Source organism: Hydrogenophaga sp. H7 (assembly GCF_002025745.1).
Lineage (GTDB): Bacteria > Pseudomonadota > Gammaproteobacteria > Burkholderiales > Burkholderiaceae_C > Hydrogenophaga > Hydrogenophaga pseudoflava.
In genome coordinates, this window is record NZ_MCIC01000015.1 from 279,700 (window position 1) to 479,119 (window position 199,420).

Sequence of the window (199,420 nt, forward strand, 5' to 3'; positions counted from 1 at the left end):
CGAAGCCGAGCGCCTGAGCCGCCTGGTCAACCAGGTGCTGGACATGGCCAAGATCGAGGCAGGGCATGCGGAGTGGACCGTGGCCGAGGTGGATCTGCGCGAGGTGGCCGAACAGGCGGCCGACAGCATGGCCGAGATGTACCGGGAGCGTGGCGTGCTGCTGCAGCGGGTGCTGGCCGAGCATGTGCCCCTGGTGGAGGCCGATGCCGACCGCCTGACCCAGGTGGTGCTGAACCTTCTGTCGAACGCGCTGAAGTACGCGCCGCGCGAGAACGGACAGGTGGTGTTGCGCCTGGACTGCGATGGCGGCAGCGTGCGCATCGAGGTGCAGGACAACGGCCCCGGTATTCCGCCGGATCAGCAGGCCATGGTGTTCGAGAAGTTCCGGCAGGTGGCCGGCGACGCACACTACCGGCCTGGCGGCACCGGGCTGGGGCTGCCGATCAGCCGCCAGATCGTCGAGCATTTCGGCGGGTGCATGTGGCTGCGGTCAGAGGCGGGGCAGGGCGCCTGCTTCGGGTTCTCGCTGCCGGTGGTGGCCGGAGGTGAACAGACAGGCCCACAGAGGAGACAAGACACATGAGCACGAAGATCCTGATTGCCGACGATGAACCGAACATTCTGATTTCGCTGGAGTTCCTGATGAAGCGCGAGGGCTACGAGGTGGTGCTGGCGCGCGACGGCCAGGAAGCGATGGACGCCATCGTCCGTGAACGTCCCGCACTGGTGCTGCTGGACGTGATGATGCCGATCAAGACCGGTTTCGACGTCTGTTGCGAGGTGCGCGCCCACGAAGCCGTGCGAGACACGCTGATCGTCATGCTCACGGCCAAGGGCCGCGACACCGACGTGGCCAAGGGCCTCGCGCTGGGCGCCAATGCCTACATGACCAAGCCGTTTTCGACCAAGGAGCTGGTGCAGAAGGTGCGGGAGCTGCTGGGAGGCGGTGCATGAGTCTTCAGAAGAAGACCGACCCGCGCCTGTGGTGGTTGCTGGGCGCGGCCGCGGTGGCCTCTTTGCTGTGGCTGGGGGCGACCTTCGGCCTCATCGGCTCTGCCATGGATGCGCAGGAGCGCCAGGCGGTGCTGCAGACCGTGGGCGACCGGCTGGTGCTGATCGTGCTGACCTGGGCGGCGGGCATGGGGGTGATCGCCTGGGGACTCAAGCGCTGGTTCGACCTCTGGGTGACGCCCTCGGTGCAGCTGGCCGAGGAGGCCCAGGTGCTGCTCAAGACCGACGTGGTGCGCGCACTCACGCCCAAGGGCAATGCCGAAACCAAGGTGCTGGTGGGCCTGTTCAACCAGCTGGTGGCGCAGCGGGAAGACCTGCGCCGCGAGATGGACCACAAGGTGCACGAGGCGGCGCGCGGCATCGAGCAGGAGAAAAGCCGGTTGGCGGCGCTTATGTCGGAACTGACCCAGAGCGTGGTGGTCTGCAACCTGGACGGGCGCATCCTGCTCTACAACAACCGGGCGCGCATGCAGTTCCGCGCGCTGTCGCAGGCGCCGGGCGTGGCCGGGGGCGCCGAGCTGATCGGGCTGGGGCGTTCGGTCTACAGCGTGTTCGACCGCAAGCTGGTGGCGCACGCGCTGGAGAACATCCAGCAGCGCATGGCGCGCGGCGCCGCGCAACCCTCGGCCCAGTTCGTCACCACCACGCCGGCCGGGCAGCTGCTGCGGGTGCAGATGGCGCCGGTGCGTGCGCCGTCTGGCGGTGGCGCCGAGGACTCGAGCCCGGCATTGACAGGTTTCGTGCTCATGCTGGACAACATCACGCGCGAGTTCGAGGTCGAGGCGGCCAAGGACCAGGTGCTGCACACGCTGACCGAACGCAGTCGGGCGGCGCTGGCCAACATGCAGGCGGCGCTGGACATGCTGGACTACCCCGACCTGGATGCGGCCATGCGCGAGCGTTTCCTGGGTGTGATCCGGGACGAGACGACGGCCCTCAGCCGGCGCATTGGCGATCTGGAGGCCGGCTCGGCCGACAGCCTCAAGACCCGCTGGCCGCTGGAGGACATGCTGGGCGTCGACTTCGTGACGGCGGCTCTGAGGCGCATCGAGGTGGCAACCTCTGTGCCGGTGTCGGCCGCCGAGGTGGATGGCGGGCTGTGGTTGCGGATCGAGAGCTTCTCGCTGATCCAGGCTCTGGCGTACCTGGCGGGGCGCCTGTCCGACGAGTTCGACGTGCGCTTCGTGCAGCTGCGCCTGCAGCCGGCCGCCGGCTCGGCGGGCAAGGCCTGGCTGGACCTGATCTGGAGCGGCCAGGCCATGAGCACCGAAACCGTGATGAGCTGGGAGATGGATCCGATGAAGGTGGGGGACGAGACCCTGCGGCTGACGGTGCGCGACGTGGTCGAGCGGCACAACGGCGCCTTCTGGTTCGAGCGCGAGCGCATCCGCCACCAGGCCTTCTTCCGCTTCCTGCTGCCGCTGGCCAGCCCGCAGGAACAGGTGGATGCCGCCACCTTCGTACGCAGCGACAGCCGACCCGAGTACTACGACTTCGACCTGTTCAAGACCACCGAGCAGACGCGCTCAATGGACGACCGCCTGCTGACCGAGCTGACCTACACCGTGTTCGACACCGAGACCACGGGCCTGAACCCGTCGCAGGGGGACGAGATCATCCAGATCGGTGCCGCGCGCCTGGTGAACAACAAGCTGCTGCGGCAGGAGTGCTTCGAACAGCTGGTGGACCCGAAGCGGCCCATCCCGCCGGCCACCATTCCGATCCACGGCATCCAGCCCGAAATGGTGATCGGCCAGCCGACCATCGACCAGGTGCTGCCGGCCTTCCACGCCTTCGCGCAGGACACGGTGCTGGTGGCGCACAACGCGGCGTTCGACATGCGCTTCCTGCAGCTCAAGGAAGGACAGACCGGCGTGGTGTTCGACCAGCCGGTGCTGGACACGCTGCTGCTGTCGGCGGTTATCCACCCGAACCAGGACTCGCACCGCCTGGAAGCGATCGCGGAGCGTTTCAACGTCACCGTCATCGGCCGCCACACCGCGATGGGCGACGCCATGGTGACGGCCGAGGTGTTCCTCAAGCTGATTCCGCTGCTGGCCGAAAAGGGCATCCATACCCTGGGCCAGGCGCGCGAAGCCGCGCAGAAGACCTACTACGCCCGGATCAGGTACTGATGCCAGCGCGGTGCAGGGGCTTCACATCCTGTACCGCTGGGCCAGCACACCTTGCAGCGAGGCCACCACGGCGAACGCGTCTTTGAGCTGGGCGCGCTCGAAATTGGAGATCTCGTCGGGGTTGAGGAAGTTGTCGGGGTTCTGGCCCGCGGCAATCTGGCGCGACTGGTGCTGGATGCGCAGAAAGGCCAGGAACTCCAGAGCGTCGCGCAGGTCGCGGGCGCTCTGCTCGCTGATGGCGCCACCCGCTGCCGCGCCGAGCAGGCGGTCGTGCGTGTTGACGGCGCTGTCGCCACCCGCGAGCGCATAGACGCGGGCCAGATCGACGATGGGAACGATGCCGCTGTGTTTGAGGTCTATGGTTCCCTTGTGTTCACCACTGCGGATGGTGGTGAGGCCCTTGAACATGCCCAGCGGCGGCTGGTGCTGGAGCGCGTTGCCGACCATGTAGGCCAGAAAGATGCTGTTGCCCTGGGTGCGCTGCAGAACGTCCTGCCGCAGCTTGTCGAGCATCTCCATGTTGCCGTGGATGGCGCGCAGGTCGAAGAACACGCAGGTCAGCATCAGCGACTTTGGATCGGGCTGGCCGGTCCAGCGCGCGAAGTACTCCATCCACTTGCGCCGAGGCTGCCGCCACTCGTCCGTCATTGCCATCATCTCGCCCGGACAGTGGACGTAGCCGCAGGCGTCAAGCCCGTCGCAGACGAAGGTCGACAGGGCCTTGAAATAGGCCCCGTGCCGCGCCTCGTCGTAGGCATCGTCGATCACCATACAGTTGTCCTGGTCGGACTTGGCGGTCTGCTCGCTGCGGGCCTGCGAACCCGCCGCCACCCACACATAGTCGACCGGGGCCGGTCCGAGCTGCGCCTCGCCCAGCTGCAGCAGCCGGCAGGTGATCGCGTCGGTGATGGCGGTGACGATGTGGCCGGTGCTGTGGGCCGAGGCCTCGGCCGCGGCCAGGTTCTGCTGCAGGCGCCGGACCTTGCTGGCCACGGCCTGCAGGCCATCGAGCGTGGTCTGCTTGTAGATGTCGCCCGCCAGGTAGACCGCCGAGGTGCTGTGCTGCTCGGTCAGGTCGGTGGCGGTGATCATGCCCACGATGCGCTGGCCGTCGAGCACCGGCACGTGGTGGATGTTGTGGCGCGCCATCAGCAGCAGGGCGTCAAACGCCGGGCTGTGCACATCGATGCTCATGGGCGCGAGAGTGGCGATGTCGGCGATGGGGCGCGCGGTGTCGAGCCCGGCCGCGATCACGCGGTTGCGCAGGTCGCGGTCGGTGATGAGGCCGAACAGCAGGCCCTGCTCAGTGATCAGCACCGAGGACACGCGCTGGTCGCTCATCGCCTGGGCCGCTTCGCGGATGCTGGTCTGCGGTGACAGCGCGACCGGCTCGCGCTTGATCAGGGCTCGGACTGGCGTGGTCATGAGGTTGAGTGCGGGGTCGCTCGGCCCGCCACCACCGGCCCGGGCGCCGGGTACTGGCCTGGAGGCGCCGGGGAGGCTGCCAAGGAAATAGGTCAGACCAGGTGTTTCTCGGCACAGGGTCTGCACCGTGAGTGCGTCCAGCCGGGCGCAGGTGACGGCTGTTGTGGCCCTGGCACCGCAGATGCCCAGCGCATCGCCGAGGCCAAGGCCGAACAGGTCCCCGGCCTGCAGATCCAGCACCCCGTCGCCATCCGCATCGAGCAGTTGCGCTTGGCCTTCGATCAGCCAGTAGAGGTGCTCCCCGAACCGCTCGCCTCCGGTCAGCCGCTCGCCGGCCGACGCCTGAACCGGGATCAGGGCTTTTGAGAGGGAAGACCGCGTCGGTGGCGCCAGCATGCCCAAAACCCGGTGGTTCTCCAGCGCGCGGGCCAGCAAGCAGGAAGAGGAAGATGCGTGGTCCATGGCGCAACGATTGTGTGACGAGATGAATCGATCCTACATCCGGGCCGGGGTGAATCAGGGAAAACCCTCTCGGTGTTTGACCGGGGGGTGCTCTTGCAGGGCAGGTTTGTAAGGAGTTGGTAAGTTGCCAAATCAGAATGGGCTCACCGTTACACGATGCTTACATGTTGACGCTCATTCTCGCGATCAAACTGATTGCCGAAATTGCCCTCATGGCGTTGTTCGGGCAATGGGTGCTTGGGCTGCTTGCGGGGGAGCGCAAATCGACCAACCTGTTCTACCAGGTGCTCGAACAGATCGGGCGGCCCTTTGTGCTGCTAGCTCGCTTCATCACGCCACGTTTCGTGCTTGAACGCCACCACCCTCTGGTGGCGTTTCTGTTGTTGGGGCTGGTATGGGCGGGAGCGACCGTGGCCAAGATCTCCCATTGCGTGAAGATCGGGGTGCAATTGTGCTGATGAAGGGATCCTTCGAAGACGGGTATGTGCGATGGCAGGTCCGTCTGCTGTTGCTGGCCGGACAGAAAACGCAGGCCCTGACCCGCATAGAGCGCCATCTGGCTTCGCGTCCGGACAACGCCTATGCCTTGGCGACCCGAGCCCATCTGCAGGCCGAACTGGGGGACAAGTCCGGCGCCATTGACTCGATCGAACGGCTGGTCAGCGTGCAGCCGCGTCAGGCTTCGGCCTGGTTCAACCTGGGATTTCTGCGGGAAGAGGTGGGACGGCTGGAGCAGGCCGAAGAGGCCTTTCGTCGGGCCACCGACATCGACCCCCAACTGGATCGCGCCTGGTACGGCCTGGCGCTGTGCCTCATCCGCCTGCGCCGTTTCGACGACGCCGTGGTGGCTCTGCGCAAGAACACCGAATTGCAACCCATGAGTCCCTACGGCTGGTACCAACTGGCCAGGGTTCATGTTGACCGGCAAGAGCCCGAAGAGGCGGCGAAGATCATTCGCCATCTCAAAAAGTTCGAGCCGAAAGTGGCGGCACAGCTCGAACGCGAGACGGGCCTGGGCGTTGCCCCGACCTGAGTGCCTGCCGGCGACATGCCGGCAGTCATTTTCCTGGCGCAGGTGCAGTGACGCGAGTTTGCTCACGCACGGGTCGGTTGCAGGCCACCGGAAGGAGACGGGTGGCGCCCGTGATCTGCCCGAAAGGGTGTTCTTGAAAAGAGGTCGATGCCATGGAATTGACTGAGAACCACCGCCGATACTGGCGGAAAAACCTGAACATCACCGCCATATTGCTAGCAATCTGGTTCGTGGTGACCTTCGTTGTGAGCTACTTCGCCCGTGACCTGAACTTCAACTTCTTCGGTTGGCCGTTCAGCTTCTGGATGGGCGCGCAGGGTGCGCTGGTGGTGTACTGCCTGATCATCGGGTACTACGCTTGGTACATGAACCGCCTTGACATCGAGCACGGTGTCGAAGAATCCGAGGAGTGAACCATGGCAGGCATGTTTGAAACTGCAGGCGCTGCCGGAGGCTCCAACAAGGCCTTCAAGCAGCAGCTCAACAAGGTTTACAAGTGGTACACGGGGGGCTTTTTCGTCTTTGTGATCACGTTGGCCATCCTTGAGCAGATGGGACTGTCCCGCGAATGGATCGGCTTCATCTTCCTTCTCGCGACCATCGGTCTGTACGCCGGCATCGGCATCATGAGCCGCACGACGGACGCTGCCGAGTACTACGTGGCGGGGCGCCGGGTGCCCGCGGTCTACAACGGCATGGCGACCGGTGCCGACTGGATGTCGGCGGCGTCGTTCATCGGCATGGCCGGCACGCTGTACCTCACGGGCTACAGCGGATTGGCGTTCATCATGGGCTGGACGGGCGGCTACTGCCTGGTGGCGCTGTTTCTGGCGCCGTATCTGCGCAAGTTCGGGCAGTTCACCATTCCAGACTTCCTGGGTGAACGCTACGGCGGCAACCTGCCGCGTTTCCTGGGCATCTTCGCCGCCATCCTCTGCTCCTTCACCTACGTGGTGGCACAGATCTACGGCGTGGGCATCATCACCTCGCGCCTCACGGGTGTGGCCTTCGAACTCGGGGTCTTCCTGGGTCTCGGCGGCATTCTGGTGTGCTCGTTCCTGGGTGGCATGCGTGCGGTGACCTGGACCCAGGTGGCCCAGTACATCATCCTGATCATTGCGTACATGATCCCTGTCGTCTGGCTGTCGGTGAAACAGACCAGCGTGCCCGTGCCGCAGGCGATCTATGGCTTCCAGCTGGAGAAGGTCACGGCCAAGGAAAAGCTGCTGATCAACGATGCCAAGGAACTCGAGGTGCGCGAGATCTACAAGAAGCGCGCCGCCGATCTGGATGCCAAGCTCAAGGATCCCGCCAACGCGCTGGCCGCGGACAAGGCCGCTGCCGAGGCCAAGCTGGCCGAGCTGCGTGCTGCCAATGCCCCCGCCGCCGACATTGGTGCGGCCGAGAAGGCCCTGGCTGGGGTGCCCAAGGACGAAGCGGCTGCCAAGAAGGCCTGGACCGCCGCGAAGACGGCCGCTGAAAACAAGGCCAAACCGCTCAACGGTATGCCTGCCCACGCCGCACAGTTCTCGGGCGATCCGAACGGCGACGAGAAAGCCCAGAAGGCGTACGACGAGTCCCGACGCAACTTCCTGGCTCTGATCTTCTGCCTGATGATCGGTACGGCCGCCTTGCCCCACATCCTCATGCGGTACTACACGGTCCCCAGCGTGAAGGAGGCCCGCCAGTCGGTGACCTGGTCGCTGTTCTTCATCTTCCTGCTGTACTTCACGGCGCCGGCGCTCGCGGTGCTGGTCAAATACGAGGTGTTCCATGTGTTGGTGGGAACGCCATTCGACCAGTTGCCGCAGTGGGTGGCCGCGTGGAACAAGGTGGATCCATCCTTGTTGTCTGTTGCTGACGTCAATAAGGACAACATCCTGCAGCTCAACGAGATGAACATCGGCGGCGACATCGTGGTGCTGGCAACCCCCGAAATCGGTGGCCTGCCATACGTGATCTCGGGCCTGGTGGCGGCGGGTGGTCTGGCCGCTGCGCTGTCGACGGCTGATGGCCTGCTGCTGACGATCGCCAACGCGCTGTCGCACGACCTGTACTACAAGATGATCGACCCGAACGCTTCGACGGCCCGTCGGGTGACCATCTCGAAGATGCTGCTGCTGATCGTCGCGCTGGCGGCAGCCTACGTCGCGGCGCAGAAACCGGCGGACATCCTGTTCCTGGTGTCTGCGGCCTTTTCGTTCGCTGCCGCGGCGTTCTTCCCGGCCCTGGTCCTCGGCATCTTCTGGAAGCGCGCCACGGGCATTGCGGCCTCGCTGGGTATGGTGGCGGGTCTCGGTATCACTTTCTACTACATGATGACCACCCAGCCTTGGCTTCGCGGGATCTTCGGTGTGACCTCGCCGGTTGAGCTCTGGTATGGCATCCAGCCGATCTCGGCTGGCGTCTTCGGGGTGCCGGTAGGTTTCCTGGTGATCATTGTGGTCAGCCTGATCACGCCGGCGCCGAGTCGAAAGATTCAGGAGCTGGTGGAGCACGTTCGCTATCCGAATCTGAAGCTCGGCTGATCGTTCTCACCCTCCCGCCGGCATGCCCGGCGCGAGGGGGCCAGGGCGGGTCGCACTTGCGGCCCGCCTTTTTTGTTAGAATCATGGGCTTCGCCTTGCCGCACCCCGTGTTGACGCCGGGGGCGGCTGTTTTTCATCCACAAGGAGAGTCCATGCGTCATTACGAAATCGTTTTGCTGATCCACCCGGATCAAAGCGAACAAGTTCCGGCCATGCTGGAGCGCTACAAGGGCATGATCACCACCGGTGGTGGCAAGATCCATCGCGTTGAAGACTGGGGTCGCCGCCAACTGGCCTACCAGATCAACAAGCTGTCCAAGGCCCACTACCTGTGCGTCAACATCGAGGCTGACCAGGCCGTGATGAGCGAGCTGGAACATGCGTTCAAGTTCAACGACGCCGTGCTGCGCCACCTGACCGTGCAGAAGAAGAAGGCCGAAACTGGTCCTTCCAGCATGATGAAGGCGGTCGAGCGCGAGGAAGCCCGCAAGCTGGCCGCGCCCGAGCAGCGCGAAGGCCGCGAACAGCGCGCCGAGGCCTGATTCCGGAGCGTGACGTCGCCAACGGACATCAACCGGTTTGAACTGTCGGCCACCGTGGTGCAGGTCCAGAGCCTGCGCTACACACCAGCTGGCATACCCGCCGTCAATCTCGTGCTGGAGCATGAGTCCACGGTCACCGAATTGGATGTCCCGCGAAGCGTGAAGCTGCAACTCAAGGCTGTCGCATTCGGTGCGTTGGCCGAGACGCTCTCAAGGCAAAGCCTTGAGATGGTAGGCAGGTTTCAGGGCTTCATGGCCAACTCGCGCAACGGCAAAGGCGTTGTGTTCCATATCCAAGATTTCAGCAAGACATAGGAAAGGCCCATCATGGCTGCACCGAAACGTTTCAACAAAGACAAGCGCCCCAAGCGCAACACCCAATCGCTGCTGTTCAAGCGCAAGCGCTTCTGCCGCTTCACCGTCGCCGGTGTGGAAGAAGTCGACTACAAGGACGTGGACGTCCTGCGCGACTTCATCTCTGAAAACGGCAAGATCATTCCCGCCCGCCTGACCGGCACCCGCGCGATCTACCAGCGCCAGGTGACCACCGCCATCAAGCGCGCCCGCTTCCTGGCCATGCTGCCGTACAGCGACCAGCATCGCGTCTGATAGGGAGATTCACATGCAAATCATTCTGCTCGACAAAGTTGTCAACCTCGGCGCCCTGGGCGATGTGGTCAAGGTCAAGGACGGCTATGCCCGCAACTTCCTGATCCCCGCCGGTCGTGCACGCCGCGCCACGCAAGCCGCCGTGGCCGAGTTCGAGGCCCGCCGCGCCGATCTGGAGAAGGCCGCCGCCGCCAAGCTCGCCGAAGCCCAGGCCCTGGGTGAGAAGATCGCCGGCGTGAACCTGAAGCTGAGCCAGAAGGCCGGCGTGGACGGCCGCCTGTTCGGTTCCGTCACCAACCACGACGTGTCCGAAGAACTGAACAAGCAGGGCTTTGCCGTGGCGAAGTCCCAGGTGCGCATGCCCAATGGTCCGCTCAAGACCGTGGGCGAGTACACCGTCAGCGTGAACCTCCACACCGACGTCACGGTCGACGTGGCCGTCACGGTGCTGGGCGAAACCGCCTGATCTTCCGGACGGCTGCCGCCGTCCCGCAAAGGCCGCTGCCTTCGGGTCAGCGGCCTTTTTTTCTTGCGCGGGGTTTTCCTGCGCCATCCCCAGACTTTGCACGCTTTGTCCACAGACTTGTCCCATGACAGCGTGGTGGGTCGGGCGTACCATTTCAAGATTCACAGGATCGCCATGGCAGACGTCTTTTCCACTCCGTTTTCTTCTTTTGACGCTGGACTGGACGAAGTGAGTTTCGCCCCAGACCAGCAACTGGCCCAGCTGCGGGTGCCCCCGCACTCCATCGAGGCGGAGTCCAGTGTTCTGGGTGGGCTTCTGCTGGACAACGGCGCCTGGGACCGCGTGGCCGACCTGATCAACGACTCGGACTTCTACCGCTACGAGCATCGCCTGACGTTTTCGGCCATTGCGGCACTGGTCAACGCCAGCAAGCCCGCCGACGTGGTGACGGTGTACGAGCACCTGCAGAACCTGGGTAAGGCCGACGAGGCGGGTGGTCTGGCTTACCTCAATTCGCTCGCGCAGTACGTGCCCAGCGCGGCCAACATCCGGCGCTACGCCGAGATCGTTCGCGAGCGCGCCATCCTGCGCAAACTGGTTGCAGCCAGCGACGAGATTGCCACCAACGCGTTCAACCCGCAGGGCCGGCCGGTCGCCAAGATCCTGGACGAGGCGGAGCAGAAGATCTTCAAGATCGGCGAGGAAGGCTCGCGGATGAAGGAGGGCTTCCAGGGCATGGACACCCTGGTGGTGGACCTGCTGGACCGTGTGCAGGAGATGGCCGACAACCCCAACGACATCACAGGCGTACCCACCGGCTTCATCGACCTGGACCGCATGACCTCGGGTTTGCAGGCCGGCGATCTGGTGGTGCTGGCGGCACGGCCATCCATGGGCAAGACCGCATTCGCCATCAATATCGCCGAGCACGTGGCGCTCAATGAAGGACTGCCGGTGGCGGTGTTCTCCATGGAAATGGGCGCATCCCAGCTGGCGGTTCGTATCGTTGGTTCCATAGGCCGCATCAACCAGGGGCATCTGCGCACAGGAAAGCTGACCGACGACGAGTGGCCGCGTCTGACCGAGGCGATCGAGAAGCTGCGCAATGTGTCGCTGCACATCGACGAAACCCCGGGCCTCACGCCCAGCGAGTTGCGCGCCAACGCAAGACGTCTGGCACGCCAATGCGGCAAGCTCGGGTTGATAGTGGTCGACTACCTTCAGCTGATGAGCGGCTCCAGCACCTCGGGCGGTGACAACCGGGCAACCGAACTCGGTGAAATCTCGCGGGGCCTGAAGATGCTGGCCAAGGAGCTGCAGTGTCCGGTGATTGCGTTGTCCCAGCTCAACCGCTCGGTGGAGCAGCGAACCGACAAACGTCCCATGATGTCCGACCTGCGCGAATCCGGGGCCATCGAACAGGATGCGGACATCATCATGTTCATCTACCGTGATGAGTACTACAACCGCGAAACCTGCAAGGAGCCGGGCGTGGCCGAGATCATCATTGGCAAGCAGCGCAATGGCCCGACGGGGACAGTGAAGCTCGCCTTCCTGAACATGCTCACCCGCTTCGAGACGCTGGCGGGAAGTGGCATGGGAGGGGACGACTACTGATAGCGAATGCCCACGCATTCATGAAAAAAGCCTGACTCTGTCGGGCTTTTTTCATGTGTGTGCCGGCCTCCTTACAAGACCTCGGAGGCGAAGTCGGCCAGTCGCGAGCGCTCGCCGCGCGCCAGGGTGATGTGCCCCCCGTGCGGCCAACCCTTGAAGCGGTCCACCGCGTAGGTCAGGCCCGACGAACCTTCGGTCAGGTAGGGCGTGTCGATCTGGGCCAGATTGCCCATGCAGATGATTTTGGTGCCCGGGCCGGCGCGGGTGATCAGGGTCTTCATCTGCTTGGGCGTCAGGTTCTGCGCCTCGTCGATGATGACGTACTTGTTCATGAAGGTGCGGCCGCGCATGAAGTTCATGCTCTTGACCTTGATGCGGCTGCGGATCAGTTCGTTGGTGGCGGCTCGTCCCCATTCGCCAGCGCCACCGGCATCGCCCTTGGCCAGAAATTCGAGGTTGTCGTCCAGTGCCCCCATCCAGGGGCCCATCTTCTCTTCCTCGGTCCCAGGCAGAAAACCGATGTCCTCACCCACGCTGACGGTGGCACGGGTCATGATGATCTCAGTGTAGCGGCGATCGTCCAGTACCTGGGTGAGGCCGCTGGCTAGGGCCATCAGCGTTTTGCCGGTCCCGGCGGTGCCGGCCAGGGTGACGAAGTCGATCTCCGGGTCCATCAGCAGGTTGAGTGCGAAGTTCTGCTCGCGGTTTCGGCTGGTGACGCCCCAGACCGCATTCTTGAGGTGCGTGTAGTCCTTGAGGGTCTTGAGAACGGCTGTCTTGTCGCGGATCTCGGTCACTCGCGCGTAGAGGGAGGGCTCGCCCGGCGCTTCAAAATAGACAAACTGGTTGATGTGGAACTGTGTGACCGCCGGCCCGCTCACTCGGTAGAAAGTATGGCTACCACTCTGCCAGCTTTCGATGGTCTTGCTCTGGCGGGTCCAAAAGTCCTGCGGCAGCGCCAGAGCGCCCGAGTACAGCAGCTCGCCATCGTCCAGCGTCTTGTCGTTCTGGTAGTCGTCCGCGGCGAGACCGAGGGCGCGGGCCTTGACCCGCATGTTGATGTCTTTGGACACCAGAATGACTTCGCGCTGCGGGTGCTTGTCGCGCAGCGCCTGCACCACACCCAGAATCTGGTTGTCTGCCTTGCCCTGGGGCAGGCTGGTCGGCAGTTGTGTGTCCAGAGGTTCCGTCTGGAAGAAGAGCAGGCCACGAGCGGAGGCATTGCCGGTGGCCGAGAGCTTCAGGCCTTTGGTCATGTCGCCGCCGGTCTGGGCTGCGAGTGCGTCGAGCGTGCGGCTGGTCTGGCGGCCATTGCGCGCGACTTCGGTCATGCCTTTCTTGTGACCATCGAGCTCTTCGAGCACGATCATCGGCAGGAAGATGTCGTGTTCCTCAAACCGGAACAGGCTCATCGGGTCATGCAACAGAACGTTGGTGTCTAGCACAAACAGCCGGGCCGGGCCGCTGGACGCCGTTGTTTTGGCCGCACGGCGGCGCACCGGTTCGGCCGAGACTTCTGCCGCCGTCGGCTGTCTGTCTGTACTCAGTGTCGACGGTGTAGCTGCGACCACCTTCTCAACAATGGAGGGCACAGATGCTGTGCGAGTGCTGGGCGCCGCGGCTTTCGGCTTCTTTTTTGCGTCTGCTGGGGCAGAGGGGGGCGAAGCCTTGGCCTGGCGAGACTCCTGATGTGGAGGCACGGCAGGCGCAGAGGCTGGGAATTCGTCGAAGCTGTCCTCGCCGGCTTTCAGGTTGTAGGCCTCAGGAGCAAGCAAGGCGGCACGTTTGGATGGAGCGGGGGGCAGTGGCATGTGGGCGAGGGTTCAGCGCGGACCGGAAAACGAAAAAGCCGCCAGGAAAACCGGGCGGCTTTGCGTGACGCAAGGCAATCGAAGAGGCGTATGTTCAATCGGTCTGACCTGGGTCATGAACCCATTATGCACGACTGAAATGACGTTCCCGAATCGCGTTCAGGCGGCCTTCTTAAGGGTCTTGACAGCCTTCAGCACTTCTTCCACATGGCCCGGAACCTTCAGGCCACGCCATTCCTGCTTGAGTACGCCATCGGCGCCGATCAGGAAGGTGCTGCGCTCAATGCCCTTGACCTTCTTGCCGTACATGATCTTGTTCTTGACCACGCCGAACATGTGGCACATCTTTTCTTCCGTGTCGGCAATCAGCTCGAACGGAAGTTCCAGTTTGGCCTTGAAGTCGTCGTGCGACTTCATGTTGTCTCGGGAAACACCAAACACCTGTGCACCCGCCTTGACGAAATCCTTGTACTTGTCGCGGAACTGCATGGCCTCGGTGGTACAACCAGGCGTGTTGTCCTTGGGGTAAAAATACAGAACCACCGTCTGGCCCACATGCGACTGGTTGCTGACCTTGATGCCGCCGGTGGCCATGGCTTCAAATTCGGGAATGGGTTTGTTGACAACGACTGCCATGCTGCGTGGACCCCTGACGTAGGTTGGTGGAGATGCGTTGGTCTTCCCGTCGCCCTCCCTGGGCGACAGCCGCTCTCTGGCAGCGGTGGGAAAACAATCGGCTATTTTACCCCGAACGCGGGTTCGGGCGTCAGGCTTCGATCAGCAGGGCCGCCACCACGCGCCGGCCTTCGCCTGCGAGGATGTTGAAGGTTCGGCAGGCGGCCGGGGTGTCCATGGTTTCCACGCCAATGCGTTGTTCAATGAGCGGCCGCAGCAGGGCGGGAGCCACAAAACGAAGTCTGGTGCCGGACCCGAGCAGCACCAATTCAGGAGGAGGGCCATCGCCCCCTATGAGTTCCGAAAAATGCTCGGCAGTGAGTTCATCAAGGCGTGCCACGCCCCAGGGGCGAACGGTTCCCGAAGCCAGCAGCACCACGCTGGAGCTGTACCGCTCGCCATTGACCGCGATCCATCCGTCGCCATGGGCGGTGACTGACAACTGGTCAGGCTTGTCTGCATGAAGTTTCATCGGGTCGGTGGCGTCTGTCGGGGACGAGGTGCGCAGGAGAACTGTGGTCAAATTATGGGTTTTCCCCGAAGAGGTCGCGATCTTAGCGTGCGCCTGCCCGTAACCGTCCACACCTTTCCTCATCTGTCCGGAGGGACTTTGAAACCGATTCAGAAATCCGCCAAGCTGGCCAATGTGCTCTACGACGTTCGGGGCCCGATCGTCGACGCGGCCAAGCAGATGGAGGACGAGGGCCAGAAAATCATCAAGCTGAACATCGGCAACCTGGCGCCGTTCGGTTTTGACGCCCCCGAGGAAATCCAGCAGGATATGATCCGAAATCTGCCGAACTCGGCGGGTTACTCGGACAGCAAGGGTATCTTCGCCGCGCGCAAGGCGGTGATGCACTACACCCAGCAGCAGGGTGTGCAGGGCGTGACGCTGGACGACATCTACCTTGGGAATGGTGCCAGCGAACTGATTGTGATGGCGGCCAATGCGCTGCTGGACAACGGCGATGAACTGCTGGTGCCGTCGCCCGACTACCCCCTGTGGACGGCAGCGACCAGCCTCTCCGGAGGCACACCGGTGCACTACCGCTGCGACGAAAGCAACGGCTGGCAGCCGGACCTGGCGGACATGCGTGCCAAGATCACGCCGCGCACGAAGGGAATCGTGGTCATCAACCCGAACAACCCCACCGGTGTGCTCTACAGCGACGAGCTGCTCAAGGGCATCGTGGCGCTGGCTCGTGAGTTCGGTCTGGTGCTGCTGGCCGACGAGGTGTACGACAAGGTGCTGTACGAAGGTGTGAAGCACACCGCGATGGCGAGTCTGTCCACTGATGTGCTGACCCTGACGTTCAATTCGCTGTCCAAGGCCTACAGGTCCTGCGGATATCGCGCCGGCTGGATGGTGTTGTCGGGTCCGAAGGAGATCGCCAAGGACTTCATCGAAGGACTGAACATGCTGGCTAACCTCAAGCTCGGCTCCAACGTGCCGGGGCAGTGGGCGATCCAGACGGCTCTCGGTGGATATCAGAGCATCAACGACCTGGTCAAGGAAGGCGGGCGCCTGCGTCGCCAGCGCGATCTGGCCTACGAACTGATCACCGCGATCCCGGGCGTGACATGCGTCAAGCCGCAGGCGGCGCTGTACATGTTTCCCCGGCTCGATCCCAAGGTCTATCCGATCGAGGACGACCGGCAGTTTTTCATGGAAGTGCTGCGGGCGACCCGCGTGATGCTGGTGCAGGGGTCGGGCTTCAACTACCCGGACAACCAGCATTTCCGCATCGTGTTCCTGCCGCACGAAGACGATTTGCGCGAGGCCATCGACCGCCTGGCCAAGTTCCTGGAACAGTGGCGCCATCGCCACGGCACAGACGACTGATCATCAATGGTGCCGGGCAATGTCATCAATGCCCGAGTGACCGGCTGTCACTATCGGACAGGGCGGACAGCGCCCGAGTTTTTGTTGGAAATGAGTCAAGCATGAAACCCATCCAAGTAGGCCTGCTGGGCATCGGCACCGTGGGCAGCGGCACGTTCAATGTGCTTCAGCGCAACCAGGAAGAGATTCAGCGCCGTGCCGGTCGCGGCATTGAGATCACCATGGTGGCGGACCTGGACGTGGCGCGTGCACAGTCCATCGTGGGTCCGGACGTCAAGGTGGTGAACGACGCCCGCGCCGTGATCGCCAACCCCGACATCGACATCGTCATCGAGCTGATCGGCGGCTACGGCATCGCCAAGGCCCTGGTGCTCGAAGCGATTGCCGCCGGCAAGCACGTGGTCACCGCCAACAAGGCGCTGCTGGCCGTGCACGGCACCGAGATCTTTGCGGCTGCGTCGGCCAAGGGCGTGATGGTGGCCTTCGAGGCGGCCGTGGCAGGTGGCATCCCCATCATCAAGGCGCTGCGCGAAGGCCTGACAGCCAACCGCATCCAGTGGATCGCTGGCATCATCAACGGCACGACGAACTTCATCCTGTCCGAGATGCGTGACAAGGGCCTGGACTTCGACGTGGTGCTGAAAGAAGCCCAGCGCCTGGGCTATGCCGAAGCCGACCCGACCTTCGACATCGAAGGGGTCGACGCCGCCCACAAGGCGACGCTGATGAGCGCCATCGCCTTCGGTATTCCGGTCCAGTTCGACAAGGCCTACGTGGAAGGCATCACCAAGCTGGGTGCGGCCGACATCCGTTATGCCGAGCAGCTGGGCTACCGCATCAAGCTGCTGGGTATCACCAAGCGCACCGACAAGGGCGTGGAACTGCGCGTGCACCCCAGTCTGGTGCCGGCGAAACGGCTGATTGCCAACGTGGAGGGTGCGATGAACGCGGTGGTGGTGAACGGCGATGCCGTGGGTACCACTCTGTACTACGGCAAGGGTGCCGGCAGCGAACCGACCGCCTCGGCCGTGATCGCCGACCTGGTGGACATCACCCGCCTGCACACCGCCGATCCGCTCAATCGCGTGCCGCACCTGGCCTTCCAGCCCGATGCCATGAGTGATGCCGTCGTGCTGCCCATGAGCGAGGTCGTGACCAGTTACTACCTGCGTCTGCGCGTGGCCGATCAGGCCGGCGTGCTGGCCCAGGTGACCGGCCTGCTGGCTGGTGCCGGTGTGAGCATCGACGCGGTGCTGCAGCGCGAGGCCGACGAAGTGGGCGGCGAGGGCGCGACCTCGACCGACCTGATCATCCTGACGCACGACACGCGCGAAGGCACCATGAACGACGTGATCGCGCAGATGCAAGGCCTGCCGTCCGTTCTGGCGCCCATCACCCGCATCCGCAAGGAAGAGCTGAACTGAGATGCTGTACCTGTCGACCCGCGGCCACCCGGACCGCAAGCGCTTCTGCGAAATCCTGCTCGAAGGTCTGGCGCCCGACGGTGGTCTCTACCTGCCCGAGGCCTATCCGCAGGTCGACGCAGCCACACTGACCCGCTGGCGCGCCGTGCTGGCCGAGCAAGGCTACGCCGCGCTGGCCTTCGAGGTGCTGTCGCTCTACATCGACGACATTCCCGCCGCCGACCTGAAGGCACTGTGCGCGAAGACCTACACGGCCGAGGTGTTCGGTACCAAGGAGATCGTGCCGCTGACAACGCTGGAAGACGGCCTGCAGCTCGAAGCCCTGTCCAATGGCCCCACGCTGGCCTTCAAGGACATGGCCATGCAGCTGCTGGGCAACCTGTTCGAGTACGAACTGGCGCGCCGCGGCGAGCAGCTCAACATCCTGGGCGCGACCTCGGGCGACACCGGCAGCGCGGCCGAGTACGCGATGCGCGGCAAACAGGGCGTGCGCGTGTTCATGCTCAGCCCGCACGGCCGCATGAGCGCTTTTCAGCAGGCGCAGATGTTCAGCCTGATGGACCCGAACATCCACAACATCGCGGTGGAAGGCGTGTTCGACGACTGCCAGGACATCGTCAAAGCCGTGTCCAACGACCTGGACTTCAAGCGCAAGTACAAGATCGGCACGGTCAACTCGATCAACTGGGCGCGGTTGCTGGCCCAGGTGGTCTACTACTTTGCCGGCTACTTCTACGCGACGAGGTCCAACGAACAAAAGGTGAGCTTTGCCGTGCCCTCTGGCAACTTCGGCAACGTCTGCGCCGGCCATGTCGCGCGCCAGATGGGCCTGCCGATCGGTCGCCTGATCGTCGCGACCAATGAGAACGACGTGCTTGACGAGTTCTTCCGCACCGGCACCTACCGCGTGCGCGGCAGCGCCGACACCTACGAAACGTCCAGCCCGTCCATGGACATTTCCAAGGCCAGCAACTTCGAGCGTTTCGTGTTTGACCTGCTGGGGCGTGACGCCGCGCGCACCAAGCAGCTGTTCGACGACGAGCTGCGCCTGCATGGCCGCTTCGACCTGGGCCGCGACCCGCTGTTCGCCCAGGCCGCCAGCCGCTACGGCTTTGCCAGCGGCAAGAGCACGCACGCCAACCGCCTGGTCACCATCAAGGGCACCTTCGAGCAATACGGTGTGATGATCGACACCCACACCGCCGACGGCGTGAAGGTGGCGCGCGAATTGCGCCAGACGGGCGAGAACGTGGTGGTGCTGGAGACGGCGCTGCCGATCAAGTTCGCCGAGACCATCCGCGAGGCCCTGGGCCGCGACCCCGAGCGGCCGGCGAAGTTCGACGGCATCGAAGCCCTGCCCAAGCGCGTGCAGGTGATGGGTGCGGACGCGGTCGCGGTCAAGCGCTACATCACCGACCACTGCCCGGTCTGACGGGCCGCCCGGAAGGTCCCATGAGGGTCGTCGGTTTCGCAGGAACGTCGGGTGCAGGCAAGACCACGCTGATCGAACGCCTGATCCCGGCCCTCAAGGCGCGGGGTCTGCGCGTGTCGGTCATGAAGCACGCGCACTGCGGGCTGGAAACCGACCAGCCCGGCAAGGACACCTGGCGCCACCGCGAGGCAGGCGCCTACGAGGTGCTGGCTGCATCGCCCGAGCGGCTGGTGCTGCAGCGCAGCTTCGAACGGCCCCAGGAGCGCTCGGTGCACGACCTGATCCCGGCGCTGCACCCCGGGGTGGACTGGGTGCTGGTCGAGGGCTGGCGCGACAGCAACCTGCTCAAGATCGAGGTCTGGCGCGAAGCCACCGCCCAACCGGTCCGGTACCCGGACGACCCCTTCGTGGCGGCCATCGCCCTGCCATTGGCCGATGCTTTGCCCGAGGACACCCTGCGTCCGCGGCTGGATCTGGACGACCCCGATGCGGTGGCGGCCTGGCTGGTCGACAATGGGGACCGTTTCGACTACGACCCCGAAGCCTACGTTTGATCGCCACTGCGTTGACCCTATCGGCCGGGGCGGTGCCTCCAAGACCATGAACGCTTCCCAACCTGCCCGCAAACCCCTGATGGCGCTGGACGCCGCGCTGGCCGACCTGCTTTCTCGCGCGACACCGCTCGCAGCCACCGAAACCCTGGCCACCGTGCTGGCCGACCGGCGTGTGCTGGCCGAGGACCTGGTGTCGGCGCTGCACGTGCCGCCGCAGGACAACTCGTCCATGGACGGGTACGCCGTGTGCGTGGCCGACATCACCGAAAAAGGTGTTGTGCTGCCGGTCAGCCAGAGAATCCCCGCCGGCCACGCGGCGCAGCCGCTGGAGCCCCGCACCTGTGCCCGGATCTTCACGGGCGCGCCGGTACCCCCTGGCGCGGACGCCATCGTGATGCAGGAAGACACGCGCGAGGTCGGCGGCGATTTCCATGCCGTGCACATCGACGCCACCCCCAGGCCCGGCCAGTGGATCCGCCGCGCCGGCGAAGACGTGACACGAGGTGCCGTGGTGCTGCCGCGCGGCACGCGCCTGTCGGCAGCAAGCCTGGGCCTGGCCGCTGGCATCGGTGCGGCGCAGCTGCGGGTGACCGCCAAGCCGCGGGTGGCGCTGTTTTCGACCGGTGATGAACTGGTCATGCCCGGCGAGGTGCCGCCCGAACAGATGAAACCGGGCGCCATCTACAACAGCAACCGCTTTTTCCTGCGCGTGCTGCTGGAGCGCCTGGGGTGCGAGGTCAGCGACCTGGGCATCGTGCCCGACAGGCGCGAGGCCACGCTGGCCGCCCTCAAGACCGCTGCCGATCACCACGACCTCATTCTCACCAGCGGCGGGGTGTCGGTGGGCGAAGAAGACCACATCAAGCCCGCCGTGCAACAACTGGGCAGCCTGGACCTGTGGCAGATCGCCATGAAGCCGGGCAAACCCTTTGCCTATGGCACGGTGCGGCGCGATGCGGGGGCCGGTGCAGACGCTCAAGGGCACTGCCACTTCATCGGCCTGCCCGGCAACCCGGTGTCGAGTTACGTCACCTTCCTGCTGCTGGTGCGGCCCTTCCTGCTCAAGTTGCAGGGGGCCGCAGAATCCGAATACCAGCCTCCCTTCAAGACCATGCAGCTGCGCGCCGATTTCGACCTGCCGCGCGCCGACAAGCGCCGCGAGTTCCTGCGCGTGCGCCGCAATGCCCACGGCGGCCTGGACCTGTTCCCCAACCAGAGCTCGGGCGTGCTGACCTCCACAGTGTGGGGCGACGGCCTGGTGGACAACCCGGCCGGCAGCACCATCGCGCGCGGCGACCTCGTGAACTACATCTCTCTTTCGGACCTGCTCGCATGAAGATCCAGCTGCGTTATTTCGCCTCCATCCGCGAGGCCATTGGCTCCGGCAGCGAATCTGTCGAGACCGCTGCGACCACGCTGTCCGCGCTGCGCGACGAACTGATCGCACGTGGTGGCGCCCACGCCGAGGCGCTGGCGCGCGGCCGCGCGGTGCGCGTGTCGGTCAACCAGACCATGGCCGACGAGTCGATCGCCTTGACCGACGGATCCGAGGTGGCCTTCTTCCCACCCGTCACCGGAGGGTGAGCATGAACACCCGCGTCAGCATCCAGACCGAGGACTTCGACCTTTCTGTGGAGGTTGCCCGCCTGCGCGCCGGTGAGAAGGGCGTAGGGGCGGTCTGTACCTTCGTGGGCACCGTCCGGGATCGCAACGACGGCCAGTCGGTGTCGACGATGGAGCTGGAGCATTACCCGGGCATGACGGAGAAGTCCATCGAGCAGATGATCGACGAGGCCTTCAAGCGCTTCGACATCCTGGGCGCCCGGGTCATCCACCGCGTCGGCCTGCTGCAGCCGCTGGACCAGATCGTGCTGGTGGCCGTGACATCGGCCCACCGTGGCGAGAGCTTCCAGGCCTGTGAGTTCCTGATGGACTACCTCAAGACCCAGGCGCCGTTCTGGAAGAAGGAACAGACGCCCGAAGGGGCGCGCTGGGTGGATGCGCGGGTCAGCGACGATGCGGCGCTGGCCAAGTGGGGCATCGCCTCGAACAACGCCTGACGCCGTGGTGTTGATGGCCACTTCGCCGACCGCCGCCGACATCGAATCCATCGAACGCGCCACGCTCACGGCGGTGGCGCCCGAGCAGATCGACGCCATCGACGGCTGGCTGCTGCCCATGGACCCCGGCACGGTCGGCCGCGCCCACAGTGCGGTGCCTCTGCACCATGGGCCCCACGACCCGGCGCTCATCGGCACCATCGCCCAGCGTTACCGGAAGGCCGGTCTGCGACCGGTGTTGCGCCTGCCCGATGTGCTTGCGTTTGAGCCCTGGTGGCCCGAGCTCAGGGCCCAGGGCTTCCGGCGCGAGCAACCCACCCTGACCCAGACCGGTGCGCTGGGCGGCCTGCTGGCGCTGGCGCCGAACGCCGACGGGGTGTCGCTGGACCCGCGACCTGATGCGGCCTGGATGGCCATGTTTCTGGGCAAGGGCATGGACCCGGTGGACGGCGCGAGCCGCTCGAAGGCGCTGTCCCGCGCCGAGGGCACGCTGTTCGCCAGCCTGCGACAGGGCGGCGAAACCCTGGCCTGCGGCGCCGCCTGTTATGCCCAGGGCTGGCTGAGCATGCACGGCCTGCGCACGGCCGCCCGCCAGAGGGGCCGGGGGCTGGCGGGGCGGATGATCCACGCGATGGCGCTGGAGGCACAGCGGCGGGGCATCACCCGGGCCTTTCTGCAGGTGGACGCTTCCAACGAGCCCGCCTTGGCGCTCTACCGCCGCGCCGGCATGGCCACCGCCTGGTCTTACGCCTACTGGAGAGCAGGGTAAGCCCCCCTCGCGCCCCCGCTGCACGGGGCGCAGCGGCTTTGATGCGGGTCAAGGCCGCTTGACCCCGACCGGCGCAAGGTCTTGAAATGAGGGCGGTCAGCGCCACATGCCCGTCAGTTCAAGCATTTCGGAGCGTCACAACATGCGTCTCGACAAACTCACCACCAAGTTCCAGGAAGCCCTGGGCGAAGCCCAGAGCCTGGCCCTGGGCAAGGACCACGCCTACATCGAACCGGCCCACCTGCTGATGGCCATGCTGCGCCAGGCCGATGGCCCGAAGTCGCTGCTGCAGCGCGCGGGCGTCAATGTGCCGGGTCTGACCAAGGCCACCGAGGAGGCGGTCAACCGCCTGCCCGAGGTGCAGGGCCAGGAACAGGTGCAACCTGGACCGGACCTGATCAAGTTGCTCCAGGCGACCGAAAAGGAAGCCATCAAGCGTGGTGACGCCTTCATCGCCAGCGAGCTGTTCCTTCTCGCCGTGGCCGACCAGAAGGGTGAGATCGGCCGCATCGCCAACGAGAACGGCCTCTCGCGCAAGAGCCTGGAAGCGGCCATCGAAGCAGTGCGTGGCGGCCAGAAGATGGATTCGCCCGAAGGCGAGAGCCAGCGCGAGGCGCTCAAGAAGTACACCCTGGACCTGACCGAGCGCGCCCGCGCGGGCAAGCTGGACCCGGTGATCGGCCGTGATGACGAAATCCGCCGCGCCATCCAGGTGCTGCAGCGCCGCAGCAAGAACAACCCGGTGCTGATCGGTGAACCCGGCGTGGGCAAGACGGCCATCGTCGAAGGCCTGGCGCAGCGCATCGTCAACGGCGAGGTGCCCGAGACCCTGCGCGAGAAGCGCGTGCTGGTGCTGGACATGGCGGGCCTGCTGGCCGGTGCCAAGTACCGCGGCGAGTTCGAGGAACGCCTGAAGTCGGTGCTCAAGGAAGTGGCGCAGGACGAGGGCCGCATCATCCTTTTCATCGACGAGATCCACACCATGGTGGGCGCCGGCAAGGCCGAGGGCGCCATCGACGCCGGCAACATGCTCAAGCCCGCGCTGGCGCGCGGCGAGCTGCACTGCATCGGCGCCACCACGCTGGACGAGTACCGCAAGTACATCGAGAAGGACGCCGCGCTGGAGCGCCGCTTCCAGAAGGTGCTGGTCGATGAGCCGACCGTGGAGCAGACGATTGCCATCCTGCGCGGCCTGCAGGAAAAGTACGAGGTGCACCACGGCGTGGACATCACCGACCCGGCCATCGTGGCCGCCGCCGAGCTGAGCCACCGCTACATCACCGATCGCTTCCTGCCGGACAAGGCCATCGACCTGATCGACGAGGCGGCGGCCAAGATCAAGATCGAGATCGACTCCAAGCCCGAGGTGATGGACAAGCTGGACCGCCGGCTGATCCAGCTCAAGATCGAGCGCGAGGCGATGAAGAAAGAGACCGACGAGGCTTCGCAGAAGCGCCTGGCGCTGATCGACGAGGAAATCGTCGAACTGCAGAAGGAAGCCGCCGACCTGGAAGAGATCTGGAAGGCCGAAAAGGCCCAGGCGCAGGGCAGCGCGCATGTGCGCGAGGAAATCGAGCGCGTCAAGCTGCAGATTGAGGAACTCAAGCGCAAGGGCGACTTCAACAAGGTCGCCGAGCTGCAGTACGGCAAGCTGCCCGAGCTGGAGAAGCAGCTCAAGGAAGCGCAGGCCAAGGAAGCCGGGCAGGGTGGCGACGGCGCATCCGCCCGCAAGCTGCTGCGCACCCAGGTGGGTGCCGAGGAGATCGCCGAGGTGGTCAGCCGCGCCACAGGCATCCCGGTGTCCAAGATGATGCAGGGCGAGCGCGACAAGCTGCTGCAGATGGAGACCAAGCTGCACGAGCGGGTGGTGGGCCAGGACGAAGCGATCAGCGCGGTGGCCAATGCCATCCGGCGCTCGCGCTCGGGCCTGTCCGACCCGAACCGGCCCACCGGCTCGTTCCTGTTCCTGGGCCCCACCGGCGTGGGCAAGACCGAGCTGTGCAAGGCGCTGGCGGGTTTCCTGTTCGACAGCGAGGAGCACCTGGTGCGCATCGACATGAGCGAGTTCATGGAGAAGCACTCGGTGGCCCGCCTGATCGGCGCGCCACCCGGCTACGTGGGCTACGAGGAGGGCGGCTACCTGACCGAAGCCGTGCGCCGCAAACCGTACAGCGTGCTGCTGCTCGACGAGGTGGAAAAGGCCCACCCGGACGTGTTCAACGTGCTGCTGCAGGTGCTGGACGACGGTCGCCTGACCGACGGCCAGGGCCGCACCGTGGACTTCAAGAACACGGTCATCGTGATGACCAGCAACATCGGCTCGCACCTCATCCAGGCCATGGTGGGCGACAGCTACGAGGACGTGAAGGACGCGGTCTGGGGCGAGCTCAAGAACCACTTCCGGCCCGAGTTCCTCAACCGCATCGACGAGACGGTGGTGTTCCACGGGCTCGACGCCAAGCACATCGAGGCCATCGCGGGCATCCAGCTCAAGGCTCTGCAGGCCCGCCTGCAGAAGATGGACCTGCGGCTGGACGTGTCAGCGGCGGCGCTGGGCGAACTGGCCAAGGTCGGCTTCGACCCGGTGTTCGGTGCGCGGCCGCTCAAGCGTGCGATCCAGCAGCGCATCGAAAATCCGCTTTCCAAGCTGCTTCTGGAAGGCAGGTACCCGCCCAAGTCGGTGATTCCGGTGGGGGTGGACCCTGTGCGCAACCCCGGGGTGTTCGAGTTCTCGGACGCAATCGCCTACGACTGAGCCCCAGGCGACAGGCGGTGCCCCGGCATGGGGCGCCGCCTCTACCGCCGCCCGGGGCGCGCTCCTATGATGACCCGATGACCCTGACGCCCCCCGACCTTCCGTTGCGTGCGCTGTTCGACGCGCAGTTCCAGGCCAGCCGCGCGCAGATCGACGTGCCGCTGGCGCTTCGCCTGGACCGCCTGCGCCGCATGCGGGCCCTGATCGACACGCACGGCGCGGCGCTGGCCGAGGCTGTGCAGGCCGATTTCGGCGTGCGCTCGATCCGGCTCACCGAAGTCGCGGACTTCTTCGTGCTGCGCTCGCTGCTGGGCGATCTGGATCGCCACACCGGCGCCTGGATGAAAACGCGCCGCGTGCGCACACCCATCTACCTGCAACCCGCCAGCGGACAGATTCAGCGCCAGCCGCTGGGCGTGGTCGGTGTCATCGGTCCCTGGAACTACCCGCTGCAGCTGACGCTCGGGCCGACCGCCACTGCGCTGGCCGCGGGCAACCGCGTGATGCTCAAGCCCAGCGAGCTCACACCACATACCTCTGCGCTGCTCGCGACCCTGCTGCACCAGGCGTTTTCCGCCGACGAGGTGTGCGTGGCGCTGGGCGGGCCGGACGTGGCGCACGAGTTCGCCAGCCTGCCGTTCGACCACCTGTTTTTCACCGGCTCCACCGCCGTGGGGCGCAAGGTGGCCGCCGCCGCCGCGGCCAACCTGACGCCGACCACGCTGGAGCTGGGAGGCAAGTCGCCCTGCATCGTGGACGCCTCGGCCGATCTGGACGCGGTGGCCATCAAGATCGCGCACGGCAAGCTGCTCAACGGCGGCCAGACCTGCATCGCGCCCGACTACGTGCTGCTGCCCCAGGGGCGCGAAGCCGAGTTCGAGCGCGCCTTTGCCGCCGCCGTGACGCGGCTGTTCCCCTGTGGGGCCGCGCACCCGGACTACGCCAGCATCATCAGCGAGCGGCACCACGCGCGGCTGCTGGCGATGGTCAAGGAGGCGCAGTCCCAGGGCGCCCGTGTGGTCGAGGTGGCCCAGCGCAGCGGTTCGGGCCATGAGCGCCAGATGGCACCGGTGCTGGTGTTTCAGCCACCCGCCGAGGCCCGCCTGATGCGCGAGGAAATCTTCGGCCCGGTGCTGCCGGTGCTCAGCTATACGGATCTGGGCCAGGCGATCGCCACGGTCAACGCCGGTCCCAGGCCTCTGGCGCTGTACTGGTTCGGCCAGGACGGTGCCGCGCGCGACCGGGTGCTGCGCGGCACGGTCAGCGGCGGCGTCACGGTGAACGACACGCTGCTGCACATTGCCCACGAAAACCTGCCGTTTGGCGGGGTGGGGGAGAGCGGCTGGGGTGCCTACCACGGCGAGACGGGCTTCCTGCGGTTCACGCAGCAGAAGCCGGTGCTGGTGCAGTCGCGCTGGGCGGCGGCCAGCCTGTTCTACCCACCCTACGGCGCCACGTTCGATCGCGTGATGGGACTGCTCAAGCGCTGGCTTTGAGTGGCGCCGCTCAGGCGCTGTCGTTGTCTCCGTAGAGCATCAGCGGCACCGGCTGCAGGTAGCCCTGCTGCAGCAGACCCGCGGCCAGATCGCTGACGTCGCCACCCAGTAGCGCCGACAGTTCGCGTTCGCTGCGGCGGCCGTTGGCCATGAGCAGCAGGCTGTGGGCGCGGCGGCCGACCAGGTCGGGGCGTGACAGCGCCTCCCAGGCCTTCGGTGTCTTGGCAATGCGTTGTGGTGCGTTCATCGTCTTCCCCTGCTGGCGCGTTTTGTGTGTGCGTCGAGCAAGATACGGGCCCGAGATGACAGGGGTGTGACGCCCGCCGCTGCACCGCCACCGGGCGTTATGCTCGGCCGCGAAACACACGGAGCACCGCGATGAAGCCTTCTTCCATCACCATCTTCCACAACCCCCATTGCAGCACCTCGCGCAACGTGCTGGCTGCGATCCGCGAGACCGGGGTCGAGCCAGAGGTGATCGACTACCTCAAGCAGCCCTACACCCGGGAGCAGCTGACCGCGCTGCTCAAGGCCATGGGCATGAGCGCTGGCGAACTGCTGCGCCGCAAGGGCGACCTCTATGCCGGGCTGGCCGAAGCCAACCCCGAACGCAGCGACGCCGAATGGCTGGACCTGATGGTGCAGCACCCCGTGCTGGTCGAGCGGCCCATCGTCGTGACGCCGCGCGGCACCGTGCTCTGCCGCCCGAAGGAACGGCTGCAAGAGGTGCTCTGATCAGGCGGGTCCCGCCGTCATCGGGCCAAAGCGCGACGGCGGCTGGCCCAGTGCGGCGCGGAACATGGCGCTGAAGGCGCTGTCGCTGGCGTAGCCAGCGGCGGCGGCCACCTGGCTCACCGGCGTGCCCCTGGCCAGCATCGGCAGCGCGTGCGCCAGCAGCACCTGCTGCCGCCAGCGCTGAAAGCCCATGCCCAGCTCGTCCCGGAACAGGCGCGCCAGAGTGCGCTCGCTGGCGCCGCTGTGGGCGGCCCAGCCGGCCAGCGTCGCGTGTTGCGCCGGCGCGTTGAGCACCGCCTCGCACACGGCGCGCAGGCGCCGGTCACCGCGCTGCGGGTCGGGCATCGGAACGCCCAGCGGCTGGGTCGGCGCGTGCGCCAGTTCGGCCAGCACCAGGGTGGACAACGCGCGCTGCCGCAGCTCGTCTCCGGCGTGGTGCGGCAGCTCCATGCCCAGCACCAGTTCGCGCAGCAGGGCTGAAACCACCAGCACCCGGGAGCGGCGCCACTCGGCGGTCACCACCGACGGATCGATGTAGAGCGTGTAGAGCTGCGACGACTCCAGCATGCTGACCGCGTGGCGGGCGCCCGGCGGGATCCAGACAGCGCGCGACGGCGGGACGATGGTGGTGGTCTCCAGCCCGCTGGTCTGGTTCGGCGCGGCGTCGGCCACCGTGACCTGCAACAGGCCGCTTGCGCAATACGCCAGCTGACCCCAGGGGTGGTGGTGCGGTTCGAACTGGGTGTCGTGGCCCATGGCCCGAGCCCGGCAGCGCACCGGCCGCTCCGGCGAGGGACGGAACGGATCGGTGTCGCCGACGGGCACGGCGCGGCGCTCGCGTTTGTTCATGGGGGCTCCCGGATTTGGCTGAAATTCGACGATAGTTGTCTTTCTATCGCATATCGGCCGCTGCGTCAGCCCGTACCATGCCCCGCATGAACACCGCCACTCTCGACGCCGTGCCCCCGCCGGCCAACCCCGTTCCCTTGAAGCAGGACGCCGCCGTCATCGGCCTGGTCGGTCTGGCGCACGGCACCTCCCACTTCTCGCACCTGCTGCTGGCGCCGCTGTTCCCGATCTTCATGCGCGACTTCGGCCTGAGCTACTCCGACGTCGGCTTGCTGATGAGCATCTTCTTCGTGATCTCGGGTTCCGGCCAGGCGATGTCCGGCTTCGTGGTCGACCGCATCGGCGCGCGCCCAGTGCTGTTTGCCGCCATCGGCTGCTTCCTGCTGGCCTCGCTGGCAGCGTCCATGGCCACCGGCTACGCCGGGCTGGTGCTGGTGGCGGTGCTGGCCGGCCTGGGCAACGCGCCGTTCCACCCGGCCGACTTCACCATCCTGAACCAGCGCGTGTCGGCGCCTCGACTGGGCTACGCCTTCAGTGCCCACGGCCTGACCGGCAACCTGGGCTGGGCGCTCGCGCCGGCCTTCCTGGTTGGCATCACGGCGCTGGCCGACTGGCGCACCGCCTACCGCTGCGCCGCGCTGCTCTATGTGGCGGTGCTGGCGCTGCTGTTCTGGCAGCGCGCCCGGCTGCGCACCGAGGTGCATGTGCGCCATGCTGATGCACCCAAGGGCTCGGACCTGGCGTTCATGAAGCTGCCGGTGGTCTGGTGGTGCTTCGCCTTCTTCCTGCTGTCCACCATGACGCTGGCGGTGGTGCAGAGCTATGCGCCGTCCATCCTCAAGCAGTTGCACGGGGTCAGCGTCGAGGCGGCCACGCTCACTGTCAGCGCCTACATGCTGTGCGGCGCGGTGGGCATGTTCGTCGGCGGCTTTGTGGCCGCCACCTCGAAACACAGCGATCGCGTCGTGGCCTGGGCGATGACCGCCGGCGCCTTGCTGCTGCTGGTCTGTGCCACCGGGTGGCTCAATGGCACCGGCACCATGGTGGTCCTGGCGGCCACCGGTTTTGCAATCGGCGTGGGCGGCCCCAGTCGGGACATGATGATCAAGAAGGCGACGCCCAAGGGCGCGACCGGGCGCGTCTATGGCACGGTGTACTCGGGGCTGGACGTCGGCTTTGCAGTCTCTCCGATGATCTTTGGCGTGTTCATGGACCGGGGCTGGTACGCGCTGACGCTGGCCGGCGCGGCGCTGGTGCTGCTGGTGTCCGTCTATGCCGCCATCGGCGTGGGCCGCCGGACCGGACGCTGAGTCTGTGCACAATTCCGGCATGACCACACCAAAACTTGCCGGACACCTGCTCGTCGACTGCCTCATCGCCCAGGGCGTGACCCACGCGTTCGGCGTGCCGGGCGAAAGTTATCTCGCCGTGCTCGACGGCTTTCACGACCGCGCCGACCGCATCCGCTTCGTGATCAACCGCCAGGAGGGTGGGGCGGCCTTCATGGCCGAGGCCCAGGGCAAGCTGACCGGCCGGCCGGGCGTGTGTTTCGTGACACGAGGGCCGGGCGCGACCAACGCCTCCATCGGCCTGCACACCGCGTTCCAGGACTCGACGCCGATGGTGCTGTTCGTGGGCGACGTGGCCAGCGACGCGCGCGACCGCGAGGCCTTCCAGGAGGTGGACTACAACGCCTTCTTCGGCCCGAGCACGAAAGGCATGGCCAAGCGCGTCGAGCGCATCGACGATCCGCGACGCATCCCCGAATACGTGGCGCGCGCCTTCGCCACCGCCATGAACGGCCGGCCCGGCCCGGTGGTGCTGGTGCTGCCCGAGGACATGCTGACGCAGACGGTGGACGCTAACCCGCTGCCGCGTGCGGAGCCGGTGCAGGCCTGGGCCGACCCGGGCGCGCTGCGCGAGCTGCGCACGCTGCTGCTGGCTGCCGAGCGGCCGCTGGTGATCGCCGGCGGTGGGGGCTGGACGCCCCAGTCGGCCGCCGCACTGCAGCGCTTCGCCGAGAACTGGCAGCTGCCGGTGGCCAACGCCTTCCGCTTCCAGGACTGTTTCGACAACCACCACCCGCAATACGCCGGCGATGTCGGCCTGGGCATCAACCCGGCGCTGGCCCAACGCATCCGCGAGAGCGACCTGGTCCTGGCCATCGGTCCGCGCCTGGGCGAGGCGACCACCGGCGGCTACACGCTGCTGGAAGCGCCTGTGCCAACGCAGAAGCTGGTGCACATCCACGCCAGCGGCGAGGAGCTGGGCCGGGTCTACCAGCCCACGCTCGCGATCCAGGCCACGATGAACGCGGCGGCGCGTTCGCTGGAGGTGCTGACCGCACCGCCCAGCCTGCCATGGTCGACGTGGACGGCCGCCTGCCACGCCGACTACGTGGCCAACGTGGAGGTGAGCAATGGCGGCATCGTGCTGCCCGGCAGCATCGACATGCCGGCCCTCATCCACACGCTGCAGAAGCACCTGCCGGCCGACGCGGTGCTGACCAATGGAGCAGGCAATTTCGCCAGCTGGCTGCACCGCTTCTACCGCTACCACGGCCTGGCCAAGGGGCACAAGACGCAGCTGGCACCGACCAACGGCGCCATGGGCTATGGTGTGCCCGCGGGCATCGGGGCTGCCATCCTCACCGGCCGCACCGCCTTCACCATCGCAGGCGACGGCGACTTCCTCATGAACGGGCAGGAGCTGGCCACGGCGGTGCAGCACGGTGCGAAGTCGGTCGTCCTGCTGCTCAACAACGGCACTTACGGCACCATCCGCATGCACCAGGAGCGCGAATACCCGGCGCGCGTGAGTGGCTCGGACCTGAGGAACCCCGACTTCTGCGCGCTCGCGCGGGCCTACGGCTACGCGGCCGAACGCATCACCCACACCGCGGAATTCGAGCCGGCCTTGCAGCGGGCACTGGCCGCCGACGGCGGCTCGCTGATCGAGGTCATGCTCGATCCGGAGGTCATCACCACCCGCGGAACCCTCTCGGCGATCCGGAACAAATCCCGCTGAGCGGGGTGTGTTTGTTGCCTTCTGGCAACAAAGTTTGTGAATAGGTCACAGGCCGGTGGGCAATGGCACACGCCTCAAGATCCTGCCCGGTTTCTAAGCTTTCCCCATCCGCAACACACGAGGAAAGCGCCATGGAAACCACCGCCCAACGCCACCTGATGGACCGCACCACCAGCGACCTGTACTTCCACGCCGAGCGCACGCAGCCGGTGCCGGACAGCCTGGGGCAAGACCTGCTGTTGCGGGTGCTGGACGAAGTCGACTACGGCCTGCTGGTGATCGACGCCCAGGGCCATATCCGCCACGCCAACCACCTGGCGCGACACGAAATGTCGACCGGTCGGGTGATCATCACCCACGCCCGCTCCCTGCTGGGGCGCAACACCGAGCTCACCACCCAGATCCAGAGCGCCCTGGAGCACGCGCTGCGCGGCCAGCGCCGCCTGTTGCAGCTCAAGCAAGGCGAACACGAACTGTCGCTGGCCTTCGTGCCGCTGAGCCACCCGCTGGAGTTCGACGCGCCCACCGTGCTGGTGCTGCTCTCTCGCAAGAACGCCTGCGACAACCTGGCGCTGCGCATGTTCGCCCGTTCGCAGAACCTGAGCCCCAGCGAAGAGGCGGTGCTGCTGGCCCTGTGCCGCGGTGCCTCGATTCCCGAGATCGCTTCCGACCACAAGGTGGCCGAATCCACCGTGCGCAGCCAGATCAAGGCGCTGCGCGAAAAAACCGGCTGTGGCAGCATCCGGGCCCTGATGCAGAAGGTGCACAGCCTGCCGCCCATGGTCCCCGCCTTGCGGGTGATCTCCGCGATGCCGCACAATGCCATGGAGTTTGCCCAACCATGAGCCCGGATGTCCGCCTTCCTTCCCGCCAGCACAGAGCCTTCCTCCCACATCCAGGCACTGGCGGCATTGGGCGTGCAGCGGCGCTACCGCAACGGCGCGCTGCTGATCCAGGAAGGTGAGTCCGGGGACACGATCTACATCGTCCTGCAGGGGCGTCTGCGGGCCTTCCTCGGTGATGGCAACGGCAAGGAACTGACCCTGGGCTTCTACGGCCCTCTGGAATATGTGGGCGAAATGTCGCTCGACGGTGGCCCGCGCTCGGCCAACGTGGAGGCGGTCGATGCAACCACCTGTTCCGTGATCTCCCGCGCCGTGTTGCTGAACTACATTGCCCAGCACCCCGAGTTCGCACTGGAACTCATGGCCCGGCTGATCCGCCGCGCTCGGCTGGCCACCGAGAGCGCCGGCAATGTGGCCCTCATCGACGTGTACGGGCGCTTGGTGCGACTGCTCAACCAGCTGGCGCAGGAGCCCGAAGCCTCTGGCGAGCGCCGGCTTTCAGAGCGCCTCACCCACCAGGAGCTGGCCCAACACCTCGCGTGTTCGCGCGAAATGGTGTCCCGCCTGCTCAAGGACCTGGAAACTGGCGGCTACATCGCCGTGCGCGAGCGCTGGATCTGGCTGCTCAAGGCGCTGCCAGCGCGCTGGTGACGGCCAGACTCAAAGCCGCTCTCTGGCGATCTGGGGCGCCGCACAGCTGGTGCCATACATGCGCACCGATGAGCCGCTGCGGCTGCCAGCACCCAGCACCCCCCACAGCGCTGTGCTCTCGTCGCTCACAGCCAGTTCGTCCGGCACCTTTTTGACACCATCGCGCTGGGGCAGGCGAGAGGCGTCCGGGTCCGGCAGCCTGGGGCTGTAGCGGGCAGCCGGGTCGAAGGCGCTGCTGGCGAAGCGGATGCCGCCAACAGAGACCGATCGCTGTCCCGTCCCGATGCTGTTGAACACCCCGCTGCGCCGGATCGGCGTCGGGTTGTCGGGGTGGTCGATGAAGCTGTCGATGTTGCCGCTGGTGTCGTAGAACCTGTCCAGCATGGCGGACTGGCGGGCGCCCGTGTAGGTTCCCTGCGCCACATCGTCCCGCTCCACGTAGGCGTCCAGCACCACCGGGTTGAGCCCGCCATTGTGAACCTTCACCTGCCAGACGCCGGCTGGGGCCAGCCGGTCCTCGGGGTGGAGCGAGGCCGTCGGGCACAGGGCGAGCAGGGCGCAGGTGCCGTGCCGGCCCAGCGCGGTCTTTCTCGGGAACACCAGCGCCAGCTGGGGGGCGGTGGTCGAGGGCCAGCAACCCGCGTTGCCGACAGTCATGGGCCCGAGCACCTGCCCGCCGGGCAGCGTGACCTCGATGCGGATGTCCTGCAGCGCTTCTTCAGGCAGGTCCGGGTCTCCCAGCCACAGTTCGAGAAAACTCTGGGTCCGGTCGTCGGGCTGGATGTGCCAGTGCAGCTCGGCGGCGTTCCCCCCGGGCAGCAGCGTCCGGTTCACATGGGTGCGGTCCTGGTAACCGTTGCCCGCCGGAATGAAGACCTGCAGCCGCTCTGGCGTGCACAGCGCAATCAGATGATCGATGGCCGCCTCGAGCACCGAGGTGCCGTCGTGGGGGCCCGCCAGCGTGCCCCAGCTGATGTTGACCACCAGCCGCGCATCGGCGGTCACCCGGTTCAGGATGAACAGCAGCGCGTCCAGCACACTGACGTTCATTGCACCACCCGAGGTGTCGATCACGTTGGACCAGTCCAGCTGCACCGCGATCAGGGGCGCGCGGCTGGCCTCGTCGTGGGTCGGTGTCATGTCCGGAGTGTGGGCCGCACTGCTCATGCGGGCGGTGGCCCGCCAGGGGCCGGCGACCAGGCTGGCCACCACGGTGCCATGGTTGACCGGATGCTTCAGGTCCCAGCACTGCAGGTAGTCGTACAGGTCGTCCTCGTCGACCGAACTGTTCCGCGTGAAGCGGTCCATGGCGGCGCGGATGTCGGCCGCCGTCAGCTCATGGCCGTAGCCCATGACGGGCGGCGTCGGACCGGCGCGTTTCGGGTCCAGGCGGCTGCGCAGGTGGCGGCCCATGCCCGGTCCGTGCGGGCCGTCGAACTCATCCTGGCGCCAGAAGTAGCGCACCCGCGGCTCTCCGTCGGCTTTCAGAAAGGCGGCGTTGGCCATCGCAAGGCCGCCGTCGATGATGCCGATCACCTTGCCGCCCACACGATCCGGGCAAGGGGGCACTGTGTCGCCGGGTAAAGCCGGGTTGGTCAGTGGTCCGGTGTGCTCCTCCACCGGCAGGCCGAGCTCATAGCGTCGGACGATGCCGGCCAGGTCCGAGCGCTTGCGCATTGCCTTGAAAAAGCCTTTGCGCGCGCGTGCCGTGCAGAAACGCAGCCCCGGCAGCAGCAGGTAAGCCTTGGGCACCTGCAGCCACTTCACGTCGGATGCCTGCAGCAGATCCTGAATGCCGAAACCGGGATGGAGTTCGATGATGATCGGCAACCACCTGGGCTGGGCGGCCGGGCCTTCGCCCAGTCGGTAGCCTTCAAAACGATCGGCTTCTGCCCATGCGAGGTAGGGGTCGGCGCCCTCGATGCTGCTGGGCAGAGACCAGTCCGTGCCGGTAACCTCGCCTTTGGGCAGCGGCTGCCAGGGTTGGGGAGCGCGCCCCCCGCTCATGACCACTCCTTCAGGGCCTCCTGCCACAGCCAGCCCAGGGTGTCGGCCTGGGGCAGCGGGATCGCCGGACCACCCACGCTGTAGGCGCCCGCGTCCATGGGGTCGCTGAGCTTGAAATCCTTGGGGGCACCATCCGCTTCAACGAACTTGTCGCTGTCGAAGCCCCGCAAGCGGACGCTGCCAGAGGTAGCACGGGCCACGAAGAACTCGCCGAGGCTGGTGCCCAGCAGACGGCCGACGGCGCTGTCCACAGGGTAGTGGACTCCGGCCACGGTGCGATTGACCGCGATGCGTGCGGCCAGGCGCTGCAGTTGCGTGCGGCTGTTCTGGCCGTCGTTCTTGCCGGGGCGGGTCTGGTCCATGAACGCCTCCAGCAGCGTGGCCACCGCGAACGCTTCGGTGGAGTGGCCGCTGGGCCAACTGCCGTGCCCCGGCGTGGGGATCATGGGCTGGATCTGTGGCGACAGCTCCACCGGCCGCAGGGTGGCAAAGATGTGCTTGAGGCGCATCTCGACATGCACGCACAGTCCGAGCGCGATCTCGATCAGCTGCAGCGTCTTCTTGTGCCGGTGGGCCGTCAGCCCCAGCACGGCGGACCAGTAGCCGACCGGGGCGGTGAGCTGGTCCAGCACCTCGGCGGCCCGGTCACCGCGCAGGTCTGCGTAGGCCGCGACCAGATCCAGCTGCTGCTTGAGCAGGTTCTTGGAGGGCCCCTGCAGCTGCACCAGCGTCCGGTTCTTGATCGTGGTCGCGCCGAGGTTGGCGAACTTCAGGTCGGCCTGCTTCGTGCTCGCCGAGGCGGCGATGGAAAGACCTTCGACCAGTTCTTCGAAGCAGGCGGTCATCCGCGGACCATCGGCCCAGAGACGCAGGTTCTGGTCCTGGTTGAAGCCGGGAGTGGTGGGGTGTAGCACCGCGCCGGCGAATGGGCCAGCGATGGCGGCGCGGCTGATGGTCAATGCATCGGCAGAGACCAAGCCTACCCCGGAGACTCCTGCGCTGACCCCGGCACTTACACCTGCACTCACTCCTGCACTCATGTCATCTCCTCGTTGGTTCGATTCAGTTTTTGGGTAGGCCCAGCGACTCGAGAACGCGCGCCGTGCGTTGTCGCAGCGGGCTGAGGCTTCCGGAAGACAGATACTGGGTCACCGTAAGGTCCGGTTGCTGTGATCGAAGCAGAGCAAACGTCTCTTTTGCTTCCTCAGTCTGCCCGGACTCGAACTGCGCGGTCAGCAGGATCCGCAGGTTGGGCAGGTGATACCGGTTCTTGTTGAGTGATGACCTGCTGTAATGAATGGCCTGGTTGAGGTCATTTGTGGACAGGTAGCTGCCTGCCAGCATCATCTCGAAGTAGTACTTCTGCGGATCAAGCGGCGAAAGTCGCAGTGCGTTCTCCGCCTGCATGATCGACTCCGCGGCGGTGCCCCACATGGTGGACCAGACGCTTCGGTAGAGCCAAGCCATCGGGTCGTTGGGGTTGGCGTTCGTAGCCTCCAGCAGAATATGGTTCGACCCATCAACGTCTTTGCCCAAGTGGCACATGGCGTGCCCCTTGACGGCCAGTGCCAAGGCGCTTTCAGGGACCATGTCCAGCGCGCGGTCGGCTATACCAATCGCGTGCTGGAACGATGCGTGAGGGTCCGCAGCCATGCCCTGCACCACCTGCATGATGTGCCACTTGGCCAGCCATGCCCAAGGTGCGACCGAGCGCTTGTGCCGGTCCACCAGGGCCTCCAGCAGCTGCTGGCTGCGCTCCAGATCCCGGCGGGTGGATCGGTGCATCAGGTTGATGGCACCCAGCATCAGAGCGCTGCTGTCCAGTCGGGGCAGGGCCTGTGTGAGGGTTCGTTGCACCTCCGAGTGCAGCAGCTGGTCGGCGCAGGTCGACGCCAGTGCGTTGATCAGCTCGCTCTCTTGCTGGACCACGTCCATCACGTCGCCCGTGAGTCGGTCGGCCCAGATCACCTCGTTGTGCCGGGTGTCGCTCAACTGAGCCGTCACCAGCACGCGGTCGCCCAGCGAGACGTAGCTGCCGGACAGCACGAAGTGGGCGTCCAGTTGCTGGCTCGCGGTCTGGTTGACGTCGTCCCGGCCTCTGAGCACGGCGGTTGACAGCCGCGAGATGACGCGCAGGTGCTGGCTGCGGGAAAGCTGGACGATGACGCCGTCCGCCAGCAGGTCTCCGATCACAAAGTGCTCGGGCGCATTGCTCCGCGACACAAAAGGCAGTACGGCGATGGTGGCCCTGAAGTCCTCCGGCCTGGCGGCAGGGGCGGGCGGTTTGAGGGTGACACCTGTTCCTGAGGGCGGGGAGAGCGTCCAGGTCCTGACGGGCTCCGGCCAGTGCTTGAGGTAGCACTCGCCCATGTCCTCCATGTCACCGTCGACACCGTCCACCAGGGTGTCGTGCACATTGGCCGTGATGACAGTTTCCCCGGGGCCTGCGAGCCCCGCCACGCGGGCGGCCAGGTTGACTCCATGGCCGAACACGTCGTGGTCGTCGATGTACAGGTGGGTGGCGTTCAGCCCTGCGCGGAGCCAGAACTTGTTGTGGTCATCGCGCCGGCGATTGGCGTCGTCGAAATAGCGGTGCAGGCGCAGGGTGGCCTTGACAGCCTGGGACGGTTCGTCGAACTCCACCAGGATGCCATCGCCCAGGCTTTTGACCAGGCGACCGCCATGTCTTGGCAGAACCTCTTCGCGGGCGTGCTGGAGAAACCCGTGCCACTGGTGGACCACGGACGCTTCGTTCGATGCCATCAGCCTCACGGATTCCACCAGGTCCATCACCAGCACCACCTTGTTCTGCATCAGCGGCAGAGGCGGCACCTCATGAGACGGAGCCGAATCGCCGTGAGAGCCCATGGTGCTGGGGTGCGGCTGGCTTGTCATACCTCGAAAAGGGGAAGTGCTGTTTCAGTTTCTCACATCTGAAAGGGCCGGGTACGGACCGGCCAGGGTCAAAAAAAAGAGCCGGCAGCGCCGGCTCTCCGTGCAAGGAGCACCTGGGCCCCTTTGCGTCCTGATCACTTCAGGTGTTCGTTGATCATCTTGGTCATTTCGAACATCGAGGCCTGGGCCTTCTTGAAGATCTCCTTCAGCTTGGCGTCAGCGTTGATCATGCGCTTGTTGACAGCGTCCTGCAGCTTGTTCTTCTTGATGTATTCCCAGACCTTCTTGGTCACTTCCGTGCGGGGCAGCGGGCTGTTGCCAACGATGGCGGCCAGTGCGGCGCTGGGGGTCATGGCCTTCATGAAGGCTGCGTTGGGGGTGCGCTTCTTGGCTGGTGCGGCCTTCTTTGCAGGAGCGGCGGCCTTCTTCGCGGGTGCAGCCTTCTTTGCAGGAGCGGCGGCCTTCTTTGCAGGAGCGGCGGCCTTCTTCGCGGGTGCAGCCTTCTTTGCAGGAGCGGCGGCCTTCTTGGCCGGAGCGGCCTTCTTCGCAGGAGCTTTCTTTGCAGTTGCCATGTTGAGGATTCCTTCTAGAAGTGGTTTGACGCCAGAGGAGAACGCGCTCTCTCACTGGTGACTCGCATGCTAATGGAGATGCATGGTCCTTCCAAGGTGGAGGTGCGGTATTTTTGTGCTGCGCAAGAGGGAAAATGGGGTTTTTTGGCCCCGAAAACAACACTGCGCCCGGTATTGCATGCCGCACCCCAACCAGCGACAAAGAGCGTGCTCCAATTTCGGCTCCGAAAAACCTGTTTTCGAGAGTGGCTCACCATGACTTCTTCCATCGATTTTTCGACCTGCGATCTGTGCGACGAACACAAGGGCGACGTCAGCGGCGCCTTCCGTGTGCTGCCGCCGGTGTTCCGTGACTTTGGTGCCCATCGCCGCTTCGCCGGACCGGTCGTGACCGTGCAGTGCCTGGATGACAACAGCCAGGTGAAGGCCCTCGTCGAAGGACCGGGAGATGGGCGTGTGCTGGTGGTCGACGGCGGGGCTTCGCTGCGGCGCGCCTTGCTGGGCGGCAACCTGGGTGCCGCCGCCGCGCGCAACGGGTGGACCGGCGTGGTGGTGGACGGGTGCGTCCGCGACGTGGCCGAACTGGCGGTGTGCGAGACCGGCATTCGCGCGCTGGCCTCGATGCCGCTGCCGACCGAGCGGCGCAACCAGGGGCTGCGCGACGTGGCGGTGAAGATTCAGGGCGTCACCGTGCGTCCGGGTGAATGGCTGTACGCCGACGAGGATGGCACCGTGATTGCCGACCGGCCATTGCACCGTGGCGTCTGACGGGCTTCAGGCCGTCAGACCCTTGTAGAGCATGTACGCCGAGAGCACGTAGAGAATCAGCGCGAAGGCCCGCTTGAGCGACTTCACCGGCAGCGCGTGTGCGGCCTTCACACCGAGCGGCGCCATCAGCACGCTGGTCATGGCGATCACCGTTAGTGCCGGCAGGTACACGTAGCCCAGCGAACCCGCCGGAAGGTCGGCCACACCCTGGCCCGAGATGACGTACCCGGCGGCGTTCGCCAGTGCGATGGGAAAACCGAGCGCTGCGCTGGTGGCAACGGCATTGTGGATGGCAACGTTGCACCAGGTCATGAACGGGACGCTGACGAAGCCGCCCCCGGCACCCACCAGTCCCGACAGAAAACCGATCACCCCCCCGGCACCCAGCTGGCCGGCCGTTCCCGGCAAGGTGCGCGAGGCCTGCGGCTTCTTGTCCAGCAGCATCTGGGTGGCGGAGAAGCCCACAAACAGCGCGAACAGCAAGGCCAGAGCCCCGCCCTTGAGGACCGCAAAGACCCCGAGGCTCGCGACCGCGGCACCGATAACGATGCCCGGTGCGAGACGCCGCACGATGTCCCACCGCACGGCGCCGCGCTTGTGGTGCGCGCGAACGCTGGAGATCGAGGTGAAGATGATGGTGGCCATGGAGGTGGCGATGGCCATCTTCACCGCCAGGCCGGGCGCGACGCCACGGTGGGCGAGGATGGCGCTGATGAACGGCACCATGATCATGCCGCCGCCGATGCCCAGCAGGCCGGCCAGAAACCCGGTGAACACCCCCAGAAGGGCCAGTTCGACGATCAGCAGGGGTTCAAGGCTCATGGGCGGAAATCCGGAGGGCAGAAAAGAGTGCGGCCCCAGGAAACATCCGTGGGGCCGCAGCGAAGGGTATTAGGTGTCTGCAAGTGCCACCGGACCGTCATCCTGAACCGGGGGTTCAGGTGGGCGAGGGCAACGGGGCTTCGGGTTCATCTGACGCGAGACGCTCACACCAGCCACGTTATGTACCAAGCCCGGGCTCATGGAGCATTGGTTCAAGGAAATATAAAGCCCGGCACGCACTGCAGACAGGGCAAATTGTAGGGGCTGGCGGCCCGATGGATGGGCTCGCCCGTCGGAAAAGTTGAGGGCCGGTTCCTGATTCAGATCAACTGGCCGTCACTGCCCAGCGCCTGGTCGAGGCGCCGCACCAGTTCCTCCGCGCGCGCCAGCGCAGCAGCGTCGGGCAACTCGCCCTGGGGAGTGGAGCCCGGCAAGGGTGTCGGCTCTGGAGGGAGAAAGGACGAGGAAGAAAACCCCTCGGCTTCCTTCTGGGACAGTTCGAACGCCAGGTTGAGGGATGCGAGCACGGCGATGCGGTCGCGGGCCTTGACCTTGCCGGCGTCCCGGATGCGGCACATGGCGGTGTCCACACGCTCCACGGCGTCCAGCAGAGATTGCTCGCCCCCCGCCGGACAGGCCAGCAGATAGCTCTGGCCCATGATCTGAACCTCGATCTGCTTGGAGGCCGGCTTGTTCATTCGGAGTCCTTGTGGGAGGGGGGCTCGATTCCAACCGGCAACCGGTCCAGCAGCGCGTCGATGCGGGAACGCGCAGCGTTCAGACGCGACTTGATGGAGTCACGTTCTGCCTTGAGCGAGGCCACCTGCTCCATCAGCAGGGCGTTGGTGCGCTGCAGTTCTTCATGGCGAAGGAGCAGGCGTTCCACGCGCTCGGCGATCAGGTCAATTTGCTTGGGATCGGCCATGGTGACAACTGGTAAGACACTCATTGTAGGGTTGCCGCAAGGAGCACGGGCTTACAATGGATTCCGTTGGTGCTCGCGGTGTGGTTCACATGCCGCAGTTCAACGGGAAGCAGGAGGGGAAGTCCACGCCGACCGACCTAACCTGCGCTGCCCCCGCAACGGTAAGCAGACGGGATCCGGGCTTTCGCCCGGTCCCTGCCTTCACCCCACAGCCACTGGACAACCGGTTTCGACCGGCGCTCCGGGAAGGCGGTGGAGGTCGTTCTGCCAGCCCGGATACCGGCCAACACGGTGGTGACGTGTCCTGAACCAGGACCGTTGCCGTGACGCCCATGCGCTGTCGGGGAAGACGGCGAGGGCAACCATCGTTTGTTTTCATTCATGTCTTTCCGTTCTGCTCCGGTGCGCCTGGCCGCGCTGCCCATGGCATGCGCCATCGCTTTTCCTGTTCTCGCACAGTCCTCCCTGCCTACCGTCGTGGTGTCTGCGACCCGGTCCGAGCTGCCCATCACAGATGTGGTGGCGGACGTGACCCTGGTCGACCGCGGCGCCATTGACCGCCTGGGTGCCGCGTCGGTCTCCGACGTGCTGGAGCGTCTGCCGGGCATGACCGTCAACCGCAACGGCGGTCCCGCGTCCACCACAGGTGTGTATGTGCGAGGCGCCGAGGGCCGCTTCACGGCGGTGTTTGTCGACGGCGTGCGCATCGACTCCCAATCCACGGGCGGGGCCACCTGGAATGCGATCCCGTTGTCCCAGGTAGACCGCATCGAGGTGCTGCGCGGGCCGGCGGCTGCGGTGTATGGCTCGGATGCGATGGCTGGTGTCGTGCAGATCTTCACGCGGCACGGGGAGAAGGGTTTCTTCCCTTCGCTGCGCATCGGCGTGGGGTCGAACAGCACCTACGAACTGAACGCCGCGCTGCGCGGTGGCGATGGTGTGGTCGACTACGCCTTCGGTCTGGGCACCGAACGCAGCGATGGCTTCAACGCCAAGCCCTCCGGCAACCCCGACCGCGACGGGTATCGCAACGAGTCGTTCTCAGGTCGCCTGGGATGGAAGCTCTCCGACGGACAGAAGCTGGAAGCCACGCTGCTGGACAGCCGCCAGAAGGCCGGCTACGACGGTTACATGCCGGGGCAGGACGACCAGGCCAGGCAGCGCCTGCAGACCGTGGGGCTGAACTGGAACAGCCGCTGGAGCGAGGCGTGGAGCACCCGTGTGGGGCTCAGCCGCGGAACCGACCGCTACGAGACTGCCCCCTCAACCTACCTGACGGACACCACGGTGGACAGCTGGCTGCTGCGCAACGAGCTGCGCGTGGGGCCGGGCCGGCTGACGGTGGATCTGGAGCGCCGTGAGGACCAGCTGGAAAATGCCAGCACCACGCCGGTCGACACCCAGCGGCATCAGAACGCCCTTGCGCTGGGTTACGGCCTGCATGCCGGTGACCACACGCTGCAGCTCAACGCCCGCCGCGACGACGACAGCGAGTTCGGCACCCACACCACCGGCTCTCTGGCCTACGGCTACGCGTTGTCCAAGACCTTGCAGCTCACCGGCTCGGTGGGAACGGCCTTCCGTGCCCCCACGCTGTTCCAGCGCTTCAGCATCTACGGCACGCCCGACCTCAAGGCCGAAACCGCGCGCAACATGGAAGCGGGGCTGCGCTGGCAGGAGGCTGCGAGCCGCGCCTCCGTGGTGGTCTACCGCAACCGCGTCAAAGACCTGATCGACTACCTGGCCGGTCCGGGCAGTTGTGTCAACGGCGTGGGCGATTTCGCCGGCTGCTACGGCAACACCGGCCGCGCCACCTACACCGGCGTGACGCTGGCCGGCGGCACGACGCTCGGCGAAGTGGCCCTGGGCGCTTCGCTGGACCTGATGCGTCCGAAGAACGCCGAAACAGGCAAGCTGCTGGCGCGCCGTGCCGAAACGCAGGCCACGCTGACCGCAGACACGCCCGTGGGCAGCTGGCGCCTGGGCGCAGAGGTGCAGCACCTGGGCAAGCGCTACGACGACGAAGCCAACACCAAGCCCTTGGCGGCCCACACGTTGCTGAACCTCACGGCCAGCACCGACATCGCCCGCGACTGGCGGCTGCTGGCGCGTGTGGACAACGCTACCGACAAGGACTACGAGTCGGTGCTGGGCTACGCCACGGCGGGCCGCAGCTTCTACCTGGGCCTGAGCTGGTCGCCCCGTTTAGTGCCGGTGCGATGACGACCGCCCGCTGTCCAGCCCTGCTGATCGCCGCGCCGGCCTCCGGTCAGGGCAAGACCACGGTCACGGCCGCGCTGGCGCGGCTGCACGCGCGGGCCGGGCGGCGGGTGCGGGTGTTCAAGTGTGGGCCGGACTTTCTGGACCCGCACTGGCACCAGCTGGCCAGTGGTCAGCCGGTGCACAACCTGGACCTCTGGCTCAACGGCGAGGCCGACCTGCGTGCCCGGCTGCACGAGGCCGCGGCGAACAGCGACCTGATCCTGATCGAAGGGGTGATGGGGCTGTTCGATGGCGATCCGAGTGCGGCCGATCTGGCGGTGAAGCTGGGCATTCCGGTGCTGGCGGTGATCGATGCCGGGTCCATGGCCGGCACCTTCGGGGCACTGGTGCACGGCCTGCGGCACTACCGCCCGGGCCTGCCCTGGGCCGGGGTGCTGGCCAACCGCGTGGCCAGCGAAGGGCACGAGAAGATGCTGCTGGCCTCGGTGCGCGGCGACGACCTGGGCGCGGCGCCGGGCAGCATCGACGCCGGCTGGCTGGGTGGGTTGCGGCGCGACGCGGGCTTTTCGCTGCCCGAGCGTCATCTCGGTTTGACCGTGGCGTCCGAACTGCCCGACGCGATGGCGCGGCTGGACGCGCTGGCCGACGCCATGGCAGCCACCCCGCTGGGCCAGCTCGATGTGGCCGGCTGGCAGCGCTGGGCCGTGCCCTTTGAGGCGCAAGCCGAACGCCCGGCGACGCCGCTGCTGAGCGGGCGCACCTTGGCAGTGGCGCGCGACGCGGCCTTCTGTTTCACCTACCCGGCCAACCTCGACACGCTGCGCGCGCTGGGGGCCGAGCTGGTGTTTTTCTCGCCGGTGGCCGACGAGGCGGTGCCGGATTGCGACGCGGTCTGGCTGCCCGGCGGCTACCCCGAACTGCACGCCGACGCGCTGGTGAAGGGCAAACGCTGCCGCGCCAGCCTCGCCGCGCATGTCGACGCCGGCAAGCCGGTCTGGGCCGAGTGCGGCGGCATGATGCCGCTGTTCGAGGGGCTGACGCTGGCCGATGGCTCGCGGGTGCCCATGTGGGGCCTGCTGCCTGGCGAGGTGGCGATGCAGCCGCGCCTGGCCGCCCTCGGCCCGCAGCGCTGGGACACGGCGCAGGGTGAGCTGCGGGGGCACACCTTCCACTATTCGTTGACCACCTCGCCGCTGGCGCCCATGGCCCACACCGTGCCGGGCGGCAAGTTCGGGCGACCCGAGGCCGTGTACGGCCAGGGCCCGGTGCGCGCGAGCTATTTCCATGCGTGGTTTGCCTCAAACCCCGAGGCGACCGCGCAACTCTTTCTGCCGGAGGCGTCGTGAGCTCCATGCTGCCCGGACCGCAACGCATCGTCTGCCTCACCGAGGAGACGACCGAGTGGCTGTACCTGCTGGGGCAGGAGGCGCGCATCGTCGGCATCAGCGGCTACACCGTGCGGCCCCGCCGCGCGCGCGAGGAAAAGCCCAAGGTCAGCGCCTTCCTGAACGCCAAGATCGACAAGATCCTTGAGCTGCGGCCTGATTGCGTGTTCGGTTTCTCCGACCTGCAGGCCGACATCGCCGCCGCGCTGATCCGCGCGGGCGTGCAGGTGACGGTGTTCAACCAGCGCAGCGTGGACGAAATTTTTTCCATGCTGTTCCAGGTCGCGGCCATGGTCGGTTGCGCCGACGAAGGTCTGGCGCGCATCGCGGCCATGCGCCAGCGCCTGGACGCCATCCGCGCCGAGGTGGCCGCGCTGGAGGCAACGGGCAAGCGCCGGCCGAAAGTGTTCTTCGAAGAGTGGGACGAGCCGCACATCAGCGGCATCCGCTGGGTGTCGGAGCTGCTGGGCATTGCTGGTGGCGACGACGTGTTCCCCGAACTGGCAGTGCAGTCGCTGGGCAAGCACCGCATCATCGCGGACGGTGCGGAGATCGTGGCGCGCGCGCCCGACATCGTCATCGGCTCGTGGTGCGGCAAGAAGTTCCGCGCCGAAAAGGTGGCCGCACGGCCAGGCTGGCAGGACGTGCCGGCCGTGAAAAACGGCCAGCTGTTCGAGATCAAGTCGGCCGACATCCTGCAGCCCGGCCCGGCGGCGCTGACCGACGGGTTGGAGCAGATGCACCGCATCGTCAAGGCCTGGATGGTGGCCCATGGCTGAGGTGGCGCGCAGCACATTCATCCTCGGTGGCCAGCGCAGCGGCAAGTCGCGCCGCGCCGAGACGCTCGCGCGGCAGTGGCTGAAGGCATCGCCCGGGCACCGTGCGGTGATGATCGCCACCGGTCAGGCCTGGGACGACGAAATGCGCGAGCGCATCGCCCGCCACCAGGCCGACCGAGCGCTGCGCGTGCCGGGCATGGCGACGGTGGAGGAGCCGCTGGCGCTGGCCGACACGTTGAAGCGGCACAGCGACGCGAACACGCTCATCGTGGTCGACTGCCTGACGCTGTGGCTGACCAACCTGACGATGCCGGCCGACCCGGCGCAGGCGCTCCCCGAAGCGGCCGTGATCGCGGCGGGCGAGGACCTGTGCGCGGCCATTGCCGCAGCGCCCGGGCCGCTGGTGCTGGTGGGCAACGAGATCGGGCTGGGAGTCATTCCGATGGGGCGCGAGGTGCGCGCGTTTGTGGACACGCTGGGCCGGCTGAACCAGCAGGTGGCCGCGGCCTGCGAGCGCGTGACGCTCATGGCGGCAGGGCTGCCGCTGACTTTGAAGGACAGGACATGAACCGGATGCGCAACGCATGGCTCGCGCTGCTGGGGACCTGGATGGCCCTGGTCTGCGGCTCCGCCCAGGCGGCCCTGCAGATCACCGACGACAACGGCGTGGTGGTGAACTTCGAGCGCTCGCCGCAGCGCATCGTGAGCCTGCTGCCTTCGCTGGCCGAGACCGTGTGCGAGCTGGGCCAGTGCCAGCGGCTGGTGGGTGTGGACCGCTACTCCACGTTCCCCGCCAGCCTGACGAAGCTGCCCCAGGTGGGCGGCGGGCTGGACCCGAACATCGAGCAGATCGTGGCGTTGCGGCCCGATGCGGTGCTGATGGCCACCTCGTCCCGCGCCGGGGAACGCCTGCGCGCGCTGGGCATCAAGGTGGTGGCGCTGGAGCCCAAGACCCACGCCGATGTGCAGCGGGTGATGCTCAAGATCGGCCAGCTGCTGGAGGTGCCGGACGCGCAGCGCATCTGGCGCGCCATCGACGCCGCGGTGATGGCCGCGGCCCAGTCGCTGCCGGCCGGTGCGCGCGGCACGCGGGTGTATTTCGAGGTCAACCCCGGGCCGTACGCGGCGGGCGAAGGCTCGTTCATCGGCGAGACACTCACCCGTTTGGGCGCCAGGAACATCGTGCCGGCCTCGCTGGGGCCGTTTCCCAAACTCAACCCCGAATACATCGTGCGAGCCGACCCGGACCTGATCATGATCGGCCAGCGCAGCGTGGACGGCATGGCCCAGCGCCCGGGCTGGATGGGCATGCGCGCGATGCGCGAGCAGCGCCTGTGTGTGTTCACCACCGACGAGTCCGACACCCTGGTGCGCCCCGGGCCGCGCATGGCCGAGGGCGCCCGCCTGATGGCGCGTTGCCTGGCCGACAAGGCGGCGAAGAAAGCGGGGGCGCGTTCGTGAACGCTCGCCGGGCGTCCTGGCTGGTGGCGGCCCTTCTGCTGGCGGCCGCGGCGCTGGCCGCGCTCGGCGTGTGTGTGGGCAGCGCCGGCTTCGAGAACCTGGTCGGCCCGCTGCTGGACCCGCAGGCCGACCCGGCCGCCACCGCCATGGCGCAGCAGATCGTGTGGGAGATCCGCCTGCCGCGCACCCTGGGGGCCTGGGCCGCAGGCGCATTGCTGGGCCTTGCCGGTGCGGTGGCGCAGGGCCTGTTCCGCAACCCGCTGGCTGACCCTTTCCTGCTCGGCAGCGCCTCGGGCGCGTCCCTCGGTGTGGCGCTGGCACTCGCGGCCATGGGCGGCGGCGCCGGCATGCTGGGCGGCAGCATGATGAACGGCGGCGTCGCGGTCAGCGTGTTCTCCAGCAGCGCGCTGGTGCGCCTGGGCCTGACCGGCGCGGCCTTCTGTGGCGCGGTGCTGGCGGTGCTGATCACCTTGGTGCTTTCGCGCGGTGTGCAGCACACGCTGCGGCTGCTGCTGGCTGGTGTGGTGGTGGGCGTGGTGCTGGGCGCCATGACGCACCTGGTGCTGCTGTTCTCGCCCGAATCGCTGCAGGCCATGCAGGCCTTCATGCTCGGATCGACCAGCTTCGTGGGCTGGACCGCCTGTGTGCTGATGGCTGGTGTGTGGGTGCTGTGCACGCTGTCGGCCTGGCTGCTGGCGCGCGTGCTCGATGGCCTGAGCCTGGGCGACGCCACCGCGCGCAGCCTGGGCCTGCCGCTGGGACCCATGCGCGCCGCGCTGGTGGCCGTGCTGGCGCTGGCCACCGGCACCGCGGTGGCGCAGACCGGGTTGATTGCGTTTGTGGGCCTGGCCGCGCCGCACCTGGTGCGCTCGCTGGTCAAGACCACCAGTGCCCGCCTGATGCTGCTGGCCAGCTGCATGGGCGGCGCGCTGCTGATGGCGGCCGACACGCTGGCGCGCTGGCTGATCGCGCCGCAGGAGCTGCCGGTGGGCGTGCTCACCGCGGTGCTGGGTGGCGGTTACCTGCTGTGGCTGATGCAGCGCAACACGCGCATCTCGCGCGGAGGTGGCCTGTGAGCCTCGCCATCCAGACCTGCGACCTGAGCGCCCGCCTGGGCGACGAGCCGATCCTGCACCGCATCTCGCTGAACCTGCCCCAAGGGCGCTGGACCAGCATCGTCGGCCCCAACGGCGCGGGCAAATCCACGCTGCTGCGGTGTCTGGCAGGCCTGCTGCCGCACAGCGGTGCGGTGGCCCTGCTGGGCAGGCCGCTGGCCGACTGGCCGCAGCGCCAGCGCGCCCGCCAGCTGTCGTGGCTGGGGCAGAACGAGGCCAGTGCCGACGACCTGACGGTGTGGGACGTGGCCATGCTCGGCCGCCTGCCGCACCAGGCCTGGCTCAGCCCGCCCAGCGCACAAGACCGCGCCGCGGTGGAGCGCGCGCTGCGCGCCACCCAGGCCTGGGACTGGCGCGCCCGAGCGCTGGGCCAGCTCTCTGGCGGCGAGCGCCAGCGCGTGCTGCTGGCCCGCGCCCTGGCCGTGGAAGCCCAGGTGCTGCTGATGGATGAACCCCTGGCCAACCTGGACCCGCCGCACCAGGCCGACTGGCTGGAACTGGTGCAGGCGCTGGTGCAGGGTGGCAAGACAGTGGTCAGCGTGCTGCACGAGGTGGGCATGGCCCTGCACGCCGACGAACTGGTGGTGATGGCGCAAGGCCGCGTCACGCACCAGGGACCGTGTGCCGACGCCGCCACGCACCGCGCGCTGGAGGCCGTTTTTGACCACCGCATCGAGGTGCACGCGCTGCAAGGGCAGTGGGTGGCGCTGCCGCGGATCAACCCCTTGAAGACTTCACACCATGCAGATTGAAACCCCGCCGAGCGAAAAACCCTACGAGAAAGCCGAGGGCGAACGCCGCGGCATCGTGATCGTCAACACCGGCGACGGCAAGGGCAAGAGCACCGCCGCCTTCGGCCTGGCGCTGCGCGCCCATGGCCGCGGCAGGGCCGTCAAGATCTACCAGTTCATGAAGGTGCCGAGCGCGCGCTTCGGCGAGCACCGCATGTTCGAACAGATTGGCATCCCGATTGAAGGGCTGGGGGATGGCTTCAGCTGGAAGAGCCAGGACCTGGAGCACTCGGCCCAGCTGGCGCGCGACGGCTGGGAGAAGGCGCGCGCCACCATCCTGGGAGGCGAGCACTTCCTGGTCGTGCTGGACGAGATCACCTACCCGCTGATCTATGGCTGGCTGCCGCTGGACGGTGTGCTGCAGACCCTGCGCGAACGGCCCAGCCATGTGCACGTCTGCCTGACGGGCCGCCGCTGCCCGCCCGAGATCATCGAGCTGGCCGACACCGTGACCGAAATGACCAAAATCAAGCACGCGTTCAACGCCGGCATCCCGGCGCAGCGCGGCATTGAGGATTGACCCCTGGAGACCCCCATGAATCACATCGCTGAAGCCCCCGTGACCCTGCACCGCCCCGCCAAGCCGGCCTCCGCGACCGCGGAGCGCTGGTCCGTCGCCGACGTGCAGGCCCTGCTGGACCTGCCGCTGCCCGAACTGATGCACCGCGCGCAGACCGTGCACCGCGAGCACCACGACCCGACCCACATGGAGCTGGCGACGCTGCTGTCGATCAAGACCGGTGGCTGCCCCGAGGACTGCGGCTACTGCCCGCAGTCGGTGCACTACGAAACCGGTGTGGCGGCCAGCAAGATGATGACCGCCGAGGACGTGCGCGAAGCCGTGTTGGGCGCCAAGGCGGCCGGTGCGTCGCGCTTCTGCATGGGCGCGGCCTGGCGCGCGCCGAATGACCGCGACCTGGAGAAGGTCGAGGAGCTGGTGCGCGTGGTCAAGGACGAAGGCCTGGAGGCCTGCTGCACCCTCGGCATGTTGACTGGCGACCAGGCACAGCGCCTGAAGGACGCGGGCCTGGACTACTACAACCACAACCTGGACACCGCGCCCGAGCTGTACGGCGACGTCATCAGCACGCGCGACTACCAGGACCGCCTGGACACCCTGGGCCATGTGCGCGAGGCCGGCATCCATGTCTGCAGCGGCGGCATCGTGGGCATGGGCGAATCGCGCGCCGGCCGCGCGGGCCTGATCGCGCAGCTGGCCAACCTGGCGCCGTACCCCGAGTCGGTGCCGATCAACCACCTGGTCAAGGTGCCGGGCACGCCGCTGGCGGACGAGCCCGATCTGGACCCGCTCGAATTCGTGCGCACTGTCGCCGTGGCCCGCATCACCATGCCCAAGGCCAAGGTGCGTCTGTCGGCCGGGCGCCGGCAGATGGCCGAATCGACCCAGGCGCTGTGCTTCCTGGCCGGTGCCAATTCCATCTTCTACGGCGACAAGCTGCTGGTGACCGGCAACGCCGACGTGGAGGCCGATCAAGACTTGCTTAAGCGCATGGGCATGCACACCACCCGCGCCCACGCCTGATCTTCTGATGGACTTCGCCGGCCTGTCCACCCCCGATGCCGCTGTGCTGGCTGGCGCGGTGCTGGTCGCGCTGGCGCTGGACCGGTTGTTCGGCGAACCACCGGTGCGGTTGCACCCGGTGGTGGCCATGGGGCACTTCCTGGGTGCGGTCGGGCGGCGGGTGTCGCGTGCGGCTGGCGCGGTGCCGCGGCCGGGGGCCGAGTTCTGGCTCGGCGCGCTCGGCTGGTGTGTCGGTGCGGCGCTGGTGGCGGCTCTGGCGTTCGCCGCCGGGTGGGCGATGGAAGAGCTGCATCCGCTGGCGCAGGTGGCCCTGCTGGGTGTGCTGCTCAAACCCATGTTGTCCTGGCGCATGCTGAGCGACGAGGTGCGGGCAGTGGAAGCGGCCCTGGCCGAATCGCTGGCCGCCGGGCGCCAGCGCGTGGGCTGGCTGGTGAGCCGCGATGTGGCGGCGCTCAGCGAAACCCAGGTGCGCGAGGCGGCGGTGTCCACCCTGGCCGAAAACCTCAACGACTCGGTGCTCGCCCCCATCTTCTGGTTCGCCGTGGCCGGCCTGCCCGGCGCGGCGCTCTACCGCTTCGCCAACACCGCCGACGCCATGTGGGGCTACCGGGGCGAACGCGGTGGCCGCGACTGGACCTGGGCTGGCAAGTGGGCTGCGCGGGTGGACGACGTGCTGTCCTGGCTGCCGGCGCGCCTCACCGCGCTGCTGATCGCGCTGCCGACCATGGGCCGCGGCTGGTCGGCCGTGGTGGTCAACGCTGGCAGCACGCCGTCGCCCAACGGCGGCTGGCCCATGGGCGCGCTGGCCGTGGGCCTGGGCATCCGGCTGGGCAAACCCGGCGTATATCAACTCAACGGCCAGGGCCGGGCGCCGCGGGCCACCGACACGGCGCTTGCGCTGCGGCGCTGCGGTCAGGTGGTGGCACTGCTGTCGCTGCTGGCGGTAGGGGTGTTGGCGCTGTCGCTCAGGGGCCGGCCATGACGGCGCGCATCCACGGTGGGCCGGACGCCCAGGGCGTCGCGCGCTGGGACTTCTCCAGCAACGCCAACGCCTGCGGGCCGTGCCCGATGGCGCTGCAGGCGGTGCAACAGGCGGATGCCATGCACTACCCCGACCCGGTCTACACCCGCCTGCGCGCTGCGCTGGCGGACCTGCACGGCGTGGCGCCCTGGCGCGTGCTGCTGGCCGCCAGCACCAGCGAGTGCATCCAGCGCCTGACGGCCTGGCGCTGGCGCGCGGGCGACCGCCGATTCTGGACGCCGCCGCATGCCTACGGCGACTACGCACACGCGGCGTCTGCCTGGGGGCTGGAACGGGTGAACGATCCCGGGCAGGCACCGCTGGCCTGGCTCTGCGACCCCGGCAGCCCGCTGGGGCAGGGCGAATCGGTCGAGGCGGTGCGGACTCTGCTGAACCACACGCCGCGCACCGTGGTGCTGGACCGTGCCTACGCACCGCTGCGGCTGAGAGGCCACAGTGCGCTGGATGCTGCGCAACTGGACCGCGTCTGGCAGCTCTGGTCGCCCAACAAGGCCCTGGGCATGACGGGCGTGCGCGCAGCCTATGCGGTGGCGCCGCTGGGCGCGCGGGCCGACGTCGTGGCACTGGAGGCGCTGTCTGCGTCGTGGCCCATCGGTGCGCACGGTGAGGCCATGCTGCTGGCCTGGACCACGTCCGGGGTGCAAGACTGGGTGGCCGCGAGCCGCCACACGCTGGCCGACTGGGCGGGTGCCCTGCGCGCCATGCTGGCGGCACACGGTTGGACCTGCACGCCCAGCGACACCGCCTACGGCAGTGCCAGGCCGCCGCAACCCATTGAGGCCGCCGCCTTGCGTGAGCGGGGCATCAAGCTGCGCGACGCCACCTCGTTCGGCCTGCCGGGCTGGTGGCGGCTGAGCGCGCAGCGCCCCGACGCGCTGGCCGCTTTGGAAGCGGCCTTGTGTGCGCTTGAAACGAACGTGGAGACCTCGGAATGACCGCGGTGTGTGTGATGGTGCTGGGCACGACCAGCGGCGCCGGCAAGAGCTGGCTGACGACGGCGCTGTGCCGCCACTACGCCCGCCAGGGCCTCAAGGTGGCGCCCTTCAAGGCGCAGAACATGAGCAACAACGCGCGGGTGGTGGCCGGGGTGGCGGGTGCACAAGGCGAGATAGGAAGCGCCCAGTACTTCCAGTCGCTCGCCGCGAAAGCCGACCCAGACGTCCGCATGAACCCGCTGCTGCTCAAGCCAGAGGCCGACACGCGCAGCCAGGTGGTGCTGATGGGCGAGGTGCACCGCGCACTCAGCGACATGCCCTGGCGCGGCCGCAGCGAGACCGTCTGGCCGCACATCGCGGCGGCGCTGGACGCGCTGCGCGAAGAAAACGACGTGGTAGTGATCGAAGGCGCGGGATCGCCGGCCGAGATCAACCTGCACGCCAGCGACATCGTGAACATGCGCGTCGCGCGCCACGCCGACGCGCGCTGCCTGCTGGTGACCGACATCGACCGCGGCGGCGCCTTCGCCCACCTCTACGGCACCTGGGCCCTGCTGCCCGAGGACGAGCGCGCACTCATCAAAGGCTTCGTGCTCAACAAGTTCCGGGGCGACGCCAGCCTGCTGGCGCCCGCGCCGCAGATGCTGCAAGACCTGACCGGCGTGCCGGTGGTGGCAACGCTGCCCATGTGGTGGCAGCACGGCCTGCCCGAGGAAGATGGCGTCTTCGATGACAAGACACGCGCGGCGGGTGCGGTGCAGACCACCATCGCTGTGATTGCCTGGCCGCGCATCAGCAACCTCGACGAGTTCCAGCCGCTCAAGAACGTGCCGGGCGTGCGCCTGGTCTGGGCGCGCACGCCGGCCGACTGCGCGGGCGCGGACTGGATCGTGCTGCCCGGTTCCAAATCGACCGCGGCCGACCTGGCCTGGCTGCGCGCGCAGGGGCTGGACCAGGCCGTGGCCCATCACGCGGCACAGGGCCGGGCGGTGCTGGGCATCTGCGGCGGGCTGCAGGTGCTGGGCGAGGCGCTGATCGACACCCATGGCATCGACGGCAACGCACCCGGCCTGGGCCTGCTGCCGCTGGTGACGGCCTTCGACGCCGAGAAAACCGTGCGCCGGACGACGGCGGCGTTCGGTGAACTTGGTGGCGCGTGGCAGGCGCTCTCGGGTGTCACCGCCGCCGGCTACGAAATCCACCACGGGCAGACCGCGCAGCACCCGGCCATGGCCGCCAAGGGCGACATCGCCCGCGAAGTGATGCCCGGCCTGGCCTGGCAGAACGCGGCGGGCAACGTGCTGGGCTGCTACCTGCACGGCCTGTTCGAAGACCCGGCGGTGCTGCGCGCGCTGTTCGGCGCCCGTGTGCCCACGCTGGACACCGTGTTCGATGGGCTGGCTGATTTTCTTGAACAACATGTCGAGCCCGGTGTGCTCGATGCCCTCATTCACAAGGACTGAACCATGCATTTCCCAATCCCCGTCCTCGACGACGTCACCCAGACCGAGCTGGCCGCGCGCCTGCAGCACCTGCTGGACAACAAGACCAAGCCGGTCGGCTCCCTGGGCCAGATCGAGCGCCTGGCGCAGCGCATCGGCCTCATCCTGGGCAGCGAGGCGCCCGAGCTGCGGGACCCGCAGCTGGTGGTGTTCGCGGGTGACCACGGCCTGGCCGCACGCGGCGTCTCGGCCTACCCGAGCGACGTGACCTGGCAGATGGTCGAGAACTTCCTGGCCGGCGGCGCGGCCGTGAGCGTGCTGGCCCGGCAGAACGGCATCGGTCTGACAGTGGTCGACTGCGGCGTGCGGCACGACTTTGCGCCGCGCCCCGGCCTGGTCATCAACAAGGTGGCGCCCGGCACCGCCGACGCACTGGAAGGCCCGGCGATGAGCACCGCCCAGTGCAATGTCGCCATCGCCAGCGGCGCCGCGCTGGTGAAGGACCTGCCGGGCAACGCGCTGCTGCTGGGCGAGATGGGCATCGGCAACACCTCGGCGGCTTCGCTGCTGATGAGCCGCCTGGCCGGGCTCGACATCGTGGACTGCACGGGCGCGGGCACCGGGCTCGACGCCCCCGCGGTGCAGCGCAAGATCGGCATCCTGCGCCAGGTGCTGGCGCGCCACCCGGACGCGAAGGCCCCGCTGGACGCGCTCGCGGCCTTCGGCGGTTTCGAGATCGCCACCATGGTCGGCTCGGTGCTGCAGGCCGCGGCCGAGCGGCGTGTGATCGTGGTCGACGGCTTCATTGCCAGTTCGGCCGTGCTGGTGGCCAGCGCGCTGCAACCCGCCGTGCTGCAGCGCTGCGTGTTCGCCCACCAGTCGGGCGAGCGCGGTCACGCGCTGATGCTGGCACACCTGAAAGCCGAGCCTCTGCTGGACCTTGGCCTGCGCCTGGGCGAAGGTTCCGGCGCCGCGCTGGCCTGGCCGCTGCTGATGAGCGCCTGCGCCATCCTGCGCGAGATGGCCAGCTTCGATTCGGCCGGCGTGTCGCGGCAGGACAGCGCCGAAACGGCGGTACGCTGAGGGCATGGCCTTCATCCGTCATTTCCTCATTGCCGTCCAGTTCTTCACCCGCATCCCGGTCACCGGGCGGCTGGCGGACTGGGTGGGTTTTTCGCCGGCCATGCTGCGCGCCAGCGCGGCGCATTTCCCCGGCGTGGGCTGGGTGGTGGGGCTGCCCACTGCGGTGGTGTTTGCCGCGGTCTGGTGGTGGCTGCCGGCGCAGCCTGCCGCGCCCTGGGTGGCGGCGCTGCTGAGCACCGTGTTCAGCGTGCTGCTGACCGGTGCGTTCCACGAGGACGGGCTGGCCGACCTCGCCGATGGCCTGGGCGGTTCGTCGAACCGCGAGCGCGCGCTGGAGATCATGAAGGACTCGCGCATCGGCAGCTTCGGCGCCATCGCGCTGGTGCTGGCGCTGTTCTCGAAGGTGGCGGTGCTGGCCCTGATCGCACAATCGGGCGGGGCGCTGGTGGCCGCGGTGGCGCTGTTCGCCGGCCACGTCACCTCGCGCCTGATGCCGCTGTTCGTCATCCACACGATGCAGCACGTGGGCGACACGCCCAGCTCCAAATCCAAGCCGCTGGCCGAGAGCATCGGGCGCGGCGCGCTGGCGGTGGGCGTGCTCTGGTGGGCGCTGGCCATGGGCCTGGTGGTGGCGCTGCTGCCCTCGGTGCGCTGGGCGCAGGCGGTGCTGGGCGCGCTGCTGGGGCTGCTGTGGATGGGCCGGCTGCTGCGCCGGCGGCTGCAGGGTTTCACGGGTGACGGGCTGGGCGCCACGCAGCAGGTGAGCGAGATCGCGTTCCTGTTCGCGCTGTCGCTGTCCCTCCCCGCCGCGGCGCCATGAAGCTCTGGCTGCTGCGCCATGCACGGGTGGTGCTGCCGCCGGGCCTGTGCTACGGCGCCAGCGACGTGCCGGCCGACCAGGCCCTGACCGCCGAGGCGGCGCAGGCCATCGCACCGCTGCTGCCGATCGGCCTGCCGGTGCGGGTGTCGGACCTGGGGCGGGCGCAGCAGCTGCACCAGGCCTTGCGGGCGCACCGCCCCGACCTGGGCGTGGCACAGACCGACCCTCGCATCCGCGAGATGGACTTCGGCACCTGGGAGCAGACCGCCTGGGACGCCGTGCCCCGCACCGCGTTCGACACCTGGATGGCCGACTTCGCCCTGCACCGCTTCGGCGGCGCCGAGAGCGTGCACGAGCTGATGGACCGGGTGGCCGACGCGCTGGACGACACCCGCGGGGCCGTGGGCGAGGGCGGCGAGGCGCTGTGGATCACCCACGCGGGCGTGATCCGGTCGGTGATCTGTGTGGCGCAGCACGGGCGCCGACCCGTCGTATCGGCCGCTCAATGGCCGCGTGAAGCACCACAGCCGGGCGAATGGATGGTGCTCGAGGTCTGAGGCGCAGGTCCGCCGGGAGAGGGCACACTCGGGCCTATGGATGGTTCCCGTTTCGCGTCGTTCAGCCCGGTTGACCGCATGAAGGCACTGGCGCTGGGTTTGCTGCTGCTGGCGGCCGGGGTGTACGTGGGCGCCACGCTGATGGAGCCGCGCCACGTCGCATGGGGCTATGTCGCGGCAGCGGCCGAGGCCGCGATGGTGGGGGCGCTGGCCGACTGGTTTGCGGTCGTCGCCCTGTTCCGCCATCCGCTGGGACTGCCCATACCGCACACGGCGATCATCGTGTCCAACAAGGACCGTCTGGGCGCGCAGCTGGCGCGGTTTCTCGGCACGCACTTCCTCACCGCCGAGCATGTGCAGCCCATGCTGGCGCGCTGGGACCTGGCGCGAGAGCTGGGACAGTGGCTGGAACAGGCCGAATCGGCCCAGCGGGTGGGGCGCTGGGTGCAGCAGGCCACCCCCGCCGTGCTCGGCGCCCTGGACCAGAGCGATGTCCGGCAATGGATCGCCGGCCTGGCGCAGCGTCTGTTGCGGCAGGTGGATGTGGCCACACTGGGCGGTCAGGCGCTGGCCGCGCTCACCCGCGACGGGCATCACCAGCAGTGGTTGGACGGTCTGCTGCAGCAGATGGCGCGATGGGCGGAGCAGGCGTCGGTGCAGGAGCAGCTCACCGATCGCATCGCGCGGGAACTCAAGGAGCTCAAGTACGTCGGACTCGACCAGATGGCTGCCCGCCTGGCCACGCGCAAGCTGGTGGCCGCGCTCACGCACACGCTCTCCGACGTGGCGGCCGACCCGGCGCACGAGTTGCGCCGCCGTTTCGACGACTGGATGGCCGACGCCATCGAGCGTCTGCAGACCGACGCCGACTGGCAGCAGCGGGTGGCGGTCTGGCGCGATGCCTGGCTGGACCAGCCGCAGTGGAATCAGCCGATCGAGGCCTGGTGGCACGAGGTGTTGAAGCGCCTGCGCGAGGAAGCGGCCCGGCCCGAGTCCGACCTGGGAGCCCGCTGCGCGCAGGTGGCGCAGGCGGCGGGCCGGCAACTGCTGGCCGATGATTCCTTGCGCGACTGGCTCAACACGCAGGCGCACCAGGTGCTGCTGCGCGTGCTGGAGGCCAGCCGCGAAGCCATCGTCGGCTTCGTGGCGCAGCGCGTGCAGGTCTGGGATGCGCAGGACATGAGCCGCGTGCTGGAAGAGCACATCGGGCGCGACCTGCAGTTCATCCGCATCAACGGCACCCTGGTGGGCGCGCTGGTGGGGCTGCTGCTGCACGCGCTCACGCAGGCACTGCTGTGAGCGCCGGTACCTGGGCAGGCGGGCCTCAGCCCGTCGTCTTGGGTCTGAAGTCGCAGCAGGCCGACACGGCGCACTGGTGGCACAGCGGCTTGCGCGCCTGGCACACGTAGCGGCCGTGCAGGATCAGCCAGTGGTGTGCGTCCACCAGGTACTTCGCGGGGATGCGTTGCAGCAGCTGCTGCTCCACCGCCAGCGGCGTTTTGCCAGGCGCCAGACCGGTGCGGTTGCCGACGCGGAAGATGTGCGTGTCCACCGCCATGGTCGGTTCGCCGAAGGCCACGTTGAGCACCACGTTGGCCGTCTTGCGGCCCACGCCGGGCAGGGCTTCGAGTGCCTCGCGCGTGCGCGGCACCTGGCCGCCGTGGCGTTCCACCAGGATGCGGCAGGTCTCCATCAGGTGTTTCGCTTTGCTGCGGTACAGGCCAATGGTCTTGATGTACGACTCCAGACCGTCGAGGCCCAAGTCCAGGATCTGCTGCGGCGTGTGGGCGACCGGGAACAGACGGCGCGTGGCCTTGTTGACCCCCACGTCGGTGGCCTGGGCCGAGAGCAGCACGGCGGCCAGCAGCTCGAACACGCTGGTGTATTCAAGTTCGGTGACGGGTTGCGGGTTCGCGGCCTGGAGGGTGGCGAAGAAGGTCTCGATCTGCGCGGGTGTCATGCCGCGCAGTGTAGTTCCGGGCAGGGCGCTACCATTTCGCCACCTTTCCATTCCTCTTCAGAGACATTCGCATGAGCTTTGCCATTCCGTTTGCCGACCGCCTGAACAACGTCGAAACCTCCGCCATCCGCGAACTCTTCAAGCTGCTGGGCAGGCCCGGCATCATCAGCTTTGCCGGGGGCTTTCCCGACAGCGCCATGTTCGATGTGGACGGCATCCGCGAAGCCGTCAATGCTGCGCTGACCGAAGAAGCCGGGGGCGCCCTGCAGTACGGCGCGACCGAGGGCTACAACCCGCTGCGCGAACAGCTCGCCGCCTTCATGACCAGCAAGGGCAGCCAGGGCGTGACGGCGAACGACCTGATCGTCACCACCGGCAGCCAGCAGGCGCTGGATCTGCTGGGCAAGACCCTCATTTCCCCCGGCGACAAGGTGATCGTCGAAGGCCCGACCTTCCTGGCCACCATCCAGTGCTTCCGCCTGTACGGCGCCCAACTCGTGACGGCACCGGTGGACGGGCAGGGCGTGGACACCGACCGACTCGAGAAACTCATCGTCGAACACAAGCCCAAGTTCATCTACCTGATTCCCACCTTCGGCAACCCCAGCGGCGCCATGCTCAGCCTGGAGCGCCGCAAGCGGGTGCTGGAATTGGCGGTGCAGCACAACGTGCTGGTGGTGGAAGACGACCCGTACGGCGACCTGTACTTCGGCGACGCGCCGCCGCCCAGCCTGCTGGCCCTGAGCGCCAGCGTGCCCGGCAGCCGCGAGCGCCTGGTGCACTGCGGCTCGCTGTCCAAGGTGCTGAGCCCCGGCCTGCGCGTGGGCTGGATGGTCGGCCCCGCCGAGCTGCTGGCCAAAGCCACCATGTGCAAGCAGTTCAGCGACGCCCACACCAGCACCTTCGCCCAAGCCACGGCGGCGCAGTACCTCAAGGCCGGCCGCATGCCCGCCACCCTGGCCAAGGTGCGCGCGGTCTACGCCGAGCGCGCTGCCACCATGGGCAACGCCCTGCGCCGCGAACTGGGCGACGCGATTGAGTTCGTGCAGCCACAGGGTGGTCTGTTCGTCTGGGCCCGCCTCACGGGCGCGGGCGGCAAGGTGGCCGATGGCGGTGAGCTGGCCAAACGAGCCATCGAAAAGGGCGTGGCCTTTGTGCCGGGTGCGCCGTTCTACGCGAACAACCCCGACAACGCGACCCTGCGCCTGTCGTTTGCGACGGTGGGGCTGGACAAGATCGAAGAAGGCGTGAGCCGGCTGGGTTCTGCCGTCTGAGCCTGATTGCCGGCGGATAGGCCGCGGGGTCTGCCGCCGGCGGGCTCAGGCCCCGGGCATCCGGGACCGGAGCAGGCTGTCGGGCAGGGTGCCCCGGAACATGGGGCGCAGCGATTCCAGCGCGCGGATCGCGTGCGGTTCGTTGTGGCGCTGGCAGAGATCGGCGTACAGCTCGGCCCGTGCGTACCACAGGCCTTCCGCATCGCGGGTGTGGTGCAGCCGCTGGTGCAGCCGGGGGTTGCTCAGGCGTCCGTCCTCACCATGCAGGCGCAGCATGGCAAGGCGGATGCGCGCCACGTCGGCGTCGTTGTGGCGGACCTTCTCGACGCCCAGCAGCGACCCCAGGCCTTCGCGCAAGGTGCTGGACAGGGTCGAGAGGGTGGACAGAGGCCCTTGGAATACGGAATGCTGGCGGCTCACCCGGCCAGATTACCCAATCTGAGGAGGGTTTTTGCGCCGCTGCCTGAAACGCTTTGTAGTCCTGTTACAGGTCGGCCCGCTCAGGCACCCGTACTCAGTCGCCGGTGAACTGGGTGGCGTTCTTGCCCTGGAACGGCTGGTAGAAGGCCTTGATGCGCACCATGTCGGCGTCGATGTCGCCCGTCGGCTCGAACACCGGGCCCAGGCCGCTGCGTTTGGTCGCGTAGTCCATGTAGGCCAGGATGATGGGCACCCGGGCGGTGGTGGCGATGTAGTAGAAGCCGGTCTTCCAGTAGCGCGTCTTGCTGCGCGTGCCCTCGGGCGGCACGATCAGCTGCAGCGGGCCGTCGGCGTCCTGGATCGCCTGGGCCGAGGCGGCGACCAGGTTGTTGGACTTCGAGCGGTCGACCGCGATGCCGCCGAGCCAGCGCATCAGACCACCGAACGGGAAACGGAAGATGCTGGCCTTGCCCATCCAGTAGGGGTTCAGGCGCAGCGCGAACGCGACCATCAGGGTGTAGGGCAGGTCCCAGTTGCTGGTGTGCGGGGCGGCGATGAAGACGCTCTTGGCGGCACTGGGCGGCAGGTGGCCTTCGACGGTCCAGCCGGTGAGCCGCAGGAAGCCGGTCGACATCGCTCGCAGCAGGGGAGCGACCACCGGGGTGGTGAAGATGGTGCGGTGCATGGCGTGCGCTATTGTCGGTGACGCGGGCGCGACCGCCCTTGATCTGCGCCAAGCTACCATCGCCCGCTCGAATCACCCGAGGAGACCGCGACATGACGCAGACGCTGACCGTGCAGGACATCAAGGTCCTGATCGACGGCCAAGGACCGACCGTGGTCATGCTGCACGGCTGGCCCGATTCACCCGCGCTGTGGGACGGGTCGGTGGCAGCGCTGCGGGACGGCTACCGCTGCGTGCGCTTCGCGCTGCCGGGCTACGACCTGGGCCGGCCGCCGCGCCCGGTGTCGGTGGATCAGATGTGCCAACTGGTGGCGGCCATCGTCGATGAGGTCAGCCCCGATCAGAAGGTGACCCTGATGCTGCACGACTGGGGCTGCTTCTTTGGCTATGAATATGCCGCGCGGCACACGGACCGGGTGTCCCGGGTGGTGGCCGCCGACATCGGCGACACCAACACCGGCGCTTACCTGAAGTCGTTGACCGCCAAAGAAAAGGCCATGATCGCGGGCTACCAGCTCTGGCTGGCCGTCGCCTGGAAGCTAGGGCCACTGCTGCCTGGTCTGGCCAACCGCATGACGCGCTGGATGGCTCGCACCATCGGCTGTCGCACCCCTGCGGCCGAAATCGCCTGGCAGATGAACTACCCCTACGCGATGCAGTGGTTTGGCACGCTGGGTGGCCTGCGCGGCGTGGCGCGGGTCGACAAGGTGTTCGGCCCGACGCTGCCCACGCTGTTCTTCTTCGGCAAGCGCAAGCCGTTCATGTTCCATTCCGCGCGCTGGCTGGCGCAACTCGCCACCACGCCGGGCAGCGCGGCCCATGGCCTGGACGCCGGGCACTGGCTCATGAAGCAGAAGCCCGAACAGTTCAACCGCACGGTGCGCGACTGGCTGGACCGTGCGCACGCCGCGACATGAACCCGTCCGAACTGGAGCGCTTGCTGACCGTAGAGATGCCCTATGGCAAGTACAAGGGCCGGGCGATTGCCGACCTGCCGGGGCAGTACCTCAACTGGTTCGCGCGCGAGGGTTTCCCGAAGGGCGAGCTGGGGCGCTTGATCGCCCTGATGCACGAAATCGACCACAACGGCCTGGGTGCGCTGCTCACGCCGCTGCGCCACCGCCGGCCGTCTAAGGCGCGCGGGTCCTGAGCGCCTCGTGCACCACGGCCGCGGCCCAGGCGTCGTTGGCCGCGTAGACCAGCTGGCCCTCGGTCAGGCGGGGGTTGGCCCAGTTGGACGTCGCGGCCTTCTTGGACTTGATGAAGCGCTGCCCGAACAGCACCGCCACCGCACCCTTGACGCCCATGTCCTTGCGGTAGCCGCTCGCGCGGAACAGGTGGTTGAGCTCGATCACCCCGACCGGCTCCACGCCCAGCTTGGCGCGGATGCGCTTGGTGTCGTCGCCCAGACCGAAGCCGGCCTTGCTGTGTCCGGCCTCGGCCATCACCTGCGCGGCCAGGTCGCGGCTGGCGGGGTCGTGCAGCTGGAACACCCAGGCCTGCTCCGTCGTGGCCAGCTGCAGGATGTGCGGCCCGTCGGACACCTCGCCCTGCACGAAGGTGGGCTTGCTCTCGGTGTCGAAACCCCAGTGGGGGTGGTCGCGCAGCGCCGCCACCGCCTCGCGCGCGGCCGCGGCGGTGTTCACCAGCGCGATGCGGTCCAGGCCCAGGCGGGGAAATTCGGGCAGGAGGGCGATGTCGTCCTTGCTCGGTGTGGTGCGGGTGGTGTTCATGGGCAGGAGGTCGGGGCGGCGCGGGATAATCGGGCATTGTGCCTGCCGCCCCGCCATGACCTACACCCTCAAGCTCCACGTGCCCGACGACACGCCGCCGGGCCAGCGCCAGGCCGCTGAACGCCTGTTCCGCGATGCGCTGGAGGCGGCGCTGGGCGATGCGGCGCTGGTGGCGCCGGTCTACCGCGCCTATCTGGGCATCGTCGCGCAGCACGGCGAGACGCCCGACCCCGAGGCGCTGACGGTCGAGGAGCGCACGGTGCTGGAGCACTGGCAGATGGCCGAAGCCGCGGCTCTGGAGGCTGTGTTCGGCCCGCACCGCCACCTGGACGAAGGCGGCTACGACATCGTGCTGCCCGCATAATCCGGGTCCGTTTCACGTCCTGCCGGGGCGAACGCACCCAACCCAAGGACATCCATGAGAAAAACCTACCCGCTGCGCCCCGAGGGCAAGCACCCCGACCGCGTGCTCGACGCCGTCAAGCACGACATCCGCAAATACCAGAAGCGCGAACGCCGCCGCGATCTGCCCGAGGGTGCGGACTTCTGGGACTTCGACTGCCGCTTCGGCGCCGACAAGGACAGCGCGCAGGTGGTGCATCCGGGCGAGCTGATGAACCTGCTGGACGCGCTGGCCAAGGACGGCGCCACGCAGTGTTATGTGGAGCTGCTGGCCAAGCCCGGCGTGCGCAAGCCGCGCCCGGCGGGTACGGCGCCCGAAGCTGCCGGTGAACAGACCAGCGACGAAGAGTAAGGGGTTTCGCCGCCGGGCCGCCCCAAGGCGAAACGCACCCCCTCAGGGGGCAGCGACCCGCGAAGCGGCGGAGCGTGGGGGCTACGGTTTCGCTGCCTGTGCGCGCAGCTTGTCTTTTTTGCTCGGCCGCTTGCCCTTGACTCCGCCGTTGCCTGGCGCGGGCGGTGGCGGCGTTTCGGTCGGCTCGAAGCCTTCCACCGTTTCCAGCGGCAGGCTCAGGCCCTGGCGCTTCTCGATCAGGTGCCAGTGCGCCAGTTGCGCAGCGGTCACGAAGCTGACCGCCAGGCCGGCCTGACCCGCTCGGGCGGTGCGCCCGATGCGGTGCAGATGGTCCACCGCCGAGCGCGGCAGGTCGAAGTTCACCACCACCGGCAGACCGTCGATGTGGATGCCGCGCGCGGCCAGGTCGGTCGTCACCAGCACGTCCCAGCGCCCGGCCTTGAACTCGCCCAGCGTGGTCTGGCGTGCGCCCTGGCTCAGTCCGCCATGGAAGGCGGTGGCGTAGACCTCGCCGTGGTGCAGCTTGTTGGCTAGGCGCTCGGCCGCGTACTGCGTGGCCACGAACACCAGCACCGGCTTCCAGCCCTCGGTTTTCATCAGCTGCCGCAGCAGCTGGGTGCGCCGTTTCTCGTCGACCGCAAAGGCGCGCTGCTGCACCAGCGGTGCGTCGGCGTCATCGTCCGGCGTTGGCACGTCCACCCGCACCGGGTCGTGCAGCAGCTGCAGCGCCATGGTTTCGACCGCCGGTGGCACGGTGGCGGAGAACAGCAGGTTCTGGCGCTGCGTCGGCAGCAGGCCCCGCACACGCGCCAGTTCGTCGGCGAAACCCAGGTCGAGCAGGCGGTCTGCCTCGTCCAGCACCAGCAGATCCACCGAATCCAGCCGCAGGCCGTTGTGGTCCACCAGGTCCAACAGCCGGCCAGGGGTGGCGACCACCACGTCGGCGCCACCGCGCAGCGCCATCAGCTGCGGGTTGATCGAGACGCCGCCGAAGGCGACGACCAGCTTCGGGCGCCGGGGCAGCGCCTGCGCCAGCGAGCGCAGCACCTCGCCGACCTGCGCGGCCAGCTCGCGCGTGGGCACCAGCACGAGTGCCCGCGTGCGGCGCGGCCCGGTGTCCGCCCGGTCCAGCCAGCGCTGCAGCAGGGGCAGGGCGTAGGCGGCGGTCTTGCCCGAGCCGGTGCGGGCGCTGGCCAGCAGGTCTCGGCCGGCAAGCACCGGCGGGATGGCCTCGGTCTGGATCGGGGTGGGGGCGGCAAAACCCAGGTTGGCAGCGGCCTGGGCGAGAGCGGGCTCAAGGCCCAGAGAGAAAAACGGCATGGGGCGATTGTCGGCGACGCGCTACGATCCCGGCCCATGAAATCACGAGCTTCTTCCGGTGGCCTGGTCTATTCGACCGAATCGGGCCGCATGTGCCCCGGCTGCCGCCAGCCGGTGGCGGCCTGCCGCTGCGGCGAACCCGCTGTACCCAAGGGCGATGGCGTGCTGCGCGTCTCGCGCGAGACCAAGGGCCGGGGCGGCAAGGCCGTGACCGTGGTCAAGGGGGCGCTGCTCGATGCGGCGGGTCTGGCGGCGCTGGGCAAGCAGCTGCGCACGCTCTGCGGCACCGGCGGCACGGTGAAAGATGGCGTGATCGAGGTGCAGGGTGACCACGTCGAACGCGTGATCGAGGCGCTCAAGGCCCAGGGCCACACGGTCAAACGCGCGGGCGGCTGAGCAGTCGCTGAGCGTTCAAGGCCAGCAGGCAGCAGGAAAAAATCCGGGTCAGCGGCTGCGCGCGAGGGTGGCGCTGGGGCTTTCGCCGTAGGCCTGCTGGTAGGCGGCGGCGAAGCGGCCGGGGTGCTCAAAACCCCATCGTGCGGCGGTCTGCAGCACGCGGGTGTCCGGGCCGGGGTGCAGCAGGTCGTGGCGCACGCGTTCCAGCCGCAGCCGGCGGATGTGGGCCATGGGCGTGGTGCCACGCTCGCGGGCGAACAGTTGCTGCACCAGGCGCACGCTGCTGTTGACCGCCCGCGCCAGGTCGGCCACGGTCAGCGGCTGGTCCAGGTGCGTTTCGATGTGATCCTCCAGTTGCCGCAGCCTGGGCACGGTCGCGCTGGCGGGCGCCCGGCTCACCGTGGCCGGCGCCCAGGCCACCCGCAGCAGCATGGCCAGCACATGGTCTTCCAGCATCGCCGTGTGCAGACCCGTCGACGGATGCTCGCCGCCCGGCTGCAGCAGCGCGGCAAGGTAGTGCATCAGCTGCCACCAGTGCGCGCCCGAACCCTGGCGCAGGTCCAGCCGCGGCGCCAGCCGCAAGGTGGCGGCCGGTTCGCTGCCGCTGATGGCCGCCGCCACGTGCAGCAGCCGCTGGCGGTCGATGCGCAGCATGAACTGGTCGCAATGGCACGACCACTCCATGCGCACCGCGTCCTGCGGCGAGATCACCGTCGCTTCGCCCACGGCGCTGAGGTGCCGCGCGTTCTGGTGCCACACCGCCGCCTCGCCGGCCAGCGGCATCTGCACCAGGAAGAAGTCGTCCAGCCGGTCCGGGTCGATGCGCACCGCGGCGCCGTGGGCCAGTCGGTTGAGCGACACCGAAGGGCCGAGCGCGCGGTGGTGCATGCGGGCACGCACCCTCTGGCGGCTGCCGATCACCGACAGGTCGTGCGGCTTGTAGATGCGCGCGATCTGGTCGCGGGTTTCGTACAGGTCGTCCGAGGCCAGCACCGACAGCGGCGCCCAAGCCGCTCCGGCGGGCGCACTGCGGTCCAGCCAGCAGGGCACGTGGACCGGGGACGGGGCGGGGCTGGGGGCCATGCGCCGCATGCTAGTGATTACCCGGGGTTTTGCACTTATCGGATACCCGGGTTCGTTTCGCGGATGGTCGTGGCGGCGGGCTGATTCCAGAATGGTCCGGTCCGCTGTTCAACCCTGTTTCATCCTTTCAGGAGATCCGCCATGAGCCTGCAAACCAAGTACCTGCTCGACGAAAACCAGATGCCCAAGTTTTGGTACAACATCCAGGCCGACCTGCCCAAGGCGCTGCCGGCCGTGCTGCACCCCGGCACGCTGCAGCCCATCGGCCCCGACGACCTGGCGCCGCTGTTCCCGATGGAACTGATCATGCAGGAGGTCAGCACCGAGCGCGAGATCGAGATTCCCGAACCGGTGCGCGACATCTACCGGCTCTGGCGTCCGGCCCCGCTGTACCGCGCCCACCGGCTGGAAAAGGTGCTCGGCACGCCGGCCAAGATCTTCTACAAGTACGAAGGCGTCAGCCCCGCCGGCAGCCACAAGCCCAACACCGCCATCCCGCAGGCCTTCTACAACAAGCAGGCCGGCGTCAAGCGCCTGACCACCGAAACCGGTGCCGGCCAGTGGGGCACTTCGCTGTCGTTCGCGGGCTCGCTGTTTGACCTCGAAGTGCTGGTGTTCCAGGTGCGCGTGTCCTACGACCAGAAGCCCTACCGCCGTGCGGTGATGGAAACCTATGGCGCGCGCTGCCTGCCGTCGCCGTCGAACCAGACCGAGTACGGCCGCAGCGTGCTGGCCCAGCGGCCCGACCATCCGGGCAGCCTGGGTATCGCCATTTCCGAAGCGGTGGAACTGGCGGTGCAGCGCGAGGACACCAAGTACGCGCTGGGCTCGGTGCTCAACCACGTGCTGATGCACCAGACCATCATTGGTCTGGAAGCCATGGAGCAGCTGCAGATGGCCGACGCCTGGCCGGATGTGGTGGTGGGTTGCACCGGCGGCGGCTCCAACTTCGCGGGCATCGCCTTCCCCTTCATCGGCCATGCGCTGCGCGGTGGTCGGAAATCGCGCATCGTCGCGGTGGAGCCCGCGGCCTGCCCGTCGCTCACGCGCGGCAAGTACGCCTACGACTTCGGCGACACCGGCCACATGACGCCGCTGACCAAGATGCACACCCTGGGCAGCACCTTCACGCCGCCGGGCTTCCACGCCGGCGGCCTGCGCTACCACGGCATGGCGCCGCTGGTCAGCCACTGCAAGGAACTGGGCCTGCTCGAAGCCACCGCCTACACCCAAGGCCAGTGCTTCGAGGCCGGCGTGACTTTTGCGCGCGCCGAAGGCATCGTGCCCGCACCCGAGGCCAACCACGCGGTCAAGGGCGCCATCGAGGAGGCCCTACGCTGCAAGCGCGAGGGCAAGAGCGAGACCATTCTGTTCAACCTCTGCGGCCACGGCCATTTCGACATGGCGGCCTACCAGAAGTACTTCGCGGGCGAGCTCAAGGACGAGCAGTACGACGAGAAGGAGCTGGCGATGGCGCTGTCCGGTCTGCCCAGCGTGCCGGAACCGGCCTGATGAACTGAAAGGGGGCGGAGGGCCTCAGCGCGCCAGCCAGAGGCGCACCCGCAGCCCCCAGCCGCTGGTCAGGCCCACGGTCGGCCAGCGCAGCTCGCCTGTTGGCGTGATCACGGCAAAGGCCGGCACGGCGCCGAAGCCCAGCGCGCCCGGGATGGCCGACTGCGGATCGACCACGGTGTGCCAGGCCAGGCCGCGCGAGGCCATATAGCGGGACACCTTCTCGGGCGGCCCGGACTGCATGGCGACGGTGATCACCGGGTGGTCCTGCGTCAGGCCGTTCACCGTGCCCTGGATGGTCTTGCAGATCGGGCACCAGTCGGCCCAGACGTAGAGGCCGATGTTCCGGCCGGGGTGAGCCGCTTGCAGCGCGGCGATCTCGGCGCGCAGGCTGCTGGGCCGCGCGCCGCCGCCCGCCAGCACCGCCAGCGGTGCGTCCAACGCCGCACCAGGCAGCGGGCCACCGGCCACATCGCGCGTCTGCCAGAGCTGCACCGCCAGCAGCACACCCGCGAACAGCGCGAGGGAGCGGATGTGGCGCTTCCAGTCGCGCCGCAGGCCCGCCGCCCACGCACGAAGGCGGCTGGACAAGCTCATGCGTGGAACAGTTCGAGCAGGCGATCCAGCCCGCCCATGTCGATGGCGACCTTGGCCTGCGCCCGCACCTTGGGTTTGGCGCGGTAGGCCACCGACAGCCCGGCCACGCTCATCATCTCCAAGTCGTTGGCGCCGTCGCCCATGGCGATCGCCTGCGCCGGCGAGCAGCCGATCAGGCTGCAGGTGCGCAGCAGGGTTTCCTTCTTCATCGCGCCGTCGCAGATGTCGCCCCAGCTCTGGTCCAGCATGCGGCCGGTGAGCTGGCCGTTCACGATCTCCAGCTGATTGCTGCGCGCGAAATCGAGCGCCAGGCGGTCGCGCAGGCGCTCGGCGAAGTAGGTGAAGCCGCCGCTGACCAGCAGCACCTTCAGCCCGGCGGCCTTGCAGGCCAGCACCAGCTCGGCCGCACCGGGGTTCAGGCGCAGGCGCGAGCGGTAGACGTGTGCCAGGTGTTCCTCGGTCACGCCTTTGAGCAGGGCGACGCGCTGGCGCAGGCTCTCCTTGTAGTCGGTGATCTCGCCGCGCATCGCGGCCTCGGTGATCGCCGCCACTTCGGCCTTGCGGCCCGCGGCGTCGGCGATCTCGTCCACGCATTCGATGTTGATCAGCGTGGAGTCCATGTCGAACGCGATCAGTTTGAAGTCGCGCAGGTTCAGGGGCGGCTGGACGCCCTGCACGGTCAGGCCGGGGGCGAATTCGATGGAGGAAGTCATCCCGGAATTATCGCGGGAGCCGGGATGACGCCCCGATCAGGACTTGGCCGCCGGCAGCACCTTGGAGATGGTGCCGATCTGCTTGCGCAGGTCCGGCCCCACCAGATCGGCCACCGACTGCTGGTCGCTGGTGACGGTCAGGCCCTGGGCCTGCAACTTGGCCTTGAGGTCCTCGGTGCTGGTGCCGGCGACCTGGGCCAGCACGGTGATCGGGGCCTTGGCGAGCGCACGGACCGGCGGCGCGAAGCCGGGTTCGCTGCCGCTGCTGCCGCCGGCCGGGATGAAGCTGAGTGCCAGGATCAGCGCGAAAGAGCCGATGACCACCCGGCCGGTGGTCTGCTTCAGATAGCGCTTGAACGCCGGCATGTTCAGCAGCACGTGCAGGCCGACACCGATCACCATGGCCCAGCTCAGCCACTCGTGCGCGGTCTTGTTCAGGCCCGAGTCGAGGTGAAAGAACATCAGCACGCCGGTGACGGCGGACAGCAAAAAGGCGCCCATGACGACGGGCGTGATCCAGGGGCGTTGGGCGGACAGGTTCATTGTTTTCTTCCTTCAAGTTGAAAGCTCCGATGCTGGAGCCTCTGTGTTGAAGTCTGGTCGCCGCTGTGTGAACGGCTGGTGAACGTCGGCCGGTGCTGCTCCTGTTTTTGATGCAGATCAAGCCGCGCCGGCAGTGGCTTCCGTCTTCAGCGGCTGGCCCAGCGAGCGCAGCACGTCGCGCACCATCTGCACCCGGTCCTTGACCTCGGGCAGGGCGCGCTCGATGCGCAGCTTCTCGTTGCCGGCCAGCTTGATGTGCCGGTTCTTCTGGATGAGCTCGATGATGCGCATCGGCTCGATCGGCGGGTTGGGGCGGAACGTGATGTTGATGACACCCGGCGCGGCATCGACCTTGACCACGCCGTAAGGAGCTGAAAGCACGCGCAGACGGTGCACATCGATCAGGGTCTGCGTCTGCGGTGGCAGCTTGCCGAAGCGGTCCACGATTTCTTCGAGCAGGCCGTCGACCTGGTCGGCCGTCTTGGCCGTGGCGAGCTTCTTGTAGAAGGAGAGGCGCAGGTGCACGTCGCCGCAGTAGTCGTTGGGCAGCAGGGCGGGGGCGTGCAGGTTGATGTCGGTGGTCACCGACAGGGGCGACAGCAGGTCCGGCTCGCGCCCTGCCTTGAGCGCCTTGACGGCCTCGCTCAGCATCTCGTTGTAGAGCTGGAAGCCGACCTCGAGCATGTTGCCGCTCTGGTTTTCGCCCAGCACCTCGCCGGCGCCGCGGATCTCCAGGTCGTGCATGGCCAGGTAGAAGCCGCTGCCGAGTTCCTCCATTTGCTGGATCGCGTCCAGCCGCTGCGCGGCCTGCTTGGTCAGGCCCTCGATGTCCGGGACCAGCAGGTAGGCGTAGGCCTGGTGGTGGCTGCGGCCGACGCGGCCGCGCAGCTGGTGCAGCTGGGCCAGGCCGAACTTGTCGGCGCGGCTCATCACGATGGTGTTGGCCGTGGGCACGTCGATGCCGGTCTCGATGATGGTCGAGCACAGCAGCAGGTTGTAGCGCTGCGCCACGAAGTCGCGCATCACGCGCTCCAGGTCGCGCTCGGGCATCTGGCCGTGCGCGATGGCGATGCGCGCTTCGGGCAGGATTTCTTCGAGCTTCTGCTTGCGGTTCTCGATGGTCTCGACCTCGTTGTGCAGGAAGTAGACCTGACCACCGCGCTTCAACTCGCGCAGCACAGCCTCGCGGATCACGCCCGTGCCTTCGTTGCGCACAAAGGTCTTGATGGCCAGGCGGCGCTGCGGCGCAGTGGCAATCACGCTCAGGTCGCGCAGACCCTCCAGCGCCATGCCCAGCGTGCGCGGGATCGGTGTGGCGGTGAGCGTCAGCACATCCACCTCGGCGCGCAGCTGCTTCATCGCCTCCTTGTGGCGCACGCCGAAGCGGTGTTCCTCGTCAATGATGAGCAGGCCCAGGTTCTTGAACTGGGTCTTCTCCGACAGCAGCTTGTGGGTGCCGACCACGATGTCCACGCTGCCGTCGCTGATGCCCTTCATCGCAGCGGTGATTTCCTTCTGTGAGCGGAAGCGGCTCATCTCCGCCACCTTCACCGGCCACTTGGCAAAGCGGTCCACCAGAGTCTGGTAGTGCTGCTCGGCCAGCAGGGTGGTGGGCGCCAGAAACGCCACCTGCTTGCCGCCGGTGACGGCCACAAACGCAGCGCGCAAGGCGACCTCGGTCTTGCCGAAGCCCACATCGCCGCAGACCAGGCGGTCCATGGGCTGCGGGCTGATCATGTCCTGGATCACGGCGTGGATCGCGGCCTTCTGGTCGGCCGTCTCTTCGAAGCCGAAGTCGTTGGCGAAGATCTCGTAGTCCTGCGCCGAGAAGCGGAACGCATGGCCCTGGCGGGCGGCGCGGCGGGCGTAGATGTTCAGCAGCTCGGCGGCGGCGTCGCGCACCTGCTCGGCCGCCTTGCGTTTGGCTTTTTCCCACTGGCCACTGCCCAGCTTGTGCAGCGGCGCCTCGTCGGCGCTCACGCCGGTGTAGCGGCCGATCAGGCTGAGCTGGCTCACCGGCACGTAGAGCACGGCCTTGTCGGCGTATTCGAGGTGCAGGAACTCCTGCAGCGCGGGCGTGCCGTCGGGGTTCTTGTCCCCCATGTCCATGTTGATGAGGCCGCGGTAGCGCCCGATGCCGTGAGCGCTGTGCACCACCGGGTCGCCCACGTTGAGCTCGCTCAGATCCTTGATCAGCGCATCGACGTCGCTGACCTGTTCCTGCTTCTTGCGTCGGCGCGTGGTCGGGCCGGCGGCGAACAGTTCGGTCTCGGTGACGAAGTCGATGCCGGCTTCCAGCCAGGAGAAGCCCACTGTCAGGCCCGCGGTGGCGATGCCGACCTTTTCGTCGCTGGTCTGGAACTCGGCCAGCGAATCGAAGGCCGGCGGGTTCAGGCCACTGGCGCGCAGGAAATCCAGCAGGCTCTCGCGCCGTCCGTCGCTCTCGGCCAGCAGCAGCACCCGGTGGGCGGTGTTGCGGATGTGGCCGTGCAGGCGCGACAGCGGGTCTTCGGCACCACGCACCGCGGCCAGCTCGCCCAGCTTCTGCGCGAACGCGTTGTCGGCGATGTCTTCCACCGCGGGCCGGATCGCCAGTTGGGCATGCGCATTGGCCTCGCCGTAGAACTGCTCTATCGACAGGAACAGGCTCTCGGGCGGCAGGGCGGGGCGGTCGGGGTCGCCCTTGACCAGGCGGTACCGGTCCTGCGTGTCCCGCCAGAAGCGCTGGAAGGCGGGCTCCAGGTCGCCGTGCAGCACCACCGTGGCTTGCACGCCGAGGTAGTCGAAGACCGTGGCGGTCTCTTCAAAGAACAGGGGCAGGTAGTACTCGATGCCGGCGGTAGCCACGCCGTTGCCCATGTCCTTGTAGATGCGGCTCTTGGTCGGATCGCCTTCAAGCAATTCGCGCCAGCGGCTGCGGAAGCGCGCGCGCGCCGCCTCGTCCATCGGGAACTCGCGGCCGGGCAGCAGACGAACCTCGGGCACGGGGTAGAGGCTGCGCTGGCTGTCGGGGTCGAAGGTGCGGATCGAGTCGATCTCGTCATCGAACAGGTCGACGCGGTAGGGCACCTGCGAGCCCATGGGGAAGAGGTCGATCAGGCCGCCGCGCACCGCGTATTCGCCGGGACTCACCACCTGCGTCACATGGCTGTAGCCGGCGAGCGTGAGCTGGCCCTTGAGCTTCGCTTCATCGAGCTTCTGCTTGACCTTGAACTGGAAGGTGTAGCCCGCCAGAAACGAGGGTGGCGCCAGCCGGTACAGCGCCGTGGTGGCGGGCACCAGCACCACGTCGGCACCGGTGTCCTTGTCACGCTGCTGGATGCGCCAGAGCGTGGCCAGGCGTTCGGAGATCAGGTCCTGGTGCGGCGAGAAGGCGTCGTAGGGCAGGGTCTCCCAGTCGGGGAAGAGGGCGCAGCGCAGTTCGGGCGAGAAGAACGCCATTTCGTCCATCAGGCGCTGCGCATCGGTCGCGTCGGCGGTCACGATGGCCACGGGCCTGCCAGCGGCTTTCTCGCGCGCCGCCAGTTGCGCGAGCAGCAGGGCATCGGCCGCGCCGACGGGACGGGGCAGGTGGAAACGTTGGCCGGGTTTGAGCTTGGGCAGGTCCATGGATTCAGGCGCAAATGACGAAAACCCCCCGGTCGTTGGGACAGGGGGGTGAAGTGGGGGATTCTAGAATGCCCGGACCGATCATGAGTGCTTTCCAAAACACCCCGACCTCTGTGCGCTGCCACGCGCTGCTGCCTTGTGCCGGCACCGGTTCGCGCGCGGGCACCGCTGGCCCCAAGCAGTACCAGACCGTCGCCGGCCTGCCCATGGTGCTGCACACCCTGGCAGCGTTCAGCGCGGCTCCCCGCATCGAGCAGACGGTGCTGGTTGTGGCGCCGGATGACCGCTTCCTGAGCGTCGATCAGCCCGATCTGCAGCTCGCGCGCTGTGGCGGCGCGACCCGTGCGCACAGCGTGTACAACGGCCTGGATGCCCTGCGCGCCAAAGGTGCCGCCGACGACGACTGGGTGCTGGTGCACGACGCGGCGCGCTGTCTGATCACACCTCAGCAGATTGAGGCGCTGATCAGCGCCTGCGAGGGCGACCCGGTGGGCGGGCTGCTCGCACTCAAGCTGCCCGACACGCTGAAGACCGAATGCGAGGGACGCGTGGCCGCGACAGTGGACCGCTCGGACAAATGGCTGGCGCAGACCCCGCAGATGTTCAGGCTCGGCATGCTCCGAAGCGCGCTCGCCGCCCAGGCCGACAGCGGCTTCGCCGGTGTGACCGACGAGGCCAGCGCCATGGAGATGGCCGGACACCGGCCGCTGCTGGTGCCGGGCAGTGCGCAGAATTTCAAGGTCACCTACCCCGAAGACTTTGCCCTCGCCGAAGCCATTCTTTCAAGCCGAACATGAGCGCAGCCACCATCCCCCCGTCCATTCCATTTCGCATCGGTGAAGGCTGGGACGTGCACGCCCTGGTGCCCGGACGGCCGCTGATCATCGGCGGCGTGACCATCCCCCACACGGCCGGCCTGCTGGGCCATTCGGACGCCGACGTGCTGCTGCACGCCATCACCGACGCCCTGCTGGGCGCGGCGGCGCTGGGCGACATCGGGCGTCACTTCCCAGACACAGACCCGCGTTTCAAGGGTTCCGATTCCATCGTGCTGCTGACCGAAGTCGCTCGGCGCGTGCGCGAGGCGGGTTTCGAGATCGGCAACATCGACAGCACGGTGGTGGCCCAGGCGCCCAAACTCGGCCCGCACATTCCGGCCATGTGCGCGCGCATAGCCCAGGCGCTGGGCCTGCCCGTGGAGTCGGTCAATGTGAAGGCCAAGACCGCCGAGAAGCTGGGCCCGGTCGGGCAGGGCCTGTCGATCGAGGCCCGGGCGGTTGCCTTGCTGGTGCGCCGGCCGGGCTGAGCCCGGTTTGCATCAGGCGGTTTTGCCGACCGGCAGCTTGATGTGGGCGGCCAGCCCGCCGGAGCTGCTGTTGGCCAGCGCGAAGCGACCGCCCATGCGGGCAATGGCGCGCTCGACGATGGCCAGGCCCAGGCCTGTGCCGGTGGCGGCGCTGCGAGAGGCGTCGCCACGGAAGAATGGCTGTGTGAGCTGGCTCAGCATCTCGGGATTGACACCTGGGCCGTGGTCGCGCAGCTTGACCAGCACCCATTGGTCCTTGGTCTTGGCGCCAATGTCGATCTCGGCCACACCGGTCGTCTGGTTGCGGCCATAGCGCACGGCGTTCTGCAGCAGGTTGGAGAACACGCGGTTGAGTTCAACCGCATCGCCCATGACCCAGGTGTCGTCAGGAATGCTGGTCTTCACCGCCACGTCGGGCTGGTTGCCCAGCGCAAACACGGCGGCCTCGATGACCTCGTTGAGACTCACGCGCTGAGGCTCCATGTGGTCCGGCCGTGCGTAGTCGAGGAACTTGTCGATGATGGCATTGACCTGTTCGATGTCGGCCGACATGTGCTCTCGCGCTTCCGCGTCGGCCACACTCATCTCGGTCTCCAGACGCAGCCGCGCCAGCGGCGTGCGCAGGTCGTGCGAGATGCCGGCCAGCATCAGGGCGCGGTCCTGTTCGATCTTGGACAGCCGCTGCGCCATCTGGTTGAACCCGATGTTCACCTGCCGGATTTCACTCGTGGCCACGGCCTCGTTGAGTCGGCTGGAGTTGAAGTCGCCGTCTCGCACACGGCTCGCGGCAAACGACAGCTTCTGCAGCGGCCGGTTGATCAGGCGTGCAATGAGCGCAGCACCCATCAGCGAAAGCACGGCGGCGGTGGCGAGCCAGATCAGCCAGGTCTTGCCGGTCACCAGTTCCACCCGAGACGGGTCGGCCTGCAGCCAGTACGGGTCACCGTCGATGGAAAAACCGATCCAGAGACCCGGCGTGCCGTTGACCTCGCGAGCGACCACGGTGTCAGGGCCCAGCCTGGCGCTGAGCTGGGCGCTGACCGTCCTGCTGAGTGAGTCCGCGTCGTAGAGCCGGAACTTGTCACCCGGCTCACGAGGGGCGATCCTCACCTTCTCCTCGTCGGCCATGGTCTTGACCAGCGACACACGGGCAATCGAGTCGGAGTGCACGAGTGCCGCACGGCTGAGGTTCACCAGGGAAGCCAGCTGTTGCGCACTTTGCAGCGTGCGCGGCTCGTATTCCAGCGCCCGGAATGTCTGGAGCCATGCCACGATGCAGCCCACCAGCAGCAGCGACAGCAAGAAAAAGGTGCGCCAGAACAGGCTCACCTCGCGCGCGGGTTTGCTCTCCAGCGGAGCGGACGCCGTCTCCAGCGCCGCCGGCTCGGTTTCGAAGGTGGGGACCCGCGATTCGTCGATCATCAGGCGTTGCCGTCCGGCACGAACACATAGCCCACGCCCCAAACCGTCTGCAGGTAGCGGGGCGACGCAGCGTCCTCTTCAATCAGCTTGCGCAGGCGGGACACCTGCACGTCCAGGCTGCGGTCAAATGGTTCGAACTCCCGGCCGCGGGCCAGTTGCGCGAGCTTCTCTCGGGACAGCGGCTGGCGCGGATGGCGCACCAGGGCCTTGAGCATGGCGAACTCGCCCGTGGTCAGCGGCAGGTCGGCGCCGTCCTTGCGCAGGGTGCGCAGGCTCAGGTCGAACTCGAACGGGCCAAAATTGACCACCTCCGCATCCTGCGAGGGGGCACCAGGCACCTCGGCCGGAGGGCGGCGGCGCAGCACCGCATGGACGCGGGCAAGCAGCTCACGCGGGTTGAACGGCTTGCCCAGGTAATCGTCGGCGCCCACCTCCAGGCCGACGATGCGGTCCACGTCCTCGCTTTTGGCGGTCAGCATGATGATCGGTGTGCGGTCGCCGTTGGCGCGCAGGCGCCGGCAGATCGACAGGCCGTCCTCACCCGGCATCATCAGGTCCAGCACGATCAGGTCCACGGCCTCGCGCTGCAATACTCGGTTCAGTGCCTTGCCGTCCTCGGCCAGCATGACCTCGAAACCTTCCTGCATCAGGTAACGGCGCAGCAGGTCGCGGATGCGGACGTCGTCATCGACCACCAGGATCTTGTTCGGGCGGGTGGTGTTTTGTGGCATGGAAGCAACTCCCGGTAAATGTAACAAAGGCGATTGTGGCAGCGCCAAGTGCTTGTCAGGGCTTGTTTTTTGGTTTTTTGACAGGCTGTTACATCTGTTGCCCGACCCCCGCACACCGTTACCAGAGGCCCGCTCAGAATGCCTTCATCGTTCAGTTCAGCCAGAACCATGATCAACCATAAATACTCTGTGTCCGCGATGCTGCTGGGGGCGCCATTGCTCTCTGCCGCGTTGGAGTTGCGGGAGCAGCCTGCCCAGCCCCTGGCCTCCGAGCCTGTGGCGGTGTCGCCCGCCGAGATCCAGGAAGGACGCCCGGTGACCACACGGTTGCGCGATTCCCTGCGACAGCCGCTCAGCGATGGCTATGCCGCCAGCAAACCATTTCGGCTGTCTCCTGAAGAGCGGCAGCGCATGCGCGAACAGCTTCGCGGTCTGCCAGAGCAGTCCGCTCAATCAAAATAACCGGCTATGAACAAATATCTGCGGGTGGCATCGTCGTGTCACCAGGCGGGCGTGCTCGCCTTGGTTTTTTCAGGGTTTCTGGGTGCTGGCGCTTCTTTTGCCCAACCTTTGCCTGCAGTCGCTCCGGTCAATGTGGTGGTGGTGTCTGCCAGCGCACAGCTTGAAGTGCCTCAGGACTGGGTCACGATGACCCTGAGCACCTCGCGCGATGGCAGTGATGCTGCTGCAGTGCAGAGCCAGTTGCGACAAGCGGTTGATGCCGCTCTGGCGGTTGCCAAACCACAGGCCTCCGCTCAGCAACTGGAGGTGAGAACTGGATCGTTTGGTGTGTATCCGCGCCATGGCAGCAACGGACGTATCGTGGGCTGGCAGGGATCGGCGGAGCTGGTGCTGGAGGGGCGGGACTTTGTCCGCATCAGCACCACCGCGGGGAAGATCACTTCCATGGGCGTCGGCAACGTGGCCTTCTCGCTGTCCCGCGAAGCGCAACAAAAGCTCGAGTCCGAGGTTCAGGCATCGGCCATTGAGCGTTTCAAGGCCAAGGCAGTCGAGGTGGCCAAGGCCTTCGGCTTCGAGGGTTACACCCTGCGGGAGGTGTCGGTCAGCCCCGCCGACCAGGGCGAGCGACCGATGTACCGGATGCGAGCCGCGTCGGTGGCCCAGGCGCCTGCCGACGCCTCCATTCCTGTCGAGGCGGGCAAGAGCCTGGTCACGGTCTCGGTGTCGGGCTCGGTCCAGCTGCGCTGAGGTTCATTGCGCCACCCAGCCACCGTCCATGTTCCAGGCCACGCCACGCACGTTGGCGCCGGCTGGTGAGCAGAAAAACACCGCCAGTTCGCCCAACTCCTCGGGGGTGGTGAACTGCATCGATGGCTCCTTCTCGCCCAGCAACTGCTTCTTGGCGTCCTCGTTGGTAAGGCCAAGTGCCGCAGCCTTGGCATCCACCTGTTTCTGCACCAGCGGTGTCAGCACCCAGCCAGGACAGATTGCGTTGCAGGTCACGCCGGTGGTCGCGTTTTCAAGGGCGGTCACTTTGGTCAGGCCGACCACCCCATGCTTGGCCGCAACGTAGGCCGACTTCTCCGCAGACGCGACCAGACCGTGGACCGAGGCCACATTGATGATGCGTCCCCAGTTCGCTGCGCGCATGGCGGGCAGCGCCAGGCGGGTGGCGTGGAACGCACTGGAGAGATTGATGGCGATCACCGCATCCCAGCGCTCGACCGGGAAGTCCTCCACGCGCGCCACATGCTGGATGCCGGCGTTGTTCACCAGGATGTCGACCTGGCCAAAGCGGCTGGCCGCGAACTTCATCATGTCTTCAATCTCGGCCGGCTTGCTCATGTCCGCGCCGTGGTAGGCCACCTGCACACCCAGGGCTGCGATCTCTGCCTGCGGGCCTTCAGAGTCACCGAAACCATTGAGAACAATGTTCGCACCCTGTCGAGCCAGCGCCTTGGCGATGCCCAGTCCAATGCCGCTGGTCGAGCCGGTGACGAGGGCGGTTTTGTTGGCAAGCATGAGGGATCTCCAGTTCCATTACGATCGGTTGAACAACATGCAAACCATTATCACGGAGTCCGAGGAATGAGCGGTTCCAGCCAGATGCCAGAGCTGCGGTTCGTCGATGTTCCCGGGCCTGTCGCCAACAGCGGCCAGCAGCGCCGGCTGGCGTACTGGGACTGGATGCCGCAACAAGGTGCCGATGCCCACCGCGTCGTGGTGTGTGTGCATGGGCTGTCCCGTCAGGGTCGTGACTTCGATGTGCTGGCGTCCGCCCTGACCGCGCAGGCGCGCGTCATCGCCGTGGACGTTGCCGGTCGCGGATTCAGCGACTGGCTTGCCGACCCGATGACCTATCAGGTGGGAACCTACGCAGCGGATGTGGGCAGCCTCATTGCCAGGCTGCGTTCCGAAAACCCCATGCTTCAGATCGACTGGATCGGCACCAGCATGGGGGGGCTGATCGGCATGGCCCTGGCGGCCCAGCCTGCCATGGGCTTCCGCAGGCTGGTGCTCAACGATGTCGGTCCGGTGCTCCAATGGGAAGCCTTGCGGCGCATCGGAACCTATCTGGGACTCAACCCCTCCTTTGCCAGCGAGCAGGAGGCTGCGGACTATCTGTGGTCGATCTCCACCGGATTTGGACCTCACTGCCAGCAGCAGTGGATGGCACTGTCCCGTCCCATGCTGCGCGAGCGGGAGGGGCGCTGGTGGCTGCACTACGACCCTGCGCTGGCCGTTCCGATCCGGGCGCTGACAGACATGGATGAATCTGTCGGTCGCCAAGTGGTGGCCGACGGGGAGGCTGCCCTGTGGGCGCTGTATGACGCCATTTCGGCCCCCACCCTGCTGCTGCGGGGCGCCGATTCCGACCTCCTGACGCGCGAGACGGCGAAGGCCATGTCTGAAAGAGGACCCCGCGCGCGTTGCGTCGAGTTTCAGGGTGTTGGACATGCGCCGACCCTGGTGGTGCCAGACCAGGTGGCGGCGGTGGTCGGCTTCCTGGAACAGGCATGAGCGAACCTTTTCCATGCAGTATTCGACTTCTGTCCCTCCACCGCCGACGTCGGCCATCGTGGCCGCCACCTCGGACAGCTTCTTGCCACGGCAGGCCCAGGCTTTGGCACGTGCACGTGCCTTTGCAGAGCCCTTGCTGGCCAGCGAACAACTGGACACTGGCGAGAACATCCTCTCGCACGCCGACGCGGTCGCCACGGTGCTGCGCGACATCGGTGGGTCGGAGGCGATGCAGGCTGCGGCCTATCTGGTGTACGCCTGTCAGTACCTCAACAGGCCACAGGAGGTGATTGCCAAAGCGTTCGGCGAGAACTTCGCGGCACTCGCTCTTGAGACGACCAAGCTGGTGCAACTGCAGCGGCAGGCGCGCATCAAGTCGGCCGAGGTGCAGAACCGGAAGACAGGAGAGCGTCTGGCCGCGCAAGAGGCGGCCCTGCCAGTGGCGTCACCGGGCAAGGTGCCCGTGTCCGAACTGGCGGCCAGCCAGACCGAGAACGTCCGCAAGATGCTGCTGGCGTTTTCCCGTGACCTGCGGGTGGTGATGCTGCGGCTGGCATCGCGCCTGCAGACGCTGCGCTATTTCGCGGCATGCAAGGGCGACCCTGGTCTGGCCTTGGCCAGCGAGTCGCTTCATGTTTTCGCTCCACTGGCCAACCGGCTGGGCATCTGGCAGATCAAGTGGGAGATGGAAGATCTGGCCTTCCGTTTTCTTGAGCCACAGACGTACAAAGATGTCGCCCGTCTGTTGGATGAAAAGCGGGCAGAGCGCGAGGTTCACATCGAGCAGGTGCGGTTGCAGCTTGAGACGGACCTGCAAGGGCAGGGCATCCAGGCGTCGGTCCAGGGACGGCCCAAGCACATCTACAGCATCGTCAAGAAGATGCGTGGCAAGTCGCTGGACTTTGACCAGGTGTTCGACATCCGGGCGCTGCGGGTCGTGGTGCCTTCAACCGATGACTGCTACGCGGTGTTGGCGCTTGTGCACTCGCAGTTCACGCCTGTTGCGGAAGAGTTCGACGACTACATCGCCAAGCCCAAGGCCAATGGTTACCAGTCCTTGCACACGGTGGTGCGCGACGCGCAGGGCAGGGCATTCGAGATCCAGATCCGGTCCCAGGCCATGCACGACCACGCGGAACACGGGGTGGCCGCTCACTGGGCCTACAAGGAGGCGGGCACCAAAGGCTATGCGGGCGTGTCGGCCAGTTCCGAGTACGACGCCAAGATTGCGGTGCTTCGACAACTGCTGGCCTGGGAGCGTGACCTCAGCGGGGCGTCACCGGGCCTGTTCGACGACCGCATCTATGTCCTGACGCCGGATGCCGCCATCGTGGAGCTGTCGCAGGGCGCCACGCCCGTTGACTTCGCCTATTCGGTGCACACGAACCTGGGGCATCGTTGCAGAGGGGCCCGGGTGGACGGCGTCATGGTTCCGCTGAACACGGCGCTGCAGAATGGCCAGACCGTCGAGATCATCGCCGCCAAGGAAGGCGGCCCTTCGCGCGACTGGCTCAACCCTGAGCTGGGCTACCTGGTTGGCCACCGTGCCAAGAGCAAGGTCCGGGCATGGTTCAATCAACTGGCGATGGAAGAGACCGTTGCCCGGGGGCGTGAGGCGGTGGAGCGTCTCCTGCAGCGAGAGGGGCGCACGGCGCTGAGGTTCGAGGATCTGGCCAGCTCGGCGGGTCTTCCCTCGGCACAGGCGCTGTTCGAACAGGTGGGTAAGGACGAACTGTCGCTTCGCACGCTGGAAGTGCTTCTGCGGCAGGGAGATCAGCCTGTTGTTGAGGACATTCCCCCGTGGTTGAAAAAGCCGCGTCCCGTGCGCTCGGCCCCCAGCGGGGGCGTGCTAGTGGTCGGTGTCGACTCGCTGATGACGCAGTTGGCCAAATGCTGCAAGCCGGCGCCGCCCGACGATATCCGGGGGTTCGTGACCCGTGGCAAGGGGGTGAGCATCCATCGCAGCGATTGCAGCGACTTTGCCCATCTGCAGCGCACCAGTCCTGATCGGGTGATCGACGTGCAATGGGGTGGCGCTGTCTCTGGCGGGCGGGAAGGGGCTTCTGCGGTGTACCCGGTGGACGTTGCCGTGGAGGCGATTGACCGGCAGGGGTTGCTGAGGGACATTTCCGATGTGTTTGCACGCGAGAAGATGAACGTCATCGGGGTGCAGACGCAATCGGTCAAGGGCATTGCGTGGATGACCTTCACCATCGAGGTCACCGATGCGAGGCAGGTGTCCCGTGCGATGTCGGTGGTCGGGGACGTGGCAGGTGTGCGCATGGTCCGGCGCAAATGATTTGCGGGTTTGGACAAAACGCAGAATTCGCTGCTATACTGCGAGGCTTCGGACAGTTTGCAGGCGCGTAGCTCAGCTGGTTAGAGCACCACCTTGACATGGTGGGGGTCGTTGGTTCGAGTCCAATCGCGCCTACCAAACATCTCCGAAACGACAAGGGCCCGACATTGCGTCAGGCCCTTTTTCTTTGTGCGGCAGCCATGGCGCCATGGCATCATCTGCGATGCGCACAGGGAAAACCCATTTGGCAGCCTTGGGGAGACTTCCTAGAATCCGGCGCAACAGCAGCCTCCACAACGCGGGGGGCTCTCCGTCTTCACGTGAAGGTCCTGTAGTGCAAAAAAGCAAGGCCGATGCCCAAGGCTCCTCCCCGGATGCCGTGCGGGTCATCAAGAAATATCCCAACCGGCGCCTTTACGACACCGATACGTCGTCGTACATCACACTGGCCGAGGTCAAATCTCTTGTGATGGACAACGAGCGTTTCGTGGTGCGGGACGCCAAGACCAACGAGGACCTGACCCGCAGCATCCTGCTGCAGATCATTCTGGAAGAGGAGACGGCAGGCGCGCCGATCTTCACCGAGCAGGTGCTGGCCAACATCATCCGTTTTTACGGTCACGCGATGCAGGACTTCATGGGGGCTTATCTGGAAAAGAACGTCCAGATATTCATGGATTTGCAGGCCAAGATGGCAGAACAGTCCAAGGGGCTGAATCCAGAGGTCTGGAAGCAGTTTATGAATGTCCAGTCTCCCATGATGCAGGGCATGATGGGAACGTATCTGGAGCAGTCTCGCAGCGCGTTCACGCAGATGCAGGAGCAGATGCAGAAGAACAGCGAGCAGATGCTGGCCGCTTTTGGCCTCAAGCGCTGACCCGGTCGGCCGGTCTGAGACAATCTGGGGATGAGTGAATCCCCTGTTTCCACCAGCGCCACGGCGCCCAAAGTAGGGTTTGTGAGTCTGGGTTGCCCCAAGGCCCTCACGGACTCCGAACTGATCCTCACGCAACTGAGCGCCGAGGGTTACCAGACATCCAAGACCTTTGCAGGTGCCGACATCGTCATCGTCAACACCTGTGGCTTCATTGATGACGCTGTCAAGGAGAGCCTGGACACCATCGGGGAGGCTTTGGCCGAGAACGGCAAGGTGATCGTCACCGGCTGCCTTGGCGCGCGCGAGGGCGATGGCGGTGGCAACCTGGTGCAGCAGATGCATCCGAGCGTGCTGGCGGTGACCGGCCCTCACGCCACCCATGAGGTGATGGAGGCAGTGCATAGGCACCTTCCCAAGCCGCACGATCCTTTTGTTGACTTGGTGCCGCCCCAGGGCATCAAGCTCACTCCGCGCCATTACGCCTACCTGAAGATCAGCGAGGGCTGCAACCACCGCTGCACCTTCTGCATCATTCCGTCGATGCGAGGTGATCTGGTCAGTCGCCCGGTGGGTGATGTGCTGACAGAAGCGCGCAAGTTGTTTGAGGCCGGAGTCAAGGAGCTGTTGGTGGTCAGCCAGGACACATCGGCCTATGGTGTCGATGTGCAATACCGGACTGGTTTCTGGGATGGCAAGCCAGTGAAAACCAAGATGCTCGATCTGGTTCGCACGCTTGGTGAGTTGGCAAGAGGATTTGGCGCATGGGTGCGTCTGCACTACGTGTACCCATATCCCCACGTGGATGACGTGATTCCGCTGATGGCCGAGGGTCTGATCCTGCCGTATCTGGATGTGCCACTGCAGCACAGCCATCCCGATGTGCTCAAGCGGATGAAGCGCCCCGCCAGTGGGGAAAGAAATCTGGAACGCATTGCCCGCTGGCGCGAGATCTGCCCTGAGATCGTGGTGCGCAGCACCTTCATCGCAGGATTTCCCGGAGAGACAGAGGCTGAGTTTCAGAATCTGCTCGATTTCTTGGCCGAAGCGCGCATTGATCGTGCGGGTTGCTTTGCGTACTCGCCGGTGGAGGGGGCCGCAGCCAACGCACTGACTGATCCTGTCGCGGATGCGGTGCGGGAAGAGCGCCGTGCGCGCTTCATGGAGGTCGCGGAGGCGGTGTCCGCTGACAAACTGCGCTCCCGCGTGGGCTCGACCATGCAGGTGCTGGTGGATTCGGCGCCCGGCCTGGGTAAGAAGGGGGGTGTTGGCCGCAGTTACGCGGATGCGCCGGAGATCGATGGCGTGGTGCGACTGCTGCCACCAGAGAAGATCAGCAAGACGCTCAAGGTGGGGGAGTTCACTCGCGCGCGCATCGTTGCAGCGGACGGTCACGACCTCGTGGCTCAGCCGATTTGATGCAGCAAACAGAAAGGGCTTGCAAACGAATTGTTTGCAAGCCCTTGTGTTTGGTGCCCAAGAGAGGACTCGAACCTCCACGCCTCTCAGCGCTAGTACCTGAAACTAGTGCGTCTACCAATTCCGCCACCTGGGCATCTCAGGAAGCGCGCATTATAGCCTGCGGCTCAGCGCGTTTTGGCTGCGCTGTTTGCGGTCCAGATAAAAAAGAAAAGGGCTTGCAAACTCTTCGTTTGCAAGCCCTTATGATTGGTGCCCAAGAGAGGACTCGAACCTCCACGCCTCTCGGCGCTAGTACCTGAAACTAGTGCGTCTACCAATTCCGCCACCTGGGCATCTCAGGAAGACGACTAGTATAGCAGTAAAAAAACAGAACTCATAATCTTGAACGAAAAAAACAATCTTCTGGCCGAATTCGAAGGTGTCGTCTCCGGTCATCGCGACGGACACGGCTTTGTGATCCGTGATGACGGACAGCCCGACATCTATCTTCCTTCCAACGAAATGAGGGCGGTGCTGCACAAGGACCGGGTGAAGGCCCGCATCGTGCGGCTGGATCGCAAGGGGCGTCCTGAGGGGCGCGTGACCGAAATCATCGAACGCCCTGCTGCGCCCATCATCGGTCGACTGCTGCAAGAGAGTGGCGTGTGGCTCGTCGCCCCTGAGGACAAGCGCTATGGGCAGGACGTCCTGATTCCCAAGGGCGCCACCGGGTCGGCCAAGACCGGGCAGGTGGTGGTGGTCGAACTGACCGAGCCTCCGGCCCTGTATGGTCAGCCTGTTGGCCGCGTCAAGGAGGTGCTGGGCGAAATCGATGACCCCGGGATGGAAATCGAGATCGCGGTGCGCAAGTATGGCGTGCCTCACGAGTTCTCGGATTCGGCGCTTGCAGAGGCAAGGGCGCTGCCCGACAAGGTCCGGCCGGCGGACCTGAGGCATCGGGTCGATCTGCGCGACGTGGCCCTGGTGACCATCGACGGCGAAGATGCGCGGGACTTTGATGACGCGGTGTACTGCGAGCCAGCCAAGGTGGGGCGGGGCAAGGGTTGGCGTCTGCTGGTGGCCATTGCCGATGTGAGTCACTATGTGAAGACCGGCGCGCCGATCGACGTGGACGCGTACGACCGGGCCACTTCGGTTTATTTCCCTCGTCGCGTGATCCCGATGCTGCCAGAGAAGCTTTCCAACGGACTGTGCTCTCTGAACCCGGATGTGGATCGCCTGTGCATGGTCTGTGACATGCTGGTCAATGCCAAGGGTGAGGTGCATGCCTACCAGTTCTATCCGGCAGTGATGCACAGCCATGCGCGCTTCACCTACACCGAGGTGGCTGCGATCCTGCAGAACACGCGGGGTCCTGAGGCTCAGAACCGCAAGGCACTGGTTCCGCACCTGCTGAATTTGCACGACGTGTACCGGGCGCTGGTCGCGGCCCGCAACAAGCGGGGGGCGGTCGACTTCGAGACGGTGGAAACGCAGATCGTGTGCGATGAATCCGGCCGCATCGAGAAGATCGTGCCGCGCACCCGCAACGACGCCCACAAGCTGATTGAAGAAGCCATGCTGGCGGCCAACGTGTGCTCTGCCGATTTCATTGGTCAGAGCAAACACGCAGGCCTGTTCCGTGTGCACGAAGGGCCGACGCCGGAGAAGCAGGAGACCTTGCGCAACTACCTCAAAGCCATGGGTGTTCCGCAGTCCATCAGCGACAACCCCCACCCGTCCGAGTTCCAGCAGATCGCCGAGGCGACCAAGGATCGGCCGGAGGCCCAGCAGATCCACAGCATGCTGCTGCGCTCCATGTCGCAGGCGATCTATACGCCGATGAATCAGGGGCATTTTGGTCTCGCGTTCGATGCCTACACCCACTTCACCAGTCCGATCCGGCGCTACCCCGATCTGCTGGTTCACAGGGTCATCAAGGCCATCCTGACCAAGCAGAAGTACCAGTTGCCCGCCTTGCCAACGCCTGGGGAAGCGCACGCCAAACTGAGCAAGCGCCTGGCCAGCCGGGCCCGCCCGCCCGTGGCTGGAGAGGCGGTGAAGAAGCCTTCGGCCGATCTGCTGGCTTGGCAGGCGGCCGGCTTGCACTGCAGTGCCAACGAGCGACGTGCCGATGAAGCCAGTCGTGATGTGGAGGCGTGGCTCAAGTGCAAGTACATGCGCGAGCACCTGGGCGAGGAGTTCAGTGGCGTCGTGACCTCAGTCACCAGCTTCGGACTGTTCGTGACGCTCGATGCGATGTATGTGGAAGGGCTGGTGCACATCACCGAGCTGGGCGGAGAGTACTTCCGGTTCGACGAGGCGCGGCAGGAGCTCCGCGGGGAGCGAACAGGCATCCGGTACGCGTTGGGATCCAGGGTGCAGGTTCAGGTGAGCCGGGTCGACTTGGACGGGCGTCGCATTGACTTCCGGCTTGTGTCGGGCAACGACGATGCCATGCTGCGGGCCATGCGCGACAAGACTGGCGGAGAGGGGGCGCCGGATCAAGGCGGGGGACGGCGTCTGCGTGAGCGTGAGGAGCGGGCGCAGGGCAAGGCAACTCCCCGGGAATCCACGGGGCCCGGCAAGGGCGCAACCGCCAAAGGAGGCGGGCGCAACAAGGAGGCCAGAGGTTCTGCGCGCGGTGGGGCGGGCAAGACGCGGAAGGGGCGTCGCTGATGGCCGCCGCGCTTTTTTTCGTTTTGGAGACGGTGTTTTTTCTGCTCATAGGAGCGGCGCTCCTGCGGGCCTGGATGAATCACCTTCGCATCAACATGTCGGCTCAGCCCGGCCGGTTCGCCATGGCGCTCACACACTGGCTGGTGGGACCAGTGCGCAAAATCCTGCCGCGCTCCATGTCCCAGAGCCCGATCGACTGGGGCAGCCTGCTGGCTGCGGTGCTGCTGGCCATTGGCTATGGCGGTTTGCGCCTGATGCTCGGTGCGGCACTGGCGCCGTCGCCCGTTGGTGTGGTCGCGCCCTTGGTGGCCATTCCGGGTTTGGCTTTTTATCTACTGATCCGGGTGTTACTTCAGGGGCTTATCTTCCTGTTGCTGGTGTTTGCGGTGCTCTCGTGGGTGCAGCCAGGTGCACCGGTGATGGGCACGCTGGACCGGCTTTGCTCGCCCCTGCTGCGCCCCATCCGAAGGGTGGTGCCACAGATCGGCGGTATGGATTTGTCCGTGCTTGTGCTCATCGTCCTGCTGCAGATCGGGCTGATTTTGCTGGGGTGACGCGCCGGCTCAGCGCGCTCCACGAATGCACTCCACCAGGCGGTTGGCCGTGAGGGTCTGTTCATGGTGCACCACCCATTGGTCTGCCAATCTGCCATGACCTGACACGGCCTCAAGGACCGCCTCATAGGAGGGCGCTGATCGACTAGTGGAGTTCGCCAGTGAGGCTCCGATCCATCCGGCCAGGACGTCTCCTGTGCCCGCAGTGGCCAGCGCCGGATTGCCGCTGGCGTTGATTCGGGGTGTTTTGCCGGGCGCGTGAATCACCGTTCCTGATCCCTTGAGTACGGCGACCACGTTCAGCTGCTCGCTGAGCAGGCGCGCTGCGTCGAGGCGGTCCTTCATGACCGAAGTTGTGCTGGCGGCGAGCAGGCGCGCTGCTTCAAGCGGGTGGGGTGTGACAACAGTGATCCAGTTCCGCGCGCTGCGCTCGACCACCAGACGGCGCAGCGCATCATCGCCGGCAATGGCGTTCAGCGCGTCTGCATCTAGAACCAGGGACGGGCAAGTCGACAGGATGCGGGAGAGGTACCAGGCAATCGCCTGGCCGCCGCCGCAGCCACACACCACGGTGGCGTGCTGTAGCAGCGCCTCATCGGCCAGCAGGGTGCCTGTTCGTCTGAACATGAGCTCGGGGCATTGTGGATCCCAGGAGGGCTGCTGCGCCTCGTGACCAAGAAGCCCGACATAGACCCGGCCGGCGCCTGAGTGAAGTGCGGCCCGTGCGGCGAGGATGCCCGCTCCAGTCATGCCGGCGCCGGAGGGCACGAGACCCTGACCGCCGATCACGACCACGTCTCCTTGGCTTCCCTTGTGGGCCGCATGCGCGCGGCTCGCGCGTGCATCGTTTGCGCCGTGAAGAATGGCGGTAGGTGCTGGGCCGTTGGTGGCCGTTGCTCCCAGGGTATCCAGCCACACGGACCCCGCCTGATCTCGACCCGCGGCGGTAAACAGGCCTGGCTTGAGTGTCAGCAGAGACAGTGTGTGCCGGGGGCCGTTCGATGTCGGTGCAGCAGGTCCCAGATACTCCCCGGTGTCGGCCAGGAGACCGCTGGGCACATCGACGCTCAGCACTGTGGCGCTGGATCGGTGCATGCGAATCAGATAGTCGGCCATTTCACCAACTGGGGGGCGACCTGTTCCGATGCCTAGCAGGGCATCAATGGCCACGTCAAAATCATGCGGCGGCGAGGACGCTAACGTCACTCCACTTTCCAGGGCCAGGGTCAGGGCGTGCGCGGCATCTGGAGGCAACCGGCCGGGGTCACCGGTGAGCGTGGTGACGATCTCCGGCCGGCCCTGGCGGCTTTGGGCGTGCAGAGACAAGTGGCGAGCGGCCACCAGCCCATCGCCCCCGTTGTTGCCCGGACCGCAGGCGATCCAGATGCGGCGGGCGTGGGGGGCAAGGGCCATGGTCAGGTCGGCCACACTTCGTCCTGCACGGGCCATCAGCTCATGTGCCGGTAGGGATGCCGTCATGGCGCGTTCCAGCGCGCGCGTGGCTGTGCTGTCATGCAGTGGTTCGCTGCAGAGCGTCTCGATGCGCCGCATTCGAGTCATCGTTGTTTGCTGATGAGGCGGAGCGTCCGCATGGAATGCCTCCTCGTTGCGTTGAGCGTGTGCTTGACCCATGGTGGGGCGGCAAGACCAGTCCGTCAAGCGACCGCGGGCAGACTTCTTTGCGCCTGGAAGGCGGTGATGTCGACCTCGGGTGGCCGGCCAGACAACTGATTCGCTAGCACTTTGGCGCAGCCGCAGGCCAAAAGCCAGCCGTGCATGCCATGCCCCGCATTGATCCAGACGTCTGGCACGCCGGAGGGGCCAAGCAAAGGCAGTGCGTCAGGCGTTGTTGTCACTGTGCCGCTCCACTCTTGTACAGCGCCCGAGACTCCCGTCCTAAGCGCTCCCGGAAACCAGTCGCTTAGAGACTCGTACAGCGGTTTGAATGCGGCCCCGGCCCGGGGCAGTCGCGAAGCTCGGAGGGCAGGGCCGACTGCACGAACCCATTGTCCAGTGCGGGCGATCGTGATGCCCTGCTGGAGGTCGTGAATGGTCGCCGATGGCGCATCCAGGGGTTCGCGGATGAGCCCCGAGACCGCATGGGCAACCCGGGTTTCCATCGAAAGGTCCAGTCCGTATGGTTTCAAGAGCCCGCGTGTTGCTTCGCCTGCGCACAAGACGACGCCATCGAACGGTTCAATGGAGGCATCCTGCTGGGTGCTCAGCACACGGATGCCGCGCTGGCCGGGTATGTGCTGAATGCCCAGAACCTCGGTTGCGAACCGAAAGCGGCAGCCGGCGTGCTGGGCATGGGCCTTGAGTTGCAGCACGAACTGACGGCAGTTCGCAGACCACGTCTCAGGAACGACAAGCGAGCCTGCGAGCGTGATGTCGGGGTTCAGCGCCGCCTCAAGGTTTCTGGCATGTTCTGCGTCGGTCAGAAGGGACTTGCAGCCATAGTCCGCAAGGATGCTTTGCAATCGGGCTGCAACCGGGTGCACTGACGGGTCCCTCCACACGGTCATCAGGCCTTGCTGCTCACCGAAGGACGGCATCAGATGTTCGGACAGCTGTGAGAGCCGTTCGAGCGAGTGGCAGGCCATGGCCAGAAGGGCTGGTCCCGGATTGGGGTTGAAGGGTGACCGGTGGCCCAGCAGCTTCGACCACCAAGATTGTTGTCGCTCGTTCACCCGCTCCCATTCCAGGGCAGCACAAGCGGCCGTCCATTCTGGTGCGAGCAAGCCCCCAGGGGAGAAACTGGCTTCTTCTGCCGCTGTCTGGCGTCGCTCGAATACGGTGACCGAGTGCCCATCCTGGGCCAGTTCATAGGCGGTGGTGACGCCGACCACGCCTGCACCAAGCACGGCAAGCTTCAATCGCAGCTCCCGCTGATGTGGCGGGCAAAAGGAGGGCAGAAGCGATCGGCACAGTGCATGGATGGTCGGGGGGCGAGGAGTACGGTAAGGCGGTACGGCCAAGAATCGCCGTGCGCCAGGAGCGGTGCTGCTATAATTGACAGGCTTTGCTGCTGGTGGTCCATTGCTGGAGTACTGGTGTCAGGCAAATCCCAAACCAGCCTACCCAGGTGTTGCTTCGTAATGCCAAGACCCTGCAAAGGTCGGAAACGAAGCAATCGGGGCTGGATTTTAGACCCAACCTCTGGAATACATCATGTCGATCTCCATGCGCGAAATGCTGGAAGCCGGTGTCCACTTTGGCCACCAAACCCGCTTCTGGAACCCCAAGATGGCCCCGTTCATTTTCGGCCATCGCAACAAGATTCACATCGTCAACCTCGAAAAGACGTTGCCGATGTTCGAAGAGGCTGCCAAGTTCGTGAAGCAGCTCTCCGCCAACCGCGGCACCATCCTCATGGTGGGCACCAAGCGCACCTCGCGTGACATCGTGGCCCAGGAGGCCCGTCGTGCTGGCGTTCCCTTTGTCGATCAGCGCTGGCTGGGTGGCATGCTGACCAACTTCAAGACGGTCAAGACCTCGATCAAGCGTCTGAAGGACATGCAGGCTCAAAAAGAAGCCGGCCTCGACAGCATGAGCAAGAAGGAGCAGCTCATGTTCGCTCGTGAAATGGAAAAGCTGGAGAAGGACATCGGCGGTATCCAGGACATGACCGCGCTGCCCGATGCCATCTTCATCATCGACGTGGGCTTCCACAAGATCGCCGTGTCCGAGGCTCAGAAGCTGGGCATTCCGCTGGTCGGCGTGGTGGACACCAACCACTCGCCCGTGGGTATTGACTATGTGATCCCCGGCAACGACGACTCGGCCCGTGCTGTGGCTCTGTACGCCCGTGGCATCGCTGATGCCATCCTCGAAGGTCGTGCCAACGCGGTGAACGATGTTGTCAAGGCCGTCGCTGCCGAAGGCGGCGACGAGTTCGTGGAAGTCAAGGAAGACGCGGCTGCCTGAGCCTCGCAGCCTGTGCGAAAGAGGGGCTCCAGTAGCCCCTTTTTCACAAGCAAAACCGATCAATGAACAGTGTGAGTCCGCGCTGCGGACCCGGACAACGGAGAACTGAAATGGCAATTACCGCAAGCATGGTCGCTGAACTGCGTGCCAAGACCGACGCACCCATGATGGAGTGCAAGAAGGCGCTGACTGAGGCCGATGGCGATATGGCCAAGGCTGAAGAGCTGTTGCGTGTCAAGCTGGGTACCAAGGCCGGCAAGGCCGCCAGTCGCGTGACCGCCGAAGGCGTGGTCGCTGCTGCCATCAGCGGCAATACGGGCGCCCTGATCGAAGTCAACTGTGAAACCGACTTCGTGACCAAGAACGACAGCTTCCTGGCGCTGGCCAGTGCTGCGGCCAAGCTGGTGGCCGATCACAACCCGGCTGACATCGAAGCCCTGGGTGCCTTGGCCTACGAGCAGGACGGCTTTGGCCCCACGCTGGAAGAAGTGCGCAAGGGCCTGATCGGCAAGATCGGCGAGAACATGTCTTTCCGTCGTTTCAAGCGCTGGGCCAATGGTGGTCAGCTGGCCTCCTATCTGCACGGTACTCGCATCGGTGTGGTGGTCGAGTTTGACGGTGACGCCACGGCGGCCAAGGACGTCGCCATGCACGTTGCTGCCATGAAGCCCGTGTCGTTGACCTCGGCCGATGTTCCTGCAGAACTGATTGAGCGCGAGCGCTCTGTGGCAGCAGCCAAGGCGGCCGAGTCGGGCAAGCCGGCCGACATCGCTGCCAAGATGGTGGAAGGTTCGGTTCAGAAGTACCTCAAGGAGGTTTCGCTCTTCGACCAGGTCTTCGTGAAAGCAGCCGACGGCAAGCAGACCGTTGGTGCGTACCTCAAGACTGCGAACACTGCGGTCAAGAGCTTCACCCTGTATGTGGTGGGTGAAGGCATCGAGAAGAAGGTCGACGACTTCGCCGCCGAGGTTGCAGCCCAGGTTGCAGCGGCCAAAGGTGCCTGAACCCGTCGCCGTATCTAGCTGATCATGACAACGGGCCGCAAGGCCCGTTGTCATATTCGGTCGCTGAATTTTCCGGTGTCTGGCGACGCTGGGCCTCGAATCACACGCGGCTCCTCGCTACACTTGCCGGTTGCACATACAACAAGAGTCGTCACACAGGAATTCTCATGCCGTCCTACCAGCGCATTCTTCTGAAACTCTCCGGTGAAGCCCTGATGGGCGACGATGCCTTCGGCATCAACCGCGCGACCATTGTCCGCATGGTCGAGGAGATTGCCGAAGTGACCCGTCTGGGCGTCCAGGTGGCCATCGTGATCGGGGGCGGCAACATTTTCCGCGGGGTGGCTGGTGGCTCCGTTGGCATGGATCGCGCCACGGCCGATTACATGGGCATGCTTGCCACCGTGATGAACTCGCTGGCGCTGGCCGACACCATGGACAAGGCCGGGTTGGTGGCCCGCGTGATGTCGGCGATCGCCATTGAGCAGGTGGTGGAGCCGTACGTGCGTCCCAAAGCCCTGCAGTATCTCGAAGAGGGCAAGGTGGTGGTTTTTGCCGCGGGCACAGGCAACCCGTTTTTCACAACCGACACGGCCGCCGCGCTGCGTGGCGCAGAGATCGGAGCCGAGATCGTGCTCAAGGCCACCAAGGTTGATGGTGTGTACACCGCCGACCCCAACAAGGACCCCAAGGCCACCCGCTACACAGCGTTGACGTTTGACGAGGCCATGGCCAAAAACCTTCAGGTGATGGATGCGACGGCCTTTGCCCTTTGCCGAGACCAGAGGTTGCCCGTCAAGGTGTTTTCGATTTTCAAGCCCGGGGCGCTGCGCAATGTGGTGCTGGGCGGGGACGAGGGAACACTCGTCCACGTCTGACCGACGCTTGGTACAGAGAACCTGTCTTCCATAGGAGCATTCATGAGCATCGCCGAGATCCGTCAGAACGCCGAACACAAGATGAACCAGTCGCTGGAGGCGCTGAAAACCAGCCTTTCCAAGGTGCGCACTGGCCGCCCCAACCCGCAGATCCTGGATACCGTGCATGTCGAGTACTACGGCTCCATGTTGCCGTTGTCACAGGTGGCCAACCTGTCCCTGCTGGATGCCCGAACCATCGGGGTTGCTCCCTGGGAGAAGGGTATGGGCGCCAAGATCGAGAAGGCTATCCGAGAGTCGGATCTGGGCTTGAACCCGGCCAGTCAGGGAGACCTGATCCGTGTGCCGATGCCTCCGATGACAGAAGAGCGCCGCAAGGAACTGACCAAGGTCGTCAAAGGCGAAGGCGAGGCCGCGAAAGTGGCTATCCGCAACCTGCGTCGCGATGCCAACGAGCACGTCAAGAAATTGCTGAAGGACAAGCTGGTGTCGGAAGACGACGAGCGCCGTGCCCAAGACGACATCCAGAAGCTGACCGACCGGATGATTGGAGAGGTCGACCGGATTGTCGCCTCCAAGGAGCAGGACATCCTGGCGGTCTGATTCGTACGCGCCTTCGTTACCATTCCAACACCAGGTTCGCTTGCCGATGTCTTCCAATCCCCTGACCGGCGCGCCGAATGCCATTGGCGTGCCGCGGCATGTGGCCATCGTCATGGATGGCAACGGCCGCTGGGCGAAGAAGCGCCTTTTGCCCAGGGTGGCGGGGCACAAGCAAGGGGTGGATGCGCTTCGCCGGACTGTCAGGGCTTGCCTTGAGCGCCACGTCCAAGTGCTCACGGTGTTCGCGTTCTCGTCCGAGAACTGGAACCGCCCTCCAGAAGAGGTTTCAGGGCTGATGGATCTCCTGGTGTTGGCCCTTTCACGGGAAGTGCCCAAGCTCGACAAGAGTGGAGTGAGACTGCACTTCCCAGGCGACTCCTCCGGACTGTCTCCGCGCCTGCTGCAAGGCCTTCGCAAGGCCGAGCAGACGACCGCACACAATGATCGCATGGTACTCAATGTGTGTTTCAACTATGGCGGTCGTTGGGACATCGTGAACGCCGCGAAGCAGCTGTTGGCCCAGGGCAGAGACATCACGGAAGCTGGGTTGTGTCAAACAACGGCGCTGGCCCACGTGGGCGATCCCGACCTGCTGATCCGTACGGGCGGCGAGATGCGCATCAGCAACTTTCTGCTCTGGCAGTGCGCGTATTCCGAGCTGTTTTTCACACCCTGTCTGTGGCCGGATTTCGACGCCGCCGAATTGGATCGGGCTTTCCAAGACTACGCAGGGCGCGAGCGCCGTTTCGGATTGACCTCCGAACAGGTGAGTCCGTCCAGCCCGGTGGCAGCGGCCAGCGGCTCGCATGCTTAAGCAACGCATCATCACCGCGCTGGTGCTCCTGGCTGTGGTGCTGCCAGCCATGTTTCATGCCTCTGTTGTTCCGTTTGCTGCGTTGGCGGTGCTGATGGTTTCCGCTGCTGGCTGGGAGTGGGCTCGCATGAATGGCCAGTCAGGGGGGGCGGCGTTGCTGATCGGCGCAGGATTTGGCGGACTGCTGCTGCTCTTCTGGTTGTGGGGTGGGCTGGACCGCTCGTGGGCAGCCGTCTGGTGGGTCGCTGCTGGGGGATGGCTTTTGCTGTCGGTCTTGATGCTCAGGCGCGGAGTGGCTGGTTGGCAGCAGTGGCCGATGATTTGGCGATTGTCGGGTGGTCTATTGGTTCTCGCATGTGCCTGGCTGGCGCTCGTGCAGGCCCGGCAAACAGGCTTGGTGTTTCTGCTTTCGGTCTTGACCCTTGTGTGGGCTGCGGACATTGCCGCTTATGCCGGCGGAAGGACGTTTGGTCGCCGCAAGCTCGCGCCGACCCTGAGTCCGGGCAAGAGCTGGGAAGGAGTGTTCAGCGGGCTTCTCGGGGTGTTCCTGCTGGCGCTGTTCTGGCTGTGGTTCGATCAGCGCTATCCGTCGGATGGGCCCAGTCTTTTCAGTCGTCTGTGGCAGGCAGGGCCGGGCTGGGTGGTCCCGGCACTCCTTCTACTGACTGCTGCCAGTGTGGTGGGAGACCTTCTGGAGTCACTTGTCAAGCGCAGTGCGGGCATGAAGGATTCGAGCCAGTTGCTGCCCGGGCATGGTGGGGTGCTTGACCGGGTGGACGCCTTGTTGCCCGTGTTGCCTGTCGCCATGCTGTTTGCCCATCTGCTGGAGAGATGATCGTGCCCGTGCAGAACATCACCATCCTCGGATCGACCGGATCAATCGGTACCAACACCCTGGACGTCATCGCCCGCCACCCTGAACGGTTCCGGGTGTTTGCCCTCACGGCAGCGACTCAGGTCGGGTCCATGCTCGAGCAATGCAAGGTGCACCGTCCCGAATACGCTGTGATGGCCAGCCCGGAGCATGCCCGGCTGCTGGCGGACAGGGTGAAAGCAGAAGGTCTGAAGGTTCAGGTGTTGTCGGGCCCCCGTGCCCTCTGCGAGGTCAGTACCGACCCGCAGGTCCACGCCGTGATGGCGGCCATCGTCGGTGCGGCCGGCCTGGAGCCAAGTGTCGCTGCGGCGCGGGCTGGCAAGAAGCTTCTGCTGGCCAACAAAGAATCGTTGGTCGTGGGCGGTGAGTGGTTCATGCAGGCCGTGGCGGAGGGGGGCGGCCGGTTGCTGCCTATCGATAGTGAGCACTCGGCGGTTTTTCAGTCCTTGCCTGAAGACCCTTCGACATGGCCCAGGCGCGTGGAGAAGATCCTGCTGACCGCATCGGGCGGCCCCTTCAGACAGCGTGATCCGTCCACCATGCATTCGGTGACGCCAGAAGAAGCCTGTGCCCATCCGAACTGGGTGATGGGGCGCAAGATTTCGGTCGACTCCGCCACCATGATGAACAAGGCGCTGGAGGTCATCGAGGCCAGGTACCTGTTTGATGTAAGCCCGTCTCAGATCGAGGTGGTGATCCATCCCCAGAGCGTGGTGCATTCGATGGTCCAGTTCCATGACCGTTCGGTGGTGGCCCAACTGGGGACACCCGACATGCGGGTTCCGATTGCCTACGGCCTGTCATGGCCCGAGCGCATGCAGTCTGGTGCAAATGCGCTGGATTTTTCGGCGTTGACTGCCCTGACATTCGAAAAGCCCGACGACCTTCGTTTTCCCGGCCTGCGCCTGGCCTGGGAGGCCCTGGAAGGACCTCCGGGAACCACCGCTGTGCTCAATGCCGCGAACGAGGTGGCGGTGGCGGCCTTTCTGGATCGGCGGCTGCGCTTCGATCACATTCATGTGGTCAATCGTGCAACTTTGGAGGCCCTGTCGCCCTCCAAGACCGAGGGTCTGGAAGCGCTGCTGGCGCTGGACGAGCAAGCGCGAGCGATGGCCTCGGCCTGCGTGGATCGCTGCCGCGGCTGAGCCTGCCCTGCTTGGCCCTCGGGGCCTGGGCTGTGGTGTGCTGCCGATTTGATACTTCGAGGGACCTATGACCACATTGATTGCCTTTGTCGTGGCCCTGGGCCTGCTGATCGCCGTACATGAGTACGGCCACTACCGGGTGGCCGTGGCCTGCGGGGTCAAGGTGCTCCGCTTTTCCGTCGGATTCGGAAAGCCGCTGCTGCGTTGGCAACGGGCTGGCAGTCCGACCGAGTTTGTGTTGTGTGCCCTGCCGCTGGGCGGGTATGTGCGGATGCTGGACGAGCGCGAAGCACCGGTGGATCCAGCGGAACGCCATCTGGCGTTCAACACACAGCCGCTGCGTTCGCGGGCGGCCATCGTCGCGGCCGGGCCGGCAGCGAATCTGCTGCTCGCCGTGGTGTTGTATGCAGCGGTGAACTGGATCGGTGTGGAGGAGCCCAAGCCAGTGCTTGCTTCACCCGTGGCTGGTTCAGTGGCGGAAAAGGCGGGACTCGTTGGCGGGGAGTGGGTGCAAAGCGCTTACGTGAACGGTGACGAAGCGTCGCCCGTGAGGTCGTTCGAGGACCTCCGTTGGCGCCTGACGCAGGCGGCGTTGTCTGATCAGGACATGCAACTGCTGGTGTCCCGTGAGGAGGGTGGCGCTGCGCGCGAGCTGACGCTGCCGCTCAGCCAGATCGACGTCAAGGAGGCCGACGCCACGCTGTTCAGGCGCATTGGCATCTTGTCCCCATGGACCGATCCGGTGATGGGGGACGTCATGCCTGGCGGTGCTGCGGAGGCTGCCGGGTTGAGGGCGGGGGACCGTGTGTTGCGCGTCGACGGCAAGGCGGTGTCCGATGGCGGTGCGCTGCGACAGAGCATCCGTGACAGCGTCAATGCTGAGGGTCAGGCGGTACGCCAGGTGTGGGACGTGTCCCGTGACGGCGGCACGCTAAGCCTGACCGTGGAACCCAAGCCAGAGAAATCGGGTGAGGCCTGGATCGGTCGTATCGGCGCGTACGTCGGCTCCGCGCCGGCGATGACGACGGTGCGCCACGGCGCGCTGGAAGGGCTGTGGCTGGGCGTCCAGCGCACCTGGGAGGTGTCCTGGTTGACGCTGAAAATGATGGGCAAGATGCTGATCGGAGAGGCCTCCCTCAAGAACATCAGCGGCCCGCTCACCATCGCGGACTACGCAGGCAAATCGGCCAGCATGGGGCTCACGTCCTACATCGTGTTTCTGGCCCTGATCAGCGTCAGCCTTGGGGTCCTGAACCTGCTGCCGTTGCCGGTCCTCGATGGGGGGCACCTGATGTATTATCTTTGGGAGGGTGTGACCGGCCGCGGGGTGTCCGACGTCTGGCTGGAACGGCTGCAGCGAGGGGGAGTGGCTGTGTTGCTGGCCCTCATGTGCGTTGCCCTCTTCAACGATATCACCCGTCTCGTGGGCTGAACGATCTCTCTCTCATGAAACCATTTGTCTCCAGCCTGCGTGGGCTCAAACTGTCCGCCATTGCCACTTCCTTGTTGATGGCCTTGCCCGCTTGGGCCGTGGACCCATTCACACTCAAGGACATCCAGGTCGAAGGCCTGCAGCGCGTCGAGCCGGGCACTGTGTTTGCCTCCTTGCCTTTCCGTATTGGCGACCAGTACACCGACGACAAAGGGTCTTCCGCCATTCGGGCTCTGTTTGGCCTGGGGCTTTTCTCCGATGTGCGGCTGCAAATCAACGGGGACGTTCTCGTTGTGATCGTGGAAGAGCGTCCGTCGGTGGCCGATGTGAGCTTCACTGGCATCAAGGAGTTTGATGCCGAGGTGCTCAAGAAGGCGCTTAGAGAGGTTGGGCTCGCTGAAGGCAGGCCGTTTGACAAGGCGCTGGCCGACCGCGCCGAGCAGGAGCTCAAGCGTCAGTACATCAACCGCAGCATGTACGCCGCTCAAGTGGTGACCACCGTGACCCCGGGTGAGCGCAACCGGGTCAACCTCAACTTCAATGTGGTGGAAGGTGAGGTGGCGAAGATCAAGGACATCCGCATCGTCGGCAACCAGGCGTTCTCCGAGTCGACCTTGCGCGACCTGTTCGATCTGGACACGGGTGGCTGGATGAGCTGGTACACCAAGGCTGATCGCTACTCACGGGCCAAGCTCAACGCCGATCTGGAAACCCTGCGCTCATACTATCTCGCGCGTGGATACCTTGAGTTCAAGGTCGAGTCCACCCAGGTGGCCATCTCACCTGACAAGCAGGACATGTCGGTCACCATCAACATCAGCGAAGGCAATCGCTTCGTGGTGTCTTCTGTCGCGCTTGAGGGCGAGTACCTCGGCAAAGAGCAGGAGTTCAAGTCGCTTGTGAGCATTCGCGCGGGTGAAGCCTACAACGCTGAAGATGTGGCGCGCACCGTCAAGGCATTCACGGACTACTTCGGGGCATTTGGGTACGCGTTCGCGCAAGTGGAGGCGGCCCCCCTGATTGATCGTGTCAACAACCGTGTGGCGTTCGCGCTGAGGGCCCAGCCGTCGCGTCGGGTGTACGTTCGCCGGATCAATGTGGAAGGCAACAATCGGACCCGTGACGAAATCATCCGCCGCGAGTTCCGCCAATTTGAGTCGGCCTGGTATGACAGCGATCGCATCCGGCTCTCGCGCGACCGCATTGACCGGCTGGGGTTCTTCACGGAGGTCGGGATCGACACCGAGCCAGTGCCGGGCACCAATGACCAGGTGGATCTCACGGTGACGGTGGCCGAAAAGCCCACGGGCAACCTGTCGATTGGTGCTGGTTATTCGCAGGCCGACAAGCTGTCGCTGATTGCCAGCATCAAGCAGGAAAACGTCTTCGGCTCCGGCAACTATCTGGGGCTGGATCTCAACACCAGTTCTTACAACCGCCAGTTTGTCCTGAGTACCACCAACCCCTACTTTACCCAGGATGGTGTTTCCCGGACCTTTGACCTGTACTACAAAACCACCCGCCCCTATGACGCGCAGGGCGGGGACTACGAAATCGCCACGCCTGGGGTCGGTGTGCGGTTTGGCGTGCCTTTCACCGAGACCGACACCGTTTTCTTCGGGGTCGGGGCGGAGCGGGTCAAGGTGAAGGAGGGAGACCAGCTTCCCGAGGCCTATCGAGACCAGGGGGGAACCTATCTGCCTGCGACCATTGGCTGGGCGCGTGACAACAGAGACAGCGCTCTCGTCCCGACGGAGGGTCGACTGCAGCGGCTCAACTCCGAATTTGGCCTCGGGGGAGACCGGCGGTATGCCAAGCTCACCTATCAGTTCCAGCAGTATCTGCCCATCACCCGCCAATACACCTTTGCATTCAACACCGAACTCGGTGTCGGCAAGGGGCTGGGAGGCAAGACGTTCCCGGTGTTGCGCAATTTTTACGGCGGTGGCCTCGGGTCGGTTCGCGGCTTCGAGCAGGGAACCCTTGGCCCAACCTCGGCAGTCATCGGATCGACGACCGGCGAAACCGTCAACATCGGCGGGGCCCGCAATATCGTCTTCAATGCAGAGTTCATCGCACCCTTCCCGGGGGCAGGCAACGACCGCACATTGCGCTGGTTTGCGTTTGTTGACGCAGGCAACGTCTATGGTGAATCGGAAAGTATCGACTTCAGCAAGATGCGCTCTTCGGTGGGCGTTGGCTTGAGCTGGATCTCACCGGTCGGCCCTTTGCGCTTTGCGCTCGCCAACCCGGTGCGCAAGTTCTCCGGCGATAGAATCCAGAAATTCCAGTTTCAGATCGGAACATCCTTTTGATGAAGACCTTGCAGCGTCGCTTTGCCCGTCACCTGGCCGTTTTTCTCGCAGCCACCTGCGTGACCTTGACAGCGGCAGCCCAGGACTTTCGTGTGGGTTTCGTCAACACCGAGCGCATTCTGCGTGAGGCCAACATGGCGAAGGCGTCACAGACCAAGCTGGAGCAGGAATTCTCCCGACGCGAGAAGGATCTGCAGGGGCTGGCCGCACAGCTCAAGGCTGCGTCCGAGAAGCTTGAACGCGACGCCCCCACACTGCCCGAAGCACAGCGAGTGACCCGCCAGCGGCAACTGGTGGACCAGGACCGGGACTTCCAGCGCAAGCAGCGGGAGTTTCAGGAAGACGTCACCATGCGCAAGAACGAAGAAGTTCAGCAGTTGCTTGAAAAAGCCAATCGAGTGATCAAGCAGGTGGCTGAAACTGAAAAGTACGACCTGATCCTTCAGGAGGCGGTCTATATCAACCCCAAGCACGACATCACCGACAAGGTGCTCAGTGGCTTGAACAACACCAAGTAAGGCCCGTCATGTCCCGGTCGCTCGGCGACATCGTCGGCGCCCTGGGTGGAGAGCTCGTCGGGAACGCCAGTCTGCAGATTCACCGTCTGGCGCCGCTCGCAACGGCCCGGGCGGACGAGCTTTCATTCGTTGCCCAGGCGCGCTACGCGGCCCAGATCCAGACAACAGCGGCGGGTGCTTTGATCATTCCCTCCGGCCTGAGAGATGCGGCCATGTCGCGCGGTGCCTGTATTGTCTGCGACGATCCGTATCTGTACTTTGCCCGCCTGACCCAATGGTGGAAGGCTCAGCACGAGCCTGCAGAGGCGCCTCGGGTTGACCCTTTCGCGAGCATCCACCCATCCGCAGTCATCGGAGATCGCGTTTCGATCGGTCCGTTTGCCGTCGTCGGCCCTGGGGCAAGGATTGGTGACGGGGCGCGAATCGGACCCCATTCCATCGTGGGCAGAGATGCCGCGGTAGGAGAGGAAACACTGCTCCACGCCAGGGTCAACATCGGCGACCGTTGTGTGGTTGGTCAACGCTGCATTCTTCATCCCGGCGTGGTCATTGGTGCCGACGGCTTCGGGTTCGCACCTCATCAGGGAGAGTGGGTCAAGATAGAACAGTTGGGTGCCGTCCGTATCGGGAACGATGTCGAAATCGGCGCCAACACCTGCATCGACCGCGGCGCGCTGGACGATACGGTCATCGGCAATGGTGTCAAGCTCGACAACCTGATACAGATCGGTCACAACGTGCGCATCGGCGATCACACGGCGATGGCGGGTTGTGTCGGCGTGGCGGGCACGGCCACGATTGGTGCGCATTGTTCGGTCGGCGGTGGCGCCATTGTGCTGGGCCATCTGACGCTTGCAGACCGGGTGAACATTTCCGCAGCGACGGTGGTGACCCGTTCGATCCATCAGCCTGGGCTGTACACCGGCATGTTCCCCATCGACGACAATGCGGCCTGGGAAAAGAACGCCGCATCGCTCAAGCAACTGGGTCGCTTGCGCGAACGCGTGCGTGCCCTCGAACAACGAGTTGAAAACAATCTTCCGAAAAGCTGAGCATCAACACAATGGACATCCACCAGATCCGAAAACAACTGCCTCACCGTTACCCGTTCCTGCTGGTGGACCGTGTGCTGGAGATCGAAAAGGGCAAGCGCATCAAGGCGCTGAAGAATGTCACCATCAATGAGCCGTTCTTCGGTGGTCACTTTCCGAACCGTCCGGTGATGCCTGGCGTGCTCATGCTGGAGGCCATGGCCCAGGCGGCAGCGCTGCTGGCCTTCGACACCGCCGGGGTCACAATGGACGACAACACCGTCTATTACTTTGCCGGCATTGACGGCGCCCGCTTCAAGCGACCGGTTGAACCAGGGGATCAGTTGGTCATGGACATTGAGTTGGACCGTGTGCGCGCGGGTATCTACAAGTTCAAGGGCGTGACCCGGGTGGGCGACGACGTGGTCTGCGAGGCCGAGTTGATGTGCACCATGCGCACGGTGTCCTGAGTGGTGGGGGGCTGCTGACGTGACGCAGATTCATCCCACTGCGCTGGTGGACCCTTCTGCGGAGCTCGACGATTCGGTTTCGGTCGGCCCGTACACCATCGTCGGGCCCCATGTGAAGATCGGTGCAGGTACGTCGATTGGCGCGCACTGCGTGATCGAAGGCCGCACCACCATCGGTGCGCACAACCGCATCTTCCAGTTCAACTCGATTGGTGCGGTGCCGCAGGACAAGAAGTACGCGGGTGAACCCACCGAGCTGATCATCGGCAACCACAACACGATCCGCGAGTTCTGCACCTTCAACCTCGGGGTGCCAGGGGCAGGTGGCCGTACCACGGTGGGAGACCACAACTGGATCATGGCCTACACCCACATTGCGCACGACTGCCACGTGGCCAACCACACCACGCTGGCGAACAACACCACCCTGGCAGGGCACGTGTTGCTGGCCGACTGGGTGACCGTGGGCGGACTGACTGGCATTCACCAGTTTGTCTCGGTGGGCGCACACGCGATGATCGGCTTTGCCAGTGCGGTCACGCAGGATGTGCCCCCGTACATGCTGGTGGACGGCAACCCGCTGGCGGTGCGTGGGCTGAACACTGTCGGGCTCAGGCGACGCGACTTTTCCGCCGCGCGGATCGCGGCGATCAAGCAGATGCACAGACTGCTCTACCGGCAGGGCCTCACACTCGATGCTGCACGCGCCGGCATTGATGCGTTGGCAACCGAGACGCCCGAGGCGGCAGAGGACGTGGCCTTGATGAGCCGCTTCCTGTCTGCGGCAACGCGCGGCATTGCGCGCTGATTTCTCATCACCGGTCATGAATGCGTCCCGCCGTGTCGCGCTGGTCGCCGGCGAAACGTCGGGCGATCTGCTCGCAGGTCTGCTTCTGAAGGGGCTCAAGGGCCGCTGGCCCGATCTGTCGGCTGTCGGCATCGGTGGCGCGGCCATGGCAAAGCAGGGCTTCGAGGCTTGGTGGTCCAGCGACAAGCTGGCCGTGCGAGGCTATGTCGAGGTGTTGCGCCACTACCGGGAGATTGCGGGCATTCGCACACAGCTCCGGGAGCGCCTGCTGCAGGAGCGGCCCGACGCCTTCATCGGCGTGGATGCGCCTGATTTCAACCTCGATCTCGAGAGCAGCCTCCGCTCGGCGGGCGTGAAGACGGTGCATTTCATCTGCCCGTCGATCTGGGCCTGGCGTCCGGAGCGGGTGGAAAAGATCCGTCGCAGTGCCGACCACGTGTTGTGCATCTTCCCGTTCGAGCCCGAACTGCTCGCTCGCCACGGAATTGCTGCCACCTATGTGGGTCACCCGATTGCCAGCGTGATTCCGCTTGTCCCGGATCGTCTGGCCGCACGGCGTGCGTTGGGCATCGAAGGCGAGGGGCCGGTCGTGGCCATTCTTCCTGGCAGCCGGCGCTCGGAGGTGCAGTACCTGGCCCGCCGATTCTTCGATGCGGCGGTGCTGATGCGGTCGCGCCGTCCAGGGCTGCGCTTCGTGGTGCCTGCGGTCCCCGCATTGCGTGAAGTCATCGAGGCCCACGCCCAGGACGCAGGTCTTCAGGATGTGCTGATCGTCCAGGGGCGTTCACACGAGGTGCTGACTGCGTGCGACGTGACGCTGATCGCGTCGGGCACGGCAACGCTGGAGGCGGCGCTGTTCAAGCGCCCCATGGTGATCGCCTACAACATGCACTGGCTGTCCTGGATCATCATGCGTCGCAAGCAGTTGCAGCCGTGGGTCGGACTGCCCAACATCCTGAGCAGCGATTTTGTGGTCCCCGAACTGTTGCAGGACGCTGCGACGCCGGCGGCGCTGGCCGAAGCCACGCTCGCCTGGCTGGATTCTCCCCAGCGTGCGGCGGCTCTGGAGGAGCGCTTCACCCAGCTGCACCATCTGCTGCAGCGTGACACGGCACGCCTGGCCACCGATGCGATCGAAAAAGTTCTTGCGGGCTGAGCAGGTCAGCCTCGCCTGGGACGTTCCCGGGCTGGTTGCGGGTGTGGACGAGGCCGGCCGCGGGCCCCTGGCCGGGCCGGTGGTGGCGGCGGCCGTGATCCTGGACGACCACAAGCCGATCAAGGGACTGGCCGACTCCAAGAAGCTGTCCGCGTTGCGCCGCGAAAAACTGTTCGACGAAATCCGGGCCAAAGCCCTGTGCTGCAGCGTGGCGCTCGCGACCGTGGAGGAGATCGACCGGCTCAACATCCTGCAGGCCACCATGCTGGCCATGCAGCGCGCGGTCAAGGGCTTGCGCCTGAAACCGGCGAAGGTGCTGGTGGATGGCAACCGCTTGCCGGTGCTGGACGTGGTGGCCGAGGCCATCGTGTCCGGTGACGCGCTGGTGCAGGCCATCTCAGCCGCCTCCATCCTGGCCAAGGTCACGCGCGACCGCATGCTCGACGAACTTCACGCGCAGCATCCGCTCTACGGGTTTGATCGCCACAAGGGCTACGGTACAGCTCAGCACCTGGCAGCGCTGCGTGAACTCGGTCCGTTGCCCGAGCACAGACGCTCGTTCTCACCCGTGGCCCAGGCGATGCAGGAGCACGGCGCATGAACGAACCCATTCTGATCACCTCGCGGGACAACCCCTTGCTCAAGCGCCTGCGTCTGCTCTCCCAGGACGGCACGGCCTATCGCAAACAGGGACAGGTCTGGCTGGAGGGCGATCACCTGTGCCGGGCGATGCTGGCTCGGGGGCAGCGTCCGACTACCGCGGTGTTCACGGATCGCGGCTGGTCCGATGCTTCCGACGTCTTGCGGGAGGCCTGTGAGCACCGGGTCTTGGTTTCTGAGTCATTGATGGCGGGTGTGAGCGGACTGGAGTCCCCGGCCGGCATGGGCTTCCTCTGGGATCTTCCGATTCGCCCGGCGCCAGACCCGGCGGCTTCGACGGTGGTGCTGGACCGCCTGCAGGACGCCGGCAACGTCGGCTCCATACTGCGCAGCGCAGCCGCCATGGGGTTTGGCCAGGTGCTGGCGCTCAAGGGCACCGCCGGCCTTTGGTCGCCCAAGGTGTTGCGTGCAGGTATGGGGGCGCATTTCGCACTCCGTCTGGTCGAGGGGCTGGCGCCGGACGACCTCGGGATGCTCGCAGTGCCCATGCTGGTCACCAGTTCCCACCGGGGCGAGTTCCTGCACCGTTCCGAACTGCCCTGGCCTTGCGCCTGGGTCATGGGGCATGAGGGGCAGGGTGTGTGTCCCGAGCTGGAGGCCATGGCGAGCCGTTCTGTCCGCATCACCCAGCCGGGGGGCGAGGAGTCGCTGAACGTCGCCGCCGCGGCGGCGATCTGTCTGCACGCCAGCGCGGCGGCCAGGACCCTGCCGCTATAATTCCGGGGTTTACCCGCAATCGACGCATCTCGCTGCGTCCGCCCCGGCTTCCTGCCCAGGTTCCCCGCCCCTAGCCTGCTGTCGCGATCCCCTGCGACGATGCGGGAGCGGGCGCGAATCTCCCCGGTTGTGCCCTATGGCGGGCGCGGGTGCGTCCGAAAAACCTCTGGAGAAAACCGTGCTTCCCGTCCATCCGAAAGCCCTTCTTGCGCTCGCCGACGGCACGGTCTTTACGGGGGTTTCCATCGGTGCCACCGGTCAGACGACCGGCGAGGTGGTGTTCAACACCTCGATCACCGGCTACCAGGAAATCCTCACCGATCCGAGCTACTGCCAGCAAATCGTCACCCTCACATACCCTCACATCGGCAACACCGGCGTGAACCGTGAGGACGTGGAAGCCGACCGCATCCACGCCGCTGGCCTGATCATCAAAGACCTGCCCCTTCTGGCGTCCAACTTCCGTTCCGAAGAGACGCTTTCCCAGTACCTGCAGCGCGAGGGCACCGTGGCCATCGCCGATCTCGACACCCGTGCCCTGACGCGTCTGCTGCGCACCAAGGGTGCGCAGAATGGTTGCATCCTCGCCCTGCCGGCCGGTGAGGCGATCACCGACGCGCACCGCGCCCAGGCGGTCGCCGCCGCCAAGGCAGCGCCGAACATGGCGGGCCAGGATCTGGCCAAGGTGGTGTCGGCGACCGCGTCCTACCCCTGGACGCAGTCCGAGTGGAAGCTGGGCAGCGGCTACGGCGAACAGACCGCACCGAAGTTCCATGTGGTCGCCTACGACTTCGGCGTCAAGAAGAACATCCTGCGCATGCTGGCCGAGCGTGGCTGCAAGGTCACCGTGGTGCCGGCGCAGACGCCGGCTGCCGAGGCGCTCAAGCACCAGCCCGACGGCATCTTCCTGTCCAATGGCCCCGGCGATCCGGAGCCCTGCGACTACGCGATCGCCGCCGCGCGCGAGCTGATCGAGACCGGCACGCCGACCTTCGGCATCTGCCTGGGCCACCAGATCATGGCTCTGGCTTCGGGCGCCAAGACTTTCAAGATGAAGTTCGGCCACCACGGCGCGAACCACCCGGTCAAGGATCTGGACAGCGGCCGCGTCTCCATCACCAGCCAGAACCACGGCTTCGCGGTGGATGAGAAGACCCTGCCGGCCAATCTGCGCGCCACCCATGTGAGCCTGTTCGACGGCACGCTGCAGGGCCTGGCCCGCACCGACAAGCCGGCTTTCTGCTTCCAGGGTCACCCGGAAGCGTCGCCCGGCCCGCACGACATCGGCTACCTGTTCGACCGCTTCATTGGCCTCATGCAGGCCAAGGCCTGAGACCGCACCCCAAGGAACCACCCATGAAGCTCTTCAGTTTCCCGGTTTTTGCGATCGAGAAGGCCATCGCCAAGCGCATGCTGGGTCTGGAGTCGCCCCACAAGGAGTGGTTCGGCCAGCGCTGGGCGCAGAAGCCCTACCGCAAGGCTTTCATCGAGAACAAGGCGATGCCGCTGGTCACCCTGATCGCCAAGGGCAAGACCTGGGACGACGAGACCTTCAACACCGAAATGGCTGCGTGGGATGCCTTGTTCTATCCCGCAGAAGCCGAGGTGCTGCGCCCGATCATCGAAGGCGACGGCCTGCTGCAGCTGATGCAGAAGAACGTGCCTGCCGAACGCGTGCAGGCGCTGCTGAACAAACTGGAAACCCAGCGCCAGGCCTGAGCCCGACCTGCCGCCTAGATACACAAGCGAACCCATGCCGAAAAGAACAGACATCCAGACCGTCCTCATCATCGGAGCCGGCCCGATCATCATCGGCCAGGCCTGCGAGTTCGACTACTCGGGCGTGCAGGCTTGCAAGGCCCTGCGCGAAGAGGGCTACCGGGTGGTGCTGATCAACAGCAACCCGGCCACCATCATGACCGACCCGGCCACGGCCGACGTCACCTACATCGAGCCCATCACCTGGCAGACGGTCGAGAAGATCATCGCCAAGGAACGGCCCCAGACCCCGGGCGGTTTTGCCATCCTGCCGACCATGGGCGGCCAGACCGCGCTGAACTGCGCGCTGGACCTGTGGCGCAACGGCGTTCTGGCGCGCTACGGCGTGGAACTGATCGGCGCCACGCCTGAGGCCATCGACAAGGCCGAGGACCGCCTGAAGTTCAAGGACGCCATGACCAAGATCGGTCTGGGCTCCGCGCGCTCGGGCATCGCACACAGCATGGAAGAGGCCTGGGCGGTCCAGAAGATGACCGGTTTCCCGACCGTGATCCGCCCCAGCTTCACGCTGGGTGGCACCGGCGGCGGCATCGCCTACAACCCTGAAGAGTTCGAGACCATCTGCAAGCGCGGCCTGGAGGCCTCGCCGACCAACGAGCTGCTGATCGAAGAGTCGCTGCTCGGCTGGAAAGAGTACGAGATGGAAGTGGTGCGCGACAAGGCGGACAACTGCATCATCGTCTGCTCGATCGAAAACCTGGACCCGATGGGTGTGCACACCGGTGATTCCATCACCGTGGCCCCGGCCCAGACGCTGACCGACAAGGAATACCAGATCCTGCGCAACGCCTCGCTGGCCGTGCTGCGCGAGATTGGTGTGGACACCGGCGGCTCCAACGTGCAGTTCTCCATCAACCCGGCCGATGGCCGCATGGTGGTGATCGAAATGAATCCGCGCGTCTCGCGTTCGTCGGCCCTGGCCTCCAAGGCCACCGGTTTCCCGATCGCCAAGGTCGCAGCCAAGCTGGCCGTGGGCTACACGCTGGACGAACTGCGCAACGAGATCACCGGCGGTGCCACGCCGGCGTCGTTCGAGCCCTCGATCGACTACGTGGTCACCAAGATTCCGCGTTTCGCCTTCGAGAAGTTCCCCACCGCCGACAGCCGCCTGACCACCCAGATGAAGTCGGTGGGCGAGGTGATGGCCATGGGCCGCACCTTCCAGGAGAGCTTCCAGAAGGCCCTGCGCGGTCTGGAAGTCGGCGTCGATGGCATGAACGAGAAGACCCAGGACCGCGAGACGCTGGAGCGCGAGCTGGGCGAGCCCGGTCCTGAGCGCATCTGGTACGTGGGCGACGCCTTCGCGGCCGGCTGGTCGCTCGACGAGGTGCACCAGTTCACCAAGATCGACAAGTGGTTCCTGATCCAGATCGAGGAAATCATCAAGCTCGAAATGGCCATGGACAAGCTGGTCGCCGAGAAGGGCGAGGGCGCGCTGGCCAGCCTGGACGCCGACACGCTGCGCGGCCTGAAGAAGAAGGGCTTTTCCGACCGCCGTCTGGCCAAGCTGCTGGCCACCACCGACACCGCCGTGCGCGAACGCCGCAAGCAGCTCAATGTGCGCCCGGTCTACAAGCGCGTCGACACCTGCGCCGCCGAGTTCGCCACCGACACCGCCTACCTGTACTCCACCTACGAAGGCCACGGCGACGGTGAGTGCGAGGCCGAACCGACCAACAAGAAGAAGATCATGGTGCTGGGCGGTGGCCCCAACCGCATCGGCCAGGGCATCGAGTTCGACTACTGCTGCGTGCACGCCGCGCTGGCCATGCGCGAAGACGGCTACGAGACCATCATGGTCAACTGCAACCCGGAGACCGTGTCGACCGACTACGACACCAGCGACCGCCTGTACTTCGAGCCGCTGACGCTGGAAGACGTGCTGGAAATCGTCGACAAAGAAAAACCGGTCGGCGTGATCGTGCAGTACGGCGGACAGACCCCGCTGAAGCTCGCGCTGGGCCTGGAGGCCAACGGCGTGCCCATCATTGGCACCACGCCCGACATGATCGACGCGGCCGAAGACCGTGAGCGCTTCCAGAAGCTGCTGCACGACCTGGGCCTGCGTCAGCCGCCCAACGCCACTGCCCGCACTGAGGCGGAGGCGCTGGAGAAAGCCGCGGCCCTGGGCTATCCGCTGGTGGTGCGCCCGAGCTACGTGCTGGGCGGCCGTGCGATGGAGATCGTGCACGAGCAGCGCGACCTGGAGCGCTACATGCGCGAGGCGGTGAAGGTGAGCAACGACTCGCCGGTGCTGCTGGACCGCTTCCTGAACGATGCCATCGAGTGCGACGTGGACGCCGTGCGCGACGCGTCCGGCCGCGTGTTCATTGGCGGCGTGATGGAACACATCGAACAGGCAGGGGTGCACTCGGGCGATTCCGCCTGCTCGCTGCCGCCGTACTACCTCTCCAAGGCCACCATCGACGAGCTCAAGCGCCAGACCGCCGCCATGGCCCAGGGCCTGAACGTGGTGGGTCTGATGAACGTGCAGTTCGCGATCCAGGAGAAGGAAGAGAACGGCGTCAAGACCGACGTGATCTTCGTGCTCGAAGTGAATCCGCGCGCCTCGCGCACGGTGCCCTTCGTGTCCAAGGCCACCGGCATCCAGCTGGCCAAGGTCGCGGCGCGCTGCATGGCGGGCCAGACGCTGGACCAGCAGGGCATTGGCGCCGAGGTCACGCCGCCGTACTTCAGCGTGAAGGAGGCCGTGTTCCCGTTCGTGAAGTTCCCGGGCGTGGACACCATCCTTGGTCCCGAGATGAAGTCCACCGGCGAGGTGATGGGCGTGGGCAAGACCTTCGGCGAGGCCTTCGTCAAGAGCCAGCTGGGCGCTGGAACCAAGCTGCCGCGTTCGGGCAAGGTGTTCCTGACCGTGAAGAACGGCGACAAGCCGCGCGCCGTGGAAGTGGCGCGCCAGCTGGCGGCGCTGGGCTTCGAGCTGGTGGCCACGCGGGGCACGGCGGCGGCCATCGCCGAGGCCGGCGTGCCGGTGCAGACGGTGAACAAAGTGACCGAAGGTCGTCCGCACATCGTGGACATGCTCAAGAACAACGAGATCGCCCTGGTGATCAACACGGTCGAGGAGCGCCGCAACGCGATCGCCGATTCGCGCGCCATCCGAACCTCGGCGCTGCTGGCCCGCGTGACCACCTTCACCACCATCTCCGGCGCTGAAGCCGCGGTGGAAGGCATGCGGCACATGGACAGCCTGGGCGTGATTTCGGTCCAGGAGATGCACGCGCAGCTGATGGCCTGATCCCCGCGTTGCTCCTCTTGTCCCCCGCGGGCATGGTCGCTAGATTGTGGCCATGCCCGCTGTGCTTTCGGCCCCCGACACCCGCCTGCGCGAGTGGACCACTGCGCAGGCCCCGCCGCGGACCACTTCGACGGCCAGCTCGTGCACCTGCCGCTGCAGCGACTCGCGGTCAACCGGGTGCCGGCTTCTGCTCAGGACGTGTACCGCACCCCTGCAGCCATCGCAAAAAGCAAGAACCAGCCGGTCTACCTCATCACGCAGATCGGGCAGCCTTGGCTGGTGAAGCAGGGCGGGCGCCTGCTGCAGCTGCGCCCTGGCGATGCGGTGCTGGTGGACGCCGTCCAGGCCTACGAACTGCACTTCCCGCACTCGGTCACCCGCTGTCGGTGCTCATGCCGCGCGCCTGGGTCGGGCAGTGGCTGCAGACGGTGGACGTGCCGCAGGTGCGTGTGGCGCACCCTGAACGAGGCTGGGGCGCCATGCTGTCGGCGCTGAGCCTGCAACTGGGGCGTCAGCCCCGCACTGGCGCTTGAAATGGCGCCCGACTGGCTGGAGGCCCAGTTCGGTGCCTTGCTCGCGGCCTCGATGGAGCCGATGGCGCATCGCAACGCAGCCTGTGCCCGTGGCCTGCGCGAGCGCGCCGTGGCCCTGATGCGGGAGCGTCGCGGAGAGCCCGGCTGGCGCGCCGACGAGCTTGCGGCGCAGCGCATTCGCCGTCTGGTCTACTGGAACGCCTTCGTGCCGCTGGACGGCGAGAGCCTCAACGATCTGGTGCCACCGCACTACGTGGCTCTGTTCCACGGCATCGCCGCCGCGAATAAGGGTGCGGTGATGTTGCAGTACCCGATCTGGCGCGAGGCCTTCATCAACGACGCGGACGCCGCGCTGGCCGAGAAGACTTGCGGATGGCTCAACCCCCATCCGTACAAGACCTTCACCGACCCGGCGAGGCTGTCGACACCGCTGGCGGCCATGACTCTGGGCAAGAGCTACATCAACTGCCAGCAGGACACCGCGCTGCGCCACAGCTTGCCCTGGCACCCCCGGCTGTCCGAGCGACTGGGACTGTTCCGTCTGGTCGAGTGCAGCGGCAGCCACGAGCTGTGTTTCACCGATCCCACGCGGCTGGCCGACGCCATCGAGCAGGCCGGTCGCGACTGAGCGCAACCGCGGCTTCCCGGGCTTATGGGCCCGGGTTTCGATGCATAATCCCGCCATTGGCCGCCGACCGGAAACGATCGGCGGTTTGCTTTTTGCCGATCCCGGAGTTCGAAAATGACCTATCCCATCACCAAGCGCGGCGCTGAAATGCTCAAGGCCGAGCTGCACAAACTCAAGACGGTGGAACGCCCGGGCGTGATCCAGGCGATTTCTGAAGCCCGTGCGCAGGGTGATCTGAGCGAAAACGCCGACTACGACGCGGCCAAGGAACGCCAGGGCTTCATCGAAGGCCGGATCGCCGAGATCGAAGGCAAGCTCTCGGCGGCGCAGGTCATCGACCCCTCGGCGCTGGATGCTGGTGGGCGCGTGGTGTTCGGCTCGACTGTCGACCTGTCCGACGAGGACAGTGGCAACGAGATGACCTACCAGATCGTGGGCGAAGACGAGGCCGACCTCAAGCAGGGCCTGGTCAACATCAGCAGCCCGATCGCGCGGGCGCTGATCGGCAAGGAAGAGGGCGACACCGCCGAGGTGCAGACCCCCGGCGGCACGCGCCGCTTCGAGATCGTGGCGGTGCGCTACGTCTGAACCGGTCCGCATGCCGCTGCAGCGCCTCTCCATCCTCATGGCCGCCCTCTGGTGGGGTGGCATTACGGGGCTGAGTTTCGTGGCGGTGCCGACCCTGTTCGCCAAGCTGGGCAGTCCGGCGGTGGCCGGTCCGGTGGCGGCACAGCTCTTTTCTTTCCAGTGCTGGATCGGGCTCGTGCTGGGCACGGCCCTGATGCTGGTGCTGCGGCGCCAGCGCGCATCGCTGTCCACCGATCCGTCGCCGCAGGCGCTGTCGGATCTCCGCGCTCTGCTGTTCACCATGGCCCTGGTGGCACTGGCCGTGCTGCTGGCGATGACACAAGAATTCGGTGTGGCCCGGAAGATCGTGACCGCGCGCGCGACCGGCGGTGACCTGCGCCTGTGGCACAGCCTGGGCTCGGTGCTGGTGCTGGGGCAGTGGCTGTGCGCGGGGTCGGTTTTGTGGCGCCAGGCCGCACCCAGGCGGTCGGCGTCCCCGACATGAATGCGCTGCGGCGCCTGGCCCAGCGGCTGACGGCGCTGCCTCCGCCGATGGTGGCTGGGCTGCTGTCCGTGGTCGCGGCGCTGCTGTCCATGCGGTTGCTTGGGCTGACCTGGCTGCTGGCGGTCAATGTGCCGTTTTCAGACCAATGGGCCCTGCTCACCCGGCTGTACAACGGCTTTCAGTGGAGCGACGCCGCCATTGCCTTCATCTGGCAGCACGGGCCCCACCGACAGGGGCTGAACTTCTCCCTGGTGCTGCCGGCCTACCATTACAGCGACTGGAACGTGCGCTGGGACAGCCTCTGGACCGCTGCCGTGCAACTTGCAGCCGGCCTGCTGGCACTGCGCTTGCGGTGGCGCCTGCTGCCGGCGCGATGGTCGCTCTGGGACGCCGTGCTGCTGCTGGCATTCTTGGGCGTCTGCACCTTCGAAACCCTCGTCGTGGCCCCCAACGCGTCGCACAGCATCTTCCCGCTGTTGCTGTTGATGCTGCTGCTCAATGTGTGGCTGGCGGCACCCGGCCTCCTGAACCACCTCGCGTTGATCGCTCTGGTGGTGTGCCTGGGCTTCACCGGGTTTGGCCTCACGGCCTTGCCCGCGCTGATGCTGGTGGCCGTGATCGACGTCTGGCGCGGCACCGGAATACAGCGACCACGTGCTGTGGTCGTGCTGGCAGCCGGGGGGCTCACACTGCTGGCGTTTCTGCACCGGTATCAGTTCGTGGTCTCGGCTGACGGTTTTCAGGTGCTGCGGCCGGACCCGACCGACTACCTGCGCTTCATGGCCGCCATGCTGAGCCATTTCCTGCTCATGCTGCAGCGCCCCTCGCCCTGGGTCCTCTACCCCGCAGGGGCCTTGCTGCTGGCGGCCTGGGTGGGCGGAAGCTTGTGGGGTGTTCGGCGTCTCAGCCGCTCGGCCGCTGAGCAGGATGGCGAGCGCGCTCTGTGGCAGGTGTGTGTGGTGCTCATCGGTTGCAGCCTCGTGTTCGCCCTGCTCACCGCCTATGGGCGCGCGCAGCTGGGTGTCGGAGCCGCGATGGCGTCCCGCTACACGGCCTTGCTGCTGCCGGGACTGCTGGCGGTGTACCTGCTGCTGTTCCGGCACCGCGACCGGCTGGGGCCGCTGCTGCTCGTGATGCTGCTCCTGTTCACTGTGCGTGTGCTGCCGGAAACCCGCGAGGCGTTCCTGCTCGGTCGCTACTACGCGGGCATGAAGCTGTGCTGGCTGGAACAGTACAGCGCTGGCGGTGGCGTTGTGGCGGCGGATGCGCGGTTGCAGGCGCTGGATGTGCGGGCGCAGTTCCAGCCCGGCTGGCTGGGGCGGCAGGCGCAATGGGACCTGATGGAGCAGCAGCGGCTGGGGCCGCTCGCCCCTGGAGCGCCGTTGGAACCGCTGCTGCGGATCTACCCGCAACCCTGCGAGCTGCTGCGCTGACTCCGGGCAGCGTTCAGGCGGCGCGCCGCTCGGCCGATTCCAGCGTGTTGACCATCAGCATGGTGATGGTCATGGGGCCGACACCGCCGGGCACCGGGGTGATCCAGCCCGCCACTTCCTTCACGCCCCCAAAGTCCACGTCACCGCAGAGCTTGCCTTCGTCGTTGCGGTTCATGCCCACGTCCAGCACCACGGCGCCGGGTTTGACCATGTCGGCGGTCAGCACATTGCGCTTGCCCACGGCGGCCACGATCACATCGGCCTGCAGCGTCATGGCCTTGAGGTCTTTGGTGGCGCTGTGGCAGATGGTGACGGTGGCGTTCTGCTGCAGCAGCATCATGGCCATTGGCTTGCCCACGATGTTGCTGCGGCCGATGACGACGGCGTGTTTGCCCTTGAGCTCGTAGCCGATGCTTTCCAGCATCTTTATGCAGCCGTAAGGCGTGCAAGGCCAGAAGCCGGGCAGGCCGGTCATGAGGGCGCCGGCGCTGGCAATGTGGAAGCCGTCCACATCCTTCTCGGGCGAGATCGCTTCGATCACGCGCTGGGCGTTCATGTGGCCGGGCAGCGGCAACTGCACCAGGATGCCGTGGATGCTGGCATCGTTGTTCATCGCATCCACGCGGGCCAGCAGCTCGGCCTCGGTCATGGTGGCGGGCCAGGTCTCCAGCACCGAGTGCATGCCGGTGTCCTCGCAGGCCTTGACCTTGTTGCGCACATAGACCTGGCTGGCGGGGTTGTCGCCGACCAGGATGACGGCCAGACCAGGCGTCACCCCTTTGGCCTTGAGTGCGGTCACGCGCGCCGCCACATCGGTGCGGAGCTGTTTGGAGAGGGCGTTGCCGTCGATGAGTTGGGCGGTCATGGTCGTTGGGAGGAAGGGGGAAATGGAAACGCCCGCCGGGAGAGGGCGGGCGTTGGCGCAGGGTGTGGAGGGTCAGACTTTGGCGGGTGTCTGGCCCAGGGCGATCTTGAGCAGATCGGCCACGGTGTTGGCACCCAGCTTTTCCATGATGTTGGCGCGATGCGCTTCCACGGTCTTGATGCTGATGCCCAGGTCGTCGGCGATCTGCTTGTTCAGGCGACCGGCGACGATGCGTTCGAGCACCTGGGCTTCGCGGCCGGTGAGCTTGGAGAGCAGGGCGTCGCGACTGGCGGCCTGCTGGTGGGTGGCAAAAGCTTCCTTCGCGGTTTCGAGCATGCGCTCGACGAGCAGCACCAGCTGGTCTTCCTTGAAGGGCTTCTGGATGAAGTCCAGCGCGCCCCGCTTCATGGATTCCACAGCCATCGGCACATCGCCATGGCCGGTGATGAAGACGATGGGCAGGGGAGACTGGCGTTCGATCAGCTTTTCCTGCAGCTCCATGCCGGTCATGCCACCCATGCGGATGTCGGCGATCAGGCAGGCGACCTCTCGCGCGTCGTAGCGGCTGAGGAAGGCTTCGGCAGATTCAAAACAGCGGACCCGGTAGTCCTTGCCTTCGAGCAGCCATTGAAGGGAGTCACGAACGGCCTCGTCGTCATCGACGACATAGACGGTGCCTTTTTTGGGAATCAAACTCATCTCGCTCTTTCGGTGTCCGTCAACGACGTCGCGGCGGATGGCCCCGGTTCCGGTTCCTGTGTCAGTCGGGACTGAACGGGAATCCAGAAACTGAAGCAGCAACCCACCACTTCATCTCCATTGTAGATGTTCTGCACCTGCATCCTGCCGTGGTGCGACTCGACGATGCTGCGGCACAGCTTGAGGCCGATGCCCATGCCTTCGCTCTTGGTGCTGTAGAAAGCCTCGTAGATGCGCTCGATCATTTCGGCCGGTACTCCGTTGCCCGAATCGCGCACGGAGAACTCCACCACCTCCTGGTCATCGAGCCGGCGCGGACCGACACGCAGTTCGATGTAGCGCTCGCCGGGTGGTCGGCCCGCCTGCGCAATCGCCTCGCCCGCGTTCTTGAGCAGGTTGATCAGCACCTGTTCGATCAGGATCGGATCGACCATCAGGCTCGGCAAACGCGCCGCGACATAGGGCGAAAGCCGGACCTGGTGGCGGCGCAGTTCGATGTCGGCCAGTTCGATCGCGTTGCTCACCATCTGCGCCACGTCCGAGGGCATGGGGTTGGGTTCGCTGCGTTTCACGAAGGCGCGGATGCGCTGGATGATCTGGCCGGCGCGCTGGGCCTGGCGCGCAGTTTTTTCCAGTGCGGCGAGCATGTCCTCTTCGCTGATGCGCTGCTCCTTGAGCCGCGAGATCATGCCGTTGCAGTAGTTGCTGATGGCCGTGAGCGGCTGGTTGAGTTCGTGCGCCACGCTCGACGCCATCTCGCCCATGGTGATCAGGCGGCTGGCGGTCTGCGCGCGTTCGGCCTGGCGCGCGGCCTGTTCTTCCGCGTTGCGGCGCGGCGTGATGTCGCTGGCGATCACCATCTGGGCCAGCCGGCCGTCGACCCAGGTCAGGTAGCGCGTGCGCACCTCCAGCCAGCGGTCGAGCTCCTCGACGAACACCTCGGCGTTCTCGGCGCCCGCGTCGGTCAGCGTGTCGGTCGGCATGCCGGCAAAGGCGTCCACCGCGTCCCCGTTGTCCGGGCTGGGGGTGGGCTGGTTGCCGGCCAGGTCGACCAGCTGGCGGTGGCCATGGCCGCGGGTGCCGAACCAGAGTCGGTACATCTTGTTGGCGAACAGCATTTCGTCGCTGCCCAGTGGCGCCACCGACACCGCGGAGTCCAGTGATTCCAGCACGGTCGTGAACCGTTCGTAGGATGCGGAGAGTTCTTCGCGGATGCGCTTGGGCTCGGTGATGTCGGTCATCGAGGTCATCCACCCGGTCTGGTGTCCTCTCGGGTCGATCAGGGGTGAGACGTACATGCGGGCGTCGAAGATGCTGCCGTCGCGGCGCTGCACACGCACCTCGAATCCGCCGGGGGTGGACCGGCCGTTGAGCTCGTCCTCCAGCCGCGCCGCCAGTTGCTCGTGGTCGTCCTCTGGCCAGTAGGGGAAGGGGGCGGTGCGGCCGACCAGCTCGCTTTCGGTCCAGCCCGTCATCGAGCAGAACGCGGGGTTGACATAGGTGATGCGACCCTGCATGTCCAGCGCCCTCATGCCGGTGAGCATGGAGTTTTCCATTGCACGGCGGAAGTTGGTCTCCGACATCAGGGCCTGCTGCGCCTGCACGCGGCGGCGCGTGTGGCGCCAGGTGCCCAGCAGCATCCACACCGTGAGCGCCGACAGCGCGCCGATGACCCAGAAGAAGCCGCTGCCCACGATGTCCTGCGAGGTGCGGTAGCCCTGGGCCTTGAGGATCAGGCCGTTGCCCACCGGCGAGACCGGCACCTCGTGCTCCAGTGGCTGCGGCGACCAGGGCAGCAGCCGCAGCACCGCGCTCGGTGACTGCAGGTTGCCCGCGAGCACACGGCCGCGATCATCGAGAAGGGCCACCGCGTAGCGCGCCATGATCTCCGGCGGCATGCCGAAGCGCATCAGTCCGTCGATGGAGTACTCACCCATGACCGTGCCCGAGAAGCGACCCTGCTCGGTGAGAGGTACCTGCAGCATCAGGGTGGATTGGCGGGCGTCCTCGCCGAGGGGCCTCGAATAGATCGGTTGGCGCAGGTCGCGCGCCAACTCGAAGGAGCCATCGCCTTCGGCTGCCGCCATCGTGCTGCCCTTGGGGCGCAAAAGTGACAGCGGAGCACTGGGCGAGGCGTGGCTGGCCTGGACTGTGCGGCGCGCGTCGACCCAGCTGATCGCCTGCAGTTCGGGGAACTGGCTGATGAGCGTTTCGGCCTGGAACTCGAATTCATCGGCGCTGATCTCCTTGTTGTCGACCTCCCGCGCCAGACGCATGAGCTGTTCCTGGCGTTCCAGCAGTCGCAGCCGGATGCGCTGCTGCGCGTACTCGACGTCTCGCGTCACGGCTTCCTGCTCGCGCTCAAGTTCCTCGTAGCGCAGGTAGGTGATTGCCACCGCGATGGCCGACAGAAACAGCAGGACGGACAGCAGTGGCGCCAGCGTGGCGAAGCGGTCCTGGCGCGAGGGTGGAAGGCGGCGCCACCAGCGGCGCCACCAGTCCAGCGGAGTGCCACCGGGCGGGTTCGCTGGTGGTTGTTCAGGGGCGGGAATCATCCGTTCGAGTGTACGGGTGTGCCCGCGGAATCCACAGGCCAGAGTCGGCGGAGCGCGCAGCAGCCGCTACAACATGTGTGGATCAATATTTCATATAAAGAAATCATAAAGCACATATTGAAATTGAAAATGATCTGTGGAAAAATCCGTGACACTGCGGAATCACCGCCGTAAGCTTTATTTCAAACCCACAGGAGACAGCCATGTCAGCGTCCGACGCTCAGAACAACCGTGGTGCCGGGGACATCGATGCCCAGGAAACCCGCGAATGGATGGAGGCGCTGGCCGCCGTCATTGAAAAAGAGGGCCCCGAGCGCGCCCACTTCCTGCTGGAGCAACTGCTCGAAGAGGCTCGTCAGAACAGCATCGACATGCCGTTTTCGGCCAATACCGGCTACGTGAACACCATCGAGCCGACCGAAGAGGCCCGCTGCCCCGGCAACATCGAGATCGAAGAACGCCTGCGCGCCTACATGCGCTGGAACGCCATGGCCATGGTGGTCAAGGCCAACCGCCACAACCCGGATGACGGCGGTGACCTGGGCGGTCACATCGGCTCCTTTGCCTCGCTGGCCCACATGTTCGGTGCCGGCTTCAACCATTTCTGGCACGCCGAGTCCGAGAACCATGGTGGCGACTGCCTGTACATCCAGGGCCACGTGTCGCCCGGTGTGTACGCCCGCGCCTACCTGGAAGGCCGACTGACCGAAGAGCAGCTGCTGCACTTCCGCCAGGAAGTCGACGGCAAAGGCCTGTCGAGCTACCCGCACCCCAAGCTCATGCCCGAGTTCTGGCAGTTCCCCACCGTCTCGATGGGCCTGGGCCCGTTGATGGCGATTTACCAGGCGCGCTTCCTGAAGTACCTGCACGCCCGTGGCATCGCCAACACCGAGAACCGCAAGGTCTGGGTGTTCTGCGGCGACGGTGAAATGGACGAGGTCGAGTCGCTGGGCGCCATCAGCCTGGCCGCGCGCGAAAACCTCGACAACCTGATCTTCGTGGTGAACTGCAACCTGCAGCGCCTGGACGGTCCGGTGCGTGGCAACGGCAAGATCATCCAGGAACTCGAAGGCGAGTTCCGCGGTTCCGGCTGGAACGTGATCAAACTGCTGTGGGGCTCCAACTGGGACCCGCTGCTGGCGCGCGACAAGGACGGCGCCTTGCGCAAGATCATGATGGAGACGCTGGACGGCGACTACCAGGCCTTCAAGGCCAACGACGGTGCCTACGTGCGCAAGCACTTCTTCGGCCGCGATCCGAAGGCGCTGGAACTCGTCTCGCACATGAGCGACGACGACATCTGGAACCTGCGCCGCGGTGGCCACGACCCGCAGAAGGTCTACGCCGCCTACCACCAGGCCGTCAACCACAAGGGCCAGCCGACCGTGCTGCTGATCAAGACGGTCAAGGGCTTCGGCATGGGCAAGGCCGGCGAAGGCAAGAACACCGTCCACCAGACCAAGAAGCTGACGGACGAGGACATCAAGTACTTCCGCGACCGCTTCAACATCCCGATCCCGGACAGCGAGCTGCCCAAGATTCCCTTTTACAAGCCGGCCGACGACACGCCGGAGATGCAGTACCTGCACGAGCGCCGCAAGGCCCTGGGCGGCTACCTGCCCAAGCGCCGCACCAAGGCCGACGAGAGCTTCACCGTGCCCTCGCTGGAGACCTTCAAGGCCGTGCTGGAGCCGACCGCTGAAGGCCGCGAAATCTCCACCACGCAAGCCTATGTGCGCTTCCTGACCCAGCTGCTGCGCGACCAGGCCCTGGGCCCGCGCGTGGTGCCCATCCTAGTCGACGAGGCCCGCACCTTCGGCATGGAAGGCCTGTTCCGCCAGGTCGGCATCTACAACCCCGCAGGCCAGCAGTACACCCCGGTCGACAAGGACCAGGTCATGTACTACAAGGAAGACAAGGCCGGGCAGATCCTGCAGGAAGGCATCAACGAAGCCGGCGGCATGTCCAGCTGGATCGCAGCGGCCACGAGCTACAGCACGTCCAACCGCATCATGGTGCCGTTCTATGTGTACTACTCGATGTTCGGATTCCAGCGCATCGGCGACCTGGCCTGGGCGGCTGGCGACATGCAGGCCCGTGGCTTCCTGCTGGGCGGCACGTCCGGCCGGACCACGCTGAACGGCGAGGGCCTGCAGCACGAAGACGGCCACAGCCACATCCTGGCCGGCACGATCCCGAATTGCGTGTCCTATGACCCGACCTTCGCGCACGAAGTCGGCGTGATCCTGCACCACGGCTTGAAGCGCATGGTGGAGAAGCAGGACAACGTCTTCTATTACCTGACGCTGTTGAACGAGAACTACGCCATGCCCGGCCTGACCGCCGGCACGGAAGAGCAGATCATCAAGGGCATGTACCTGTGCAAGCCGGGCGCCGAAGGCGACAAGCGCGTGCAGCTGCTGGGCTCCGGCACCATCCTGCGTGAGTCCATCGCTGCCCAGGCACTGCTGGCCACCGACTGGGGCGTGCAGGCCGACGTGTGGAGCTGCCCGAGCTTCAACGAACTGACCCGCGACGGCCAGGACTGCGAGCGCTTCAACCTGCTGCACCCGACCGAGAAGCAACGCGTGCCGTTTGTGGCGCAGCAGCTCGAAAAGCACGCCGGTCCGGTGGTCGCCTCGACCGACTACATGAAGAACTACGCCGAGCAGATCCGCCCCTTCATCCCCAAGGGCCGCGAGTACAAGGTGCTGGGCACCGACGGTTTCGGCCGCAGCGACTTCCGCAGCAAGCTGCGCGAGCACTTCGAGATCAACCGCCACTACATCGTGGTCGCCGCCCTGCGCGCGCTGGCCGATGAAGGCAAGCTGCCGATGGCCAAGGTGGCCGAGGCGATCAAGAAGTACGGCATCAAGACCGACAAGGTCAACCCGCTCTACGCTTAAACATCCGGAGACAAGAACATGGCACTGGTAGAAGTGAAGGTCCCGGACATCGGCGACTTCGACGAAGTGGCGGTCATCGAACTGCTGGTCAAGGTGGGCGACACGGTCAAGGCCGAGCAGTCGCTGATCACGGTCGAGAGCGACAAGGCCTCGATGGAGATCCCGTCCAGCACCGCTGGCGTGGTCAAAGAAATGCGCGTGGCGCTGGGCGACAAGGTGAAAGAAGGTTCGGTGGTGCTGGTGGTGGAAGCCGCTGGTGAGGCCGCTGCGCCGGCACCTGCTGTGGCACCTGCCGCCGCTGCACCGGCCCCGGCCCCTGCGGCAGCCCCGGTGGCTGCGCCGGCTGCAGCGCCTGCTGCTGCGGGACCGGTGGAAGTGCGCGTGCCCGACATCGGCGACTTCAAGGACGTCGCGGTCATTGAAGTGTTTGTCAAGCCTGGCGACAGCATCAAGGTCGAGCAGAGCCTGATCACGGTCGAGTCCGACAAGGCCTCGATGGAGATTCCGTCTTCGCACGCCGGCGTGCTCAAGGAACTCAAGGTCAAGGTCGGCGACAAGGTCAACATCGGTGACCTGCTGGCGATCCTGGAGGGTGCCGCGGGCGCCGCTGCGCCGGCACCGGCAGCCGCCGCCCCGGTGGCCGCTCCCGCCGCCGCAGCCGTGGCGGCTCCGGCTGCTGCCGTGGCCCCGGCGGCCGCTGCCGCACCTGCCCACAACCCCACCGGCACGCCCGCGCTGGGCCTGCCGCACGCTTCACCGTCGGTGCGCAAGTTCGCCCGCGAACTGGGCGTGCCGCTGGACGAGGTCAAGGGCTCGGGCCTGAAGGGCCGCATCACGGCCGAAGACGTCCAGTCTTTCACCAAGTCGGTGATGGCAGGCAGCCTGCAGACCAAGGCGCAGGCCGCCAAGGCCCCGGCATCGACCGGCGGTGGTGGCTCCGAGCTGGGCCTGATCCCTTGGCCCAAGGTGGACTTCGCCAAGTTCGGCCCCATCGAGCGCAAGGAGCTCGGCCGCATCAAGAAGATCAGCGGTGCCAACCTGCTGCGCAACGCCGTGATGATCCCCGCCGTCACCAACCACGACGACGCCGACATCACCGACCTCGAAGCCTTCCGCGTGTCCACCAACAAGGAGAACGAGAAGAGCGGCATCAAGGTCACGATGCTGGCCTTCCTGATCAAGGCGTGCGTCGCCGCGCTCAAGAAGTTCCCCGAGTTCAACAGCTCGCTGGACGGCGATTCGCTGGTCTACAAGCAGTACTGGCACATCGGTTTTGCGGCCGACACACCCAACGGTCTGGTCGTGCCCGTCATCAAGGACGCCGACAAGAAGGGCGTGCTGCAGATCAGCCAGGAAATGGGTGAACTCGCCAAGAAGGCGCGCGACGGCAAGCTCGGCCCGGCCGACATGTCCGGCGCCACTTTCACCATCTCGTCGCTGGGTGGCATCGGTGGCCGTTACTTCACGCCCATCATCAACGCGCCTGAAGTCGCCATCCTGGGCGTTTGCAAGAGCCAGATGGAGCCGGTGTGGGACGGCAAACAGTTCGTGCCGCGCCTGATGCTGCCGCTGTCGCTGACCTGGGACCACCGCGTGATCGACGGCGCCGCTGCGGCCCGCTTTAACGCGTACCTCGGCCAGATCCTGAGCGACTTCCGTCGCGTGCTGCTGTAAAGGAACCGGAACATGGCACTCATGGACATCAAGGTTCCCGACATCGGCGATTTCGAAGAGGTCGCGGTCATCGAGGTGCTGGTCAAGGTGGGTGACACCATCAAGGCCGAGCAGAGCCTCATCACGGTCGAGTCCGACAAGGCCTCGATGGAGATTCCCTCGTCGCACGCCGGTGTGGTGAAGGAGCTCAAGGTCAAGCTGGGTGACAAGGTCAGCGAAGGCTCGGTGGTGCTGGTGCTGGACGCGGAGGGCGCTGCGGCGGCTCCCGCACCGGCCGCGGCCCCTGCTGCAGCTGCGCCTGTGGCAGCACCCGCTGCCGCCCCAGTGGTGGCGCCCACGGCCGCCAGCTTCGGCGGCTCGGCCGACATCGACTGCGACGTGCTGGTGTTGGGCGCCGGCCCTGGCGGCTACTCCGCCGCCTTCCGCGCCGCCGACCTGGGCCTGAAGGTCGTGATCGTCGAACGCTATGCCCAGCTGGGCGGCGTCTGCCTGAACGTGGGCTGCATCCCGTCCAAGGCGCTGCTGCACGTGGCGGCGGTGATGGACGAGGTCTCGCACCTGGGCGATCTGGGCGTCGAGTTCGGCAAGCCGACGGTCAGCGTGGACAAGCTGCGTGCCCACAAGGAAAAGGTCATCGGCAAGCTGACCGGTGGTCTGGCCGCCATGGCCAAGATGCGCAAGGTCACCACCGTGCGCGGCTACGGCGCCTTCGTCGGCCCCAACCACGTGGAAGTGGAAGAGACCACGGGCACCGGGCAGGAGAAGACCGGCAGCAAGAAGGTCGTGGCCTTCAAGAAGTGCATCATCGCCGCCGGCTCGCAAGCGGTTCGCCTGCCGTTCTTCCCGCAGGACGATCGCATCGTGGATTCGACCGGCGCGCTGGCGCTCAAGGGCGTGCCCAAGAAGATGCTGATCGTCGGCGGCGGCATCATCGGCCTGGAGATGGGCACGGTCTACAGCACGCTGGGTGCCCGCCTGGACGTGGTCGAAATGATGGACGGCCTGATGCAGGGCGCCGACCGCGACCTGGTCAAGGTCTGGGAGAAGATGAACAAGGGCCGCTTCGACAACATCATGTTGAAGACCAAGACCGTGGGCGCCACGGCCACGCCCGAAGGCATCAAGGTGCAGTTCGAGGGCCTGGACGGCGCAAAGAGCGAAGGCACCTACGACCTGGTGTTGCAGGCCGTGGGTCGCACGCCCAACGGCAAGAAGATCGCCGCCGACAAGGCCGGCGTGGCCGTGACCGACCGCGGCTTCATCAACGTCGACATCCAGATGCGCACCAACGTGCCGCACATCTTCGCTATCGGCGACATCGTGGGCCAGCCCATGCTGGCGCACAAGGCGGTGCACGAGGCGCACGTGGCGGCCGAAGTCATCGCCGGTGAACTGCAGGGCAACCCGGAGCTGGCCGCGGCCGCCTTCAACGCCCGCGTGATCCCCAGCGTGGCCTACACCGACCCCGAGGTGGCCTGGGTGGGCCTGACCGAGGACCAGGCCAAGGCGCAGGGCATCAAGGTCAAGAAGGGCTTGTTCCCGTGGACGGCCTCGGGCCGCGCCATCGCCAACGGCCGCGACGAAGGCTTCACCAAGCTGCTGTTCGACGACTCGCCCGAGGCCCATGGCCACGGCAAGATCCTGGGCGGCGGCATCGTGGGCACCCATGCGGGCGACATGATCGGCGAGATCGCACTGGCCATCGAGATGGGCGCCGACGCGGTGGACATCGGCAAGACCATCCACCCGCACCCCACGCTGGGCGAGAGCATCGGCATGGCGGCCGAGGTGGCTCACGGGTCTTGTACCGATCTGCCGCCGCAGAAGAAGTAAGCCTTTTACACCGCCGTCAGAAGCCTGGCGGTTGGTCGAATAGCCACCTCGAATCGCCCTCCGGGACCCCGTGTTCCGGAGGGCGATTTGTTGTGGGCGACTCGTGCGGTCGGGGCCGGGGGGAATCTTCGCGATAATTTGTCCCGCGCGTTTGAACTTTTTCATTCGCCTGCGCGCAACAGGGTGCCTGCCCGAGCACCAGAACCAACCGTGATGTATCCAATGGTGCGATTGCATGCTGCCCAAGATGTGGCGCCGGGGAGTGCTGCTTGACCGACTCAGTGACACCCGCCGCGGAGGTCGGCCAGTCCTCAATGGCCCACATCTCCGCCCGCGCCAAGACCGGGACGATCTGGATCGTTGTCGCGTTCGGTGGCGGGCAGATCCTCCGCCTTGTATCGAACATCGCGCTTGCGGCGCTGCTGTTTGAAGAAGCCTTTGCCCTGATGGCCCTGGTGTCCGCCGTGATGCAAGGCCTCGCGATGTTCTCCGACATCGGGCTCAAGCCCAGTGTGGTGCAGAACCCGCGCGGCGACGAGCCGGTCTTCCTGCAGACGGCCTGGACGCTGCAGGTCATCCGTGGTCTGGTCCTGTTCACCTGTGCGGTGGTGCTGGCCTGGCCCATGGCACACATCTATGGTGCCAACGACCCGATGGCCCGCGAGCTGCTCTGGCTGATCCCGCTGGTGGCGTTCGGCGCCATCGCCGACGGCTTCCAGTCCTCGCGCATGCTCACAGCCGCCCGGAGGATGGACATCGCCGGCATGACCAAGATCGAGATCCTGGTGCAGGTGCTGAACGCGGTGCTGATGGTGGGACTGGCCTGGTACCTGCGTTCGGTGTACGCGCTGGCCATCGCCGGGGTGGTCAGCAGCGGCCTGCGGGTCTGGCTCTCGTACGCGATGTTGTCGGGCCTGACGGACCGGTTCCGGCTCGACCGGGACTCGGTGAAGGCGATCTTCGGCTTCGGCAAGTGGGTGTTCCTGAGCACGCTGATTTCTTTCCTGGCGCTGCAGATCGACCGCGTGCTGCTGGCGGCCATCTTTCCCCTGGCCGAGGTCGGCGTCTATTCCATCGCCACCAGCCTGTCGCTGATGGTGGCGGTGCTGGTGGGGACACTGCAGTCCTCCATCGTGTTTCCGTGGTATTCCCGGATGCTGGACCACGGAGTGCCCCTGAAGGAGGCCTTCCGGCGCACCCGCGTGCCGCTGATGCTGGTGGTGAGCTTTCTGGTGGTCTTGCTGGTGACTGGGGCCAGCAGCTTCTTCGATCTGGCCTACGACGACCGCTACACCAAGGGGGGCGACTTCCTGCCCCTGCTGGCCATGGGTGTCTGGTTCAGCAGTCTCAGCGGCATTTACGGGGCGGCGTTCATGGCCATGGGCAAACCGCAGTGGATCGCCATCGTCAGCGCGGTCAAGGTGCTCTCGTTCCTGCTGTTCCTCGGGGTCTACCTCCAGTTCGAGTACTCCATCGAAACGGCGGTGCTGGCGGTGCTGAGCGCCGAGGTGGTCACCGGGGCCACGAGCCAGTACCTGGGCTGGAAACTGGGCCTGCGCAACCTGCGGATGGAAGGCCTGCTGCTGTTGTTGATGCTCGGCGCTTCGGCCCTCGGATGGTGGTTCGTGCACCACCTGCCCTGGGTGGCGGGCCAGCATCCTTTCGTGCGCCTGCTGCTGCTGGGGCTGCTGGAGGTGGCGGTGTTCGCACCGCTGGGCCACCGGTTGGTGCTGCCCATGCTCCGGCGATCGGTGTCCTGAGCCGTCCGACGCAGCATGGGGACCGATTCACTCGCGCAGACCGCCAGCCGCTGGCTCACCCGTCTGCGGAACCATCTGGCCTGGCGCTGGGGCCGTGTGCGGCGGATGCCCGGACTGCTCGTCAACCTCTGGTTCGGCAACCTGTGGCACGACCACTGGCTCAGGCGCCAGGTGCTCATCACCGAAGGCGCACTGGCGGCCACCCGGCGCTGCGCGGTGTATGTCATGTACCCGCGCCTCGGGCTGCAGGACTCCCACCTGACGTCGCTGGCCTACCTGGCGCGCAAGGGCTGTGCGCCGCTGGTGGTCAGCAACTTGCCGCTGACGCCCCAGGAGCGCCAACGCCTGCAACCCCTGTGCTGGCGGCTGGTGGAGCGTCCCAACTATGGCTACGACTTTGGTGCCTTCCGCGAGGGCGTTCTCATGGCCCTCGACCAACTGCCAGGTCTCGGTCAGCTGTTGCTGGTCAACGATTCCGCCTGGTTCCCGGTGCCGGCCGCGGCCGACTGGCTGGCGCAGGCCGAGCGGCTGGACGTGGATCTGGCGGGGGCGGTGTCCAACGACGGCTGGCTGGACTTCCTGGCAGACCCTGGCCGCGGGCGGCCCTGGGTGCCGGATGAGGGCACGCCGCACCTGCACTACTGTTCGTTTGCGCTGCTGTTCGGCGCGCGCATCCTGAAGGACCCGGGCTTCCGCAAGTTCTGGCAGGGCCTGACGCTCACCGCCGACAAGCTGGAAACCATTCGCCGTGGCGAGGTCGGTCTGAGCCGCTGGGTCATTGATCGCGGCTATCGCCATGCCCAGACACTGGACATCACCCGGTTCGATCAGCACCTCGAACGCATGGACGCCGACCAGTTGCGCGAACTGGCTGCGAACCTGGTGATCCCCGAGGACACGGCGCTGCGCGAAGAACAGCGGGCCCTGACCGACCTGTCGGCAGCACCGGTCGATGCAGCGACGCTGCGCCGCTTCATTCTCTGGGCCACCATCGCCACAGGGCCGGCCTATGCGCTGCCGCACTGGTCATTGCCCGAACAGGGCTTCGGCTTTCTGAAGAAGTCGCCGATGTGGTTGAGCAGGCCCACGGCGCAGATCACGATGTCTCTGATCGAGCGCTATGGCGATGCGTCCATGCTTGAAGAGGCGCGTCGGCTGGCGCGCGGGGGCAGGGGAACCACGTGACGCTCAGTACCCATCAGAACAAGGCGGTCGAGATCTGCTTTCAATCCAACGCCGCCTACCCGGAGCCGTTCAAGGACGTGCTGCTGGACGTGGTGTTCGTCTCGCCCGGCCAGCGGGTCATCGAGGTCCCGGCGTTCTGGGGTGGCGGGGACACCTGGTGTGTCCGCTATGCCAGTGCCGAGACGGGCATCCACACCTTCACCACCCGCTGCAGCGACGCGGGCAATGCGGGTCTGCATGGCCAGGCGGGCACGGTCGAGGTCACGGCCTACCAGGGCGACAACCCGCTGTACCGGCATGGCGGTATCCGGGTGGCCGAGGACCGGCGGCACTTCTGCCACGCCGACGGCACGCCGTTTTTCTGGCTGGGCGACACCTGGTGGATGGGGCTGTGTGGCCGCCTCTCGTGGCCGGATGATTTCCAGGCGCTGGCCAGCAACCGCAAGGAGCGCGGGTTCAACCTGATCCAGCTGGTCGCCGGTCTCTACCCGGACATGCCGCTGTTCGACGAGCGGGGCCGCAGCGCCAGCGGCTTTGCCTGGGAGACCGACCTGGGCAGAATCAACCCGGCCTTATTCGACGAGGCGGACCAGCGGGTGTTTCACCTGGTCGAGCAGGGGCTGGTGCCGTGCATTCTGGGCGCCTGGGGCTACTACCTGCCCATGATCGGCCTGGAGAACATGCAGCGCCACTGGCGCCACCTGATCGCGCGCTGGGGGGCGCTGCCGGTCGTGTGGGTGGCCGCCGGCGAGCAGACCATGCCGTGGTATCTGGAAGGCCACCTGCAGAAGGACGCCTCGCGTGCCCGGCTGCGCACCGAATGGACCGAGGTGATCCGCGAGATGCGCCGCCTCGATGCCTTCGGCCGCATGATCTCCACGCACCCGGTCACCAGCGCCCGCGAGTCGGTCACGGACGCTGGGTTGCTCGACTTCGAGATGCAGCAAACCGGTCACGGGCAGCCCACGCTCCACCACGCGCGGCGCGCGCAGGAGGGCTGGAGCGCGGGGCCGGTCATGCCGGTGATCAGCGGGGAGTCCCGGTACGAAGCGCTGGACATCAACCCCACCGTCACGGCCCGCGACGCGCGCGAGGCGTTCTGGGCGCATGCGCTCAACAGCGGCCTGGCGGGGCACACCTACGGGGCCAACGGGATCTGGCAGGTCAACACGGAGCAGCGGCCGTTTGGCCCGTCGCCCTCCGGGTCCTGCTGGGGGAACCTGCCGTGGGCGCAGGCGATGCAACTCCCCGGCGCCCGGCAGATCGGCCTGGCCCGGTCGTTCCTGCTGGCCACCTTGCCGTGGCACGAGTTCGTGCCGCTGCCGCCGGCCGAGGGGCGCCGGTCCTTCCTGCCGCGCAGCAGGCGCCTGCAGCGGCTGCTTCTCAAGCTCGGGTGGCGGCCCACTTCGCCCGCACCCATCGCCGTGGGCATGGCCGAAGCCAGGTCCACCGTTCTCGCCTACACGATCGAGAGCAGGGGCTTTTCGCTCGATGTTCGTCGGCTGAAAGGGCCGCTGAAGGGCTGCTGGGTCGATCCGACCAGCTTCGAAACGCACCCCTTGCACCTCGAATTGCGCGGTGGGCAGCTGCATGTGACGCCGCCGGCCAGGAACGCTGCCGGCGACAGCGACTGGCTGCTGCTGGTGCAGCCTGTTGGCGGCGCGTCGGCCTGACGACAGCATAGGGTCTTCGGATCACATCGCGCGAACGGTCATTTTTCGCAGTTTTTGCGTCGCAGGGTTTGTATGCCGGGGCCGGGACGGGTAAGGTCGCCCAAGCTTGTTGCAGCGGCTTCATCGGCCCGGATTCCAGTGAACACATCCAACGAACGAATCAATCTGGCGCATGGTGCCCTGCGTGTGGCGCTGGTGTATGCCGCGTTTGCCGGTCTCTGGATCCTGCTGTCGGACCGCGCGATGGGCCTGCTGTGGCACGACCCCGAGGCGCTCGTGCAGGCCAGCATGCTCAAGGGCTGGTTCTTCGTCGTCGTCACCACCCTGCTGCTGTATGTGCTGGTCCGCCGGCTGGTCGGACGGCTGAACGCCTCCCATCGGCGCGAACAGGCCCAGGCGGAAGAAAAGACCCGGGCCCTGGAGCTGCTCACCGCCATCGCCCAGAGTTCCAGCGACGCCATCTTCGCCAAGGACGAGCAGGGACGCTACCTGCTGGTCAACGACGCCGCGGCCCGCTATGTGGGGCGTCCCGCCAGCGCCCTGCTCGGCCAGGACGACGGGGCTGCTTTCCCGGCCGAACAGGCGACGCTGATCCGGGGCATCGACCGGCGGGTGCTGGCGTCTGGCCGTGTGGAGACCAACGAGGAGCACCTGGACACGGCGCAGGGGCGAAGGGTATTTCTGGCCACCAAGGGGCCGCTGCGCGATGCCCAGGGACACATCCGAGGCACCTTCGGCATTTCGCGCGACATCACCGAACGCACGCAGGCCAAGCAGCGGCTGATCGAGTCCGAGGCCCGCTACCGCTCCCTGTTCGAGAACATGAACACTGGTTTTGTATTGTTCGAACTGGTGCAGGACGGGCAGGGCAGACCGGTGGATCTGGTGATCCTTGCCGCCAACCGCCATCTGGCCGATGTCACGGGTCTGGACCTGGTCAAGGTCATGGGGCAACGGCTGACGCAGGTGCTGCCGGGTATCGAGGACGACGAAGCGGACTGGATCGGTACCTACGGCCGGGTGGCATTGACAGGCGAGTCGCGGCAGTTCGAGCAAGGGTCCGAACGTCTGGGTACTTTCTTTTCGGTGTCCGCTTTCCGGGCGGGCGAGGGCCTTTGCGCGGTGACATTTCTCGACATCAGTGGTCGACGGGCCACGGAGATGGCCCTGCACGACAGCGAAGAACGGCTGCGCCTGGCCCTGGCGGCAGCCAGTCAGGGGCTGTACGACCTCAACCTGGAAACCGGTGAAACCACCGTGAGTCCCGAGTACGCGGTCATGCTCGGCCACGACCCGGCCGATTTCCGCGAGACCCTCGCATCGTGGCGCGAACGGCTCCACCCCGAAGACCAGGCCCGCATTCCGCGCCTGCTGGAGGACTACCTCGCGGGCCGCCAGGCGGCGTTTCGCGTCGAATTCCGACTGCGCACGAGGGACGGGCGCTGGAAATGGATCCTGTCCTTGGGACAGATCGAGCAGCGGTCCGCGGACGGCAGGCCGCTGCGCATGCTGGGCACCCACACCGACATCGACGCGCTCAAGTCGGCCGAGGCCACGTTGCGGGAGATGAACGCCACACTGGAGTTTCGTGTCTCCGAGCGCACCGCCGAGCTCAGCGCCGCGAACCGGGAACTGGAGACCTTCGCCTATGCGGTCTCCCACGATCTGCGCGCACCATTGCGGGCGCTCAGCGGCTACTCGCAGGCGCTGCAGGAAGATTTCGGCGACACACTGCCCGACCAGGCCAGGGTCTATCTGGACCGGATTCACCAGTCCGCTGCGCGCATGGGCCAGCTGATAGAAGGCATCCTGGCGCTCTCCAGAAGCAGCCGGGGGGATCTTCGCCTCGACCGGGTGGATGTGTCCGCACTTGCCCGTCAGCGACTGGCACAGCTGGCCGAGGAGTCCGGTCGGCAGGTGCGCACCTATGTCGAGGAAGGGCTGGAGGTCACCGGTGACGAGCGCATGCTGGCCTCGGTGATGACCAATCTGCTTGACAACGCCTGGAAGTACACCGGTGCGACACCGGACCCCGAGATCCGTGTGCATGCGGGGAGTGTCACTGGGCTGCATGGCATATGCGTCTCGGACAACGGTGCGGGCTTCGACATGGCCCACGCTGACCGGCTGTTCCAGCCATTTCAGCGGTTGCACCGGGAGGACCAGTTTCCCGGCATCGGCATCGGTCTGGCCACGGTGCAGCGCATCGTGCACCGTCATGGCGGTGAGCTCGCCGCCGTGGCGGCGCCAGGTGAGGGTGCCACGTTCTGTATCGCGCTGCCACCGGTGCCCGCTGCCCAGGCTTGATGTCCGCATGAGGATGCGGCAGGCCGCACCGCCAGCGACCAGACCACGATGGCTGAACGCTTAAACGCATCTTAAGTCTTGCGACCTAGCATCGTCAGGTTTTGTCGGATCGACCCGACCCCTTCCTGAGGAGCGCATGGACATGTCCACCGTGGATCTGAGCGATCGTTTTGTGTTTGACGATCCCAAGTACCTTCAACTGGCTGTGGATAACGCGGAGCGGTACGCCAAGGGCAATCCGTTCCCCCACATCCACCTGGACAACTTCCTGCCCCCGGATGTGGCCGAGGCAGTGCTGGCCGAGTTTCCGAAGCCCGCCGACATCGACTGGCACAACTACAACCGCCAGACCGAGATCAAGCTGGTCTGCGCCGACGAAACCCAGTTCGGCCCGGTGACCCGCCAACTGTTCTACCAGTTCCACTCGATCCCGTTCCTGCAGTTCCTCGAAAAGCTCACCGGCATCGACAACCTGATTCCCGACCCGCTGTTGCGCGGGGGTGGCCTGCACCAGATCCGTCGCGGAGGCCTGCTGAAGCTGCACGCCGACTTCAACAAGCACGACAGCACCTTCCTGGACCGCCGCATCAACGTGCTGCTGTACCTGAACAAGGACTGGAAGGAGGAGTACGGTGGGTACCTTGAGCTGTGGGACAAGGACACCAAGTTCTGCGGCGACAAGATCCTGCCGGTGTTCAACCGCCTGGCGATCTTCACCACCACCAGCGACTCCTTCCACGGCCATCCGGACCCCCTGAACTGTCCGGAGGACATGACCCGCAAGTCGCTGGCGCTGTACTACTACACCAACGGGCGTCCGAAAGGCGAGGCGGACGGCATCCACACCACCATTTTCAAGTCGCGGCCGGAGGAGAGCTTCTCTGGTGTGATGTGGCGCCTGGGCCAGGATTTCGCCCCCCCGGTGCTCTGGCGCACGGCGCGCCGAGTGCGCGAGCGCTACTTCAGGCGCACGATCCAGAAGCGCGGCTGAGCGCCAGGACTCTACAAAAAGGGCGCCCTTGCGGCGCCTTTTTGCTGACCTGTCCCCGCTGCGGGTGGCGCGTGATCAACCGCAACAGGTCAGGGACTGCCGACGTCCTGGCCGCTCAGTGGCACCCTGCGCGCGCCATTGAACCGTGTCCGCCAGTAAGCCACACGCATGTCTTCCACGCGCACGGCACCTCCGGCGCGAGGGGCGTGGATGAACTTGCCTTCGCCCAGGTAGATGCCCACATGGCTGAACGCACGTCTCATGGTGTTGAAGAAAACGAGGTCGCCGGGCTTGAGGTCGCTGCGGTCAATGACCTCCGTGGCAGCCGCCTGCTGGTCGGCCCGGCGGGGAAGGATCTTGCCGAAGGATTGTTCATAGACCGCCCGGACAAGGCCGCTGCAGTCAAAGCCGGTGTCCACGCTGTTGCCGCCGTAGCGGTAGGGCACGCCCAGGAACCCCATGGCGCGCACCACCAGATCGGATGCACGTTCTCCCATGTCGCTTCTGGCCTGCTGGAGCTGTGAGCCCAGCCGGGCCATCACTCCGCGTTCCTCCAGCATTCGCACCATCTCGTCGGGCTCCTGGTCGTTGGGGGCAGCCTGGCACAAGGCACATCCCAGAAGAAGAGCGGCGACACAGATAACACGCATCGGGGCAGCTTAAGCGAAGCACTGCTCCGAAGTCAAGCGAGGTTCTGTTGCCAATCCCTTTGATTCTGTTGAAGTTTTCGACGGTCAGGAACCGGGCGTTGTTGGCATTTGGATGGAATGACTCACTTGGTGTTCAACCAGAAAACCAAGGGGAGAACTGCTGGAATGGTTTTGTTCTAACAAATCACCAACAAACGGAAAATCTTGATTTAATTAAATGAACCGCGTTCATATAATCAAACAAGCACCAAGGAAATAGACAATCGAGCCATGTCAGTCAAATTCGATGCCATCACCCCGGTCCTGACGCCGGAACAGCTTCGCCAGCAACAGCAGCGCATGGCCGACCGCCAGGCGCGGCAGCAGCGTTTTGGTGACGAGCGGCGGCAACAGCTGCTGGATGTGGCCTGGGCGCTGTGGCAGGAGGCCGGGGGGCAGGGCTTCAACATGCGGCAGCTGGCACAGCGTGCGGGCTACACCGCCGGTGCGCTTTACGCCTACTTCCCGGGGCGGGAGGCGATCCTGTCCGCGTTGCAGCAACGCGTCGTGCAGGAACTGGCCGACCTGGTGTCTGGCATCAGGGCGCCGCGCGGTGACCGCACAGTCCGGCCGCGCAGGGACGGCAGTCCGGTGTCATCTGCGCAGGCGGCGCTGGCGCGAACCTTGTTCATCGAGCGCTCGGTGGCCTGGTGGGCGTGGCTGGCGGGTGACGCCCAGCGGTTGGAGCTGGTCCTGCACGGCGGACACGGTGTGCAGGAGGCCGCTGGCGAGGCGGGTGTATCGGCGTCGGTGCTGCAGGGGCGCCTGGCGGACGCGCTGCAGCCCTGCCTGGAAACCCTCCAGACCTGCGGACTGACGCCGGATGCCGCCCAGCAGTTGCACGACGAGGTGCTGGCCTACGGGCTGGGACTGCTGGTGTTGCAGGGGCCTCAAAGGGGTGAGGGGCGGGCGCTGATGGAATCGCGGTTTGTGCAGAGCCTCCAGCAATGGATGGACCAGGCCCTGGCGGCTACGCAGCAGGACGCCGACGGGGCGGGGCAGGGTGACCTCTTCTCCATGTGATCGCGCTGCACCTGTTTGTCACAATCGCCCCTCGGTTCGTGCAGTCCGCACGAACAGTTTCAGGATTTTTTCATGCTGCTCGAAGCTTCCGACTCCCAACTTGTTCTGGTCGACTACCAAGAGCGCCTGATGGCGGCGCTGTCGGAGCGTGAGCCTGTGCTGGCCAACGCGCGCCGGCTGGCCCAGGCGGCCCGTCGCCTGCGCGTGCCGGTGTGGGGAACCGAGCAGAACCCCGCCAAGCTGGGGCCCAACGACCCGGGCCTGCGCGACCTTTGCCAGCGCACGCTCGCCAAGATGCACTTCAGTGCCGTTCCCGATGGCCTGCTGGAATGTCTGCGCCCCGCGACCAAAGGTGGCAACGCCCGCAGCCTGCCCAAACATCTGCAGAAGCCGGCTGCAGCGGCCCATCCGCGGAACACCGTGGTCCTGGCCGGATGTGAGGCGCATGTCTGCCTGCTCCAGACGGCGCTGGATCTGGTGGAGGAGGAAATGGATGTGTGGGTGGTCACCGATGCCTGCGCCTCGCGCACCGAGCGCAACCGGGATGCGGCGTTCGACCGCCTGGCGGGCACGGGATGCGAGTTGGTGACCACCGAGATGGTGTTGTTCGAGTGGCTGCGTTCGGCCGACCACCCGGATTTCCGCGAGATTCACGCGCTGATCAAGTAAGTTCGGAAGGTGGCGGGCGAAGATGTCCTGCCATCGTCGTGTCAGACTCCAGAAAGTCTGGGATTCATAATTATGAATTCAGTTTGATCCACCACCCAGGAGACTTACATGGGCAACCCGCAGGGCTTCGAGGCCTTTCATCAGCGCTCGATCACCGACCGCGACGCTTTCTGGGCCGAGCAGGCGCAGCTGGTGGATTGGCACAGACCGTTTGACCGGGTTTGCAACTACGACAACCCGCCGTTCGCACGCTGGTTCGAGGGCGGTCTGACCAACCTCTGCCACAACGCGGTGGACCGCCACCTCAGGGACCGGCCGGACCAGAATGCGCTGATCTTCGTGTCGACCGAGACCGATACCGAGAAGACCTACAGCTTCCGTGAGCTGCACACCGAGGTGCAGCGCATGGCCGCCATCCTGAAGGCGCAGGGCGTCAAGAAGGGGGATCGGGTCCTGATCTACATGCCCATGATTCCCGAGGCCGCGTTTGCCATGTTGGCCTGCGTTCGCATCGGTGCCATTCACTCGGTGGTGTTTGGCGGTTTTGCCAGCCACTCTCTCGCCAGCCGCATCGAGGACGCTTCGCCGGTGGCCATCGTGAGTGCAGATGCCGGCTCGCGCGGCGGCAAGGTGGTCGAGTACAAGCCGCTCCTGGACGAGGCCATCCGGCTGTCGTCGCACAAGCCGGGCAAGGTCGTGATGGTCAACCGGGGTCTTGCCGCATTCACGGCAGTGGAGGGGCGCGATGTCGACTATGCGACCGAGCGCGCCAAGGTGATGGATGTCGTCGTGCCCTGCGAATGGGTCGACGCCACGCACCCGAGCTACACCCTCTACACCAGTGGCACCACCGGCAAGCCCAAGGGCGTGCAGCGCGACACCGGCGGCTACGCCGTGGCCTTGGCCGCATCCATGAAGCACATCTACATGGGCGAGCCCGGCGAGACCTATTTCTCCACCAGCGACATCGGCTGGGTGGTCGGCCACAGCTACATCATCTACGGCCCGCTGATCGGTGGCATGGCGACCATCATGTACGAAGGTCTGCCGATCCGTCCGGACGCCGGTATCTGGTGGAGCCTGGTCGAGAAGTACAAGGTGTCGGTGATGTTCAGCGCACCGACGGCGGTGCGCGTGCTCAAAAAGTACGACTCCTCGTTCATCAAGAGGTACGACCTGTCTTCGCTCAAAGCGCTGTTCCTGGCCGGCGAGCCGCTGGACGAACCGACCGCCAAGTGGATCTCTGACGAGCTGGGCAAGCCCATCGTCGACAACTATTGGCAAACTGAGACCGGGTGGCCGATCCTGGCGATCTGCAACGGGGTGGAAAAGGCGCCGAGCAAGTTCGGCTCGCCAGGCAAGGCGGTTTACGGATACAACGTCAAGTTGCTGGACGACCAGACCGGCGAAGAGCTGCACGGTAGCGACGTCAAAGGCGTGGTCGCAGTCGAAGGCCCGCTGCCGCCCGGCTGCATGCAGACCATCTGGGGCGACGACGCGCGCTTCGTCAAGACCTACTGGTCCAGCGTACCGGGGCGGCAGGTCTACAGCACCTTCGACTGGGGCATCCGCGACAAGGACGGCTACTACTTCATCCTCGGGCGCACCGACGACGTGATCAACGTCGCTGGCCACCGCCTGGGTACCCGCGAAATCGAAGAGAGCATTTCCAGCCACCCCAAGATCGCCGAAGTGGCGGTGGTGGGGGTTGCTGATCAGCTCAAGGGCCAGGTGGCCATGGCGTTCGCCGTGCTCAAGGACACCGCGCTTCTGGGCGACGAGGCGGCACTGCTCAAGCTTGAGGGTGAGGTCATGAAGCTGGTGGACGAGCAGCTCGGGGCGGTGGCGCGCCCGGCCCGTGTGCGCTTCGTGGGTGTGCTGCCCAAGACCCGCAGCGGCAAGCTGCTGCGCCGCGCGATTCAGGCGGTATGCGAGGGGCGCGATCCGGGGGATCTCACCACCATGGACGACCCGGCGGCCCTGCAGCAGATCAGGGACATGCAGTCCTGAGAGCTGCGCGGCTGATCGACGGCGCCAGGGGGCGCCGTTTTTTTTGAACCCCCTGGTGTATGAGGGCATTGGGTTTGGTGGGTCTTGTCAGTATCATGCATGCTTATATTGACAACCTCGCGGAAAGCCATGGAACAAATGATCGGGACGGATGCCCAAACCGAGAAAGTCCGGGTGTTCGAACTGGCCGCCGAATTGTTCGGTGTGCTGGCCACGCCGATGCGGTTGCGCATCCTCAGCGCGCTGTGCGACAAGGAAAAATCGGTCTCGCAGTTGTTGCAGGAAATCCAGACCACTCAGCCCAACCTGTCCCAGCACCTGAATCTGCTGTACCGCGCCGGCGTCCTGGCCAAGCGCAAGGAGGGCACGCAGGTGATCTACCGGGTTCAGAGCGAGAAGGCGGTGACCCTGTGCCGCACGGTGTGCACCCAGATCGCCATCGAGATGGACGAACCCAGCGCTGTGCCCGCGTCCGAGCGTTTGTCCCCGCGTGTGGGATCCTGAAGCCCGCGTTCACAACAGACGCGCTCTTCGTCGGCAAGCAACACAGCATGCCGTTTTCCTGAGCTGCTGCGAACATCCCCGGCATTCGATTTGCCGGCAGGTGCTCGTGGTGGCACAATCGCAGGCTGCAGTCAGGTCCTTCCAAAGTCACTGTCGCATCCGCCAACCGGTTCAGCCGTGTCGCGGAAGGTTGTTTTAACCAGCTAATGTTTCCCAGAGGGAAACGGAGGTCAGCGGATCAATGAGCGAGACGAACGTCTACGTTGCCTACAAGGGCAACTCGTATCTCTTCGGGGGCAATGCCCCTTACGTCGAAGAGATGTACGAAAAATACCTGGAGAACCCGGGCAGCGTGCCAGACAACTGGCGCGGCTACTTCGATGCCCTGCAGCACGTCCCTGCCGTTGACGGCACCGACGCTCGCGACGTTCCCCACCAGCCCGTCATCAACGCATTTGCCGAGCGCGCCAAGCAGGGCGGAACCAAGGTGGTCATGGCCGCCGGTGCCGACTCCGACCTGGGTCGCAAGCGCGTGGCTGTGCAGCAACTCATTGCCGCCTACCGCAACGTCGGCTGCCGCTGGGCCGACCTTGATCCGCTCAAGCGCACCGAGCGCGAAAACATCCCCGAGCTTGATCCTTCGTTCTACGGTTTCACAGACGCGGATTTCGAGACCGTCTTCAACACCAGTAACACCTATTTCGGCAAGGAAGTCATGTCCTTGCGCGACCTCATCAACGCGCTGCGCGAAACCTACTGCAGCAGCGTCGGTGCGGAATACATGTTCATCAGCGACCAGGCGCAGAAGCGCTGGTGGCAGGAAAAGCTGGAGTCCATCCGCTCCAAGCCGTCCTTCAACGCCGAGAAGAAGAAGCACATCCTCGACCGCCTGACGGCGGCCGAAGGGCTGGAGCGTTTCCTGCACACCAAGTACGTCGGCCAGAAGCGTTTCTCGCTCGAAGGTGGTGAGAGCTTCATCGCCGCCATGGACGAGTTGATCCAGCAGGCCGGTGCACAGGGTGTGCAGGAAATCGTGATCGGCATGGCCCACCGCGGTCGCCTGAACGTGCTGGTCAACACCCTGGGCAAGATGCCCAAGGACCTGTTCGCCGAGTTCGACCACACCGCCCCCGAGGACTTGCCCGCTGGCGACGTGAAGTACCACCAGGGCTTCAGTTCCGACGTGACCACCCCCGGCGGTCCGGTCCACCTCTCTCTGGCCTTCAACCCCTCCCATCTGGAAATCGTCAACCCGGTGGTCGAGGGCTCGGTGCGCGCGCGCATGGACCGCCGAGGCGATCCGCTGGGCAAGCAGGTGCTGCCGGTGCTGGTGCACGGCGATGCCGCTTTTGCCGGCCAGGGTGTGAACCAGGAAACCCTGGCGCTGGCCGCGACCCGTGGCTACACCACCGGCGGCACGGTGCACCTGATCATCAACAACCAGATCGGTTTCACCACCTCCGACCCGCGCGACCTGCGCTCCACGCTGTACTGCACCGACATCGTCAAGGGTGTCGAGTCGCCGGTGCTGCACGTCAATGGTGACGATCCGGAAGCCGTCGTGCTGGCTACCCAGCTGGCGCTGGAATACCGCATGACCTTCCGCAAGGATGTGGTGGTGGACATCATCTGCTTCCGCAAGCTGGGTCACAACGAACAGGACACCCCAAGCCTGACCCAGCCGCTGATGTACAAGAAGATCGCTCAGCACCCCGGCACGCGCAAGCTGTACGCCGACAAGCTGGCCGCCCAAGGTCTGGGCGAGGCCCTCGGTGACGACATGGTCAAGGCCTACCGCGCCGCCATGGACGCCGGCAAGCACACGGTCGATCCGGTGCTGACCAACTTCAAGAGCAAGTACTCGGTCGACTGGTCGCCGTTCCTGGGCAAGAAATGGACCGACCAGGCCGACACCGCGATTCCGCTGGCCGAGTGGAAGCGCCTGGCCGAGAAGATCACGACCATCCCCGCCACCGTTACCCCGCACCAGCTGGTCAAGAAGGTGTACGACGACCGCGCGGCCATGGGTCGTGGCGAGATCAACGTGGACTGGGGCATGGGCGAGCACATGGCCTTTGCATCGCTGGTCGCTTCGGGCTATCCGGTGCGCCTGTCGGGCGAGGACTGCGGTCGCGGCACCTTCACGCACCGCCACGCCGTGATCCACGACCAGAACCGCGAGAAGTGGAACGAAGGCACCTATGTGCCGCTGCAGAACGTGGGTGAGGGCCAGGCCCCGTTCGTTGTCATCGACTCCATCCTCTCTGAAGAGGCTGTGTTGGGCTTCGAGTACGGTTACGCCGGCTCCGACCCGAACACGCTGGTGGTCTGGGAGGCCCAGTTCGGTGACTTTGCCAACGGCGCCCAAGTGGTGATCGACCAGTTCATCGCTTCTGGCGAAGTGAAGTGGGGCCGTGCCAACGGCCTGACGCTGATGCTGCCGCACGGCTACGAAGGCCAGGGGCCCGAGCACAGCTCGGCGCGCGTCGAGCGCTTCATGCAACTGGCGGCCGACACCAACATGCAGATTTGCCAGCCCACCACGGCCAGCCAGATCTTCCACCTGCTGCGTCGCCAGATGGTGCGCAACCTGCGCAAGCCGCTGGTGATCTTCACGCCCAAGTCCCTGCTGCGCAACAAGGACGCGACCTCCCCGCTGTCCGAGTTCACTAAGGGTGGTTTCCAGACCGTGATCCCGGAGCAGAACGAGGCGGTGATCAAGAAGGCCGACAAGGTCAAGCGCGTCATCTGCTGCTCGGGCAAGGTCTATTACGACCTGGTCAAGAAGCGCGAGGAGAAGGGTGCAGACGACGTGGCCATCATCCGTGTCGAGCAGCTCTATCCGTTCCCGCACAAGGTCTTCGGCGCTGAACTCAAGCGGTTCCCGAACGCTACCGACATCGTGTGGTGCCAAGACGAGCCGCAGAACCAGGGCGCCTGGTTCTTCGTGCAGCACCAGGTGCATGAGAACATGCTCGAAGGCCAGAAGCTGGGTTACGCCGGCCGTGCGGCTTCGGCCTCGCCGGCCGTGGGGTATGCCCACCTGCACCAGGACCAGCAGAAGGCCCTCATCGAGGCCGCTTTCGCCAAGCTCAAGGGCTTCATCCTCACAAAATAGTCGTTCCGGCGTTGTGAGCCCCGCGCCCCGGCCCCGTGCCGGGGCAGCCCTTGGGCCCCGCCCCTCGAAACATTCCAGGTAGAACAAACATGGCAATCGTAGAAGTCAAGGTTCCGCAGCTCTCCGAATCCGTGGCCGAAGCCACCCTGCTGCAGTGGAAGAAGAAGGCCGGCGAAGCCGTCGCCGCCGATGAGATATTGATCGAGATCGAGACCGACAAGGTCGTGCTCGAGTGCCCGGCGCCCGCCGGTGGCGTGCTGGTCGAGATCGTGCAAGGCGACGGTGCCACCGTGGCCGCCGACCAGGTCATCGCCAGGATCGACACCGCCGCTGTGGCCGGCGCCGCTGCTCCGGCAGCCGCCCCCGCACCGGCTGCGGCTGCTCCCGCACCAGCCGCCGCGGCCCCTGTGGCCGCTGCTTCTGCCAGCAAGGCCGGTGTGGCCATGCCCGCCGCCGCCAAGCTGATGGCCGACAACGGCATGGCCCCTGGCTCCGTGGCAGGCACAGGCAAGGACGGTCGCGTCACCAAGGGCGACGTGCTGGCCGCCGCCAGCGCTCCCAAGGCCGTGGTTGCTGCTCCTGCCGCCATTCCTACCGGCGCGCCCACCAAGGTGCTGCCGCAGGTGGCGGTGGTCGCGCCCGACCTGGGTGACCGTCCGGAAGAGCGCGTGCCGATGACGCGCCTTCGTGCCCGCGTGGCCGAGCGCTTGCTGCAGTCGCAGTCGACCAACGCCATCCTGACCACCTTCAACGAAATCAACATGGCCCCGGTCATGGAGATGCGCAAGAAGTTCCAGGAGAAGTTCGAGAAGGAACACGGCGTCAAGCTCGGCTTCATGAGCTTCTTCGTCAAGGCGGCCGTGCACGCCCTCAAGAAGTTCCCGATCCTCAACGCCTCGGTGGACGGCAACGACATCGTCTACCACGGCTACTTCGACATCGGTATCGCCGTCGGTTCGCCACGCGGTCTGGTGGTGCCCATCCTGCGCAACGCCGACCAGATGAGCTTCGCCGACATCGAGAAGAAGATCGCCGAGTTCGGCCAGAAGGCCAAGGACGGCAAGTTGGGCATCGATGACATGACCGGTGGCACGTTCTCCATTTCCAACGGCGGCACCTTCGGCTCAATGATGTCCACTCCCATCATCAACCCGCCGCAGTCGGCGATCCTGGGCGTGCACGCCACCAAGGACCGCGCCATGGTCGAAAACGGCCAGGTCGTGGTGCGCCCGATGAACTACTTCGCTATGTCCTACGACCACCGAATCATCGACGGCCGCGAAGCCGTGCTGGGTCTGGTGGCCATGAAGGAAGCGCTGGAAGATCCGGCCCGCCTGCTCTTCGACATCTGATCGAACCGTGACTTTGCAGACGCCCCTTCGGGGGCGTTTGTCCAACCCCATTCAGGAACAAACATGTCTCAAGCATTTGACGTCGTCGTGATCGGCGCCGGCCCCGGCGGCTACATCGCGGCCATCCGCGCCGCCCAGCTGGGCTTCAAGGTCGCGTGCATAGACGAGTGGAAAAACGCTGCCGGCGGTCCCGCGCCCGGTGGCACCTGCACCAATGTCGGCTGCATTCCCTCCAAGGCTCTGCTGCAATCTTCCGAGCATTTCGAGCACGCCAACCACCACTTTGCCGACCACGGCATCAGCACCGGCAAGGTGACAATGGACGTGGCGAAGATGGTCGGCCGCAAGGACACCGTCGTGAAGCAGAACAACGACGGCATCCTCTACCTGTTCAAGAAGAACAAGGTCACTTTCTTCCACGGTCGCGGCTCTTTCGTGGCCGCCGCCGATGGTGCCTACCAGATCAAGGTGGCGGGTGCCGCCGAAGAGGTGATCACTGGCAAGCAGGTCGTGGTGGCTACCGGCTCCAACGCCCGTGCCTTGCCAGGCGTGCCGTTCGATGAAGAGTTCATTCTTTCCAACGACGGTGCGCTGCGCATCGGTGCCGTGCCCAAGAAGCTGGCGCTGATCGGCTCCGGCGTGATCGGCCTGGAAATGGGCTCGGTCTGGCGCCGCCTGGGGGCGGAGGTCACCATCCTCGAAGGTTTGCCGACCTTCCTGGGCGCGGTGGACGAGCAGATCGCCAAGGAAGCCAAGAAGGCCTTCGACAAACAGGGCCTGAAGATCGAGCTGGGCGTGAAGGTCGGCGAGATCAAGACCGGCAAGAAGGGCGTGAACGTCGCCTATACCAACGCCAAGGGCGAAGCGGTGTCGCTGGACGCCGACAAGCTCATCGTCTCCATCGGCCGCGTGCCCAACACCATTGGCTTGAACGCTGAAGGAGTGGGCCTGCAGCTGGACGAGCGCGGCGCCATCGTGGTCGACGGCGACTGCAAAACCAACCTGCCGGGCGTCTGGGCGGTGGGCGATGTGGTGCGCGGCCCGATGCTGGCGCACAAGGCGGAAGAAGAGGGCGTGGCGGTGGCCGAGCGCATCGCCGGCCAGCACGGTCACGTCAACTTCAACACCATCCCCTGGGTCATCTACACCAGCCCGGAAATCGCCTGGGTCGGCCGCACAGAGCAGCAGCTCAAGGCCGATGGTGTGGCGTACAAGGCCGGCACGTTCCCGTTCCTGGCCAACGGTCGTGCGCGCGCACTGGGCGACACGACCGGCATGGTCAAGTTCCTGGCCGACGCCAAGACGGATGAAATCCTGGGCGTGCACATCGTGGGCCCGATGGCTTCCGAGCTGATCTCCGAAGCCGTGGTTGCCATGGAGTTCAAGGCCAGCGCCGAAGACATCGCCCGCATCTGCCACGCGCACCCCTCGCTGTCGGAAGCGACCAAGGAAGCGGCTCTGGCTGTGGACAAGCGCACCCTGAACTTCTGACACAGGTTCGCCCTTGTCGGTCCGCGCCACCTACGAAGCCGAGCTGAAGCAGCGCGGCTACACCACCGACCCCGCCCAGCAGCGTGCCATTGACGCGCTGGAGCGGTGTGCCGCCGAATGGACGACGTACAAGCAGCGCCGTTCCAATGCGCTGAAGAAGATGTTCGTCAAACCGGAGATTCCGCGCGGGGTCTACATGTTCGGTGGGGTGGGGCGCGGCAAGAGCTTCCTGATGGACTGCTTTTTCAATGCAGTCCCGATCAGGCGCAAGACGCGGCTGCATTTCCATGAGTTCATGCGGGAAGTGCACCGCGAGCTGCGCGACCTGCAGGGAACGGTCAATCCGTTGGACGAGCTCGGGCGTCGCATCGCCGAGCGCTACAAGCTGATCTGCTTCGACGAGTTCCACGTGGCGGATGTGACCGACGCCATGATCCTGCATCGCCTGCTGGACGCGCTGTTCAAGGCGGGAGTGGGCTTTGTTACCACATCCAACTTCCATCCCGATGGCCTGTACCCCAATGGCCTGCACCGCGACCGCATCCTGCCGGCCATCGAGCTGCTCAAGCAGAAGCTGGAAGTGATCAATGTCGACAACGGAACCGACTACCGCCAGCGCACGCTGACGCACATCGAGCTCTACCACTGCCCACTGGGCGAGGCAGCCGATGCTGCGATGGACAAAACCTTTGGCGAACTGGCCGAGGCGCACGACGAGGACCCGGTGATGCACATCGAGTCGCGCGAGATCCATTCCAGGCGCCGGGCGGGTGGCGTGATCTGGTTCGACTTCCAGACGCTCTGTGGTGGTCCACGTTCGCAGAACGACTACCTGGAAATCGCCTCACAGTTTCATACGCTGCTGCTGTCCAATGTGCCGCAGATGGCGGTGCGCCAAGCATCGGAAGCGCGCCGTTTCACCTGGCTGATCGATGTGCTTTATGACCGCCGTGTCAAGCTGGTGATGTCGGCTGCGGTGTCGCCTGAGCAGCTCTACACCGATGGCCCGATGGCACACGAATTCCCCAGGACAGTTTCGCGCCTGGGAGAGATGCAGTCAGCCGAATATCTGGCGCTGGCGCACCGGACCGTCGATACCGGGCTGACGTGATCAGCCCGTTCAGGCTCCAGGTGTTGCGCCGATCAGGTCAGCGGATCGAGTTTGACGATGGTCAGCGACAGGTTGTCACCAGAGCCCTTGGCCCGGGAGCGGGCTTTCTGGATCAGGAACTCGCAGGCCTCGCGGGGCGAGAGCATGGCCACTGTGCTGGCGAGCTCGTCCGGCGTGAAGTAGTGCCACACGCCGTCGCTGCAGGCCATGATCGCGTCGCCGGGCCCCAGTTGCGGGATCACATGCAGGTCCACAGGGGGATCGCTGTCGGTACCCAGACAACCCATCAGGATGTTGGAGTGCGGATGGTCCAGTGCCTCTTCCTCGGTGATCTCTCCCTGGTTGACCAGCGACTGCACGTAGGAGTGGTCCATGGTGCGGAACACCATCTTGCCGTTGCGGAAGTGGTAGATCCGTGAGTCGCCAGCATGCACCCATTGGCTGCTGCCACCGGGGGTGAGCAGGAACGCGGCAATCGTGCTGTGGGGCTCCTGCTCGGCCGACACGGCGGTGAGCTTGATCACAAGGTGCGATTCTTCAACAACTTGCCGCAGCATGGCCGCAGGATCGTCGGTGTCCGGGTCGTAGCGCTCGAACAGCTGGCGCGAGGTCAGCATCACCTGGTCCGACGCTTTTCTGCCGCCGCTTCGGCCACCCATGCCATCCGCCACCACCGCCAGCAGGCAGCCGCTTTCGCGGGGATGGTGCAGCAGGCAGACCTGATCCTGCTGGTAGTCGCGGTCACCCCGATGGATGCCGGTTGACGCATGGATGCGATAGCCTTTGGTCATGGGAGAACGTCTTTTTGAGCGGGCGGGCTGCCCACACTGGTCCGCATGGTAACCACTAATTTTTCAGCCTACTGCTGCTGGCAGCGTGGCGTCACCAGAGCTTCCACCACGGCTTGCCGCCGATGCTCTGCGTGCGACCGAGGTAGGCGCTGTTCGGGAAGCTGGATTGAAGCACCCGTCTGGCGTCGTCACGCAACTGGGTCATTCCGAGTGCGTCGTAGCTGCTCACGAGAATGGCCAGGGCTTCTTCCAGGGCCGGTGCCTTGGGGTAGTCGGTGATGGCGGTTTGCGCGCGGTTGATGGCCGCGAGGTACGCACCACGGCTCATGTAATAGCGGGCCACATGCACTTCCGACTGTGCCAGCGAGTTGACAATGTGGGTCATGCGCGCTCGGGCATCCGGTGCATAGCGCGAGTCAGGGAAACGGGTGACCACCTCGCGCAGCGCCTCGAACGACTCCTTGGCCGCTTTCTGGTCGCGTTCGGAGAGGTCCTGCTGGACGAGCGAGCCAAGAAGACCGAGGTTTTCGTTGAACGTCACCAAGCCCTTGAGGTAGAGCGCATAGTCCAGCGCAGGGCTGGCCGGATGCAGACGCAGAAAGCGCTCGATGGTGGCCAATGCCTGGGCCTGCTCGCCAGCCTTGTACTGCGTGTAGGCCTTTTCGAGCTGGGCCTGCTGGGCCAGAGGCGTGCCGGCCGCGCGTCCTTCGAGCTTCTCGTACAGGCCGATGGCCTTTTCGTAGTTGCCCGCGTTGCGCTCGTCCATCGCCTCGCTGTGGATCTTGTTGGGGCTCCAGTCCTTGGTCGGGTCCACGGGAGTGGAGCTGCAGCCCGAGAAGCTCAGCGCGGCGGCAACGGCACACAGGGGCACGACCGATAATCTCGAACGAGGAATCACACGCTTACCTTCACAACTGGAACACCGGATTGGCTGCAGAAATTATATCGACGGGGGGGGTGAACGGACCCGGCGCGACCGAGGTTGAAGTCGACGCCGCCGATGTGCTGGCGGACACCGAGGTGCGCGACCTCCCTGTGCCTGCAGACATGCACGGTTGTCGCATCGACAAGGCGCTGGCCACCCTGGTGCCCGAGCTTTCGAGGTCGTACCTCCAGCAGCTGATGGCGGAGGGTGCGGTGTCGCTGGATGGCCGGCTGGCCGCCAAGCCCTCGGCGCGATTGGTGGCTGGCGGTCGGCTCCGGGTCGAATTGCGACCCACGCAGCAGGCCATGGCCTTTGTGGCACAGTCCATGGCGCTGGACATCGTCTACGAGGACGAGGACCTGATGGTGATCTGCAAGCCGGTGGGGCTGGTGGTTCATCCTGCGGCCGGCAACTGGACCGGTACGCTGCTCAACGGGCTGCTGGCCCACCACCCCGGCGCCGCCAGCTTGCCGCGCGCCGGCATCGTGCATCGGCTGGACAAGGACACCTCCGGCCTGATGCTCGTGGGCAAGAGTCGTCGTGCGGTAGATGGTCTGGTGCGGGCGATCGCTGCGCGCGGGGTTCAGCGCGAGTACCTGGCCATCGGTCATGGCCGTTGGCGGCGAGACGAGCTGTGTGAGGTCGACCAGCCGGTAGGGCGCGACCCGGCCAACCGTTTGCGGATGGCCGTTCTGCGCCAAGACAGTACCGCAGGCAAGCCGGCTCGCACGACGTTCAGGGTGATGGATACCGTCGATCAGGCGTGCCTGGTGGCTTGCAAGCTTCACACCGGCCGAACGCACCAGATTCGGGTGCACATGGCCTGGCTTGGTCATCCGCTTGTGGGCGATGCGCTGTATGGTGGTCGCGTGGCGTGGGGCATGCAGCGGCAGGCGTTGCACGCAGCGCGCTTGCGTCTGAGCCATCCGGTGTCGGGTGCCGAGCTGGGCTTTTCCAGCGCAGTACCAGCCGATTTCCGGGCCGCCTTGGACGCCGCGGGGCTCCGTTACAATGAAGGCGATCTGTAGACCCGGTTTCAACAGCCCTCAGGGCCTTTGAAGCGTCGCGTCCATCCCCGATTCCTGTAGCACTCGGTCAGTCCTGCGCGACGCCCGCTGCCGCTGTTGCGGCTTTGTCAGGACCCCCATTATTCATTTTCAGGCACCACCGATGAACACTTCGGATGCCCGGCGCGTCGTCGAGACGGCCCTGATCTGTGCGCCCCAACCCTTGTCCATCAGGGAGCTGGGCGTGCTGTTCGATGGAGAGGTGTCGGCCGACACACTCAAAACCCTGTTGACGGACCTGCAGGCCGAATGGACTGGTCGAGGCGTGGAGTTGGTCCAGGTGGCTTCCGGTTGGCGCTTCCAGAGCCGTCCTGAGTTGCGACCTTTCCTGGACCGGCTGCACCCTGAGAAGCCACCCAAGTACACGCGGGCGGCCATGGAAACACTGGCGATCATTGCCTACCGACAACCCGTGACGCGGGGCGACATGGAGGACATTCGGGGCGTGACCATCAACTCCCTGATCCTCAAGCAGCTGGAAGACCGGGGCTGGATCGAGGTCATCGGCCACCGGGAAACCGTCGGGCGGCCCGCGCTGTTTGCCACGACGCGCCAGTTTCTGGACGACCTCGGCCTGTCGTCGCTTGATCAGCTGCCGCCGCTGGACAGCAGCGAGGTTCAGGAGTCCGCTCTGGGGCGGCTGGACTTTGACGCCTTGGGCGGCAGCACCCCGGAGCAGGCGGGAGAGCCCGTTGAATCCCAGACATCCGAACTTTTTCAGGAACAGCATGAACATGGTGCCCCCCCGACAGCCGAATGAAACCGCTCTGGACGAAGGTCAGGCTGCATCGCCTGCCGGGTCCGTGCCCGCGTCTGCGCCCGCCGCGGCCCCGGTTTCCGGCAGTATGGCCTTTGATGATGTGGTCAGCGGGGCATTTGATGCCGTGCAGGAGCAGGACCTGCCTCTCCCTTCCAAGCGCGTGCTGCAGCCCGAGGCCGACTCCCCCAAGCTCCACAAAGTGTTGGCCCAGGCGGGGCTGGGTTCGCGGCTGGAGATGGAGCAGCTGATTCTGGAGGGGCGCATTTCCGTCAATGGTGAACCGGCGCACATCGGTCAGCGCATCCAGTACGGGGACACCATCAAGGTCAATGGCAAGCCGGTGCGTGTTCGCATCGCGCCACCTCCGCCGCGGGTACTCGCTTATCACAAGCCCGCTGGCGAGGTGGTGACACACGACGACCCGCAGAACCGGCCCACGGTATTCCGCCGCCTGCCCCGTCTGCAGACCGGCAAGTGGCAGTCCGTGGGACGCCTGGACCTCAACACGGAGGGGTTGCTGCTGCTCACGAACTCCGGCGAGCTGGCCAACCGGCTGATGCATCCCCGGTTCGGATTGCAGCGGGAATACGCCGTGCGCGTGCTGGGCGCGTTGTCCTCTGAAGAAAAGCAGCGCCTTCTCGATGGGGTGAGGCTCGATGACGGGATGGCCCAGTTTGCGTCCATCGAGGAGGGGGGCGGTGAAGGGGCCAATTGCTGGTACCGGGTGACCATCGCCGAAGGTCGCAACCGCGAGGTGCGTCGCATGTTCGAGGCGGTGGGTCACGCCGTCAGCCGCCTGATTCGCATCCGCTATGGCGCCATGATGCTTCCGCGGGGGCTCAAACGAGGTGTCTGGCTTGAACTGGATCATCGGGACATTGAGCGTCTGACCACCGCGGCCGGTATGCCGCAAAGCGGCGAGGGCCCGGCCTCTGTCCGTGACACCGGTGGGCGTGGCAGGCACTTTGGAAAGGGGCCCCGACCCGACGGGAAGGGCGGCGGAGCTCGCGCCGGAGCGTCCTTTGCCAAGGACGGCAAGCCTGCCGGGGCTGGTGCGAGGGGCTTTGGAAAGAGTCCTGGCAAGGCACCCGCCAAGGGTGCCGGGGCGGGCGGACAGCCGGACCCCATGAAAACCTCGTATGGATACATCGGGCAGGACTCGCTGCAACGGCGCAGGGAGCGCGACGCTGCACGCGACAAGATGCCGCAGAAGGGCCGGAAGCCAGGGCGGTCCGGAGGGCGCTGAGCCCGGCGTGCCCCTGAGGGCATCGGGTGTGTTGACATGGGCGCGATGTAGAATCAAGGGCTTTGCCGCAAGGCGCACGATTTCTATTTCATAACCTGCTCCAAGGACCATCATGGCCATCGAACGCACCCTCTCCATCATCAAGCCCGACGCTGTTGCCAAGAACGTCATCGGCCAGATCTACGCCCGTTTCGAAGCAGCCGGCCTGAAGGTTGTGGCCGCCCGGATGGCCCACCTGTCGCAGCGCGAAGCCGAGCAGTTCTACGCCGTGCACAAGGAGCGTCCGTTCTTCAAGGATCTGGTGAGCTTCATGATCTCCGGCCCCGTGATGATCCAGGTCCTGGAAGGCGAAGGCGCCATTCTCAAGAACCGTGACCTGATGGGCGCCACCGATCCCAAGAAGGCCGCCGCCGGCACCATCCGCGCCGACTTCGCCGACAGCATCGACGCCAACGCCGTGCACGGCTCCGACGCCCCCGAAACCGCTGCCGTGGAAGTGGCTTTCTTCTTCCCCGGCATGAACGTCTACTCGCGCTGATTGCGGGCTGACCATGCCATCATGACGGTCAACCTGCTCGACTTCGATCTCGAGGGCCTGACCGCCTTTTGCGAACAGCTGGGCGAAAAGCGCTTCCGCGCCGTCCAGCTGTTTCGCTGGATTCATCAGAAGGGTGCTTCGCGGTTCGACGAGATGAGTGATCTCGCCAAGAGCCTGCGTGAAAAGCTCCCATCGGTCTGCTCCATCACCGGCCTGCCGGTGCTTTCGCGCCAGGATTCGGCCGACGGCACCATCAAGTGGCTGTTCGATGTGGGCGACGGCAACGCCGTCGAAACCGTGTTCATCCCAGAAGACGACCGTGGCACGCTGTGCGTGTCTTCGCAGGCGGGCTGTGCCGTGGGCTGCCGCTTCTGCTCCACCGGTCACCAGGGCTTCTCCCGCAATCTGACGACCGGAGAAATCCTGGCCCAGCTCTGGCACGCAGAGCACTTCCTGCGCCAGCACCTGAAGTCGTCCGAGCGTGTGGTCACCAACGTTGTGATGATGGGCATGGGTGAGCCCTTGCAGAATTACAGCGCCCTGGTGCCAGCGCTGAGAGTGATGCTGGACGACCATGGCTACGGGCTCTCAAGGCGGCGCGTCACGGTGTCGACCTCGGGCGTGGTGCCCATGATCGACCGCCTCGCCAAGGACTGCCCGGTAGCGCTGGCTGTGTCGCTCCACGCGCCCAACGACCAGTTGCGCGATGTCCTGGTGCCCATCAATCGCAAGTACCCGATTGCCGAGCTGCTGGATGCCTGCCTGCGCTATCTGCCGGCTGCGCCGCGCGACTTCATCACGTTCGAGTACTGCATGCTGGACGGGGTCAATGACCAGCCTGAGCACGCCGCGCAGTTGCTGGAGCTGGTGCGGCATCACGATGGTCGGGGTGTTCCGTGCAAATTCAACCTGATACCCTTCAACCCGTTTCCCGACTCCGGCCTGAAGTGTTCGCCGCGTCCTGTGGTGCAGGCGTTCGCCAGGATCCTCAGCGAGGCTGGCATCGTGACCACCGTGCGAAAGACGCGTGGTGACGACATCGATGCAGCCTGCGGCCAACTGGCTGGAGACGTGATGGACCGAACCCAGGTCGCCAGGCGGATCGCTGCGGCCCAACCCATCCGATTTGTGCACCCAGCCAAGGAATGACAGGCATGAACGATTTCAGCGCGCGATCAGAAACTCTGCCCGGATCGGCCCCGCAGGGCGGTCGGTCTGCATGGCTGGTTCGTGCTCTGGGGATGCTGCTGCTGCTGGGGGTCATGTTGGGGCTGGGTGGCTGTGCTGCCACGTCCGTTGGCACCAGTGCCAACGCCAGCGCGGGTACGGGCACGGAGCCCATCACCGAATCGGATGAGCCCGAAGGACGCAAGCGGGCAAGGCTCCGGCTGGAGCTCGCGGCGGGCTACTTCGAGCAGGGACAGACGTCGGTGGCCCTCGATCAGATCAAGCAGTCCCTGGCGGCCGACGCCAGCTTCGGGCCCGCCTATTCGCTGCGTGGACTGGTGTACATGCGGCTGAACGAGCCGGTGCTCGCTGAAGAGAGCTTCCGCCGTGCGCTCCAGATCAATCCGCGCGACGCCGACGCCATGCACAACTACGGCGTGTTTCTCTGTCAGCGGCAGCGGTACGCCGAGGGCGTGGCACTGTTCCGCAGCGCGCTGTCCAATCCCTTGTACGTCAACCAGGCCAAGACCCTGATGATGCTGGGCACCTGCCAGTTGCGCATGGGGCAGGCCGCCGAGGCGGAGGCCAGCTTCGCGCGGTCGTACGAACTCGATCCGGCCAACCCCTTCGTGGGATACAACCTTGCGAATCTGGAATACCTCAGGGGCGAATTCACCAAGGCGCAGTTTGTGATCCGTCGCATCAACAACTCCGAGCAGGCCAACTCCGAGACCCTCTGGCTCGGCATCAAGATCGAGCGCAGGCTCAACAACGTCCAGGTGGTCGAGCAATTGGCCCAGCAACTGCAGCGCCGGTTCCCCCGTTCCAAGGAATGGGCGTCTTACCAGCGGGGGGCTTTCAATGAGTGAGGCGACCATGTCCCAGGATATGGCCTGGATGCGGCCGGTGCTGCTGCAGCAGTCGAGAGAGGCGGCCGGCCTGCACATTGCTGCGCTGGCGGCAGCGCTCAAGGTGCCTGTCAAGAAACTGGAGGCGCTGGAGGCTGGCCGCTATGAGGAGCTGCCCGATCTGACATTTGCCAGGGCGCTTGCCTCCAGCGCCTGCCGGCATCTGAAGATCGACCCGGGGCCCGTGCTGGAGCAGATTCCTTTCGGTCGCACACCCGCGCTGGGCGATACGCCGAACACCATCAACGCACCCTTCAAACCTGCCCAGGAGAGAGCAACCACGTCCGCCGTCGAATGGCTGCGGCGGCCTGCCGTGCTGGCGTCGCTCCTGCTGGTGCTGGCCGCTGCGGGCCTGTTGTTGGCTCCTGACTGGGGGCCAACGATCGACCAGCTCCGGCAAGCGGCACCGTCTGCAGCGGTCGACGCTTCGGAGCGGGTGGAGCCCGGACCAGAGGTGTCGTTGCCCCCTCCCGCGGCAGCGACTGCCGAAACCTCTTCGGGCGAATCGCAGACTGTTGTCACACCGACCGAACCGGCGACAGGAGCAAACCCTGCTGCGGCACCGGCGCCGGCGCCGGTGCCCGCTGCAGCGGCCGCCCCCGCGGATGTTGCAGACGTTGCGCTCTTGCGCATCCAGGCTGTCGGTGCTTCATGGGTCGAGGTGGTGGATGGCAAGGGCGTATCCCAGGTGCAGCGCATGCTCAAACCAGGCGATTCGCTTGACTTTTCCGCTTCACCGCCGTACTCGGTGGTGGTCGGCCGGGCCGACGCGGTCCAGGTGACGGTGCGAGGCCAGAGCTTTGATGTGATGCCGCTCGCACGCAACAGCGTGGCGCGCTTCCAGGTGAAATGACCATGCTCACAGCAACACTTCCTGATCGAGTAAGTCCTGCCGAGCCGCAGCCCATCGCCGTCAGCGCACCGCGTGTGCGGCGCAGCCGTCCCGGCGTGGTGAGGTGGGGTGACCACGAGGTCACCGTTGGCGGCGGTGCACCGGTGCGCGTGCAGTCCATGACCAACACCGACACCGCCGATGCCATCGGGACCGCCATTCAGGTCAAGGAGCTGGCACTGGCCGGTTCCGAGCTGGTGCGGATCACGGTGAACAACGATGAGGCGGCGCAGGCCGTGCCGCACATCCGGGAACAGCTTGACCGGATGGGCATTCATGTGCCGCTGATCGGTGACTTTCATTACAACGGCCACCGCCTGCTGACCGACCACCCCGCCTGCGCCGAGGCGCTGTCCAAATACCGGATCAATCCGGGCAACGTGGGGCGCGGCGACAAGGGCGACCGGCAGTTCGCACAGATGGTCGAGATTGCCGCCCGCCACGACAAGGCGATCCGCATCGGCGTCAACTGGGGCAGCCTGGACCAGGACCTGCTGGCTCGGCTGATGGACGACAACGCCCAGCGGGCCGAACCCTGGGATGCGCGCCAGGTCATGTACGAGGCGCTGATCACTTCGGCACTGGACTCCGCTCGCCGTGCCGAAGAGATCGGCCTGAATCCCGCCAACATCATGCTGTCCTGCAAGGTGTCGGGGGTCCAGGACCTGATCGCGGTCTACCAGGAGCTGGCGCGCCGCACCGACCATGTGCTGCACCTCGGCCTGACCGAGGCGGGCATGGGGGCGAAAGGCACGGTGGCTTCCACCGCGGCGCTGTCGGTGCTGCTGCAGCAGGGCATCGGCGACACCATCCGTGTGTCGCTCACTCCGCAGCCCGGTGAGGCACGGACCCAGGAGGTCGTGGTGGCCTCCGAGATTCTTCAGGCGCTGGGCCTGCGCACGTTCGTGCCCAGTGTCACTGCCTGTCCTGGTTGCGGCCGCACCACCAGCACCACCTTCCAGGAGCTGGCCAAACAGATCGACGATTTCCTGCGGGCTTCGATGCCGGTATGGCGCGCACGTTACCCGGGCGTGGAAAGCATGAAGGTCGCGGTGATGGGCTGCATCGTCAACGGCCCGGGCGAGAGCAAGCACGCCGACATCGGCATCAGCCTGCCGGGAACCGGTGAGGCGCCTGCGGCGCCGGTGTTCATCGACGGCCAGAAGGCGATGACCTTGCGCGGTGAGGCCATCGCCACCGAGTTCCAGCAGATCGTCGAAAACTACATCCAGAAGCGGTTCGGCGCCGCAGCCTGAGCCGACGGCGGCACTTGCCGCCCAACATTGCTGAGAGATTCATGGCAGAGAAACTGAGCGCCGTCAAAGGCATGAACGACATTGCACCTCCCGTGTCCGCGCACTGGGAGTGGCTGGAAGACACGCTGCGGTCGCTGATGCGCCGCTACGGCTACCGCAACGTGCGCACCCCCATCGTGGAACCGACCGCCCTGTTCATCCGGGGTCTGGGGGAAGTGACCGACATCGTCGAGAAGGAGATGTACTCCTTCGAAGACCGCCTCAACGGTGAGCAGCTGACCCTGCGCCCGGAGAACACGGCAGGTGTGGTGCGCGCCGCGGTCGAGCACTCGATGCTCTACGACGGTGGCAAGCGCCTCTACTACATGGGGCCCATGTTCCGCCACGAGCGCCCGCAGCGCGGTCGTTACCGCCAGTTCCACCAGTTTGGCGCCGAAGCGCTCGGGTTTGCCGGGCCCGATGTGGACGTGGAACTGATCGTGATGGCCTGCGACCTGTGGGCTGAGCTGGGCCTGGAGGGCATCGAGCTGGAGATCAACAGCCTCGGGCAGCCGGCCGAACGCCTGGCCCACCGGCAGGCGCTTATCAGCTACCTGGAAGAACACGCCGACCTGCTCGACGAGGATGCGCGCCGCCGCCTGCACAGCAATCCGCTGCGCATCCTGGACACCAAAAACCCGTCCATGCAGGCCATGGTGAACGGGGCTCCGCACCTCATGGCTTTTCTGGGCGCCGAGTCGCTGGAGCATTTCAACCGCCTTCGGGCGCTGCTGGATGCCCAGGGCATCGCCTACCGGATCAACCCGCGCCTGGTGCGCGGCATGGACTACTACAACCTCTCGGTGTTTGAGTTCGTGACCACCCAGCTCGGCTCGCAGGGCACGGTGTGTGCCGGCGGACGCTACGACGGGCTGTTCGAGCAGATAGGTGGCAAACCGGCGCCTGCCGTCGGTTGGGCGCTGGGCATGGAACGCATTCTCGAACTGCTGAAGGAGCAGGGGCGGCTGCCCGAGCCTGTGGCGCCGGATGCCTACGCGGTGATTCCGGATGCTTCTGCCCTGTCGGTCGCGATGCCGCTGCTCCGCCAGCTGCGCGCCCAGGGCGTGTCGGTCGCGATGCACGCCGGTGGCGCCGAGGGCATGGGCAGCATGAAGTCCCAGTTCAAGAAGGCCGATGCGAGCGGCGCGCGCTATGCACTGGTGTTCGGCGCCCAGGAGCTGGAGCAGGGCATGGTGGCGGTCAAACCCCTGCGTGGCGACCGGGCCGCCGACACCGGGCAGCAACTGCAGCCGCTGGCGGAAGTTGCCGCCTGGGGGGTGGGACTGCGCGGCTTCTGACACGCGTCTGGCACGCCACCCCACCACCTACAATCCGACGACTTCAACCAAACAACAGCCATGGCCACTCATTTAGACCTCGAAGAGCAGGAACAGATCGACCAGCTCAAGCACTTCTGGGCGCAGTACGGCAATCTGATCACCTGGGCACTGATCGTGGTGCTCGGCGGGTTCGCTGCCTGGAATGGCTGGAACTGGTGGCAGCGCAGCCAGTCGATCAAGGCGGCGGCGCTGTACGACGAAATTGAACGTGCCGCCGATGCGCGCGACGCCGACAAGATCGAACGTGCGCTCGCGGATATGAAGGACAAGTTCGGCGGAACCAGTTTCGCAGCGCAAGGGGCGATGCTCGCTGCTCAGAGCCTGTTCGAGGCCGGCAAGTCCGACGGGGCGAAAGCGGCGTTGTCCTGGGTCGCCGACAGCGGCTCCGATGATTCCTACAAGGCTGTGGCCCGTTTGCGGCTGGCTGGTGTGCACCTGCAAGCACAGGCCTACGACGAGGCGCTGAAGGTGCTGGAGGCGCCGATGCCCGAGGCCTACGCAGCGCTCGCCGCCGACCGCCGGGGCGATGTGCTGATGGCGCAGGGCAAGGCCGACGAAGCCAAGGCCCAGTACCAGAAGGCGTGGGACACCATGAACGAGCGCACCGAGTATCGGCAGCTGGTGCAGGTCAAGTTGGCGGCGCTGGGCGTGAACGTGGCGCCGTCCCCGACAGGTGGGGTGGCGCAGTGAAGCCGGCGGCCCAGGGTTCTGCCCTCATGGTGAAGCGCTTGGCGGCGGTAGCTGCTGTGGTGGTGCTTGCGGCATGCTCATCGGGGCCGTCCAAGGTCAAGCCTGCGGAGCTGCCGCCACCAGCGAACCGGGCATCGGCACAGCTGATCTGGTCCACCCAGGTCGGTGCATCGGCACTCACGCTGGCGCCGTTCGCCCATCAGGGGCGGGTCTACCTGGCGGGTGGTTCCGGCACGGTGGCGGTGGTCGATGCCACATCCGGTCGGGACGTCTGGAGAGTGAACCTCAACACGCCGTTGTCGACGGGCGCTGGCAGTGATGGGGATGTGGCCGCCGTGGTGACCCAGGGACACCAGCTCGTGGCCATGGCGGAGGGGCGGGAGCTCTGGCGGGCGCAGCTTCCCGCAGCCTCTTACACGTCACCGCTGGTCGCGGGCCAGCGGGTGTTTGTTCTGACGGCCGACCGCAGTGTGCTGGCGTTCGATGGCCGTACCGGTGCGAAGTTGTGGACGCAGACCCGACCAGGCGAGCCTCTGGTGCTGCGGCAGGGCGGGGTCCTGCTGGCTGTCGGAGACACCCTAGTCGCCGGGCTGTCAGGTCGACTGGTGGGTTTGAATCCTGACAACGGGACGCCCCGGTGGGACGTGCCGGTTGCCAACTCCCGCGGTACCAATGAGGTTGAGCGTCTCGTGGACCTCGTCGGACCTGTGAGTCGCCAGGGTGCCAGCGTCTGTGCGCGTGCGTACAACTCGGCGGTGTCCTGCGTGGACACAGACACCGGTCGCTCCGTCTGGAACAAGGCAGCACAAGGTGTGGTGGGCGTGCATGGCGACGCGCAGTGGGTCGCGGGAACCGAAACGGATGGTCGGGTGCTGGTCTGGCAACGGGCCAGTGGTGAGAAGGTCTGGGAACTGGACCGACTGAAGTTCCGGGATCTGACGGCCCCGCTGGTTCTGGGCAGGCTGCTGGCGCTGGGAGACCAGTCCGGGCAGGTGCACCTGCTGTCGACGGCGGATGGCAGTGAGCTCACCCGTCTCAGCACCGATGGGTCGGCCGTGCTTGCCCAGCCGGTGCTGTCTGGTCCTGCGCTGGTGGTCCAGACGCGCAACGGCGGCGTGTTTGCCTGGCGCTCGCAGTAAATTTTCCATTCGCCCTCAGGGCGAGCTGATCGAAAGCACCTGTTCGTGAAACCCGTGATCGCCCTGGTGGGGCGGCCCAATGTCGGCAAATCCACCCTGTTCAACCGGTTGACCGGTACCCGCGACGCCATCGTGGCCGACTTTGCGGGGCTGACACGCGACCGCCACTACGGCAACGGGCATCTGGGCAAGCGCGAGTACATCGTGATCGATACCGGAGGTTTCGAGCCCGAAGCCAGCGAGGGCATCTACCGCGAGATGGCCAAGCAGACGCGGCAAGCGGTGGCAGAGTCCGACGTGGTGCTGTTCGTGGTCGACGCGCGCGCCGGACTGAGCGCGCAGGATCATGACATCGCACAGTACCTGCGCCGCCTGGGCAAGCCCACCATTCTGGTGGCAAACAAGGCCGAAGGCATGACGCAGGGCGTGCAGCTGGCCGAGTTCTTCGAGCTCGGGCTGGGTGAGGTGCTGCCAGTGTCGAGTGCTCACGGGCAGGGTGTACGAGGAATGCTGGAAAAGGCGTTGGATGCCATCCAGGGGTTTTCGGAGGACGACGAGGAGGCTGCAGAACCGGTGGAGGGGGTGATCCGGCTTGCGGTGGCCGGGCGGCCCAATGTCGGCAAGTCGACCCTGATCAATGTCTGGCTGGGCGAAGAGCGTCTTGTGGCTTTCGATCTTCCGGGAACCACGCGCGATGCGATTTCCGTTCCGTTCGAGCGCGATGGGAAGAAGTTCGAACTGATCGATACCGCGGGGCTGCGCCGCAAGGGCAAAGTGTTTGAGGCGATCGAGAAGTTCTCCGTCGTCAAGACCTTGCAGGCCATCGAAAGCGCCCATGTGGTGCTGCTGCTTCTAGACGCCACGCAGGGGGTGACCGATCAGGACGCCCACATTGCCGGGTACATCCTCGAAAGCGGGCGTGCGGTGGTGCTCGCGATCAACAAATGGGATGCGGTGGACAGCTACCAGCGCGAACAAATCGAACGGCAAATTGAAACGCGGCTGGCGTTCCTTAAATTTGCGTCTCTGCACCTGATCTCAGCGCGAAAGCGCCAGGGGCTTGGTCCGGTCTGGAAATCCATCGTGCAGGCTCAGGCCTCCGCCATGCGCAAGATGCCAACGCCCATGCTGACCCGCCTGCTGCAGGAGGCGGTTGCCTTTCAGGCGCCTCAGAAGGTAGGCATGTACCGGCCTAAAATGCGCTACGCCCACCAGGGCGGCATGAACCCGCCGGTGATCGTGATCCACGGCAACTCGCTGGAACACGTGCCTGACGCCTACAAGCGTTTTCTGGAAGGCCGTTTCCGCAAGGCGTTCGATCTGGTCGGAACGCCCCTGCGGATCGAGTTCAAGACCTCCGACAATCCCTATAAGGAATAGGTCCGCGCGGGCGTCTTCCTGCGCTCGCCATCGGTGTGGTATGGTGCGTTCCCTTATCCACTTCATTTTTGAACACGGAGCATATCGTGAGCAATAACAAAGGCCAGCTCTTGCAAGACCCCTTTCTGAACCAGTTGCGTCGGGAGCATGTGCCCGTTTCCATCTACCTGGTGAACGGGATCAAACTGCAGGGCCAGATTGAATCGTTTGACCAATACGTCGTTCTGCTTCGCAACACTGTGACCCAGATGGTGTACAAGCACGCGATCTCCACCATCGTTCCGGGTCGCCCGGTCCAGTTCTCCGCCGTCGGTGCGGACGAATCTTCCGGCTCTTGATCCCCTCAGGTACCTCCGCACCGGCGCATCCGTCGGTTGTTCTTGTGGGGGTGGACTTCGGTCTACCCCATTTCGATCACTCGCTCGAAGAACTTGGCCTGTTGGCGAAGACGGCCGGTTTTGCTGTGGCTGATCGCGTCACCTGCAAGCGCAAGGCACCCGATCCTGCGTTGTTTGTCGGTTCGGGCAAAGCGGAAGAAATCAGGATGCTGGCGCAGGCCACTGGTGCCAGCGAGGTGCTGTTCGACCAGGCCCTGAGCCCGGCCCAGCAGCGCAACCTCGAGCGTGCGCTGGGTTTGCCGGTCAATGACCGGACCCTGCTGATCCTTCAGATTTTTGCGCAGCGCGCCCGCAGCCACGAAGGCAAGCTCCAGGTGGAGTTGGCGCGCCTTCAGTACCTCTCGACACGTCTGGTCCGGCGCTGGACCCACCTGGAACGCCAGAGCGGGGGGATTGGCATGCGCGGTGGTCCGGGTGAGACGCAGATCGAACTGGACCGCCGGATGATCGCCGAGGCCATCAAGCGGACCAAGGACCGGCTGGAGAAAGTCAAGAAGCAGCGCGCGACCCAGCGCCGGCAGCGGGAGCGGCGCGATGCGTTTGCGATTTCACTGGTGGGCTACACCAACGCTGGCAAGTCTTCGCTGTTCAATGCGCTGGTGAAGGCGCGCGCATATGCCGCCGACCAGCTGTTCGCCACGCTGGACACTACCACCCGGCAGCTGTATCTCGGTGAAGCGGGGCGGTCGGTGTCGCTATCGGACACGGTGGGGTTCATTCGCGACCTTCCGCACGGACTGGTGGATGCGTTTGCTGCAACGCTGCAGGAAGCGGCCGACGCCGATCTGTTGCTGCATGTGGTCGATGCATCCAACCCATCGCACCTGGAACAGATCGCGTCGGTGCAGGGTGTCCTGCAGGAGATCGGGGCGAACCAGGTGCCACAGATACTGGTCTTCAACAAGCTTGATGCCATGGATCCAGCCAGTGCACCCCGTGTGCTGCAGGACGCCATGGAACTCGACGGCCAAAGCGTGCCTCGTATCTTCGTGAGTGCGCTGGCGGGCACCGGCCTGCCAGAGTTGAGGGCCTTGCTGGCGTCGATCGTGCTGGAGCGTGTCGCTGGCGGTGAGCCATTTGGGGCAGATGCCCCCTCCGATGATCCGGCGCCCTGATTGGGCACAATGTGGTTTTGATCCGAAACAAGAGTTGACCATCCATGAATGTGAATATGGAATCCCTCTCCGGCGGTCCTGGTGCCGGGGTCCGTCCGGGTTGGCGGGCGAGGCTGCTGGGTGTGTTCAACCTGAACGACCCCCGCTGGGGGAGAGGCGAAGAGCCCCAGCGCGGCGACTCCGACCCCAAACCGGGTGAAAAAGACGACCTCCAGCCCCGGGGGCAGCGTCCCCAAGGTCCCAACCAGGGGCCTCCGGACCTGGACGAACTGTGGCGCGACTTCAACCGCAAGCTGGGTGGTTTGCTGGGTGGAAAAGGCGGCGGGAATCGCGGTGGCAACGGTGGAGGCACACCGGGCTTCAACCCCAGCCCCAAATCGGCGGGTATCGGTGCTGGCCTGATCGGTCTGGTGGCGCTGCTGATATGGCTGGGGACGGGCTTCTTCATCGTGCAGGAAGGCCAACAGGCGGTCATCACGCGTTTCGGCAAGTACAGCAACACGGTGGGGGCAGGTATCAGCTGGCGCATGCCGTACCCGATCGAGCGCCATGAGACTGTGGCGGTGACCCAGTTGCGTTCGGTGGACGTGGGGCGTGACGCCATCGTGCCCGCCACCGGGCTGCGTGAGTCGTCCATGCTGACCGCAGACGAGAACATCGTCGACATCAAGCTGGTCGTGCAGTTCCGCCTCAGCGATGCCCGGGCTTACCTGTTCGAAAGTCGCGATCCTGAGTCTGCTGTGGTGAAGGCTGCCGAAACCGCGGTTCGCGAGGTGGTCGGCAAGATGAAGATGGATGCCGCCCTGGTGGAGGAGCGCGACCAGATCGCTCCGAGGGTGCGGGCGCTGATGCAGACCATCCTGGATCGCTACAAGGTGGGCGTTGTGGTCGAAGGCGTCAACCTGACGCATGTGCGGCCGCCCGAGCAGGTGCAGGCGGCGTTTGACGACGTGCTCAAGGCCAGTCAGGAGCGCGACCGCGCCAAAAACGAGGCCCAGGCCTATGCCAACGACGTGGTGCCGAGGGCGCGCGGCGCGGCCTCTCGCCTGGCTGCCGAGGCGGAGGGTTACCGCGCGCGCATCGTCGGCCAGGCCGATGGTGATGCCCAGCGTTTCCGCGCGGTGCTGACCGAATACCAGAAGGCGCCACAGGTGACCCGCGACCGCATGTACCTGGACGCCATGTCCGACATTTATTCGAACGTCACCAAGGTGATGGTCGACAGCAAGGCTGGCTCGAACCTGTTGTATCTGCCGCTGGACAAGTTGATGCAGCAGGTCACTCAGTCGCCCTCGGCATCTGCTGCGGTGACGCCTCCCGTGACCAGCTCGCAGGTCCCGGCGCCTGCCACCACGAACAGCAGCAATGCCCGCTCGCGCGAGCGTGAGAGCCGCTGAAGCAAGACGTCCGGAGATTTCGAGACATGAACAAGCTTGGATTTATCGTCACCTCTTTCCTGGTGGCTCTGGCGTTTCTCAGCGCCACGTTCTTCGTGGTCGACCAGCGCCAGTTTGGCGTGGTGTTTCAGCTGGGGGAAATCAAGAAGGTCGTGACCGAGCCTGGGCTGGGCTGGAAGATTCCGCTGGTCCAGAATGTGTCCTACATAGACAAGCGGCTGCTGACACTGGAGAGCAGCGATACGGAGCCGACGCTGACGGCGGAAAAGCAGCGCGTGGTGATCGACTGGTATGTGCGCTGGCGCATTAGCGAGCCTCAGCAGTACATCCGCAACGTCGGTCTGAATGAAAGCGCCGGCGCGCTGCAGCTGAACCGGGTGGTGCGCAACTCCTTCCAGCAAGAGGTCAACAAGCGCACGCTCAACGAACTGCTGTCCAGCCGTCGCGAAGAGCTGATGGAGGACGTCAAGCGCGAGGTGCTGCGCGCAGTGGCCGGTGCTGAAAAGCCCTGGGGCATGGATGTGGTCGATGTGCGCATCACGCGCGTGGACTATGCAGAGAGCATCACGGCATCGGTCTATCAGCGCATGGAAACCGAGCGCAAACGGGTGGCCAATGAACTGCGTTCCACCGGCTTTGCCGAGGGAGAGAAGATTCGCGCCGATGCCGACCGCCAGCGCGAGGTGATTCTGGCCGATGCCTATAAGCAGGCGCAGGCGGTGAAAGGCGAGGGCGATGCCAAGGCCGCTGCGCTGTATGGTGAGGCGTTTGGCAAAGACCCGGCGTTCGCTCAGTTCTATCGCAGCCTGGAAGCGTACAAGGCCAGCTTCACCGGTAAGTCGGATGTGATGGTGCTGGACCCGTCTTCGGAGTTCTTCAAGGCCATGCGCGGCGCTCCGGCAGCCCGCTGAGTGACGACTGCGCTTTACGACCTGTTCTGGCCCACGCTGGCGCTGGTCCTCATCTTCGAAGGGCTGATGCCCTTTGTGGCGCCCAGAGTCTGGCGCCGCGTGTTTTCCGAAATGCTGCGCATGCGCGATGGCCAGATCCGTTTTTTCGGTCTGATCTGCCTTCTCTGCGGTCTGACGCTCTGGTGGTGGGTCGCCTGAGCAGCGACAGCCAAACCGAGGCGCAGCTCCCGGTAAAATCACGTTTTTAACAGCCCCCTTCATTTCACATGTCTGCCTGGGTCCTCCCGGATCACATTGCCGATGTCCTGCCGTCCGAGGCACGGCACATCGAAGAGCTTCGCAGGGGTTTGCTGGACACCGCACGCGGCTACGGCTACGAGTTGGTGATGCCGCCGATGGTCGAGCATCTGGACTCGTTGCTCACGGGTACCGGTGAAGCGCTGGACCTGATGACCTTCAAACTGGTTGATCAGCTGTCCGGCCGCTCGCTGGGGCTTCGTGCCGACAGCACGCCGCAAGTCGCGCGAATCGATGCCCATCTGCTCAACCGGCGGGGTGTGGCCCGCCTGAGTTACTGCGGGCCAGTGGTTCACACCCGGGTCGACCGTCCCCTGGCCAGTCGGGAGCCCTTGCAGTTTGGCGCCGAAATCTATGGGCATGCCGGCCTGGAGGCAGATCTGGAGGTGCTGGAGCTGGCTCAGGCCTGTCTTCGTCATGCCGGCGTTAGGCGGCTGCAGCTTGATCTCGCGGATGTGCGTGTGATCGACGCCGTCCTTTCGCCGGTGCCGCTGCCGGCCGACACGGTGCGCGCCATCCATGTTGCTCTCGCAGGCAAGGATGTGCCAGGGCTGTCCGAGCTGACCAAAGGCCTTCCTGACGCGGTGTGCAACGACCTGATGTCGCTACCAGGACTGTTTGGTGACGCCTCTGTCATTTCCAGGGCGCGATCCCTGCTGACCCCTTCTGCTGCTTTGACGCTGGCGCTTGACGACCTGCAATGGTTGGCCGACCACGCTGCGGGTGATGACGTTGTTGTCTCCGTCGACTTGGCGGATCTGCGCGGATACGCCTACTACACCGGCATGCGCTTTGCCGTGTTTGCTCAAGGGCCGCAAGGTGCTGCGATGGAGCTGGCGCGCGGAGGCCGGTACGACGAGGTGGGGGCGGTCTTCGGGCGCAAACGCCCTGCGGTTGGCTTCAGCCTGGACCTCAAGGAACTGGTTGGTGCGGTGGAGCCTCGTCCTCTGGTGGCGGCCATCCGTTCGCCCTGGGGCATGGAGCCTGGCTTGCGAGAAACCGTCGCCGAGCTGCGGGCCCAGGGCCATACCGTCGTCTGTGCCCTGCCGGGTCACGACCATGAAGTCAACGAGTTCCATTGCGACCGCGAACTGGTGCCCGATCCGGCGCGCGCGGGTGCCTGGACAGTGAAATCCCTTTAACCGGAATCAAGCAATGAGCAAGAACAGCAGCGCCGCTTCTGCGGGACGCAACGTGGTGGTCGTGGGTACGCAGTGGGGCGATGAAGGCAAAGGCAAGCTCGTTGACTGGCTGACCGAGTCCGCGCAGGGGGTCGTGCGTTTTCAGGGTGGTCACAACGCTGGACACACGCTGGTGATCAACGGGGTCAAAACTGCTCTGCACCTGATTCCCAGCGGCATCATGCGTCCCGGTGTGAAGTGCTACATCGGCAACGGCGTGGTGCTTTCGGTTGGCAAGCTTTTTGAAGAGATCGTGGGTCTTGAAAAGGCGGGTGTGGAAGTGCGTTCGCGTCTGCGGGTGAGTGAGGGGTGCCCTCTGATCCTGCCGTTCCACGCCGCGATCGACGTTGCCCGCGAGGCCGCCAAGGTCAAGGCCGGCAACGAGAAGATCGGCACCACGGGCCGCGGCATCGGTCCGGCCTATGAGGACAAGATCGCCCGCCGCGCATTGCGCGTGATGGACCTCAAGTATCCCGAGCGCTTCGCGACCAAGCTGCGCGAGTTGCTGGCGCTGCACAACCACGTGCTCAAGACCTTCCTCCACTCCGCCGAACTGGCCTGGGACGAGAAGATCGCGGGTTACATGAAGGACGGCGAGATCCAGTTTGATGCGGTCTATGACGAGGCCATGCACCAGGCCGAACTGATCAAGCCCATGATCGCCGACGTGTCCCGTGAGCTCAACGAGGCCCACAAGGCGGGTGCCAACCTGCTGTTCGAAGGCGCCCAGGGCACGCTGCTGGACATCGACCACGGTACCTACCCGTTCGTGACCTCGAGCAACTGTGTGGCCGGCAATGCAGCCGCCGGGTCCGGCGTCGGGCCGCAGATGCTGCACTACATGCTGGGCATCACCAAGGCCTATTGCACACGGGTGGGTGGCGGTCCCTTCCCGACCGAGCTGGACTGGGAGGTGCCTGGCACACCCGGGTACCACATGAGCACGGTGGGTGCCGAGAAGGGTGTGACCACGGGGCGCTCGCGCCGCTGCGGCTGGTTCGACGCCGCACTGCTCAAGCGCTCGGCCCAGGTGAATGGGCTCACCGGCCTGTGCATCACCAAGCTGGACGTGCTTGATGGTCTGCCCGAGCTCAAGCTGTGCACCGGCTACGAGCTGGACGGCGAGATCATCGACATACTGCCCGCCGGCGCCGATGAAATCTCTCGCTGCAAGCCGATTTACGAAACACTGCCAGGCTGGACCGAGAGCTCGGTCGGCAAGACGCGTTATGAGGACTTGCCGGTCAACGCGCAGCGCTACCTGGACCGCATCCAGGAGACCACTGGCGTGCCGATCCACGTGGTGTCGACCAGTCCGGACCGCGACCACACCATCCTGCTTCACCATCCGTTCAGTGCCTGAGCCTCGTTGCTCTGGTGCAGAATGAATCCACCCGCGACCACGAACGGAAGACACGCATGCTGACCGAAGACGGCAAACACCTCTACGTCTCGTACGACGAATACCACAACCTGATCGAGAAGCTGGCGCTCAAGGTCTACCAGTCCGGATGGGAGTTCGACACCATTCTGTGCCTTGCGCGCGGTGGCATGCGGCCCGGGGACATCCTGTCGCGCATCTTTGACGTGCCGCTGGCGATCATGTCCACCAGTTCCTACCGCGCCAACGCCGGGACCGAGCAGGGCAACCTCGACATCGCTCGCTACATCACCACGCCCAGAGGCGAGATTGCCGGCAAGGTGCTGCTGGTCGATGACCTGGCCGACTCCGGCCACACGCTCAGGGCCGTGATCGACACCCTCAAGAATCACTACAAGCCGATCAGCGAACTGCGCAGCGCCGTGATCTGGACCAAGGCGGTGTCGGTGTTCACGCCCGACTACTCGGTCGAGTTCCTGCCGACCAACCCCTGGATCCATCAACCCTTCGAGAGCTACGACAGCATGCGGCCGGCGCAGTTGCTCGAAAAGTGGAAGCTCTGAACTCAATGTCAGACCTGTCCACCCGACTGATCCATCATCCATACCGCCCTCCCGAGGGCTTTGACGCCGTTGCGCCCGGCGTGCACAAGGCGTCCACCGTCCTGTTCAAGGACGTGCAGGCCCTTCGCACGCAGGAGTGGGCCGACAAGAGCGGCTACACCTACGGCCTGCACGGCACGCCGACCACCTTCACGCTGGAAGAGCGCATCGCCACCATCGAGGGTGGGCAGTATTGCGTGCTGGCGCCCAGCGGCCTGTCGGCGCTGACTTTGGTCGACATGAGCTTCCTGCGCCAGGGCGATGAGGTGCTGCTGCCCGACAACGCCTATGGTCCGGGCAAGGCGTTCGCAGCTGGTGAGCTCGCGCACTGGGGCATCACCCACCGCTACTACGACCCGCTGGATCCTGCGGATCTGGCCAGCCGTCTGTCACCCGCCACGCGCCTGGTGTGGATCGAGGCACCGGGTTCGATCACGCTGGAGTTTCCGGACATTCCCGCGCTGGTGGCGGCGGTGCGTCAGGCGAACGACGGCAGAGCGCCCGAACGCCGCATCCTGACCGCGCTGGACAACACCTGGGGCGCCGGCATCGCCTTTCGCCCGTTCGACCTGGGGGTCGACATCTCGATGCAGGCGCTGACCAAGTACCCCAGCGGGGGCGCCGATGTGCTGATGGGCTCCGTGGTGACGCGCGACCACGCACTGCACCACCAGCTACTGATGTGTCACATGCGTCTGGGTCTGGGTGTCAGCGGCAACGACACCGAGCTGGTGCTGCGGGGCCTGGCCTCCATGCCCTTGCGCTACCAGGCGCAGGATGCGACCACAAGGGCGCTGGCCACCTGGATGCAGGACCAGCCGGGCGTCGTGCGTGTTCTGCATCCGGCGCTGGCGGGCTCTCCGGGGCATGAAGCATGGGCACGCGAAGCGACTGCGGCGGCCTGTCTGTTCAGCGCCGTGTTCGACGAGCGCTTCTCCCAGTCCCAGATCGACGCCTTCTGTGACCGTCTGCGGCTGTTCAGGCCAGGCTGGAGCTGGGCGGGACCGATCAGTCTCTGCGCGCCGTACAACGTGCCGGCGATCCGCACCCGGCCCTGGGCGCACAAAGGTGGGCTGGTGCGGTTTGCCATCGGCCTGGAAAGCGCCGATGATCTCAGGGCCGACCTGGCCCAAGCCCTTGCGGCCCTACACACCTGACCAATTCACCACCTCAACCTCGGAAACACCCCCTTGGCCACACCCAACTACGGATACGAAAAACGCCAACGCGAGCTCGCCAAGAAGCAGAAGAAAGAGGAAAAGCTGCGCAACAAGGCCGAGCGCAAGTCGCACGGAGACGGCAGCCCTGATGAGCAGGACGCCGGCCAAAAGCCGGATGCCGGCGACAGCTCAGACGCGAGCCCCACGTCCGCCGGCTGATCGGCTAACTTTCGTCGGGTAGGGGCTGCGAGCCCGTCGGGCTCAGCAGCGAGCGAGCGGCCACGCGCATCGATTGATCTGAGCCAGAGCCCAGGCTGCAGGGGAGCGCTTGGGCATGGAGAGCAAAGTTGCGCTCTATGGATGCCGCATACGTCGGGTCGTAGTGCTGCCTGAGCAGGTCCAGCACCACTTCCTTGGTGCGGCCGGCGCGCACTTTTTCGATCCACTCGCCCACCACCGCCTTGCCGCGCAACTCGGTCAGCGCTTCCAGCCGCCGACAGAAGTGCTCGCTGTCCTTCACGAAAAAGTCGTAGTCTTCCATCAGCAGGGCCACGCGCTCTTCATCGGGCAGTCGCAGGTCGATGCAGGGGCTGGCGCGCATGGCGTCGATCAGTGCATCGGGCACACGGAGGTTGCCCACCTTCTTGCTCTCGCTTTCGACGAACACAGGGCGCGCCGGGTCGAAGGCCTGCAGGGCCTCCCAAACGAGGCTGTCGAATCGCTTCTGGCTGGGCTGTTCGACCCCAGGGATGTGCCCGAGCACCGAACTGCGGTGGCGGGCCAGGCCTTCAAGGTCCAGCACCTGAGCGCCTTCGGCCGCCAGCGCGTGCAGCAGGCGTGTCTTGCCGCTGCCGGTGGGGCCGCAGACCACGCGGTAGTGCAGGCGCTGCGCCTGCGCGGGCAGGTCTTCCACGAGGGCGGCGCGCCAGGCCTTGTAGCCTCCCTCGATCAGCGTGACCTGGAACCCGATCGCGCCCAGGATGGTGGCCAGTGCACCACTGCGGTTGCCGCCGCGCCAGCAATAGACCAGCGGTTTCCAGCCTTTGGGCTTGTCCAGCACTTCCCGTTCAATGTGTGCGGCGATGTTGCGCGCGGCCAGCGCTGCGCCGCGCTTCTTGGCCTCGAAGGCGTCGACCTGCTTGTACATGGTGCCGATCAGGATGCGTTCGGCATTGTTCAGGCTGGGCCAGTTCAGCGCACCGGGCACGTGGTCGAGCGCATGTTCGTCTTCGGAACGGGCGTCGATGACGGCGTCAAATTCGCCAAGGCGGTGCAGCACCTCGGTGGCGGGCAGGGTACGGACAGGCATCCGCCGATTATCGTTTCGGCAGCAGGGGCGCGAGCACCGGCCAGACGTTGTTGGCGATCGTGGCCTGGGCGGCCTCGTTGGGGTGGATGCGGTCGTCCTGGAACAGCAGGGTCGGGTCGGGCAGGTCGGCCACGCCCTTGAGCAGGAAGGGCACCAGGGCGGCCTTTTCCGCGCTGGCCACCTGCTGGAAGAGGTCACGGAAGTCTCGGGTGTACTGGCTGCCGTAGTTGGGCGGCACCTGCATACCGACGAGGACCACCTTGGCACCGGCCGCCTTCGACGCCCTCGCCATGGCGGTCAGGTTGTCGCGCGTCATGTTCAGCGGCAGGCCGCGCAGCGCGTCGTTGGCGCCCAGCTCGATGATCACCACCGCCGGCTTGTGCAGCCTGAGAAGCGCCGGCAGGCGGGACCGGCCACCTGAGGTGGTGTCGGCACTGATGCCGGCGTTGACCATGCGCGCCGGAATGCCCTCCTTGATCATGCGTTCCTGCAGGATCTGCACCCAGCCGCTGCCGCGCCGCAGGCCGTATTCGGCACTGAGCGAGTCGCCGACCACCAGCACGTTGGCCGCTGTGGCGGCCGTTTGTGCGAAGACCGGCGCGATTGACCCCGCGCCGGCGGCGGCGCAGAGCAGGGCGTTAAAGTGGCGTCGTTTCAACTGTCGGGCCTTTCAGGGCGGACTACATGGCTCAGGAAATGATTGTGGTGCAGCATGTGTTCAAGTCGGTCACCGACTCCACGGGCACGCTGACGATTTTGCGCGATATCGATTTCTCCCTGCGCCAAGGGGAAACCGCCGCCATCGTCGGTGCCTCGGGTTCGGGCAAGAGCACCTTGCTGTCCATCATTGCCGGGCTGGACACGCCGACCCGCGGCACTGTGTTCATCGATGGCGTGGACCTGTTCGCCCGCGACGAGGACCAGCGCGCGGCGCTGCGCGCCCAGAAGCTCGGCTTCGTGTTCCAGAGCTTCCAGCTGCTGGGCAATCTGACCGCGCTGGAGAACGTGATGCTGCCGCTGGAACTGGCCGGCCGGCGCGATGCCCGCAGCGCCGCCACCGCCATGCTGCAGCGCGTGGGCCTGGGCGAGCGCCTTGGCCACTACCCGAAGGTGCTGTCGGGCGGCGAACAGCAGCGCGTGGCGCTGGCGCGGGCCTTCGTGGTGCAGCCGGCGGTGCTGCTGGCGGACGAACCCACCGGCAGCCTGGACTTTGCGACCGGCGAGAAGGTCATGGAGCTGATGTTCGAGCTCAACCGCGAGCAGGGCACCACCCTGGTGCTGGTGACGCACGACCGGGGCATCGCCCAGCGCTGCGAGCGGCGCATCACCATCGAGGCCGGTCAGGCCAGCGAGCCGGAGGCGGCGGCGGCCTGAGCAGATCGAAAGCGGCGCGTGGGGGCTTGATAATCGGGGCATGTCCTCCCCCAAAGTCCTGTTCGGCTTCCACGCCGTGGGCGTGCGCCTGAAAACCGCGCCCCAATCCATCATCGAGATCTACTTCGAGCCGACGCGGCGCGACCAGCGCATGCGGCAGTTCATCGAGCGCGCCAAGGAGGCGGGCGTGCGCCTGATCGAGGCCGATGGCCTGCGCCTGGCCAAACTCGCGGGCAGCCACGGCCACCAGGGCGTCGCGGCCCGGGTCAACGCGCTGGAGCAGGCCCATTCGCTGGACGAACTGCTGGAAAAGCTGGAGGCCGATGGCATCGCGCCGCTGCTTCTGGTGCTCGACGGCGTGACCGACCCCCACAACCTGGGCGCCTGCCTGCGGGTGGCCGACGGCGCGGGTGCCCATGCGGTGATTGCGCCCAAGGACCACGCTGTCGGCATCAATGCCACGGTGGCCAAGGTGGCCAGCGGTGCGGCTGAGACCATGCCGTATTTCATGGTGACCAACCTGGCGCGCACCCTGAACGAACTCAAGGAACGCAACATCTGGGTCATCGGCACCAGCGACGATGCGCCCAAGACGCTGTACCAGGTCGATCTCAAGGGGCCGGTGGCCCTGGTGCTCGGCGCCGAAGGCGACGGCATGCGCCAGCTCACGCGCAAGACCTGCGACGAGCTGGTGGGCATCCCCATGAAGGGCGGCGTCGAAAGCCTGAACGTGTCGGTGGCCAGCGGCGTGTGCCTGTACGAGGCCTTGCGCCAGCGCGGCTGATCTTTTTCAAGGGAGGCTCGCATGAAACCCATGCCGTCTGCATTCGCCTGTGTTCTGGGGTTGGTCTTGCTCGCCGGGTGCACGCAGGAACAGCAGAACAAGATCAGCCGCGACATCCAGAACTGGACCGGCACCAACGGCGTGCTCGAAATCTACGCCGGCGACAAACTGGCCCGGCGCTTTTTGTCCATCGACAAGATGAGCACGGCCCTGGGCACCGACGACGGCAAGCCGCGTGCCTACCGCTACGGGTATGGCGTGCTCGACGAGAACCAGAACATGGTGGCCGACCCGGGCGAAAAGAAGGTCTATTTCGAGATCAGCGACTACACCAACGCGGTGTTCTTCGAAAGCCCACGCTGAAAGGTGGCCCGCTGCGGCGGATGGCGGTATGGTTCGCGCTGCCGGACCGTTTTCTTGTGTCTGCAACCCCGAGGAGGAATTCATGAACCTGGTTGAACGCGTGCAAGCCATTCTGCTCAAGCCCAAGGCCACCTGGCCGGTCATCGAGGGCGAGCCGGACGACATTGCCAGTCTCTACAAGAACTACCTGGTCTACCTGGCCGGCGTGTCGTCGTTGGCGGCTTTCATCGGCTTCAGCCTGATTGGCACGGGCATGATGGGCATCCATTTCCGGGTGCCCATCCTGGCGGGGCTGGCCAACATGGTGGTCGGTTTCGTGCTGACTCTGGTGATGATCTATGTGCTGGCCCTGGTGGCCAATGCGCTGGCCCCGAGCTTCGGCGGCCAGAAGGACATGGGCAAGGCCTTCAAGCTGGTCGCCTACGGCGCCACCGCCGGTCTGCTGGGCGGGGTGTTCAACCTGCTGCCGGCGCTGTCCATGCTGGGCCTGCTGGCCGCGCTCTACTCGATCTATCTGCTCTACACCGGTGTGCCGGTGATGATGAAGGTGCCCGAGGGCAAGGCGCTGGGTTTCACCGCCGTGCTGATCGTCTGCGGCATCGTGGCCAGCATCGTGGTGACGACCGTGGGCAGCCTGTTCAGCGGCGGCGCCGGCATGATGATGGGCGGCGCCAGCGCCCCCGCGGGGGACGTGAGCATCAAGGTGCCGGGCTCTGAAGTCACCATCAACACCGCGCAGCTGGAAGAGGCGGCCAAGAAGATGGAAGAAGCCAGCAAGCAGATGGAGGCGGCCCAGGCCAAGGGCGACTCGGAGGCCGCGGGCAAGGCGCTGGGCGAGATGATGGGTGCGGCCATGGGCGGCGGTCAGGGTGGCCAGCCGTTCGCGCCCGATGCGCTGCAGGCCTATGTGCCGGCCAAGCTCGCCGGCATGGAGCGCACCGCCATCGAGGCCCGTTCGGATTCGGCCATGGGCATGACCTTCTCCAGCGTCACCTCGGAGTTCCGCAACGATGCGGGCCGTGTCGAGGTCAAGGTGCAGGACATCGGCGCCATGCCCGCCCTGATGATGGCCATGGGGGCCTGGGCGCAGAGCACGGTCAGCCGCGAGACCCAGGACGAGGTCGAGAAGGTCTACAAGAAAGACGGCGTGGCCTTCAAGGAGGAATACCGCAAGGACGGTTCGAGCGCCGAGATGTCGATGATGCTGGCCAATGGCGTGCTGATCGAGGTCAGCGGCGACAACGTGAACATCGACGGCGTGCGTGCCGCGATGAACGCGCTGGACGTCAAGGGCCTGTCCGGTCTGCAGCGCCAGAAGTAAGCCGGGTCAGACCCAGCCCATGGCGCCGGCCAGCGCGCCCGCGCCGATCATCCAGAGCAGGTGCAGCCGGGTGCGCCAGACCAGCAGCGCAGCGCAGACTGTCAGCAGCCACAGGGGCCAGTCGCGTGCCGGGACGTTGTGGGACGCGCTCAGCAGCCAGCCGGTTGCGATCAGCAGGGCGATCACGATGGGGGCCATGCCGGTTTTGAAGGCCCGCACCGCGCGCAGCTCGCGGTTGCGGTGGCCCCACTGGGTGGCGGTGTAGGTGAGGATGGACGAGGGCAGCATGATGGCCACCAGCGTCACCGCCACGCCCAGCAACGCCAGCGCCCAGGCCAGCCAGCCCGCGGAGGGGCCTCCGCCCGCATTCAGACCCACGTTCCAGCCCAGCAGGGCGACGAACAGCACGTTCGGGCCCGGGGCGGCCTGCGAGAGGGCGATGGACGAGTTGAACTGCGCGTCGCTCAGCCAGTGCTGCTCGCCCACCAGGTAGCGGTGCATGTCGGGCGCGGTGGTGATGGCGCCGCCCACCGCCAGCAGCGACAGCGACGCAAAGTGCAGGAACAGGTCCAGCCAGTTGGCAAAGGTGGGCGCCATGCTCATGCTTGGGCCTCCTTGCCGGCGCGGCCCAGCACCCGGTAGGCCCAGAGGCAGGCGCCGCCGCCGATGACCAGCAGCACCCAGGCCAGCGGCAGGCGCAGCAGGGCGATGGCGACGAAGGTGAGGGCGGCCAGGCCGATGCAGACCCACAGGCCCATGGCGTTCTTGTCCAGCGCGCCGATCAGCTTGATGCCGGTGGCGGTGATCAGTCCGGCGGCCACGGCGCCCATGCCGCGCAGCGCGCCCTGCGCCGCAGCGCTGTCGGCCACGCTGCCGTACAGCGCGGCCAGCAGCAGCACGAGGACCAAGGGTGCCGCGAGCATGCCCGCGAGCGCGGCCAGCGCGCCGGGCAGGCCGAAGTAGCGGCCTCCGATCATCAGCGAGAGGTTGACCACGTTGGGGCCGGGCATGATCTGCGCCACGGCCCAGTCCTCGACGAACTGTTCGCGGGTCATCCAGCGCTTCTTCTCCACCAGCTCGCGCTGCACCACGGCCAGCACCCCGCCGAAGCCCTGCAGGGCCAGCCAGGTGAAGGACATAAAGAGGTCGGTGCGCGAGCGCGGGCGGTTGGGGGCGGCGTCGGTGGATGGGGTGTGTTCGGGCATGTCCGGATTATCCCGGGCGCCCGAAGGTCACACCGACATGCCGCCGGAAACCTCGATGACAGCCCCGTTGATGTAGCTGGCCTCGTCGCTGGCCAGGAAGGCGTAGACGTTGGCAATTTCTTCCGGCTGGCCCAGGCGCTTGAGCGGCACGCGGTGCTCCATCTCCTGGATCACCTTGTCGGGGATGGTGCTCAGGATGGGCGTGCTGATGAAGCCGGGGGCGACCGCGTTGACGCGCACGCCCTTGGGGCCGAGCTCGCGGCTCCAGGTCTTGGTGAAACCGATCACGCCGAACTTGGTGGCGGCGTAGTTGGTCTGGCCGAAGTTGCCGTAGATGCCGACCACCGACGATGCGTTGAGGATCACGCCGCTGCCCTGGGCGGTCATGGTGTCGGCCACGGCCTGCGCGCAGTGGAAGACACCGCGCAGGTTGACGTCGATCACCTTGTCGAACTGTTCCAGCGTCATCTTCTGCAGGCGCGCGTCCTGCGTGATGCCGGCGTTGTTCACCAGCACGTCGATGCGGCCGAAGCGCTCCTTCACCTGGGCCACCACCGCGTCGACCATGTCGCGCTGGGTCACGTCCATCACGAAGCCCGTGGCCGTGGCTCCTTCGGCCTGGCATTGCTTCACGGCCTCGTCGACCGCGGCCTGCTTGACGTCGCAAACGACGACGGTGGCGCCTTCGCGGGCGAACTTCAGGGCCGTGGCCAGGCCGATGCCTTGTGCGGCGCCCGTGATGAGGGCGATTTTTCCTTCGAGTCGTTTCATGAATCAGTACTGGGGTTGGTGTTGACGCAGCGCGGCTTTCACCGCGTCCGCGAGTATGAAGCCGCTGCCGTGGCGGGCGGCCAGCTCGGCGCAGCGCTGCTCGAAAGCCTCGATGCCCATGCCGTAGATAAACTGCAGCGCGCCGCCTGTCCAGGCCGGGAAGCCGATGCCGAAGATCGAGCCGATGTTGCCGTCGTGCACGCTGGTCAGCACGCCTTCGGCCAGGCAGCGCGCGGTCTCCACCGCCTGGCGGTAGAGCAGGCGGTCTTTCACGTCCTGCAGGTTCCAGTCGACGCCCGGCTTTTCATACAGCGCCTTCAGCTGCGGCCACAAGTGCTTCTTGCCGCCCTCGGGGTAGTCGTAGAAGCCACCGCCGGCCGCGCGGCCCGGGCGCTTGTGCTGCTTGACCATCTGCTCGACCAGGGTCTCGCCGGGCGTGGCGACGTATTGCTGGCCCTCCTTCTGGAAGTCGATGCGGGTCTGTTCCAGCACATGCACCGACAGGCTGAGCGCGGTCTCGTCCAACACGGCCAGGGGGCCGACCGGCATGCCGGCCTGCATCGCGGCGTTCTCGATCACCGGCGCCGGGATGCCTTCGCCCAGCATGGCCGCGCCTTCCATCACGAAGGTGCCGAAGGTGCGGCTGGTGTAGAAGCCGCGCGAATCGTTGACGACGATGGGCAGCTTGCCCAGGGCCTGCACGTAGTCGTAAGCGCGGGCGATGGTCTCGTCGTCGGTGTCCTGGCCGCGGATGATCTCCACCAGCTTCATCTTGTCCACCGGGCTGAAGAAGTGGATGCCGACGAACTTCTTCGCATCACGGCTGGCCTGCGCCAGGCCGGAGATGGGCAGGGTGGAGGTGTTGCTGGCGAAGAAGCCGCCCTCGGCCAGCATGGGCTCTGCCTCTTTCGTGACCATGGCCTTGAGCTCGCGCTGCTCGAACACGGCTTCGATGATCAGGTCGCAGCCTTTCAGGTCGGCGGCGCTGGCGGTGGGTGTGATGAGATTCACGATGCCTTGCTGCTTCTCGGCGCTCATCTGGCCCTTGTCGACCCGCTTCTGCGTGAGCTTGGTGGTGTACGACTTGCCTTTCTTGGCTGCCTCGATGCTCACGTCCTTGAGTACGGTGGCGATGCCGCGCGTGGCCTGCGCGTAGGCGATACCCGAGCCCATCATGCCGGCGCCCAGCACGCCCACCTTCTTGGGGTGGTAGCGCGGCACGTCCTTGGGCCGCGACTGACCGCCCTTGATGGCGTTCATGTTGAAGAAGAAGGTGTTGATCATGTTGCGCGCCACGCCACCGGTCATCAGCCCCGCCAGGTAACGGCTCTCGACGCGCATGGCGGTGTCGAAGTCGACCATCGCGCCTTCGACCATGGCTGCCAGCGCCGCCTCGGGTGCGGGGTACAGGCCGCGTGTCTTCTGCTTGAGCACGGCCGGCGCCACGCTCAGCATGCCGGCGATCTTGGGGTTGCTCGGCGTGCCGCCGGGCATCTTGTAGTCCTTGCGGTCCCAGACGTGGGTGCAGGCCTCGGGCTTGCCTTGCGCCGATTCGATGAAGGCGAGCGCGCGCGGCAGCAGCTCCTCGGGTGTGGCGACCAGTTCGTGCACCACGCCGATCTTCAGCGCCTCCTCCGGCCCGAACAGCTTGCTCTCCAACACGTAGGGCTGCGCGGCCATCAGGCCCAGCAACCGCGTCATCTTGGTGATACCGCCGCCGCCCGGGATCAGTCCCAGCGTGATTTCGGGCAGGCCGAACTGGATCTTGGGGTTGTTCACCGCGATGCGGTGGTGGCCGACCAGGGCCACTTCCCAGCCCCCGCCCAGCGCCGCGCCGTTCAGACAGGACACCACCGGCACGCCCTGCGTCTCGATGGTGCGGAAGTTCTTCTTGATGCGTTCGATCTCGCGGAACACGCGCGGGCCGTCGGCCTCCGTCGAGCGCATCACGCCCTTGAGGTCGGCGCCGGCGAAGAAGGTGGTTTTGGCCGAGGCGAGCACGATGCCCTTGAGCTGCGCCTTGTCCTGGACCACCTGGGCCGCAATGGCGTCCAGGTCGTCCTGCCATTGCAGGCACATGGTGTTCACCGGCGAGCCCTGCTCGTCAAAGGTGATGGTGGCGATGCCGTTGGCCAGGTCGTAGCGGATGGTTTTGGTGATCATGTTCGGGGTCTCCGCTGGTTCAGACGCGTTCAACAATCGTCGCGATGCCCATGCCGCCGCCGACACACAAGGTCGCCAGGCCGTAGCGCTTGCCCGTGCGGTGCAGCTCGTCGATCAGCGTGTTCAGGATCATCGCGCCGGTCGCGCCCAGTGGGTGTCCCATGGCGATGGCGCCGCCGTTGACGTTGACCTTCTGATGCGGCACGCCCATCTCCTGCATGAACTTCATGGGCACGGCGGCAAAGGCCTCGTTGACCTCGAACAGGTCGATCTGGTCGATGGACAGGCCCGCTTTGGCCAGCGCCTTGCGCGCCGCGGGCATGGGGCCGGTCAGCATGATGGTCGGGTCGGCGCCCGAGAGCGCGACCGAGACGATGCGGGCGCGCGGCGTGAAGCCGTGGGTCTTGCCCGCGGCCTCGCTGCCGATCAGGATGGCCGCGGCGCCGTCCACGATGCCCGAGGAGTTGCCCGCGTGGTGCACGTGGTGGATGCGTTCGACCTGCGGGTAGCGTTGCAGGGCCACGGCGTCGAAGCCCATGGCGCCGAGCTGCTCGAACGCGGGCTTGAGCCCGGCCAGGCCTTCCATCGTCGTGCCCGGCTTGATGAATTCGTCTTTCTCCAGGATGGTCAGCCCCATCTTGTCCTTCACCGGCACGACCGAGCGGTCGAAGTGCCCGGCGGCGCGGGCGGCGGCGGCCCGCTTCTGCGATTCCAGCGCGAAGGCATCCACGTCCTGGCGGGAGAAGCCGTTGAGCGTGGCGATCAGGTCGGCGCCGATGCCCTGCGGCACGAACAGGGTGGCGCTGTTGGTCTCGGGGTCCTGCGCCCAGGCGCCGCCGTCGGAGCCGATGGGCACGCGGCTCATGCTTTCCACGCCACCGGCCACCACCAGGTCTTCCCAGCCGCTTTTCACCTTCATCGCGGCCATATTCACCGCCTCCAGTCCCGAGGCGCAGAAGCGGTTGAGCTGAACCCCCGCGCAGCGCCAGTCCCAGCCGGCCTTGAGCGCGGCCACCTTGGGAATCACCGACCCCTGTTCACCGATGGGCGAGACCACGCCCATGACCACATCGTCCACCGCGGCGGTGTCCAGGTCGTTGCGGCGCTGCAGTTCGCTCAGCAGGCCAGCCAGCAGGTTGACCGGCTTGACCTCGTGCAGGCTGCCGTCCTTCTTGCCCTTGCCGCGCGGTGTGCGGATGGCGTCGTAGACGAAGGCTTCGCTCATGGTGTCTCCTGGGGGATGGGTCCGGATAGTCCGGACGATCGGATCAGTATAGACTTTTGCCAAGCAAATGCTTTGTATAAATCAACCCACCCAGTCCGAAAGGTGACAGCCATGATCGACCGCACGCTTTTCAACACCGACCACGAGGCCTTCCGCGACAGCTTCCGCCGCTTCGTCGAGAAGGAAATCACCCCGCTCCACGACAGCTGGGAGGATCAGGGCTACGTGGACCGCGAAGTCTGGCGGGCGGCCGGCGCTAACGGCTTCCTGTGCATGACCATGCCCGAGGAGTACGGCGGTGCGGGCGCCGACCGGCTGTACTCGGTGGCGCAGATGGAGGAGATCGCTCGGGCGGGCGTCAGCGGCATCGGCTTCGGCCTGCACAGCGAGATCGTGGCGCCTTATGTCCTGCACTACGGCACCGAGGCGCAGAAGAAGCACTACCTGCCGTTGCTCGCGACCGGCGAGATGGTGGGTGCCATCGCCATGAGCGAACCCGCCGCTGGCAGCGACCTCCAAGGCGTGAAGACCACGGCCATCAAGAGCGCCGATGGCTCGCACTACGTGCTAAACGGCAGCAAAACCTTCATCACCAACGGCTGGCACGCCGATCTGGTGATCGTGGTCGCCAAGACCGACCCGGCCGCGGGCGCCAAGGGCACCAGCCTGTTCCTGGTCGAACGCGGCATGGAAGGTTTCTCCAAGGGCAAGCGCCTGAAAAAGCTGGGGATGAAAGCGCAGGACACCTCCGAGCTGTTCTTCGACAACGTCAAGGTGCCGGCGGAGAACCTGCTGGGCGGAGCTGCCTTTGAAGGCAAGGGCTTCATCTGCCTGATGGAGCAATTGCCCTGGGAGCGGCTGCAGATTGCGATTGGCGCCGTGGCTTCGGCGCAGGCCGCCATCGACTGGACCGTCGAATACGTCAAGGACCGCAAGGTGTTCGGCCAGCCGGTGGCCAGCTACCAGAACACCCGCTACACCCTGGCCGAACTGCAGACCGAGGTGCAGGTGGCGCGCGTGTTCGTGGACAAATGCTGCGAACTGGTGTGCGAGGACAAGCTCGACACCGCGACCGCCAGCATGGCCAAGTACTGGTGCTCCGACCTGCAGTGCAAGGTGATGGACGAGTGCCTGCAGCTGCACGGCGGCTACGGCTACATGTGGGAATACCCCATCACCCGGGCCTATGCCGATGCGCGCGTGCAGCGCATCTACGGCGGCACCAACGAGATCATGAAAGAGGTGATCTCGCGCTCAATGGGGCTGGGCGGGCGCTGACGCGCGCGCCAGGCTTCAGCCCAGGTCGATGCGCTGGGCGATGGCCAGGTTGGCGGGCGCTTCGTAGTCCGCCAGCAGCACCAGCCGGTCGGTGGCCAGGGATTGTTCCCGCAGCCAGTCGCTGATGTAGCGGATCGAGGCCAGGTCCAGCGCCGCGAACGGCTGGTCGAGCAAGGTCAGCGGTGGTTGCAGGGCCATGGCGGCGGCCAGGCCCACCTTGCGGCGCCCGCCGGCCGAGAGCATGTAGAAGCCCTTGTGCAGGTGCTCGCCCAGCGACAGACCGTCGATGTGCTCGTCCAGCCGGTCGCGCGCCGGTCCCTCGGGCACCTGAGTGCGCAGCCAGTCGGCCACCACCACCGTGTCCAGGTCCGGGCGGGTCATGTCGGGCCGCAGGCCCGCCAGCTGGTCGCCAATGTCCTGCCCGGTCAACTGCATCGTCCCGGCTTGTGGGCGGATTTCGGCGGCCAGCAGCCGCAGCAGGGTGGTCTTGCCACGCTGTTCGTCGCCGGTCAGCAGGGCCAGGCCAGGTGTCAGCGAGGCGTTCAGGTGGGCGAACAGCGGCGCCTGTCCGGGCCAGGCGAAGCCCAGGCCCCGGATCTCCAGGAGCGCGTTCACTGGCACTGGTAGTCGACCACGTCCGCACTCTGGCGGAACGGGTCGGTCAGGTCCGAGGAGTACTGGCCCATCAGCAGGCGCTGCTTGGGCAGGAAGTTCTGGCGGAAGTAACGGCTGGCGGCGGCGAGGCGCTGGCCCTTGTCGGTCAGCTTGACGCAGCCGTTCTGGATCTCGATGGTGCCCGATTCGAGCTGTTCGGTCAGGCGCACATCGACCAGCCGGTGCTCCTTGAGGTACTCCTGCGTGAACACGTCGGCGAAGCGACTCTGCTGGATGCCGCCGCCGCGCTGCTGGATCTTCTCCAGGATGTAGAACGACAGCGAGCGGTCGATGACGGTCGGCACCGAAATGGCGAAGCAGTAGCCCGAGAGCAGCCAGATCACCACCAGTTGCAGCTTCTCAAAACCGTTGAAGGTGCGGCTGGTCGAGATGATCAGCCCCGTGAGCAGGGCGGCGATCACGCCGTCGGCGATGGCGGCGTAGAACACCACGTTGACCGCAAAGAAACGGATGTGCAGGTAGTACACCGCCAGCAGCAGGACGACGAACAAGGCGGTGGCAGCGAGCGCGCGAAAGAGCTTCATGAGGGTTTGAACACGAGGAACTTGTTGCCGAGGTAGCTGAGCGAGACCTGCAGGCCGGTGGCCAGCAGAAAGCCGGCGCGGTAGTCCAGACCGAGGCGGTCGGTCCAGAGCCACAGCACCAGGCCATGCAGCAGCGCGATGGCGCCGTAGAGGCCGCTGAATTTCAGCAGCTGTGGCAGCCAGGGCTGCTGCGCGGACTGGGCGAACACGTAGAAGCGGCTGCCCAGGAAGGAACTGGTGATGCCGACGACCGCTGCGCACAGGTTGGCCAGCCCGGCGGAACCGAAGCCCAGCACCTGGAGGTTGAAGGTCAGCACCGCGTAGTGGACCGCGGTGGCCACCAGGCCATTGACCACAAACCGGAACAGTTCCTGGCGCGGGTGGGAGGCGGCCACACCGTTCATGGTCGGGTCTCGATGACCTCGGCGATGAACTCGCGGTGGGCAACAGCGGTGACCACGCTGCCGCTGCGCATGACGCCGGTGAGCATGAGGGTCATCAGCGCCAGGGCGCCGGTCTGCAGGAACAGCAGCACGAAGATGCCCAGCACCAGCGAGAACCAGCCGGGGGTGGAATAGCCCAGCAGCTTGAGCACCACCGCGCAGGTCGATCCGACCACCGACATCGCGGCGATCACCGCGCTGAAGATGCCCACCCGCACCAGCACGTCCTCGGCGAACACCATCAGGGCCTTGAAGCCGTGCAGCGCCAGACCCACGAAGTTCATCTTGGACTGGCCGGCGTAGCGCGGGCCGCGGTCCAGCGGGCAGACGCAGGTGCGCAGCTTGGAGGCCAGCACGGCAGCAGCCACGTGGATCGGCAGTTCCTGCATCGCCACCAGGCGCTGCACGGCGGCCGGCTTGAGCGCCATGAAGTTGCCAAAGCTGATGGGACGCCCGGTCATCACCTTGAAGAAGCGTTTGTAGACCTGGTAGAAGGCCTTGAATTTGAGCGTCTCCACCCGGCTCTTGCGCTGTGCGACCACCACGTCCACGTCGGTGCGGTCCAGCGGCTTGAGCAGCTCGGGGATGGTCGAGGGCAGGTCCTCGCCGTCCGAATCCATCAGCACGACTTTTTGGTGTGGCGCCAGGTGCTCGGCCGCATAGCTCAGCCCGATCGCAATCGCGCGCTGGTGGCCCACGTTGCGGCGCAGCTTGAGCACCACACCGGCGACGCCCGCGTCTTCGAGGCTGGCGATGGTCAGCGGCTGGCGCACCGAACCGTCGTCCACCGCGATCACGAACACCCGCTGGCCGAACTCCTTGGCCAGCTCCTTGAACAGTCGACCGCTGGCCTCCAGGTCCTCGTAGACCGGGGTCACGATCACGATCTCGTGCTGCTCGAAGCTCATGATTGCAAGAAGCGGCGGAAGTAGTCGATGGTCTTGTCCAGGCCTTCTTCGAGCTGGACCTGCGGTTGCCAGCCGAGCACGGCCTTGGCCTGCTCGATGTTGGGCTGGCGCTGCTTGGGATCGTCCGAGGGCAGGGGCTTGCAGACCAGCCGGGACTGGCCGCCGACCTTGGCCAGCACGGCCTCGGCCAGCTGGCGGATGGTGAACTCGTTGGGATTGCCCAGGTTGATGGGGCCGGTCACGCCGTCGGGGCTGGCCATCAGGCGCACAAAACCCTCGATCAGATCGTCCACGTAGCAGAAGCTGCGCGTCTGCGAGCCGTCGCCGTAGATGGTGATGTCCTCACCGCGCAGGGCCTGCACGATGAAGTTGCTCACCACGCGCCCGTCGTTGGGGTGCATGCGCGGGCCGTAGGTGTTGAAGATGCGGGCGACCTTGATGTCCACCTGGTGCTGACGGTGGTAGTCGAAGAACAGGGTCTCGGCGCAGCGCTTGCCCTCGTCGTAGCAGGAGCGGATGCCGATGGGGTTGACCTTGCCCCAGTAGCTCTCGGGCTGGGGGTGCACCTCGGGGTCGCCGTAGACCTCGCTGGTGGAGGCCTGGAAGATCCTGGCCTTGGTGCGTTTGGCCAAGCCAAGCATGTTGATGGCGCCGTGCACGCTGGTCTTGGTGGTCTGCACTGGGTCCCACTGGTAGTGCACCGGCGAGGCGGGGCAGGCCAGGTTGTAGATCTCGTCGACCTCCACGTAGAGCGGGAAGGTGACGTCGTGGCGCATCAGTTCGAAGTGCGGGTTGCCCATCAGATGGGCCACGTTGTCCTTGGTGCCGCTGTAGAAGTTGTCGACGCACAGGATGTCGTTGCCCTCGGCCAGCAGCCGCTCGCACAGGTGCGAGCCCAGAAAGCCGGCTCCCCCAGTGATCAGGATTCTTTTTCTGTTGGAAATGCGCATGCGGGGCTCCGGGCGTCGGTTGGGGCAGGATTCGCTTTATTCGGTGGCGATGGCCTGCTGTGCAGGCCGCGGCATTGTACCGGCAAGGCCGTGCGGGTCTGATTGGCTGCTGGTCCCGAAACGAATTCGTGGACGGACGCCTTGTCCATCAATTGGCTTTCCGCAACCGCCTGGCCCAGCGGCATCGACGGTGTGACCCACAACGGCCTACTGGCTTAGGCTTCTTATGGTTTGGCGGCTGTATTTCTATGCGGGAAGTTTCTTTGTTTTAATTACAAGATTCGGAAGTGTTGGGGGTTGCATATGAATATTCTTGGGTAACCAATTGATGTGGTAATTTGGTTTTTCGGAAGAATTGTTTTGATTCAAAGGGTCAATGGCTTTTGCAGAATGCAAACAATGCTCTTGCCCAGTTGGAAACCGGTCAGCGGATCGGCCAGCCGGGACATGCGCACCATGACCGAGTCCCAGAGACGGACCTGACCGGGTGAAGGCGAGTCGGACTGCAGCAGCAGCTTGTTGGCCAGACTGGCGAGCATTCCGACGCTGTCCAGATACAGCATGCGGCGGATGTGCAGCTCCGGCGGCACGATGGCGCGCAACATTGCCTTGTCGTAACGGCGGAAGTGCCCGATCTTTCTGTCGAACGGGGTGTACAGAACATTGTGGGCCGGGGCCAGGATGACGATGTGTCCGCCGGGTTGCAGAAGTCCGCTGACGCGCTGCAGCTCGGCATGGTCGTCTTCGATGTGCTCCAGCACATCCAGGTACAGGATGGTGTCGAAGCGCTCGTCCCGGGACAGATCCAGTGAGGTGCCGCAAACCGCCTCGTGGCTGGGCGAAAGCCGCCCCTGGGTAATGCCTTGTTTCATCAGTTCCACCATGGTCGCGTCGGGTTCCACGCTGAGCCAGCGTGCATATCGCCGGTGTTGCAGTGCTTGTGCATTGGCCCCGATCCCTGCCCCCAGTTCCAACACGTGTTGGCCAAGATAGGGGTCGATGACTTGGGTCCAATAGGACTTCCAGTGCCTAGCGGTGGCAAACAGGTCGAGTTCGGTGCCGCTGTAGATGAAGGTGCTGGATTCGGTCACTGTGTCGGGAATGCTGAGGAGGGCGCGGACGCAGGGCGGGTGGGCGCGTTGTATTTTCTGCAGTAGTCGCTGCCCCGGAAGTCGTACAGCAGCGCGATGGCGCCTTGTCCATCCCATCGCTGCAGGGCCGGGGCGATGGACGCGATGTGCTGCAGAAAGCCCGCGCGCTCCTGGAGCCGGTGCGTGACGATGACCCAGCTGCGCTGCATGGGCTGTTCGATGCACAGGCGGCGCACCGTGGCCATGGCGTCGTGGAACTGGTTGATGGTGGGGCGGAAGACCGTGACGGGCATGGCCTGCACGCCGTGGGCGCGCGAGTAGAAGTCGAACGCCTTGTGCGACATGGAGTCGATGACGACGCCGTCCCCGGGCTTCGTCTGGCTGGCAATGTGAAGGAGCGCCGCCTTCATGTCCTGGTCGTTGTGAGGTTTGCGCAGCACCTTCCAGGACGCAGAGGCGGGCACCAGCAGCAAGAAGCCGGCGACCACCGCCGCCAGCAGATGCCGTGCGGGCAGGCTCCGGCGGTCCAGCGCCGCTTGCACGAGGGCGGCCAGACCGAGGTGCACGAGCGGCACCAGGAAGATGGTTGGGCGTGAACGGAACGGGTAGAGGTGCAGCGCCGACGCCGCCAGCGTGACCAGCAGCACGGTCAGCCCGATGGCGGCGATCCGCGGTGCGCGCCATGCCAGAGCCACCGAGCCCGCGACCGACAGCGCCAGCAGACCCAGGTTCAGTCCGTCGAACCAGGCGACCAGCATGCCGTGGTGCGCCACGCCCACATGGCGCATGGCGAGGTAGACCAGCGCCAGCGCACTGTCCAGGTACCAGCGCCACTCGGTCGGTGAGTCCGGTGGCAATGGGGCATAGGCAAAGCGCCAGAAATCCAGCAGGTGCTGGTTGCCGGCGAGCGTCTTCATCACCAGGGTGTGGTGAAGCGCAAAGGCCAGCACCCACAGCAGCCCTGCGCCGGACACCGCCAGCCAAGCCGCCCGCTGGCGCTGGCGGATCGCTTCGATCCAGAGCACCAGGCCCACACCCGCAAGCACGAACAGGCTGGGGTGGGACAGCCAGATGGCGAGGGCGCCCGCCACCGCCAGCACGGGGGCGTCCCGTTGCCAGCGCTGCAGGTCAAAGTGCGCGGCCAGCCAGAGCAGGCCCACCGTGGCCAGCACGTCGTTCTGGTACTGCTTGAACTCCGAGCTGTAGTACACGAGCACAGGGGACAGAGCCAGCAGGCCCACGAACGTGGCCTGGGCGGCGCGGTGCGGCAGCGTCTTGCTCGCCAGGCCCCAGGCCGCCAGCAGGGTCAGCACGCCTGCGGCCAGAGGCTGCAAGCGCAACACCCAGTCCTCCACACCCAGCCCTGTCGTCAGCAGCTTGGTCAGCGCGAGGAACCCCAGGGGAGCCGCCTGGCCGTTGGACAGTGGTTCGAACAGCAGCTGTCCGAGATCGCGGTCCATGAAGTTGACCGCCAGGTAGGCCTCGTCCAGCCACAGGGACCGGTTGAACAGATACTGGCGCCCTCGCAACAGCCATCCGATACCGATCAGCACCACCACCCACAGCACCGGGTGGCCCCAGATGCCAAGCCTGGCGCGCGTCGGGGCCGAACTCGTCGGCAGGGTGCGGTCAGTAGTTGATGTTGTATCGGGAGCCACGGTGGTTGAGTATGGCGCTTCTGGGGGAAATGACCTCCACCTTGAGACCTGGCTCGATTTCCTCGCCTTCGCGCACCACCTTCCCGTTGGCGATCAGCATCCGGTGGGCCGCGTTCGAGGAGTAGGTGACACCAGAGACCTTGACCGCAGGTGCCGATGCGGGGGCCGCGGCGGCCGGCGGAGGTTGTCCGTCCATGTCGGCGGAGGCGGATGGTGCAGGGGGCGTGGGCGCACTGGACGCCGCTGCGGGTGAGGTTGCAGAAGCCGTCGCAGGGGCGGGCGCGGCGCGGGGCGCAGGCGGCGGGGCGGCCACCTGTGGCGGTGCCAGAATGGGCAGCGCAGGGACAGGGGGTGTCGCCGATGCCTCCGGTGCCATGTCCGGCTTCTCCAGCGCGCTGACTGGTGCTTGCACCACAGCAACCGGCGCCGGTGCCTCTCGGTGGGGAGAGTTCCACCACCAGAAGGCGGTCGCCGCTGCCAGCAGCAGGACGATGGCTCCCGCCATCATGGGCAGTCCGAACCGCCTCGCCCGCGCCGCACCCGCTGCGGGGGCCGGCGTGCCCTGGCTGTGCAGGCCGGGCACGTGGCCCCGCTCACGTTCGGCGTCGGCCCGTTTGAGTGCATCAAGGATGTAGGACATGGCGCGGCGGCGTTCAGGGCTTGCTCAGGCGCGGTTCGTCCACACCCGCGGCCAGGTTGACCTGCATGAAGGTCATGGACCCGGCCACACCGTCGGCCTCCAGGCCTTGTGTCTGCTGGAAGGCCTTGAGGCGGGTGGCGAAGGTGCTGGCCTCGGCGGGAATCAGGCCCTTGGCCTGGAGGCTGATGAGCTCTCCCGAAAGCCAGTCGCCGGCCACACCCTGGGGGTTCTGTGTGATCCGGCCCCGCGTGCCCTCGGGCTGGCGCCAGAGGGTCGCATAGTCGCCGCGCCAGATGTCGGCGAGTGCGGTCAGCGGCATCAGCCAGCGCTGGCCATTGGCCTGCAGCGTGGCGGTTTCTGCGGTCATGGCGGTGACGAGGGCGCGCCGCGGTTCCTCACTGCCAAGGCGCAGCAACAGGATGCCCGGGCGGTTCAGCTGGCGCAGGCCGTGCAGCGTCATGCGCTGCGTGCTGAAGCACTGCAGTTGCTGCTTCAAGGCCGCGGTGCAGGGATCGTTCCCGGTGAGGGACTGGCCCCAGAGTGCGCCGAGCTCACGCCATGCGGTGACCTCGGAGCCCAGCAGGTCTGCGGCCACTGGCGGCTTGACGAGGGGGGCTGGGGCGCTTGCAGGAAGTGGGTCGGCAGGCGCCTCGACGGCCGCAGTGGGCGGAGGCAGAGCGGGCGCGGGTGTCGGCGCCACCGGAGCCGAACCCGTGGCGGGACTCGCGGTGGGGCTGGATGGATGGGGAAGAGGTGTTTGCGACGGTGCGCGCTGCTGCCAGAGGACAGCGGCCACGCCGGCGGCCAGCACGGCGCCGCCCAGTGCACCCAGCGCCAGCGTCTGCCAGGAGCGGCTGGCCAGTGCCTTGACCGGCGGTGGCACGGACCGGGTGGCGGGCATGTCGAACACCTCGCTGGCCGCCTTGTCCACCATCGCGGGATCGATTTGCCGGCTGTCGGTGGCGTAGGCGCCCAGCAGTGCGCGGTCGCACAGCAGGTTGATGCGTCGGGGCACTCCCCGGGTGATCGCGTGGACGCGCGCGAGCGCTTCCGCGCTGAACGGCAGAGGTCCCTTGAGGCCCGCCACCTCCATGCGATGGCGCACGTACTGCCGGGTTTCGGCCTCGCTGAGGGCGCCGAGGTGGAACCGCGCGATCACCCGCTGCGCCAGCTGTTCCAGCTCGGGTTGGGCGAGCACGGCGCGCAGCTCGGGCTGGCCGATCAGCACAATCTGCAACAGCTTGCGTTCGTTGGTTTCAAGATTGGTCAGCAGCCGCAGCTGTTCCAGCACATGGGGCGTGAGGTTCTGCGCCTCGTCGATGATCAGCACGTTGCGCTGACCGGCGGCGTGGCTGCGCAGCAGGTACTCGTTCAGCGGATCAAGATAGTCCTTGATCGTGGCCGGCCCGATGCCTTCGTGCCGCACCTCCAGCTGGAACTCGTGGCAGATGGTCTTGAGCAGGTCGCCGACAGTGAGCTTGGGGTTGAAGATGTAGGCGACCCGGCAGTTCTCGGGGATCTGTTCGAGGAAGCAGCGGCAGACCGTGGTCTTGCCAGCGCCGATCTCACCGGTGAGCAGGACGAAGCCGCCGCCGCCCTGCACCCCGTACAGAAGCAGCGCCAGCGCCTCCCGGTGCCGCTCGCTCATCAGGAGGTAGCGGGGGTCGGGGGCGATGGAAAAGGGAGTCTGCTGGAGACCGAAATAGCCGGCGTACATGCCCAGAGGATAGCGGGGCCGCCGGGGCAGGCGCAAATGAACACCGCCCGCAGAAGCGGGCGGTGTGGTTCAGAGCGTGGTGATGCTCAGGCGGCGAGTGCCATGGAGGGCTTGGCCGCAGAGGAGGATGACTTGGTGCTGCCGGCCACCGAGCATTCGATGTCGCCCGAGAGCTGGCCACCTTCCTCGATCACCACCTTGCCGTAGCGGATCTTGCCGGTGACCTTGCCGGTGGCGTAGATCACGAGTTTCTGGCGCACGGTGAGGTTGCCGTCGAACACGCCGTGGATCTCGGCAATGTCGATCTCGGCCGAACCCTTGAAGGCGCCTTGCTGGGCGATCTGGATCACGCGCGAGTCCATGGTGGCTTCGACCAGGCCTTCCACCACCAGCGTGTCGCAGTCGGTGATCTCCACGCCCTTGAGCTTGATGTTCGGGCCGACCGTGAGCTTGCTGCCGCCTTCAGGCACGGTGGTGCTGGCAGATGCCGCAGCCGATGCCGGCTGGCGGCTCTCCGGCTGATTGCTGGAGGAGGGCGTGTTCATGCTGCTGGCGCCGTAACGGGGGGAGTTGAGCCCCTGGTTGAGGGTGTTGGTGGGTTCGTTGTCGCGTTTTCCGAAATGCAGTGCCATGCGAGCTCCTTCTGAAAGTGAAGCGCTCATGCTAAGGACCATGCGGCTTACATTCGGAACGCTGCCGTAAGAGGGGTAACGAGATGAACCGTACGTCTGGTTGCGCCTGTTGCGTAACACGCGCTTGCTATTTGCGCGCGTCCATTTCCCGGATCAGTGCGCGTGCTTCATCGCCTTCGGGGATGGGCCGGCCGCTGTCGCGCCACTGCACCGCGGCCTTGAAGCCCTGTTCCTGGGCGTACCGGCGGAACCACAGGCCTTCGGGGTTGTGGCGCGTGATGCCGTCGAACACGGTGGCGAACATCTGGGTCTGCTCCAGACCCATGCTGAGCATGGCCTGGTTGACCACCAGCTTGTGCATCGCCAGGTGCGACGAGGGCACGCCCGCGATGCGCCCGGCCAGCCGCATCACCGCGTCCTCCAGCTGTTCCGCCGGCACGGCTTCGTTGGCCAGCCCCCAGTCGGCGGCGGTGCGGCCGTCAATCACGTCGCCGGTGAACATCATCTGCTTGGCGCGCAGCGCCCCGAGCCGGTAGGTCCACATGGCCGTGGTCGGGCAGCCCCAGACGCGGGTGGGCATGTAGCCGATGCGCGCGTCCTCGGCCATCACCAGCAGGTCGCAGCACATCGCGATGTCGCTGCCGCCGGCCACCGCGGCGCCGTGCACTTTGGCGATGGTCGGCTTGGATGAGCGCCACAGGCTCATGAAGTCCTCGGTGTTGCGCTTCATGACGGCGTAGTCGGCCATCGGGTCCCAGGGGTGGGCTTCCTGCTGGCAGGGGTGTTCGATCCGCTGCTCGGCATAGCCGGCGAGGTCGTAGCCGCCACAGAAGCCCTTGCCCGCCCCTTCGACCACGATGACGTGGATTTCCGGCTCGGCGTTGGCCCATTCCACCGCGGCGCGGATCTCGCCGGGCATGGCGTCGTTGATGGCGTTGTACTGGTCCGGTCGGTTGAGCAGCAGGCGGGCGATGCGCGGCTGCTGCGGGTCGGGGGTGATGCGCAGGGTGCTGAATTCGGGCATGGAGGACTCCTCGGTGGCGGTGCCCGCATGCTAGGAGTGTTGTGCAACCCATGGGCGTCGCCTGCGCTACAGTGCCGCGCATGGTCACTCCCTCGCGACGCCACTGGGTCCTGGGCTCCCGCCAGCCGCCTGCGCTGGACCTGCCGCTGGCGCAGGCCAGCGCGCTGCTGACCCACCTGGGCCAGGGCGCCAGGGACGCGGTAGCCGAAGACCTGTTGCGGCTGGTGGGCGCACACGCGCCACTGGCCCAGTGCACCATTTTTTCCTTCGAGCCCGGGCGCAGGCCCACCGTGGTGGCGGTGGGTGATCGTTCGCGCACCAGAGAACTGCCCCACATCGCCGAGGCCTATGTCAACCGCTACCACCGGCTCGATGGGCTGGCCGCCGTGATGCAGGCCGAGTGGACTGCCGCGCAAAAGGCGGGCACCGAGCAGCCGCGCATCCTGCTGCACCGCCAGACCGGCGCCGACATCGCCCATGCCCCGTATCGCCAGACCTGCTACACGCTGCCGCAGGTGGCCGAGCGGCTGGCGGTGCTGGCGCTGTATGAGGGGCGGCGCTGGATGTCGGTGCACCTGTACCGTGGCACCGAACACGGTCCGTTCGACGACGCGGCGGTCGCCGTGGTCGAGGCCTTTGCGCCGCTGATCGTGCAGGCCGTGCGCCTGCACCACACCGGTCTGGCCGTCCACCAGGACCTGGGCGGGCTGCTGCTGGCGCGCGCCGTGCGGCGCTGGCCGCAGCTCACCCGGCGCGACCAGGACGTGCTGCAGGCGCTCATGGACGGCCTGGACACCAACACTCTTGCTGAACGCCTGGGCCTGACGCCTTCCAGCGCCCAGACCTACTGCCAGCGGGTCTACCGCAAGCTGGGTGTGGCCGGGCAGCGTGAACTGTTCGCCGCGCTGCTGGCGTCGACCTGATCACTTGTCCCGGATGTCCTGAAAAAGGGACATTGATCGGCCCGTCGCTGCCTACACTGCGGCGCATTACAGGAGACACGCATGCACCAGCCCCACGCGGAACCACGGCGCTCGATCTACTACGACTACCAGGTCTTTGATGCCTGGGTGCCATCGCAGCACCCGGCGCAGCAGCACGCCCCGGTGGTCGTCGCCGGGGCTGGCCCCATTGGCTTGGTGACCGCGCTGGCGCTGGCGCAGCAGGGCGTGCGCTGCGTGGTGCTCGAAGCCGAGCGGCAGGTGTCCGAGGGCAGCCGGGCCATCGCATTCACGCGGCGCTCGATGGAGATCCTGCAGCAGGTGGGTGTGGCACACCGCGTCACCGAGAACGGCCTGCCGTGGAACTGTGGCAACTCCTTCTACCGGGGCCAGCGCGTGTTCCGGATGGAGAACCCGCACGACCCCGACGACCGCTTCGCCCCGCTGATCAACATCCAGCAGCAGTACCTCGAGCAGTACCTGGTGGAGGCCTGCGACGCCCATCCGCTGGTGGAGCTGCGCTGGGGCAACAAGCTGGTGTCGTTCGGGCAGGACGCCTCCGGTGCCACGTTGCAGGTCGACACCGCCGAAGGCCCGTACACGCTGAAAACCGACTGGCTGGTGGCCGCCGATGGTGCCCGCTCGGCGATCCGCGCCCTCATGGACCTCAAGCTCGAAGGTGCGTCCTACGAAGGCAGGTTTGTCATCGCCGACATCCGCGTGGACCTGCCACTGCCTACTGAGCGCCTGGCCTTCTTCGACCCCGACTGGAACCCAGGCAACACCATCCTCATGCACCGCGAGCCGCATGGCCTGTGGCGGCTGGACTACCAGCTGCCCCCCGGCGAGACGCCCGAGGACGCGCTCCAGCCCGAATCGCTCAAGGCCCGCATCAATGCCCAGCTGGCCATGATCGGCCACGCCGGCGTGCCATGGGAAATGGACTGGTGCTCGGTCTATTCGGCACGCGCGCTCACGCTGCCCGACTACGTGCATGGCCGCGTGCTGTTTGTCGGCGACGCGGCGCACCTGCTGCCCATCTTCGGGGTGCGTGGCGCCAACACCGGTTTCCAGGACGCGCAGGCCCTGGCCTGGCGGCTGGCGCTGGTGGCCCGGGGCGTGGCACCCGCGTCGCTGCTGCGGAGCTACAGCAGCGAGCGCGTGGGCGCGGCGCGCGAAATCGTCGACGAAGCGGGCAAGAGCACCCGTTTCATGACACCGCCCACACGCGGTTTCCGGCTGCTGCGCGACGCCGTGCTCTCGCTCTCACTGACCCAGCCCTTCGTCGGGCCGCTCTACCACTGGCGCACCTCCCGACCGCACGAGTACACCCGCTCGCCGCTCAACGCGGTGAGCGACGACAACGCCGCGTTCGAGGGAGGGCCAGGCCACGGGGCACCGCCGCGCAACATTCGCCTGGACAACGATCGCTTCCTGCTGGATCACCTCGACCACCGCTTCACCCTGCTGTGGGCAACCGACAACGGGTCCAGCCTTCCTGACGATGTGCGCGCATTGGTCGACGAGGCACGAGCCCAGGGCCTGCCGCTGCAGGTGATCGCCGTCGGGGCGCGCCAGCCGGTTGCCGGTGCCGACCGGACCTTGCCCGACGCGGACGGCCACCTGCGCCGGCGCCACGGCCTGAGCTCGGGTGGCGCCTACCTGCTGCGGCCCGACCAGCACGTCTGCGCCCGATGGGCCGCGCTGGACGCCAGCCGGCTGCGCGCCGCCCTCCACACCGCCATCGGATTGAACACAGGAGCCTCATCATGAGCAGCCAGCATGTCCCTCTGCAGACCCTGACGATCCCGGGCCTGGAGCAGGTCTACGACCAGCTCGCGACCGCCATCGATGTCATCGACCCCGCGAAAACCGAGTTGTTCCTCGTAAAGCTCGCGCTGATGAACGCCAACGCGCTGGCCGACCCGACCTTGTTCCAGGCGCACATCGATGCAGCGATCAAGGACCTGTGAACGGAAAAGGCTTCGTCTGAGGCGCTGCAAGGCACGTGGATTTGCCTTATAAAGCTGCGCATGAATCCACTGTTCGATCCGGGCTACCGGCCTGAAGACCTCGAAGTGCAGGTGTCCGAGCTGCTGGTGGCCACCGCGGACGAGTCCGATGAACTGATTGATCGGTCCATCTCCGATGTGCTGCGACTGCTGCGCGATCGCATGAAGATGGACGTGGTGTTCGTGTCCCAGTTTGCCGAGGGCCAGCGGGTCATCCGGTATGTGGACACCGATCCCGGGAATCCTCTGTTGTCGGTCGGCGACGCTGATCCGCTGGAAGTGTCGTGGTGCCAGCGGGTGGTCGACGGGCGCCTGCCCGAGTTCATCCCCGATGCCCGGCGGCTGCCGGCCTCGGCTGCCCTGCTCAAGGATGTCCCCTTTTCCATCGGCACCCACATCAGCACGCCCATCGTGCTGGCGAGTGGCGAGGTCTATGGAACGCTGTGCACCTTCAGCCAGGCGCCCCAGGGCTATCCCGACCCCAACGACTTGAAGGTGTTGCGCTACACCGCGAAGCTGGCTGCAGGGAAGATCGAGGGCCGGCGAGCGCGGGAACGGCAGGGCGCAGGTGTGCCGGAACTGTCGCTGGTGCCGCTGGAGCGCAAGCGCTCCCTGTAGGGCGCCGTCAGTCTGGCGGGAGGCCCCAGGCCCACGCAGGGCAGGCTGGGACCCCTACACTTGCGGGTTCCCCCGAAAGTCTCCCAGAACGGCCTCATGAACGCGCCCATCGATGTCTCCTTTTTCGCGCGCAACGCCAAGCCGCTGACCAGTTACCGCCCGTACTGGGCCAAGCGCTTCGGCACCGCGCCCTTTCTGCCCATGAGCCGGGCGGAAATGGAGCAGCTCGGCTGGGACTCGTGCGACATCGTGCTGGTGACGGGCGACGCCTATGTGGACCACCCCAGTTTCGGCATGGCCGTGATCGGCCGGGTGCTGGAGGCGCAGGGTTTTCGCGTCGGCATCATCGCCCAGCCCGACTGGCAGAGTGCCGAGCCCTTCAAGGTGCTGGGCAAGCCCAACCTGTTCTGGGGCGTGACCGCGGGCAACATGGATTCCATGATCAACCGGTACACCGCCGACCGGAAGATTCGCAGCGACGACGCCTACACCCCCGGCGACGTGGGCGGCAAGCGGCCCGACCGCGCCGCCATCGTCTACAGCCAGCGCTGCCGTGAGGCCTACAAGGACGTGCCCATCGTCCTGGGCGGCATCGAAGGCAGCCTCCGCCGCATCGCTCATTACGACTACTGGAGCGACAAGGTGCGCCGCTCCATCGTGGTGGACGCGAAGTGCGACCTGCTGCTTTACGGCAATGCCGAGCGTGCGCTGGTCGAGGTGGCGCACCGCATCGCCGCGCGCGAACCCGTCGAACAGATCACCGACGTGCGCGGCACTGCCTTCGTGCGCCGTCCGGGCGACCAGACCGCCGATGGCTGGATCGAGCTGGACTCGACCGAGGTCGACCAGCCCGGTCACGTGGAAGATCACATCAATCCTTACCAGACCACCAGCGAACAGGCGCAGGCGCGAGGCCAGAGCTGTTCCAAGGAAGAGGGCGCCACTCCAGAGTGCGACCCGCAGGTCAGACCCATCACCATCCACCGCCCGCAGGCCACGGGTGGTGTGGCCAGGCTGCCGCGCGACCGCACCGTCATCCGCCTGCCCAGCTACGAGCAGGTCAGGAGCGACGCCGTGCTTTACGCCCACGCCAACCGCGTGCTGCACCTGGAAACCAACCCAGGCAATGCGCGCGCACTGGTGCAGGCGCACGGCGAAGGCACCACGGCGCGCGACGTGTGGATCAACCCGCCGCCCATCCCGCTGACCACGGCTGAGATGGACTACGTGTTCGACCTGCCGTACGCCCGAGGCCCGCACCCCGCCTACGCCGACGAACACGGCCGCCACGACGGCGCGACCAAGATCCCGGCCTGGGAGATGATCCGCTTCTCGGTGAACATCATGCGCGGCTGCTTTGGCGGCTGCACCTTCTGCTCCATCACCGAGCATGAAGGCCGCATCATCCAGAGCCGCTCGGAAGATTCGATCATCCGGGAAGTCGAGGAGATGCGCGACAAGGTGGTGGGTTTCACCGGCGTGGTCAGCGACCTCGGCGGTCCCACCGCCAACATGTACCGCCTGGGCTGCCGCAGCCCGGCGATCGAAGCCGCCTGCCGCAAGCCCAGTTGCGTCTACCCAGGCATCTGCCAGAACCTCACCACCAACCACGATCCGCTGATCAGGATCTACCGCCGGGCGCGCGCGCTCAAGGGCATCAAGAAGATCCTGATCGGGTCCGGTCTGCGCTACGACCTGGCGGTCAAGAGCCCGGAATACGTCAAGGAACTGGTGCAGCACCACGTGGGCGGCTACCTGAAGATCGCGCCCGAGCACACCGAAAGCGGGCCGCTGTCGAAGATGATGAAGCCCGGCATCGGTAGCTACGACCGCTTCAAGGCCATGTTCGAGAAGTACAGCGAAGAGGCGGGCAAGAAGCAGTTCCTCATTCCGTACTTCATCGCCGCGCACCCTGGCACCAGCGACGAGGACATGATGAACCTCGCGCTCTGGCTGAAGAAAAACGGCTTCCGCGCCGACCAGGTGCAGACCTTCTACCCCAGCCCCATGGCCACCGCCACGGCGATGTACCACACCAGCCTGAACCCGCTCAAGGGCGTGCACCGCGACGAGCGGGCCGAACGCGTGGACATCGTGCGCGGTGAGAAGCGCCGGCGTCTGCACAAGGCTTTCCTGCGCTACCACGACCCCAACAACTGGCCGCTGCTGCGCGAAGCGCTCAAGACCATGGGCCGCGCCGATTTGATCGGCAATGGCAAGCACCATCTGATCCCTACCTTCCAGCCCGTCACCGACGGCGGGTACCAGAGCGCGCGGAGGAAGAACTCGACGCCGGGTGGGAGGGCGCTGGTGAAGGGGCGCATGCTGACTCAGCACACAGGCTTGCCACCGAGGCCGGGCACCAAAGGCAAGGGCGGGTAGCGCTAACAGAGACACATCCGTCCTGCGGCACCAGACGCAGAAAACCCCCGCTGGACTTCACATCCAGCGGGGGTTTTTACATGGGCTCTCTGGTTCTTAGTAGTAGAACGGGCCGACCCATTCAGCCGGGAGCAGCTGGTACGAGTTGCCGTACTGGTTGATGTTGGGTACACCACCATCGGCGCGGGTATTGCCACGCGACGACATACGACGCCCCATCAGGATGAACTCGGTGTTCGTATTCGGACCGCGGTGGAACACGTTGTTCTCCAGCACCACGTCCTCCAGACCCTGGCGGCTGTCGGGACCGTTGTTTTCAGGGCTGGTACCACCGGTGAATGAGTTGTTGTCCGTGGCGTCTCCCAGGCGGTTGTTGGCAATGACGATCTGCCTTGATGCCCAGGTGCTGCCCGAGATCGCGTAGTTGTCGTTGTATTCGCCCAGGCCACCGGAGTGCACCTTCAGTGCCACCCGGATGCCGTCGGAGGAACGGCCACGCAGCGCGTTGTGTGCGATGAAGCCCTTGTACATGCCCCACAGGCGCACCGTGTGCTGCTGGGCCGTGCCCATGTCGTTGCCCATGATCACGAAGCGGCTGCCTTCACCCGCCATGTTCATGTGCGGATTGGCCGTGCTGCCACGCAGCTGGTTTTCCACGATGAACAACTCCCGGGGCTGGATGTACTGGCTTGGTGCCAGGGTGTGGTTCTGAACGATATAGGCCAGGGCGCTAGCCAGATTGATCTGCGCTGCGACGAACTCACCCGTCGGCGCGTCGAAGGTGTTGCGGTAGAGCAGCAGGCGCGACATGGTCACGTACTGTTCAAAGCGTTGGAGGAAGTTCAGATCCATGATCGTGATGTCACGCGGGAACGCCGAGGAGGTCGGCCCCAGTGCGCCCACTTCAACACTGCTGATCCGCGGTTTCGCACCGGTGCCGAAGGCTCCGATCTGCACGTTCTGGCTGCCATGTGGGATGCCGATGGACGAGAACGTCTCACCACGGCGGAGCAGCACGCGGCGGTTGTTGAAACTCGCCGACGAGGGCATGGCCGTCATCTGGGAGGCCCCGGCAGGGCACCCGGCGAAGTTGGCGACCGCGGACACGCAGATGGTCTGGGTGCCGGCGAACACGGTGTTCGGATCCTGAACCTCGATTGTCACCGTCCTGTCGGAATAGCGACCAGTGGGGTCGGTCGCGCGAACACGCACCTGGTAGGTACCCGGCTGGTCGAACACGTGTGCGGCCAGCGGCCCACCCGTTTGCACGTTCTTTGGAAGGCCAGAGATCGGCCAGGTCTGACCCCGGTCATCCCCGAAATTGAATGCGTAGCGCACATGGTGGAACGGGTGTTGGCCGGTTGCGCTGTAGGTGGTCCCCGTAGCGTCGAATTGAACTGCCAGTGGCGCCGGGCCTGTCAAGCGAGTGGCTTCCAGTTGGGCAACGACCGTCGTCGAAGGTGCGGGTGCGGGTGCGGGTGCGGGTGCGGGTGCCGGTGCGGGTGCCGGTGCCGGTGCAGGTGCAGGTGCCGGTGCAGGTGCAGGTGCCGGTGCAGGTGCCGGTGCAGGTGCCGGTGCAGGTGCCGGTGCTGTGGCTGTCCTCACATAGCAGGCTTTGGGCACGCCCGACAAAGGATCCCCGAAAGTAGTGTTGTCGCAAGCCACACCGCCGGTGAACGTGCGGGGAGCGGTCCAGGTGGTGAGGGCGCCGTACACCACACTCGCAGAGCCACTGAACCGACATTGATTCCATTCTGCCGCGCACAAGGTATAGCCTGTCGGCACGCCCGAGGGAGCAGGAGCAGGAGCAGGAGCAGGAGCAGGAGCAGGAGCAGGAGCAGGAGCAGTCGCTGTTTGCAGATAGCAGGCTTTGGCCACTCCTGGCAAAGGATCCCCAAAAGTGGTGTTGGAACAAGCCACGCCGCCGGTGAAACTGCGCGGGGTAGTCCAGGTGGTGCGGGCACCGTACACCACATTGGCGGTTCCGCTGAATCGGCATTGGTTCCATTCGGAGGAGCACAGCACATAGCCCTGCGGTGGCGTGTTTGTCGTCTGAGCCGGAGCTTCAGCGACAGCCAGAAGCAAAGCCCCGCCCATCAGTGCTTGCAATGTTGACTTTGCAGAAAAGACAGGCACCATAGGCAACAGAGAAAAAGTTTGCGAAAACATACAATCCTTTAAAACATTCGACTTCGTGCTACCGGCCTTGATGGGGTAGGAGTAAACTCCTGTAGCTACAAGGCTGAGTAGCTCGCTAATCAGTTCATTGCTCCATGACTCCGAATCTCCAGGGAGTCATCGGTAGTCTGCTAACGACATAGTCACCGGAAGCCTAATGTGGTGACTTTTCGTGCCGTGTTTGTCTCTCGGGCCACAGCAAAATTCTCGCCTTCGACACTCATTTTCAGTGGGTGCCTGAGACTGTTGTCGTTCGAGTTTCGGTGAACTGAATGACCAAAAGCCTAACCGTTTCACAGAGTTACGATCACGCTCATCACGTTACCGGCCTGTTGTTTCAGGGCTTCAGCATAGGATGTAGACGCGTACGTTCAGCCTCCAACGTAGCCCTTTCGTCGTTTGGCCGTTGCGTGAGGTGATTTGGTTGGCGTTTCGTGAGGCGCAAGCTGTGAGCTTGCCGCGCGCTTATAGCTCGCGATCTGTGAAAAGACGCTCAATAGCACTGACATCCAGGCCGTGCAAATCTCAGTTGTGGACCGCTAGGACACAGACATGAATGTCAGAGACCTTTGATTCGTGATCTTCATCCCTGAGACGGGGAATAACTGAGCGCTTGTTCCAAGCCTCTTTAAATTTAACCACGAATAGCAACATTTGGCGAGCTGGTACCCATGTTTGTGTACTTCGTTCATAGGCCAGATGTCGGTATGCGTCCGGCCAACCCATCTTGCGCATGATAGGAGTTGATGGTCAGCACGCCAGCGGTGCGTGCGCGCTGCCATAGACTCCCGGTGAACAGCCGCCGTCAAGCGGTGGAGGTGCGCACCGAAGATGAATTCCAAGCAGACGATTCTGGACCGCGAGTTGTTCACCCAAGCCCTGCGCCACATGGGCGAAGAAGACCTGCTGTACCTCAACCGGATGGTGGTCGAACGCTTGAACCTGCTGGCTCAGGCCAGGAGCACGGTGGATCTGGCGCAGTTCGCCGAAGGCGACCGTGTTCAGTTCACGGCCAGCGATGGCAGCGTCAAGAGCGGCATCGTGCTGCGCCTGAACAAGAAAACCGCCAGCGTGCACACCGACGAAGGCCAGAACTGGAAGGTCTCACCAGGGCTGCTGCGCAAGATAGCCACCCGATGAACAAGGCCCCTGGCGTCGATGGCCAGGATCAGTCAGCCGGCTGCCAGCGGTGCGGCAACAGCTCGTTGATCCGACTGGCCTTGTGCGTGTTGAAGTCCCCTCGAATTCCTGAGCCAGTCAGAAGTAGAGGTTGGGGAACAGTTTGACACGGTACTCGACCGGTGGGATTCGGCCGAGAGATTCATGGGGGCGCTGGTGGTTGTAGCGGTGCAGCCAGTCGGCCGTCATATCACGCACCTCCTGCAATGACTCGAAGACATAGCAGTCCAGCACCTCGGTTCGGTAGGTCTTGTTGAATCGTTCGACATAGGCGTTTTGCGTGGGCTTTCCTGGCTGGATGTGATTGAGCGCGATGCCCTTGGATTTCGCCCATTCGGACAGAGCGTGAGCGATGAACTCCGGGCCGTTGTCCAGGCGAATCGACAGCGGCGCTCCGCGCACTTCCACCAGCTCATTCAAGGCACGTATGACACGGGCTGCCGGCAGGCTGGTGTCGACCTCGATACGCAGGCCCTCGCGGTTGAACTCATCGATGACGTTGAAGGTCCTGAATCGCCTGCCGGACCACAGTGCATCGGCCATGAAGTCGCAGCTCCAACCCTGATTGGGTTGGCCAGCAGCCTCCAGCGGTTGCTTGATGCGCGCCGGCAAACGCTTCTTGCCGCGCCGTGGCAGGTTCAGCCGCAGCTCGCAGTACACGCGCCAAAGCACCGTCTTGCCCCAGGGCTTGCCTTGGTGGCGGGCACTGTCGTAAAGCAGGCCAAAGCCGTGGCGCGGGTTGAGCGCCATGTGCATCTGGATGAAGGTGATGACCCCGGAGTCGTCGCGCGCAATGGGTCGGTAGCGCAGTGTGGAGCGGGCAATGCCGCTGGCCTGGCAGGCTCGGCGCTCGCTCATGCCGTGCTCGGCCATGAGGGCTTGAACGACCATCTCGCGACGCTCCGGGGTCAGAGCTTTCGGTCGACAACGTCCTTGAGCGCGTGGTGCATGAGCGCCAGGTCGGCATACATGCGTTTGAGCTTGGCGTTCTCGTCCTGCAGTTGCCGAAGCTGCGCCAGGTGCGAGACCGTCATGCCAGAGAACTGACTCTTCCACTTGTAGTAGGTCGGCTCGCTCACGCCGTGCTTCCTGCACGTCTCGCCGACCTTGGCACCCATCTCGACCTCCTTGAGGATGCCGACTATCTGCGCTTCGCTGAATCTGGATTTCTTCATGTAGAGACTCCGTCTTGGGGAATTCTCTACTTCCGGGTGGTTCAGGTTTTCAAGGGGACTTCA

189 protein-coding genes, 3 tRNA genes, 1 pseudogene and 1 riboswitch (1 of these 194 cut by a window edge) are annotated in these 199,420 nt (G+C 65.7%); of the genes and pseudogenes, 137 read left to right on the plus strand and 56 right to left on the minus strand.

Translation table 11 applies throughout. The annotated features are described in order from the left end of the window. The 3 genes in view from BC358_RS12650 to BC358_RS12660 are tightly spaced (each overlapping or abutting the next) and all read left to right on the plus strand, a layout consistent with a single transcriptional unit that may run on beyond the window. Window positions 1-583, plus strand: the 3' portion of a protein-coding gene (locus BC358_RS12650; protein ID WP_079366091.1) for a sensor histidine kinase. Its footprint begins 2,183 nt before the window's first position; 583 of the gene's 2,766 nt are visible here — the last part of the coding sequence; its start codon lies beyond the left edge, outside the window; it ends in the stop codon at window positions 581-583. Then, entirely contained in the window at window positions 580-954 is a 375-nt protein-coding gene (locus BC358_RS12655; RefSeq protein ID WP_066154590.1) for a response regulator transcription factor, read from the plus strand. The genes BC358_RS12650 and BC358_RS12655 overlap by 4 nt, the downstream gene beginning before the upstream one ends. After that, the gene (locus BC358_RS12660) at window positions 951-3,146 is read left to right on the plus strand and encodes an exonuclease domain-containing protein (RefSeq protein ID WP_079366092.1); all 2,196 of its coding nucleotides are present in this window, start codon (window positions 951-953) and stop codon (window positions 3,144-3,146) included. The genes BC358_RS12655 and BC358_RS12660 overlap by 4 nt, the downstream gene beginning before the upstream one ends. Window positions 3,147-3,167: 21 nt before the next feature. On the opposite strand, the gene BC358_RS12665 is transcribed toward BC358_RS12660, so the two are convergent. Continuing rightward, entirely contained in the window at window positions 3,168-5,033 is a 1,866-nt protein-coding gene (locus BC358_RS12665) for a putative nucleotidyltransferase substrate binding domain-containing protein (protein ID WP_218669489.1), read from the minus strand. 164 nt (window positions 5,034-5,197) lie between these two features. Here BC358_RS12665 and BC358_RS12670 point away from each other — a divergent pair, with 164 nt between their 5' ends. The 9 genes from BC358_RS12670 (at window position 5,198) to dnaB (ending at window position 11,828) form a co-directional block, all read left to right on the plus strand. Further along, a complete protein-coding gene (locus BC358_RS12670; protein WP_066154750.1) occupies window positions 5,198-5,491 on the plus strand; it encodes a hypothetical protein in 294 nt (97 codons plus the stop codon). After that, the gene (locus BC358_RS12675; RefSeq protein WP_066154584.1) at window positions 5,491-6,066 is read left to right on the plus strand and encodes a tetratricopeptide repeat protein; all 576 of its coding nucleotides are present in this window, start codon (window positions 5,491-5,493) and stop codon (window positions 6,064-6,066) included. Before BC358_RS12670 ends, BC358_RS12675 begins: the two co-directional genes overlap by 1 nt. 152 nt (window positions 6,067-6,218) lie before the next feature. Beyond that, a complete protein-coding gene (locus tag BC358_RS12680) occupies window positions 6,219-6,479 on the plus strand; it encodes a DUF4212 domain-containing protein (RefSeq protein ID WP_066154581.1) in 261 nt (86 codons plus the stop codon). 3 nt (window positions 6,480-6,482) lie between these two features. Further along, window positions 6,483-8,594, plus strand: a complete 2,112-nt coding sequence (locus BC358_RS12685; RefSeq protein WP_066154577.1) for a sodium:solute symporter family protein — start codon at window positions 6,483-6,485, stop codon at window positions 8,592-8,594. Between the two features lie 152 nt (window positions 8,595-8,746). Then, window positions 8,747-9,136, plus strand: coding sequence for a 30S ribosomal protein S6 (gene rpsF / locus BC358_RS12690; RefSeq protein WP_066154575.1), 390 nt, complete (start codon window positions 8,747-8,749; stop codon window positions 9,134-9,136). 9 nt (window positions 9,137-9,145) lie between these two features. After that, window positions 9,146-9,451, plus strand: coding sequence for a primosomal replication protein N (priB, locus tag BC358_RS12695; RefSeq protein ID WP_066154572.1), 306 nt, complete (start codon window positions 9,146-9,148; stop codon window positions 9,449-9,451). Between the two features lie 12 nt (window positions 9,452-9,463). Continuing rightward, window positions 9,464-9,745 (plus strand): 30S ribosomal protein S18, encoded by a 282-nt coding sequence (rpsR, locus tag BC358_RS12700; RefSeq protein WP_066154570.1) that lies wholly within the window; start codon window positions 9,464-9,466, stop codon window positions 9,743-9,745. 13 nt (window positions 9,746-9,758) lie between these two features. Further along, on the plus strand, window positions 9,759-10,211 hold the full coding sequence (gene rplI / locus BC358_RS12705) for a 50S ribosomal protein L9 (RefSeq protein WP_066154565.1): 453 nt from the start codon (window positions 9,759-9,761) through the stop codon (window positions 10,209-10,211). 174 nt (window positions 10,212-10,385) lie between these two features. Next, on the plus strand, window positions 10,386-11,828 hold the full coding sequence (dnaB, locus tag BC358_RS12710; protein WP_174545240.1) for a replicative DNA helicase: 1,443 nt from the start codon (window positions 10,386-10,388) through the stop codon (window positions 11,826-11,828). A gap of 71 nt (window positions 11,829-11,899) precedes the next feature. On the opposite strand, the gene BC358_RS12715 is transcribed toward dnaB, so the two are convergent. The 3 genes from BC358_RS12715 to BC358_RS12725 form a co-directional block, all read right to left on the minus strand. Continuing rightward, the gene (locus BC358_RS12715) at window positions 11,900-13,639 is read right to left on the minus strand and encodes a PhoH family protein (protein ID WP_079366094.1); all 1,740 of its coding nucleotides are present in this window, start codon (window positions 13,637-13,639) and stop codon (window positions 11,900-11,902) included. 159 nt (window positions 13,640-13,798) lie between these two features. Beyond that, entirely contained in the window at window positions 13,799-14,275 is a 477-nt protein-coding gene (locus BC358_RS12720) for a peroxiredoxin (protein ID WP_066154557.1), read from the minus strand. 130 nt (window positions 14,276-14,405) lie between these two features. Then, complete coding sequence (locus BC358_RS12725) at window positions 14,406-14,786, minus strand: Mth938-like domain-containing protein (protein WP_066154745.1); 381 nt, start codon at window positions 14,784-14,786, stop codon at window positions 14,406-14,408. A gap of 138 nt (window positions 14,787-14,924) precedes the next feature. Between BC358_RS12725 and BC358_RS12730 the strand changes: the two genes are divergently transcribed. The 10 genes from BC358_RS12730 to BC358_RS12775 all read left to right on the plus strand — a co-directional run bounded on the left by BC358_RS12730 (window position 14,925) and on the right by BC358_RS12775 (window position 26,647). Continuing rightward, complete coding sequence (locus BC358_RS12730; protein ID WP_066154554.1) at window positions 14,925-16,157, plus strand: pyridoxal phosphate-dependent aminotransferase; 1,233 nt, start codon at window positions 14,925-14,927, stop codon at window positions 16,155-16,157. 101 nt (window positions 16,158-16,258) lie between these two features. After that, window positions 16,259-17,581 carry a homoserine dehydrogenase gene (locus tag BC358_RS12735; protein WP_079366095.1) on the plus strand — a complete coding sequence of 441 codons (1,323 nt, stop codon included), beginning with the start codon at window positions 16,259-16,261 and terminating at the stop codon, window positions 17,579-17,581. Window position 17,582: 1 nt separating this feature from the next. After that, the gene (gene thrC, locus BC358_RS12740) at window positions 17,583-19,013 is read left to right on the plus strand and encodes a threonine synthase (protein WP_079366096.1); all 1,431 of its coding nucleotides are present in this window, start codon (window positions 17,583-17,585) and stop codon (window positions 19,011-19,013) included. Window positions 19,014-19,033: 20 nt separating this feature from the next. Continuing rightward, entirely contained in the window at window positions 19,034-19,567 is a 534-nt protein-coding gene (gene mobB, locus BC358_RS12745) for a molybdopterin-guanine dinucleotide biosynthesis protein B (protein ID WP_079366097.1), read from the plus strand. 46 nt (window positions 19,568-19,613) lie between these two features. Then, complete coding sequence (glp, locus tag BC358_RS12750; protein ID WP_079366098.1) at window positions 19,614-20,903, plus strand: gephyrin-like molybdotransferase Glp; 1,290 nt, start codon at window positions 19,614-19,616, stop codon at window positions 20,901-20,903. Next, window positions 20,900-21,151 carry a molybdopterin converting factor subunit 1 gene (moaD, locus tag BC358_RS12755; RefSeq protein WP_066154539.1) on the plus strand — a complete coding sequence of 84 codons (252 nt, stop codon included), beginning with the start codon at window positions 20,900-20,902 and terminating at the stop codon, window positions 21,149-21,151. Before glp ends, moaD begins: the two co-directional genes overlap by 4 nt. Before the next feature lie 2 nt (window positions 21,152-21,153). Next, on the plus strand, window positions 21,154-21,627 hold the full coding sequence (gene moaE / locus BC358_RS12760; RefSeq protein ID WP_079366099.1) for a molybdopterin synthase catalytic subunit MoaE: 474 nt from the start codon (window positions 21,154-21,156) through the stop codon (window positions 21,625-21,627). A gap of 13 nt (window positions 21,628-21,640) precedes the next feature. After that, window positions 21,641-22,396, plus strand: a complete 756-nt coding sequence (locus BC358_RS12765) for a GNAT family N-acetyltransferase (protein WP_079366228.1) — start codon at window positions 21,641-21,643, stop codon at window positions 22,394-22,396. A gap of 142 nt (window positions 22,397-22,538) precedes the next feature. Continuing rightward, complete coding sequence (gene clpB, locus BC358_RS12770) at window positions 22,539-25,151, plus strand: ATP-dependent chaperone ClpB (protein WP_079366100.1); 2,613 nt, start codon at window positions 22,539-22,541, stop codon at window positions 25,149-25,151. 83 nt (window positions 25,152-25,234) lie between these two features. After that, window positions 25,235-26,647, plus strand: coding sequence for an aldehyde dehydrogenase family protein (locus tag BC358_RS12775; RefSeq protein ID WP_079366229.1), 1,413 nt, complete (start codon window positions 25,235-25,237; stop codon window positions 26,645-26,647). A 10-nt stretch (window positions 26,648-26,657) separates the two neighbouring features. Here the strand turns inward: BC358_RS12775 and BC358_RS12780 are convergent, their stop codons facing one another. Further along, entirely contained in the window at window positions 26,658-26,894 is a 237-nt protein-coding gene (locus BC358_RS12780) for a hypothetical protein (RefSeq protein WP_066154527.1), read from the minus strand. Between the two features lie 131 nt (window positions 26,895-27,025). On the opposite strand from BC358_RS12780, the gene arsC reads away from it, so the two are divergent. Further along, window positions 27,026-27,382 carry an arsenate reductase (glutaredoxin) gene (gene arsC / locus BC358_RS12785; protein WP_079366101.1) on the plus strand — a complete coding sequence of 119 codons (357 nt, stop codon included), beginning with the start codon at window positions 27,026-27,028 and terminating at the stop codon, window positions 27,380-27,382. Here the strand turns inward: arsC and BC358_RS12790 are convergent, their stop codons facing one another. Continuing rightward, the gene (locus BC358_RS12790; RefSeq protein WP_079366102.1) at window positions 27,383-28,231 is read right to left on the minus strand and encodes a helix-turn-helix domain-containing protein; all 849 of its coding nucleotides are present in this window, start codon (window positions 28,229-28,231) and stop codon (window positions 27,383-27,385) included. Between the two features lie 86 nt (window positions 28,232-28,317). Between BC358_RS12790 and BC358_RS12795 the strand changes: the two genes are divergently transcribed. The 4 genes from BC358_RS12795 (at window position 28,318) to BC358_RS12810 (ending at window position 32,754) form a co-directional block, all read left to right on the plus strand. After that, window positions 28,318-29,541: an MFS transporter gene (locus BC358_RS12795; RefSeq protein ID WP_256861492.1), complete on the plus strand. Its 1,224-nt coding sequence runs from the start codon at window positions 28,318-28,320 to the stop codon at window positions 29,539-29,541. A gap of 19 nt (window positions 29,542-29,560) precedes the next feature. Continuing rightward, window positions 29,561-31,258 (plus strand): thiamine pyrophosphate-binding protein, encoded by a 1,698-nt coding sequence (locus BC358_RS12800; protein ID WP_079366104.1) that lies wholly within the window; start codon window positions 29,561-29,563, stop codon window positions 31,256-31,258. 131 nt (window positions 31,259-31,389) lie between these two features. Further along, a complete protein-coding gene (locus tag BC358_RS12805; protein WP_066154513.1) occupies window positions 31,390-32,103 on the plus strand; it encodes a LuxR C-terminal-related transcriptional regulator in 714 nt (237 codons plus the stop codon). 6 nt (window positions 32,104-32,109) lie between these two features. Then, window positions 32,110-32,754, plus strand: a complete 645-nt coding sequence (locus BC358_RS12810) for a Crp/Fnr family transcriptional regulator (RefSeq protein WP_066154510.1) — start codon at window positions 32,110-32,112, stop codon at window positions 32,752-32,754. 9 nt (window positions 32,755-32,763) lie between these two features. Here BC358_RS12810 and BC358_RS12815 read toward each other — a convergent pair whose 3' ends face one another. From BC358_RS12815 to BC358_RS12830, 4 genes are all read right to left on the minus strand, one after another. Then, entirely contained in the window at window positions 32,764-34,761 is a 1,998-nt protein-coding gene (locus BC358_RS12815) for a hypothetical protein (RefSeq protein ID WP_079366105.1), read from the minus strand. Continuing rightward, complete coding sequence (locus tag BC358_RS12820) at window positions 34,758-35,738, minus strand: phosphatase PAP2 family protein (RefSeq protein ID WP_179130073.1); 981 nt, start codon at window positions 35,736-35,738, stop codon at window positions 34,758-34,760. Before BC358_RS12820 ends, BC358_RS12815 begins: the two co-directional genes overlap by 4 nt. An 85-nt stretch (window positions 35,739-35,823) precedes the next feature. After that, entirely contained in the window at window positions 35,824-37,656 is a 1,833-nt protein-coding gene (locus tag BC358_RS12825; RefSeq protein ID WP_079366107.1) for an adenylate/guanylate cyclase domain-containing protein, read from the minus strand. 134 nt (window positions 37,657-37,790) lie between these two features. Then, window positions 37,791-38,228 (minus strand): SWIB/MDM2 domain-containing protein, encoded by a 438-nt coding sequence (locus BC358_RS12830; RefSeq protein WP_066154489.1) that lies wholly within the window; start codon window positions 38,226-38,228, stop codon window positions 37,791-37,793. Window positions 38,229-38,483: 255 nt separating this feature from the next. Here BC358_RS12830 and rraA point away from each other — a divergent pair, with 255 nt between their 5' ends. Then, window positions 38,484-38,996: a ribonuclease E activity regulator RraA gene (rraA, locus tag BC358_RS12835; RefSeq protein WP_066154486.1), complete on the plus strand. Its 513-nt coding sequence runs from the start codon at window positions 38,484-38,486 to the stop codon at window positions 38,994-38,996. A 6-nt stretch (window positions 38,997-39,002) separates the two neighbouring features. On the opposite strand, the gene BC358_RS12840 is transcribed toward rraA, so the two are convergent. The 3 genes from BC358_RS12840 to BC358_RS12850 all read right to left on the minus strand — a co-directional run bounded on the left by BC358_RS12840 (window position 39,003) and on the right by BC358_RS12850 (window position 40,743). Further along, complete coding sequence (locus BC358_RS12840; protein WP_079366108.1) at window positions 39,003-39,818, minus strand: sulfite exporter TauE/SafE family protein; 816 nt, start codon at window positions 39,816-39,818, stop codon at window positions 39,003-39,005. 320 nt (window positions 39,819-40,138) lie between these two features. Then, window positions 40,139-40,516, minus strand: a complete 378-nt coding sequence (locus BC358_RS12845; RefSeq protein ID WP_066154480.1) for a cell division protein ZapA — start codon at window positions 40,514-40,516, stop codon at window positions 40,139-40,141. Further along, the gene (locus BC358_RS12850; RefSeq protein ID WP_066154477.1) at window positions 40,513-40,743 is read right to left on the minus strand and encodes a hypothetical protein; all 231 of its coding nucleotides are present in this window, start codon (window positions 40,741-40,743) and stop codon (window positions 40,513-40,515) included. The genes BC358_RS12845 and BC358_RS12850 overlap by 4 nt, the downstream gene beginning before the upstream one ends. A gap of 50 nt (window positions 40,744-40,793) precedes the next feature. After that, window positions 40,794-41,046, plus strand: a riboswitch (cobalamin riboswitch). Between the two features lie 78 nt (window positions 41,047-41,124). On the opposite strand from BC358_RS12850, the gene BC358_RS12855 reads away from it, so the two are divergent. From BC358_RS12855 to BC358_RS12930, 16 genes are read left to right on the plus strand one after another with little or no spacing between them, the layout of a single operon-like run. Beyond that, the gene (locus BC358_RS12855; protein ID WP_079366109.1) at window positions 41,125-42,966 is read left to right on the plus strand and encodes a TonB-dependent receptor domain-containing protein; all 1,842 of its coding nucleotides are present in this window, start codon (window positions 41,125-41,127) and stop codon (window positions 42,964-42,966) included. After that, window positions 42,963-44,312 (plus strand): cobyrinate a,c-diamide synthase, encoded by a 1,350-nt coding sequence (locus tag BC358_RS12860; RefSeq protein WP_079366110.1) that lies wholly within the window; start codon window positions 42,963-42,965, stop codon window positions 44,310-44,312. The genes BC358_RS12855 and BC358_RS12860 overlap by 4 nt, the downstream gene beginning before the upstream one ends. Window positions 44,313-44,317: 5 nt before the next feature. After that, a complete protein-coding gene (locus BC358_RS12865; RefSeq protein WP_079366230.1) occupies window positions 44,318-45,130 on the plus strand; it encodes a cobalamin-binding protein in 813 nt (270 codons plus the stop codon). After that, on the plus strand, window positions 45,123-45,698 hold the full coding sequence (gene cobU / locus BC358_RS12870; protein ID WP_079366111.1) for a bifunctional adenosylcobinamide kinase/adenosylcobinamide-phosphate guanylyltransferase: 576 nt from the start codon (window positions 45,123-45,125) through the stop codon (window positions 45,696-45,698). Before BC358_RS12865 ends, cobU begins: the two co-directional genes overlap by 8 nt. Window positions 45,699-45,739: 41 nt before the next feature. Next, on the plus strand, window positions 45,740-46,591 hold the full coding sequence (locus tag BC358_RS12875) for an ABC transporter substrate-binding protein (protein ID WP_256861512.1): 852 nt from the start codon (window positions 45,740-45,742) through the stop codon (window positions 46,589-46,591). Then, complete coding sequence (locus BC358_RS12880; RefSeq protein ID WP_079366112.1) at window positions 46,588-47,667, plus strand: iron ABC transporter permease; 1,080 nt, start codon at window positions 46,588-46,590, stop codon at window positions 47,665-47,667. Before BC358_RS12875 ends, BC358_RS12880 begins: the two co-directional genes overlap by 4 nt. Continuing rightward, window positions 47,664-48,458 (plus strand): ABC transporter ATP-binding protein, encoded by a 795-nt coding sequence (locus BC358_RS12885; RefSeq protein WP_079366113.1) that lies wholly within the window; start codon window positions 47,664-47,666, stop codon window positions 48,456-48,458. The genes BC358_RS12880 and BC358_RS12885 overlap by 4 nt, the downstream gene beginning before the upstream one ends. Beyond that, a complete protein-coding gene (gene cobO / locus BC358_RS12890) occupies window positions 48,448-49,017 on the plus strand; it encodes a cob(I)yrinic acid a,c-diamide adenosyltransferase (RefSeq protein ID WP_079366114.1) in 570 nt (189 codons plus the stop codon). The genes BC358_RS12885 and cobO overlap by 11 nt, the downstream gene beginning before the upstream one ends. A gap of 24 nt (window positions 49,018-49,041) precedes the next feature. Next, window positions 49,042-50,040: a biotin synthase BioB gene (gene bioB, locus BC358_RS12895; RefSeq protein WP_066154730.1), complete on the plus strand. Its 999-nt coding sequence runs from the start codon at window positions 49,042-49,044 to the stop codon at window positions 50,038-50,040. Window positions 50,041-50,047: 7 nt separating this feature from the next. After that, the gene (gene cbiB / locus BC358_RS12900; protein ID WP_079366115.1) at window positions 50,048-51,022 is read left to right on the plus strand and encodes an adenosylcobinamide-phosphate synthase CbiB; all 975 of its coding nucleotides are present in this window, start codon (window positions 50,048-50,050) and stop codon (window positions 51,020-51,022) included. After that, window positions 51,019-52,017 (plus strand): aminotransferase class I/II-fold pyridoxal phosphate-dependent enzyme, encoded by a 999-nt coding sequence (locus BC358_RS12905; RefSeq protein WP_079366116.1) that lies wholly within the window; start codon window positions 51,019-51,021, stop codon window positions 52,015-52,017. The genes cbiB and BC358_RS12905 overlap by 4 nt, the downstream gene beginning before the upstream one ends. Further along, a complete protein-coding gene (locus BC358_RS12910; protein ID WP_079366117.1) occupies window positions 52,014-53,480 on the plus strand; it encodes a cobyric acid synthase in 1,467 nt (488 codons plus the stop codon). Before BC358_RS12905 ends, BC358_RS12910 begins: the two co-directional genes overlap by 4 nt. A gap of 3 nt (window positions 53,481-53,483) precedes the next feature. Then, window positions 53,484-54,542 carry a nicotinate-nucleotide--dimethylbenzimidazole phosphoribosyltransferase gene (cobT, locus tag BC358_RS12915; RefSeq protein ID WP_079366118.1) on the plus strand — a complete coding sequence of 353 codons (1,059 nt, stop codon included), beginning with the start codon at window positions 53,484-53,486 and terminating at the stop codon, window positions 54,540-54,542. A 4-nt stretch (window positions 54,543-54,546) separates the two neighbouring features. Further along, complete coding sequence (gene cobS, locus BC358_RS12920) at window positions 54,547-55,362, plus strand: adenosylcobinamide-GDP ribazoletransferase (RefSeq protein WP_079366119.1); 816 nt, start codon at window positions 54,547-54,549, stop codon at window positions 55,360-55,362. Beyond that, window positions 55,359-55,919, plus strand: coding sequence for a histidine phosphatase family protein (locus tag BC358_RS12925; RefSeq protein WP_079366120.1), 561 nt, complete (start codon window positions 55,359-55,361; stop codon window positions 55,917-55,919). Before cobS ends, BC358_RS12925 begins: the two co-directional genes overlap by 4 nt. Before the next feature lie 36 nt (window positions 55,920-55,955). Further along, entirely contained in the window at window positions 55,956-57,218 is a 1,263-nt protein-coding gene (locus tag BC358_RS12930) for a DUF445 domain-containing protein (RefSeq protein ID WP_079366121.1), read from the plus strand. 25 nt (window positions 57,219-57,243) lie between these two features. Here the strand turns inward: BC358_RS12930 and nth are convergent, their stop codons facing one another. After that, entirely contained in the window at window positions 57,244-57,879 is a 636-nt protein-coding gene (gene nth / locus BC358_RS12935; protein ID WP_079366122.1) for an endonuclease III, read from the minus strand. An 83-nt stretch (window positions 57,880-57,962) separates the two neighbouring features. On the opposite strand from nth, the gene BC358_RS12940 reads away from it, so the two are divergent. Next, the gene (locus tag BC358_RS12940) at window positions 57,963-59,153 is read left to right on the plus strand and encodes a PLP-dependent aminotransferase family protein (protein ID WP_079366232.1); all 1,191 of its coding nucleotides are present in this window, start codon (window positions 57,963-57,965) and stop codon (window positions 59,151-59,153) included. A gap of 45 nt (window positions 59,154-59,198) precedes the next feature. Here BC358_RS12940 and BC358_RS12945 read toward each other — a convergent pair whose 3' ends face one another. Then, window positions 59,199-59,573: a hypothetical protein gene (locus BC358_RS12945; protein ID WP_143434290.1), complete on the minus strand. Its 375-nt coding sequence runs from the start codon at window positions 59,571-59,573 to the stop codon at window positions 59,199-59,201. Window positions 59,574-59,667: 94 nt separating this feature from the next. Further along, window positions 59,668-60,258, minus strand: a complete 591-nt coding sequence (locus tag BC358_RS12950; RefSeq protein WP_079366124.1) for a lysophospholipid acyltransferase family protein — start codon at window positions 60,256-60,258, stop codon at window positions 59,668-59,670. A 92-nt stretch (window positions 60,259-60,350) separates the two neighbouring features. Between BC358_RS12950 and BC358_RS12955 the strand changes: the two genes are divergently transcribed. Both BC358_RS12955 and BC358_RS12960 read left to right on the plus strand, forming a co-directional pair. Continuing rightward, window positions 60,351-61,175 (plus strand): alpha/beta fold hydrolase, encoded by an 825-nt coding sequence (locus BC358_RS12955; protein ID WP_079366125.1) that lies wholly within the window; start codon window positions 60,351-60,353, stop codon window positions 61,173-61,175. Further along, window positions 61,172-61,408: a DUF3820 family protein gene (locus BC358_RS12960; protein ID WP_079366126.1), complete on the plus strand. Its 237-nt coding sequence runs from the start codon at window positions 61,172-61,174 to the stop codon at window positions 61,406-61,408. Before BC358_RS12955 ends, BC358_RS12960 begins: the two co-directional genes overlap by 4 nt. Here the strand turns inward: BC358_RS12960 and BC358_RS12965 are convergent. Further along, entirely contained in the window at window positions 61,389-61,991 is a 603-nt protein-coding gene (locus BC358_RS12965) for a 3'-5' exonuclease (RefSeq protein ID WP_079366127.1), read from the minus strand. The genes BC358_RS12960 and BC358_RS12965 overlap by 20 nt on opposite strands. Before the next feature lie 55 nt (window positions 61,992-62,046). Between BC358_RS12965 and BC358_RS12970 the strand changes: the two genes are divergently transcribed. Both BC358_RS12970 and BC358_RS12975 read left to right on the plus strand, forming a co-directional pair. Beyond that, on the plus strand, window positions 62,047-62,355 hold the full coding sequence (locus tag BC358_RS12970; RefSeq protein WP_079366128.1) for a hypothetical protein: 309 nt from the start codon (window positions 62,047-62,049) through the stop codon (window positions 62,353-62,355). Between the two features lie 54 nt (window positions 62,356-62,409). After that, window positions 62,410-62,745: a DUF6172 family protein gene (locus BC358_RS12975; protein WP_066154419.1), complete on the plus strand. Its 336-nt coding sequence runs from the start codon at window positions 62,410-62,412 to the stop codon at window positions 62,743-62,745. 81 nt (window positions 62,746-62,826) lie between these two features. On the opposite strand, the gene BC358_RS12980 is transcribed toward BC358_RS12975, so the two are convergent. Continuing rightward, complete coding sequence (locus BC358_RS12980) at window positions 62,827-64,065, minus strand: DEAD/DEAH box helicase (RefSeq protein WP_079366129.1); 1,239 nt, start codon at window positions 64,063-64,065, stop codon at window positions 62,827-62,829. A 36-nt stretch (window positions 64,066-64,101) separates the two neighbouring features. On the opposite strand from BC358_RS12980, the gene BC358_RS12985 reads away from it, so the two are divergent. Continuing rightward, window positions 64,102-64,461: a translation initiation factor Sui1 gene (locus tag BC358_RS12985; protein WP_066154413.1), complete on the plus strand. Its 360-nt coding sequence runs from the start codon at window positions 64,102-64,104 to the stop codon at window positions 64,459-64,461. 48 nt (window positions 64,462-64,509) lie between these two features. Here the strand turns inward: BC358_RS12985 and BC358_RS12990 are convergent, their stop codons facing one another. Further along, on the minus strand, window positions 64,510-65,544 hold the full coding sequence (locus BC358_RS12990; protein WP_179130074.1) for an AraC family transcriptional regulator: 1,035 nt from the start codon (window positions 65,542-65,544) through the stop codon (window positions 64,510-64,512). 141 nt (window positions 65,545-65,685) lie between these two features. On the opposite strand from BC358_RS12990, the gene BC358_RS12995 reads away from it, so the two are divergent. Next, a complete protein-coding gene (locus BC358_RS12995; RefSeq protein ID WP_179130075.1) occupies window positions 65,686-67,056 on the plus strand; it encodes a TrpB-like pyridoxal phosphate-dependent enzyme in 1,371 nt (456 codons plus the stop codon). Between the two features lie 24 nt (window positions 67,057-67,080). Here BC358_RS12995 and BC358_RS13000 read toward each other — a convergent pair whose 3' ends face one another. The 4 genes from BC358_RS13000 to mfd form a co-directional block, all read right to left on the minus strand. Beyond that, window positions 67,081-67,653: a protein disulfide oxidoreductase gene (locus BC358_RS13000; RefSeq protein ID WP_127806280.1), complete on the minus strand. Its 573-nt coding sequence runs from the start codon at window positions 67,651-67,653 to the stop codon at window positions 67,081-67,083. Further along, window positions 67,650-68,366 (minus strand): phosphoserine phosphatase SerB, encoded by a 717-nt coding sequence (gene serB, locus BC358_RS13005; protein WP_079366132.1) that lies wholly within the window; start codon window positions 68,364-68,366, stop codon window positions 67,650-67,652. Before serB ends, BC358_RS13000 begins: the two co-directional genes overlap by 4 nt. Before the next feature lie 36 nt (window positions 68,367-68,402). Then, window positions 68,403-68,909, minus strand: a complete 507-nt coding sequence (locus BC358_RS13010; RefSeq protein ID WP_079366133.1) for a DUF4405 domain-containing protein — start codon at window positions 68,907-68,909, stop codon at window positions 68,403-68,405. A gap of 117 nt (window positions 68,910-69,026) precedes the next feature. Further along, window positions 69,027-72,518 (minus strand): transcription-repair coupling factor, encoded by a 3,492-nt coding sequence (gene mfd, locus BC358_RS13015; RefSeq protein ID WP_079366134.1) that lies wholly within the window; start codon window positions 72,516-72,518, stop codon window positions 69,027-69,029. Window positions 72,519-72,601: 83 nt separating this feature from the next. Here mfd and ispD point away from each other — a divergent pair, with 83 nt between their 5' ends. Both ispD and ispF read left to right on the plus strand, forming a co-directional pair. Further along, window positions 72,602-73,315, plus strand: a complete 714-nt coding sequence (ispD, locus tag BC358_RS13020) for a 2-C-methyl-D-erythritol 4-phosphate cytidylyltransferase (RefSeq protein WP_143434291.1) — start codon at window positions 72,602-72,604, stop codon at window positions 73,313-73,315. After that, window positions 73,312-73,824, plus strand: coding sequence for a 2-C-methyl-D-erythritol 2,4-cyclodiphosphate synthase (gene ispF, locus BC358_RS13025; protein WP_066154393.1), 513 nt, complete (start codon window positions 73,312-73,314; stop codon window positions 73,822-73,824). Before ispD ends, ispF begins: the two co-directional genes overlap by 4 nt. A 12-nt stretch (window positions 73,825-73,836) precedes the next feature. On the opposite strand, the gene BC358_RS13030 is transcribed toward ispF, so the two are convergent. Then, window positions 73,837-75,246 (minus strand): ATP-binding protein, encoded by a 1,410-nt coding sequence (locus tag BC358_RS13030; protein WP_066154390.1) that lies wholly within the window; start codon window positions 75,244-75,246, stop codon window positions 73,837-73,839. Further along, the gene (gene ompR, locus BC358_RS13035; RefSeq protein ID WP_066154387.1) at window positions 75,246-75,977 is read right to left on the minus strand and encodes a two-component system response regulator OmpR; all 732 of its coding nucleotides are present in this window, start codon (window positions 75,975-75,977) and stop codon (window positions 75,246-75,248) included. The genes BC358_RS13030 and ompR overlap by 1 nt, the downstream gene beginning before the upstream one ends. Window positions 75,978-76,145: 168 nt before the next feature. Between ompR and BC358_RS13040 the strand changes: the two genes are divergently transcribed. Continuing rightward, window positions 76,146-76,439 (plus strand): hypothetical protein, encoded by a 294-nt coding sequence (locus BC358_RS13040; protein ID WP_127806285.1) that lies wholly within the window; start codon window positions 76,146-76,148, stop codon window positions 76,437-76,439. A 6-nt stretch (window positions 76,440-76,445) separates the two neighbouring features. Beyond that, the gene (locus BC358_RS13045; RefSeq protein WP_079366137.1) at window positions 76,446-77,186 is read left to right on the plus strand and encodes an SIMPL domain-containing protein; all 741 of its coding nucleotides are present in this window, start codon (window positions 76,446-76,448) and stop codon (window positions 77,184-77,186) included. A gap of 3 nt (window positions 77,187-77,189) precedes the next feature. Here BC358_RS13045 and BC358_RS13050 read toward each other — a convergent pair whose 3' ends face one another. Continuing rightward, window positions 77,190-77,960: a 3-hydroxybutyrate dehydrogenase gene (locus tag BC358_RS13050; protein WP_066154381.1), complete on the minus strand. Its 771-nt coding sequence runs from the start codon at window positions 77,958-77,960 to the stop codon at window positions 77,190-77,192. Between the two features lie 66 nt (window positions 77,961-78,026). Here BC358_RS13050 and BC358_RS13055 point away from each other — a divergent pair, with 66 nt between their 5' ends. The 5 genes from BC358_RS13055 to rimO all read left to right on the plus strand — a co-directional run bounded on the left by BC358_RS13055 (window position 78,027) and on the right by rimO (window position 83,551). Then, on the plus strand, window positions 78,027-78,959 hold the full coding sequence (locus tag BC358_RS13055; RefSeq protein ID WP_079366138.1) for an alpha/beta fold hydrolase: 933 nt from the start codon (window positions 78,027-78,029) through the stop codon (window positions 78,957-78,959). A 13-nt stretch (window positions 78,960-78,972) separates the two neighbouring features. Next, window positions 78,973-81,258: a bifunctional (p)ppGpp synthetase/guanosine-3',5'-bis(diphosphate) 3'-pyrophosphohydrolase gene (locus tag BC358_RS13060; protein WP_079366139.1), complete on the plus strand. Its 2,286-nt coding sequence runs from the start codon at window positions 78,973-78,975 to the stop codon at window positions 81,256-81,258. A 61-nt stretch (window positions 81,259-81,319) separates the two neighbouring features. Beyond that, window positions 81,320-81,396, plus strand: a tRNA-Val gene (locus BC358_RS13065). 196 nt (window positions 81,397-81,592) lie between these two features. Continuing rightward, window positions 81,593-82,135, plus strand: a complete 543-nt coding sequence (gene phaR / locus BC358_RS13070; protein WP_241559573.1) for a polyhydroxyalkanoate synthesis repressor PhaR — start codon at window positions 81,593-81,595, stop codon at window positions 82,133-82,135. Window positions 82,136-82,165: 30 nt separating this feature from the next. After that, window positions 82,166-83,551: a 30S ribosomal protein S12 methylthiotransferase RimO gene (gene rimO, locus BC358_RS13075; RefSeq protein WP_079366141.1), complete on the plus strand. Its 1,386-nt coding sequence runs from the start codon at window positions 82,166-82,168 to the stop codon at window positions 83,549-83,551. A 51-nt stretch (window positions 83,552-83,602) separates the two neighbouring features. Here rimO and BC358_RS13080 read toward each other — a convergent pair. Further along, window positions 83,603-83,687 (minus strand) — tRNA-Leu (locus BC358_RS13080). A 114-nt stretch (window positions 83,688-83,801) separates the two neighbouring features. After that, a tRNA-Leu gene (locus tag BC358_RS13085) sits at window positions 83,802-83,886 on the minus strand. A gap of 49 nt (window positions 83,887-83,935) precedes the next feature. Between BC358_RS13085 and rnr the strand changes: the two genes are divergently transcribed. Both rnr and BC358_RS13095 read left to right on the plus strand, forming a co-directional pair. Continuing rightward, entirely contained in the window at window positions 83,936-86,212 is a 2,277-nt protein-coding gene (gene rnr / locus BC358_RS13090; RefSeq protein WP_079366142.1) for a ribonuclease R, read from the plus strand. Beyond that, window positions 86,212-86,766: a YggT family protein gene (locus BC358_RS13095; RefSeq protein ID WP_241559574.1), complete on the plus strand. Its 555-nt coding sequence runs from the start codon at window positions 86,212-86,214 to the stop codon at window positions 86,764-86,766. The genes rnr and BC358_RS13095 overlap by 1 nt, the downstream gene beginning before the upstream one ends. Window positions 86,767-86,775: 9 nt before the next feature. Here BC358_RS13095 and BC358_RS13100 read toward each other — a convergent pair whose 3' ends face one another. Beyond that, window positions 86,776-88,317: an NAD(P)H-hydrate dehydratase gene (locus BC358_RS13100; RefSeq protein WP_079366144.1), complete on the minus strand. Its 1,542-nt coding sequence runs from the start codon at window positions 88,315-88,317 to the stop codon at window positions 86,776-86,778. 104 nt (window positions 88,318-88,421) lie between these two features. Next, window positions 88,422-89,642 carry an FAD-dependent oxidoreductase gene (locus BC358_RS13105; protein WP_179130076.1) on the minus strand — a complete coding sequence of 407 codons (1,221 nt, stop codon included), beginning with the start codon at window positions 89,640-89,642 and terminating at the stop codon, window positions 88,422-88,424. A 295-nt stretch (window positions 89,643-89,937) separates the two neighbouring features. On the opposite strand from BC358_RS13105, the gene rpsB reads away from it, so the two are divergent. The 25 genes and pseudogenes from rpsB (at window position 89,938) to BC358_RS22120 (ending at window position 113,822) form a co-directional block, all read left to right on the plus strand. Further along, entirely contained in the window at window positions 89,938-90,693 is a 756-nt protein-coding gene (rpsB, locus tag BC358_RS13110; protein ID WP_066154354.1) for a 30S ribosomal protein S2, read from the plus strand. A 110-nt stretch (window positions 90,694-90,803) separates the two neighbouring features. Then, window positions 90,804-91,697, plus strand: coding sequence for a translation elongation factor Ts (tsf, locus tag BC358_RS13115; RefSeq protein ID WP_066154352.1), 894 nt, complete (start codon window positions 90,804-90,806; stop codon window positions 91,695-91,697). A gap of 167 nt (window positions 91,698-91,864) precedes the next feature. Next, complete coding sequence (gene pyrH, locus BC358_RS13120) at window positions 91,865-92,575, plus strand: UMP kinase (RefSeq protein ID WP_079366146.1); 711 nt, start codon at window positions 91,865-91,867, stop codon at window positions 92,573-92,575. Window positions 92,576-92,617: 42 nt separating this feature from the next. Further along, the gene (gene frr, locus BC358_RS13125) at window positions 92,618-93,178 is read left to right on the plus strand and encodes a ribosome recycling factor (protein ID WP_079366147.1); all 561 of its coding nucleotides are present in this window, start codon (window positions 92,618-92,620) and stop codon (window positions 93,176-93,178) included. A 46-nt stretch (window positions 93,179-93,224) separates the two neighbouring features. Continuing rightward, a complete protein-coding gene (gene uppS, locus BC358_RS13130) occupies window positions 93,225-93,992 on the plus strand; it encodes a polyprenyl diphosphate synthase (RefSeq protein WP_079366148.1) in 768 nt (255 codons plus the stop codon). Next, a complete protein-coding gene (locus tag BC358_RS13135) occupies window positions 93,985-94,827 on the plus strand; it encodes a phosphatidate cytidylyltransferase (RefSeq protein WP_066154339.1) in 843 nt (280 codons plus the stop codon). Before uppS ends, BC358_RS13135 begins: the two co-directional genes overlap by 8 nt. Further along, the gene (gene ispC / locus BC358_RS13140; RefSeq protein ID WP_079366149.1) at window positions 94,824-96,011 is read left to right on the plus strand and encodes a 1-deoxy-D-xylulose-5-phosphate reductoisomerase; all 1,188 of its coding nucleotides are present in this window, start codon (window positions 94,824-94,826) and stop codon (window positions 96,009-96,011) included. Before BC358_RS13135 ends, ispC begins: the two co-directional genes overlap by 4 nt. Window positions 96,012-96,078: 67 nt before the next feature. Beyond that, the gene (gene rseP, locus BC358_RS13145) at window positions 96,079-97,443 is read left to right on the plus strand and encodes an RIP metalloprotease RseP (protein WP_079366150.1); all 1,365 of its coding nucleotides are present in this window, start codon (window positions 96,079-96,081) and stop codon (window positions 97,441-97,443) included. A 14-nt stretch (window positions 97,444-97,457) separates the two neighbouring features. Next, a complete protein-coding gene (bamA, locus tag BC358_RS13150) occupies window positions 97,458-99,758 on the plus strand; it encodes an outer membrane protein assembly factor BamA (protein WP_079366151.1) in 2,301 nt (766 codons plus the stop codon). Further along, on the plus strand, window positions 99,758-100,276 hold the full coding sequence (locus BC358_RS13155) for an OmpH family outer membrane protein (RefSeq protein ID WP_066154325.1): 519 nt from the start codon (window positions 99,758-99,760) through the stop codon (window positions 100,274-100,276). The genes bamA and BC358_RS13155 overlap by 1 nt, the downstream gene beginning before the upstream one ends. An 8-nt stretch (window positions 100,277-100,284) precedes the next feature. Continuing rightward, a complete protein-coding gene (gene lpxD / locus BC358_RS13160; protein ID WP_079366152.1) occupies window positions 100,285-101,328 on the plus strand; it encodes a UDP-3-O-(3-hydroxymyristoyl)glucosamine N-acyltransferase in 1,044 nt (347 codons plus the stop codon). Between the two features lie 11 nt (window positions 101,329-101,339). Continuing rightward, the gene (fabZ, locus tag BC358_RS13165; protein ID WP_066154315.1) at window positions 101,340-101,777 is read left to right on the plus strand and encodes a 3-hydroxyacyl-ACP dehydratase FabZ; all 438 of its coding nucleotides are present in this window, start codon (window positions 101,340-101,342) and stop codon (window positions 101,775-101,777) included. A 19-nt stretch (window positions 101,778-101,796) separates the two neighbouring features. Next, on the plus strand, window positions 101,797-102,585 hold the full coding sequence (lpxA, locus tag BC358_RS13170) for an acyl-ACP--UDP-N-acetylglucosamine O-acyltransferase (protein WP_066154312.1): 789 nt from the start codon (window positions 101,797-101,799) through the stop codon (window positions 102,583-102,585). Between the two features lie 16 nt (window positions 102,586-102,601). Then, on the plus strand, window positions 102,602-103,741 hold the full coding sequence (gene lpxB / locus BC358_RS13175) for a lipid-A-disaccharide synthase (RefSeq protein WP_179130077.1): 1,140 nt from the start codon (window positions 102,602-102,604) through the stop codon (window positions 103,739-103,741). After that, window positions 103,713-104,342 carry a ribonuclease HII gene (gene rnhB / locus BC358_RS13180; protein ID WP_079366153.1) on the plus strand — a complete coding sequence of 210 codons (630 nt, stop codon included), beginning with the start codon at window positions 103,713-103,715 and terminating at the stop codon, window positions 104,340-104,342. The genes lpxB and rnhB overlap by 29 nt, the downstream gene beginning before the upstream one ends. Further along, window positions 104,339-105,118: an RNA methyltransferase gene (locus tag BC358_RS13185; RefSeq protein ID WP_079366154.1), complete on the plus strand. Its 780-nt coding sequence runs from the start codon at window positions 104,339-104,341 to the stop codon at window positions 105,116-105,118. Before rnhB ends, BC358_RS13185 begins: the two co-directional genes overlap by 4 nt. Before the next feature lie 178 nt (window positions 105,119-105,296). Then, the gene (carA, locus tag BC358_RS13190; RefSeq protein ID WP_256861498.1) at window positions 105,297-106,451 is read left to right on the plus strand and encodes a glutamine-hydrolyzing carbamoyl-phosphate synthase small subunit; all 1,155 of its coding nucleotides are present in this window, start codon (window positions 105,297-105,299) and stop codon (window positions 106,449-106,451) included. Between the two features lie 23 nt (window positions 106,452-106,474). Further along, window positions 106,475-106,837 (plus strand): hypothetical protein, encoded by a 363-nt coding sequence (locus BC358_RS13195; protein ID WP_079366156.1) that lies wholly within the window; start codon window positions 106,475-106,477, stop codon window positions 106,835-106,837. A gap of 34 nt (window positions 106,838-106,871) precedes the next feature. Further along, window positions 106,872-110,156 carry a carbamoyl-phosphate synthase large subunit gene (gene carB / locus BC358_RS13200; protein ID WP_079366157.1) on the plus strand — a complete coding sequence of 1,095 codons (3,285 nt, stop codon included), beginning with the start codon at window positions 106,872-106,874 and terminating at the stop codon, window positions 110,154-110,156. A 93-nt stretch (window positions 110,157-110,249) separates the two neighbouring features. Next, window positions 110,250-110,516: pseudogene (locus BC358_RS22500) on the plus strand (AraC family transcriptional regulator); the annotation flags it as partial. A 32-nt stretch (window positions 110,517-110,548) separates the two neighbouring features. After that, window positions 110,549-110,689, plus strand: a complete 141-nt coding sequence (locus BC358_RS22330; protein ID WP_256861499.1) for a hypothetical protein — start codon at window positions 110,549-110,551, stop codon at window positions 110,687-110,689. Window position 110,690: 1 nt separating this feature from the next. Further along, the gene (locus BC358_RS13210; protein ID WP_256861500.1) at window positions 110,691-111,317 is read left to right on the plus strand and encodes an alpha/beta hydrolase; all 627 of its coding nucleotides are present in this window, start codon (window positions 110,691-110,693) and stop codon (window positions 111,315-111,317) included. A 114-nt stretch (window positions 111,318-111,431) separates the two neighbouring features. After that, window positions 111,432-111,905: a transcription elongation factor GreA gene (gene greA, locus BC358_RS13215; RefSeq protein WP_079366159.1), complete on the plus strand. Its 474-nt coding sequence runs from the start codon at window positions 111,432-111,434 to the stop codon at window positions 111,903-111,905. A gap of 10 nt (window positions 111,906-111,915) precedes the next feature. Further along, window positions 111,916-112,389 carry a DUF4149 domain-containing protein gene (locus BC358_RS13220; protein ID WP_079366160.1) on the plus strand — a complete coding sequence of 158 codons (474 nt, stop codon included), beginning with the start codon at window positions 111,916-111,918 and terminating at the stop codon, window positions 112,387-112,389. Further along, window positions 112,386-113,822 (plus strand): hypothetical protein, encoded by a 1,437-nt coding sequence (locus tag BC358_RS22120; protein WP_079366161.1) that lies wholly within the window; start codon window positions 112,386-112,388, stop codon window positions 113,820-113,822. Before BC358_RS13220 ends, BC358_RS22120 begins: the two co-directional genes overlap by 4 nt. Before the next feature lie 13 nt (window positions 113,823-113,835). Here the strand turns inward: BC358_RS22120 and folD are convergent, their stop codons facing one another. From folD to BC358_RS13240, 3 genes are all read right to left on the minus strand, one after another. After that, on the minus strand, window positions 113,836-114,687 hold the full coding sequence (gene folD / locus BC358_RS13230) for a bifunctional methylenetetrahydrofolate dehydrogenase/methenyltetrahydrofolate cyclohydrolase FolD (protein WP_079366162.1): 852 nt from the start codon (window positions 114,685-114,687) through the stop codon (window positions 113,836-113,838). A gap of 72 nt (window positions 114,688-114,759) precedes the next feature. Then, entirely contained in the window at window positions 114,760-115,386 is a 627-nt protein-coding gene (locus BC358_RS13235; RefSeq protein WP_066154279.1) for a response regulator transcription factor, read from the minus strand. After that, window positions 115,383-117,941: a PAS domain S-box protein gene (locus tag BC358_RS13240; RefSeq protein ID WP_079366163.1), complete on the minus strand. Its 2,559-nt coding sequence runs from the start codon at window positions 117,939-117,941 to the stop codon at window positions 115,383-115,385. Before BC358_RS13240 ends, BC358_RS13235 begins: the two co-directional genes overlap by 4 nt. Window positions 117,942-118,144: 203 nt before the next feature. Here BC358_RS13240 and aceE point away from each other — a divergent pair, with 203 nt between their 5' ends. The 8 genes from aceE to BC358_RS13280 all read left to right on the plus strand — a co-directional run bounded on the left by aceE (window position 118,145) and on the right by BC358_RS13280 (window position 132,270). Beyond that, on the plus strand, window positions 118,145-120,847 hold the full coding sequence (gene aceE / locus BC358_RS13245) for a pyruvate dehydrogenase (acetyl-transferring), homodimeric type (protein ID WP_079366164.1): 2,703 nt from the start codon (window positions 118,145-118,147) through the stop codon (window positions 120,845-120,847). Window positions 120,848-120,865: 18 nt separating this feature from the next. After that, window positions 120,866-122,521: a dihydrolipoyllysine-residue acetyltransferase gene (aceF, locus tag BC358_RS13250; RefSeq protein WP_079366165.1), complete on the plus strand. Its 1,656-nt coding sequence runs from the start codon at window positions 120,866-120,868 to the stop codon at window positions 122,519-122,521. Between the two features lie 12 nt (window positions 122,522-122,533). Continuing rightward, window positions 122,534-124,354, plus strand: a complete 1,821-nt coding sequence (gene lpdA / locus BC358_RS13255; protein WP_079366166.1) for a dihydrolipoyl dehydrogenase — start codon at window positions 122,534-122,536, stop codon at window positions 124,352-124,354. Window positions 124,355-124,668: 314 nt separating this feature from the next. Further along, a complete protein-coding gene (locus tag BC358_RS13260) occupies window positions 124,669-126,114 on the plus strand; it encodes an oligosaccharide flippase family protein (RefSeq protein WP_079366167.1) in 1,446 nt (481 codons plus the stop codon). Window positions 126,115-126,129: 15 nt separating this feature from the next. Continuing rightward, entirely contained in the window at window positions 126,130-127,299 is a 1,170-nt protein-coding gene (locus tag BC358_RS13265; protein WP_079366168.1) for a rhamnan synthesis F family protein, read from the plus strand. After that, window positions 127,296-128,972, plus strand: a complete 1,677-nt coding sequence (locus BC358_RS13270; RefSeq protein ID WP_079366169.1) for a DUF4038 domain-containing protein — start codon at window positions 127,296-127,298, stop codon at window positions 128,970-128,972. Before BC358_RS13265 ends, BC358_RS13270 begins: the two co-directional genes overlap by 4 nt. A 138-nt stretch (window positions 128,973-129,110) precedes the next feature. Beyond that, window positions 129,111-131,279, plus strand: a complete 2,169-nt coding sequence (locus BC358_RS13275; protein ID WP_079366170.1) for a PAS domain S-box protein — start codon at window positions 129,111-129,113, stop codon at window positions 131,277-131,279. A gap of 142 nt (window positions 131,280-131,421) precedes the next feature. Continuing rightward, window positions 131,422-132,270 carry a 2OG-Fe(II) oxygenase gene (locus tag BC358_RS13280; protein ID WP_066154702.1) on the plus strand — a complete coding sequence of 283 codons (849 nt, stop codon included), beginning with the start codon at window positions 131,422-131,424 and terminating at the stop codon, window positions 132,268-132,270. Between the two features lie 89 nt (window positions 132,271-132,359). Here BC358_RS13280 and BC358_RS13285 read toward each other — a convergent pair whose 3' ends face one another. Then, window positions 132,360-132,920 carry a C40 family peptidase gene (locus BC358_RS13285; RefSeq protein WP_079366171.1) on the minus strand — a complete coding sequence of 187 codons (561 nt, stop codon included), beginning with the start codon at window positions 132,918-132,920 and terminating at the stop codon, window positions 132,360-132,362. A gap of 270 nt (window positions 132,921-133,190) precedes the next feature. Between BC358_RS13285 and BC358_RS13290 the strand changes: the two genes are divergently transcribed. From BC358_RS13290 to zapE, 8 genes are all read left to right on the plus strand, one after another. Next, complete coding sequence (locus tag BC358_RS13290) at window positions 133,191-133,982, plus strand: TetR/AcrR family transcriptional regulator (RefSeq protein ID WP_066154243.1); 792 nt, start codon at window positions 133,191-133,193, stop codon at window positions 133,980-133,982. Window positions 133,983-134,054: 72 nt separating this feature from the next. Further along, window positions 134,055-134,651, plus strand: a complete 597-nt coding sequence (locus tag BC358_RS13295) for an isochorismatase family protein (protein WP_079366172.1) — start codon at window positions 134,055-134,057, stop codon at window positions 134,649-134,651. Window positions 134,652-134,759: 108 nt separating this feature from the next. Then, window positions 134,760-136,661, plus strand: coding sequence for a propionate--CoA ligase (locus tag BC358_RS13300; RefSeq protein ID WP_079366173.1), 1,902 nt, complete (start codon window positions 134,760-134,762; stop codon window positions 136,659-136,661). 129 nt (window positions 136,662-136,790) lie between these two features. After that, the gene (locus BC358_RS13305) at window positions 136,791-137,165 is read left to right on the plus strand and encodes a helix-turn-helix transcriptional regulator (protein WP_066154234.1); all 375 of its coding nucleotides are present in this window, start codon (window positions 136,791-136,793) and stop codon (window positions 137,163-137,165) included. 241 nt (window positions 137,166-137,406) lie between these two features. Beyond that, window positions 137,407-140,283 carry a 2-oxoglutarate dehydrogenase E1 component gene (locus BC358_RS13310; RefSeq protein WP_066154231.1) on the plus strand — a complete coding sequence of 959 codons (2,877 nt, stop codon included), beginning with the start codon at window positions 137,407-137,409 and terminating at the stop codon, window positions 140,281-140,283. Window positions 140,284-140,372: 89 nt separating this feature from the next. After that, on the plus strand, window positions 140,373-141,635 hold the full coding sequence (gene odhB / locus BC358_RS13315; protein WP_066154228.1) for a 2-oxoglutarate dehydrogenase complex dihydrolipoyllysine-residue succinyltransferase: 1,263 nt from the start codon (window positions 140,373-140,375) through the stop codon (window positions 141,633-141,635). A gap of 63 nt (window positions 141,636-141,698) precedes the next feature. Then, window positions 141,699-143,126 carry a dihydrolipoyl dehydrogenase gene (lpdA, locus tag BC358_RS13320; RefSeq protein ID WP_079366174.1) on the plus strand — a complete coding sequence of 476 codons (1,428 nt, stop codon included), beginning with the start codon at window positions 141,699-141,701 and terminating at the stop codon, window positions 143,124-143,126. A 13-nt stretch (window positions 143,127-143,139) separates the two neighbouring features. After that, window positions 143,140-144,237: a cell division protein ZapE gene (gene zapE / locus BC358_RS13325; protein WP_079366175.1), complete on the plus strand. Its 1,098-nt coding sequence runs from the start codon at window positions 143,140-143,142 to the stop codon at window positions 144,235-144,237. Window positions 144,238-144,269: 32 nt separating this feature from the next. Here zapE and BC358_RS13330 read toward each other — a convergent pair whose 3' ends face one another. Together BC358_RS13330 and BC358_RS13335 are read right to left on the minus strand one after the other, a co-directional pair. After that, a complete protein-coding gene (locus BC358_RS13330; protein WP_066154221.1) occupies window positions 144,270-145,028 on the minus strand; it encodes a PP2C family serine/threonine-protein phosphatase in 759 nt (252 codons plus the stop codon). 91 nt (window positions 145,029-145,119) lie between these two features. Continuing rightward, entirely contained in the window at window positions 145,120-145,923 is an 804-nt protein-coding gene (locus BC358_RS13335; protein ID WP_079366235.1) for an outer membrane protein assembly factor BamD, read from the minus strand. 62 nt (window positions 145,924-145,985) lie between these two features. Here BC358_RS13335 and BC358_RS13340 point away from each other — a divergent pair, with 62 nt between their 5' ends. The 22 genes from BC358_RS13340 (at window position 145,986) to BC358_RS13445 (ending at window position 167,036) form a co-directional block, all read left to right on the plus strand. Continuing rightward, window positions 145,986-146,981 carry an RluA family pseudouridine synthase gene (locus tag BC358_RS13340; RefSeq protein WP_256861503.1) on the plus strand — a complete coding sequence of 332 codons (996 nt, stop codon included), beginning with the start codon at window positions 145,986-145,988 and terminating at the stop codon, window positions 146,979-146,981. Between the two features lie 142 nt (window positions 146,982-147,123). Then, window positions 147,124-147,780, plus strand: a complete 657-nt coding sequence (gene scpB, locus BC358_RS13345) for an SMC-Scp complex subunit ScpB (RefSeq protein WP_079366176.1) — start codon at window positions 147,124-147,126, stop codon at window positions 147,778-147,780. Further along, entirely contained in the window at window positions 147,749-149,026 is a 1,278-nt protein-coding gene (locus BC358_RS13350) for a pseudouridine synthase (RefSeq protein ID WP_079366177.1), read from the plus strand. The genes scpB and BC358_RS13350 overlap by 32 nt, the downstream gene beginning before the upstream one ends. Window positions 149,027-149,138: 112 nt before the next feature. Next, entirely contained in the window at window positions 149,139-149,564 is a 426-nt protein-coding gene (ndk, locus tag BC358_RS13355) for a nucleoside-diphosphate kinase (protein WP_066154216.1), read from the plus strand. Between the two features lie 21 nt (window positions 149,565-149,585). Then, a complete protein-coding gene (gene rlmN / locus BC358_RS13360) occupies window positions 149,586-150,713 on the plus strand; it encodes a 23S rRNA (adenine(2503)-C(2))-methyltransferase RlmN (RefSeq protein ID WP_179130078.1) in 1,128 nt (375 codons plus the stop codon). Between the two features lie 5 nt (window positions 150,714-150,718). Continuing rightward, on the plus strand, window positions 150,719-151,600 hold the full coding sequence (pilW, locus tag BC358_RS13365) for a type IV pilus biogenesis/stability protein PilW (protein ID WP_256861504.1): 882 nt from the start codon (window positions 150,719-150,721) through the stop codon (window positions 151,598-151,600). 7 nt (window positions 151,601-151,607) lie between these two features. Then, on the plus strand, window positions 151,608-152,492 hold the full coding sequence (locus tag BC358_RS13370; protein ID WP_164868450.1) for a RodZ domain-containing protein: 885 nt from the start codon (window positions 151,608-151,610) through the stop codon (window positions 152,490-152,492). Window positions 152,493-152,494: 2 nt separating this feature from the next. Beyond that, window positions 152,495-153,787, plus strand: coding sequence for a flavodoxin-dependent (E)-4-hydroxy-3-methylbut-2-enyl-diphosphate synthase (gene ispG / locus BC358_RS13375; RefSeq protein WP_127806968.1), 1,293 nt, complete (start codon window positions 152,495-152,497; stop codon window positions 153,785-153,787). A gap of 41 nt (window positions 153,788-153,828) precedes the next feature. Then, window positions 153,829-155,124, plus strand: coding sequence for a histidine--tRNA ligase (hisS, locus tag BC358_RS13380; RefSeq protein WP_079366181.1), 1,296 nt, complete (start codon window positions 153,829-153,831; stop codon window positions 155,122-155,124). Window positions 155,125-155,184: 60 nt separating this feature from the next. Next, on the plus strand, window positions 155,185-155,856 hold the full coding sequence (locus BC358_RS13385) for a tetratricopeptide repeat protein (RefSeq protein WP_079366182.1): 672 nt from the start codon (window positions 155,185-155,187) through the stop codon (window positions 155,854-155,856). Window positions 155,857-155,882: 26 nt separating this feature from the next. Beyond that, a complete protein-coding gene (gene bamB, locus BC358_RS13390) occupies window positions 155,883-156,995 on the plus strand; it encodes an outer membrane protein assembly factor BamB (RefSeq protein WP_079366238.1) in 1,113 nt (370 codons plus the stop codon). A 45-nt stretch (window positions 156,996-157,040) separates the two neighbouring features. Continuing rightward, window positions 157,041-158,375 (plus strand): ribosome biogenesis GTPase Der, encoded by a 1,335-nt coding sequence (gene der, locus BC358_RS13395; protein WP_066154198.1) that lies wholly within the window; start codon window positions 157,041-157,043, stop codon window positions 158,373-158,375. Between the two features lie 68 nt (window positions 158,376-158,443). Then, window positions 158,444-158,713 carry an RNA chaperone Hfq gene (gene hfq / locus BC358_RS13400; protein ID WP_079366183.1) on the plus strand — a complete coding sequence of 90 codons (270 nt, stop codon included), beginning with the start codon at window positions 158,444-158,446 and terminating at the stop codon, window positions 158,711-158,713. Then, on the plus strand, window positions 158,710-159,888 hold the full coding sequence (gene hflX, locus BC358_RS13405) for a GTPase HflX (protein ID WP_373270140.1): 1,179 nt from the start codon (window positions 158,710-158,712) through the stop codon (window positions 159,886-159,888). The genes hfq and hflX overlap by 4 nt, the downstream gene beginning before the upstream one ends. Before the next feature lie 56 nt (window positions 159,889-159,944). After that, window positions 159,945-161,285: an FtsH protease activity modulator HflK gene (gene hflK / locus BC358_RS13410; protein ID WP_066154192.1), complete on the plus strand. Its 1,341-nt coding sequence runs from the start codon at window positions 159,945-159,947 to the stop codon at window positions 161,283-161,285. A gap of 26 nt (window positions 161,286-161,311) precedes the next feature. Further along, window positions 161,312-162,196 carry a protease modulator HflC gene (gene hflC / locus BC358_RS13415; protein WP_066154188.1) on the plus strand — a complete coding sequence of 295 codons (885 nt, stop codon included), beginning with the start codon at window positions 161,312-161,314 and terminating at the stop codon, window positions 162,194-162,196. Next, window positions 162,197-162,394, plus strand: coding sequence for a DUF2065 domain-containing protein (locus BC358_RS13420; RefSeq protein WP_066154185.1), 198 nt, complete (start codon window positions 162,197-162,199; stop codon window positions 162,392-162,394). It begins immediately after the preceding gene. A 68-nt stretch (window positions 162,395-162,462) separates the two neighbouring features. Beyond that, entirely contained in the window at window positions 162,463-163,635 is a 1,173-nt protein-coding gene (locus BC358_RS13425; protein ID WP_066154182.1) for an ATP phosphoribosyltransferase regulatory subunit, read from the plus strand. A 13-nt stretch (window positions 163,636-163,648) separates the two neighbouring features. After that, window positions 163,649-165,037: an adenylosuccinate synthase gene (locus BC358_RS13430; RefSeq protein ID WP_079366186.1), complete on the plus strand. Its 1,389-nt coding sequence runs from the start codon at window positions 163,649-163,651 to the stop codon at window positions 165,035-165,037. 56 nt (window positions 165,038-165,093) lie between these two features. Further along, the gene (locus BC358_RS13435) at window positions 165,094-165,618 is read left to right on the plus strand and encodes a phosphoribosyltransferase (RefSeq protein ID WP_066154176.1); all 525 of its coding nucleotides are present in this window, start codon (window positions 165,094-165,096) and stop codon (window positions 165,616-165,618) included. Between the two features lie 5 nt (window positions 165,619-165,623). Beyond that, on the plus strand, window positions 165,624-166,814 hold the full coding sequence (locus BC358_RS13440) for a PLP-dependent transferase (protein WP_066154172.1): 1,191 nt from the start codon (window positions 165,624-165,626) through the stop codon (window positions 166,812-166,814). Between the two features lie 33 nt (window positions 166,815-166,847). Continuing rightward, window positions 166,848-167,036, plus strand: coding sequence for a hypothetical protein (locus BC358_RS13445; RefSeq protein WP_066154170.1), 189 nt, complete (start codon window positions 166,848-166,850; stop codon window positions 167,034-167,036). 4 nt (window positions 167,037-167,040) lie between these two features. Here the strand turns inward: BC358_RS13445 and mnmH are convergent, their stop codons facing one another. Beyond that, entirely contained in the window at window positions 167,041-168,126 is a 1,086-nt protein-coding gene (mnmH, locus tag BC358_RS13450) for a tRNA 2-selenouridine(34) synthase MnmH (RefSeq protein WP_066154167.1), read from the minus strand. Between the two features lie 7 nt (window positions 168,127-168,133). Next, a complete protein-coding gene (locus BC358_RS13455) occupies window positions 168,134-168,784 on the minus strand; it encodes an arylesterase (RefSeq protein ID WP_079366187.1) in 651 nt (216 codons plus the stop codon). 26 nt (window positions 168,785-168,810) lie between these two features. Between BC358_RS13455 and BC358_RS13460 the strand changes: the two genes are divergently transcribed. The 4 genes from BC358_RS13460 to BC358_RS21870 all read left to right on the plus strand — a co-directional run bounded on the left by BC358_RS13460 (window position 168,811) and on the right by BC358_RS21870 (window position 171,968). Beyond that, window positions 168,811-169,500 (plus strand): ABC transporter ATP-binding protein, encoded by a 690-nt coding sequence (locus BC358_RS13460; protein WP_066154161.1) that lies wholly within the window; start codon window positions 168,811-168,813, stop codon window positions 169,498-169,500. Window positions 169,501-169,540: 40 nt separating this feature from the next. After that, complete coding sequence (gene rlmB, locus BC358_RS13465; protein WP_066154159.1) at window positions 169,541-170,284, plus strand: 23S rRNA (guanosine(2251)-2'-O)-methyltransferase RlmB; 744 nt, start codon at window positions 169,541-169,543, stop codon at window positions 170,282-170,284. A gap of 30 nt (window positions 170,285-170,314) precedes the next feature. After that, window positions 170,315-170,647, plus strand: a complete 333-nt coding sequence (locus BC358_RS13470) for a hypothetical protein (RefSeq protein WP_164868449.1) — start codon at window positions 170,315-170,317, stop codon at window positions 170,645-170,647. An 82-nt stretch (window positions 170,648-170,729) separates the two neighbouring features. After that, window positions 170,730-171,968 (plus strand): Yip1 family protein, encoded by a 1,239-nt coding sequence (locus BC358_RS21870; protein WP_143434293.1) that lies wholly within the window; start codon window positions 170,730-170,732, stop codon window positions 171,966-171,968. A 6-nt stretch (window positions 171,969-171,974) separates the two neighbouring features. On the opposite strand, the gene BC358_RS13480 is transcribed toward BC358_RS21870, so the two are convergent. From BC358_RS13480 to BC358_RS13500, 5 genes are read right to left on the minus strand one after another with little or no spacing between them, the layout of a single operon-like run. Further along, window positions 171,975-172,571, minus strand: coding sequence for a chromate transporter (locus BC358_RS13480; RefSeq protein WP_066154149.1), 597 nt, complete (start codon window positions 172,569-172,571; stop codon window positions 171,975-171,977). After that, a complete protein-coding gene (locus BC358_RS13485; protein ID WP_079366189.1) occupies window positions 172,568-173,173 on the minus strand; it encodes a chromate transporter in 606 nt (201 codons plus the stop codon). The genes BC358_RS13480 and BC358_RS13485 overlap by 4 nt, the downstream gene beginning before the upstream one ends. Window positions 173,174-173,200: 27 nt before the next feature. Beyond that, window positions 173,201-173,944, minus strand: a complete 744-nt coding sequence (fabG, locus tag BC358_RS13490) for a 3-oxoacyl-ACP reductase FabG (RefSeq protein WP_079366190.1) — start codon at window positions 173,942-173,944, stop codon at window positions 173,201-173,203. A gap of 3 nt (window positions 173,945-173,947) precedes the next feature. Continuing rightward, a complete protein-coding gene (locus tag BC358_RS13495; protein ID WP_079366191.1) occupies window positions 173,948-176,107 on the minus strand; it encodes a 3-hydroxyacyl-CoA dehydrogenase NAD-binding domain-containing protein in 2,160 nt (719 codons plus the stop codon). Window positions 176,108-176,126: 19 nt separating this feature from the next. Then, the gene (locus BC358_RS13500) at window positions 176,127-177,332 is read right to left on the minus strand and encodes an acetyl-CoA C-acetyltransferase (protein WP_066154133.1); all 1,206 of its coding nucleotides are present in this window, start codon (window positions 177,330-177,332) and stop codon (window positions 176,127-176,129) included. A 111-nt stretch (window positions 177,333-177,443) separates the two neighbouring features. On the opposite strand from BC358_RS13500, the gene BC358_RS13505 reads away from it, so the two are divergent. Continuing rightward, a complete protein-coding gene (locus BC358_RS13505) occupies window positions 177,444-178,610 on the plus strand; it encodes an acyl-CoA dehydrogenase family protein (RefSeq protein WP_079366192.1) in 1,167 nt (388 codons plus the stop codon). A 15-nt stretch (window positions 178,611-178,625) separates the two neighbouring features. On the opposite strand, the gene BC358_RS13510 is transcribed toward BC358_RS13505, so the two are convergent. The 11 genes from BC358_RS13510 to BC358_RS13555 all read right to left on the minus strand — a co-directional run bounded on the left by BC358_RS13510 (window position 178,626) and on the right by BC358_RS13555 (window position 188,872). Then, window positions 178,626-179,225 carry an ATP-binding cassette domain-containing protein gene (locus tag BC358_RS13510; protein WP_179130079.1) on the minus strand — a complete coding sequence of 200 codons (600 nt, stop codon included), beginning with the start codon at window positions 179,223-179,225 and terminating at the stop codon, window positions 178,626-178,628. Further along, entirely contained in the window at window positions 179,222-179,809 is a 588-nt protein-coding gene (locus BC358_RS13515) for a hypothetical protein (protein ID WP_066154123.1), read from the minus strand. The genes BC358_RS13510 and BC358_RS13515 overlap by 4 nt, the downstream gene beginning before the upstream one ends. Next, a complete protein-coding gene (locus BC358_RS13520; RefSeq protein WP_066154120.1) occupies window positions 179,806-180,213 on the minus strand; it encodes a GtrA family protein in 408 nt (135 codons plus the stop codon). The genes BC358_RS13515 and BC358_RS13520 overlap by 4 nt, the downstream gene beginning before the upstream one ends. Then, window positions 180,210-181,160, minus strand: coding sequence for a glycosyltransferase (locus BC358_RS13525; protein WP_079366194.1), 951 nt, complete (start codon window positions 181,158-181,160; stop codon window positions 180,210-180,212). The genes BC358_RS13520 and BC358_RS13525 overlap by 4 nt, the downstream gene beginning before the upstream one ends. Continuing rightward, window positions 181,157-182,110: a UDP-glucuronic acid decarboxylase family protein gene (locus tag BC358_RS13530; RefSeq protein WP_079366195.1), complete on the minus strand. Its 954-nt coding sequence runs from the start codon at window positions 182,108-182,110 to the stop codon at window positions 181,157-181,159. Before BC358_RS13530 ends, BC358_RS13525 begins: the two co-directional genes overlap by 4 nt. A gap of 365 nt (window positions 182,111-182,475) precedes the next feature. After that, window positions 182,476-183,201: a bifunctional 2-polyprenyl-6-hydroxyphenol methylase/3-demethylubiquinol 3-O-methyltransferase UbiG gene (locus BC358_RS13535; protein WP_218669490.1), complete on the minus strand. Its 726-nt coding sequence runs from the start codon at window positions 183,199-183,201 to the stop codon at window positions 182,476-182,478. Further along, complete coding sequence (locus BC358_RS22195) at window positions 183,198-184,859, minus strand: glycosyltransferase family 39 protein (RefSeq protein WP_143434294.1); 1,662 nt, start codon at window positions 184,857-184,859, stop codon at window positions 183,198-183,200. The genes BC358_RS13535 and BC358_RS22195 overlap by 4 nt, the downstream gene beginning before the upstream one ends. Continuing rightward, window positions 184,831-185,499, minus strand: a complete 669-nt coding sequence (locus BC358_RS13540) for a general secretion pathway protein GspB (RefSeq protein WP_079366197.1) — start codon at window positions 185,497-185,499, stop codon at window positions 184,831-184,833. Before BC358_RS13540 ends, BC358_RS22195 begins: the two co-directional genes overlap by 29 nt. A gap of 13 nt (window positions 185,500-185,512) precedes the next feature. Continuing rightward, window positions 185,513-187,216 carry an ExeA family protein gene (locus BC358_RS13545; protein ID WP_079366198.1) on the minus strand — a complete coding sequence of 568 codons (1,704 nt, stop codon included), beginning with the start codon at window positions 187,214-187,216 and terminating at the stop codon, window positions 185,513-185,515. Between the two features lie 86 nt (window positions 187,217-187,302). Next, the gene (locus BC358_RS13550; RefSeq protein WP_079366199.1) at window positions 187,303-187,848 is read right to left on the minus strand and encodes a polymer-forming cytoskeletal protein; all 546 of its coding nucleotides are present in this window, start codon (window positions 187,846-187,848) and stop codon (window positions 187,303-187,305) included. Between the two features lie 127 nt (window positions 187,849-187,975). Further along, entirely contained in the window at window positions 187,976-188,872 is an 897-nt protein-coding gene (locus BC358_RS13555; protein ID WP_079366200.1) for a crotonase/enoyl-CoA hydratase family protein, read from the minus strand. Window positions 188,873-188,952: 80 nt separating this feature from the next. On the opposite strand from BC358_RS13555, the gene BC358_RS13560 reads away from it, so the two are divergent. The 5 genes from BC358_RS13560 (at window position 188,953) to BC358_RS13580 (ending at window position 194,825) form a co-directional block, all read left to right on the plus strand. Then, window positions 188,953-189,795 carry a helix-turn-helix transcriptional regulator gene (locus BC358_RS13560; RefSeq protein WP_079366240.1) on the plus strand — a complete coding sequence of 281 codons (843 nt, stop codon included), beginning with the start codon at window positions 188,953-188,955 and terminating at the stop codon, window positions 189,793-189,795. Between the two features lie 81 nt (window positions 189,796-189,876). Beyond that, on the plus strand, window positions 189,877-191,586 hold the full coding sequence (locus BC358_RS13565; protein WP_079366201.1) for an FAD-dependent monooxygenase: 1,710 nt from the start codon (window positions 189,877-189,879) through the stop codon (window positions 191,584-191,586). Then, window positions 191,583-191,786: a hypothetical protein gene (locus tag BC358_RS13570; RefSeq protein ID WP_066154090.1), complete on the plus strand. Its 204-nt coding sequence runs from the start codon at window positions 191,583-191,585 to the stop codon at window positions 191,784-191,786. The genes BC358_RS13565 and BC358_RS13570 overlap by 4 nt, the downstream gene beginning before the upstream one ends. Window positions 191,787-191,846: 60 nt before the next feature. After that, on the plus strand, window positions 191,847-192,443 hold the full coding sequence (locus BC358_RS13575) for a GAF domain-containing protein (RefSeq protein WP_143434295.1): 597 nt from the start codon (window positions 191,847-191,849) through the stop codon (window positions 192,441-192,443). A 96-nt stretch (window positions 192,444-192,539) separates the two neighbouring features. Then, complete coding sequence (locus BC358_RS13580) at window positions 192,540-194,825, plus strand: YgiQ family radical SAM protein (RefSeq protein WP_079366202.1); 2,286 nt, start codon at window positions 192,540-192,542, stop codon at window positions 194,823-194,825. A 96-nt stretch (window positions 194,826-194,921) separates the two neighbouring features. On the opposite strand, the gene BC358_RS22125 is transcribed toward BC358_RS13580, so the two are convergent. Next, entirely contained in the window at window positions 194,922-196,247 is a 1,326-nt protein-coding gene (locus BC358_RS22125) for a PKD domain-containing protein (RefSeq protein WP_256861514.1), read from the minus strand. A gap of 38 nt (window positions 196,248-196,285) precedes the next feature. Here BC358_RS22125 and BC358_RS22445 point away from each other — a divergent pair, with 38 nt between their 5' ends. Continuing rightward, a complete protein-coding gene (locus BC358_RS22445; RefSeq protein WP_179130081.1) occupies window positions 196,286-196,474 on the plus strand; it encodes a hypothetical protein in 189 nt (62 codons plus the stop codon). 1,360 nt (window positions 196,475-197,834) lie between these two features. Continuing rightward, on the plus strand, window positions 197,835-198,143 hold the full coding sequence (locus BC358_RS13595) for a hypothetical protein (RefSeq protein WP_079366205.1): 309 nt from the start codon (window positions 197,835-197,837) through the stop codon (window positions 198,141-198,143). Window positions 198,144-198,260: 117 nt separating this feature from the next. Here BC358_RS13595 and BC358_RS13600 read toward each other — a convergent pair. Further along, a protein-coding gene (locus BC358_RS13600; protein WP_256861428.1) for an IS3 family transposase occupies window positions 198,261-199,357 on the minus strand; the annotation gives its coding sequence in 2 pieces (ribosomal slippage) (window positions 198,261-199,105 and window positions 199,105-199,357; 1,098 coding nt in all). Window positions 199,358-199,420 lie beyond the last annotated feature (63 nt).

Excerpts from the sequence above, each read along its gene's own strand:
- BC358_RS12655 (WP_066154590.1), top strand. The coding sequence starts at position 580 with ATGAGCACGAAGATCCTGATTGCCGACGATGAACCGAACATTCTGATT.
- BC358_RS12660 (WP_079366092.1), top strand. The coding sequence starts at position 951 with ATGAGTCTTCAGAAGAAGACCGACCCGCGCCTGTGGTGGTTGCTGGGC.
- BC358_RS12665 (WP_218669489.1), bottom strand. The coding sequence starts at position 5,033 with ATGGACCACGCATCTTCCTCTTCCTGCTTGCTGGCCCGCGCGCTGGAG.
- BC358_RS12670 (WP_066154750.1), top strand. The coding sequence starts at position 5,198 with ATGTTGACGCTCATTCTCGCGATCAAACTGATTGCCGAAATTGCCCTC.
- BC358_RS12675 (WP_066154584.1), top strand. The coding sequence starts at position 5,491 with ATGAAGGGATCCTTCGAAGACGGGTATGTGCGATGGCAGGTCCGTCTG.
- BC358_RS12680 (WP_066154581.1), top strand. The coding sequence starts at position 6,219 with ATGGAATTGACTGAGAACCACCGCCGATACTGGCGGAAAAACCTGAAC.
- BC358_RS12685 (WP_066154577.1), top strand. The coding sequence starts at position 6,483 with ATGGCAGGCATGTTTGAAACTGCAGGCGCTGCCGGAGGCTCCAACAAG.
- rpsF (WP_066154575.1), top strand. The coding sequence starts at position 8,747 with ATGCGTCATTACGAAATCGTTTTGCTGATCCACCCGGATCAAAGCGAA.
- rpsR (WP_066154570.1), top strand. The coding sequence starts at position 9,464 with ATGGCTGCACCGAAACGTTTCAACAAAGACAAGCGCCCCAAGCGCAAC.
- rplI (WP_066154565.1), top strand. The coding sequence starts at position 9,759 with ATGCAAATCATTCTGCTCGACAAAGTTGTCAACCTCGGCGCCCTGGGC.
- dnaB (WP_174545240.1), top strand. The coding sequence starts at position 10,386 with ATGGCAGACGTCTTTTCCACTCCGTTTTCTTCTTTTGACGCTGGACTG.
- BC358_RS12715 (WP_079366094.1), bottom strand. The coding sequence starts at position 13,639 with ATGCCACTGCCCCCCGCTCCATCCAAACGTGCCGCCTTGCTTGCTCCT.
- BC358_RS12720 (WP_066154557.1), bottom strand. The coding sequence starts at position 14,275 with ATGGCAGTCGTTGTCAACAAACCCATTCCCGAATTTGAAGCCATGGCC.
- BC358_RS12725 (WP_066154745.1), bottom strand. The coding sequence starts at position 14,786 with ATGAAACTTCATGCAGACAAGCCTGACCAGTTGTCAGTCACCGCCCAT.
- BC358_RS12735 (WP_079366095.1), top strand. The coding sequence starts at position 16,259 with ATGAAACCCATCCAAGTAGGCCTGCTGGGCATCGGCACCGTGGGCAGC.
- thrC (WP_079366096.1), top strand. The coding sequence starts at position 17,583 with ATGCTGTACCTGTCGACCCGCGGCCACCCGGACCGCAAGCGCTTCTGC.
- mobB (WP_079366097.1), top strand. The coding sequence starts at position 19,034 with ATGAGGGTCGTCGGTTTCGCAGGAACGTCGGGTGCAGGCAAGACCACG.
- glp (WP_079366098.1), top strand. The coding sequence starts at position 19,614 with ATGAACGCTTCCCAACCTGCCCGCAAACCCCTGATGGCGCTGGACGCC.
- moaD (WP_066154539.1), top strand. The coding sequence starts at position 20,900 with ATGAAGATCCAGCTGCGTTATTTCGCCTCCATCCGCGAGGCCATTGGC.
- moaE (WP_079366099.1), top strand. The coding sequence starts at position 21,154 with ATGAACACCCGCGTCAGCATCCAGACCGAGGACTTCGACCTTTCTGTG.
- BC358_RS12765 (WP_079366228.1), top strand. The coding sequence starts at position 21,641 with ATGGCCACTTCGCCGACCGCCGCCGACATCGAATCCATCGAACGCGCC.
- clpB (WP_079366100.1), top strand. The coding sequence starts at position 22,539 with ATGCGTCTCGACAAACTCACCACCAAGTTCCAGGAAGCCCTGGGCGAA.
- BC358_RS12780 (WP_066154527.1), bottom strand. The coding sequence starts at position 26,894 with ATGAACGCACCACAACGCATTGCCAAGACACCGAAGGCCTGGGAGGCG.
- arsC (WP_079366101.1), top strand. The coding sequence starts at position 27,026 with ATGAAGCCTTCTTCCATCACCATCTTCCACAACCCCCATTGCAGCACC.
- BC358_RS12790 (WP_079366102.1), bottom strand. The coding sequence starts at position 28,231 with ATGAACAAACGCGAGCGCCGCGCCGTGCCCGTCGGCGACACCGATCCG.
- BC358_RS12795 (WP_256861492.1), top strand. The coding sequence starts at position 28,318 with ATGAACACCGCCACTCTCGACGCCGTGCCCCCGCCGGCCAACCCCGTT.
- BC358_RS12800 (WP_079366104.1), top strand. The coding sequence starts at position 29,561 with ATGACCACACCAAAACTTGCCGGACACCTGCTCGTCGACTGCCTCATC.
- BC358_RS12805 (WP_066154513.1), top strand. The coding sequence starts at position 31,390 with ATGGAAACCACCGCCCAACGCCACCTGATGGACCGCACCACCAGCGAC.
- BC358_RS12810 (WP_066154510.1), top strand. The coding sequence starts at position 32,110 with ATGTCCGCCTTCCTTCCCGCCAGCACAGAGCCTTCCTCCCACATCCAG.
- BC358_RS12815 (WP_079366105.1), bottom strand. The coding sequence starts at position 34,761 with ATGAGCGGGGGGCGCGCTCCCCAACCCTGGCAGCCGCTGCCCAAAGGC.
- BC358_RS12825 (WP_079366107.1), bottom strand. The coding sequence starts at position 37,656 with ATGACAAGCCAGCCGCACCCCAGCACCATGGGCTCTCACGGCGATTCG.
- BC358_RS12830 (WP_066154489.1), bottom strand. The coding sequence starts at position 38,228 with ATGGCAACTGCAAAGAAAGCTCCTGCGAAGAAGGCCGCTCCGGCCAAG.
- rraA (WP_066154486.1), top strand. The coding sequence starts at position 38,484 with ATGACTTCTTCCATCGATTTTTCGACCTGCGATCTGTGCGACGAACAC.
- BC358_RS12840 (WP_079366108.1), bottom strand. The coding sequence starts at position 39,818 with ATGAGCCTTGAACCCCTGCTGATCGTCGAACTGGCCCTTCTGGGGGTG.
- BC358_RS12845 (WP_066154480.1), bottom strand. The coding sequence starts at position 40,516 with ATGAACAAGCCGGCCTCCAAGCAGATCGAGGTTCAGATCATGGGCCAG.
- BC358_RS12850 (WP_066154477.1), bottom strand. The coding sequence starts at position 40,743 with ATGGCCGATCCCAAGCAAATTGACCTGATCGCCGAGCGCGTGGAACGC.
- BC358_RS12855 (WP_079366109.1), top strand. The coding sequence starts at position 41,125 with ATGTCTTTCCGTTCTGCTCCGGTGCGCCTGGCCGCGCTGCCCATGGCA.
- BC358_RS12860 (WP_079366110.1), top strand. The coding sequence starts at position 42,963 with ATGACGACCGCCCGCTGTCCAGCCCTGCTGATCGCCGCGCCGGCCTCC.
- BC358_RS12865 (WP_079366230.1), top strand. The coding sequence starts at position 44,318 with ATGCTGCCCGGACCGCAACGCATCGTCTGCCTCACCGAGGAGACGACC.
- cobU (WP_079366111.1), top strand. The coding sequence starts at position 45,123 with ATGGCTGAGGTGGCGCGCAGCACATTCATCCTCGGTGGCCAGCGCAGC.
- BC358_RS12875 (WP_256861512.1), top strand. The coding sequence starts at position 45,740 with ATGGCCCTGGTCTGCGGCTCCGCCCAGGCGGCCCTGCAGATCACCGAC.
- cobO (WP_079366114.1), top strand. The coding sequence starts at position 48,448 with ATGCAGATTGAAACCCCGCCGAGCGAAAAACCCTACGAGAAAGCCGAG.
- cbiB (WP_079366115.1), top strand. The coding sequence starts at position 50,048 with ATGGACTTCGCCGGCCTGTCCACCCCCGATGCCGCTGTGCTGGCTGGC.
- BC358_RS12905 (WP_079366116.1), top strand. The coding sequence starts at position 51,019 with ATGACGGCGCGCATCCACGGTGGGCCGGACGCCCAGGGCGTCGCGCGC.
- BC358_RS12910 (WP_079366117.1), top strand. The coding sequence starts at position 52,014 with ATGACCGCGGTGTGTGTGATGGTGCTGGGCACGACCAGCGGCGCCGGC.
- cobT (WP_079366118.1), top strand. The coding sequence starts at position 53,484 with ATGCATTTCCCAATCCCCGTCCTCGACGACGTCACCCAGACCGAGCTG.
- cobS (WP_079366119.1), top strand. The coding sequence starts at position 54,547 with ATGGCCTTCATCCGTCATTTCCTCATTGCCGTCCAGTTCTTCACCCGC.
- BC358_RS12925 (WP_079366120.1), top strand. The coding sequence starts at position 55,359 with ATGAAGCTCTGGCTGCTGCGCCATGCACGGGTGGTGCTGCCGCCGGGC.
- BC358_RS12930 (WP_079366121.1), top strand. The coding sequence starts at position 55,956 with ATGGATGGTTCCCGTTTCGCGTCGTTCAGCCCGGTTGACCGCATGAAG.
- nth (WP_079366122.1), bottom strand. The coding sequence starts at position 57,879 with ATGACACCCGCGCAGATCGAGACCTTCTTCGCCACCCTCCAGGCCGCG.
- BC358_RS12950 (WP_079366124.1), bottom strand. The coding sequence starts at position 60,258 with ATGCACCGCACCATCTTCACCACCCCGGTGGTCGCTCCCCTGCTGCGA.
- BC358_RS12955 (WP_079366125.1), top strand. The coding sequence starts at position 60,351 with ATGACGCAGACGCTGACCGTGCAGGACATCAAGGTCCTGATCGACGGC.
- BC358_RS12960 (WP_079366126.1), top strand. The coding sequence starts at position 61,172 with ATGAACCCGTCCGAACTGGAGCGCTTGCTGACCGTAGAGATGCCCTAT.
- BC358_RS12965 (WP_079366127.1), bottom strand. The coding sequence starts at position 61,991 with ATGAACACCACCCGCACCACACCGAGCAAGGACGACATCGCCCTCCTG.
- BC358_RS12970 (WP_079366128.1), top strand. The coding sequence starts at position 62,047 with ATGACCTACACCCTCAAGCTCCACGTGCCCGACGACACGCCGCCGGGC.
- BC358_RS12975 (WP_066154419.1), top strand. The coding sequence starts at position 62,410 with ATGAGAAAAACCTACCCGCTGCGCCCCGAGGGCAAGCACCCCGACCGC.
- BC358_RS12980 (WP_079366129.1), bottom strand. The coding sequence starts at position 64,065 with ATGCCGTTTTTCTCTCTGGGCCTTGAGCCCGCTCTCGCCCAGGCCGCT.
- BC358_RS12985 (WP_066154413.1), top strand. The coding sequence starts at position 64,102 with ATGAAATCACGAGCTTCTTCCGGTGGCCTGGTCTATTCGACCGAATCG.
- BC358_RS12990 (WP_179130074.1), bottom strand. The coding sequence starts at position 65,544 with ATGGCCCCCAGCCCCGCCCCGTCCCCGGTCCACGTGCCCTGCTGGCTG.
- BC358_RS12995 (WP_179130075.1), top strand. The coding sequence starts at position 65,686 with ATGAGCCTGCAAACCAAGTACCTGCTCGACGAAAACCAGATGCCCAAG.
- BC358_RS13000 (WP_127806280.1), bottom strand. The coding sequence starts at position 67,653 with ATGAGCTTGTCCAGCCGCCTTCGTGCGTGGGCGGCGGGCCTGCGGCGC.
- serB (WP_079366132.1), bottom strand. The coding sequence starts at position 68,366 with ATGACTTCCTCCATCGAATTCGCCCCCGGCCTGACCGTGCAGGGCGTC.
- BC358_RS13010 (WP_079366133.1), bottom strand. The coding sequence starts at position 68,909 with ATGAACCTGTCCGCCCAACGCCCCTGGATCACGCCCGTCGTCATGGGC.
- mfd (WP_079366134.1), bottom strand. The coding sequence starts at position 72,518 with ATGGACCTGCCCAAGCTCAAACCCGGCCAACGTTTCCACCTGCCCCGT.
- ispD (WP_143434291.1), top strand. The coding sequence starts at position 72,602 with ATGAGTGCTTTCCAAAACACCCCGACCTCTGTGCGCTGCCACGCGCTG.
- ispF (WP_066154393.1), top strand. The coding sequence starts at position 73,312 with ATGAGCGCAGCCACCATCCCCCCGTCCATTCCATTTCGCATCGGTGAA.
- BC358_RS13030 (WP_066154390.1), bottom strand. The coding sequence starts at position 75,246 with ATGATCGACGAATCGCGGGTCCCCACCTTCGAAACCGAGCCGGCGGCG.
- ompR (WP_066154387.1), bottom strand. The coding sequence starts at position 75,977 with ATGCCACAAAACACCACCCGCCCGAACAAGATCCTGGTGGTCGATGAC.
- BC358_RS13040 (WP_127806285.1), top strand. The coding sequence starts at position 76,146 with ATGATCAACCATAAATACTCTGTGTCCGCGATGCTGCTGGGGGCGCCA.
- BC358_RS13045 (WP_079366137.1), top strand. The coding sequence starts at position 76,446 with ATGAACAAATATCTGCGGGTGGCATCGTCGTGTCACCAGGCGGGCGTG.
- BC358_RS13050 (WP_066154381.1), bottom strand. The coding sequence starts at position 77,960 with ATGCTTGCCAACAAAACCGCCCTCGTCACCGGCTCGACCAGCGGCATT.
- BC358_RS13055 (WP_079366138.1), top strand. The coding sequence starts at position 78,027 with ATGAGCGGTTCCAGCCAGATGCCAGAGCTGCGGTTCGTCGATGTTCCC.
- BC358_RS13060 (WP_079366139.1), top strand. The coding sequence starts at position 78,973 with ATGCAGTATTCGACTTCTGTCCCTCCACCGCCGACGTCGGCCATCGTG.
- rimO (WP_079366141.1), top strand. The coding sequence starts at position 82,166 with ATGAGTGAATCCCCTGTTTCCACCAGCGCCACGGCGCCCAAAGTAGGG.
- BC358_RS13095 (WP_241559574.1), top strand. The coding sequence starts at position 86,212 with ATGGCCGCCGCGCTTTTTTTCGTTTTGGAGACGGTGTTTTTTCTGCTC.
- BC358_RS13100 (WP_079366144.1), bottom strand. The coding sequence starts at position 88,317 with ATGCGGCGCATCGAGACGCTCTGCAGCGAACCACTGCATGACAGCACA.
- rpsB (WP_066154354.1), top strand. The coding sequence starts at position 89,938 with ATGTCGATCTCCATGCGCGAAATGCTGGAAGCCGGTGTCCACTTTGGC.
- tsf (WP_066154352.1), top strand. The coding sequence starts at position 90,804 with ATGGCAATTACCGCAAGCATGGTCGCTGAACTGCGTGCCAAGACCGAC.
- pyrH (WP_079366146.1), top strand. The coding sequence starts at position 91,865 with ATGCCGTCCTACCAGCGCATTCTTCTGAAACTCTCCGGTGAAGCCCTG.
- frr (WP_079366147.1), top strand. The coding sequence starts at position 92,618 with ATGAGCATCGCCGAGATCCGTCAGAACGCCGAACACAAGATGAACCAG.
- uppS (WP_079366148.1), top strand. The coding sequence starts at position 93,225 with ATGTCTTCCAATCCCCTGACCGGCGCGCCGAATGCCATTGGCGTGCCG.
- BC358_RS13135 (WP_066154339.1), top strand. The coding sequence starts at position 93,985 with ATGCTTAAGCAACGCATCATCACCGCGCTGGTGCTCCTGGCTGTGGTG.
- ispC (WP_079366149.1), top strand. The coding sequence starts at position 94,824 with ATGATCGTGCCCGTGCAGAACATCACCATCCTCGGATCGACCGGATCA.
- rseP (WP_079366150.1), top strand. The coding sequence starts at position 96,079 with ATGACCACATTGATTGCCTTTGTCGTGGCCCTGGGCCTGCTGATCGCC.
- bamA (WP_079366151.1), top strand. The coding sequence starts at position 97,458 with ATGAAACCATTTGTCTCCAGCCTGCGTGGGCTCAAACTGTCCGCCATT.
- BC358_RS13155 (WP_066154325.1), top strand. The coding sequence starts at position 99,758 with ATGAAGACCTTGCAGCGTCGCTTTGCCCGTCACCTGGCCGTTTTTCTC.
- lpxD (WP_079366152.1), top strand. The coding sequence starts at position 100,285 with ATGTCCCGGTCGCTCGGCGACATCGTCGGCGCCCTGGGTGGAGAGCTC.
- fabZ (WP_066154315.1), top strand. The coding sequence starts at position 101,340 with ATGGACATCCACCAGATCCGAAAACAACTGCCTCACCGTTACCCGTTC.
- lpxB (WP_179130077.1), top strand. The coding sequence starts at position 102,602 with ATGAATGCGTCCCGCCGTGTCGCGCTGGTCGCCGGCGAAACGTCGGGC.
- rnhB (WP_079366153.1), top strand. The coding sequence starts at position 103,713 with ATGCGATCGAAAAAGTTCTTGCGGGCTGAGCAGGTCAGCCTCGCCTGG.
- BC358_RS13185 (WP_079366154.1), top strand. The coding sequence starts at position 104,339 with ATGAACGAACCCATTCTGATCACCTCGCGGGACAACCCCTTGCTCAAG.
- BC358_RS13195 (WP_079366156.1), top strand. The coding sequence starts at position 106,475 with ATGAAGCTCTTCAGTTTCCCGGTTTTTGCGATCGAGAAGGCCATCGCC.
- carB (WP_079366157.1), top strand. The coding sequence starts at position 106,872 with ATGCCGAAAAGAACAGACATCCAGACCGTCCTCATCATCGGAGCCGGC.
- BC358_RS22330 (WP_256861499.1), top strand. The coding sequence starts at position 110,549 with ATGCCGCGCGCCTGGGTCGGGCAGTGGCTGCAGACGGTGGACGTGCCG.
- BC358_RS13210 (WP_256861500.1), top strand. The coding sequence starts at position 110,691 with ATGGCGCCCGACTGGCTGGAGGCCCAGTTCGGTGCCTTGCTCGCGGCC.
- greA (WP_079366159.1), top strand. The coding sequence starts at position 111,432 with ATGACCTATCCCATCACCAAGCGCGGCGCTGAAATGCTCAAGGCCGAG.
- BC358_RS13220 (WP_079366160.1), top strand. The coding sequence starts at position 111,916 with ATGCCGCTGCAGCGCCTCTCCATCCTCATGGCCGCCCTCTGGTGGGGT.
- BC358_RS22120 (WP_079366161.1), top strand. The coding sequence starts at position 112,386 with ATGAATGCGCTGCGGCGCCTGGCCCAGCGGCTGACGGCGCTGCCTCCG.
- folD (WP_079366162.1), bottom strand. The coding sequence starts at position 114,687 with ATGACCGCCCAACTCATCGACGGCAACGCCCTCTCCAAACAGCTCCGC.
- BC358_RS13235 (WP_066154279.1), bottom strand. The coding sequence starts at position 115,386 with ATGAGTTTGATTCCCAAAAAAGGCACCGTCTATGTCGTCGATGACGAC.
- BC358_RS13240 (WP_079366163.1), bottom strand. The coding sequence starts at position 117,941 with ATGATTCCCGCCCCTGAACAACCACCAGCGAACCCGCCCGGTGGCACT.
- aceE (WP_079366164.1), top strand. The coding sequence starts at position 118,145 with ATGTCAGCGTCCGACGCTCAGAACAACCGTGGTGCCGGGGACATCGAT.
- aceF (WP_079366165.1), top strand. The coding sequence starts at position 120,866 with ATGGCACTGGTAGAAGTGAAGGTCCCGGACATCGGCGACTTCGACGAA.
- lpdA (WP_079366166.1), top strand. The coding sequence starts at position 122,534 with ATGGCACTCATGGACATCAAGGTTCCCGACATCGGCGATTTCGAAGAG.
- BC358_RS13260 (WP_079366167.1), top strand. The coding sequence starts at position 124,669 with ATGGCCCACATCTCCGCCCGCGCCAAGACCGGGACGATCTGGATCGTT.
- BC358_RS13265 (WP_079366168.1), top strand. The coding sequence starts at position 126,130 with ATGGGGACCGATTCACTCGCGCAGACCGCCAGCCGCTGGCTCACCCGT.
- BC358_RS13280 (WP_066154702.1), top strand. The coding sequence starts at position 131,422 with ATGTCCACCGTGGATCTGAGCGATCGTTTTGTGTTTGACGATCCCAAG.
- BC358_RS13285 (WP_079366171.1), bottom strand. The coding sequence starts at position 132,920 with ATGCGTGTTATCTGTGTCGCCGCTCTTCTTCTGGGATGTGCCTTGTGC.
- BC358_RS13290 (WP_066154243.1), top strand. The coding sequence starts at position 133,191 with ATGTCAGTCAAATTCGATGCCATCACCCCGGTCCTGACGCCGGAACAG.
- BC358_RS13295 (WP_079366172.1), top strand. The coding sequence starts at position 134,055 with ATGCTGCTCGAAGCTTCCGACTCCCAACTTGTTCTGGTCGACTACCAA.
- BC358_RS13300 (WP_079366173.1), top strand. The coding sequence starts at position 134,760 with ATGGGCAACCCGCAGGGCTTCGAGGCCTTTCATCAGCGCTCGATCACC.
- BC358_RS13305 (WP_066154234.1), top strand. The coding sequence starts at position 136,791 with ATGGAACAAATGATCGGGACGGATGCCCAAACCGAGAAAGTCCGGGTG.
- BC358_RS13310 (WP_066154231.1), top strand. The coding sequence starts at position 137,407 with ATGAGCGAGACGAACGTCTACGTTGCCTACAAGGGCAACTCGTATCTC.
- odhB (WP_066154228.1), top strand. The coding sequence starts at position 140,373 with ATGGCAATCGTAGAAGTCAAGGTTCCGCAGCTCTCCGAATCCGTGGCC.
- lpdA (WP_079366174.1), top strand. The coding sequence starts at position 141,699 with ATGTCTCAAGCATTTGACGTCGTCGTGATCGGCGCCGGCCCCGGCGGC.
- BC358_RS13330 (WP_066154221.1), bottom strand. The coding sequence starts at position 145,028 with ATGACCAAAGGCTATCGCATCCATGCGTCAACCGGCATCCATCGGGGT.
- scpB (WP_079366176.1), top strand. The coding sequence starts at position 147,124 with ATGAACACTTCGGATGCCCGGCGCGTCGTCGAGACGGCCCTGATCTGT.
- BC358_RS13350 (WP_079366177.1), top strand. The coding sequence starts at position 147,749 with ATGAACATGGTGCCCCCCCGACAGCCGAATGAAACCGCTCTGGACGAA.
- ndk (WP_066154216.1), top strand. The coding sequence starts at position 149,139 with ATGGCCATCGAACGCACCCTCTCCATCATCAAGCCCGACGCTGTTGCC.
- rlmN (WP_179130078.1), top strand. The coding sequence starts at position 149,586 with ATGACGGTCAACCTGCTCGACTTCGATCTCGAGGGCCTGACCGCCTTT.
- pilW (WP_256861504.1), top strand. The coding sequence starts at position 150,719 with ATGAACGATTTCAGCGCGCGATCAGAAACTCTGCCCGGATCGGCCCCG.
- BC358_RS13370 (WP_164868450.1), top strand. The coding sequence starts at position 151,608 with ATGTCCCAGGATATGGCCTGGATGCGGCCGGTGCTGCTGCAGCAGTCG.
- ispG (WP_127806968.1), top strand. The coding sequence starts at position 152,495 with ATGCTCACAGCAACACTTCCTGATCGAGTAAGTCCTGCCGAGCCGCAG.
- hisS (WP_079366181.1), top strand. The coding sequence starts at position 153,829 with ATGGCAGAGAAACTGAGCGCCGTCAAAGGCATGAACGACATTGCACCT.
- BC358_RS13385 (WP_079366182.1), top strand. The coding sequence starts at position 155,185 with ATGGCCACTCATTTAGACCTCGAAGAGCAGGAACAGATCGACCAGCTC.
- bamB (WP_079366238.1), top strand. The coding sequence starts at position 155,883 with ATGGTGAAGCGCTTGGCGGCGGTAGCTGCTGTGGTGGTGCTTGCGGCA.
- hflK (WP_066154192.1), top strand. The coding sequence starts at position 159,945 with ATGGAATCCCTCTCCGGCGGTCCTGGTGCCGGGGTCCGTCCGGGTTGG.
- hflC (WP_066154188.1), top strand. The coding sequence starts at position 161,312 with ATGAACAAGCTTGGATTTATCGTCACCTCTTTCCTGGTGGCTCTGGCG.
- BC358_RS13425 (WP_066154182.1), top strand. The coding sequence starts at position 162,463 with ATGTCTGCCTGGGTCCTCCCGGATCACATTGCCGATGTCCTGCCGTCC.
- BC358_RS13430 (WP_079366186.1), top strand. The coding sequence starts at position 163,649 with ATGAGCAAGAACAGCAGCGCCGCTTCTGCGGGACGCAACGTGGTGGTC.
- BC358_RS13435 (WP_066154176.1), top strand. The coding sequence starts at position 165,094 with ATGCTGACCGAAGACGGCAAACACCTCTACGTCTCGTACGACGAATAC.
- BC358_RS13440 (WP_066154172.1), top strand. The coding sequence starts at position 165,624 with ATGTCAGACCTGTCCACCCGACTGATCCATCATCCATACCGCCCTCCC.
- mnmH (WP_066154167.1), bottom strand. The coding sequence starts at position 168,126 with ATGCCTGTCCGTACCCTGCCCGCCACCGAGGTGCTGCACCGCCTTGGC.
- BC358_RS13460 (WP_066154161.1), top strand. The coding sequence starts at position 168,811 with ATGGCTCAGGAAATGATTGTGGTGCAGCATGTGTTCAAGTCGGTCACC.
- rlmB (WP_066154159.1), top strand. The coding sequence starts at position 169,541 with ATGTCCTCCCCCAAAGTCCTGTTCGGCTTCCACGCCGTGGGCGTGCGC.
- BC358_RS13470 (WP_164868449.1), top strand. The coding sequence starts at position 170,315 with ATGCCGTCTGCATTCGCCTGTGTTCTGGGGTTGGTCTTGCTCGCCGGG.
- BC358_RS21870 (WP_143434293.1), top strand. The coding sequence starts at position 170,730 with ATGAACCTGGTTGAACGCGTGCAAGCCATTCTGCTCAAGCCCAAGGCC.
- BC358_RS13480 (WP_066154149.1), bottom strand. The coding sequence starts at position 172,571 with ATGAGCATGGCGCCCACCTTTGCCAACTGGCTGGACCTGTTCCTGCAC.
- BC358_RS13485 (WP_079366189.1), bottom strand. The coding sequence starts at position 173,173 with ATGCCCGAACACACCCCATCCACCGACGCCGCCCCCAACCGCCCGCGC.
- fabG (WP_079366190.1), bottom strand. The coding sequence starts at position 173,944 with ATGAAACGACTCGAAGGAAAAATCGCCCTCATCACGGGCGCCGCACAA.
- BC358_RS13495 (WP_079366191.1), bottom strand. The coding sequence starts at position 176,107 with ATGATCACCAAAACCATCCGCTACGACCTGGCCAACGGCATCGCCACC.
- BC358_RS13500 (WP_066154133.1), bottom strand. The coding sequence starts at position 177,332 with ATGAGCGAAGCCTTCGTCTACGACGCCATCCGCACACCGCGCGGCAAG.
- BC358_RS13505 (WP_079366192.1), top strand. The coding sequence starts at position 177,444 with ATGATCGACCGCACGCTTTTCAACACCGACCACGAGGCCTTCCGCGAC.
- BC358_RS13515 (WP_066154123.1), bottom strand. The coding sequence starts at position 179,809 with ATGAAGCTCTTTCGCGCGCTCGCTGCCACCGCCTTGTTCGTCGTCCTG.
- BC358_RS13520 (WP_066154120.1), bottom strand. The coding sequence starts at position 180,213 with ATGAACGGTGTGGCCGCCTCCCACCCGCGCCAGGAACTGTTCCGGTTT.
- BC358_RS13525 (WP_079366194.1), bottom strand. The coding sequence starts at position 181,160 with ATGAGCTTCGAGCAGCACGAGATCGTGATCGTGACCCCGGTCTACGAG.
- BC358_RS13530 (WP_079366195.1), bottom strand. The coding sequence starts at position 182,110 with ATGCGCATTTCCAACAGAAAAAGAATCCTGATCACTGGGGGAGCCGGC.
- BC358_RS13540 (WP_079366197.1), bottom strand. The coding sequence starts at position 185,499 with ATGTCCTACATCCTTGATGCACTCAAACGGGCCGACGCCGAACGTGAG.
- BC358_RS13545 (WP_079366198.1), bottom strand. The coding sequence starts at position 187,216 with ATGTACGCCGGCTATTTCGGTCTCCAGCAGACTCCCTTTTCCATCGCC.
- BC358_RS13550 (WP_079366199.1), bottom strand. The coding sequence starts at position 187,848 with ATGGCACTGCATTTCGGAAAACGCGACAACGAACCCACCAACACCCTC.
- BC358_RS13555 (WP_079366200.1), bottom strand. The coding sequence starts at position 188,872 with ATGCCCGAATTCAGCACCCTGCGCATCACCCCCGACCCGCAGCAGCCG.
- BC358_RS13560 (WP_079366240.1), top strand. The coding sequence starts at position 188,953 with ATGGTCACTCCCTCGCGACGCCACTGGGTCCTGGGCTCCCGCCAGCCG.
- BC358_RS13565 (WP_079366201.1), top strand. The coding sequence starts at position 189,877 with ATGCACCAGCCCCACGCGGAACCACGGCGCTCGATCTACTACGACTAC.
- BC358_RS13570 (WP_066154090.1), top strand. The coding sequence starts at position 191,583 with ATGAGCAGCCAGCATGTCCCTCTGCAGACCCTGACGATCCCGGGCCTG.
- BC358_RS13575 (WP_143434295.1), top strand. The coding sequence starts at position 191,847 with ATGAATCCACTGTTCGATCCGGGCTACCGGCCTGAAGACCTCGAAGTG.
- BC358_RS13580 (WP_079366202.1), top strand. The coding sequence starts at position 192,540 with ATGAACGCGCCCATCGATGTCTCCTTTTTCGCGCGCAACGCCAAGCCG.
- BC358_RS13595 (WP_079366205.1), top strand. The coding sequence starts at position 197,835 with ATGAATTCCAAGCAGACGATTCTGGACCGCGAGTTGTTCACCCAAGCC.